Here is a 195,662-nt window from a genome sequence, read left to right as displayed (position 1 = left end):
GACAACGGGATCAACACGATCAGAACCAGCCAGCTCAGCGTGATCCCGAGCGACAAACCAAATCCAGGCAAAACACTCGGCTGGCGAAATCGCCACCGGTTCCCATTGCGTCGCTCCGTCACCTTTCGGTCACCTCTTGGCCCCGCAGCCGCGAGCGGCTGCGCTATCCCCTCATCCAAACCGATCTTCAAACCGCCGGTTGGCCGGCTTGTTTGAGCGCCGGTATCTTTCGGCGCCAAACTACCAATTTCATGGGCTCCAACAACGCAAATTTTTGACGCTTCGGCGGCCGTAAGAGAAACTGATTTCGCTTCTAACCGCGTCAATAGAAACACTCTGCTCCCAAGATTGTTCCATGCCTGACATCTAAAATGATGGTGCGTGAACGAGGCGACTGAAAAGTTATGCTATAGAATTTATAGATATTGAATGTTCCTTGCTTACGCGCTGCATTTCGCTCTTCCATAATCGAGCCATGAACCGGGCGCGGCAGAATGCGCGGCCGTCACTTTGAAACATTCTCGTAAGCGGTTGATGTCATGGCAACAACGCTCATCATTCCCGGGTTGCTCGGATCGAACAGCGGCCATTGGCAGCGCCATTGGCTGAATGACAATCCGCACGCCGTCCTCGTCGAACAGGACGACTGGGACCGACCAAGGCTCGATCTCTGGCGCGACAGGCTCGAACACGAAATCTTCCGGCATGGTACCGTTGACCTCGTGGCACACAGCCTCGGCTGTCTTCTGGTCGCCAATCTGGTGCGGCGCCCGCTCGCCCGGCAGGTGCGCAGCGCCTTGCTCGTCGCACCGTGCGATCTCGGTCCGACCGATCGGCTTCATCCGGGCGCCATCGACTTCGGATCGATGCCGGACCTGCCGTTGCCTTTTTCGAGCCTTGTCGTTGGAAGCCTGAACGACCCCTATATGCCCTTCGACCGCCTGCGCCATTTTTCGACCCGCTGGGGCAGTCGCCTCATCGATCTCGGCCATGCCGGCCATATCAACATCGCCAGTGGCTATGGCCGCTGGTCGCATGGTTATGACCTGCTCAGGGTATTGAACGGCATTTCGCGCCGCGAGACCACTCGCGGCCAACCGGGCGAGTTTTCGGAGCGGTTGCCCTTGCCAAACGGCGTGGCCTGACCGCCCCAGAGTGTGACGCCGAAGACCGCTTCGAGCGGCCTTGCCACACGGGGCCCTTGATGTCCGCGCCGTTTCACGCTCTAATAGCGCACAAAGTTTATAGAGTATACCGTCTAGGGATGCGCATGTGCCAAGGTGCCAGGCCAGCCGGGATAGGACATACGGGCTCGACCATCGATGCGGCGGACGATATCTTCACGCGACCCTGCGGGTGGTTGCCGATAGCCTTACAATTCGGTCGGTGTCTGCGTTGAGGACCGAAACAGCCATGCATTTCAAACTTTGCCGGCGAGGCCGGCCATAGGAGAGTGCACATGACTGTCCATGGATTGTTTGCCAAGACGTCTCCGACGGAAGGGGCCCCCAGGGGCAAGCCGCATATCGCCATCGTCGGCCGCGGTTTTTCCGGCGTGATGATGGCTATCGCCCTGATGAAGTCCGTGCGGGCCGCCTTTCACGTCCATCTCTTCGACCCGCAACCGACGATCAGTGGCGGCCAGGTGTTGGCCACCGCCCAGAGCGGTGAAATCCTCAACAGTCGTGTTCGTGATCTTTCAGTGGCCGCCGGTCAGCCGGAAGACTTCAACGACTGGCTCTCGGCCAATGCCGAGTTTCGCGCCGCCGTGCCGGCGGCCATTCCCGGGTTCCAGCAGATCTTCGTGCCGAAGAGCATCTTCAGCGATTATGTCTATCAGCGCTTCTCCGAGGCGCTGACGCGCCGGCCGGATATTTCGATGCAGCTCTCCTGTCAGGCGGTGCTTGGTCTACGCAAGCAGGCCAATGGGCGCTTTCTGGTGATGCAGGAGAACGCGACGGTGGAATGCGATGCCGTCGTGCTGGCGACCGGATTTGGTCTGCGTCGCGGTGAGATGGAAGTCGCTGAAGAGGAAAAGCCGTTGGTACGCGCGCGCCGTCTCGTCGTGCCGCGCCACACGGTGCTGCTCGGCAGTGGGGTTCGGGTGGTCGACCGCCTGCTGCAGCTTCGCGACAACGGCTTTGCCGGCGAAGTCACCATCCTCTCCCGCCATGGCTTCCTGCCGCAGCCGCATACCCGCCTCTCGGCAGCGCCGACCTTTCCCGTCGAGCCGATGCCGACGCGGCTCGGCGAGATCGTTCGTTTCGTCCGGCAGGCCTGTGCGGAGGCCGAGGCGGCAGGGCTCGGCTGGCAGGCGGCCATGAACGGCCTGCGCCGCCGGGCGCGGTCGCTGTGGCAGGCGCTGCCCGAGGAAGAGAAACACCGCTTCAACAGGCACCTTCGCTCGATCTACGACAGCCACCGCAACCGCCTGCCGGCACCCCTCTACCTGCGTCTTCGGCAGGAGTTAGCGAGCGAGCGGACCGTGCTGCGCAAGGGCTGGGCCGGCCGGCGCCGTCCGGAAGGACTGATGGTGCGCTTTGCTGGTGAAAGCGAGGAGACGCTGATGTCAGCCGATCAGGTGATCGATTGTCGCTGCTCGGCGCCAGATCTTCAGGCGCCGTTGATGCAGAGCCTTTTTTCCGGCGGCCTTGCCGAGCCCGACGAACTTGATCTCGGCATTGCCGTCAGCCCGGCGGGCGAAGTGCTTGCCGGCGGAGATCCGACGCCCGATCTCTACGCCATCGGGCCGCTCGGCGTTGGCAGCCTGCCGGATATCGATCTCGTGCCGGAGATCGTCACGCAGACCTATGCCGCGGCGCGATTGATCGCCACCCGGAACCGGGTCACTCTGAAGACCGGCTGACGCTTGCCGCTTACCGCCGCGTTGCCCAGGGTACGAGCCAGCGCTCGATCAGGCGTGCCGCCAGTTCGAACAGGAAGGCGACGGCAGCGATGACGACGATGCCGGCGATCACCACGTCGGTCACGAGGAACTGGGCTGCGGACTGGATCATGAAACCGAGGCCGCGGGTTGCGGCGACAAGTTCGGCCGCCACCAGCGTCGACCAGCCGGCGCCGAGCGCGATGCGGGTTCCCGTGAGGATCGAGGGCAGGGCGCTCGGCACGATGACGTGGCGCAGCACCTGCAGCCGCGACGCGCCGAAGGATCGCGCCGCGTTGACGTGATCGGCCGATGCGGAACGGACGCCCGTTGCCGTAGAAAGGATGACCGGCGGAAGCATGGCCAGGGCAATCACCGCGATCTTTGATGCCTCGCCGATGCCGAGCCAGATGATCACCAGGGGCAGATAAGCAAGCGGCGGCAGCGGCCGCAGGAACTCGACGATCGGATCGAGAATGCCCTTGCCGATACGGCTCGCTCCGATGGCAAGGCCGGCGGGAACGCCGACGACGAGAGCGACAGCAAGCGCGCCGAAGATCCGCAGCAGGCTGGCGCCGACGTGCTCAGCGAGCGTCGCATCGACAAAGCCGGTGACGGCGAGGCTCCGCAGTGCTTGGTAGACGGCGACCGGTGACGGCAGGAACAGTGGCGAGACGAGGGTATAGCTGGAGGCAAGGCTCCAGAGGAAAAGCAGTGTGGTGATCGTCGCGAGCGAAATCCAGACAAGCGGCAACGGCGGTCGCTCGGCGCTCTGTTCCTGTTGCTCATCCACGTGGCGCGCCGCCGGCATGATCGGCGGCAGGCCTTCAGCCGAGATGCTCATGCGGCAATTCCTTCTTCTTCGGCATGGATGAGCACGGTCAATTCGTCCTGCAGGTGGCGAAAAGCGGCTGAGCTGCGGATTTCCGAAAGCGGCGTCCCGGCGAGGTGATCGCGGCCGAAGGTCGTGAAGATTTCGCTGGTGATCCGGCCGGGGTTGGGGGCAAGCACGATGACCCGCGTTGCGAGCAGCAGCGCCTCCTCTATACTGTGGGTGATCAGGAGGGCACCGACGCGGTTCTGTCGCCAGATGTCGAGAAGAAAGCCCTGCATGCGGCTTCGGGTCAGGGCATCGAGCGCGCCGAGCGGCTCGTCCATCAACAGAAACTTCGGGCTGGAGGCAAGTGCGCGGGCAATGCCGACACGTTGTCGCATGCCGCCCGACAGTTCCCAGACATGCCGCTCGGCTGCATCGCCGAGCCCCACCTGGTCGAGAAGAGTTCGCGCCCGCTCGAGCCGATCCACCTTGGAAAAACCGCGCAGGCGCAGGGGAAAGGCGACATTGTCGAGGGCCGTCAGCCACGGATAAAGGGCATCGTCCTGAAACACGACGGCGCGCTCTGCGCCGGGGCCGGTGACCGGCGCGCCGTCGAGCCGAATACGCCCGCCGCCCGGTTTCACGAAGCCCGCCGCCAGATTGAGAAGGCTGGTCTTGCCGGAACCGGAGCGTCCGATGACGACGACGAATTCGTCGTGGCCGATCGACAGATCGATTGACGCAAGCACCGGCGTGTTGCGGCCGGCATCGGCTCCATATCGCAATGTGACATTCTCAAGCGAGAGGACGGACATGCTGTTCTCCTGGCATACTGCCGTGTGCCCGCCCGAAGATTTCATCCGGGCGGGCAGCAATTGAGTGAACGTCAGAACGAGAGCTTTGCCGCTTCCTGCGCCCAGCGGGCGGAAACGTAAGGCGCGTAGTCGGGAAGGACTGCCGGGATCTTGCCCTGTTCGAGCAGGAAGGCCGAGGTCTGGGCGATCGCCTTGACTGTCGCGCCGCCGAGGAGATCGGCACTCGCCTGTTCTTCGAGCGACGGGAAGTAATAGCCCTTGAGCAGGTTCGGCACCTCCTCAGGCTTTGCGCCGGTGAGCCGTGCGATCTTCTCGGCCTGAGGCGAGCCTGCGCTCCAGGCTTCCGGCTTGGCGCGGTAATCGGCATAGGCGTCGCCGGTCACCTTGACGAATCCGGTGACGATTTCAGGATGTTCATCGGCAAACTTTTTGCTGACGATCCAGGCGTCGAAGGTCGGTCCGCCCCATTTCGCGACGTCGCTCGATGTCGCAAGCACGGTTGCGGTCTTCTTGATTTCGGAGAGAACCGGATCCCAGACATAGGCGCCGTCGATATCACCGCGCTGCCAGGCGGCCGCGATCTCCGGCGGCCTGAGGTTGAGGATCTCGACCGACTTCGGATCGACATTCCAGTGTTTCAACGCCGTGAGCAGGCTGTAATGCGCCGTCGAGACGAAAGGTGTTGCGATCTTCTTGCCGGCAAGCTCTTCCGGCTTGTCGATGCCCTTGACCGCCAGTGCCTCGGCGTCACTGATCAGGCCGACGACAAAGATGGTTTCGAGCGGGATCTGGCGGCTTGCGGCGGCGGCAAGCGGCGAGGATCCGACATAGCCGATGTCGATCGACCCGGACGCAAGGGCCGCAATGACATCGGCGCCACCGTCGAACTTCTGCCAGGTGATCTTGGCGCCGGTCACCTTCTCATAGGTTCCGTCTGCCTGCGGCACGCGCGATGGTTCGACGATCGGCTGGTAGCCGATGGTAAGCGTCGTTTCGTTTGCATGGGCCGGAAGGGAAAACTGGCTTGCGGCCAAGAGGGCGACACTGGCGGCAAGAAGGGTGCGTCTGCGGATCGTCATCGTATGCTCCTCAACGGGTTGCGGCTTCCTCGGGAAGTCCTGATGCTATGTTGATTAAAAGCATGGATTTTATATAGATAAATTATTCCGCTTTTTGCTGCTTTGCAGAGAGTGCTTTCCAAAATCGAAATCTCTGGCGGCGCTCTGTGCCATGCAGGAAAGCAGCGTCAGAACTGCACGCCGCCGTAGCGGCCGTTGTGGTAGACGATCGGTTCGCCTGTCCCGGCCGTAATCGCCACCACTCGGCCGAGGATGATCGCATGGCTATGGCGCTCGATGATCTCCTCGACCTCGCAATCGATGGCGGCGAGCGCGCCGGCAAGCGCCGATGCGCCGCTGGCAAGCCGGATCCATTCGGCGCCATCGTAGCGGGCCGGACCCTTGGCGCCGTCGACACCGGAGAAGCGCTCGGCGACCCTCTGCTGCTCGCGCGACAGAAGGTTGACGCAGAAATGCCGGTAGCGCTCGATGACCGGCCAGGTGGAGGACGTGCGGTTGATGTTGACGATCATGGTCGGCGGATCGACGGCGAGTGCTGTGGCGGAGGTCACGGTAGCGCCGGTGCGCTCCTCACCTATCCCCGCGGTGATGACGGAGACGCCACCTGAGAAGTTGCGCATGGCCGCCTTCAGCGCCGGCGTGGTGATCGACCCGTAGCCATTGGCGGTCGGAACGATGGCATCGAATGCGGGAGAAGCGGCAAGCGCGATGGTCATGGCCAAATCCTCGAAAAATTTAAATCTAATTCCCGATCGCTGACAGCTGATCCGGGAAAAATTTTTCCTCATATCAAGGATGATCGTCCGAATTCTTATTGTCAATAAATTTTATAGAGTTTATGCTTTTTGCCAATCGAGGGGCCTTCTGGGCTGCCTCCGAAAGGAACCTGTGAGGAGGCCTACGCGAATGGGAATTGTGTCCAACGAAATCCCCGAGAAGATCCCGGAAAAGATCAATGTGCTCTGGTTCCTGCCGACCCACGGCGACAGTCGCTACCTCGGAACCACGCGTGGCGGGCGAAACGTTGATCTCAACTATCTCAAGCAGGTCGCGCAGGCCGCCGATACGCTCGGCTATTATGGGGTGCTCATCCCGACGGGGCGGAGCTGCGAGGACAGCTGGGTGGTAGCCTCGGCGCTGGCACCGCTCACCGAAAAGCTGCGGTTCCTGATCGCGGTTCGGCCTGGCCTGCTCTCGCCGACGCTCGCGGCCCGCATGACGGCGACGCTGGACCGTCTCTCGGGCGGGCGGCTGCTGATCAACGTCGTAACCGGCGGCGATCCGATCGAAAACAAGGGCGACGGCATTCATCTGGCGCATGGTGAACGCTACGAGGTGACCGAGGAATTCCTGAACATCTACAAGGCGGTGCTTCGCGGAGAAGAAGTCGATTTCAAGGGAAATCACTTCGACATCGAAGGCGGCAAGCTCCTGTTCCCTTGCGCGCAACAGCCCCACCCGCCGCTCTATTTCGGCGGCTCCTCCGGCAAGGGGCAGGAGGTGGCAGCGCGCACGATCGACAAGTACCTGACCTGGGGCGAGCCGGTCGAGGACGTCGCCAAGAAGATCGCCGAAGTTCGCGCCCTGGCCGATGCCGAGGGCAGGGCGGTCACGTTCGGTATCCGTCTTCATGTCATCGTTCGCGAGACCGCAAAGGAAGCCTGGCAGGCGGCCGACGAACTGATACAATATGTGGACGACGAAACGATTGCCGCCGCACAGAAGGTGTTCGAGCGCATGGATTCGGTTGGTCAGAGCCGCATGAGCCGCCTGCATGGCGGCCGGCGCGACAAGCTTGAAATCGCTCCCAATCTCTGGGCCGGCGTGGGCCTGGTGCGCGGAGGGGCAGGCACGGCGCTCGTCGGCGATCCCGATCAAGTCAAAGCGCGCATGGAAGAATACCGACAAGTCGGCATCGACAGCTTCATCCTGTCCGGTTACCCGCATCTCGAAGAGGCCTATCGCTTCGGCGAACTGGTACTGCCGCATCTGCCGCTGGCCCACGCCATCCCGGCGCGCGAGACGTCGATCAACACCGGGCCGTTCGGCGAAACCATCGCCGGCGATCATCGTCCGAAGCTGAAGGTCTCCCAGTCGTGACAGCTGTGCGGCGAACGGTCATTGCCATCGTCGGCGGCGGCTTCACCGGCGCGGTGGTCGCGGCAAATCTTGCGCGCAATGCCGCCAGCGACGGCGCAGCCATCGTGGTCTTCGAACCGCGAGACTGTCTGGGTGCCGGACTTGCCTACGACACCGGCAATCCCGCCCATCGCACCAATGTGCCCGCTGCCCGCATGAGCCTCGTTCCCGATGATCCCGATGACTTTCTGAACTGGCTGGAGGCCAATGGCGAGCCGCGCGGTGACCCGGAGGCGAGGGCAGCCGACGGCCATCTCTATGTGCGGCGGGCGGTGTTCGGGCGGTATGTCGGCGCGTTCGTCGCGCCGTTCGTGCGGAGCGGCAAGGTCGTGCACCGGCGCGAGCGCATCGCTCGTATCGAGCGGCGTGGAACGCGCTGGAAGCTGACCTCCGATTCCGGGACGGACCTTTTGGCCGATATCGTCGTGATCGCCACGACGCATCCTTCGCCTTGTGCGCCGAAGAGCATTGCGCAGGCGCTCGAAGGCCATCCGCGTTTCGTCACTGATACCACCGTTGCGGGCTCTCTTGCCTGCCTTCGTCCCGATGATGACGTTCTGGTGCTTGGAAACGGCCTGACGGCGGCGGATGTGATTGCGTCGCTGAGGCTCGCCGACCACCGCGGCTCGATCGTCGCCCTGTCGCGCCGCGGCCTTCGCTCGCGCGGCCATGCGGGAAAAGCGCAGGAACCCTTCGGCGATTTCGTCAGCAACCCGGCGCGAACCGCGCTCGAGCTTCTTCGACGCGTGCGTCTGGCAGTACGGCAGGCTGCTTTGTCCGGGCTCAGCTGGCATGCGGTTTTCGACGCGCTGCGTAGCCAAGGCGGGCAAGTCTGGCGGGCGCTGCCGGTGGCGGAGCGCCGCCTGCTGGTGAAGCGCCTGCGGCCCTTCTGGGACGCGCACCGGTTCCGCGTGGCGCCGCAGATCGACGACGCGATCCGGCAGGCAGCCGAGATGGGACAATTGCGCATCCTCGGCGCTTCGATCGAAGGCGTCGAACGCTATGGCCAGGTCATCGCTGTCGACATCCGTCACCGGCAGACGCGTGCCCATGAGCGCCTGTTGTTCGATGCCTGCGTCGTGACCACCGGGCCGGCGCACACGGGCATTCTTTCAAGCCAGGAATGGCTCGCGGATCTGGCGTCGAAGGGCTGGCTGCGCCTAGACAGTGTCGGGCTTGGGCTCGCCTGCGATGAGGCGAGCCGGGCGATCGGTGCGAGCGGCGTGGCCGAGAGGTCGCTGATCGTTGCCGGCCCGCTGGCGCGCGGCACCTTCGGCGAACTCATGGGCCTGCCGCAGGTCAACGATCACGCGATCTTTGTTGCCGACGAGATCGCCGAGATGCTGGCGAGGGCGGACAGGGGCGCCACCCGCCGGAGGGCGGCGTCATCCGTTCGGCAGCGAGCGGTCACGGCCATCGACGGCGCCATCAGGCGTTGAAGCCGGAGCCTCGCCGTCGAGCCGGCGGGACCAATCTTCTACTGCCCGCGTCCGCAGGCGCTTGGCGGCATAGTCCCGCCAATTTGGCGGCAGGATGGCGAGATCGGCGATTGCGGACAGGGCCTCGCGGTTGAGCGTATCGACGTAAAGATAGTGCCACAGCCGGGCGACCGTCCATTCGGGATGGCGCCGCTCGACGCGTTGCATCCGGTCGTCGGGCGAAACCATGCCCGTTTCGATGACCCGGTAGTACCATCCGGTGCGGCCGGTCTGCTGGACGCGGCGGGCCATGTCCGGCAGATCGAAGCGGCGGTTCAGCTTCCAGCACGGCTGCCGGCCCTGGCTCACCTCGAGAAGGGCTTCGCCGAGGCGGAACCGGTCGCCGATCGCGACATCGCTTTCGGTCAGCCCCAAGGCCGAGATGTTCTCGCCGAACGCGCCCGGTTGCTGCAGCCGCGCAACGCTTCCGATCTCGTCAACCCATGTCTGATAATGGTCGCGCGGGTAATGGTGCACGGCCTTGTCCGGGCCGCCGTGCCTCTTCAGATCGCCCTGATGGTCGCCGGCAAAGCCGGTTGTGCCGAGATGCACCGGGCCGAGAGCCGGGCGTTTGTCGATGCCGCTTAGGGTTCCGCGGTCGTCGATCGGCGAGAGGCTGCCGATGAGCAGGGCGTCGAGCGCGATCGGGGCCGGCTCAACCATCGAAGTTCTCCAGCCATTCGCCGATCACCGAAGCGGCCGCTGCCTCGAGATGAGGCCCGAGACGTCGGGCATCGGCGCGCAGGATCGGAACGCAGAGCCCGGCGGCCGCCAGTTCGCAGGCGTGACCGACGAGCCAGCGTTCGAACGCCGCGCCGGCTTGCGCCTCTGGGTGAAACTGGAGGGCGAGCACCGTCTTGCCGCGCGCAAAGCCTTGTTGGGTGATCAGCGGTGTCGAAGCCAGAAGTTCAGTGCCGGCGGGCAGGTCGTAGGTATCGCCGTGCCAATGCAGGACGGAAACGTCGGCCAGATGGCGGAGGGGGGAGGCCTGGCCTGCGGCGGTCAGGCTCAACGGCGAAAATCCGATCTCCTTCAGGCCGGAAGGGTAGACGCGGGCACCGAGCGCACGGGCGATCAGCTGGGCGCCGAGGCAGATGCCGAGCGTCGGCCGGTCGCCGGCAAGACGCGCCTGAAGCATGGCGATTTCCCCTGCGATGAAGGGGTAGGCCTCGTCTTCATAGACGCCGATCGGGCCGCCGAGCACGATGACGAGATCGGGCTTCAACGGATCGAAAGAGAGGTAATTTTCGTCGCCGACATCGCGATACTCGATTTCGAAACCCGCCGCTCGCAGCGGTCCGGCAAAGCTGCCGAGATCTTCGAAATGCACGTGCCTGAGGGCGAGCGCCTTTCTGGTCGTCATCGTCTGTTCTCCATGCTCAGAGGTTCTAGCCGGCACGCGTGTCGGGGACGCAGCCTTCGCTGGTGCAGCCGGCGGAGGTGGCGGCCGCCGTGGCAAAATCGGGGATCGGCGCGGAAAGGAGTGTGGCAAGACGCGCGCCGATGGCCATGTCATCTTCGATGCCGAAACGATGGTGTTCGATGTGACCGTCTCGTCCGATGATGATGGCCGTCGGCGTGCCGCGCATGCCGTAGAGTTCCATCGTTTTCGGTATCGGTCCCTGGTCGGAAGGCTGGTCGACGGCGATCGGGAAGGTCAGGCGATATTCATGAATGAAGGCCTTCAGCGCTTCCGGTGTCATGACCGCGTGATGCTCGAATACCGAATGCAGGCCGAGGACCTGAAGATCGGTGTCCCGAAAAATGCTCTGGACGCGTTGCGTTTGCGGCAGTCCGTGCGAAACGCAAGCCGGGCACAGCATCTGAAACGCATGAAGGAAAACGACCCGGCCGCGAAGCTGCGCAAGGCTTGGACGTTCCTGTGTGTTGAACCAGGTCGAAACGGCGAGTTCCGGAGCCGTGATCCTGCGATTGCTGTTCATTGTTCTCATCTCCAAGGGGGCCGGGCGAAGGCTCGCCGCCCGGCCACTGCAGTGTGTGCGGGTCAGGCGGCTTCGCGGACGAGCTTCACGCCGGGGAAATCGACGGGAACGGCAAGCGCGACGTTGATGTAGTTGGTGAACAGGTTGAGCGCGACACGGGCGACGATCTCGACCACGTCTTCGTCATCGTAGCCGGCCTCGCGCAGGGAGCGCACATCTGCGTCGGACACTTGTCCGCGCGCATCGACGAGCTTCTGCGCAAAGGCGAGGGCCGCGGCCGTCTTCGGATCGGCAGACTTGCCGCGTTGCGCGGCCGTCATCTCCTCGGCAGTCGCGCCCGCCTTGCGGCCAAGAGCCGTGTGGGCCGCCAGGCAATAGTGGCAATCGTTGCGATCCGCGACGGCAACGGCGATCTGCTCGCCGAGCTTGGCGCCGAGGCGACCGTTGCCGAGTGCACCGAAGGAGCCCCACATGCTGGCAAGGGCCGCCGGCGAATTGGCGACGGCGCGGAACATGTTGGGTGCGACCCCGAAGGCGGAGCGGATTTCGCCAAGCAGTTCGGCGCTGGGACCGGTTGCCGAAACGGGGTCGACTAGATTAATTCTGCTCATGGTTTTCTCTTTCTGTTTGCTGGAGGGAGAAAATTGCCGGTCCGCCGATGGCAGTCGTCGGACCGGCGCCGACATCATCGTCTGTCCGCTTGCGACGCAGGAAACAGCGCTCGCGAATTCCGATGGTGAAGCTTGTTGAAAAGGCGCCGGGGATGCTCGATGACGCCTTCAGGACCGCCGGATTTTGCGCCGCCGGCTGGATTGTTTCGCATGATCAGACCGTCTCGCGATTGAAGAGACGCCAGGCGGCCCGTTGCGCCTCGGGTTCCGCCGTTTCGTATTCGCCGCAATCGACGCGCAGTTCCGCCGCTCCGAACGCAGCATCGACGAATGCGCAGTGATGCGGCGCTTTCGGATCGTCGTAGACATGCGGCCGGAAGTATCGACAGTTGACACACATGCGCTGTTCCGGAATGGCGCCAGCCGTCTGCAGGCCGCGGATGATCTTGACGAGATGCATGAGCAGGTCCTGCTGCTCCAGCCTCGAAAGCGAAGCGATGGCATCCTCCGTTGCGGAGGCGAGACGGCCCGCCTGTCGGACCGCGTCCTCGCCGGCCGGAGTGGTGGCAACCGAAAGCGCGCGTGCGTCGCTCGGATCTGCGCGCTTTTCGACCAGCCCCTTGCGCAGAAGTGCGTTGATGGAGTCCGTCGTCGTCGGCTGGCTGACGCCGAGATAGCCGGCAATCTGCTTCACCCGCATTCCGCTGCGACCACGGGCGACGAGGAAGGTCAGGATCTGCAATTGCGTGGGATTGAGGCCGATCGCGTCCGCGGTCGACCAGGCCTCCGTGCGCATGGCCGTCGCCACGCGGGATAGCCCGTCGCCGATGCGGTCGACCAGGGCCGGTGTCGTGTCAGGTTCCTTGCTCATGAGGTGATTAATATAGGAATCCTATCTATTGTCAACGCCGATAAAAAGCGACGCGAATTTGACGCGCATCAAAGTGGAGGGGGCGTCTCAGGCTTAATCCTCTTCTCGAACAACCCGAACACGGGCTGGTCGCTCAAATGGAGAAGACGATGTTGAATGCAATCAAGAGCGGATTTGGTATCGCGATCGCGGCAATGCTGGTCGCCGCGCCGGCAGCCGCCGCGGACTTCGAAGTGCACATGCTGAACAAGGGCAAGGACGGCGCGATGGTTTTCGAGCCGGCTTCGCTGAAGGTTGCGCCCGGCGACACGGTCACCTTCATTCCGACCGACAAGGGACATAACGTCGAAACCATCAAGGGCATGATCCCCGATGGCGCCGAGGCCTTCAAAAGCAAGATCAATGAAAACTACAAGGTGACCTTCACGGCACCGGGCGTCTACGGCGTCAAGTGCACGCCGCACTACGGCATGGGCATGGTGGGCGTCGTGCAGGTCGGCGATGCGCCGGCAAACCTGGAAGCGGTCAAGGGAGCGAAGAACCCGAAGAAGGCGCAGGAACGCCTGGACGCGGCCCTCGCGGCGCTGGGCAACTAAGCGACTTCTAGCGCTTCGGAGCGGGGTGGGGACAGGCCGCTCCTGGCGTCTGCGCACTGGGTGAGGCGCGGGCGCCATCATGCGGAACCAATGCGAAGCATTCGCGTTGGTTCCGCATGGATCAGATCACCGCCGAATTGTTCCCACCGTCGCAGATCCCCTATACGGTCATTTTTGCGCGCATCCTCGGAGCGCTGCTGATGGGCGCGGTCATCGGCTTCGAGCGCGAAGTCAAGGCACGCCCGGCCGGCCTCAAGACCCATATGCTCGTCTGCCTCGCAGCCTGCACTTTCGGCATCCTCTCGATCGAAAGCGTCCGCCTCGGCGGCTTCTTCGACGAACGCGTCCGCATCGACCCGCTGCGCGTGGTGGAGGCGGTAACCGCAGGCGTCGCGTTTCTTGCAGCCGGAACCATCGTCCTGTCTCGCGGCGAGGTCCAGGGCCTGACGACCGGCGCGAGCCTCTGGCTCGCAGGCGCGATCGGCATCTCCGTCGGCTTTGGCCATTGGATCGTCGCCGGCCTTGCGGTCGGCTCCGCCTTCGCCGTTCTTACCATCATCGGCCATTTCGAGGGCAAGGCCATGCGGCACGAAATGCCCGACGTGGAACCGGAGGGCGAAGGAACTGCTGCGTCCGGCAAGAGACGTCCGAAGCGATAGGTCCGCTGACCCACCACACGCGTGCTTTCCCACAGTTTTCGATGCTGCTGCCAGCCGCTTTCGTCCTCGATCGCGTTCGAGGTCGCCGCTTGGTCGTTTTCGCGGGATGGAGGCCAGGTTTTCAACCGAAGGGTTTCTCATGTTCAAACCATTCGTTTTCGCCGGCATCCTGTGGCTTGGTTCCGCAGTGCTCGGTCACGCCAAAGACGCGGTCGGCTTTCGGGAGGCCGATATTTACAAGGACAGCGCTCGACCACTCCACGTTGCGCTCTGGTATTCCACTCAAGACCGCGCGGCAGCCACTACCGTTGGCGACAACCGGGCCCTCGAGGGTATCCAGGCTATCAGAAATGCGGCGACCACCAAGGGAGAGCGCCCGTTGGTCGTGCTCTCCCACGGTTACGGCGGCAGCTGGCGCAATCTGAATTGGCTGGCGGGCAGGTTGGTCGAGCAAGGTTATGTCGTCGCTGCCCCGGATCACCCGGGCACCACCACGTTCGACAGGGCCGCGAAGCAGGCGGCGGAGTTGTGGGAGCGCCCACGCGACCTCAGCCGGGTCATCGATGCCCTGATTGCCGATCCGGCGCTTGCCGGGGACATCGATGAAAGCCGGATTGCGGCCATTGGCCATTCGCTTGGGGGATGGACCGTGAGTGCACTGGCGGGGGCGGCATTCGACGGGGATCGCTTCAGGCGTGATTGCGAGACAAATGCCAGTCCGCGCGCCTGCAGCCTCAGCGCAGAGCTTGGCCTCGATCGGCCCGAGCTCGAAAAAGACCTGAGGGACCCTCGGCTCGATGCCTTTGTGTCGCTCGATCTGGGACTGGCTCGGGGCTTTGATCCCGACAGCCTGGCGCGGGTTCGTCTTCCATCACTGGTCATTGCCGCCGGCACCGATATCGGTGACATGCCGGCCAGGCTCGAATCCGGTTATCTCGCCGAGCGCTTGCCGAAAAATGCGTCCACCTATGTCGAAATCCCCGATGCGATACATTTCAGCTTCATGCAGACTTGCAAGCCGGGCGCTGCGGCGTTGATCGAGGCGGAGACGCCCGGGGACGGTATCGTCTGCAAGGACGGCGGGGTTCGTGGACGCGACGAGATCCATCGGGAACTCGCTTTTCTCATCATCGGTTTTCTGGCGGAGGCCCTTCCGGCCGGTCCATGAGGCCTCCGACTGACTCTAAAGCCGAATTCTCCTGGCGGTATTCACGCGGCGTCATGCCGGTCACCCGCAGAAATTCGCGGTTGAAGTTGGACTTCGTCTGGAAGCCCGACTCCATCATCGCTGCCGTGATCGACAGGTCGGTTTCGTTCAACAGACGCATGGCTTCTCGAACACGGTACTCGTTGACGACCTGCGACACGTTTCGCGACGAGGTCCGATTAATGGCAACGGAGATTTGCCGGGCGGGTATCGCCAATTTGCGTGACAACCGTCGCAAGGTCAGATTCGGGTCACGAAACAGCCTTCTTTCGCTCATTGCCGTGTCGAGCGCTTCGAGGATGCGGCGGTGGTCGCCTGTCGGTACGCCCTCGCTTGCGAGAGCCGGCATCTTGTTTGCCGCATTCGGAAGGCTTACGTCGTTGTCAGGCACGCTCCGGCCCATGACGGCGATCGCGAAGGCGACAAGCGGGAGCGTCAACATGTGAGCCGCACCAACGATCGAGGCGGCGTGGCTTCCGCGATAGAACTCGAAGTCTGCAGCTATCACCAGGTCGATTATCCCTGATGTCAGCAACAGACCGGCAACGGCAAACGCGGCGCTGCGAGCACCGCGAGCCTCCGCCAGCCGGGCGTTTTCGAAGTTGCCTTCGGACGCATACGACTGGTGAGCAAGCAACGCCGCGTAGGTGAAGTAGAGGAGGGCAAGGATCAGGTCGATCGGAGTCTGCCAATACTGCCACAGTGCCGAAAGGATCAATATCGCTGCAGGTGCGAGAAGGTGGGGCCAGTATCGTTGTCGATGGGAGCCTCTGAGTTCTGAAAAACAGAACCATGCAATGGGTGGAAGCAGAGCCGCGACCACGGGCTGAAGGAACCGCACCCATTGCAGATCCGCAGTCCAGCGCAAGCCGACCGTTACGACCAGAAGGATGCATGCGGCGATGAACACCGTGGCCGGCCGAAGAATTCGGCCACGTTGGAAGAGCGCACGCATGAGCAGAATGGTCAGCAGAAGCGCGACGACGAACGGCAGCGGGATCGAAGGTATCATGTGGTCGTCGCGTTCATGTTGGGCGCTGAAATGAAGGCTCGATATGGACACGTCCAGAATGGTGACGCAACGCCGTTCCGCACAGAAAGGTTGCATCCGGCTGGCGCCCGCGGCCTCGCGCCGCTATCGTGTCTTGAGGGACGATGCCGTCCATTTCTGGTCCGGTGGACGCCGGCTGCGTCGTATTGCATGGCGAGGAAATCTGTTCGGTAATCCCGATCGAAACGGCTAAGCTCGGAAGCGGGCTGTTTCCAAGGAAGGTTCGATGGACGCTACCGGTTCCCTTGCTGCCAAGTTGTTGTCGGAGACCCTGATGTTCGACCAGACGTCGCTGGCCGCATTGGAAGCCTTGGCTGCCAATTCCGATCGCGGCATCGTGCGGCGCGGTGAGGTTCTGGTCCGCCAGGGCGAGCCATCGGACCGGTTTTTTGTGGTCCTCTCCGGCCGCTTCACCGTGCACCGGGATGACGTCTCCGAACCGGTTGCCGAAATAGGGCAGGGCGAACTCGTTGGCGAGGTCGGCTTCTTCGCCGGCCTGCCGCGCATGGCCACGGTCGTTGCAGTTCGCGATTCCATTGTCCTTTCAATCTGCGACCACCAGTTCGAAAAGGCGGCGCGCACCCTGCCGAGCTTGCGCCAGTCGGTGACGACGTTTCTGGCGCGACGGTTCGCCAAGCAAGCGCCGGCTTCGCCGCATGCCAAGGGTGCTTGCCGGATAAGGACGCTCGCAGTTGTTGCAGCCGGAAGCAGCCGGGTTTCTCCCCGCTTCATCGACCTGTTGCGCAAGGCTTTCGCCGGGTCCACGCGCACCGCCTTCCTGGCGAGGGCCGACATCGAGGAGCGCTTTCCCGGCATTCCGGTCGATGATCAGCCGGTGCTGGACTGGCTCAACCAATTGGAGGCCAAGGTCGGAGGCATCGTCTACATCGCCGACGAGGAGCCGAGCGACTGGACGCGTGTCTGTATTCGCCAGGCCGATGGCGCCCTGTTGGTCGGTGAGGCGTCCGGCTTTGAAAAACGCAACCCGTCGGAGCAACTCGCACTGTCCGTGCATTCGCCATCGAGTGTGCGGCTGGTTCTGGTCCACGGCAGGCGCGCCCCAACGGTCACCGGCACCAGCGCCTGGCTGAACGAGCGCCCCGGCATCCGGCAGCATCACCATGTGGCGCTCGAAGACGGAGAGGATGTCGAGCGCCTGGCCCGCTTCATTTCCGGGGAGGCAACGGGCTTCGTCGCCGCCGGCGGAGGCTCGCTCGGATGCGCGCATCTCGGCGTACACAAGGCTTTCGTCGAGGCCGGCGCGTCCTTCGACTATCTGGGAGGCACCAGTTCGGGCGCGGCGATGATGGCGGGCTTTGCCCGCGGCATGAACGCTGACGAGATCAATCGCGGGACGCACGAGATCTTCGTCCGTAGCCGCGCGTTTCGTCGACTGACCGTGCCGCAATATGCGCTGCTGGATCACAAGGTGCTCGACCGCACGCTGCAGGCCGAATATGGCGACGTACTCATCGAGGATCTTTGGCTGCCCTTTTTCGCGCTGTCGACCAATCTCAGCACCGGGCAGGCGCATGTTCATCGCCGCGGAAAGCTGTGGCAGGCCGTCAGAGCGTCGGGCTCAATCCCCGGCATCCTGCCGCCCTTCTTCACGGCCGACGGGGACATGCTGGTCGACGGGGCAATCATGAACAATCTGCCGCTGGAGCAGATGAAGGAGTTGAAGACGGGCCCCAACGTCGTCGTAAGCCTGGGCGGGGGCGGTCCTGGAAAACAGCACATCGACTATGACAGCATACCCGGGGCGTCCGAATTGACCGTCCGGCTGCTGAATCCTTTCGGCCGCTCGGGCTTGCCGAAGATCCCCAACCTGATCCAGGTCATTGCCGCAAGCATGCTGGCGCATCGGCCGCAGGAGATTGCGCTTGGTGAAAGGGACATCCTGATTTCGCCACCGGTGTCGGCCGCGATCAGCTTTATGGATTGGAGCCGGCACTCCGAACTGTTCGCCGAAGCCTATCAATGGGCAAGGTCATGGATTGATGAGCGTATCGGCGAGAACGACCCGCGAATGGAGGCCATTTTTGACCTGCCGCCCCACTCCGGCTCGCTGGAAACATATGGCGGGGCAACGGGGCGTTCCGCGCTCTAGGATCCGCCACATATCTGCGGCGCGAACTTTTCCGAGGGCGCGCAGTCGGCTTGAATGCGCGTGGACTTTCGACTGATATTCGCCCCTGTTAAGTTGTCACCGTCCTCTTGCGGTTGTAGTATTTTAGGATAGCCTTGTGTCGGGAGGGCCGGCGGCGGCTCTCTCGGTTTGCTGTGAAAAGACCAATAAATAGAGGGTCATCGGAGAAACAGCGGCTCGCATTCAAAAATGTTTCGTCCCCGAACCGCACTCCGTTCGGGTTCCCTTGGGTGTAACTGCGGGACGTTCCTGGCCATGCGATGCGCGGAAAACGTGTGCCGCCTCGTCACAGAGCGCCCAATAGCTTGAAGTGGATCGATGTGATGTCTGACAACAAGAATGCCGGCGCACCTCCGAGTGCGCAGGACCTCAGAATGCAGATGCTCCAGCGCGAAATGGACGAGATGGACAAGGAGCGGCGGCTGAAATCCATCGAAGAGCAAAAGCACGCCGATTTTGCCGCGGATTTTCTCAAGAAACACGTGACGGAGGAGGAAATCGCCATCGTCCGCCGGCTGGTCACGAACGCCGTGAAAGCCGGCAAGTTCGAAGCGATGGTCTACAGCTTCCCGTCCGAGCTTTGCACAGACAGCGGCCGCGCCATCAACAGCGGCGACCGGGATTGGCCGAACACGCTGCAGGGTAAGGCAAAGGAGTTCTTCGATCGCTATCAGGCCTTCGGCAAGCCGAATGGCTACAAGTTGAAGGCGATGATCATCAACTTCCCCGGTGGCGTTCCCGGTGACGTCGGGTTCTTTCTGAACTGGGCGCCTGAAAAAGTCTGAGGGCGACGGTCCTACGTGGATCGTGTGGTCGGGCCGCCGGCCGGTTCCCGATCGAAAGCGTTCAAAAGCCCGCACCTTTGGTGCGGGCTTTTCAGTTTTACAGAACGTCCGGAACGGTCCTGCGCACGTGGTCGTCCGCGGCAAAGTCATCCGGTCGTTTCTGGCGCTTGCCGAGGTCGGGCTCTGTGAATTTCACGCGCTCGTATGGAATGGACGAGAGAATGTGCGAGATGCAGTTGATGCGGGCTCGCTTCTTGTCATCCGACGGCACGATCCACCAGGGCGCAAATTCGGTGTCCGTCATGCGGATCATCTCGTTGTAGGCGCGGGTATAGTCCCACCAGCGGCGATAGGATTCGACGTCCATCGGGCTGAGTTTCCATTGGCGCAGCGGATCGGCAATGCGCTGCCGGAAGCGCTTTTCCTGTTCCTTCTCGCTGACGTCGAGGAAGTATTTGAGCAGGATGATGCCGCTTTCGACCATGGCCGCTTCGAAACGTGGCGCGAGCTCGAGGAAGCGCCGGGCGCTGTCGTCCGAGCAGAAGCCCATGACGCGTTCGACGCCGGGACGGTTGTACCAGGAGCGGTCGAAGATCACGATCTCGCCGGCGGCCGGCAGGTGCTGGATATAGCGCTGCATGTAGATCTGCGACTTCTCGCGGTCGGTCGGCGCCGGCAGCGCGGTGACGCGGAAGACGCGCGGGCTGACACGCTCGGTCAGCCGCTTGATCACGCCGCCCTTGCCGGCCGCATCGCGGCCCTCGAAGACGATCACGATGCGCGCGCCGGTTTTCTTCACCCAGGCCTGCAGATGGGCGGTCTCCTGCTGCAGCCGGGCGAGCTCCTTGGCATAGCCCTCGGACGACGATTCTTCCGAAGTCGTTGCGTCCGCGGCTATTTCGCTGTCGCTCTTGTCTTTGCCCTTCTTCTTCTTGCCGTCATGCTTGCCCATTCTTCCCTCCCGTTTGGACATGGTCATCTGGCTTGATTTCGACGGAGCCGGCCGGCTGGTCGGCGTTCCGCCCGTATTTGGCCTCGTAGGCGTCGAGCGCATCCTCCATCCCCTCGAAGATCATGCCCGGGCCGATCTTCTCGACGACTCCGGACCGCTCGAGCAGGGCGCGCGCATCGGTGTGCAGCTCGGCAAGGCCGAGCGTGATGCCGCGGCTCTTCAGGTCGTCCTGCAACTCGCCAAGCATATCCGCGGCGGTGCTGTCGATTTGCGGGATGGCGCTCGCGTCGATCACCAGCCAGCGGGCGGGCCGGGGCAGGCTCTCGGCGATCGCTTCCAGCCGCTCGCGGACGTAGTCGGCGTTGTAGAAAAGCAGGCTGTCCTGCACCATGCAGGCGCCGAATCCCGGGACCGGGCGTGCTTCGGTCATGCGATGCAGCTTGTAAAAACCGTCGCGCCCCGGGATGCGGCCCAGCATGGCGTCGTGCGGATACATGGTTTGCAGGATGAGGTAGACCAGCGTCGCGGCAATGGCGATCACCACGCCGTTGAGCACGCCGAGGCCGATCGGTCCCCAGAGGGCAATCAGTGCGAAGATGAACTCGATGCGGTTGACGCTCCAGATCCGTCGGAGACCGTCGATGTCGATCAGGCTGAGCGCGGTCGCCGCCAGAATTGCGCCGAGTGCGGCGACCGGCAGGATGCGCAGGACGTTGCCGAGAAAGAGCAGCACCGCCATCAGGGTTGCCGCCGCAACGAGGCTTGCGATCTGCGACCGTCCGCCAACGGCGAAGTTCACGGCCGTGCGTGAATCAGAGGCGGTCACCGGAAACGTCCCGAACAGGCCGGCCGCGATGTTGGCGGCGCCAAAGCCACTCAGTTCGCGGTTCGGATCGACGCGGTAGCCGCCGAGTGCGGCAAAGCTGCGCGCCGCGATGACGCCGGAGCCGAAACTGACGAGGAAGATCGCGGCCCCCCCTGTCAGCAGGGCGTCGATCGGCAGACCCTCGAGACGGGGTAGGAGGAAGGACGGCAAGCCGTCGGGAATGTTGCCGACGACCGTCATGCCGCGCCCTTCGAAATCGAAGAGATAGGATAACAACACGGCAACGAAGACGACGATGACGGGACCTGGAACGGGCGAGCGATAGATCCGGGCGACCTGAAGCAGCGCAAAACACGCCAAGGCAAACACCAGGGTGGGCCAATGGATGGAGCCGGCTTGTCTCAGAAGTTCGAGAATGGGGCTGATCAACCCCTCGGATTCGATCTGCACGCCGGTGACGCGCTTGATCTGTCCGACCAGGATCGAAAGCGAAATGCCGGCAAAAAAGCCCGTGAGGATCGGGCGTGACAGAAAGGTCGCGAGCACGCCGAGACGAACGAGGCGGGCAATCAGACAGAGGATGCCGACGATGAGGGCAAGCAGGGCGGCGGCCGTTACGCGGTCGGCGTCGCCGGAGGATGAGGCGAAGACCGTGGTCAGCACCGCCGCCAGCACCGTCATCGTCGCCGCGTCCGGTCCGACGATCAGTTGCCGCGACGGACCGAAGAGGGCGTAGGCGACGAGCGGCGTGATGCTCGCATAAAGGCCCGTCTCGGGTGGCAGTCCGGCGATGGCCGGATAGGCGATCGCACTCGGCAGTCCGACCGCGGCAATAGCGACGCCGGCGGAGATGTCGTTGCGCAGCCAGCTTCCCTGATACCCCTTAAGGTTGTCCAGAAGCGGCAAGCGAGGCAGGTTCAGCATGCTGACGATCCCCGGGGGCGTTGCTCTCTCAAAGTGCTCTAAACGCTATAATTCTGGCCACGCGAGAAGCGCAAACAATGCACTCTACCATTGCGTACATTAGGGATGCAAAACTTTCCTTTCATCGGCTTCGACAAAAAGAGTAAAAGTTGCAGACAATTAGAGAGGCCGCCTGCCGGATCGACCCGGCGACTGCCGCGGCGGGATTTCCGCCCTCAGGTCACCGGCTGCGTCCAGTGAGGGCACCGCCTCCGGCTTTCGGTCGATCAATACTTCTGCGGGCAAGAGCGGGCGCCGCCGGCCTGCCTTCGGCTCAACCCCTCTGGCCTTGCACGCGATCGTGAAGCCCGTTTCAACCGGGCTTCACGGCGTCAATAATAAGGGGAGACGCATACCTGCCTCGGGCCGTAATAGGGCTGGAAAGTGTCGTCATAGGCCCTGTAGGACCGGTAGCGGGCATAACACCAGCGCGTGTGCGCACTGCCTCCATAATAGGTTTGGCGGTAGTAGCGCGGCGCATAGTAACGCGGGGCATCGTAAGTCGGGCCGTAATAGCCTTCGTCATAATAGCCCGGACCATAGTAGCGTGGCTGCGCCAGCAGCCCGCCGATGATCGCGCCGGTCGCCAGTCCGCCGAGCGCCCAGGCCCAGTCATCGCCACCGTCGTGGTGATGCCCGTGATAATAGCCGCCGCCGTGATAGCCGCCGCCGTAGTGCCTGTATTGAACCGGTTGGACTTGAGATGCCTCCACCCCCGCCGTAACGGCTGGGGGAAATGCCATGGCGGGCGGGATACACGTGGCCACCGCCGCCAGCGACAAGGCAAAGATTGCTAGCCTCTTCATTGGCTTCACCTTCTTTCCACCCCGCGCCTGATTATAGCGCGGAACCGGCCCGATGGCACTTCGTTTTGAAAGGCGCTCCCGTTGCCCGCCTTGGGCTCGCGTCTACTTGACGACGGTTATGTTCAGCACGCCCTCTTCGATCTTTCCGTCCTCATAAGGGGAGCGAATGACGAGCCGGTCGCGGCCGGTATAGCCGGGGTTCGGCGTATAGTAGGCGACGACGCCGTTCACCTTGGTCGTCGCGCATTTCGACTGCTTGCCGTCCAGTTTCGGATAGACCGGTTCGTGGACGATTTCGAGGCGGCCATGCTTGGGCTTTTCGGCAATCGTCATCGCAGGATAGTCGATCTGGCCGCAATCGTCGTCGATGTGCCAGTTCTTGGCCACAAGCGTCTTCACCCCGCTGCGCGCGGTGATCGACAGCGTCTGCTGCCGGGAACTCTCGGAGGTCGTCGTGCAGGCCGATAACGTGATCGTGGCCGCAGTCAATAGCAGATATCTGACGGTTTTCACTGGGATCCTGAGGTTTCTTTGAGTTCGGCTTTAAGTTTCGTGAGGCGAGAGCGGTCTCTAATCATCGAGATGTGCACCCCGGCCCCACGCGTTCTACGTGTACGATCATGCATATCTTCGTGCCGCGAGATAGAGGGGCGCCTAAGCCTTTGAAAGATGCCGCCAGCCTTTTCGAGAGAATCTAAGCGGCGTCGGCCATTACTGAATTTCCTGCATGTGACTGATGGATCGATCCGGGATTCACTCAAGAGACGGGCGACCCTATGTTGTCGCGAAAGGAGCATCGATCATGAAGCAATCGTCACGGCGTATCCTGAAAGACCACGTCGCGAGCCTTCCGCCCCTGCATGCGGCCGCCGCCCGCGGCGATATCGATGTGGTGGACGGATTGCTGGCGGCCGGAGAGGACGTCTTCAAGCTCGATCCCCTGATGGGTGCGTCCGTCCTTCATTTCGCCGCACAAAGCGGCAGCGCCGAAATCATTCAATTGCTTCTCGATCACGGCGCCCTCATCAACCTGCAAAGCCACAGCCACGGCATGACACCGTTGATGGTCGCCGTCTGGCATCGCCGTCCAGCCGTTGCGTGCGTGCTGCTGGAACACGCCGACATCGATCCGTCCGTAAGATCGCGCCTCGGCGCCACGGCCGAAGAGATGCTCGGCGATGCGACGCCGCAGGATGCGGAACTGCGTGACATCTTCGATGACTTCAGGACCCGCGCCGAAAGGCGTCGCCGATGGCAACCTCTCATCGCCGCCCTTGGCGACCGGGCCTTGTCACCGGCTGAAAAGGAGCAGCGGGTGGTGGAACTGCTCGAAGCGGGCGCCGATCCGAATGTCGTCGCGCCCAACTACGATATCGAAAACCCTGGCCACACGCCGCTGATGATCGCTGCGCGCGATGGGCTGGCGGAGGCGGTTGGTGCGCTTCTGGAAGCGGGTGCCGACATGACGCTCGTGGACCACTTCATGCACGCTCACCCGGCGCACAAAGCGGCCTATATGGGCAGGTCCGATGTCATGAGGGCGCTGGTGGCGCATCCGCGCTTCGCCGAGATCGCGGATATCCAGGGGCCCTTCAACGGTTATACGGCGCTGCACGATGCGGTGTGGATGGGGCATGCCGATACCGTTGCCATCCTGATCGACGCCGGCGTGTCTCTCGCGCCACGCGGCCATGACGGCCAGACCGCGGCCGAAATGGCGCATGCCTTTGGTTTCGAGACGGTTGGCGCGATGCTGGACGAGGCTTCGCGACGCCGCACCGTGACGGATCAGTTGGGGACCAAGGTCATTTCACGCGCTCTTGCCTGATAGCGCGTGACGACGGCGACAAACGCCGTCGCGGTTTTGTCTTGCCGCCTGCCTTTCAAATCTGTCTGGCAAACCGGATGAGGGCCTCGCTCACGATATCGGGGCGTTCCTGCGGCAGCCAATGGCCACTGCCGGGCACGATGATGTTCTCCTTGAGCTGTGGGACGAGTTGCTGCATCGCATCGACGATATCCCGCATCCCGGGGATGGCGAGGCCCGTATCGCGCTCGCCGGTCATGAACAGGGCGGGAATGCCGACCTTTACGCCGGCGAAGGCAGCCTGCAGCTGCCAATTGCGATCGAGGTTTCGATAATAGTTCAACCCGCCGCGAAAACCGGTCGTGGCGAAGGCGCTGATATAGACGTCGAGGTCAGCAGCGGTCAGCCAACCCGGCATGCTGTCGGGCAGGGCCCCAAGCAGTCCACGCCGGCGCGATACCATGCCGAACGGATTGGGCGTCTGGTCTCCGGGCTGTCGCGGCCCGGCGTCGCCGGAAGCGGCAAAGAGGATCTTTCGCAGCGTCTGGCCGACGTCACGCTCCAGTTCCGCCTCGGCGACGCCGGGCTCCTGAAAATAGAGCGTGTACAACTCGGCCTCGTCGGTCCGCGGGAAGATCCGGGTCGGCGGAACGGGCGGCTGGCCCATCATCGGCACGCTCAAGGCGACGACGCCGTGGAAACGGTCGGGCCGTATCTGTGCCGCCTGCCAGGCAACCGTCGCGCCCCAGTCGTTGCCGACGAGGATGGCCACCGGCACATCAAGGGCGTCCAGCAGAGCGATCAGATCGCCGACGATGTTAAACAAGCTGTATTCGTCGACCGAGGACGGGCATTCCGTGAGGCCGTAGCCACGCAAGTCAGGCGCGATTGCCCGAAAGCCCGCCTCTGCAAGTGCCGTTACCTGGTGTCGCCAGGCATGCGAGGTCTCCGGGAAGCCGTGGCAGAGCAGGACGGCCGGGCCCTTTCCCTGCTCGATAAAGCCCATGCGGATGGTTCGGGTCTGGATTGTCCGGGCCTGCATTTTCGTTCCTTCTCGACACTCTGATACTGTAATTGTATAAGTTACGGAAACGGATGGCGTCAAGGGTGCGTAACTTGCGATGTTACGCTATGGGGTATGGAATGAAGCAAGATAGCCGGTTGGCGCGGATGATCCATGTGCTCATACACATGGCATTGCTCGGGGGAAGGGAGACGTCGGAGACCATCGCCAAGATGCTGAACACCAATCCGGTGGTCGTTCGCCGGACGATGGGGGCGTTGAAGCGCAAGGGCGTCGTCGGTTCCGAAGGCGGTCGGGGAGGGGGCTGGGCGCTGCTGGTGCCGCTTGAGGCGTTGACGGTGCTGGATGTGCAGCGGGCGCTTGATGACGGGCAGGTTCTGGCGGCCGGCGTGTCGGAGGACCATCCGAACTGCCCGGTCGAGCGCGCAGCAAACGCGGCGCTGGTGGACGCCTTCGAACAGGCGGAGCGGACCCTGCTGCGAGAGTTTGCCGAACTCAAGCTTTCGACGATTGCGGAGCGTGCGATGCAGGATGCCGCGGGACCTCGGCGGGCAACGCACCCGGATCATCAAGCCTGAAGGCGCCGCGCATGTGGTCGATGAACAGGCGAAGCGGCAGCATCGAACGATACTCGCGCGGATAATAGAGGTAGAGACCGGGAATGGGCAGGAGATAGTCCGTGAGAACGCTGGCCAGTCCTGTGCGGCGCAAGGCTTCGGGCGGGCCATCGCGGAACACGTAGCCGAGCCCCAGGCCGTCGGCGATCATCTGATAGAGCGCGGGCAGGTCGCTGACGATGAGCCCGCCGGAGACGTCGACCGTGTGGGGCTCGCCCGCATCATGAAACACCCAGGGCGCCAGCCGTCCGGAGCGGTGGAAGCGATAGCGGATACAATCATGGGACAGCAGGTCCGCGGGCGATTGCGGCTTGCCCCGGCGCTCGAAGTAATCGTGGCTGCCGTAGACGGCGAGCGGCAGCGGCTCGCCGAGTTTGATGGCGACCATGTCCTGCTCGATCCGGTCGCCCTGGCGGATGCCAGCATGATAGCCCGCCTCCATCAGGTCCACCATGGCGTCGGTCATGATCAGTTCCAGCTCGATCTCGGGCCATGCCTTGCGAAACGAGACGATGTGCGGCGCGAGCGCCATGGTGTAGGCGAACTCCGGCAGGGTGATCCGCAGGCTGCCGCGCGGGCTGCCGCCGACATCGCGCGCCTCCTGCACGGCGTTGGCCAACTGGTCGAAGGCGGGCAGCGCGCCTCTGCTCAGCGCCCGCCCGGCCTCCGTCATCAGCACCGATCGGGTGGTGCGCACGAACAGGGCCGTTCCCATCTGCTTTTCGAGGGACTTCAATTGATGGCTGATCGTCGAGGGCGTGACGCCCAGAGCCTCGGCGGCGCCCCGCATGCTGCCTGCTCGGGCGATGGCGTCAAACACTTCAAGCAGCGCAAGCGGAAGCCGCATTCCCGATTCTCCTTCGATCTCTGCTCTCTATAATTGAAAACTGGATGCCGCCTTCGCAAGCGAGAAGCGTCAGCGCGCACCTCAAGACGCAGTCCTTCCGGGCACGCGACCGCTTGGGGGAGAACCTTCTCTGGCAATACTGTTGAATGGCCTGCATCTCGGTGTGCGATCGGCTGCAATTTTCGCCAGCAAGGCATCTGCTAGACATAAGCGGAAAGCCGTGCCGAAATACGAAGCGCCGGACGTGTGTGCGAAAAACGCCTGCATGGAAATATCCGGGGTACTTCCGTCGCCAAATTTGCGAGGTAACCACGCATGGACTTCGTTTTGCCGAATGCAACCAGTCTCGGCCTCTTCGTCAGCGCAGCACTCGCGCTGCTCCTCATGCCGGGGCCGGCAGTGCTTTATCTCGTCGGCCGCTCGATCGAACAGGGCCGGACGGCCGGATTGGTTTCGATTGCCGGTATTCATGCCGCGACTGTGTTTCATGTACTGACAGCAGCACTCGGCCTCTCGGCGCTGCTCGCATCTTCTGCGCTCGCATTCGCCATCGTGAAATATGCCGGCGCTGCCTATCTGATCTGGATGGGCCTTCGCAAGCTTTTTGCGCCCGTGCCTGGCCTTGCGACCGGCGCATCGGCGCTCGCGCGTCATAGCAACTGGCGCCTGTTTCGCGATGGCTTCATCGTCAACCTTCTGAACCCGAAGACCGCCCTTTTCTTCCTCGCCTTCCTGCCCCAGTTCGTCGATGTGGCGCTCGGCCATGTGGCGGTTCAGATCTTCACCCTCGGCATATTGTTTACCGCGCTTGGGCTGATCACCGACACCAGCTATGCGATGGCGGCAGGGATTGCTGGAAGCTGGCTTCGCGGCAATCGCAGCTACCTGCGGTTCGAACGCTATTTCAGTGGATTTCTCTATATCGGGCTCGGCGTCACCGCGGCCCTGGCCGGCAACGGCAAGAAGTGAGCAAGGGAGAATAGCGTGATTTCCGAAGTCGACATGACACATCTGCGCCGCTGCGTCGCGCTTGCCGAGGAGGCGGTGGATGCCGGCGACCAGCCTTTTGGCTCGGTCCTGGTTTCGAGCGGCGGCGACGTTTTGTACGAGGGCCGAAACGAGGTTGCCGGCGGCGATCACACCCGGCATCCGGAATTCGCGATCGCCCGGTGGGCGGCAGAAAACATGACGCCGGCAGAGCGCGGCAGCGCCACGGTCTATACCTCGGGCGAGCATTGCCCCATGTGCGCCGCCGCACACGGATGGGTCGGCCTTGGCCGGATCGTTTATGCGACGTCGTCGGACCAACTCGTTGCATGGCTGGACCGACGCGGCCTTTCACGACCGCCCGTGAACGCCTTGCCGATCCAAGCGGTCATCCGCGACGCAGTGGTGGCGGGGCCGGTGCCCGAACTGGCAGACGATGTCTTTGCGCTGCACGAGCGCGCCCTCGATAGGGCTTCGGCCGCGCCGTAAGCGTTGCCGCGGTCGAAGCCCGGAAGCGCATCAACGGCCGTACATCCGGTAGATTTCGCCTGTGCCGCCACCTTCGACGCTGGCGACATAGGCGCCGATCAGGTCGTCCATCGCCACCGGGGCCATGCCCGGAAAGAGATGGCCGTAGTCGGCAAAGGAGTTGGCGACCATCGTCGGGCTGACGGCATTGATCCGCATGCTTCGCTTCAGCTCGATCGCGGCCGACAGGACGAAACTGTGCAACGCGCCGCTGATGACCGCCCCGCCGGTAACCCCGGGCCATGCCTCGTCGGCAAAGATGCCGCTGCTGAGCGTGAAGGATCCGCCATCGGAAAGATATCTTTGGCCGATCAGGACAAGATTGACCTGGCCGAAGAACTTCCCACGCATGTTTTCGAGCAGGACGGTCTCGGTCAGTTCCTCGAATTTGTCGAGGGCGCCGGATTCGGCGACGCAGATGCAGGCATCGATCCGCCCCGCGCTTCGGAACATCGCCTCGATACTCTCAGCCGAACGAATGTCGACCGAAACGTCACGCCCCTTGCGTCCTGCAGCAACGATTTCATGCCTGCGCTGCGCCAGCACATCACACAGCGGTCGACCAATCGTCCCGGACGCTCCGATAACCAAAATCCGCATTGCCATCTCCCTTGGCGTCGATGGAAGGGGTCGCTTGACCGCTTCCACTGTTTCCATTCGCTTGAAGGGAATATGGATGATGAACGGAATTCCGATAATATCCGGCGCACTGAACGTATTGTGTGATTTCATTCATGAGTGGCGGGACGATCTGCCGGATCGTCGGGCTCGTGGAGGCCAGGGTGAGCTTGTGGTCCGGCCGCTTTCGCCAAAACTGAGCCGGCGGGTCTGCGTGATCGTCCGGTAGGACAAGCGGTTTGATCTTGGTCTTCGCAAGATGTCGGCTGCGCTCAAATCACGATCGGCGCCAGAGCTGCCAATGAGCGAGCAGGACTAGGGGCGCGATGCGGACGACCGTCTCGTCAGTTGATGCTCGCGCCAGATCGTGAAGAGACCGGCGCCGACGACGATGAGCGCGCCGACGATCATGTTGTGGGTTATCGTCTCGCCGAAGAGCATGACGGCGAAGATCACGTTGAGGACCAACTGGAAATAGGTAACGGGCTGGACTTCGGCCGCTGGCAGCAGTCCGTAGGCTTTGATGAGGGAAAAGTGGCTGAGGGTGCCGCAGACGCAAAGCGCGGCAAGGGCAAACCAATCGGACGGCACCACCTCTGTCCAGTAGAACGGGCCAATCAGCGAAATCGCCACGGCGCCGACAACACCGGCATAAAACAGGCTCGTGACGGCCGAGTCTTCGTGACTGACGGCGCGGGTGGCGATGCTGTAGAGCGCGAAAAGCACGGATGCTGCGAGGGGCAGGAGCAGCGACATGTCGAAGTGTACGTTCACGGGATTGATGATCACCAGAACGCCGATCAGGCCGATCAGAATGGCCGCGCCGCGCCGCCATCCCACGGTCTCCCCGAGAAGCGGGATCGAGAGGATGGTGATGATCAGCGGCGTCGCCTGGAAGATCGACTGGCTCATGGCGAGCCCGGCGTGAACATAGGAAATGACGATGACGACGATTTCGGCGACGAGCAGCAAGCCTCGCACGACCTGCAGCCAAGGATGACGCGTCTGGGCGGTCTTGCGAAGTCCACCAGACGACGAGGCGGCGAAGGCGAACACGAAGAGCGCGAACGCCCAGAACCGGATCATCGTGATGAACAAGGCGGGGTAGCGGTCGCCAAGATACTTGGTGATGGCGTCCTGGCCAGCAAAGATGCAAATGGCAAGGAAGGCAAACAGATAACCGCGGGTCTTGGGGCTCATCGCATTACAAACTCAGAATCACTGTCCCCTTGATTAGCATAGTCTTGTCGCTGCGGCTTGAACCAAACGTCATCGCGAGCCAATCGACTTCCGTCTTACGATCCAGGATCCGCGGCAGCAGTCGGTCAGGCGAGGGCGCGCCGAGCCGGGACTGCCCCCCGCGAAGGGGCAGCCTGCCTCGCCTCAATGGTATTTTTCCTGCTCGCGCGTGAGGATCGCCGGAGCGTTCAGCCCGGCGATCGGCTGGTTGACATCCGTCGGAATGTCGGCCGACAGCTGGAGGTCGAGATAGCGTGCGCAGCAGACCCTCAGGAACGACGTGAAGTTTCCGAGGTCATGCCCGGCATCGATGGACTCGTGGTGCAGCTTGGTGATCAGCTGCGTGACGTTCATGCGATCGCGCCGGGCGATTTCCTCAAGCTTCGACCAGAAGAAGTTCTCCAGCCGGACGCTCGTCACCATGCCATCGATGCGCAGCGACCGGGTGGTGCTTTCCCAGAGCCGCGCATCCGCCTTTATGAACAACTCGCACATCTCGCCCCTCCCGTGGCTGCCTTCTCAGGCGGCGTCTGTTTGTAGCAGGGCCGAGGCGTCGAGCACAGCCATGAATTGGCGCAGCCACGACGGGTGGGCGGGCCATGCCGGCGCGGTAACGAGGTTGCCGTCGGCGACCGCGTCGCTGATTGCGATATCTGCATAGATGCCGCCGGCAAGTTCGACCTCCGGGCGGCACGCGGGGTAGGCCGAGCAGGTGCGGCCCTTCAACACGCCGGCCGCCGCCAGCAGTTGCGCGCCGTGGCAGATGGCCGCCACCGGTTTTCCCGCGGCGAAGAAGTGCTGGACGGCCTTGATGACATCCGAGTTGAGACGCAGATATTCGGGCGCGCGACCGCCCGGTATGACCAGCGCGTCGTAATCTTCGGCGCGGATGGCGGAGAAGGTGGCGTTGAGCGCGAAATTATGGCCACGCTTTTCGGAGTAGGTTTGGTCGCCTTCGAAATCATGGATCGCGGTCGCGACCGTCTCGCCGGCATTCTTGCCGGGGCAGACGGCGTGCACCGTGTAGCCGCAGGCAAGCAACGTCTGAAACGGGACCATCGTTTCATAGTCTTCGGTGAAATCACCGGTGATCATCAGAATTTTCGAGTTTGCCATTTGTTTCCTCCCAAAAACCAATGGGCGGAGCTTAGCAACGCGGGCAAAGCAACGGGTACTAGCGGAATACTACAAAGAAAAATTCTGCCGCCTGCAGATTACTTCACCGCCGTCGTTATCCTGGCGATACCTTCGAGCGTGCGATGGACCGGGCACTTGTCGGCAATCTCTTCGATCTTGCTGCGAAGCTCGTCCGCGACCTCGCCCTCGATCGATATGAGCCGCTCGAACTGGTCGATCTTTCCGCCATCGGAACGCTCCGATGCGGCGCAGTCTTCGCAATCCCGCGCATGGATCTTGGAATGCGAGACCTCCACCTTGATGCGCCCGAGCGGCAGCTTCTTGTGGTCGGCGTAAAGGCGCAGCGTCATCGAGGTGCAGGCCGCGAGCCCGATCGACAGGTAGTCGTAAGGCGATGGTCCGGAATCGAACCCGCCCACGCTTTGCGGCTCGTCGGCAAAGAGGCGATGCTTGCCGGCTTGAACCGAGTTCTGAAATTTTCCTTCGCCCGTTTCCGTCACCTGGACCTGTTCCACTGGCTTCGTGCCCTGCGGACTGTCGGCCACGAGATAGCGGCTCAGCCACTCCGCAATCACCCGGGCGGCGTAGGCGGCATCGGCAGGATCGGTGAGCAGATGGTCGGCCCTGTCCAAGGAAACGAAGCTTTTGGGATGTTTGGCCGCATGGAAGAGGTCGCTGGCGTTTTCGATGCCGACCGTTTGATCCAGCGGCGCGTGGAGAATGAGAACGGGTTTCCTGAGCGTCGCCACAGCCTCGTGAAGGCGCTGGGCGCAGGCGTCATCGACGAACTGCTTTTTGATCAGGAACCTGCGACCGGCGAGATCGACCTCGGCGGCGCCGTTCTCTCGGATTTCCTCAAGGCTCGCTCCGAAGTTCTTCAGCACATGGCCGACGTCGGCGGGTGCGCCGATCGTGGCCACGGCGCGGATTTCGGGAATTTCCTTGGCAACCGCAAAGACGGCGGCCCCGCCAAGCGAATGGCCAATCAGGAGCGACGGCGCCTCGAAGTGTTGCCGCAGATAGTCGGCGGCCGAACGAAGGTCGGCGATGTTGGAGGAAAAATTCGTCGAGGCGAACTCGCCCTCACTTGATCCGAGGCCGGTGAAATCGAAGCGCAGGACGGCGATCCCTTCGCGCGCGAGCTCGGCCGAGATCTGACGCGCCGCCGCCAGATCCTTGGAGCAGGTGAAGCAGTGGGCGAAAATCGCATAGGCCCGTACCGGGCCGTTTGGAAGGTCGAGGCGGGCGCCGAGAGTTGCACCGGAATGTCCGGTAAATTCAAGTCGCTGACTGTTGAAGTTCATGTGATGCTCCAGAAAGGAGAACAATCATCCCAAGGGCGCAACGACTGTCCTGAACGCGAATGATGCGGCCGGCGTCCATGTCCGCAGAACCTGGCGGTTTCATGCGGACATGGCTCTATCAGATGTTCGACCGGCGTCGGTTACTCCGCTGCGGACCGTCGCGGCAGCACCCAGTTCGGGCGCGGGAAGTGGCAGGTGTAGCCGTTGGGATAGCGCTCCAGGTAATCCTGGTGCTCCGGCTCCGCCTGCCAGAAATCACCGACAGGTTCGAGTTCCGTCACCACCTTGCCCGGCCACAGGCCGGAGGCTTCCACATCGGCGATGGTGTCCTCGGCAATGCGCTTCTGTTCGTCATCGACATAGTAGATCGCCGAACGATAGGAGGTGCCGATGTCGTTGCCCTGGCGGTTTTTCGTCGTGGGGTCGTGGATCTGGAAGAACAGCTCCAGAATCCGCCGATAGGAGGTCTTCGCCGGATCGTAGAATATCTCGATGCCCTCGGCATGGGTTCCGTGGTTGCGATAGGTGGCATTGGGCACATCGCCGCCGGTGTAGCCCACGCGGGTGCCGGTGACGCCGGGGAGCCTGCGGATCAGATCCTGCATTCCCCAGAAGCAACCGCCGGCCAGAACAGCTCTCTCGGTCATTCAGATATCCTCCACCTGTTTCATGAGCGCTTCTTCGCTTTTGTCTCGCACTGGCCGCGGCCAGCGCCGGAGACGGAACCGTAATATAGGAACGCATGCCGCCAAGATCACGGGGTCGCTTCCAAATCCGCGTTTCGGCTCGGCACGTGTGGCGTTTCCGAAGCCACGGGTTCAAGAGGCGATCGGTGTCGCTTCCGGAAGCTGCAGCGCGCGATCGTCTGTCTCATAGTCGAAATGCTTATTTGGATATGCGGCAAGCTGCGGCAGGCGCTCTTGCCAATTGTCGCTTCTGACATGCTCTACAAGCCATCGGATGGCGGGTGCGACCGCAGATGTGCCGATCGGCGAACAGGGGCTTTGCGCGGCGACGTCACTTCTCGCTCAGCGACTCGTCAAACCCCTAAAATTAACCTATGTTTAAGCATGCACTTTAAAATTGAGTTCTTCTGTAATAGTATTTGAGGATCGGAGGGCGGGGAGGTCATTCGAATCCGCGCGTACCGAATGAACGAGGATGCGCGAAGCTTTGTGCGGTGTTCTTTAATTTTCGTATGTATTGATATCCGATATCGAATGTATTTGTTCGTAACTGCATAAATTTGAATGCGTAATATCTCTGCGGTTTTGCAATGTGATTTTATTACTGTTTCTAATTTCGGGCTGGTTTCCATGTGTATTTCCGTCGCATTTGTCGATGATCACCCTATTTTACTTGACGGCTTAATCAGCGTATTTTCCGCAAAGAGCGATCTGGAGATCGTTGCGAAGGGCGAAAACGCTGTCGACGCGTTAAGAATTGTCGAAGATCATTCGCCGCGCGTGCTGGTCCTCGATCTCAGCATGCCGGGGGACGCGGTCGCGGCCATCGAGTTGATTGCTCGAAAGTACCAGGGCACGCGCATCATCGTCTTCACGGCAAATTCAAGCATAGAAACGGCGATCCAGGTGCTGAACTACGGCGTTGCCGGCTATGTGCTCAAGGGCAGCAGGGCTAGCGACCTGCACCAGGCGATCCGCATGGTCTATGATGGGGAGACCTTCATTTCGGCAGGCTTTGCCACCAAGGTCATCATGGCGATGAAGACTGCGGAGATGCGCCGGCGCGAACAGGCGCAGCAGCGCCTCAGCCTTCGCGAAGAGCAGATCGTCCGTCACCTGATGCGTGGCAGCACCAACCGAGAGATCGCGCGCTGTCTCGATATCAGCGAGAAGACGGTGAAGCACTATATGAGCGTGCTCATGCAGAAGCTCGATGCCAGGAACCGCCTGGAAGTCGTGCTGGCGGCTCAGCGGCTGGATGTGATCCCGAAGGGTGCCGGCGAGGGCGAGCGGATCAACTAGAGCATATCGCGCCAACGTGCGCCGCGGTTTTGCGATAACGACATTCGCCAAATCAACAACGGAAAGCGCACCGATTGAGCCTGAAGGATCGCAACGCGCATCAGGGCATCATGCGGCTGGAGAACCGGTGACCTGCCAGCGAGTTTGTTTCCGAGTCCGCGGTTTCGGCCAGATGCATGCACTAGCCCCGCCGACGAACCGGCTCACGTCTTGCTGTTTGCCGAAAGCTTCAGATGTCGCTGCGCCAGGAGGGCCGCTTCGACCCGGTTCTTGGCGCCGAGCTTGATGAGCAGCCGGCCGACATGGAATTTCACCGTCTTGATCTGCACGCTCATCTCCTCGGCGATCGTCCGGTTGGTGCAGCCGCGTCCGAGCAGGCGGAAGACGATCGCTTCCTTCGGCGTCAGCTTGTCGACCAGCCGCTCCACCCGATGCCCTTCGGTCCGATTGCGAATGACGCCGAACAGGCGCATGCCAAGGGCGGGCGACAAATAGGCTCGCCCTTCTGCAACGGTCGAAATCGCCGTAATCAAGTCCAGCGCCGGCGCCCCCTTGAGCACGTAGCCGGCCGCACCGGCATCGAGTGCCTCCAGGACGTCGTCGTCCTCTTCCGACACGGTCAGCATCACGATCTTCGTCTTTGGCCATCGCGCCGAGATTTCACGGGCGGCGTCTATCCCGTTGCCGGGCATGGAGATGTCGAGCAACGCGACGTTCGGAAGACAGTTCTCTACGAGCCGGAGCGCGTCCTCTTTCGAGCCTCCTTCGCCGACGACGGCAAAGCGCTTGTGCGCTGACAGTGCCTGGAGAACGCCCATTCGAAAGAGTGCGTGGTCGTCGACGACGATGACCGACGATGGTTCATCCATCGAGCATTCCTCCCCCGAGATCCAGCGTCATCTGCAGTTCCGCCCCATCCCGTCGATGCACGAACTTTAGCGTACCGCCAAGGCTTTCGACCCGTTGCTGAAGGCCGTGAATGCCCAGACCACTGCCGTCCGGCTTGTCGCCGGGGCTGCGCTTGGCAGAAGGGCCGCCATGGTCGCGGACGCTGAGGTTCAGAACGGTGCCGTCGACGCGACAGCGCACGGCCTGGCCCTGACCGTTCGCATGGCGATGGGCGTTGTTCAGGCCTTCCTGAACGAAACGGTAGATGCAGGTCTTGATAACCGGCGGGAGCGGCAAACTGCTGCCGCTGCCCTTGATGGCCACCCGGGTTCCCGTTCGCGCCTCGTGCAGTTTCACGGCCCGCTCGATCACCTGGTCAAGGTCCAGATGCTCGATATCCGGGAGCAGCAGCGACCGCGCGATCAGGCGGATTTCTTTCAGGGCTTCTTCCAGCGTGCCACAGATCACCTCCAGGGCCTCTTCACGCTCGGACTTGGACCGGGCGACGCGGACGGGCTCCGTCTGGAGGATGGCAAAGCCGATAAGCTGCGCGGGACCATCATGCAGGTCGGCGCCAATTCCGCGCGTCAGACGCTCGTTGGAGTCGGTCATGCGCAAGGAGGCGATCCTTGCGCGATCACGCAGGACGCGGATTTCTTCGGAAACCCGCTCGGCTTCCTCGGCGCGCTGCTCCAGCCGCAGGCGCTGCCGTTCGATCGTTGCGCTGCCGCGATGCACGATCGCGAGCAGTCCGAGCATGATGAGGGTGGATGCGCCGGCAACGACCGTCCAGCCCATCAGACGCACTTCGAAGATCTCCCAGTGCAGGGTATCCGTATCCTCATGTATCTCCGCGACGGCAACCACGTCGCCGGTATCGGACCGGCGCAGCGGACTGTAGATCTCCAGGTAGCGCGTGCTCAGGCTGCGCATCGTGTGCTCGCTCGCCGTCAGGTCCGTGTATTCCGCGGCAACATCGCCCTTGAGCGCGCGCAGAAGCCCCGGCGGCGGGTTGAAACGGTGGCCGATCAGTTCCTTGGACGTGGAGTAGGCGACCGATCCATCCGGCAGCCAGAGCTCGAAGTAGGGGAACCGATCCTTGAATTGCGGTTCGGCAAAAAGCTCGTCGAGACGAAGCCGGCGCTCCGGCGAAAGCTGGCCCGACTGGGCAAGGTCGTTTCCGGCCGGTTCGAGAATGCTCTGCATGAAGAGAGCCGTCGCAGCTGCGCGATCGACCGCCGCATTGTGAGACACTTCGCGCGAGATGAGATAGCCGGAGACGGCAGCGACCAGAAAGATCAGTACACCGCAGGCAAGCAGGAACTGCATGGAGAGGGTCTGCCGGCCAAACCATTGCCGTAGCGGCAGCAACAGCCGACGGCGGCCCACTAGCGCCGGCTCCGCTGGCGCGGCGATCTCATGCGAAATACCCCCTGAATGCTCCGTCACGCTGCGCGGTTTCCTCTCGGATTGCGTGCCGCGGAATGCAGTGCCCCGGCCAAGCCGCTTTTGCGATGATCGCACTATTCTGACAAATTGAAAGAGCTTCTCCAGTCAATTTCTACGGGAGAAAGAAGAACTGGACCTAAGTCCAGGTTTTTCATTGGACCAATGCCAACGGCGCACGTCCACTAGTCCGAAACCCGCTCCAACCTTCGTCGACAATCTCGTCCGACCTTGCGCCGTTTCTTTCGTCGGCGCCGAGGCTCACCATACGAGCATCAAAAGGCCTATTCGGCTCACCAACGAGACACGAAAAGCAACCGGCGCGCCGCGGAGGACAGCCTCACCGCCGGATGGTGGAACTTTGTTTGAAAACGGGCGACCGCGACCGCGGGGTGCTCCGATGGAGGGAAAAATGGTAAAGCTTAACCGGAACGACCTCGACTTCATCCTGAAGCAGATCAAGATCGCAGAAGCCCATACGGCGGCCATCAACGGCGGCGCCGATCCGCGCGCTGCCCTTGCAGAGCTCGTTTCCAACCCGCTCCTTCCATACGGCCTTCGCACGGTCGACGGCTCGTACAACAACTTCCAGCCAAACATGACCCATCTCGGCTCGTCGGACCAGACGATGGTGCGCCTGCTCACGCCGAACTACGCGCCGGCCGAAATCAACCCGCGCAACGGACAGCAGACGAGTTACGCCGACCCATCGGGTACGGTTTACGACAGCCAGCCTCGCCTGATCTCCAACATCGTCGCGGACCAGTCGCTCGACAATCCGGCAGCAATAGCCGGAGCGCTTGCGTCCGTCGATATTAAGGGGGCGGAAGCCCTCGGCATCGTGCGCACGGTCATGGATCTCCAGGCCGTCGCACGGGCGGCGCATGCCGCCGTCGCGACCGCGGCTGCGAATGCCGCTGCCGCGGTCGCTGCCGCCAATGTCGTCGTCGCCAACGCCCAGGCAGCGCAAGCAACGGCGCAGGCGACCTATGACGCGGCCGTGGTCGTACAGTCGGGAGCGGCGCAAGCGCTTGCGAGCGCCAATGCCGCCCTGGCCTCGGCAATCGCGGCGCGCGATGCCCATGCGCCTGTGGTCGCAAGCGCCCAGGCGGCTGCCGCCACGGCACTTGCAGCCAGCCAGGCTGCAGCGGCGGCGGTCTCGAACGCGACCGATGCACGCAACGTCGCCTTCGCCAATCTTGCCCTGGCCGAGCAGGCGGAGAGCGCCGCCCTTGCGGCGTTCCAGAACAATCCAACGCCGGCAAACAGCGCGCTCTACATCGAGGCCGTGGATGCCCGGGAAGATGCCGAAATCGCCTACAATCTGGCGGTCGAGAATCTGGAAGACGCTTCGGCTGCCCTGACGGCAGCGCAGGCAGAGCATACGACGGCAGTGGTCGCCCTACAGGACGCGGTGGCCGAGCAACAAAACCTGACGAGCGCCGTCGACAGTGCCCAAAGCACTGCGGCAAGCGCCTCCTCGGCACTCGCGAGCGCCGACGCGGCCCTGGGGCTAGCAGCGGGGGATCTGGCGGACGCGACGGATGCGCTCAATGATGCGATTGCCGTGCGCGACGCAATCCCGACCGGAAGTGCGGCGACGGCAGCCGCCGAAGCTGCGGCCGCCGCGGCCGATGCCGCCGTCATCGACGAGCTTTCGTCTCACGGCGTGACGATGGATGGCGACAACGTCTTCATCAAGAACGTCGCCGCCGACCTCGGGGACACCGCCTCGTTCAACGGCTTCATGACCATCTTCGGCCAGTTCTTCGACCACGGCCTTGACCTGACCTCGAAGGGGGGCAGCGGCAACGTCATCATCCCGCTGCAGCCGGACGATCCGCTCTACGTCGTGGGTAGCCAGACCAATTTCATGGTCCTCACCCGCGCGACCAACGATCCCGGTCCTGACGGTCAGCTCGGTACGGCCGACGACATCCGCGATCATCAAAACGAGACCACGCCGTGGATCGATCTCAACCAGGTCTACACGTCCAATCCGTCGCATCAGGTCTTCCTGCGCGAGTATGTGCTGGTGGACGGCAAGCCCCTGGCAACCGGTGAGATGCTGCAGGGCGCAACCGGTGGGCCGCCGACCTGGGCCGACATCAAGAACCAGGCAAGGGACCTGCTCGGCATCGAGCTTAGCGACCTGAACGTCCATAGTGTGCCGCTCCTGGTAACGGACCTCTACGGCGAATTCGTTCGCGGACCCAACGGCCTGCCGCTGATGATCACCGTCAACGGACCTGTGGAGGGCAATCTTGCGAACCCGCTCGATGGCGTCACGGCGCTGAGCGCCGGCCGCGCCTTCCTCAACGACATCGCCCATAGCGCCGTACCGAGCGGCCCGGTCGATCACGACCGGAACCCGCTAACCGCGCCCGTTGCCGTTGTTGCGGACGACGACGACGTTGCCGGCAACCCGATCCTTCCGAACGCGTTCGGCGTCAACGTCACCTATGACGACGAACTGCTCGACGCCCACTTCGTCGTCGGCGATGGCCGCGGCAACGAGAACATCGCGCTGACGGCGACCCATTCGGTCTTCCACAGCGAGCACAACCGCCAGGTCAGCGCCATCAAGGCGACGGTGCTGGCCGAAGGAGACCTGGCGCTGCTCAACGAGTGGCTTCTGGTCGACGTGACCACGTTCCCGACCAGTTCCGCGGGCCTTGTCTGGGATGGCGAGCGTCTCTTCCAGGCGGCGCGTTTCTCGACGGAAATGGTCTATCAGCACCTCGTCTTCGAGGAGTTCGTCCGTGCCGTCGCGCCGCAGATCGATGCCTTCGTGTTCTCGCATTCCGTCGAACTCGACGGCGCGATCTTCGAAGAATTCGCCCAGGTCGTTTATCGCTTCGGCCACTCGATGCTTACCGAAAACGTCGAGATGCTCACGCTGAACGCTCAAGGTGCTGCAACACCGCAAGAACTCGGCCTGATCGAAGCCTTCCTGAACCCGCTGGCGTTCAACAATGCGGGTGTCGATGCACACGCTGCCTCCGGCGCCATCATCCGCGGCATGACCCAGCAGGTCGGCAACGAAATCGACGAGTTCATGACCAGCGCGCTGCGCAACAACCTCGTCGGCCTGCCGCTGGACCTTGCGGCGGTCAACATCACCCGAGCGCGCGAAACCGGCATTCCCTCGCTCAACGAGGCACGGCGCCAGATCTACGAACAGACGAACGACAGCTATCTCAAGCCCTATGAAAGCTGGGCGGATTTCGCCCTGCACATCAAGAACCCGCTTTCGATCGTGAACTTCATCGCCGCTTACGGCACCCATGAGACGATCGTCGCTGCCACCACGGCCGAAGCCAAGCGGGATGCTGCCTGGGATCTCGTTTTCGGCACGACCGGCGAAACGGCGGCCGAGCGCCAGGCGCGACTGGACTATCTGAACTCCACCGGCGCATGGGCAACGCGGGAAACCGGCCTCAACAAGGTGGACTTCTGGATCGGTGGCCTAGCCGAAGCATTGATGCCCTTCGGCGGCATGCTGGGCTCGACCTTCACCTTCGTCTTCGAGCTGCAGATCCAGAACCTCCAGAACGCCGACCGCTTCTACTACCTGAGCCGTACGCAAGGGCATAACCTGCTCAACGAGCTCGAGGCCGACAGCTTCGCCGACCTCATCCGCCGCAACACCGACACCGAGGATAGCGGCCTCCATATCAATGGTTCGGCCTTCCAGACGGCCGACTACATCATCACGATGGATCAGACCAAGCAGTGGAACCATGGGCTCGGCAATGCCGACCCGACCCGCGAGGCCGACGTGATCTCTGCGGTTACGGGCACTGATTCCCTCGTTATTCGCGGCACGAATTACCTGCGCTTCACCGGCGAAGAGCACGTCGTGCTCGGCGGCACGAACACAGGCGAAACCCTGATCGGGGGTGCCGGCGACGACACGATCTGGGGCGAGGGGGGCGATGACCGCATCGAGGGCGGCTTCGGCGTCGACCATCTGCACGGCGGCGACGGCGACGACATTATCACCGATAGCGGTACCGACATTGGCGCCAGCGACGTCATCAAGGGCGAAGCGGGCGACGACGTCATCAACGGCGGCATGGGCCTTGATCTGATCTTCGGCGGCGACGGCAACGACGTGCTGGCCGGCGGCGAGGATCAGAAGACGCTTTCCGGCGGCCAGGGCAACGACTTCATCCGCGCGCCCACCGGCGGCGGCGGCGCCATTCTCGGCAACGAGGGTGACGACTGGATGGAAGCCCAGGGCAACATGACGACACTCACGGGCGACAATTCGGAACTGTTCTTCAACTCGCGCATCATCGGCCATGACGTGATGATCGCCGGCGAGAACGACACCGATTTCGATGCCGAATCCGGCGACGACATCATGGTTCAGGGTATCGGCATCAACCGTTCGAACGGCATGGCCGGCTTCGACTGGACCACGTTCAAGAACAACAACTACGACGCCGATGCGAACATGAATATCAGCATCTTCGTCAACCAGCAGAACAACATCCTGCGCGACCGTTATGATCTGGTCGAAGGGCTGTCCGGCTGGGATCGCAACGATACCCTCACTGGCCGCGACGTGGTCATCGGCGGGTACGATCCAAACGGCAATGCCGCCCAGGTCGACGCCGATGCGCCGATCGAGAGCTTCTCGAACGCGCTGCTCGAAAAGAATGTCGACCGGATTGCAGGCCTGCGCGAGCTCGTCGCCCATCTCCAGCGCTTCGACCTCTACAATCCGCACAACCTCGATGCGAACGGCGTTCCGATCAACCCGGCGGGAGCAAAGGAGGTCGCCGTCATGGATACGTCCGACGGGTCGGACATCATCCTCGGCGGCGGCGGTTCGGACACGATCCGCGGCATGGGCGGCAATGACATCATCGACGGCGACAAATGGCTGAACGTACGCATCCTCGTCTCGCCGCGCGAGGGCCAGGGCTGGTCGGCCTTCAGCGTCGACTCGATCGCCGACATCCAGAGCCGTCTGTTTTCGGGCGAGATCAAGCCGAGCCAGTTGCAGGTCGTCCGCGAGATCGTCGACGGCGGCAAGGCCGGCGATGTCGACACGGCCGTCTATTACGACAACTTCGAGAACTATGAGGTCACCTTCAACGCCGACGGCAGCGTGACGGTCGCCCACACGGACCCGACCGCCGGCGTCATCGACCCGGTGACTGGACGCAATCTCGAAGCGGAGGGGACAGACCGCCTCTTCAACATCGAACGCATCCAGTTTGCCGACCGGGTTCTCGACCTGCGCGGCCCATCGCTCGACCTGCACGCCTTCGACAGCGGCAACTATCGCGATGCCTTCGGCACCGCGAACTACGCCAACTCCAACGGATCGGCGACGTGGACTTCGGCATGGGCGGAGACGGGCGACCGTACGACCAACGTGGCGACCACGGGCGAAATCCGCATCAATGGCGGCCAGCTTGAATTCCGGCAGGACACCGGTTTCGGCTCGACACCGGCCGGCGCGACGATCACCAGAACCGTCGATCTTTCGATGGTCGGCGCGGGCACTGCGACGCTGAGTTTCGACTACGAAGAAACCGGCCTCGACAACGGCGAAAGCCTTCTGGTGCAGTATTCGAGCGACGGCGTCACCTTCACCACAATCCGCACGATCGACGGTAACGCCAACGACGGCAGCGCCAACCTCGCGCTTGCCGGCCCCTTCTCGGCCTCGTCGGCCATCCGCTTTGTCTTCAGTGGTGTGAACAGCAACGCCGAGTCTGTCTTGATCGACAATGTGAACGTGCAATACACCACGCCCGTGGACGACGGCACGAACAATTGGAGCAGCACGTTCACCGAAAACCAGGCTGCCGTCGGCATCTCCAGCCTGTCGGGCATTACCACAAACGAGATGATCGCTTCGGCTCGCGTCGTTCTGAAGAACATGGCGGCCGGCGACGTACTGACGGCGACCACGGCGAACGGTCGCCCCTCTGCCATCGCGGTCTCGCAAGCCGTGATCGCCGGAGAAATCGTCCTGCAGCTCACGGGCCAGGCGAGTGCCGCAGATTACCAACGCGCGCTGGACTCGGTTCGCTTTTCCAACTCCTCCGATAATCCGAGCACGACGCCCCGGACGATCGAGGTGACGGTGAACGATGGCATCCGCGACAGCCAGGCGGCGACGGCGACCATCAGCGTGGTTGCCGTGGACGACCCCATGATCGCCAACAACGATCGCATCGTGACGAACTGGACAAACGGCAACCCGTTCACAATTCCGAGCTGGGCGCTGCTTGCCAACGACACCGACCCCGACAGCCCCTTGGCGATCTCGGCCATCACAGCAACGAACAGCGTCGCGGCCACCCTTGGCCCGAACGGTGTCACGGTCACCGACAACGGGCTCACCAACGGCGGTTCCTTTACCTACCGGGGTACGGGAACCGATACGGCAACCGTCGATGTGGTCCGCGACGCCGGCGGACCGATCGACGGCGGGACCGGCAACGACATACTTGTCGGCGACAATGCCGCCAACACGCTGAACGGCAACGCGGGCAACGACATCATTTTTGCTGGCGGCGGCGACGACAACATCAACCAAACCAGCAACCAGGGACGCGACATCATCGATGGCGGCGCCGGCAGTGACACGTACACTCTGAACGGAGTTCAGGGAGCCGAACTGTTCCGCATCTATGCGGTTACCGCCGGGCAGAATGCCGGTCTGGCAGCAAGCCTGAACACGACCTTCCTTGCATCGACGGAGATCGTGATCACCCGCACGGTCAACGGTACCGAAAGCGTGATTGCCGAACTCGACAACATCGAGGAGATCAGCGTCAACACGCTGAACGTGTCGAACAACAACAACAATGGCGGACCGGATGGGGGCGCAAGCGGGGGCGACACGATCCAGGTCATCGGCAATTTCGACACGACCAGCCTGAACTACTCGACGATCACGATCGAAGGGTCCGCCGGCGACGATGTGGTCGATATTTCGAGCCTGTCGTCCGCCCACCGCATCGTCTTCCGCAGCAACGGCGGCCAGGACACGATCGTCGGTGCATTGCGTCCCCAGGACGTGATCGAGATCCCCGTCGGCGCGGACCCGGCGAGCTACGAGGAAACCGACAACGGCGACGGCACCACGACGCTCTCGAATGGCGGGCATTCCATCACCTTCGGCGGCGATACGCCGACCCTCGTCGCCGGTGACGACGACGATGATGATGATGATGATGATGATGATGACGGCGGTGATGGTGGCTCGGACGACGATGGTGACGATGACGGCTGTGGTACGGACGACGGATCGGGATCCGGCGATGGCGATGGCAATGGCGTGCCGTTGCCGGTTGCAGCCCGCACCCTGGTCGGCACCTCGGCGTCGGACGTGCTGTTGGGCGGCGCGGCTTCCGACATCCTGCTCGGCGGCGCAGCCTCCGACATTCTGTCGGGCGATGGCGGCAACGACGTGCTGCGCGGCGAGGATGGCGACGATGTGCTGTCCGGTGGCGATGGCGATGATGTCGCCTCCGGTGGAGCCGGCAACGACGAGATCCATGGCGGGGCGGGTGCCGACACGCTGTTCGGCAATAGCGGCGACGATCTTCTCTACGGCGATGCCGGCAACGACATCATCGAAGGCGGCGCCGGGGCGGACAAGGTCTGGGCCGGTGACGGCGACGACACCGTGCTTGCCACGCTCAACGACGGTTCCGACAGCTACTGGGGTGGCGATGGCGTCGACACGCTCGACTATTCGGTGGCGACCGGCAACCTCAAGGTGGATCTCGGCAACGGCTTCATGGGGCGCGGCCACGTAGTGGGGGCCGAGGTCGGCACCGACACGATCTACGGGTTCGAGAACATCATCGCCGGTTCGGGTCACGACGAGATCACCGCCTCGACAGCCGTCAACATCATGGACGGCGGCCTTGGCGACGACGTCTTCCGCTTCACCTCGGTGGCGGCGGCCGACGGCGACACGATCTACGGCTTCTCGCCGGGTGACCGGATCGACTTCTCGGCGATCGATGCAAACAGCGGGCAGGCCGGCAAGCAGGGCTTCACGCTCTCGAGCGGCACGACGCTTTCAGGGGCTGGCCAGATCGTGGTCACGCACGAGACCCGCGACGGAGCCGACGTAACCGTGATCCGCGGCAGCGTCGATGGCGACCCGGATGCCGAGTTCGCACTGACGCTCGACGGCACCCACAACCTCAAGGTCGCCGACTTCAACGGCGTCTCCTGAACATGAAGCAAAAAATCCCGGTCGGCTGAGGCCGGCCGGGATGGAATGCGGGGCGGGCAAAAGGGGTTCTCATCATGAGCAAGAAGAAAGAGCCGCAACACAAGATTGGCGGCATGCGCGGTATCCTCATCTATCTCTTCGGTCTATCGGGCATCATCAACATCCTGGCGCTGACCGGCGCCTTCTACATGCTGCAGATCTATGACCGGGCGCTGACCAGCGGCAGCATCTCGACACTGGTGGCGCTCTCCGTTCTGGCGGTCGGGCTTTACCTGTTCCAGGGCCTGTTCGACGTCATCCGTTCGCAGATCCTGGTGCGTCTCGGCGCCCGGCTCGACGCGGAACTGGCACCGCTCGCCCACAAGGTGGTGATCGAAATGCCGCGCTTCGGCTATTCGACGGCGGAGGCGACGGAACGCGGCCGCGATGTCGACACGCTGCGCGGCTTTCTCGCCGGCCAGGGACCGGTGGCGCTGTTCGATCTGCCCTGGATCCCGATCTATCTCGCCTTCGTCTGGCTGCTGCATCCGATGCTCGGCTACCTCACGCTCGGCGGCGCCTTGGTTCTGGCGCTGCTGACGCTGATCGCCGAAGTGATGACGCGGCGCCATTCCAGCCCGACGATCAAGGCCTCGGTGGCGCGCAGCTCGATTGCCGAGAGCAATGCCCGCAACAGCGACGTGCTGCACGCCATGGGCATGACCGGCCGGGCAGTGGCGCGCTTCGAGAAGGCCAACCGCCGCCACCTCGACTGTCAGACCAAAACTTCCGACATCGGCGGCACCTTGTCGGGCCTGTCGAAGGTGCTGCGCATGATCCTGCAATCGGCGATCCTCGGGCTCGGCGCCTATCTGGCGATCCGCGGACAGATGTCGGCCGGCTCGATTATTGCCTCGTCGATCGTGACCGCCCGGGCACTGGCGCCGGTCGACCTGGCAATCGCGCAATGGAAGGGCGTCGTTGCCGCCCGCCGCAGCTATCACCGCCTCAACGAGACGCTCGGCGTGCTCGACGAGCGCAGCGGCAATCTCGACCTGCCGGCACCGCAGCAGAGCCTTAGCCTCGACAAGGTGACGACGGTCGCGCCTTCGACCGGTGCTGTGCTTCTGAGCGAGGTGAGCCTGGAGCTGAAGGCCGGCCAGGCTGTGGGGCTGATCGGCCCGTCGGGTGGCGGCAAGACCACGCTCGCCCGCACCATACTCGGCATCTGGCCGGTGCTGCGCGGAGCCGTGCGCATCGACGGCGCCGATCTCAGCCAGTGGCCGGAGGGACTGTTCAACCAGCATGTCGGCTACCTGCCGCAGGACGTGGCGCTGATGGATGGCACCGTGTCCGACAACATCTCGCGCTTCGCCGAAGCGCCGAACGCGCGGGCGATCATCCGCGCCGCCAAGGCCGCCGGCATCCACGAGATGATCGTGCATCTGCCGAACGGCTACCAGACCGAGCTTGGTCCCCATGGAACCGCCCTGTCCGCGGGCCAGAGACAGCGCATCGCCTTGGCACGCGCACTCTATGGAGACCCTTTTCTCGTGGTGCTCGACGAGCCCAACTCCAACCTCGATGCCGAAGGCGAGGAAGCGCTCAACCGGGCGATCCTCAATGTGCGCGAACGCGGCGGCATCGTCGTCATCGTCGCCCATCGCCCGAGCGCCCTGCAGACGGTCGACATGATCGGCCTGGTGCAGGGCGGTCGGTTGGTCGCCTTCGGTCCGAAGGAGGAGATCCTGCCGTCGCAGAAGACCCGGCCATTGGTGGTCGAAAAGACGCGGCGCGCGGATGTTGGCGGGCAACCGCCGCACCGGGTGTCGGCGGCGGCCGAGTGAGAGACCTTGAGAGGTTCGGCCGCAGGCCGAGGAGGATGTCATGGACGAAAAGCTCATCCTGAAGCGCCCCGACAGCCAGCAGGCGATCGCGCCGATGAACCGGTACGAGATCGCCGACAAGCCCGAGCGCAAGCGTGGGCGGCTGGTGCTGTCGGCGCTGTTCCTCGGCGCGCTCGGTTCGGTGTTCGGCAGCAAGGAAGGCGAAAGCGAACCGGCAAAGCACGACCCGGATCCCGCACCTGTCGGTCCCGGCCAGCCGAGCGACCTGCTCGACATGTCCGGGGCGCTCGGGGCGATCGAGGATGTCGCCGCCTACGTTCAGTCGCTGCTGCAAGACCTGGCGTTTCCGGACGAAGCCATCCCGGCAAAGCTCGGCCGCCTGCGCTCCTCGGTGCGGCTTGCCTTCGATGACGGCCAGCCCACGACCGACCTCATCGACGAGCGGCCCTACAAGACAAGCGCACGCCCCGCCAACGACAACGGCCCGCTGGATTTCGACTTCCCCGGTCTGGCGTCCTTCGGCAGTTCGCCACCCGGACGGGAGGAGGACGATGACGGTGACGATGATGACGGCGGCAGCCCCGGCGGTGGCGATGACGACGACGATGATGATGACGAGCCCGGTGGTCCTGGTGGTCCCGGCGATGGTGACGATGACGACGACGGCAGTGCTCGGAGCAATCGCCTGCCTGTCGTCACCGGACGCAATGTGCTCGCCAACGGCCTGATGAACCTCTCGGCCGTCATCCTGTTGAATGACCTGCTCGCCAACACGGTCGATCCGGACGGCGACGGGCTGTCGATCGCCAACCTGACGGTATCCAATGGTTCTATCCGCTCCTACGGCGAGGGCATGTGGCTCTATACGCCGGAGCGTGGCGATCTCGGCGAAGTCACCTTCACCTATTCGGTCTCGGATGGCACCGGCCGTACCGTCAATGGCGCGTCGATGACGCTGATGGACTGGCCGGCGAACGAGATCCGCGGCACCGAGGGCGACGACGTGATGCGCGGCACGCCGCACAAGGACATCATCGCGGCCCTTGGCGGTGACGACATCGTCTATGGCCGCGAGTCCGACGACATCATCCTCGGCGGCAGTGGCGACGACACGCTGCTCGGCGGCGATGGCAACGACACGCTCTATGGTGAAGCCGGCAACGACCGCCTCTTTGGCGGGCGTGGCAACGACATCCTGTTCGGCGGGGCGGGGGACGATCATCTCTATGGCGAGGAAGGCGACGATATCCTGCTTGGCGAGGACGGCGACGACTATCTCTCAGGCGGTGCTGGCGACGATCGCCTGTTCGGCGAGGAAGGCCGCGATATACTCGACGGCGATGCCGGCAACGATCTCGTCGACGGCGGGGCCGGTAACGACCGGCTGACCGGCGGTTCCGGCGAGGATACAGTGCTTGCCGGTGCGGGCGACGACGTCATCGTCACCGGCCTTACCGCCGAGGAAGCGCGCAGCGCATCGCCGTCCGCCAGCGACGGAAACGACCACTATTCCGGTGGCGAAGGCCATGACACGCTCGACGCCAGCAGCGCGCAGGAGACGGTTGTCATCGATCTCGCCGCAGGCATTGCGACAGGCACGGAAATCGGCTCCGATACGATCGAGAGCATCGAAAGCGTGATCGGCGGTTCCGGCGACGACCGGATCACCGGCGACGAGGGCTGCAACACGCTGATCGGCAATGACGGCAACGACGCGATTGCTGGAAATGCCGGCGACGATACGCTGATTGGTGGCAACGGCGATGATGTCGTCTCCGGAGGCGCCGGCAACGACACGATCGTGGTTCTCGCCTTCGACAGCAGCGGCGACGCTGACGATGACGGCGACGACACCTATAGCGGCGGCGATGGCATCGACACGCTCGATCTGTCCGCGCTGGTGCAGGCGGTTCTCGCCGATATGGAGGCCGGCATCGCCGAAGGTGAAGAGATAGGCGAGGATCGCATCGAAGACTTCGAGATCATCGTCGGCGGGCGCGGCAACGACCGGATTTCCGGCAGCCGCGGCGACGACATGTTGTTTGGCGGAAACGGAGACGACAGGCTGCGTGGGCGGGACGGCGATGACGTGCTCGTCGGCGGTGCAGGCGACGACGAACTGAAGGGCGAGGATGGCAACGATACTTTCGTCGTGGTCCTCCTGCCCGGTACCGACGACGGAGACGATACGATCGACGGCGGTGACGGCGTCGATCGCTACGATGCCTCCGCAGCGACGCAGGCCGTGGTGATCGATCTCGACCGCGGCATTGCCACTGGTGTCGAGATCGGCAACGACAGCCTGAGTTCCGTCGAAACCGCGATCGGCGGCAAGGGTAACGACATCATCGTCGCCAGCAATGCCGTCAACTTCCTGGCGGGTGGCGCAGGCGCAGATATCTTCGTCTTCCGCAGCCTCGCCGCCCTTGCCAACGGCGGGGAGGGGCGCGATGAGATCCGCGACTTCCAAGTCGGCGACCGCATCGACCTGTCGAAGATTGCCGAAGCCATCGGCGGCCTCGCCTTTGCGCCCTTTGCCGACGACGGAAGCCCGGCACCGATCAACCGCATCACCTTCTATCACGAGACTTTCAGCGACAGCGAGCGCACGGTCGTGCGCGCCGTCATCGATCTCGAGCGCGACGAGGACCTCGAGTTCCTAATCGCCGGCCGCCACGCGCTGACCGAGCAGGACTTCATTCTTGCCGCCATCGAGACGGCCGGGGAGCAGCATAGAGACGCCGTCTAAGCAATCGCAAACACACCACTCGCATCAACCAGAGATGTCACGCGTTACCGGGAGAAGGCCATGATCAGCAGAGAGAACGAGAGCAGGACCACCAAGGCCGAAGACAAGACCGCAAAGGACAGCAGCCAGTTCGGCATCACCTCGCGCATCGTCGTCTCCGCCGCCTTTGCCGCCACTCTGCTCTTCGGCGTCGGCGGATGGGCCGCCCATGCCCGGCTTTCCGGCGCGGTCATCACCCAGGGCCAGGTCGCCATCTCCCAGCAGGTCAAGCTCATCCAGCACCGTGACGGTGGCATCGTCTCAGAAATCGCAGTGCGCAACGGCGACCAGGTCAGGAAGGGTGACGTGCTCATCCGCCTGGACGAGACACAGACCAGGGTGGAGCTTGCGATCGTGCGCGGCCAATTGCAGCAGTTCTACGCCATGCGCGCCCGGCTGAAGGCTGAGCGGGATGGCGAAGCGGCCGTCTCCTTCGAAGGCCTTGATGTCAGCGAGGTGCTGAAGGTCAGCGAACTCAAGCTGTTTGAGGCCAACCGCCGGATGATCACCAGCCAGGAAGAGCAGATGCGCCTGCAGATCACCCAGCTCGAGGAGCAGATCCGCGGCCTCAAAGCCCAGACCGGCTCGAGCGACGCCGAAAGGGAAATCGTCGAGAAGGAGATCGCCAAGCTCGAGACCTTGCTGAAGAGTGGCCTGGTGCCGGTCTCCGAACACCGCGACCTGCTGCGGCAGATGGCCCGCATCGACGGCTCCAAGGGCGAACTCGTCGCGCGGATCGCAGAAGCCGTCGGGCAGATCAGCGAACTGCGCATCAAGCTGCTCGCCATCGACCAGGGCACCCGCAAGGAAACCCAGACCCAGATCGTCGGCATCGAGGCGAAGATCGCCGAACTCAGCGAGCGCGAGGTCGCCGCCCGCGACCGGCTGTCGCGCATGGACGTACGCGCGCCCGTCGATGGCCTCGTCTACGACCTGCAGGTCCACACGATCGGGGGCATCATCGCTCCCGGCGCCAGCGTGATGTCGATCGTGCCCGAGGACGATGATCTTACTGTCGAAATCCGCATCCCGCCGGCCGACATCGACCGCATCGCACCGGGCCAGGCCAGCCGCCTGCGTTTCACTGTCTTCAACCAGCGCACGACCCCGGAACTCGATGGTCGGGTCGGTGTGGTCGCCGCCGCAACGACGATCGATCGCGCCACCGGACAACCCTACTATCTCGCCACGGTCGACATCACCCAGGCGCTGGACAAGCTCGGCGACCGCAAGCTGATGCCGGGCATGCCGGTCGAAGTCTATGTCCAGACGGACGAGCGCACGGCCATCTCCTATCTGACGAAGCCCTTCACCGACCAAATGCTTCGAGCCTTCCGCGAGGAGTGACGTTTACTTCATCACCCGAAGCTTACGCACTTGCCCCGGAAGAGGGAGTGTTGCCGAAGAGGCGGCCGTGCACGGTCGCCTCTATCTCGGGCGTGCCTATCAGAGTCACGCCTTGCGCACCTTTTCCCCTGGAAAACCAGCGCGCAAGTCGGCAATCACGAATTGCATGGTGATGGGAAATAAATCTTCACTTGCCGCTCTGCTTCCGATAATGCGCGAGGGTCTGCGCATAGAACCTGCGCGCATGAGGAGAACCATCTTGAATGTCGATGAGAAGCTGGAACCAATTCTGACGGAAGTACTGAGGCGCAACGCCGGCGAGCTGGAGTTTCACCAGGCCGTACGCGAAGTGCTTGAAAGTCTGGGGCGTGTCATTGCCAAGCACCCGCGCTATGCGGAACAGGCCCTTATAGAACGGATCTGCGAACCGGAGCGGCAGATCATCTTCAGGGTGCCTTGGGTCGATGACGCCGGGCAGGTGCAGATCAATCGCGGCTTCCGCGTCCAATTCAACTCGGCGCTTGGGCCCTACAAGGGCGGGATACGTTTTCATCCTTCCGTCAACGTCGGGATCATCAAGTTCCTCGGTTTCGAGCAGACCTTCAAGAACGCCCTGACGGGCATGCCGATCGGCGGCGGCAAGGGCGGTTCGGACTTCAATCCGAGGGGCCGTTCGGATGGGGAAATCATGCGATTTTGCCAGTCGTTCATGACCGAGCTTCATCGACACCTGGGCGAATATACCGACGTTCCTGCCGGCGATATCGGCGTCGGAGGCCGGGAGATCGGCTATATGTTCGGCCAGTACAAGCGGCTCACCAACCGGTACGAGGCCGGCGTGCTGACAGGCAAGGCGCTGATCTACGGCGGCTCGCGCGCGCGCAAGGAGGCAACGGGCTTCGGCGCGACCTATTTCGTCCAGCGGATGCTCAGCACCAAGGGTCTCGATTTCGAAGGCAAGCGCGTGACCGTATCGGGATCCGGAAACGTCGCCATCTACACCATGGAAAAGATTGCGGAGTTCGGTGGCAAGATCGTCGCGTGCTCCGACTCCAACGGTTATGTCGTCGATGAGGACGGGATCGATCTCGAACTGGTCAAGCAGATCAAGGAGGTTCGCCGCGAGCGGATATCCGAGTACGCCAGGCTGAAAGGCTCCAGGGCGCACTATGTGGAGGGCGGCTCCGTCTGGGACGTTCCTTGCGATGTCGCGATGCCCTCGGCGACCCAGAACGAGCTGACCGGCAAGGATGCCCGCACCCTGGTGAAGAACGGCGTCATCGCAGTGGGTGAGGGGGCAAACATGCCATCGACCCCCGAAGCGGTTCGCATTTTTCAGGATGCAGGGGTCATGTTTGCTCCTGGCAAGGCCGCCAATGCGGGCGGTGTTGCGACATCGGCTCTCGAGATGCAGCAGAATGCCTCTCGCGACAGCTGGACGTTCGAGCAGACCGAAACGCGGCTTGCCATTATCATGCAGTCGATCCACGACCGTTGCGCCGAGACCGCCGAGGAATACGGCAACCCCGGCGACTACGTCCTCGGAGCCAACATTGCCGGCTTCGTCCGGGTCGCCGAAGCCATGGACGCGCTCGGCGTGATCTGATGCTTCAATCTGGAGGGAGCCGGCCTGCGTCGGCTTCCTTCGACAATACGCATCGGGCCTGAGGACGCCGAAGATCGGTCCCGATCTCGCGGGGACATACCCATGCCGCCCACTAATCCGGATCGCGAGACGGCAACGAGAGCCAATTCGGCGCAGGTTGAATTTATGAGGCGACGAGACCGTCGAAAACCTCGAGCATAGCCTCGCTGATCGCCTTGCCGAGGGCAGCCGCGGTTTGCGACAGGGCTTCTTCGTCTGCGCCCTGGGCTGCGATTGCGAAGGCCGCACCTTCTCCCGTCACGATTTCCTGTGCACGCTGAATGGCCCAAAGGGCAAAGTCGTTGCGATCGCTGATTTCTACCGTTTCCATGGTGTCCTCTGATTGTCCGCGTGGAATTCTTGCCGGTTTGCCGGGCAGGGTGGCCGAGACCTCGAGCCTAGCTTCCTAGCCGGCCTGGCCCATCTAAACCGTCAACGGCGCGCTGCCAAAGGCAGAAGCCTGGGAGCAGGGCGTCTTGAAGCCCTAAAAAACGTTACCCCGGCTATCCGCCCATTTCCTCCGACTGTCAATCCGCAGTCGATGCAGCTCCGCGATTGCCTTCGCCTTATCAAAGGGTTCTGGCCTTCTCTTGAGACGTCCCTCCCGCCTCGGACGGACAGTATCATCGATCGTTCTGCCTGCAGCGTTACCACCTTGACTATGCTTTCATGCAGCGCACAATCACCCGAGATAGGCTCGGATTGAGAGAAGAGTCGCGAGAATTCACATCGTCTGCGGTCGCCCGTTCGGCTCACGGTTTTGTGGAAGCGGTGGCATTGAGACTTGCTTGCATTCGTTCAACGGGGTGTAACAATGGCCACGCACCACGCCGCAATGGAAGCCGTTCGCCGCTCGGGCTATGCGCCCAATTTTTGGGATTTCTTCGCATTTTGCCTGTTCTTTGCAACGCTCGTCCTGATTGCCCACGGCGGACATGAGGCGTTCGCCCCGCTCTCATCGCTTTCGACTGCACCCGTTTCACTCGACCCGGCCATGCTGCCGGAATATGCGTTACGCACAACGATGCGCATGCTGGCGGCAATTGCAGCCTCGCTCGCCTTCACCTTGATCTATGGGACGCTGGCCGCCAAATCCCGGCGGGCGGAGGTCGTGCTGATTCCGTTGCTCGACATTCTGCAGTCGGTGCCGGTGCTCGGTTTTCTGTCTTTCACCGTTCTCGGCTTCATGTCGCTTTTCCCCGGCAACGTCTTCGGGGTGGAGCTTGCAGCGATCTTCGCCATCTTCACCAGCCAGGCCTGGAACATGACCTTCAGCTTCTACCAATCGCTGAAGACCGTGCCGGCCAACCTCGACGAGGCGGCCCGCAGCTTCCGGCTTTCGCCATGGCAGCGCTTCTGGCGGCTCGAAGTTCCTTTTTCCATGCCGGGCCTCGTCTGGAATACGATGATGTCGATGTCGGGCGGATGGTTCTTCGTCGTGGCGTCGGAAGCGATTTCGGTCGGCAACACCACCATCACGCTGCCAGGTATCGGCTCCTACGTCGCGCTTGCCATCGCCCAGCAGGACCTCGTGGCGGTCGGCTGGGCGACGGCGACCATGTTTGCGGTGATCCTCATCTATGATCAGTTGCTCTTCCGTCCGCTCGTAGCCTGGAGCGACAAATTCAGGGTCGAACTCTCCGCCGGCAGCGCCGCGCCGCGTTCATGGCTCCTGGACGTGGTGCGCAGAACGCGATTGTTGCAGGTTCTGCTCGTGCCGGCCGGGGCGATCGTCGGGCGTATTCTGCAGCGGCGGCTGGCGGTTCCTTCACTTGTGCCCACCCGGCTGAGCGGGGTTACAGTGAATGCCTGGGCGGATCGCGCCTGGTTTGCGTTCGTCGTTGTCGTTGCAGCCTACGCCTTTTGGCTGGTCGCACGGTTCATCGCGACCGAGCTTGCTTTTGCCGATGTCGTCGCGGTCGCCGGGCTCGGGCTTCTGACCACGCTGCGCGTGATCGTTCTGATGGTGTTTGCGACGCTGGTCTGGGTACCGATCGGCATCTGGATTGGACTGAGACCGCGCGTGGCGGAGCGCATGCAGCCCCTGGCGCAGTTCCTGGCGGCGTTCCCGGCCAACATCGTGTTTCCCTTCGCCGTCGTCGCCATCGTCCGCCTCGGGCTCAACCCGGACATCTGGCTCTCCCCGCTCATGATCCTGGGCGCCCAGTGGTACATCCTGTTCAACGTCATTGCCGGGGCCAACGCCTTTCCGAACGACCTGAAGGAGGCGGCGGCAACGTTCCGCATCCACGGCTGGAACTGGTGGCGAAAAGTCATCCTTCCGGGCGTTTTCCCCTACTACGTGACGGGTGCGATCACCGCGAGCGGCGGCGCCTGGAACGCCTCGATCATCGCCGAGGTCGTGAACTGGGGCGACACGACGCTCACGGCGCATGGCCTCGGCGCGTATATCGCTGCGGCGACGAGGGTCGGTGACTATCCCCGCATCGTGCTCGGTATCGCCGTCATGTCCTTGTTCGTCATCCTGCTCAATCGGTTGGTCTGGCGGCCGCTCTATGCCTTTTCAGGCCGGCGCCTGCGTCTTGAGTAGGAGGTTCCAGATGGATTTGGCCGACACCACAAGCTCTTCTGTCCGTGCCGCGAAAAACCAGCTTCTGGAACTGGAAGGCGTGCGGCAGACCTATAGCAAGAGCGACAGTCCTGATCTTGTGGTGCTCGACGACGTCGCGCTCAAGATCACCGAAGGCGAAATCGTCGGATTGCTCGGGCGTTCCGGCTCCGGAAAGTCGACGCTGCTGCGCATCGTTTCCGGCCTGGTTACGCCAACCGCGGGCAGGGTGCTCTGGCGCGGTCATACGGTGACGGGGCCGAGCGAAGGCATTTCCATGGTGTTCCAGAGCTTTGCACTCTTCCCGTGGCTCACCGTGCTTCAGAATGTCGAACTCGGGCTTGAGGCGCTTGGCGTGCCGGCAGCCGAGCGCCGCCGCCGCGCGATCGATGCGATCGACCTGATCGGCCTCGACGGCTTCGAGAGCGCCTATCCGAAAGAACTGTCGGGCGGCATGCGGCAACGCGTTGGCTTCGCCCGCGCACTTGTCGTCCATCCAAGCCTCATGCTCATGGATGAGCCCTTTTCGGCGCTGGACGTGCTGACGGCGGAAACGCTGCGCACGGACCTCATCGACCTCTGGATCGAAGGGCGTCTGCCGATCAAGTCGATCTTGATGGTGACGCACAACATCGAAGAGGCGGTGCTCATGTGCGATCGCATCCTGATCTTTTCGTCCAATCCCGGCCGGGTTGCGGCGGAGATCGCGATCGACCTGATCCATCCACGCAACCGGCTGGACCCGGCGTTCCGACAACTCGTTGATGACATCTACGCGCGGATGACACGGCGGGCGCCGCTGGAAAAAGTGGAGAAGCCCATTTCGGGCGGCTTCGCCGGGACCGGCATAGCGATGGCCTTGCCCCGGCTTTCGACCAACCGTCTCTCGGGCCTGATCGAAGCGCTCGCGCAGGCGCCGTTCAATGGGGAGGCTGATCTTCCCGATCTCGCTGCAAGCCTGCAACTGGAGGCGGGCGAACTGTTTCCGATCCTCGAAGCCCTGCAGCTCATGCGTTTTGCCGAGCTGGAAGCGGGGGACGTCAAGCTGACGGAGGCGGGGCAGCGCTTTGCCGCTGCCGAAGTCGACAATCGCAAGCGCCTGTTTGCCGAGCACCTTCTAGCTTACGTCCCGCTTTCAGCCCTTATCCGGCGCGTGCTCGACGAGCGGCCAAGCCACCACGCACCCTTTGCGCGCTTCTCAGAAGAACTTGAAGACTACATGTCGGAAGACGATGCCGAACAAACCGTGCGCACGGTCATAGCATGGGGCCGTTATGGAGAACTCTTCGGCTATAACGAGGAGATGCGGCAGTTCAACCTCGACGACCCAAGCTGAAACGTTGGCGGCGGCGTCGCGGTCCTGCGGAAGGGCAGAAAACGATCTGCCGATGCGCGTACCCAGTCCGCGCATTAAGTCGCATAACATACATTATGGAACTAATCTGCGAGCGTCCTTTCGGACTGATTTAGCGAGACGCCCTGAAAGAAACGACCACAGGGCAAACCGCTACGCTCCCTGTGGTCGTACCCATAGCCCCCAACGTCCTCCAACAATTCAACAGTCTATGCTTGCGATACATCAACGAACCTCTGCTGATCTCGCGCCGACCTTCCGGCCATCATCCATGCCGGTTCCCGCTACCGTCAAACATATGGAGCGCTTCGGTGCTCGCGCCGACCTTCACCTCGTCACCGATCTCGTTGCGCGCGCGCCCGGAAACGCGAAAGACCAACTCGTCTCCGTTTTGGAGGCGGCCGTGTATGAGGCTTTCGGCGCCGACCAGTTCGATGCCGTCGATGCGAACCGTCGCTTCGAAGGCTCGCGCCGGGGCATCGGCTGACATCGGCGAAATGTCTTCCGGACGGACGCCGAGCGTGTAGTCGCCATTCGGGCGTGCCGCATCCGAGGCGAGCGTCCATCCCGCCGACAAATTCTTGCCGTGCAGCAGGTTCATCGACGGCGAGCCGATGAAAGTGGCGACGAAGGTGGTTGCGGGCTTCTCGTAAAGCTCCAGTGGCGTGCCGACCTGCTCGATGCGGCCGGCGCTGACGACGACAAGGCGGTCGGCAAGGGTCATCGCCTCCATCTGATCATGCGTGACATAGACGCTCGTCGTTGCAAGGGAGCGCTGCAACCGCTTGATTTCAATGCGCATTTGCCCGCGCAGCTTCGCATCGAGGTTCGAGAGCGGCTCATCGAACAGAAACGCGGCGGGTTGGCGGACGATCGCCCGCCCCATGGCAACGCGCTGACGTTGGCCGCCCGAAAGCTGCCGTGGCTTGCGGTCGAGATAGGGCTCGATTTCGAGCGTCCGCGCGGCCGTGGCAATGCGCTGCTCGATCTCGGCCGCCGGTGTCTTCCGGTTCTTAAGCCCATAGGCAAGGTTCTGGCGCACCGTCATGTGCGGATAGAGCGCATAGTTCTGGAATACCATCGCGATATCGCGCTCGGCCGGCTCGACATCGTTGACGCGGCGCCCGCCAATCAGGATATCTCCGCCGCTGATGTTCTCGAGCCCGGCGATCATGCGCAGCAGCGTGGACTTGCCGCAACCGGATGGCCCGACAAGGACGACGAACTCGCCGTCCTTGATGTCGAGCGAAACGCCCTTGATCGCTTCCACCGTGCCATAGGTCTTGCGGACGTCCTTCAGGGTAATTTCAGCCATTACTTTTCTGTCTCCACCAGACCTTTGACAAACCAGCGCTGCATCAGCACGACGACGAGGATCGGCGGGATAATCGCAAGGATCGCCGTCACCATCACATAATTCCAGGGCGTCGAGGCGTCGGTAAAATCGATCATCCGCCGGAGCCCGATGATGATCGTGTTCATCTTCGCGTCGTTGGTGACGAGCAGCGGCCAGAGATACTGGGTCCAGCCATAGATGAAGAGGATAACGAAGAGCGCCGCGATGTTCGTTGCCGAGAGCGGCAGCAGGATATCCTTCATGAAGCGGAACGGACCGGCATTGTCGATGCGCGCCGCCTCCACCAGTTCCCCCGGTATCGTCAGGAAGAACTGGCGAAAGAGGAACGTCGCCGTCGCCGAAGCCATCAGCGGCAGCGTCAGCCCCGCATAGGTGTCGATCAGGCCGAGATCGACGATCACCTTGTAGGTCGGCAGGATGCGCACCTCGACCGGCAGCATCAGGGTGATGAAGATCATCCAGAAGAACAGCATCTTCAGCGGAAAGCGGAAGAACACGATCGCAAAGGCCGACAGGAAGGAGATGACGATCTTACCCACGGCGATCGCGATCGCCACGACCGTCGAATTGAACAGCAGACGCTCGAGGCTGACGCCGACGACGCGCTCGACGCCGCCGCCGACCGCTTCCCGATAGTTCTCGACGAGGTGATCTCCGACGACGAGCGACATTGGCGGCCGTACGATCTCGATCGAGCTGTGGCTCGAGGCGACGAAGGTATAGTAGATCGGCAGCGCGACGATGATGATCCCGATGACGAGTATCAGGTGGCTGATCGCAGTTGATATGGGACGGTTCTCGATCATCGGCGCCTCACGAATAGTGGACCCGCTTCTCGACGAAGCGGAACTGGAACGCTGTCAGCGCAATGACGATGACCATCAGGATCACTGACTGGGCAGCCGAGCTGCCGAGGTCGAGATTGACGAAGCCGTCGTTGTAAACCTTGTAGACGAGCGTCTCCGTCGCCTTGGCGGGGCCTCCGCCGGTGACCGCGTGAATGATGCCGAAGGTATCGAAGAAGGCGTAGACGGTGTTGACGACGAGCAGGAAGAACGTCGTTGGCGCGAGCAACGGGAAGACGATGGTCCAGAACCGCTTGGTGCCGCGGGCGCCATCGATGGCTGCCGCTTCGATGAGCGACTTCGGGATTGCCTGCAGGCCTGCGACGAAGAAGAGGAAGTTGTAGCTGATCTGCTTCCAGGCTGCCGCGACGATCACCAGGAACATCGCCTGGTTGCCGTTGAGCAGCGGATCCCACGCAAAGCCATTGCGGCGCAGAATGTAAGAGAAGGTTCCCATCGCCGGGTTGAACATGAACAGCCACAGCATGCCGGCCACGGCCGGGGCAACCGCATAGGGCCAGATCAGGAGCGTACGGTAGACGTTGCGCCCGCGCAGCACCCGGTCGGCCGCCGTTGCGAGCAGCAGCGCGAGCGCCATCGACAACAGCGCTGTCGAAACACTGAACGCCACCGTGACCTTGAGCGAATGCAGATAGTCGGGATTGGCGAGGATCGCCCGGAAGTTGGCGAGACCGACGAAGCCGGATTTCAGGCCGAACGGATCCTCGCGCAGCACCGACTGGTAGAGCGCCTGGCTGGCCGGCCAAAAAAAGAAGATGACCGTCAAGACGATCTGCGGTGCCAGCAGAAGATACGGCAGCACCTTGTTTGGAAATACGACGGACTGCATGGTCTCCCCTCCCCATCAAAAACCAGTCCGCACCGCCTTGCGGGCGATGCGGACATTTCGTCTGGAGGTCAGTTGCCGATCGCCGTCTTGATCGCAGCGTTTGCCTTCACGACACCTTCGCTGAGAGCCGTCTTGGCATCCTTCTGGCCGGCAAGCATCGCTTCGAACTCTTCGTTGAGGATGTCGCGAACCTGCGGAAGGTTGACCAGGCGGACGCCCTTGGAGTTTTCGGTCGGCGCCTTGCCCATCATCTGCTTGATCGGCGTCTCCCGGCCCGGGTTCTTTTCATAGAAGCCGGACTTCTTGGTTTCCTCGTAGGCTGCAAGCGTCACCGGCAGGTAGCCCGAGACCTGGTGAAGCTGGGCCTGAGTTTCCGTTTTCGAGAGGAAGTGGAAGAACTCGGCCACGCCCTTGTATTCGGCGTCGCTCTTGCCGGCGAAGACCCAGAGGCTTGCGCCGCCAGGGATGGTGTTCTGCGGGCCATGGCCTTCATAATAGGGAAGCTCGCCCACACCGTAATTGATGCCCGACTTGACGATGTCGCCGAGACCACCGGAGGATTCCGTCAGGATTGCGCACTCGCCCGACATGAAGAGCTGCTTGGCCTCGGAGGTGCGGCCGCCGTAGCGGAACGTGCCGTCCTTGGCGAGATCGGCAATCGACTGGAAATGGTCGACGAAGAGCGGCGCGTCGATCTTCAGTTCCACTTCGAGGCCGGCAAGCCCGTTTTCGTTCGTGCCGTAGGGCACGTTGTTCCAGGCCGAGAAGTTTTCGGTCTGGATCCAGGTCAGCCAGGTCGAAGTGAAGCCGCAATTTGCCGCCCCGCTCGCCTTGATCTTCTTGGCCGCTTCGAAGACCTCGGGCCAGGTGGCCGGCGGCTTGGCCGTATCGATGCCGGCCTTCGTAAAGGCGTCCTTGTTGAAGTAGAGGATCGGGGACGACGAGTTGAAGGGGAAGGACAGCATGGTCCCGTCAGCCTTGGAATAATAGGCGACGATGCCCGGCAGGTACTGGTCCTTGTTGAACTCGTAGCCGCCCTTCTGAAGCACTTCCGCCACGGGTACCACGGCGCCTTCGGCGCCCAGCATCACGCCGCTGCCGGCGTCGAACACCTGCAGGATCGCGGGAGCCTGCTTGGAGCGGAACGCAGCGATGCCCGCGTTCAGCGTCTCGCCATAGGTGCCCTTGAAGACGGGGACAATCTTGTATTCCGACTGGCTTTCGTTGAATTCCTTCGCAAGCCGTTCAACGGTTTCGTTGTTGGCGCCCGTCATTGCGTGCCACCAGGCAAGCTCCGTCGCCGCGAAGGCGTTCGGGGCGACGAAGACCGACATCGCAGATGTGGCCGCAAGCGTCCATTTCAAAACTCTCATGGCGATTCCTCCCAATATTGAGACGACAAGTCTCGGTGCTCAGTCGCGTTGATCCTCCTCAATCAGTCGCGCCTGACTTTCGCAGCGAAAGTGCGCTGATTAAAAACGAACGCTAACGAACCTGCAAGAGAAAATAGAATGCAGAATTCGCAAATTTCCGCCTTCGGAATATTCGTTCTGTTTCATATAGGAACGCTCGACGCTCGACGCTCGATCGTGCCGAGCGCGGTGCAAATCACCAATCACGCATAGCCTGCGCGACCGACTTGCGGCTGATGGGCTTGCCTATCTCCTCGCATCGACGCTTGTCGCCTCCCTGCTTTACTAGGGACGGCCGCGCGGGTTCCGGGATTGCGGCCTATCGACGTGCCTTGGGGCGTGTTGCAAGAACGTTGCGAATTGCAAAGCTCGAATGGATTCTGGAGACCCCCGGTAAGGCCGAGAGAATCTCCTTGTGGATGCGCTCGAATTCGCCGGCATTGGCGACTTCGACGCGCAGCAGATAGTCCGATCCGCCAGTCATCAGAAAACACTCGCGTAGCTCGGGATGCCGTCGCACCGCCGCCTCGAACCGGTCGAGATAGTCCTCTGTCTGTCGGTCCAGCGTGATGTTGATGATAACGGCAATGCTGGCCTCGACGTTCGAGGTGTCCACAAGGGCGGTATAGCCGCGAATGACGCCGGACTGTTCCATCAGTTTTATCCGCCTCAGACAGGCGGAGGGCGAGAGCCCGACCTCGCTCGCGAGGCTGGCGTTGCTCCGGCGCGCATCCAGGCGCAGCAGCCGCAGGATATTGCGGTCTATGGTGTCGAGCGCAGTCATTGCAGATTATTCCAATTCGTGATTGTTTCTTTCAAAGATCACGAATTCGCGCAACGATCAATCGACAATTCGTCGACAATTCTGCGATCGTTTCACTACCCTCCGGGCAGGTTGGGAGGCTCGGCCATGGACGGCGCAGTCAGGGAAAATACGCAGCAGAAAGCGATCAAGGGCGGCGCCTCGGGCTACCTCACGATCGATCTTGCGGCGCTGGTTCGCAATTACGACCGGCTGGTGTCTGAAATTGCGCCGGCGCGAGCCGCAGCCGTCGTCAAGGCGGATGCCTATGGCCTTGGCGCAGACCGGGTCGCGGCGCGCCTTTATGACCATGGCTGCCGGCATTTCTTCGTGGCCCAGTTCGTGGAGGCTCGGCGCCTGCGACCGCAGCTTGCCCGCGATGCGATGATCTTCGTCCTGAACGGCCTGCAGCCGGGCAACGAGCTCGCCTGCGCCGACGATGGTATCGTACCGGTGATCAATTCCCTTGAGCAATTGCGGCAATGGGCCGGTGCGGCGGTAAATCTCAACCGCCGGCTCCCTGCGGCGCTGCAGTTCGACACGGGCATGTCGCGGCTCGGCGTCCCGCCGCAGGAACGACCGGCGGTCGCCTCGATGCTGCGAACCTGCGGCATGATCGACATCCAGTTCGTCATGAGCCACCTGGCCTCTGCCGACGACGTCTTGAGCGAGCAGAACGGCAGCCAGCTTGCCGAACTCCGGCGCATCGCAGCGGAGTTTCCGGAATACGAGCTGTGCTTCGCCAATTCCGGCGGAATTTTCCTGGGCGAAGCCTATCACGGCGTGCTGGTTCGGCCGGGGATCGCGCTCTATGGCGGGGCCCCGACGGATGGTCACCCAAACCCGATGGAGCCGGTCATCAAGCTCGATGTCGCGGTGGTGCAGACGCGTGAAGTGCCGACCGGTGCGCGCGTCGGTTATGGCGGCAGCCATGTCGCCGCAAGCCCGACCCGGCTTGCCACCATTGCCGCCGGCTATGCCGACGGCCTGCCGCGCAGCCTGACCGATCGCGGTGCGGTCTATTGCGACGGCGTTCGCCTGCCGATCGTCGGTCGCGTGTCGATGGACAGCATCACCATCGACATCTCGGCCTTGTCGGAGGGGCGCCTGCAACTCGGCAGCCTGGTGGAGGTCCTCGGGCCCAACCAGACACTCGAAGACATCGCACGCGATGCCGGCACTATCTCCTACGAAATCCTGACCGGTCTCGGCCATCGCTACGAACGGCAGTACCGCTGAGCTTCCTTTGCTTTTGAGGACATCATGAAAGTTATCGTTCTCGGCGCCGGCATCGTCGGCGTCACCTCGGCTTACCAGCTTGCCAAGAGCGGACACGAGGTCACCGTCATCGATCGCCAGCCCGGGCCGGCGCTGGAGACGAGCTTTGCCAATGCCGGCGAAGTTTCCTTCGGCTACTGCTCGCCCTGGGCGGCACCCGGTATTCCGATGAAGGCGATGAAATGGCTGTTCATGGAGCATGCGCCGCTTATCCTTCGTCCGAAGGTCGATGCCGCCATGATCTCCTGGATGATCAAGATGCTCTCGAACTGCACGTCCGGGCGCTACGCGATCAACAAGAGCCGCATGCTAAGGCTTGCCGACTACAGCCGCGTCTCGCTCGCCGCGCTGCGCGCCGAAACCGGCATCGCCTATGACGAGCGCATGCAGGGAACGCTGCAGCTTTTCCGCACCCAGGCCCAGCTCGACGCCTCCGGCAAGGACGTCAAGGCGCTTGCCGCCGACGGCATCCCCTACGAGGTCCTGGACCGCGATGGCTGCATTCGCGTCGAACCGGCGCTGAAACATGTGCGCGAGAAGATCGTCGGCGGCCTGCTGACGCCGAAGGACGAGACCGGCGACTGCTTCAAGTTCAGCAACGAGCTTGCGAAAAAGGCGGAAGCGCTCGGCGTGCGCTTCAACTATGGCAGCATCATCCGCAGTCTCGACGTGGAAGGCGGCCGGATCAAAGGCGTCGTTACGGCGCACGGTACGCTCCAGGCCGACGCTGTCGTCGTGGCGCTCGGCAGCTTCTCCCCTCTCCTCGTCAGGCCGCATGACATCCGCCTGCCGGTCTACCCGGTCAAGGGTTACTCGTTGACGATCCCGATCACCGACGCGTCACGCGCGCCGGAATCGACGGTCATGGACGAAACCTTCAAGATCGCCATCACCAGGCTCGGCGACCGCATCCGCGTCGGCGGCATGGCGGAAATCTCCGGCTACACCAACGATCTCGGCGAACCCCGTCGCCTGACGCTCCAGCACTCCGTCACCGATCTCTTCCCGGGCGGCGACGTGTCGAAGGCGAGCTTCTGGTCCGGCCTTCGGCCGATGACGCCGGACGGCACGCCGGTCATCGGTCCGACGAAGGTCGCGGGCCTCTACCTCAACACCGGCCACGGCACGCTCGGCTGGACGATGAGTTCCGGTTCGGCACGGGTGATCGCCGATCTCGTCAGCGGCCGTAAGCCGGAAATCGACGCCACCGATCTCGCGATCGCCCGCTACGCATAAGCGCGTTCAATTCAACCACCAATCTCGGAGACGGATCATGATCCAGGAAATCCACACCACCGACGCGCCGGGCGCCGTCGGTCCCTTCTCGCAGGCGATCAAGGTCGGCAACCTCCTGTTCGTCTCCGGCCAGCTTCCGATCGATCCGGTCACCGGAGAGTTCAACTCGGACGACGCGATTGCGCAGGCCGAGCAGTGCCTGAAGAACCTTGCAGCCATCGCGACTGCCGCGGGCACGACCCTTTCGAACGCCGTCAAGACCACGGTTCTGCTCACCGACCTCGGGCAGTTCGTGGAGATCAACAAGGTCTATGCGGGCTTCTTCGCCAAGCCGTTCCCGGCCCGCGCCTGCTACGAAGTCAGCGCGCTGCCAAAGGGCGCGAAGGTGGAGATCGAGGCGGTCATCGCCATTCCGTAAGGCCTACTGGCGCCGGACGCTGACAGGCAATCAGCGTCCGGGAAGCATCACGATGCCGCTAAAGGTATCGCCATCGGGAACCAATCCGCCCGCCGGGGGGGCGATGTGCGGTGGTTTGCGACTGTGCTATCGGAGCTTACGTCGGAAGCAGACGGTTCGTGCGCTCGACGAATGCGATCTGCTCCAAAAACTGCAGCCTGAGTTTCTTCAGCGTCCAGAGACGAAAGCGATCCGGGGCGGGCCGCGCCTGTTCCTCGGCGATACGCGTTTCAATGATCGCCTTGCGGCTGCGGAGAGACTTCAGAAACTGATCCATTGCGATAGCCTTTGTTTGACTTCGCGACATTCGACCAGTTCGGCTCATAGTGCCAATTCATAGTTGATATTCCTGCGATAGGTTTTATCAATTGGGAATGGCCTATCGACCCACTCTTCGCCAGCTTGAATACATAGCGGCCCTCGACGAACTCCGGCACTTCGGCAAAGCCGCCAAGCGCTGCCACGTTTCGCAACCGACCCTTTCGGTTCAGATTGGGCTGGTCGAAAAGTCACTCGGGGTAACGCTGTTTGAACGCACCTCGACGAGTGTCGTCACGACACCGGCGGGCCAGGATGCGGCGCGAAGCGCGCGCATGGCGCTCGCGACCGTCGATGACCTCGTCGAAGGCGCCTTGAAGGACACGCAAAGCCTCGGCGGCCTGGTTCGCATGGCGACGGCCCCGACCTTTGGTCCCTATTTTCTTCCGGGCTTTCTGCCGGGCGTCCATCGGAAATTCCCGGCCTTGAAGATCTATATCCGCGAGGACCCGCCGGCATGGATCGAAACGGCGGTCGCCGAAGGTGCCGTCGATTGTGGCCTCGGACCGGCGCCGGAGCGTGCCGGCCTCAGGTTCCGGCGCATCGGCGACGAGAAGATTTTTCTTGGCGTTCCCGCCGAACATCGCCTGGCCTCGCAGACCTCGGTCAAGACCCGGGCGCTGCGAGGCGAAACGCTGCTGGCGCTCGGCAGCGGCCACCGGCTGCTCGAAAACGTCAAGCACCTCGCGGCCGTGGCGGATGCCCGGGTGATCGATGATTATGAGGGAACAAGCCTCGATTCCATCAGGCAGATGGTCTCGATCGGCATGGGCTGCTCGCTGTTTCCAGAACTTTATGCCCGCGCGGAGTTTCGCAAGGACGACGACGTCAAGCTGATCGAAATCGAGGACTGGGCGGCCCGTCGCGAGGTTGGATTCTACTGGCGCGAAAACAGCGGACGACAGCGCCACTACGAGATCCTGGCGCGCGAGGCCGATAGCGCCGCGCGCAAGAAGGGAATTGCCTGATTGGCGGGTCTTCGTTTCTGCCCGAACCGGCAATCTTCGGATTGTCGCCGGCTAAGGGGCAAGAAGACCGGCCAGTGAAATGTAGAGCGGCACGCCAATCAGCAGGTTGAGCGGGAATGTGACGCCGAGCGCCATGGTGAGATAGATCTCGGGCCTGGCTTCCGGTGCGGCCATGCGCATCGCCGCGGGCGCGGCAATATAGGAGGCGCTCGCAGCCAGTGTCGTCAACAATGCGGCGTTGCCATGCGACAGGCCGAGGGCCAGTGCCGACAGAAGAACAAAGGCAGCCGAAAGCGCCGGCATCCAGGCCGCAAACAGCATCAGCGGCCAGGTGAGTTTGCGCCAACCGGTGCGAAGCCCCTGCCCCGCCACGGCTCCGAGATCGAGGAGAAAGAGGCAAAGAACGCCCCTGAAAGGATCGACCAGGAAGCCGGACACGTCGGCGAGCCCTTCCTTTCCCGTCACCGCGCCGATGGCGAAGGCGCCGAGCAGAACGACGATCGTCACGTTGAAGAATACCTCTTGCATGACCGTGCGATTGGCACGCTTGGCGCTGGCTTGTCCGCCAGCACCCGCCCGTTGCAAGAGATAGACGGCGCTGATGATGGCCGGCGCTTCCATCGCGGCCGCAACCGCCACCATGGTGGCGCTGAATTCGATGCCAGATCGGGTCAGGGCATCGGTCGCGGCCGTGAATGTGACAATGGAGATCGAGCCGTAATGCGCAGCGATTGCTGCCCGATCGGTCGCCGGCAGGGGCGATACCAATCCGAGAAGACGAAAGGCGGCAAAGGGCGTCGCCCCGGATAGAACCACCCCGACGAGCAGACACAGGAGCACTTCGGTGGAGAGGGCATCCATCGCGACCGCCGCTCCCCCCTTGAAGCCGATCGCCAGCATCAGGTAGATCGCGATCATCTTTGAAACGCCGCTCGGCAGAGCGATCGATGCGCCCAGGACAGAGGCGCCAAAGCCGAGACAGAAGAAGAGCACGGGCGCCGAGAGCAGGGTCTGCTCGACGATAGACAGATAAAGGTTCATCGGAAGCCGTCAGGTTGGTGTTCTTAAAAAAAGAAGCGATGCAGACCTCGGTCGCACCGCCTCAAACCTGCAAGGATACGGCGCCTTGCAGTTGCTTCCCTTATCTGCGGATATTGCCGCGGGACTTGTTCGTCTCGTCCCTTCGGCCGGCATTTGTCATAGATGGGTCTCATAGGACAAATTCATTGTCGCTATTGGCAAAATAGATCGAAACTATTGTGTGCGGCCTGGTGGCACGATGCTGGGTTGGGCGAGCGAGGGCGCCGTCGCCCGCCCGATCATGCCAACGAGCGTGCAATCTCGCCGTCCAACGGAGCCGTCCGTGCGATCACTTGTCTTGGCCAAATGTTGACGCAAAGCCGACAAGGCCTTGTCCTCCACGAGACACACCGCGCGAGCGCCCGGCGCATTTCCACCGCGCGGAAGAGCCGGCTCTCGCAGCTCCGAGTGGAATCTCCGCTTCAACAGACACACACGACTGACGTTGGTACAGTTCAACAGGGTCCCATATGCCGTTAGACGAACAAGCACTCGGACAGAAACTGAAGGCAAGTTTTGACGCGGGCGATCTGCCCGGTCTGCATGGCGCAATCGTCGATCTTCGGGACCGCAGGCTCGCCGAAGTCTATTTTCCGGGGGCTGACGAGCGCTGGGGTGAACTTGTCGGCTATCGCGATCATGGCCCCGACACGCTGCACGATCTTCGCTCGATATCCAAATCGGTGGTCGGCTTGCTGTACGGGATCGCTTTGGCCGAAGGCAGAGTTCCTGCACCGGAAGCCCCCCTCTACCCGCACTTCCCGCAATACCCCGATCTCATGCATGAGCCCGGTCGCGACCGGATCCAGATTCGACACGTGCTGTCGATGCAGATGGGGCTCGAATGGGACGAGAGCCTGCCTTACAACGATCCGCGAAACAGCGAGATTGCCATGGAGATGGCGCCCGATCGTTACCGTTTCATCCTCGAGCAGCCGATCCGCGAGGCCCCTGGACGAACATGGAACTATAGCGGTGGCGCTGTGGCACTGCTGGGCAAGCTCATCGAGTATGGAAGCGGCATGACGTTGGACGCCTATGCCGCCCGGAAGCTGTTCGAACCGTTGGGGATCGGCAGATTTGAATGGGTTGCCGGCGACGACGGCGAGCCTTCCGCCGCGTCAGGCCTACGTTTGACATTACCGGATCTTGCGAAGATCGGCCGCCTCGTGGTGGATCGCGGTGTCTATGACGGCCGCCAGATCGTTCCGGCAGAATGGCTCGACGCTTCGTTCAAGCCCGGCGCGACGATCAACGAATTCATCCAGTACGGCTATCTTTGGTACGTCAAGCAATCCGTCGAGTGCGCCGTTGTCATGGGCGTTGGCTATGGCGGTCAAAGGCTGACTGTCGACCGATCCGCCGGTCTTGTCGTCGCCTCGTTCGCAGGTCGTTACAACGACCCGGATAGCTGGCAAACACCGATAAGGGTGCTCTTCGATTTTGCCGTGCCCGAAACACAGCGATTGCTTTCAACGTAACCGCGGGTCGATACCGCGAAATGTCATGGGCTGCCATCCGACGGATGACATGAAAAGGGACGTTCAAGGATTGCCGCAGCGGATTGCGCCGGGAGCGGACAATCCCCTCGGCGCGCGGGCGCTCTATCTGTTTCAGAATGGCAAGGACACGCTCTACCGCATCCATGGCACGTCCGAGCCCTGGACCATCGGAACCGAAGCATCCTCGGGCTGCATCCGCATGCTCAACGAAGATGTCATCGAGCTCTATGGGAAAGTCTCAAAGGGCGCGACCGTGGTCGTCCTCTAGATGCGTGAAGGACAGCGGTCAGGGTTCGTTGTTCTCATCCCCTCGCCCCACGCAAACTATGAGTTGACCGTTTTCAGCGCCGAGGCGACACTTGTCAGGTGCAGCAAGGCAGGAGGTAAATGATGGCTGAGGCGGACCACTGGCGTCATATGGCAAGCGCTCCGAAAAACGGGAGCCGGATCCTCGTCACGATCCGGCCGTCCGAGCAGGGCGCCGCGGAAGTCGATCTCGCCTATTGGTCGAAAGGTGATCAGTTCGGGACTGAAGGCTGGCGCGCCTCCGATTCCTCGCCCGGCCGCATCATCGAGTATCCCGAGCCTGAGTTGAAGTGTTGGATGCCGATGCCCACGGCCAATCTCGATCGCGCTGCGATGCCGTTGCCTTGGGAAGGCGAGGACGAGCAGGAACTGGACGGCTCCGGGATCTAGGAGCGCCTGCGCCGGATCGTTGGCTGAGCCCTGCTTGTCAGCGGCGGCATAGGTTGTTGCGTGGCAGATTGCTTTCGCTACGGCGACACCACTGTCGGCCGCAGATCGTGCCGATGTGTTTCATTTCGTTGGGCACGGCCGCGGTGGTTCTCACCGCGGCCGCCCATTATCCTTCTATCGCATCATCGCCGCGACATTGCCGCCGTCGACGGTGATGACCGCGCCTGTGCTTGTGCGCGCCTTGGCAAGGTGCACGAAGGCTTCGGCCACATCCTTGGCGGCGACTTCGCGGTGGACGAGGTTGCCGCGCATGTAGGCTTCCGGCGTGATGCCGCGGGCGCGGCTGCGCTCCTCGACCATCTGGTCGGTCATGAGGCCGGTGCGGATACGATCGGCGTTGACGGCGTTCGAGGTGATGCCGTCCGCACCGTGTTCGACGGCGTATTGCCGCATCAGTGCCATCAGCGCCGCCTTCGACGTGCCGTAGGGACCGAAATCGGGGCCGGGATTGACCGCCTGCTTGGAGACGTTGAACACCAGTGCGCCGCCGGTGCGTTGCGCCTTCATCACCCTGGTTGCTGCCCGGGCGATGTAATGGTGTCCCCAGAAGTTGAGGGCGAAGGCCTTCTCGAAGAGTTCGTCGGCAACCTCGATCATGGCGCCCTGGAAGGCGGCACCCGCGTTCGAAATGACGATGTCGATACCGCCGAAATGTTCGGCGACGCCGGCGATAGCGGCGTCAACGGCCTGAGGATTGGTCACGTCGCAGGCGACGCCAAGCCCTCCGAGCCGGGCGGCCTCCTTCTTGACCGTCGCTTCGGCAAGATCGACGAGGGCGATTTCCGCACCTTCCGCGCGCAGCGCCTCGGCAATCGCAAGGCCAAGGCCGCCGGCCCCGCCGGTCACCACCGCAACCTGCCGGCTGAGCGGCTTCTCCACCTGTTTCGTCAGTTTGACCTGCTCGAGCGACCAGTATTCGATGTCGAAGAGATCCTGTTCCGACAGCGCTTCGAAGCTCTCGATTCCTTCAGCATTACGGATGACGTTGATCGTGGCTTCCGCGACATCGGCGCCGACGCGTGCGGCCTTCTTGCTGGGGCCCGCCGCAAAGAGGCCGACGCCGGCGACGTAGAAGACGCGGGGCATCGGGTCGAGCATCTTCTTGTTGCCACCGACGCGCGCGTTGTTGCGCTCGAAATAGGCGCGGTATTCGGCGACGTAGTCGGCCACGGCCGTGCGCACCGTCTCCGCCCAGGCGGCCATTTCGCCTGCAACCGGCGCCGGCAGGACCAGCCCGAAGCGCTTGATGTGGATGACATGCTCCGGCGTCGCGTTGCCGCGGCGCGCGAGATCGCCGGCATTCTGCGCATTGCAGAACGCAAGCACCGCGTCGCTTGCCCGGTGCTCCAGCACGAAGCGTTTCGGGCAGCCTTCGACGCCGGTGTCGATCGCGATGGCGCCGCGCAGGACCGGCGCAATTTCCGCGGCCGTTGCAAGCGCCGTTGGCTGCTTCACCTGGACGAACGGACGCGGATTGCCTTCGGCAATGCGGCGTTCGGCCCGGTCGATTGCGGCGATCATCTTCTCGTAGGATTCGCGCGGGTCTTCCGACCAGGTGAAGATGCCGTGCTTCAGCAGGATCATGCCGTCGGCGGTCGGATCGGCGCGGAAAGCCTCATCGCAGGCTTTGGCAAGATCGAAGCCGGGCATGACATAGGGAACGATGATCGCCTTGGGGAAGAGTTCGCGCACGATTTCTTCGCCGTGCGGCTGGTTTGTCAGCGACACGATCGCGTTGGCATGGGTGTGGTCGATGTGCTTGAACGGCAGGTTGGCATGCAAGATCGCTTCGACCGACGGATTGGGCGCTGCCGGATCGAGCAGCAAGCGGCGCTGCAGCATGACCATGTCGTCGTCGCTGAGCGTCTGGAAACCGACCATTGCCTGGAGCGGTTGCAGGCGGACGGCGGGCAGGCCTGCCGGTTCGATCGTGCCCATGTCCCAGCCGCTTCCCTTGACGCAAAGAACCGGAATCTCAGAGCCGTCGAGGTCGGTGAAAACGGTCTTTACCGACGTGTTTCCACCGCCATGCAGCACCAGTTCCGGGTCGGATCCGAGCAGGCGCGTGGTGTAGGTGCGGATCGCCAGATCACGGTTGACGCCGTTGCGGACGTAGGCGTCGACGACATCGGCATATTCGGTTTCGGACCATCTCGATTTCATGCAAAGGCTCCTCAGCTTCCGGCGGACATCACCTGCGACGGCTCCGGACAAAAATGACATGGCGGGACCGCGCCCGCCGAGCCGTGGAAGGCTGGCAGGAAAGGCCGCTTGGGAAATTTGGGATCGGCGTCTGGCGCGGGCCGCGTCGAAGAAGGCGCGGATCCGATCCTGTCTGCCGCAGTCTCGCCTGCCCATGTGGCCGCATTCATGGCCGCGTGCTCAAGCGCGATTCCGTTCTCGATCGCCCGTTACAACGGGGCATAAACAAATGACAACATCATGTGTCAAATGTCAATTGAGCGTTCGAATTTGTTTGACGGCGGCCTCATTTCCGGTTTGAGGTGGCGCAAACAGTATCAGGCGGAGTGACGGATGGCGGAGAGCGCACGGGCAAGTTGGATGATCGGCGAAGGCAAGTCGTTGCCGCCCGAGTTCGATGACGGGGTCGTTTGGGCCGCCTGGCTCTACTACGTTGATCAACTGACCCAGAGCGACATCGCCAAGATCCTCGGCATGTCGCGCGCGACCATCGTCAATTACCTTCAGGAGGCCCGTGAACGCGGCCTCGTTACCATCCGCGTCAACACGGATGTCGGCGGACGCGTGGCCATCGCGCGCAAGCTGAAGGAGAAGTTCGGGCTCGAGGGAGCGCTGGTCATTCCGGCCGGAGAGCCGGCGTCGCTGGTCACGCGCCTCGGTGAGGCCGGCGCCCGCCTGCTTGCCGACATGATCAAGCAAGGCGACACGATCGGCGTTGCCTGGGGACGGACAGTGCTTGCCGTCGCCGACCAGATCTCGCTGGCCGAACCGCTCGATGGGCTCACTGTCGTCCAGGTCTCGGGCAGCTCGATCGCCAATCCCGAGTTCTCGCCGGAGTTCTGCACCTCGCTGATGTCCCAGCGCATTCACGCACGCTGCGTCAACCTTTTGGCGCCGGCGTTGCTGTCGACGCCGGAACTCAAGCGCTGGCTGCTTTCGGAACCTGTGCTCGTCAAGCAGTTCGAGCTTATTCACTCCACCAACATCCTGGTCTTCGGCGTCGGCGATATCGGCCCTGACACGCTGATCCGCTCTGCCAATGTCGCAAGCCAGGAGGACTTCGATTCCTACCAGGCGCACGGCGCCGTCGCGGTGCTGATCTGCCGTTTCATCGACGAGGCGGGCCGACAGGTGAGCGGTGAACTCGACGATCGCATGGTGGGTATCGAGCTCGACGAACTCGTGCGGATCCCGAGCCGCGTCTGTGTCGCCGGCGGTGCGAACAAGGTCACGGCGATCCGCGCGACGATGAATGGCGGCTACGCCACCCACCTCGTCACCGACATCGAAACCGCCGAGATGCTGCTGGCCGAATAGGCCCAGGGCGCTCCGACAGGAGCGCCCCGCCAGCCTATCAGTTCACCTTGACGCGCGCCGTGCGCATGAATGCCTGCGTCGCCTCGAAGGAGGTGATGCCGGCATCCGAGCCGAGACCGGTCGCCACCAGCGCGGCCGAGGCCTGCGCGAACTTCAGCGACGTCTCCGTGTCCATCTTGTGGTGCAGGCCGGCGATGAAGCCGGCGTTGAAGGCATCGCCGCAGCCTGTCGTATCGACGACGTCGATCTCGAAGGCGGGCAGTTTCACGCTCTTTCGGTCCGGATCCATGAAGTAGACGCCGTCGCCGCCGAGTGTGAAGACGCAGTGTTTCACACCGAGGTCGCAGAAGAAGAGCGCCGCATCCTCGGCAGTTTTCCGCCCGGAGATCAGCATGGCTTCCTCCACCGAGGGCATGAAGTAGTCGATATAGGGGAAGAGCGGGCGGATGAGGGAGAGCGTCTTCTCGCTGGCACCGAGCAGATCGAAGGTGACGGTGCGGCCCTTGGCCTTGGCCGCTTCGAGAAGCACGCGGCTCGGCTCGCCGTCGAGGCGGTCGAGCAGGCCCGTGCCGCCAAGATGAACGATCGGCGCCTCCGTTACGCGATCGAGTGCTTCAGCTGCGATCTCGAAATGGCCGGACGCGCCGCGGACGTGAAGCGCCGGCCGTTCGCCGTTGCGGCGGATGTTGAGGATCGTGGCGGACGTCGGGACGCCCGGGATCTGCTGCATCTCCGCGGTGTCGACGCCGAAGCGCTGCAGGGTCGAAAGCACGAAATCGGCCTTCTCGTCGTCGCCGACGGCGCCAACCGCAAGGCAGTTGAGACCGAGCTTTGCAAGGTCGACCACTGTGCCGCCGGCGGTACCGGCAACCGTCAGCCGGATCTCGTCGATGAACTCGACATTGCCGCCCTCGGGAATGCGGTCGACCGGGCGACCGAGGATGTCGAGAATGTAAAGTCCGATGACCGAAACATCGTGCGCCATGCACTCAAACCTTTCTCAAAGAAACAGGGGTGTCGAAAGACACCGGCCCCGACCGCGGCTTGGCGGCCTTAACGCCGGCCGTCAGGATTGTCTGCCGCGGATCGAGAAGATCCCGCCGGCGAGAATGATGAAGATGCCGACGATGACGAGCTGCCAGGTGCTCGGGATGCCGACAAGAATGAGGACGTTGCTGACCAGCGTGATGAGAACAACGCCCAGAAGCGTGCCGATGACACTGCCGGAGCCGCCGGTGATGCGCGCGCCGCCGAGAACGACCGCGGCAATGATTTCGAGTTCGGCACCCGCGAGATCGAACGGGTTCGCCAGGCGGTTGCTGGAGACGTGAATGATCCCGGCGATGCCGGCGAGAAGTCCGGCATAGGCAAAGACAAAGATGCGGACCGTGCGCAGATTGTAGCCTAGACGCTCGGCCACGCCGGCATTGCCGCCGACGGCATAGACCGCCCTGCCGATCAGGGTGCGCTCGAGGATCCACCAGGTGACGATCGCGGCGACCGCAAGGATCAGCACGAAGGCAGGCAGTGTCGAGGTCGAGCCGTTGGCACTGTGGTGGGTGAAGAGCGCAAGCTTTCCGAAGGCGTCCATTGCCGCGGGAATGTTCATGAACAGCGCCGTGCCGACAAAGGTGAGCAGGAAGCTGCGAATGACATATTGCGTGCCGATCGTCACGATCAGCGACGGCGCCTTGAGTGCATGAACGAGAACGCCGTTGAGCGCGCCGAAACAGGCACCGCCGACAGCGCCGAGCGCAAGGATCGCCACGATCGGCATGTCGGGCACCACGTTCACGACCAGCATGGTGACGGCGTACATGACGAAGGCGGCGATCGCCGTGAACGAGACGTCGATGCCACCGGAGGCCAGCACGACGAGCACGCCGAGCGCAAAGAGGCCACGCACGACGGACGCGCGCAGGATGTCGAAAAGGTTCGATACCTGCCAGAAGTCCGTGTTGATCGCGCCGACGACGAGCGAGACGGCGACGATCAGGATCAGCGTGAAGGCCGGCGGATGCCGCATGAGCCACGCCCAGATGCCGGCAACCGCGCCAGCGCTTTCAGACCGGGGTGCTGGCGAGGAAAAGGTGGTTTCGGTCATTGAAGCCTCGCAATGGTATCGTCCGTCAGCGCACGCGAGAGGACGTCTTCGGCCAGCCCTTCGGCGGCAAAGGTTTTGACGACGCGACCTTTGCGCATGACCATGATGCGGTCGCAGTTCTGCAGCAATTCGGGCAGGTCGTCGCTGATGATGATGACGCCCATGCCGTCGCCAGCGAGCCGCTGGATGATCCGATAGATCGTGTCCTTGGAGCCCACGTCGACGCCGACGGTCGGGCCGTGCAGGATCAGGAGTTTCGGCTCGATCGTCAGCCAGCGCCCGATCAGCACGCGCTGCTGGTTGCCGCCGGATAGCGACTGCACCGGCTTGTCGACGCCGGCCGAGACGACCTGGAGATCGTCGACCGTGCGCTCGGCAAGCGCACGGCTGCGGCGCCGGTCGACGATACCGAGGGCATTGCGCAGCCGGTCGAGGACCGGAACCACGATATTGTCCTTGATCGATTGCGAGAGGAACAACCCCTCCGAGAGCCGGTCCTCGGGAACGTAGCCGATCCCCGAAGCAATGGCGTCGGCGGGTTTGCCAAGGCGGATCTCGTCGCCCTCGAGAAAAATGCCGCCGCCGTCAGCCGGCGAAACGCCGGCGAGCGCAAGCGCCAGTTCGTTGCGCCCGGAATCAAGCAGCCCGGTAATGCCGACGATTTCGCCCTTGCGCAGCGACAGGGACACGTCGGCGAAAAAGCCGCTCCGCGAGAGCTTTTCGACATTGAGCAACTTCTCGCCGAGCGTGACGGCAGAGCGCTGGCGCGTATCGTCCAGCACCTTGCCGGTCATCCAGAAGGCCAGATCGGTCTTCGAATGGCCTTCGACATCGCATTCGGCGACCTTCTGGCCGTCGCGCATGATGATCGCCCGCCCGCCGAGCGATTTGCACTCGTCGAGCTTGTGGGTGACGAACAGGACGGCCACGCCCTTGGCGCGCAGGCGATCGACGACGCCGATGAGATTGTCGACCTCGTGTTTGGTCAGCGCCGTCGTCGGCTCGTCCATGATGACGAGGCGGGCATCGGAGGCGATCGCGCGGGCAATGGCGATCAACTGCCGCGTCGCCATCGGCAACTCGTCCGTGCGCGTCGAAAGAAAGGCCCTGCTCGCGGGCAGGCCGACGGCCGCAAGGGCGCGCTCGGCGGTCGCCCGCATCTTCGGTATGTCGAGCCGCCGCGCAAGCTTGCCCGACGAGGATACGAGCTGCTGCGTCAGGCCGATGTTCTCGGCGACGGAGAGATTGGGGAGCAGCGAGAAATCCTGATAGACCGTTTCGATGCCGGCAGCGAGGGCGGCGACCGGCGTCAGTCCGGTGACCGTCTTGCCGTCGATTAGGAGTTCGCCTGCATCGGCCCGTTGAGCCCCGGAAATGATCTTGATGAGCGTGCTCTTGCCGCAGCCGTTCTCACCCATCAGGTGATAGATGTTGCCGGCCTCGATCGAAAGGCTGACGCCTTTCAGCGCGCGCACGCCACCGAAGTGCTTCTCGATGTTGCGCACCTCCAGAAACGGGGTCGTGGGCTTGAGATGCGGTTCACCGCCAGTGGGCTGGGGCTGCATGGCTTTGTCCTGATGGGGCATGAGGGCGTTCGAGGGACATGCCGCCGCGCCGGTGGGCGCGACGGCATCGATCGGCTGAACCGATCAGAACGGGTATTTGCTGTAGTTCGACTTGTCGACGTCGACCCAGGCTTCGCCGACAACGATGATGCCGTCACCTGCACCCTTCTTGACCGCAACCTTTTCGTAGCCGGGCACGCCGAGATCCATGCCGTCCTTGATCTCTTCGCCCTTGATGACCATGTCGGCGACCTTGTTCATGACGTAGCCGGCATCCTTCGGATCCCAGAAGCTGATGCCATCCACAGCACCGGACTCCAGATAGGATCCGGTATCCTTCGGCAGGCCGATGCCGAAGACGCAGGTCTTGTCCTGAAGGCCAGCCTCTTCGACGGCGCGGCCGATGCCGATGACGTCGATGGCGGAGCCGCCCTGGAAGCCCTTGATATCAGGATACTTGCGCAGGATCTCGCGGGCTTTCTCATAGGCGCGGTTGGCGTCGTTGAAGGATTCGTTCTTCTCCGAGACCAGTTCCATGTCCGGGTACTTCTTGGCGTTTTCAGCGCCGCCGTCAGCCCACTGCACGTGCGTCAGGCTGCCGAGCGAACCGACGAAGGACGTCCACTTGCCGGACTTGCCCATGCACTCGGCGATCTTTTCGTTGAAGCGGGCGCCGAAAGCCTTGTTTTCGAAGGCTTCGATGTCGACGAGCGTGTTCTTCATGCTGTCGGCTTCGTGGGTCACAACCTTGATGCCGCGCTGGGCGGCACGCTTCAGCACGCCTTCGAGCGACGCTGCATCCATCGGCACGACGGCAATCGCGCTGACCTTCTTGGCGACGAGGTCTTCGATCAGGCGCGCCTGCTGGGCAGCGTCTGCCTTGCCGGGGCCAATCTGGCTCGTGGCAACCGTATCATTGTCGTTGCCGTAGGCGACAACGCCTTCCTCCATGCGGGTAAACCAGTTCTCGCCGGTGACCTTCACGACGGTCACGATGCTCGGCTTCTCCTCGGCAGTGGCCGCTGTTGCGGCCCAGATGGTGCCGAGGGCCACGGTGCAGGCGGCAATTTTACGAAAATCAGGCATAGTTCCTCCCATTGCGCCTTCGAAAGGAAAGAGCTGTGGCGCGCGAAGGCTCGCGCCCGGCCCTGGCGGAAATGGGTTAGCTGCGGGCCGCCCTGAACCAGGCTTTGAGATCGAAGCCGGAGGCGGCGATGAAGACGAGCAGAAGAACGCCCCAGGCGAGATCCCGGAAGAAGTTCGAGATGTTCATGAAGTTGAAGAGGCTGGAGAGCATCTGCAGCGATGTTGCCGAAAGCACGACGCAGATGACCCGCCCATAGCCGCCCTCAGGGCGAACGCCAGCCATGACCGCGATCAGGATCGCGATCAGGACATAGGAGGTGCCGTAGTCCCACTTGACGCTCGAGGTGCGCGCCGCGATGACGATGCCGGCAACCGACGCCAACAGCCCGCAAACCGTATAGGTCAGGAACAGGATGCGCTTTTCCGGGATGCCGGCGTAGCGCGCCGCCTTGGCATTGTTGCCAAGCAGAAGCAGACGTTGGCCGAAGGGCGTGAAACGCAGGATGGCGCCGATCGCAAGTGCGACGACGAGGAACAGAGCGAAGCATTGGGGCACGCTCAGGATCGTGGCATTGCCGAAATCGTCGAGCGGCTCGACATAGCCGATGCTGAGCGCCGAACCGTTGGTGAGAACGATCGCCAACCCCGTGAAGAGCAATTGCGTGCCGAGCGTGGCGATGATCGGCGTCAATCCGACCTTCGCGATCAGGAACCCGTTCAGCATGCCGCCGACAAGGCCGACGCCAAGCGCAAGGCCGATCAGGCTCCAGGTGAAAAGAAGCGGAGCGTCGTCCGCGGAAATCACATCGCGCAGGAAGAAGTAGGCGGCAACCCCGGAGAGATTGGCAAGCGCGATGCCGGAAAGGTCGATGCCGCCATTGCCGGACATCATGGCCAGCATGACGCCAAGCGCGAGGAAACCGAGCTCGGGAACCTGCGACGCCATGGACTGGAAGTTATAGAGCTCAACGAAGCTGGCGCCGACGAGCACCGCACCGGCGACAATCGCGGCAACGTTCACAGTGGCAAGAAAGCCGAGCTGCCGATCCATCTGAAAAGCCACGATGTCCCCTCCCATGCTGGCATCTGTGCAGACGGATATGCTTCCCGGCCCTTCGGTTTCAGGCTCCTGTCTCCCCTGAAACCAGCCGGCAGCCGGCGTCCCCTGCACATTTCTGACATTTGCCAGTCATCGGTGTGTTTTGTCAACAGCGTTCTTCGCGCTGTTCTGTTACGTCCACGGGAGGTGAGCGGACGTGGCGAGTTAGTCGGCCGCTTAAGCGGCGTGCGGGCCCCCATCGGAACGTTCATTGGGCACGGCCGCGGCCTGGTGAGAGATCCGCTCGATTGGCAAGAGGAGCAGGCTGGAAATGGAAAAGGTTGAGACCGTGGCCGCTCGAACGGGTGCCTCTTGACTGGCGCGATCGTTAGGCGCCGGTGTTCAATTGATCAAGCCAATCCCGAATGACTGCCGCAACGCGTTGCGGCGCTTCCATCGGAACCATGTGGCCGGTCTCAGCGACGACCTCGAAGCTTGAGCCGACGAGCCCGTGGTGCAGTTCGAGCGCCTCGGCGCGCGATCTCAAGCGATCCTCTTCACCGGCAATGACGAGGCTGGGGCATCCGATCGAAGCCAGGGCATCCCGTTCGTCCTTCCGCTCGACGAGCGACTGGCGGCGAAAGGCGTCGCCTCCCATTCGCTGGCCGGCCGCCTGAATGCGCTCAAGGATATCGGTCCGCCCGGCATTGTCGGGGTGCAGGGACGAGAGGATGGCCAAACGGCTGAGGCCTCTGAATGCCGTGCCGGCCGACTGCCCGGCGACGGCCGCCTTTCGTTGGCGCTCCACGTCGCTGTCGCCGCGCGCGGACGTGGCGATGAGGATAAGAGCGCTCACCCGCTCGGGCGCCTGGCGGACGATTTCCCGTGCGACGTACCCGCCCATGGAGAACCCAACGAGTATGAAGCGATCCGGCGCATCCAGCAGCGCGCGACAGGCCATGGCAGCGATCGAGGCATCCTGCGACAGGTCGGCATAGGTCGCAGGCCCGTAGTCGCCAAGTGCGGGAACAACGTCGCGCCAGAGATCGGCGTCCAGCATGAAGCCGGGAACCAAGAGCATTGCCACCGTCGCCACCTCGCCTTGCATCTGCGCGTAGATTGACCCTATCGGAAGAAAAGGCGGTGGTCGTCAAGCGAGATGCCCGCCTTTGGGCGCTAGCCTGTTGCGCGCTTGGCAACCGTGCGGCGCGAACCGTGCAGTGCCCCTACCCTTCAGTCTGTTTCCAACGATCGGGCCAAGGCCGATTTCCAGGTGGCGATGAAATCCGCCGAAACGCGCGCTTGCGGCACCATCGTATCGAAGCCGTGATAGGCCCCGGGAACCACGGACATTTCGACAGCCACGCCAGCTTCGATGAGACGGGAAGCGAAATGCAGCGATTCCTGTGCGAACAGGTCGAGCGTGCCGACGCCGATCCAGGTGGGCGGCAGGCCGGCAAGATCGAAGGCGCGCGCCGGAACCGCCTCCGCCGGTGCTTCCGCCATCAGCGGCTCGCGCCCGAGGACGGCCGTCCAGCCGAAAGCATTCGACTGCGCGTTCCAGATGAAGGCCCCGACGTGAGCCGGTGGCAAGCGCAGCGCAGTGCGGTCGTCGAGCATCGGATAACGCAACAACTGGAAACGGATCGGCCACTCGCCGCGGTCGCGCGCCCGGAGCGAGACGGCAGCGGCAAGACCGGCACCGGCACTCTCGCCCATCATGGCGATCCGTTTCCGATCGACGCCGAGCTCGGCCGCGGCCTGATGGAGCCAGCCGAGCGTCGCGTATGCATCGTCAAGTCCGGCGGGGAAAGGATGCTCGGGCGCCAGGCGATAGTCGACCGAAACGATGAGGGCACCCAGTTCCGCAGACAGTTGCTGCAGTTCGGGAATGGCCACCTCAGGCTTGCCTACGACCAGTCCGCCACCATGGAGATGCAGGATCGCCGGTTTGTCCGTGCGTTCCGGCGCCGGATCGAGAACGACGATCCTCAGTTTGGAGTTCCCCTCACCGCCCGCGATGAAGCGGTCTTGCGGCTGCACGGCCGGCGGCGACAGCGCCGGCGGGAACGGGGCGCCGCGAACCATCTGGACATTGTCCATGCCAAGGTCGAGCGGCGGGATGTGTTCAAGGATCGGGCGCAGTTCAGGATCGACCAGATCGATGGCCGCGATGGCAGGCGGTCGTTGGAACTCTGACGAGGCGGTCTCAGCGCTTTCGTCGGTGGTGAGCACGGCGATCGGCAGCGACATGGCGGCAAATTCCCTGACATTGAAAGGCATGCGGGTCTCCTGACGGAAATGGTGACGTCTCCGACGGCCGCCAGGACTTGAGGTCGGCAGCGAACTCCGTTCCAAGGCGCGGAACGTGAAAAACATCTGGTTCATGCGGAGAAGGTAGATTATCCCTCTTGCCGGGATAATTATCTAGATTTGGAATTAGAATCCATGACAGTAGATAATAGGATGATTGCCGCTTCGACCGTGGAGCGCCTCCCTCCGGTCGAGGCCGTGGTCATTTTCACCCGCGTTGCGGAAATGGGCAGCTTCACCGCCGCGGCGCGCTCGATGGGCATCCCTCTGGCGACCGTTAGCAAGCGCGTGGCCGAACTGGAGGGGCATCTCGGTGTCAGGCTGATCGCGCGAACGACACGACGTTCGTCTCTTACCGAGCCCGGCAAGCGCTTCCTTGTCCACGGGCGTTTGATCGTCGATGCCCTGCAGCGGGCGACGGACGAAGCCGCCCAAGCGGCCGCAGAACCTTCCGGCAGGCTCCGGCTGTCGATGTCGTCGGTGCTGGTCGAGGCGGGTCTCGGCAAGGTCGTGGCGCGTTTCGCCGCGGCGAACCCGAAACTGCACTGCGAGATCGACGTCTCAGACCGCCATGCCGATCTCGTTGCCGAAGGCTATGACCTCGCCGTGCGCGTCGGCAAGCTCAAGGACTCGTCCCTGATCGGCCGCAAGATCGGCCGCACCGAGGCGTCTATATTTGCGGCACCTGCGCTGGTTGCCACGCACGGCCTGCCGTCGCTCCCCTCCGATCTCAAGGCCTATCCGCTGATCGGCGAGCAGATCCTACCGGGCGAAAGCCAGGTCTGGACACTCCACCATGCAACGCAGAACCCGGTGAAGGTGGAGTTCAGGCCGCGCATGTGCGCCAACAGCGTCCGCGCCATATCCGAGGCCATCGAGGCCGGGATCGGCATCGGCCGCCTACCGACCGTCATCGGCCGCAGAATGGTCGCCGAGGGGAGCGCCATAGAGATATTGCCTGGCTGGGCCGGCCCCGGGCTGGATATTTCGCTGATCTACCCTGCGAGCCGCGGCATGCTGCCCGGTGTCCGCCTGCTGATCGATACGCTGAGCCGCGAGGCTGGGGTGTTTTTGTAGGGGATCTCGAGATCAAAGTGTGGTGTGGTGCCGTCCCAATTGCGCCAAAGATCCCGTGCCCGAAAAAACAAAATGTACCTGTCATAACTGACACGGTTGCGATGGTCGTGCCGTCGAACAGTATTGCGATTGGTTAGCCAGGCTCACCAGTACGGATCGAAATCGGCGTCTTATCGTTCCAGTCCTTCCCGCCTACTTTTGCGTCGATACCGCAACGCAAGACGGAGGAGAACAGGGCAAGGCCCGCTGATTTTCGGCGCTCCAAACGGCAGTGCCTCCCCAATTCAACAGACGCGGACAGGACGCGCCCTTGCCGCGCCTTCCCACCCGGCATCGAACAGCCGGAGGAATGACGACGTTTGCGACCGCTGGACGTCCGCACAGCCCTCTATCGAGGAGAGAAACATGCTTGATCGCATTCAATCGCAATTCGCGGCCGCGGGTGCGGCGGTTTTCCTGGGCCTCTCGCCGGAGGTCGCCTTCGCCCAATCCCTGGAGGAGCGTCGCGAACGCGGCGCTGCCGTCATCCGGACGCTCAACAATGGCGTGACGCAGCCCAACCTGGAACAGATGCGGCAGGAGTTTCCTTTCCTTGCCGATGCGACCGAGGCCTATGCCCTCGGCGACGTCTGGTCTCGCCCGGGACTCGACAACAGGACCCGGCAACTGGCGGCGGTCGCCGCCTTCGCCGCTATGGGACTGACGGACCTGATGAAGGTCCATGCCGGATACGCGCTCAACGTCGGCGTTTCCGAGGATGAGCTCAAGGAAGTCATCTACATGATAACCGTTCCGGCCGGATTTCCGCGGGCCATTGCTGCGTCGCAATCGCTGTCGCAGCTCTTTGCCGAGCGGGGTGATACGGGCAAGGACAAGCCTGCGGGAGTGCGGCCATGAACAATTTCCCCAAACTTGCCGCCGCCACCCTTATTGCCGGTCTGGCGTCCCTCGATGCGCCGATCTCCCGTCAAGCCGTCGCGGAGGACGCCGTGAGCAGCGAAGCGCAGAGCAAGCAAGCAGATCATCCCTATGTCGGCATGTGGGTCACCGAGGACGGGCGGGTCCGGCAGGAACTGCTGCCGAACGGTCGCTATGACGAGGCGCGCGGAAACCGAAAGAGCGCCTATCAGGGGCGCTACGAAGTGACCGGCAATCAGATCGACTACTGGGACGACACCGGCTTCACGGCCGATGGCGCGTTCATCGACGGCGTGCTGCATCACGGCGGCATGGTGTTTTACCGCGAAAGGTGACGACGGAAGGGAGCATGTGAAGACCGTCGTTGCCTGGTACACCTCGATCCTTGATGCCAACTCCGGCTGTCACGTGTCTCCCGCCTCGTCTCTGCAGCCGCCTGTCCGCGGCAATACAATAGACAAGGACCAAACCCATGAAGTTCAACATGCTCGCCCTGGCAGCATCCTGGATGCTGGCGACGGGGACCGCCTTTGCGCAACAGGAGACACCGCCCGCCTGCCCTGCAGCCGGGCCGGACGGGCCGGCGGAGCTGCATAGAAGCTGGATCCTCGAAGGTTGGGAGCGTGCACCCGGGGATCCGGCATTCAAGTTCGCCGACAAGCTCGGACGCTACTACGACCTCGATGGCGAGGGCGTGTTCTACGACGACTTGGCGCCGGAGGGGATTACAGGCGCGGCAGAACTCGGCGGTGACATTGTTTGATACCTTGAAGGTTGTCGATCGGCAGGCCAAGATTGTATCTTCATTCTGCCCAATCATGCCGACACCGGTAATCTGAGCTGTCCAATGGCCGTCGATCTCAATGCCATCTCCGTCTTCATGGCCGTCGCCGAGGCGCGGAGTTTTCGCGCGGCTGCCGAGCACCTGGGCATTACCCGATCAGCAGTAAGCCAATCGCTGCGGCGGCTGGAGGATCGGCTCGGCGTGGCACTCGTGCAGCGGACGACACGCAGCGTCAGCCTCACGGAGGCGGGCGCGCAACTTTACCTGCGCGTGGCTCCGGCCCTCGCAGAGGTCGGCATGGCGCTGGACGCCGCGGCGGACCGGGACATGGCGCCAACCGGGCTGTTGCGGCTGGCGGTGTCCTCGATCGCCGAAAGGTTCATCTCAGGAGCCCTGCTCGCAAGCTTTGCCGAATCCTACCCCACGATCCAGATCGATGTGACCGTCACGGACGAAGAGTTCGACATCGTGGCCCAAGGCTATGATGCCGGGGTGCGGCTTGGCGAGGTCATCGAGCAGGACATGATCGCAGTGCCGGTATCGGCCGAGCAACGCCAGACGGCGGTTGCGGCGCCATCCTATATCGAACGCTTCGGCAGGCCTTTGCTGCCGGCGGACCTCGCCCAGCACCGCTGCATCGGCTGGCGCCCGTCGCCCCAGACCGCACCTTATCGCTGGGAGTTCGGCAAGGATGGCCGCGAGTTCGACGTGGCGGTGAACCCGCAAATCACCACCAACGACATGTCGCTGATGATCCGGACAGCCTGTGCCGGGGGCGGCATAACCTTTGGCATGGAGGAAACCTTCAGGCCCTATGTTTCCTCAGGACAGCTGGTGCCGATTCTCGAAGATTACTTCCCGCCATTCGCGGGCTTTTATCTCTACTTCCCCAATCGACGGAACCTGGCGCCGAAGCTGCGCGCGCTGATTGAGCACGTTCGGTGGCGGCCATAGCGGTGAGCACGGCGATAGGCCGCTGAAAGGCGCTCTGCCTTCGACGCGATATACCTAGGCGACGATCTCGCGCACGAAGTCGAGAAAGACCCGCAATTTGGCGGGCATCAACTCCGAGCGGCGATAATAGGCATGAAGCGGGAAGGTTTCCTCCGCCCAGTCCGGCAGGATCTGGATCAGATCGCCGCCTGCCAATTCGTCCCTGACATAGAGTTCGAGCAGTTGCGCGATGCCGGCGCCGCTGCGGCAGGCGGCAATCAGCGAGCCCGTGTCATTGACCGTGACCCGGCCGCTCGCGGCAAACGGTACGGCTTCGCCCCGGCGCTGAAACTCCCAGGCAAAGGGACGCCCGGTTGCCGGATCGCGGATGAGGACGCACTGGTGTCCATGAAAGAGATCGGCTGGCACTTGCGGTTTGCCATATCTCTCAAGGTATTGCGTCGACGCGCAGGTGAGCACGCGCGTTTCCAGCAAAAGTTCCGCATGTATCGAATGGGCGCCAGGTTCGCCGAAGCGTATGGCGACATCCGTCCCCTCGCCGACAAAATCGCCGATCGAGTCGCGCACGAAGATTTCGACCGAGAGTTCCGGATAGCGCTCGAGAAATTCATTGATCCTTGGGGCGAGTACAAAATGCCCAAAAGTTCCATCGACATTGACCCGCAGCTTGCCGCGCACCTGCGTTTTGGTGCCGCCCGCCATGATTGCCGCCTCCTCGATCGCTGAAAGGAGGGGCGCGACGCGTTCATAAAAGTGCCGTCCCTCGTCCGTCAGCGAGATTGCCCGGGCGCTTCGATTGAAGATCCGTATGCCGATGCGCTCCTCAAGACGCGCGACCGCGCGGCTGACCGCCGGCTGGGTCAGCCCCATTGCCTCGCCGGCCCGGGCAAAGCTGCCGGCCTCGACGACCGCAGTCAGCACACCGATCCCACTGAGCAGGCGCGCATCGAATGTCATGACGCATACTTTCAATCATTGTTGGCCTACAAACTATGCATTTTTTCTTCTCTCACGCCAGACGTATCCTCCTCGCGATCAATAGACGGCACACTTGAAAGGCTTGGAAAATGAGCAACAGCAACAAGGTCGCACTGGTAACCGGAGCGTCGCGAGGCATTGGCGCGGAAATCGCCAAGGGCCTCGCCCGAGACGGCTTCAAGATTGTCGTGAACTATGCGGGGCGTACCGAGGCGGCCAAGGTGGTCGCGGACCAGATCATCGGCAGCGGCGGTGACGCATGCGTTGTCCAGGCGGATGTCAGCGACGCCGGCGCGGTTGCGGCAATGTTCGACACGGCCACGCAAGCCTTCGGCGGCGTGGACGTCGTCGTCAACAGCGCCGGCATCATGAAGCTTGCGCCGGTTGCCGACATTACAGACGACGTCGTGAACGAAACCATCGCGATAAACCTGAAGGGTACGTTCAACGTCTGCCGTGAGGCGGCGAGACGGCTGCGCAACGACGGCCGCATCATCAACGTCTCGTCGAGCGTGATTGGAATGCGGCTGCCGACCTATGGCATCTACATCGCCACCAAGGCGGCGGTCGAAGGTCTTACCCAGGTGCTCGCCCAGGAGATGCGCGGACGCGGCATTCGCGTGAATGCGATCGCCCCCGGGCCGGTTGCAACCGAGCTGTTTCTGAGCGGCAAGAGCCAGGAATTGCTGGACCGGATGGCCAAGATGAACCCCCTCGAACGGCTCGGCGAACCGGACGATATCGCCCGTGTCGTCTCTTTCCTCGCCGGACCGGAAGGCGCGTGGGTCAACGGCCAGGTCATCCGGGCAAATGGCGGCATGTGCTGACCCGCACGCCTCTTCTCACAACCTAGGCTCATTCAAGGAAGGAATGTCTGATGACGCAGGAAACGACTCATGCAGAGACCCATGGTGCTGCCGTATCCGGGAGCACCGGGCTTTATCTGATCTTCACCGTCACCGCAGCCTTCGTTGCAGCGATGGCCTCCGGCCTCAGCCTGGTGCTCGCGATCGCCCCCTGGGCCATGTTCATGGGATGGATCGCCTACTTTACGCGCAAGCCGTCACCGGTTGAGGGGTTGCGGACCTATGTGTGCGTCGTGATCGGACTTTCGCTCGGCGCGATCTCGACCCTGGCGGTCGCGCTGCTGGCCCCGATGCTCGGTGCACTGGCGCTGCCAGCGGTCGTCTTCGTGACGGGATCCGTCGTCATCTTCACGCGAGGCTTGCCCTGGCTGAACAACCTCCTCGGTTACTTCATCGGGCTGGTCACTTTCTTTGCAGCGCACCTCGAGCCGACGCTGGCAACCATCAGCGAACTCGCCGTCGCGACCGGCCTCGGTTCTCTTGCCGGATGGGTCGCGCAGATCATCGAAAGCCGCACCCGTCGGGCGGTGCGGGCGTGAGCCACGCATTCGTTGCTCCGGATCAGCGGTAGGCTGACAGCACAACAGCCGGAGCATGCCTCGCGTGCCATCACGATTGCGTGCTGCCCTCATGCTCAAACCTGCGTCGTGGCGACCGGCACGGCGCAGGTTCAAACCATTTTCGAGCTGTCCGTTTACCGGAAAAGGCGAGAGACACGGCGCAAACGTGCCGAATGCTACGTCGCGCTCAACAGAGGCGCACTAAACCGTGAGGGTGTAGGGCACCCGCGTAACACAGGGTTTATCGGACAAGCAGGACGAGTATCCATAGATAGCGGAGCCCGGATTTCGGGTGCGTGGATGCGCCGCTTTGCATCCCTAATCTCCGGAGAATTCATGTCCGCTCCTCATCCGCAGAACGACTTGCCGCTCATGTTTCCGGTTCTCGCGCCGCTCTACGGCAAGGTTCAGGACCTTGCCTACACGATGTTGCGGGTCACGACCGGTGGTGTCATGAGCTGGTTCGGCTGGGAAAAGCTCTTCAACGGTGACATGCCCCGTGACATCGAGCTTTTCCAGAGCCTGGGCCTCGAGCCGGCCGTGCCGCTCGCCTATATGACCAGCGCCCTGGAGCTTTTCGGCGGCGTCGCAATTGCGCTCGGGCTTTTGACCCGCCCCCTCGCCTTCATGCTCTTCGTCCAAATGATCGTCATTCTGGTTCTGGTGATGATCCCGCGTGGTACCGGCTTTCAGCTTTCGACAGTGTGGTTCGGCGTCTTCGCCTATCTTAGCGCTCATGGGAGCGGACGTTGGTCGCTGGACCGGCTGATTGGCCGGCAGGTCTGAGCATTCCAGGACAGATCAGGTGAGCCCAGGGTTTGCCTTGACCACGCCTGAATGAGCCAGCTGCGCGGTAGCGCGGCGGGCTATCCGACGGTTCGTTTCCGATCGGCTGATTAAAGACCGATAACCTCGGTGTCGGCCGAGCCCCTGGCCATCGGTGTTGTCCTCGCGATCGCGGACCTTGCTACCGAAAGCGAGAGCGCCGTGAGACGTGTTTCAGACACGAGGCCTGAGTCGGCGCGAACGAGTGCATGCGAGGCGGGAACCGGACCTTGACGGCAAGCTCCGAGGTGCCCGCCGTCGAAGCCTGGCGAAGAATGCGCCCGAACGGGCCTAACCTTCTGCCTCGATAGCCCATTTTTTCGCGCGCGACGTCATCCGGTGGTTGCCCGCCTATCGGAGGATGCATAAGCTCCCCGCGCGCGGCATCGCCGCAGGCCGTTTCACGGCATCCTGGAGTCTAGAAATCTACCATGACAGTCGCCATTCCTGCCGTGACACGCCCGAAGACGCATCTTGCCGTCCTGGTCGTTCTCGGGGTCACCCATCTCCTCAACGACCTCATGCAGTCGCTGATCCCGGCCGCCTATCCGATCCTGAAGGACGCCTATGCGCTCGACTTCGTGCAGATCGGCATGATCACCATGACCTTCCAGATTGCCGGGTCTCTGCTGCAGCCGGCGATCGGCATGGTCACGGACAAGCACCCCGCCCCCTATTCGCCGGTCGTCGGGATGATGTTCACGCTGTCGGGCCTGGTCAGCCTCGCCCTTGCTGACAGCTATGCCATGATCCTTGTCTCGGTCGCGCTGATCGGCATCGGCTCGTCCATCTTCCATCCCGAAGCCACGCGCATGGCGCGCTATGCGGCCGGCGGCCGGCAGGGCTTGGCGCAGGGACTGTTTCAGGTCGGCGGCCAGGCAGGCGGCGCGCTCGGCCCGGTCTTTGCCGCGGTGATCATTGTCCCCTGGGGACAGCCGAGCCTTGCCTGGTTCGCCGCGCTGGCCTTGCTGGCCATGATGCTTCTCGCCTGGATTGGCAGCAAGCAGCGCGAGATCAGCGCTGCATTCATGGCGCTGCGGGCGGAGAGCAAAAAGGCCGGCAGCGTCCGTCACGCGCCGGCAACGATCGCCGTCGCTCTGGTGGTCCTGACGCTGCTGATGTTCACCAAGAACGCCTATGGTGAAAGTTTCCGTTCGTTCTACACCTTCTACCTCATGGAAAGGTTCGGCCTTTCCATTCCTTCCGCACAGATGATGTTGTTCATCTTCCTGCTCGCCTCGGCCGCGGGCGCACTGATCGGCGGCATTATCGGCGATCGCATCGGGCGCTACCGGATCATCTGGATCTCGGTTCTGGGGCCGCTTCCCCTGACGCTGATCCTGCCCCACGTCGATCTGTTCTGGACCGGCGTGCTGACGGTGATGATCAACCTGATCATGGCAAGCGCCTTTGCATCGATCCTGATCTACGCCATCGAACTGCTACCGAACCGCATCGGACTGATCGGCGGGCTGTTCTACGGCCTGAACTTCGGCTTGGGTGGTATCGCGGCGGCGCTTCTCGGCATATTGGCCGACCGCTACGGCGTCGAAACGGTCTATTATATCTGCTCGTTCCTTCCGCTTGCGGGGCTTCTCGCTTGGTTCCTCCCGAAGATCGAGGAGGGGCGCCATTGAGGGATACATTTTCGGCTTCCTGGCGGAGCAGGCAGGAGCGGCACGCGCCCGATCGAGGAATGACGCGACGCATTTCATAATCACCCCGCGCTGGCGGCAGCGCTCCTATGAGAGGATAGCGACATGCATGAACTTGCAATTCTTGCCTCCATCCTGGGCGTCTTCCTGCTTGGGGCCATGAGCCCCGGCCCGAGCTTCATCGTCGTGTCGCGGATCGCGATCGCGCGGTCGCGCGCCGATGGATTGATGGCAGCGGTCGGCATGGGCATTGGCGGCTTTTTCTTCGCCTGTATCGCGGTCGCCGGCCTGACGGCGATCCTTCTTCAGGTCGAATGGCTCAACATCCTCCTGAGGCTCGCCGGCGGCGCCTATCTCGTCTGGATCGGCATAAGTATCTGGCGGGCAGCACCGCAAAAGATTACGATTGCCGAGACGCCCGCCGACCAGCCGAGCACGCTCTGGAAATCCCTGCTACGAGGGCTCTTCGTTCAGATCTCCAACCCGAAGACGGCGATCTTCTACGCCTCGATGTTCGCCGCGCTGCTGCCGTCGCCGGCGCCCACCTGGATGCTTCTGGCCCTCCCCCCGCTGCTCTTCATCAACGAGTTCCTGTGGTACGCGATCGTCGCCCTCGGCTTTTCCTCCCATGGGCCGCGGGTCGTCTATCTGCGCTCAAAGACGTGGATCGACCGCGCCGCTGGCGCGGTTGTGGGCGCACTTGGGCTTAAGCTGATGACGGATAGCGCACGAACGATCGCCTGACGGCGTTTGTTCGCAGCGTTGCCTTATCCGTACGGCCGGTCGGTGCTGGTCGTCGCCGGTGCCAAAGGCATCGCGGCCGCATAGCCTCGCGGTGCAAGGCGCGCGGTGAGCGCAGCTGCGATGAGAATAGAACCGAGGTGCCACTTCCAGCCGGCGGCAAAGCTGCCGGTCAGGTCGTGGAGCGCCGAGACGATCATCGGCGGTGTGGCCGCCAGCAAGAAACCACCACCCTGCATCACGGCCGATAGCGCAGTTGCCTGTGCGGGGTCGGCCAAATGATCGAGCGCGACCACCATCGACAGGGCGAAACAGCCGCCGAGCCCGGCGCCGGTCAGCGCGACGAACGCAAACGGTGCTGCATGCGGCGCGAAGGCAAAGCCCGCAAAGCCTGCGAACTGGCATCCAAGCGTGAACCACAGCCACGGCCGCCGGTCCATCCCGTTGCGGCAGGCCAAGACCGGCAGGATGAGCGCGGCCGCCGCCTGGAATACCGCCATGACCGCGAGCAGACTGCCGCTCGCCGAAGCGCCCCAGCCAAGCTGCTGGTAGTGTGGAGCGAGCCAGACCACCACCGAAGTATAGCCGCCATTGACCAGACCGAAGAATACCATGAGCAGCCAGGCCCGCGGCTTCGTGAGCAAGTTTCGGACGAGGTTGCCTTCCGGCTTTCGCGGGCCGTCGCTGGGAAGCGCGACCCAGGCAACAGCGACGGCGACAAAGCCGAGCGCTGCCAGCGAACCCAGTCCGATGCGCCAGCTGCCGGTCAAGTCCGCGATGACAGGAGACGCCTGCGCTCCCAAGGCGCCGCCGCCTAGCAGCATCGCCGAGTAAAGCCCGGCGATCGGGCCCGCCTGATCCGGAAACTGCCGTTTGATGATGCCGGGAAAGACAGCCTGAACGACCGCGACACCGGCGCCGATCACCGCAGCAGTCGCGATCATCATCCAGCCGCTGGAAACGAAGAGACGCATGATCGTCCCGAGGCTGATGGTGGCGAGCGCAGACAGGATCACCGGGCGTGTGCCGGCGATCCGCTGCAGACCCGGGCCAAGGAAGGCAACGCAGCCCATCAGCGCCATCGGCACGAATGTCAGCATTGCCAGTCCATAGGGACCGAGGCCGGTACCGGCACGAATACTCTCTGCCAAAGGCCCGACACTTGCGATAAACGGGCGAAGATTGAGACCGACAGCCGCCACGGCGACCAAAAAGACCCAACGCAACCCGCCCTGGCTCTGCATATGTTTTCCTGTCGTCGAATTGTTGCCCGAACGGGAAATCCCGCAACAGGTCTTGCTTTGTGAGCGCCCGGAAGGAGCGCTCGATCTCCTAGGCTGAGTGCCCTCTCAGGCTAGCCGCGCATAATGCTCCAAACCCACCGCCTTCAAGGCTGGCGTCTGGTGGACGTAGCCGGGCGGACGGATCGGACTGCGCAGTTCCCGCGCGCCGAGGGTTCGGCTGCGACGTTGATCGGGGTGCACGATCGGCACTGCGGACAACAGTTGCTGGGTATAGGGATGCGCCGGCGAACCGAGCACGGCGTCGCGCGGTCCGATTTCGATGATTTCGCCCAGATACATGACCGCGATGCGGTCGCTGACGCGCTCGACCACGGCCATGTCGTGCGAAATGAACAGGACGGAAATCCCGAACTCCGCCTGGATCTCCGCGAGCAGATCGAGGATCTGCCCCTGGATCGAGACGTCGAGTGCCGAGACCGGCTCGTCGGCGATGATCACCTTCGGATTGAGTGCCAGAGCACGGGCAATGCAGATGCGTTGCCGCTGGCCGCCGGAGAACTGATGCGGATAGAGGCTCGCCTGCGCCCGGGTGAGCCCGACGCGTTCGAGCAGGCTGTAGACCCTGTCGCGGATCTGCGACGGGCTGCCGACGCGATGGATGCGCAGCGGCTCTGCCACGATCTGCTCCACGGACATGCGGGGATTAAGCGATGCGTAGGGATCCTGGAACACCATCTGGATGCGCTTGCGCATCTCGATCATTTCGGTTGCCCCGACGCCTTCCAGGTTACGGCCCTGAAGCAGGACTTCGCCTTCATTCGGCTGGATGAGCCGCATGATGCTCTTGCCGGTCGTCGATTTTCCGCAGCCGCTTTCGCCGACCAGCGACAGCGTTTCCTTCTCGCGCAGATCGAAGGACACGCCTTCGACCGCATGGACATTCGCGACGATGCGCTGGAACATGCCTTGACGCACGGCAAAGCGGGTGACGAGGTTTCGGACACTGAGGACGACGTTCGGATCGGCCTTGTCCTGCGCTGCCGGCGTATCGAGAACGACTTCGGCGAGGGCCGAGCCCTCCTGCCGGGCCTGGAGTTTTGGCGCGGCATCGAGCAGACGACGCGTATATTCGTGCTTCGGCGCATCGAAGATTTGGTGGATTTCGCCGCTCTCGACCACCTCGCCCCGCAGCATGACGACCACCTTGTCGGCGATCTCGGCCACGACGCCCATGTCATGGGTGATCAACAGGATAGCCATGCCGGTCTCGCGTTGAATGACCTTCAGCAGTTCCAGGATCTCGGCCTGCACCGTGACGTCCAGTGCCGTTGTCGGCTCGTCCGCGATCAACAGGTCCGGCTTGCAGAGGATGGCCATGGCGATCATGACGCGCTGGCGCATCCCGCCCGACAATTCGTGCGGATACTGTTTCAGCCGGCGCTCGGGTTCGGGGATACGCACCTGTTGCAAGGCATTCAGCGCGATCCCGTCGGCCTCCGCCCGGCCGATCTTGCGATGCTTCACGACGACCTCGGACAATTGCTGGCCGATGGTCAGCACCGGATTGAGCGAGGTCATTGGCTCCTGGAAAATCATCGCAATCCGGTCGCCCCTCAGGCCCTGCATCCGGGCCTCGTCGAGGGTGAGGAGATCGGTCGAACCACCTGATTTCTCGCTGAGAAAGACGCTTCCGCCGACGATCTCCGCACCCATATATTCGACGAGCCGCATGACGGATTTGGCCGTGACCGATTTTCCCGATCCGGACTCACCGACGATCGCGACGACCTCGCCGCGGCCGATGGCGAGATCGATGCCCTTGACGGCAAGCACGCCGTCCGGTGTTCCGCGGAACTTCACCGCGAGATCGGAAATCCTGAGCAGGTCTTCAGTCACGTTCGCCTCCAGATCGACGCTTTATTTCCAGGTCAGCACGCAGCGTAGGCGCGGATCTCCACCGCGCAGTCGCGGCGCGCCGCATGCCCTGTCAGGACGGAAAGTGCCGGAACGCCTTCCGGATCGATCCATTCGTTCCACAGTTCGCAAAACGCCGGGTACTCGGTGATGTCGAACAGCCAGACCTGCACCATCAGGATCTGCTTGCGCGACGAGCCGACGCTTCGGAAATACTCCTCGATGGCGTTGAGGATCTGCAGCGACTGATCCCTGAGGTCGCCGGTCTTGTCCGGTGCGGTAAGGCATACGGAGGCGAGCGTGTCCGACGCCTTGCCGAGGCAGATGCGTGGCTGATGGCCGGCGCCATCCTTCTTGCCGAGTTCTCTGAGTTCCATGGGGTTCTCCTTCGCAAGCAATCAGGCGCGATAGGCGATGACGACCGCCTCGACGAGAACGTCCGAACGGTAAAGCTCGCCGCTGACGCAGGTGCGCGCCGGCGGGTGTGCCGGGTCGGCCCATTCGTTCCAGACGGAGTTCATGGCGCCGAAGTAGCGCATGTCCTTCAGCCAGATGTGCACGACGAAGATTGACTTGTGGTTCGAGCCGGCCGCCTCGAGCAGGCGATCGACGCTACGCAGAACCTCGCGCGTCTGCTCCTTGATGTCGCCGCTGGTGTCGTTGGCGTGCACGCCCGACAGGAAGACCATGTCGTTGTGAACCACAGCCATGCTCTTGAGCGCGCCGTCCGCCATCGAGGTTTCGATACGTTCAACCAATGGAATAATCCTTCTTTTCTTAGTGTTCCGAACCGTCAAGCGCGGTTCAGGCGGGGATCGAGATGGGTTCTGAGCACATCACCCAGGAGGTTGATGGCGAGAACGGTGACGAAGATGCAGAGGCCCGGAAACAGAGCCATCCACCAGGAGGTGCTGATGTAGGCGCGCGCATCCGACAGCATGCCGCCCCAGGTCGGGGTCGATGCCGGCACGCCGAGGCCGAGGAAGCTGAGGCTCGATTCCGCGATGATTGCGGTGGCCATGGCAAAGGTCGCGACGATCAGGGCCGACTGGATGAGGTTCGGCAGGATATGCGTGCGCAGGATGCGACTGTCGCTGGCGCCGAGCGATCGCGCGGCGGAGACGAATTCCCGTTCGCGCAGGGTCAGCGCTTCTGCCCGGGCAAGGCGGCAATAGGGGATCCAGCGCTGCGACGCGAGCGCAACGATGAGAATGCCAAGGCCCTGGCCGAGAAAGGCGACGATCGAGATTGCAAGCAGCAGCGGCGGAAATGCCCAGACGACTTCCAGAAATTTCTGGATGAGCGAGTCCACCCGTCCGCCGTAATAGCCGGAGACGACACCGAGCGTGACCCCGACCACGCCGGAGAAGAGAACCACGGCAACTGCGATCAGCAGAGAGACGCGCGAGCCGTAGATGATGCGGCTCATCATGTCGCGCCCGACGTGATCGGTGCCCAGGAAATGCGGACCGATCAGTTGCGGTGGCGTCATCGCGAGCATCAGGTCCTGGCGGTTCGGGTCGAACGGCGCAAGCAGCGGCGCGAAGGCGGCAGCCAGCAGCAGGAGAGCGATGACGACGAGGCTGAAGGCGCCTTTCGGCGATTTCAATGCCTGCAGGAGCTGTCGAGTTTTGGAGGAGCGAGCCATGCTAGTCACCCCAGACGGATGCGCGGATCGACGACGGTGTAGATCATGTCGATCGCGAGGTTGATGAGAACGAACAGCGTCGTGTAGACGAGCACCAGGCCGGTGATCAGCGGGAAGTCGCGGAACGAGATCCCCTGCAGCAGCAAGTAGCCGATGCCAGGCCAGGCAAAGACGGTTTCGACGATGATGGCACCGCTGATGAGCGTACCGAATTCGAGGCCGATGATGGTGATGACGGCAATGAGCGCATTGCGGAAAGCGTGACGCCAGAGCACGACGCGTCCGCTCATGCCCTTGGCGCGGGCGGTCATGACGTAGTCTTCCTGCAGGTTCTCCAGCACCGAGGCGCGTGTGATCTGCATGATGATGCCGGTCATGTTGGTGCCGAGCACGATGACAGGGAGGGTCAGGTGGCGAAGCGCGTCCCAGAGCGCGTCCCAGCGGCCGGCGATGATGGCGTCGATCGTCAAGAATCCGGTGACCCGTTCGACGTTCAGGCCCCAGGTCTCGCGGCCGCCTGAGGGCAGCAGGTTGAAGGTTCCGGCAAAGAGCAGGATCAACAGGATGCCGAGCCAGAAGTTCGGCAGGCTGATGCCGAAGAAACCACCGATCGAGCCGATCGTGTCGACAAGGGAATTGGGCCGGCTGGCTGCCCAGACGCCGAGCGGAAGACCGATGGCGACGGCCAACAATGTTGAATAGATGGCGAGCTCCAGGCTTGCCGGCAGGCGTGCCAGGATCAGATCCATGACCGGTTCGCGGTAGCGGAAGGATTGCCCAAAGTCTCCCATCACCGCGTTCTTCACGAAGGTCAGGTACTGGATATAGATCGGCTGATCGAGACCCCAGGCCGAGCGGATCGCCAGCCTGACCTCCTCGGTCGCCTCGTCGCTTACCAGCATGTCGACCGGATCGCCGGGGGCGAGCTGGACCAATGCGAAAATCAGAAGCGAGACCATGAACAGCACCGGAACGGTGCCGGCCACGCGTCTCAGCGTGTAGCCAAGCATGGGAAATCCTTGGAACTCTTGAGGGAACAGGCGCCGGGGCGCGCTTGCGAGCGTCCCCGGCGTGAAGGGATGGCCGCGGCTATCTCAGGTGGATTTCCCAGCCGTTGACCCGGTCAGCCTTGCTCGGCTTGTAGTCGACGCCCTTGGCGACACCCCAGGCGAGCTTGTGCAGCCAAAGGAAGCAGGCCGGCGCGTCCTCGGTAATGGCCGCCATGGCCTTGGAGAGCATGGCCACCCGCTTGGTCGGGTCGAACTCCTGGCGCTCGGCCTGAAGCAGGGCATCGACCTCCGGGTTGGAGTACTTCAACCGCGGCGAAGCGTCGGTCTCGAAATATTGCGCGAGCGCCGGCGACGGATCGAGCATGTTGCCGCGGCCCATGTAGTAGAATGGCGTTTCGCCGCGCTGGACATTGGTCCAAAGCGTTGCCCATTCGGGTGACTGCAACGTCGCCTTGAAGCCTACCTGTTCGAGCATCGGAACGATCGCTTCGGTGATCTGGCGATCGGCGGTGTAGCGACCGACCGGGGTGTAGAGATCGACGGCAGTGCCGACGGCACCGGCCTCCTCGAGCAGCTTCTTTGCCTTTTCCGGATCGAAGTTCATCGGCGACGCGTAATCGGGATCGAAGCCGAGCTGGCCGTCGCCGACCGGGCCGTTCAGCAGCGTCACCTGATTGCCGAGGATGGCGCGGGCGATGCCCTCGCGGTTGATCGCATGGCAAACCGCCTGGCGTACCTTCGGGTTGTCCCAGGGCGCGGTCTTCGGGCTCATCGCGATGAACATCGCTTCGGCGGAGTCGACCATCTCGGCCGTCGCGTTCGGCAATTGCTGCACGCGGTTGACGAGCTGCGGCGGAATGCTCTGCGCGATCTGCACTTCGCCATTGGCAAGTGCGGTCACGCGCTGCTCCGGCTCGACCATCATGCGGTAGATAATGCGCTTCGGATTGGTCGGCTGGATCATCGGGTGGCCGTCGACCCGTTCGATGACGATGTGGCTGCCGATACCGACTTCGACCAGCTTGTAAGGTCCGGCGCCAACGGGATGCTCGCGGTCGGCCGCCTTGGCGCCGTACTCGTCGTAGATCTTCTTGGACGTGATCTGCATCGTCGCCAGGTAGTTCGGCAACGTCGCCATCTTCTGAGTGGTCTTGATGCGCAGGCGGCGTTCGTCAAGCGCCTCAGCCGAAGCGATGTACTGCACCGAGGCTTGCGACATGCTCTCGGGATCGTTGCGCGACCGCTCGATCGAATGGATCACGTCCGCTGCCACCACGGGATCGCCGTTGTGGCGCTTCCAGTCGGAGCGCAGCGTCAGGATCCAGTTGAGATCGTCCTCGGGCTCCAGGCTCTCGGCGAGGAACGGAACGAACTTTCCGGCCTTGAAATCCCAGGTCGTGAGGCAGCCGTAAACCTGGCACCAGATCGAGCCGATGAGGACCACCGAGTCGGCGTATGGATTGTTGCCGGTAATTCCCTCGGTGATCGCAACGGTGATCTGATCCGGCTGTTGCGCCTGTACTTGTTGAGCAAGCCCCCCAGCCATGACGGCAGCTGCGCCGCTCAACAGCAGAATTCTCTTGATTGCCTTGAACACAGTCCCCTCCCCTTCTCCGCCCCGTTAGCGGTCGGCGGTCTTCATTTTTTGCTTCCTGCCATGCAAAAAGCGTCTCCTCTATTTTTGTAAGTATGCTATTACTTACTTGGTTGTCAATTGTCTCGATGGCCATTTGCGATAGAAAGATCCTGCCGCGGTTGGCACGACAAAAGGTGGATGCAGAATGCGTGACGCAGACAACAGTGATCACCAGCCCGGCGAAACAGGGGGCCCGCGCTCGCGCAATGCGCAGGCGACGCGCAAATCCATCCTCGATGCGGGGATTGCGGAGTTTTGCGAGCATGGCCTGAGTGGCGCGAGCACGGCGCGCATCGTCGAGCGCGCCGGTTGCAACATCCGGATGCTCTACCATTATTTTCAGAGCAAGGAGCTGCTCTACAAGGCGGCCCTGCAGGAGGTTTACAACGACCTGCGCAGCCAGGAAGCCGGGCTGAACATCCTGGATCGTCCGCCGGTCGAAGCGATCGAGGCGCTTACGGCGTTTACCTACGACTACATGGCAGCGACGCCGACATTCATCAAAATGGTGCTGGCGGAAAACCTGCTGCAAGGGGAGTTTATCCGCGCGATCGAAAGCATCCCGCGCTCCTCCAGGCCGTTGATCGAGACCATCCAGACGCTTCTGGACCGCGGCGAAGCCGCCGGTGTGATCCAGCCGGGAATCAATGCCATGCAGCTCTACATCTCAATTGTGGCGTTGAGCTTCATCCACATTTCCAGCCGCTACACGCTCTCCGTCACCTTCGGCGTCGACCTTTCATCCGAGGCGATCGTTACCGAACGAAGACAGCATGTCGTCGACCTGATCGGAACCTATGTGAAGGCGCAGCCTGGCCGACCGGCCGGGGGAGACGTTTCGGTTTAGGGCGCGCCCCTCACATCTATCGCTCGGTACGCGTGACGATAAACCAGTCCGCGACGAGCACGGACGTGGCGATCGAGCCCCAGATGGTGGCCACGTAGAGTTCGTCGAAGGAGATAGAGGGAACAAATTGCATGAGGCCGATGCCTGCGAGCAGATAGACCCTCAACAGGACGGCGGCAAAGGTCAGGGCGTAGTTGCGTATCATCCAGACGCGGTGATCGCGGAAGCGGCCTTGCCGGGCGGCGCGGTAGGCCTGCCAGCCCGAAAAAAGCCAGCAGATGACCAGCAGGCCGAAGCCCACCTGCGCATGAAAGCCTGCCGTCGTCATTACCGTAGCCGAAATGGCGGCACAGCTACCGGCAAGGACGCAGAGCAGATAGAGCCTGCCCAGCTGGCGATGAGCCTTCGGCCAGCGGTTGCGTATCGCCGGCAGGAACTGAAACGGGCCGATCGCCAGGGCGATGCCGCTCGGCAGGGCGTGCAAGAACAGCCACGGCAGATGCGAGGCAAACAGCTGGTTCAGCGGAATCCGGCTGTCCTGCGGCGAGAATGTCAAATAGGGCGGCACGGCGTAGAGGCCGATGGCGATCGCCGAGATCGCGATGAAACTCCATCCGATGTGGAGGTTCAAGGGAAGAGCGTGATCCTGGTCTGACGTTCTGACAGTGGACATGGGTTACCTGAACATTGAGTTGTGACCGTGCTTCGGAAGCATCTTGGCATTGCCGGTCATTCGAATGAAATTGTCTGATTTCCTCCAGCTGCTAGTGTGTTTTTTATGAGCACGTTCGTTTCCTGGGACCACCAGCGCGCCTTTCTGGCCGTCATCGAAGAAGGCAGCCTGTCGAGCGCGGCGCGACGGCTTGGCGTCTCGCAACCGACCGTCCGTGGCTGGATCGCCGCGCTCGAGGAGGCGCTGGACACCAAGCTCTTCAGTCGTTCGGTCACTGGCCTGACGCCCACCGAAAGTGCGCGGGCCTTGATCGAGCCTGCGCGCGCGATGTCGCTGGCGTCCGATTCCTTCGTCCGGGCCGCCACCGGCGCACCGGGCGAAATTGCCGGAACGGTGCGCCTCAGCGTGTCCGAAACCATGGCGGTGGAGGTGGTTCCGCCGATGCTTGCCTCGCTGCGGCGGGCACACCCTGCCCTGTCCATCGAGCTTTACGTCAGCAACAAGCCGGCAGATCTTCTGGCCCAGGAGGTCGATATTGCCGTCAGAACATTCGCGCCGACACAGGATGCCCTGATCGCCCGCAAGGTCGGTTCCATCCCGCTCGGCTTCTTCGCCAGCGCCGACTACATCGCGCGCCGGGGACGGCCGGGCTCCTTGGCCGATCTCGCCAGTCACGACGTCCTTGGGCCGGATCGCTCCCTCGTCGACATGAAGATCGGCAAGAGCGCCGCGCCGGAACTACCCCCGATGCGTTATGCGATGCGGACGGATTGCCATCCCGCGCGCATTGCCGCGACACGGGCCGGCCTCGGCATCACGATCATGCAGGTTCCGATCGGAGAGAGGGACCCAGGACTTCAGCGTCTCCTCCCGGAGATCGTGGTGACGTCGCTGGAGACTTGGATCGTCGCCCACGAGGATCTCAGATCGGTGGCAAGGATTGCTGCCGTGTTCGATCACCTGGTCGCAGCCTTTGCCGATTTCATGAAAGGGGATGGCAAATCTACGCATAGCGCAAAGTGAGGTCGTTGGCGTCTACCGCAACCCTGCCGGCGGCCAGCACGAGGGCGCGGCCGCCGGCGGCTAAAGTCCGATCACCGGGTGGGTCGCCGCAACAGGTTGATCGTGTTGAGCGCGGTGATGATGGCGAGCGGGAACTGGGCAATCCCCGTCAATTCAAAGAGAAAATCGTCCGGCAACCGGTAGACCGGCTCGGGAAACAGGAACCGTGCTGCATCCGTTCCAAAGCCGAAATAGGCGACGTTCTTGATCACATGGTTCCAACCTCCCTCGTAGATACCGATCATCGCGACCGGGAAGGCGAGCACGACAACTGCCGCCAGCCATATCGCGACACGTCCGGCCATCGTCCCGCTCCTTGACCGGCCGACGTACAGCGCGGCTGTGATGATGATCGCCACAGGCACGGCCAAATGGACGATGTGGAGGCGCCACGGTGTTTGATAGATATAGGCGCCATAGGCGTGGTGCAGGCTCGTCAGAGCGAGCAGGAGAAGCGCGCAGGCACCGGCTTTTCGAAAAGGCGAAGAGAGAGGCGACGTTGCGGAAAGTTCAACCATGGCTGTTCCTCGATGTTGACTAGACGACAATCGGCTAGCACGATCCGGAACATGGTGTTCGGAAGTTGCGAAACAGACGGGCACCACCTGTACCGAATTGGACTGGAGCGCGCGCTCGTCCGGAAAAAGGAGAGCAAACTTGGCGATCGATCGACGCGTGGCCCGAACGCGCACGGCGCTTTATGAAGCGCTTCTCGCCTTGATACGCCGCAAGCACTACGAGCTGATCACCGTCGAAGACATCCTGACCGAGGCGAACATCGGACGATCGACGTTCTATGCGCACTTCACGTCAAAAGACGACCTTTTGAAACGCAGTCTGGAGCGTCTTCGCGATCTGCTGGTGACTGCAAAGGACAAGGCGATCTCGTCGGCACGCCATGAAGAAGCATGGGATCCTAGCCGCGCCTTGTTCGAGCATGTCGCCGAACACGCCGACATCCAGGTCGCGCTTGCCGGCGGACGCGGAGGCGGCATCGTGCGCGATGCGGTTGACGATGTACTTGCGGACGTCCTTAGGCAGTCGCTCCCCGCCACGATGCATGCCGCTCTTCCCCGCGACCTCGTGATCCGCCACATGGTCTCCACGTTCAACGCCGTTTTGCGCTGGTGGCTGGAAGAGCGACCGGAAATGCCTCCCCGCGAAGTCGACGCTGCGTTCCGAAAACTGCTGCTTGATGGCCTGCCGTCGGAGACGTGCCGGCCCTTCATCATGGCGCCGTGACCGGCAGCCTGCGCGCAACCAGACTTTGCTCCGCTGCGAACACGACGGGTACGCTGCGAGAAGATCGAGCGCCTAGTCGGTGCAGAGCATTCGGGCGTCGAAAACACGTTGCTCCTTGGTGAAGCGCACAGCGACGGCATTCTTCAAACCATCCGGGTGCACTCGAAGCGCGCCACCGGCCTCACCGTCCTTGGCAGGTGTCTCGATCTGCCGATAATTGATCAGGCCGGGCACGAGATCCACCTGTTCGACATAGCCCGGCACTTCGAAGCTATAGACGACATCCGCCGAGACGAATTCGAGATTCACCACTGTGCCGGCCGGAAGCGTGATCCGATCGCCGACGGCGCATTGGACGGAGGGATCATCTTCGAGGCGGTGGCCCGGCTTGCGGTATTCGAGCGTGAGCGCGCCTTTGTCCGCCCTCAGGAGGATCGTGAGATCGACGCCTGACGACGTGGCCTCCTCTGCCTTTGCCATACCCGGCGACGCCAAGGCTATGGTGAGAAAGAACGCGATCCTTGACGCGCAAATTATTGGTCGGTTTGTCCTTTTAGGTCGAAGATCGATCGACCGCCGATGGTCCAATTCGACCCAAAGGTGATAGCTTTACAAGGCCCAATCGGCAAGGCTGATCGCTGTCACTGCCCTGCCTACCCAGCGGACTTCCCGCCCGACGCCTGAACGACCGTAACGGCGATCATGTGGAAGACGTCGTCGGCGTTGCAGCCGCGCGAGAGATCGTTGGCGGGCTTGGCAAGGCCTTGCAGGATCGGGCCGATCGCGGTCGCGCCGCCGATGCGTTGGGCGATCTTGTAGCCGATGTTTGCCGCATCGAGGTTGGGGAAGACGAAGACATTGGCCTCGCCATGCAGCGCCGATTGTGGCGCCTTTGCCGCGCTGACGGCCTCGACGAAGGCGGTGTCGAACTGCAATTCCCCGTCGATCACCAGCCCTGGTGCTGCGGCATGGGCGAGCCGCGTCGCCTCCACCACCTTTGAGACGCGCTCATGCGCAGCACTGCCGGCCGTCGAGAAGGAGAGCATTGCCACCTTCGCCGGCTTGCCGGAGAGCGCCTCGTAGGAGCGCGCCGAGGTCACGGCGATATCGGCAAGGCCGGTGGCATCAGGATCCACAACCAGCCCGCAATCGGCGAAGACGAAGGCACCCTTCTTTTCGTGGTGCGGCGCGCAGAGCATCATTAGGAAGAAGCTCGACACCAGGCCGACATCCGGTGCCCGGCCGATGGTCTGGAGTGCGGCGCGCACCGTGTCGGCGGTGGTGGCGACCGCCCCGCCGACCGTTCCGTCTGCGTGATCCTCGCGCACCATCATCGCGGCAAAGACGAGCGGCGAGCGAACGGCTGCGGCGGCTGCGGCTTCATCGACACCCTTGCCACGCCGGAGGTCGTGGTAGGCAGCGGCAAGATGCTCAGTCAGCGCAGACGAAGCCGGATCCTCGATGCGGATTTCGTCTGGGCTGCCGCCGGCGGCGTGCAGCTGCGCCGCGACGATCTTCCTGTCGCCGACGAGCGTGATCGCGGCAATGCCGGCACGAGACGCGCGCAAGGCGCCTTCGACGATCCGTGGGTCTTCGCCCTCGGCGAGAACGATGTGGCGCGGCGCGGCTTTTGCAGCCTCGAGTATGCGGTCGAGCGGTTTCATCAGGCGTGCCCCAGATAGTGAATGCCGACGAGGATGAAGAGAGCGATGAAGATCGTTTCGGCGACAATGAGCGCGACGGCGTCGCCGCCGACATCGAGCACGCGGCGAAGTGAGGTGCGCATGCCGACGGCGACGATGCCGGCGAGCAGCGCCCAGCGCGATGTCTCCATGCCGGCCTTGGCCACCATTTCCGGAACGAAACCGAAAGAGTTGATAGCCGCAAAGATCAGGAAGGCGACGACGAAGCCCGGCAGCAGCGGCGGGCGCTTGCCGGTTTCGCCTTCGGGCTGCGGCACCTTCCGCAGCGACAGCGAAAAGATGAGGACGACCGGTGCGAGCATGGTGACGCGGATCAGCTTGACGAGTGTGGCCGTCTCGCCCGCCTCCGGCGAGACTGAGAATCCGGCGCCGACGACCTGCGCGACGTCATGAATGGTGCCGCCGAAGAAGATGCCGGTGGCGCGCGCGTCCAGCCCCATGGTCTGCGCGAGGATCGGGTAGGCGATCATCGCAAGAGTCGAGAGCACCGTAACCGACAGCACGGTGAAGATCAGGTTGCGCTCGGAGAACTCGTTCTTCGGCAGCACGGCTGCGATCGCCATGGCCGCCGACGCACCGCAGATCGCGACCGAACCGCTGGTGATAAGCGCAAGCCGCCAGCCGCGACCAAGCAGTTTTGCGGCAAGCAGTCCGAAGCCGATGGTCGCGGCGATGGCAGAGATGAGCAGCAGGATCGTGCTCGCCCCGAGCCCGATCAGGAGGTCGACGCTGATGCGCATGCCGAGCAGCGCCACGCCGATGCGCAGCACCTTTTTGGCGCAGAAATCGATGCCGGCGACGCAACGTCCTTCCTCGGACAGGAAGTGAAAGGCGATGCCGAGCAGCAGCGCCATCAGCATGGCAGGCGCGCCGTAGTGGTCGGAGAGGAACTGCGCGGCGACGGCGACGGCCGCAGTGACGGCAAAGCCCGGCCAGTAGACCGCAAAGCCGGAGGGTACGCTTCGGAAGCGTTCGTGGACGGAGGCGACGAAGGTCATGGTTCTGTTCCGGTCATCTGCGGGAAGCTTCGCCCCGCCCGGCTGCACCGGGCGGGGCTTGAGGTAGAGCGGGGATCAGGCCCGCTTCTGCGGACGCATGTCGGCGCGGTCGATGCCGGCAACGGGCACGGGCTTCTTCATGGCGTCACGGCGGAAAGGTTCGCCGAGCTCCTGGTTGAGGATGACTTCGATGAAGGTCGTCACGCCCTTTTTCTGGTCGACGATCGCATTGGATAGCGCCTCAGTGAGTGCCGCGGTCGTGTTGACGGCCACCCCCTTCAGGCCGCAGCCCTCAGCCACCTTCGCGTAGGAGAGGTTGGGGTTGAGTTCCGTGCCGACGAAGTTGTTGGCGTACCAGAGCGTCGTGTTGCGCTTCTCCGCACCCCATTGGTAGTTGCGGAAGATCACCATGGTGATCGCCGGCCAACCCTCGCGGCCGATCGAGCCCATTTCGTTCATGGAGATACCGAAGGCACCGTCGCCAGCAAAGCCGACCACCGGCACGTCAGGGCAACCGATCTTGGCGCCGACAATCGATGGGAAGCCGTAGCCGCAGGGGCCGAACATGCCCGGCGCCAGATATTTGCGGCCGGCTTCGAAGGTCGGATAGGCATTGCCGATCGCGCAGTTGTTGCCGATGTCGGTCGAGATGATCGCTTCCTTCGGCAGGGCCGCCTGGATCGCCCGCCAGGCCTGGCGCGGAGACATGCGGTTCGGCTCGCGCGAACGGGCGCTTTCGTTCCATTCCGTGCCCGGATCGTCGTCCTCGTGATCCATCGAGGAGAGCTGCTGCTGCCAGGCCGAGCGGGTCTGGTGGATTGCAGCCTTGCGCTCTTCGCGGCCGGTGTCGCCTGCCGTTGGCGAGAGCAGCTCGAGGATCTGGCGGGCGACCTGCTTGGCATCGCCGCAGATGCCGACCGACACCTTCTTGGTCAGGCCGATCCGGTCGGCGTTGATGTCGACCTGGATGATCGAGGCGTTCTTCGGCCAGTAGTCGATGCCGTAGCCCGGAAGCGTCGAGAACGGATTGAGCCGCGTGCCGAGAGCCAGAACGACGTCGGCCTTGGAGATCAACTCCATCGCCGCCTTCGAGCCGTTGTATCCCAGCGGGCCGACCGACAGGCGATGGCTGCCGGGGAAGGCGTCGTTGTGCTGGTAACCGCAGCAGACCGGGGCGTCGAGACGCTCGGCGAGCTTCATGCTATCGGAGATGGCATTGCCGATAACGACGCCGGCGCCGTTGAGGATGACCGGGAACTTCGCCTCTGACAAAAGCTTGGCGGCTTCCGCGATCGCCTGTGGGCCACCCGCCGGACGCTCGAAGCGAACGATCGCCGGCAGATCGACGTCGATCACCTGGGTCCAGTAGTCGCGCGGGATGTTGATCTGCGCCGGAGCACAACCGCGCCAGGCCTTTTCGATGACCCGGTTCAGGACCTCGGGGATACGCGAGGGATCGCGCACTTCTTCCTGGTAGCAGACCATTTCCTCGAACATCGCCATCTGGTCGACTTCCTGGAAACCGCCCTGCCCGATCGTCTTGTTGGCGGCCTGCGGCGTGACCATCAGAAGCGGCGTGTGGTTCCAGTAGGCGGTCTTGATGGCGGTGATGAAGCCGGTGACGCCGGGGCCGTTCTGGCCGATTGCGACCGACATCGTGCCGGTCGCGCGGCTGAAGCCATCGGCCATCATGCCGGCATTGGTCTCATGCGCGCAGTCCCAGAACTTGATGCCGGCCTTCGGGAACAGGTCCGACACCGGCATCATGGCCGAGCCGATGATGCCGAAGGCGTGTTCGAGGCCATGCATCTGAAGAACTTTGACGAAGGCTTCCTCGGTGGTCATTTTCATGGGGTGGTTCCTTTCCTGGTATTATTTCAAAGTGTTAGAGGATCTCGTCGCGGAGGTAGTACCAGCGGTACATTCCCCATTGGCCAAGCCGTCGGAACGGCGTCAGAAGCCCGTGGCCCGGCAGGGGCGAAGTGAAGATGGGAAGATCGAGGCCACCGCCCTTGCCGGCGACCATCTGCGCCATGCGACGGCCGGCCTGGCCGGAGTACATGACGCCGTTGCCGCCATAGCCCATGGCGTAGAACAGCCGCTGGCTCGGGTCCGGCTGGAAGATGCGCGGCATCATGTCGTGGCTGACATCCACCCAACCCCACCAGGAGTAGTCGATGTTGATGCCGCGAAGCGCGGGGAACTTGCGGTAGAGACCGGCGAGCAGCAGTTCGAGGTGCTTCGGGTTGCTCGCGTCGCGTCCGGAAATGGCGCTGCGGCTGCCGATCTGCACGCGTCCGTCAGGCAGCATGCGATAGTAGTGGCGGAGTGTGCGCGTGTCGGTCAGCGGGATGCGCGTCTTGAAGTTCAGCGCCTGCTGTTCGCTTTCGCTCAAGGGCCGGGTGACGATGGAGTTCGACAGGATCGGCATCAGCCGGTGACGGGTGAGCGCATTCATCCCTGGTGACGTGTAGCCGGCCGTCGCAATGCAGACGGCACGCGCCCGCACCGTTCCGCCAGGCGTCGTCAGGTAGTGCACGCCGCCCTTGGCGGTGCAGTCAAGCACCGGGCTCGACGTATGCACCTTTGCCCCCAGCTTGCGGGCAAGCCTGAGGTAGCCGAAGGCGAGCTTTGCCGCATGGATACCCATGCCATCGGGCTCGTACATCGCGCCGCGCGCTTCCTCGTCGCGGACGAAATCGCGGTGGATCTCGTCGCGCGAGACCATGCGGGCGCGGTAGCCGAAGGTTTCGTTGAGGACGCGCACCTCGCTTTCGAGCGCCGGCAGCATCTTGTCGCGGTGGGCGATATAGAGGTGGCCGCCATCCTGCGGGTCGCAGTCGATTTCCGGTTCCTTGACCAGGGCCCGAAACAGATCGAAACCCTCGGAAATCTCGGCATGCATCTTGCGGGCGACGTCCACGCCCCAGCGGGCGATCCATTGCGAGCGCTTCAGCCGGCCGGCGGAAATTTGCGCCTGCCCGCCGTTGCGGGTGCTGCAGCCCCAGGCGACACCATTGGCCTCGAGCACCGTTGCCCTGATGCCGTGCTCGCGCGCCAGATGGATGGCGCAGGAGAGGCCGGTATAGCCGGAACCGATGATCGCGACGTCGACATCGATATCGCCCGTGACCGGACCGTCGTCCTCCGGTTCCGGACCGGCCGTGCCGATCCAGTAGGTCGGCGCATAGTCCTTTCCCGTGCCGGGGCTGCGGGCATGGTTGGGGTCATAGGCCGGATCAAACGGCTCTCTTGCGGGCTTCAAGGGGGTGGCGCGCAGTTGCATGGCTTTCGCTCCAGGCCATCAGTAGCGGGGCTGCAGGACCGGGCGGTTCTTGCGGAACGCCTGCTTGCGCACGATCTTGCCGTTGCGGAAGGTGAAGAGGTCGCAGCCTTCGGCCTCGATGCGACTGCCGTCGGCAGCCGTGCCGGAAAACGTCCACTCGGACACGCCTCGGTCACCGTCGACGAAGTGGCTGTGGTTGGCCCATTCGGCATCCGGCATCGATTTCCAGACGCCGCTGAAGGCATCGGCGATCGGACCCGTACCGACGAAACGGTTGCCGTAGACCTCGGGGCCGCCAACCGCGTTGAACACGCAATCCTCGGAAAAGAAGTGCATGACCCCATCGATGTCATGCCGGTTGAAGGCATCGAACAAGGTTTTGAGATCGGTTGCCGTCAGTGTCATGGTTCTGTCCTTTGGCTTGGTCGTCAGGCATGGCTTCGCCGGAGACGGGAAAGACCGTCTTCAAAAGGCCGCCAGGCCGTATTCAGTTGAAGTGTCGGAGGTGGTCGCCGGTTAGAGGCGGCCCTTCCAGGGGATCAGCGCCTTTTCGAGGTAGCGGATCAAAAGATCGAAGGCGAAGGCGAAGATGCCGATGATGAAGATGCCCATGATCACCGTATCGCTTTCGAGGTTTTCAGCGGCATTCAGAACCATGAAGCCGAGGCCTCGGTTGGCCGCCACCATTTCCGCAGCCACCAGGGTCGTCCAGCCGACGCCGATGCCGATGCGCATGCCGGTGAAGATCTCCGGCAGGGCCGCCTTCATGATCACCTGGCTGATCACCTGCCCGCGGGTGGCGCCCATCGCATAGGCCGCATGGATCTGCTCGGTGGAAACCGAACGCACACCCGCCCTTGCGGCAATTGCCATCGGTGCGAAGATCGCCAGATAGATCAGGAAGACCTTCGGGAACTCACCGATGCCGAGCCAGATGATGACGAGCGGCAGGTAGGCGAGCGGCGGCAGCGGCCGGTAGAATTCGATGATCGGGTCGAACAGTCCGCGCACGAAGCGGTTGACGCCCATCAGTACGCCGATCGGCACAGCGGTCACCAATGCCAGCAGGAAAGCGCCGAAGACGCGGCCGATACTGGCGAGCGTGTGCTGCATCAAGGTCGAGTTCGAAACGCCGTCGGTCATCGCCAGCATGAACTTGTCCCAGACCGCCAGCGGCGACGGTAGGAAGAGCGGCTTGACCCAGCCGCCTTCGGTCACGAGGAACCAGAGCGCGACGATGACGACCGTCGTCGAAAAGCTGATGAGGCCGCTGTTTCCGTCACCGGGGGCGCCGAAGATCTTGCCGGCCTTTACGGGCTTGGCGCGTGTCACTCTGTCAAGCATGGGCCACCTCCGGGTTGCCGGACGCACGTTCGTCGCCATAGATGATGCCGAGCACCTCTTCGCGCATGCGGATGAATTCCGGGCTGGACTTGATCGCGCGGGCATTGCCCTCGGCGAGGAAACGCTTGTTGAAATTGAGCTCGTAGGTGTGGGTAATGCGGCCCGGGCGCGGCGACATGACGATCAGCCGCGAGCCAAGGAACAGCGCTTCTTCCACACTGTGGGTAATGAAGAAGAACATCTTGTTGGTGAGCTGCCAGACCTTCAAGAGCAATTCCTGGATGGTCTCGCGCGTCAGCGCGTCGAGCGCTGCCATCGGCTCATCCATCAGGAGCATGGCGGGATCGCAGGTCAGCGCCCTGGCAATGCCGACACGCTGCTGCATGCCGCCCGAGAGGTGATAGATCATGTGACGATGAAAGTCCTGCAGGCCGACAAGTGCCAGGTTCTTGGTGGCAAGCTCCCGCCGGGTCGCCTTGTCGACGCCACGCAGCTTGAGGCCGAATTCAGTGTTCTCCATGACGTTCAGCCACGGCAGAAGCGCGTGTTTCTGAAAGACGACACCGCGTTCGGCGCCCGGGCCATTGACCTGGTGGTTGCCAAGCGTGATGTCACCTTCCGAAGGCGCCATGAAGCCTGCCATCAGGTTGAGCAAGGTCGTCTTGCCGCAGCCCGAGGCACCGAGGGCGACAACGAAGTCTCCGCTGTTGATGGTAAGATTGACGCCTTTCAGGGCGATGATCGCCTGGTCCGAGTAGAGGCCCGGATAGGTCAGACTGATGTTTCTGACGCTGAGTGTTTCCATGAGAAATGCCTCCCTGCACCTCGGTCACGGTCTATGATGGTGCGCCGGCCGCTCCTCAACGGCCGGCGCAATCGGCAGCTTAGCCTATTGCGCGGCCGCCTTGGCAAAGTCGGCGTTCACGTAAGGCGCATAGTCGTCGAGCGACTGGCTGATCTGCTTCTGCTCGACGAGGAATTTGGCGCTTTCGGTCAGCGCACGCGTGGCGCCGCCGCCGAGCCAGACCTCGGAGGCCTGCTCATCCGCATTCGGGAACGAAAGCAGGCGTAGAGCTTCGACCGTGCTCGGACCATCGCCGCCGATCAGCTTGACGATGCCTTCGACCTGAGGCGATTCCTCGGTCCATGCCGCCTTGTTGGCGTTGTAGTCGGCATAGGCATCGGCCAGAACCTTGGTGAAGGCTTCCATGAGTTTCGGGTTTTCCGCGGCCCAGGCCTTGTCCACCACCAGCCCGTCGAAGGTCGGGACGCTCGCAGCGCCGATTACTTCAGAGTCGGAAATCGTCTTGCCGGTCTTCTGGATTTCCGAGAGCGCCGGCGGCCAGACATAGGCGGCGTCGATATCGCCACGCTGCCAGGCGGCAACGATCTGCGGTGGCTTGAGGTTCAGGATTTCCACCTCGCGCGGATCGACGTTCCAGACCTTGTTCATGCCGACAAGCAGGTGGAAATGCGAGGTCGAGACGAAAGGCACCGCGACTTTCTTGCCTTTGAGATCGGCCGGCGTCTCGATGCCGGAACCGTCGCGGGCGACCAGTGCTTCCGACTGGCCGATATTGTCGAGGATCCAGAAGAGCTGCAGCTCGACACCGCGTGTCGCGGCAGATGCCGTGCCGGTCGAGCCGAGAACGCCGATCGGCACGTCGCCGGATGCCAGCGCCGTGGTGATGTCTCCGGCCGAGCTGAACTGGCGCCAGTCGATCGCGTAACCCGCTTCCTTGGCAGCCGCGTCGAAGCGGCCATCGGCGATGGCGGCCACGAACGGGCCGACGATCTGCTGGTAGCCGACGACGAGTTTCGTTTCGGCATAAGCGACGCCGGATGCGGCGAGGCTCGCGACTATACTGGCCGCCGCGGCCAGTCGTCTGAAATGTCCATGTAGCATTCGTCTTCCTCCTCTTTGTTTATTCCCTTTTGTTTATTCGCTGACCGTTTCTCCGGTCTTGTTGATGACGATAAGGCCGAGATCCGGCTTGCGTTATATCCAGTCTGGAAGTTGAATAGATCCAGTTTAACGTCGCCAAGGGGAGCAGGCGCCGTGCAGATGAACGTTTCAGAGACCATTTTTTTCATCGACCGTGAGAGCGGTATCGGCCTGCAGGCGCAGTTGCGCGAGACGGTCGTTTCGGCCGTGCTCGCCGGACGGGTGCAGCCGCGCGCGCACCTGCCGTCGAGCCGCAAGCTCGCCGATTATCTGCGGATCTCGCGCATCACGGTGACGCTCGCCTATCAGGAACTGATCAACCAGGGTTACGTCGAGGCGGTCAACCGCAGTTCCTATCGCATCTCCGGCAATCCGCCGGGCATGGATGTGGAGGGGGAGCGCCCATCCGCCGGCTCCAATCCGGTCGACTGGAGCCGTAAGATCAAGATGAGCTTCGGCGTCGTGCGCCAGGTCGCCAAGCCTCTGGACTGGCGGCGCTACCCGTTCCCCTTCCTCTACGGCCAGATGGATCCGACGCTGTTCGATCTCAATGCCTGGCGCGACTGCGCCCGCCGGGCTCTGGCGCGCGAGGACTTCGTGCTGATGGCGAGCGACTTTGCTGCAGCCGACGACGTGCGGCTGGTGAACTATATCTGCTCGCGCACGCTGCCGCGCCGCGGCATCCACGCCACGCCGGACGAAATCCTCGTTACCGTCGGCGCGCAGAATGCGCTCTGGATCGTGACCCGATTGATCCTGGAGAAGGGCTCCGCCGCCGTCTGCGAAAACCCTTGCCACCCCGATATCAGCGCTTCGCTGCTGTTGAGCGGTGCCGATGTCACGACCGTCGATGTCGATGGCGAGGGTCTGTCGCCCGATGCCCTGCCGGAAAAAGTCGATGCCGTTTTCGTGACCCCCAGCCATCACTCACCGACCGGCGCGACCATGCCGGTCGACCGGCGAACGCAACTGCTGCAGGCTGCGGAAGAACGGGATTTCGTCATCGTCGAGGACGATTACGAATTCGAGATCAGCTACCTCGCTCCGCCCTCGCCGGCGCTGAAGGCTCTCGATCCGTCGGGCCGGGTGCTCTACATCGGCAGCTTCTCGAAGTCGCTTTTTCCCGGGCTTCGGCTCGGCTACCTCGTGGCACCTGCTCCCTTCATTCGCGAGGCGCGCGCTCTTCGTTCGCTGATGCTGCGTCATCCGCCCGGGCATCTTCAGCGCACCGCAGCCTATTTCCTGGCGCTCGGACATTATGACGCCGTGCTCCACCGCATGCGGACCGAATATCATAAGCGCCATGTGATCATGGCCGAGTCCCTGCGCAGGGCGAACCTGAAAGTCGCCGGCTCCTCGACCTTCGGCGGCACGTCCTTCTGGATGGAGGGACCGGCAGGGCTCGACGCCGACCGGCTGGTCAGCGCATTGCGGCAGGACGGCGTCCTGGTCGAATCCGGCTCGCCCTTCTTCCCAAGAAGCGATCAGCCCTGCCGCTACTTCCGGATGGGGTACTCTTCAATTCCAAGCACGAGCATTGCCGAGGGTGTCGCCCGCGTTCGCGCCCGGATCGACAGTCTTTGCGGCGGCAGCGAGCACACCTTCATCGCAAAGTGACAAGTTGACCGTTCGTGGCTTTCCCTGTTGAGCCGAGCGTAGCGGGCTGGTCAGTTTGCAATTTAGATTGTCGCCATAATCGTATTCAATATTGTCGACAAAGACGTTGACAAATACTTTTGGCGTGCGATGGTGCCGCCTAGCAGCAACGAGCTAGGGAGGAGCAGGTTGATGCAAGGGCTTCAGAAGACAGCGTACTCGCACGTCTTTTCGCGATACCAAACATACCCGCCTGCACCGCCGGGCCGGCACGCCTGACATCTCCTCATTCGCTCGTCATCCAGCATCCAACACAGAACATTGGGTTTCTGAACCGCATCCATAAGCGGCGCAGAGATGTGTCCCTGTTCGAGTTGATGCCCTGGCGTTGGCCATCGAACGACCGCTATCGACAACAGGATCTGGCGCTTCAAGCATTGCCAGGAGGCTTTCGCTTGGGCGCATCGCCATACAAGAACGCCAGTTGATCAAGATCCCCGCATAGGCCCTCAAAGGTCTTTGCGGTGATCGACACGACCGCGAAGGTCATGTCCGCGCCAACGATAGATCATGCCACTGGCCGCCCCGACCGGGCGGCGAGACGGACGGCCTGTGCGCCGTTCTTGCTTCTTAAAAAGAAGATTCCCGTCAAGGGGACCGGTGACCTCAACAAAGGAGAACAGCAGAATGCTCAAGAAACTGATCCTCGCAGCCGCCATGTCGACGGCGCTTTCCGCGGCGGCTCACGCGGAGACGCTCAAATGGGGCTCTTCGCGCGATATCTACTCGCTCGACCCCTATTCCTATGGCGACAGTTACACGCTGTCCTTCCTCAATCACGTTTATGAGGGGCTCGTGCGCTTTGACGCCGACCTGAAGATCGAGCCGGCCCTGGCGACCTCCTGGGAGACGGTATCGGACACCGTCTGGCGGTTCCATCTGCGCGAGGGCGTCAAGTTCCACAATGGCGCCGATTTCACGGCCGATGACGTGATCGCTTCGCTGACGCGGGTTAGCGATCCGGCATCACCGCTGCGGGGCAACCTCCCGGCCTACAAGTCTGCGAAGAAGGTCGACGACCGCACTGTCGATATCGAACTGACCGGCCCCTATCCGCTGCTCTTGAACGACCTGACGAACATCCACATTTTCGACGCCACATGGCTCGCCGACAACAACTCGCTGAAGCCGACGGATGTCGGCAAGAAGATCGAAGGCTACGCCACCTACCACACCAACGGCACAGGTCCGTTCAAGCTCGAAAGCCGCACGCCCGACAGCAAGACCGTTCTCGTCAAGAACGACGAGTGGTGGGACCCGGCGAAATCCAACATCGATCGCATCGAGTTCACGCCGATCGTCTCGGCCGCGACACGCGTGGCGGCACTGTTGTCAGGCGAGATCGACTTCACTGAGAATGCGCCGGCGCAGGATCTCCCACGCCTTCTCGCGCAGCCGGACCTGAAGGTCATGGAGCGCACGGACCTTCGCACCATCATGATGGGCTTCAACCGCAAGCCGAAACTGGCCGACGGCGTCGACAACAAGTTCAACGACCTGCGTGTCCGACAGGCCGTCGCCCATGCGCTCGACACAGAGCTCATCCAGAAGCGGGTCATGCGCGGCAAGTCGAGGACAGCGGGTGCGATCGTTGCGCCGGAGATCCCGGGATATGTCGAGGCACTGGACAAGGTCGTGCCGTACGATCCCGAATTGTCGAAGAAACTGCTTGCCGAGGTCGGCGCCAGCGATCTCCCCTTCACGCTCGTCTGCACGAACGAGGCCTATGTCAACGAAGAGGAACTTTGCCAGAGCATCGTCAACATGCTGAGCCGCGCCGGCTTCAAGCCGCAGCTCGACATCGGCCCGACGGCGGCACAGGCGCCCAAGCGCACGGGCGGTCTGTCGGACGTCTACATCATCGGCTGGGCGAACGAGCCGATGCTCGACAGCTACTCGATCCTGCTTCAGATGATCGAGACGAGGAGCGACAAGGCGGGCGTCTTCAACTGGGGCGGCTGGAGCTATCCTGAGATCGACAAGCTGATCATCCAGGCCTCGACGGAAATGGACCGGACGAAGCGGCTCGATCTTCAGACCAAGGCAATGCAGATGGTCAAGGACGAGATCATCATGCTGCCGCTGCACCAGCAGCCAATGGCCTGGGTGATGAGCAACAAGATCGATAAGGTCGCTCAGCTCGCCGACAACAAGCCGCGCCATTGGCTCACGCATATCGCGGAGTAGCCCTGTTGCGGAGCTGGATCGGCGGAACGTTGCGGCTCCCTTTCACTACCAGATAGGCTCAGTCGGAGCCGGCAGCGTGGATGCTGCCGGCTCCCTTCGTCTCTTGTCCGTCTAGATCAGCCAGTCGGCGTCGAGCGCATAGGCCTCGATGGAATCGATCTGCATCTCCGCCCCATCGTCAAATTCGCCATCGGGCGTACCGGCCATTCCGCCGACCGCGAGATTGACGAGCATATACATCGGCTCGTGCATGTCCGCTGGGGTATCGGCGCGGGCGATCTCCGTGTCGTCGAAGTACCAGACGATCTCGTCTTCCGTCCAAAGCACGCCGTAATCGTGGAACCCGTCGGTATCGGCGACTTGCGCGCCGTCTCGGACGATCGTGTGCTCGCCGTTTTCGTTGGAGTGCGCGGTGGTGATGACGGTGTTGGCGTCCTGCCCGCGCATTTCGACGACATCAAGCTCCGGCGGCCAGGAACCGTCGGCGGGGAGCAGCCAGAAAGCGGGCCAGGCGCCTTGATCGTCCGGCATGTCGGCCCGCATCTCGAAGTAGCCGTAGGTCTGGGCAAAGGACGAATAGGTCGTCAACATCCCGGACGTGTAGTCATAACCGCCGATCTCGGACTGGATCGCCTCCGGTGCACGTTCTGCGGTGATCGTTAGAACACCATCCTCGACCGAAAACGGGTTGGCGGATGCGGTCGGTCCGTAGCCCGGATTGATGTACCATTGCAGCTCACCGTTTTCCGAGAGCGTCGCCCCCTCCTCCGGCGCCCACCAGTATTTCGCGTCCCAAACGCCGCTTGCACCGTCGGTGAGCTGAAGCGTGTCGAAATCGTCCGAGAAGGTCTGCGTCAGGCCGGATCGGTCCAGGCTCAACTGGAACTGGCCTTCTTGCAATTCATCGGTTGTCGTATCGGCCAGGACCAGGCTTTCGCCATCGTCGAGATGGAGGCGGAGATCGTTTCCCTCCTGGGCCGCATTCGCGAGCACCTCGTCGAACGAAGTGATCCCGTATCCGTCGAGGCGAATGGTATCGTTGGAACTGAAATCGGCGACAAGGTCGCTGCCGTTGCCGCGCCCGAACACGAACGTATCCGAGCCTCCGGAACCGATCAGCACGTCGTTGCCGGCGCGTCCATCGATGGTCTGGCTGCCGGAGCCACCGGTAATGATGTTGTCGGCGGCATTGCCGAAGGCATGTCGGCCGTCACCGGTGACGGTCAGGTTTTCGAAGTTCTCCGGCAAGCTGTAGTTCATCCAGGTATCGATCGTGTCGATCCCTTCGCCGGGTGCCTCTTCGGCCCGGTTCGCCGATGAATAGAGGTAGTAGATGTCATCGCCCGTGCCGCCGAACATGGTCACATCGACGGAACTGTCGCCCCAGATCGAATCGTTGCCGGGTGTTCCGTAGAGCGTGGACCCGGAGCCGGTTGCGGAAAACCATGCGGTCGAACTTCCGCTGTAATGGAGCGGTTGTCCGAGGGCGTTCATGGCTGTTCTGCTCATCGAGAAGTCTCCTGTTTACTGGAGTGCCCCTTCCCGATGAACACCTCTAGCATCTAGGGCTGTGGCCTGTCGCCCACACCGGCGACATTTGCGAAGAATCTCGAATGAAGGCCTTTGGCTTGGAAGCCGAAAGGGTGTCAGAACCACCAACCGAAAGCGGGCGCATCGGTCGGACCGACCTAGGCGTATTTGGACGCGAGAAGGGCTGCGAGCTCCGCCTGACAGTTTACGAGCGGGCGCGTGTCCTGACTGGCTTTTGCCATCGCCATGGCGCCGGAATAGGCGGCGATGATGAGGGTCGCGAGACTGTTAGGTTGAATGTCGGCGACGCGTTTCAGGCGGATGTCTTCGTGGAATCGCGCCGCCAGCGCTTTCTCCCAGGCGTCGAAAATCGCACCCAGTGCCTCCTGCATCTCGTCATCGTGCTTGGAGACTTCGATCGCCATATTGTTCAGCGGGCAGCCGGAGACGGAACCGTTCTCGGAGAGTTCGTTGATGATCTCGGTGAAGATCTGATCGATTGCTGCAGGCGTATCGCTGGAGGCATGCAGCGGTTCGATCCACGTCTGCCGCACCGCCACGGCGACGCGGTCGCGGATAACGGCCAATCCAAGTTCCCGTTTGGCCGGAAAGTGGTGCGCCATGGCGCCCCCCGATACGGAGGCCTTCGCGCGCAGTTCCGACATTCCCGTCGCGAGGTATCCTTGCGTGACAAAGGCCTGGTAGGCCGCATCCACGATCCTGCGGCGCACCGCTTGCGGGTCGTTGGTTCTTTTGTGTTCGCTCATGACCGTCACCTGAAAATCCGATTCAGATAGTGCCTTGACAAAACAGGTCGATCAACCTGTTATTAAAAACAGGACAATCGACCTGTTTTTGGAGGAATCATGAAACCGCACGCCGTTTACGAACTTCGCCGCTACCGACTTCATCCCGGCGGAAGGGAACGCCTGATCGATCTGTTCGACCGCGAATTCGTCGACCCGCAGGAAGCGCTTGGAATGCGTGTCGAAGGTGAATTCCGCGACTGTGGTGATCCCAACGCCTTCGTCTGGGTACGGTCCTTTGCGGATATGGAGGCGCGAACGGAGGCGTTGGCGGCGTTTTATTCGGGGCCGGTCTGGAAGGAGCATGGATCTCTGGCCAACGAGACGATGCTCAACTCGGACAACGTATTGCTGCTCAAGCCTGTCGCCGGCACACAGCCGTTTGCCCGCAATCTTGCAAGGGAGAAGGAGACACGGTCGACCAAAGGTCTCGTCACTGTGAACATCTGCTCGCTCGCCCCCGGCACGGAGGACCGTTTCGCTGCACTCTTCATCGCCGAGGCGCTGCCGATCCTCGAAGAAGCCGGCGCTCGAATCGATGCGGTTTTCGTCACCGAGCGCAGCGCAAACGCCTTCCCGAGGCTCCCCGTCCGTGAAGGCGAGACGGTGTTTGTCTGGTTTGAAATGCATGAGGACGAGAACGGCTTTTCAAGGCATCAGGAGCGGTTGAGCAAGGACGTCAGGTGGACCAGTGAGGTCTTGCCTCGAATGGATAGCCAGTGCTGGCGAAGGATCGAGGTTTCAAGGCTGACCCCGACGTCGCGCTCGCTCTGTACCCTGTAGCCGTCGCTCATCCACTATGGCCCCGCACGCATAGGCGATAACCGCCGGGAACGTGTCCTGGCGGAACCAAACCGGCCTCCAAACGTTGTGTTGGGTTAGGGGAGGCACGGGATGAAACACACGGATGTTCGAGCAGTCGACAACTCCCAGATCAAGCATATCTGGGACGTCGCGGATTATTGCCGGCGGACCGGCATTCACAAGACCGAAGAGCTGCGCCTGATCAAGGTGCTTGGCAGATACGCAACCAGCCACGAGCTTCAGATGAACATCGTGCGCGTTCAGACGCGCATCCGCTGAAGCTTCGATTTCGGAATTGCGCGAACGATCACCGGCGTGTTCGGTGGCCGATTTCGCTTTTTGGCCATTCAAAAATTCCTGAGCGTCTTAGGTAGCTTAGTCGACGAACTTGACGATGACGCCAGGCTTGACCATCGCCGCCAACTCCTCTGCATCCCAGTTGGTGAGGCGAACGCATCCGTGCGATCCCGACTTGTCGATCATCGAAGGCTCCGGCGTCCCGTGGATTCCGTAGGTGGGCTTCGAGAGATCGATCCAGACGGTGCCGACCGGCCCGTTCGGGCCACCCGGCAAGGTCAGGACCTTTCGGTTATCGCCCTGCTTGAAGTTGATCCTGGGATTGTAGACATAGGGCGGCATCCGGGCGACTCCTTTGACCTTGTGCGTTCCCGAAGGAGACGGTGTCTCCCGGCTGCCGATCGTCGCCGGATAGGCCGCGATCAGCGTACCATCGGCGCTAAGCGCCAAAATTTGACCGGTGCGCCGGTGTGCTTCGATGTGTTTGACCGTTCCTTGCCTCGGCGCCCCTGGGTTCACAACGGAGACCGTATCACCGACCGCGAACGTTGAAGTTGGATTGAGTGCCTTGAGGAGATCGATATCCATGTGGAAGCGCTCTGCCAGCCTCTCGGCGACGCTCGTGTATGCGAGCTGATCCATCTTCGCCTGCTCGGAATAGTCTTCAGGAATCTCAGCCACCAACCCTTTGACGTCGTCCTCGGAGATGACATAGGGCTCAACCACCGTCGTCTGCTCCAACAGTCGCCCGATCACGTCGGCGTCCAGTTTTCCGTCAGCGGGCAGGCCTTGCATGGTCTCGAAGGCGGCGATCGCCTTGGCGACATTCTCGCCGGCGAAACCATCGATCACGCCGGGCGAAGCCCCTGCCCGATCGAGAAGAACCTGAAGCCGGACGATGGCGGGATCTGGCGTGTCCGAGGTCTCGGTCCTTCGTTCCAGCGATGTGGGCGTGATCGACGCACGGTCGATGGTTTCTGGCTGAAGCGCCTGGGCATTGGCCAGACCGGCGGGGGATAGCAGCGTCAGCACTGCCCAAAGAACCTTGTTTTCCATGATCGCTCAATCGATCAGGGCGCTGATTTGTTCCCGCCTCGCAGCGCCAAGATGCTGTTTTCTCAAGAGCAAACGGTATCGGTCTTTCGGTCTTTTCGCCGCCGCCAATCGTCCCAAATCCGTGGCCAGATACGCGCGCCACCGCCGCGCCCGAGAAAGTCTCTTGACAGAACATGAAACTCGAAATCTTATTGTAAAGCGCTTTAGTAAATCGGTTTACAAAGGCAAGGGATGGAGCCAAGGTGACCACACGACGCGTCACAGGTCTGAAGGATGTAGCCCGAGCTGCCGGCGTTTCCGTGACGACGGTGTCACGCCTGCTGAACGGATCGCTCGACCTGCCCTTCGAGACGAAGAAGCGGATCTCGGATGCGATCCGCGACCTCAATTACCAGCCCAACCCGCATGCCCGCCGGCTTAGCCGCGGTCGCTCCGATACCATCGGTCTTGTCGTTCCCGATATTGCCAACCCCTTCTTCGCGACGCTCGTGGCAGCCGTCGAAGAAGAGGCGGATACCCGCGGTCTTGCCGTCTCGCTTTACGCCACCCTGAACCGGGCCGGTCGTGAGGTCGCCTATCTCCAACTTATCGAACGCAATCACGTCGACGGCCTGATCTTTGTCACCAACCACCCGGATGACGGTCAACTCGCCACCTTGATAAACCGCACCGGCAAAGTCGTGATCGCCGACGAAGACGTCCCGGGCGCCCAGGCACCGAAGCTGTTCTGCGACAACGAGATGGGCGGATCGCTCGCCGGCCGGCATCTGGCCGAATTCGGGCATAGGGATGTGCTCTTCGTCGGTGGCCCCGAAGCGATGATCAGTTCGCGTCGGCGCTTCAACGGTCTTGAGCAGGCGCTGCGCGATGCGTTCGGCGAAGATTTCCGGCTGTCAAAATACGCCGGCGACTACACCGTGACCTTTGGTCGGCAGGCGGCGAAACGCTTCATCGAGGAAGGCCGCCCGGCAACGGCGATCTTCGCCAGCTCGGACGAAATCGCCATCGGCATGATCGAGGTCTTCCGTGACCAGGGGGTGTCCGTTCCTGACGATGTCTCTGTCATCGGCTTTGACGATGTCGGCCCGCTGCATCTTTTCGGTCCGCCCATGACCGCCATTCGCCAGCCGGTCCGAGCGATCGGCGAGCGCGCCCTCTCCCTTCTTCTCGAAACAAACTGGCAGGGCAAGCAGGCTCTCGTCGAAGAGCTCCTGCCAGTCGAAATCGTCGTGCGGAAATCCGTTGCTCCGCCGGCGAAACGATAAATCACGCAATGGAGAACCAACAGAGGATGAGAACATGAACTGGAACTTGAAACGCAGGACCCTAATCGCCACGCTTGGTTTTACGGCGTTGACGACCCTCGGCGCGGCTCTTCCGCCAGCCCTTGCCGCCGAAAAGACTTTCGCACTCGTGCAAATCAACCAGCAGGCGCTTTTCTTCAATCAGATGAACGAAGGCGCGCAGAAGGCAGCGGACGCTGCCGGCGCGAAGCTCGTCATCTTCAATGCCAACAACGACCCGGCTGCACAGAACAGTGCGATCGAAACCTACATCCAGCAGAAGGTCGATGGCATCGCCGTCGTCGCAATCGACGTCAACGGCATCATGCCGGCGGTCAACCAGGCGGCCGAAGCCGGGATCCCCGTCGTTGCCATCGATGCGATCCTTCCGGAAGGCCCCCAGAAGGCGCAGATCGGCGTCGACAACGCCACGGCGGGCGCCGACATGGGCAAGTTCTTCCTCGACTACATCAAGGCCAACGCCGATGGCAAAGCCAAGATCGGTGTCGTCGGCGCGCTTAACTCGTTCATCCAGAACGTTCGCCAGGAAGGATTTGAAAAGACCATCAAGGACGTCGACGGCATCAGCTCGGCCGGCGTCGTCGATGGACAGAATGTGCAGGACAACGCGCTCGCCGCAGCCGAGAACCTGATCACCGGCAACCCCGACCTGACCGCGATCTATGCGACCGGCGAGCCGGCCCTGATGGGTGCTATCGCCGCGGTCGAAAGCCAGAGCAAGCAGGACAGCGTCAAGGTCTTCGGTTGGGATCTGACCGCCCAGGCGATCGCCGGCATCGACGCAGGTTATGTCACCGCCGTGATCCAGCAGGATCCTTCTGCAATGGGCGCCGCCGCCGTCGACGCTCTGAAGAAGGTCTCTGACGGCGGCAGCGTCGAAAAGACCATCGCCGTGCCGGTAACGATCGTCACCAAGGACAACGTCGAGCCATATCGGGCGATCTTCAAATGATGACGACTGAAAGACAGCATCCTCCCGCTGTCGCTGGTGTCGGGGGGGCTTTGCCCTCCCGCGCCGCTGTCAGCCCCCGCGTGTCCCTCAAGGGGATCGTCAAAACGTTCGGATCGCACCAGGCGCTGCGTGGCGTCGACCTCGATATTTACCCCGGCGAATGCCTTGGCCTCGTCGGCGATAACGCCGCCGGCAAATCGACGCTGACCAAGGTCATCTCGGGAACCTACATTCCCGATGGCGGAACCATTACCCTGGAAGGCGAAGAGGTCCGGTTCTCAGGACCTGCAGATGCGCGCAACCGCAACATCGAAATGGTCTTTCAGGACCTGAGCCTTTGCGACCACATCGACGTGGTCGGCAATCTCTTCCTCGGCCGAGAAATCAGCAAGGGACCATTCCTCGACACGAAGACCATGCTCGCCGAAGCACGCAAGATGCTCGACGCGCTGGAAATCCGCATTCCGCGGCTGACCGGCAAGGTCGCCCAGCTCTCGGGTGGACAGCGCCAGGCGATCGCGATCGCGCGTGCCGCATCGTTCAATCCGAAGGTCCTGATCATGGACGAGCCCACCTCGGCGCTTGCCGTGGCGGAGGTCGAAGCCGTGCTCGCGCTGATCAACCGCGTCAAGGCAAAGGGCGTCTCGGTCATCCTGATCACCCATCGCCTCCAGGACCTGTTCCGGGTCTGCGACCGCATTGCCGTCATGTACGAAGGCACCAAGGTGGCAGAGCGCGAAATCGGCAAGACCAACCTGGAAGACCTCGTCAAGCTGATCGTCGGGGAAGGAGCCAAGCAATGACGGCCTACACCGAACGCGCGAAAGGCTCGCCAGCGGCAGACTTCCTCTCGGAAAACGCCCAGGTCCTGTCGATCGCCTTCTTCTTCCTGGCCTGCGTCGTCTTTTTCGCGGCCACGACCGATACCTTCATGACGCTCGGCAACATCCTGAACGTCATCCGCCAGGCAGCGCCGATCCTCATCGTCGCGGTCGCCATGACGCTGGTGATCATAACCGGCGGCATCGACCTCTCGGTCGGCTCGCAGGTCGCCCTGGTCAATGCAGTCGCCGCCATCGTCTTGGCGATGGGGTATCCCTGGCCTCTCGTCGTCATCGCGATGCTCTTCTTTGGCGCCTTTCTTGGCTTCGTGCAGGGATGGTTCACCGCCTATCAGGGGATTCCGGCCTTCATCGTCACGCTTGCCGGCCTGTCGATCCTGCGCGGCTTGGCGCTCTATCTGACGCAGGGCTATTCGATCCCGATCAAGGATGCCCCGGGCTTCTTCATGCTCGGCCGCGGCGAATTGCTGGGTATTCCGATGCCTGCCCTGATCGCGGTTGCGGTCGCGGTCGCTGGTTATGTCGTCATATCCTCGACCAAATACGGCCGCCAGGTCGTGGCTGTTGGATCCAACATGGAAGCCGCCCGCCGCGTCGGCATGCCGGCGAAATGGGTGATCGCTTCGGTCTATATGATCGCTGGCGTCGCCTGCGCCCTTGCCGGCCTGCTGATCGCTGCGCGCCTCGGCTCCGGTTCGTCGAATGCCGCCGTCGGCTTCGAGCTTCAGGTCATCGCCGCGGTGGTGCTCGGCGGGACATCTCTAATGGGTGGCCGCGGCACGATCCTGGGCACCGTGCTCGGCACCATGACGATCGCGGTCATCGGTAACGGCCTCATTCTCATGCATATCTCGCCGTTCTTTACGCAGATTGTTACCGGCGCGATCATTCTCGTTGCGATCTGGCTCAACACCCGGATCTTCACCGCCAACTTCCGCTTCGGCGGCAAGAGATGACCGCCATGAGCAAGGAGCTGTCCGAAGGACATGTGCGGTCCGGCAAGGTGATGACGGTGAACGGCGCGATCGGCGCGGATCAACTCGGCATCACGCTGATGCACGAGCATATCCTCAACGATTGCCGCTGTTGGTGGAACGCGCCGCAAACGAAGGAGCGTCAGTATCTCGCTGAAGGCTTCGTTTGCATGGAGATCCTCGGCGAACTGCGCCAGGACCCCTTCGTCAACAAGCACAACATCACGCTTGACGACGAACCTTTGGCAATCGCCGAATTGCAGACTTTCGCGACTGAAGGTGGCCGCACGGTGGTTGAACCCACCTGCAAGGGCATCGGCAGAAACCCGCTCGCCTTGCAGCGGATCTCCAGGGCGACGGGCCTCAACATCGTGATGGGAGCCGGATACTATCTCGCTTCTTCGCATCCCGCCGAGGTCGCCGACATGAGCGTCGACCAGATCGCCGATGGCATCGTGCGCGAGGCCATCGACGGTGTCGACGGCACGGGCGTGAAAATCGGGCTGATCGGCGAGATCGGCGTCTCCTCCGATTTCACTCCAGCGGAGGAGAAGTCCCTGCGTGGGGCCGCCCGGGCGCAGGTCCGGACCGGCCTGCCATTGATGGTGCACCTGCCCGGCTGGTTCCGGCTCGGCCACCGGGTGCTCGATGTCGTCGCCGAGGAAGGTGCGGATCTGCGCCACACCGTGCTTTGTCACATGAACCCGTCTCACGACGACTTCACCTATCAAAGCGAACTCGCCGAGCGCGGGGCGTTCATCGAATACGACATGATCGGCATGGACTTCTTCTATGCCGATCAGCAGGTGCAATGCCCGAGTGACGAAGAGGCGGCACGGGCGATCGCCAGGCTGGTGGACGCCGGCCACATGGACCGCATCCTGCTTTCGCACGACGTGTTCCTGAAAATGATGCTCAGCCATTACGGAGGCAACGGCTACGCCTACGTCCTGCGCCACTTCCTGCCGCGCCTCAAACGGCACGGACTGGACGACGGCGCGCTCGACAGAATGATGCGGGACAACCCGCGCTCGGTATTCCAAACCGGGGCCTGACATCGGCTCCCATCGCAATTCAAGACACACGGATAGACCATGACAAAGAAAGTGCTTCTCGTCGGTGAGAGCTGGGTAAGCTCCGCCACCCACTACAAGGGTTTCGACCAGTTCGGTAGCGTCACCTTCCATCTGGGCGCGGAACCGCTCGTCAAGGTGCTCAAGGACAGCGAGTTCGAGTTGACCTACATGACCGCACACGACGCCGTCGACCAGTTCCCCTATGAGATGGCCGGCCTCGACCAGTATGATGCGATCATCCTGTCGGATATCGGCGCCAACTCGCTGTTGCTGCCGCCGGCCGTATGGCTGCATTCGCGTACCGTTCCGAACCGGCTGAAGCTCATCAAGGCCTGGGTCGAAAAGGGTGGAGCGCTGCTGATGGTCGGCGGCTACTTCTCCTTCCAGGGAATCGATGGCAAGGCGCGCTGGCGCCGCACGGCCGTCGAAGACACGCTTCCGGTGACCTGCCTTCCCTATGACGACCGCGTCGAAATTCCCGAGGGCGCGGTTGCAGACGTCGTCAAGCCGGATCATCCGACCATGGCGGGGCTTTCGGGCAGCTGGCCGCTGCTTCTTGGCGTCAATGAGGTGGAGGTTCGCGATGGAGCCGAGGTCATCGCCCGGCTGCCGGAAGACCAGGGCGGGCATCCGCTGCTCGTGCTTGGCGGCTTCGGCAAGGGGCGCACCGCCGCCTGGACGTCCGATATCGGCCCCCACTGGCTGTCGCCGGCATTCTGCGAATGGGAGGGCTACGGCCGCCTCTGGAAGAACATCCTTGGGTGGATGACGGAAACGGCGCGCTAAGCACAGCGAGGATCGCGCGCTAGGGAGAGCCTAGCGCGCGGCGAGGATCGCTTGCAACTGCTCGATCGACGGAAACGCCGAACGGGTTCCGGGACGGCTGACAGTGATGGCGGCGGCCCGTGTTGCATGTTCGATCGCGGTGCGATCGAGGCGAGTGCCACGAAGTGCGGCGGATGCGAGCGCCACCGCCATAAACGTGTCGCCGGCGCCTGTGGTGTCGACGACGTCGCATTCGACGGCGCCGATCCGGACACTGCTTTCGGCGGTGACGAGCATGGCTCCGTCGCCGCCGAAGGTCAGAACGACTTCGCGAACGCCGGCCGCAAGCAGCTTGCGGGCAGCCTCTTCGCCGCTGGTGCCGGTCATCGCCTGCGCCTCGCCCTGGTTGAGGAAAGCGATGTCGATCAAGGGCCACAGGGTGCCGAAATAGGGACGCAAGGGAGACGGATTGAAGGCGGTGATCATGTGACGAGCGCGTGCAGCTTCAAGGATGCCGCGTGTCGTTTCGTCCGACAGGTTTCCCTGGAGCACCGCGAGGTCGCCGGGGACCGCGTCGGTCAGCGGAGCGATGGCGTCGGCAAGCGTGAGGTTCTGGGCTGAATCCGTGGTCGTGATGTTGACGTTCTCGCCATCCGGCGTGGTCAGCACGATCGAGAAGTCGGTGGACTTGCCGAGGACCGGCACAAGCCTGCTGACGACCGGCTCGCTCGCCAGATGCTGGCGGATCATGTCGGCGCGAAAACCGTCGCCGAAGGCTGCGACAAGGCTCGTCGGCAGGCCCGTGCGGGCCATGACGACAGCCTGGTTCGCGCCCTTGCCACCGAGGTCCCGGGACCGCTGGCTACCGTGGATCGATGCGCCCGCGGCCGGCATTTCCGACACGGCGATGGTCTCGTCCACCGTCACATTACCGATTACGTAAGCGTGCATGAACATACCTTCGAAAGGGAGAGAAATGCAGGAAATATCTGACAAGTCCTCAAGCGCCATAAGGGAAATATTCGGGACTGACAAGGTTCTGATCGGCATGATCCATTGCCCGGCTTTCCCGGGGGCGCCGCGTTATCGGGGCGCCGATATGTCCGCGATCTACGACGCCTGCATGCGCGATGCCGAGGCCTTGGTCGAGGGTGGGCTGCATGGCCTGATGATCGAAAATCACGGCGACGTGCCGTTCTCCAAACCGGAAGATATCGGCCACGAAACGGCGGCCTTCATGTCCGTCGTCACCGACCGGATCGCGCGGGCGACGGGCGTGCCGCTCGGCATCAACGTTCTTGCCAATGCGCCGATCCCGGCCTTTGCCATCGCCATGGCTGGCGGTGCCAAATTCATTCGCGTCAACCAGTGGGCCAATGCCTATGTCGCCAACGAAGGCTTCATGGAAGGGCGGGCCGCAGAGGCGATGCGCTACCGCTCCCTGCTGCGCGCCGAGCACATCAAAGTCTTTGCCGACAGCCATGTGAAGCACGGCGCCCACGCCATCGTTGCCGATCGCTCGATCCAGGAACTGACGCGCGACCTCGCCTTCTTCGACGCCGATGGCGTGATCGCCACCGGTCAGCGCACCGGCAATACGGCAACCATCGAGGAAATCGAGGAAATCGGCTCGGCGACGAACCTGCCGCTCCTGGTTGGCTCGGGCGTGACCAAGGACAACATCGTCGAAATCCTCAAACGCACCAACGGCGTGATCGTTGCCTCGTCGCTGAAGCAGGGCGGGGTCTGGTGGAACCCGGTCGATATTGAGCGGGTGAAGGCTTTCCGCGCCGCTGCCGAACCCGCGCTGGAGGCGTGACGATGGCGGCTGAAACGCTTTCGCAACAGATCCTGCGGGAGAACGCCGCCGTCTTCGAAGCCATGGTGAACCATCGCTTCGTCGAGGACATAGTCATGGAGCGCCTGCCCACACCGGTTTTCGAACGCTATCTCGTCTATGAGGGCGCGTTCGTGGAAACCGCGATCTCGATCTTCGCCTTTGCGACGGCCAAAGCCGAGACAATCGAACAGAAGCGCTGGCTGATTGCCGTTCTGGACGCGCTCGCCAATCAGCAGATCGCCTATTTCGAACGGATTTTTGCCGAGCGCAACATCGATCCCGGCGCCTACGATCTCGATGTCGCCGAGGTCGAGGCTTTTCGGGCGGGCATGCTGGAGATCGCCCGGAACGGCGGTTTCCTGGATACCGTCGCTGCCATGTTTGCGGCCGAGTGGATGTACTGGACCTGGTCGAAAAGGGCCGTCCGTTCATCGTTTGCCGATCCGCACTTGAAGGAATGGGTCGAGATGCACGCCGATGATGAGTTCGCGGCCCAGGCGAAGTGGCTGAGCCGAGAACTGGATGCGGCCGGCAACACGCTCGACGCTTCCGAGCGCAAACGCCTGAGCGCTATCTTCGGGCGAGCGCAGCAACTGGAAATCGCCTTTCATGATGCAGCCTACAGCTGATCAAGGCGACATGTGAGAACGGCCATGACCTCTCGAACAACGATCAACGGCAAGCGCCTGCTCAAGCGTCTCGACGATTTCGCAAGGATCGGCGGGACGCCGGCCGGCGGCGTCAACCGGCAGGCTTTGTCGCCGGAAGATCGCGCCTCCCGCCTGATGCTGGCGGAACTCGCGCTTGCGCGCGGTTTTCGCGTCTTTCAGGATCCGATGGCAAACCTGTTCATCAGGCGGGAGGGCCGCTTTCCTCATCGCCCGCCGTTCGTCATCGGCAGCCACCTTGACAGCCAGCCGACCGGCGGGCGCTTTGACGGGGCACTCGGCACCCTGACGGCCTTTGAGGTGCTGGAGAGCCTCGAAGATTCCGGCATCGAGACCGATCTTCCGCTTGAGGTCGTCGCCTGGACCAACGAGGAAGGAAGCCGTTTTGCCCCGGGCACGATGGGATCGATGGCTTTCGCCGCCGGCGCCATCCCCGAGGCCTGGTCCGATCTTCGCGGGCGCGATGGCGCGTTGTTCGTCGACGAGTTGGAGGCAACACTGAAAGCCTTGCCGGAAGCCGAAATGCGCCCGCTTGGCTTCCCGATCTCCGGATACCTGGAGCTTCATATCGAACAGGGCCCGTCGCTCGAGCGTGAGAACATACCGGTCGGTATCGTCTACGGCATCCAGGGCACGCGGTGGTTGGAGGTCACGATTGATGGACAGGCAGCGCATGCCGGCACGACGGCGCTTGAATTCCGTCGCGACCCGATGGCCGCCACCGTGGCCGCGCTTGAACCACTTTACAAGTATGCCATGCCGAGCGACCCGCGCGCACGCTTCACCGTCGGCCGCTTCGCGGTCGAACCAGGTTCGGTGAATGCGATTCCGGGCTCGGTCACATTCACTGTCGACATACGCCATCCGGAGACCAGAGCCATCGACGACCTGGAGGCGCGGGTCCGGCAGGCATGTGACAGTGCCTCCAAAGCGAACGGTTGCCAGGGCGAAGCGCGGCAAATCTTCGACATGCCGCCCGCTCTCTTCTCGGACGACCTGCTCGCCTGTCTCGATCGCGCCGCCGCCTCGCTCGGGTTGAAGACCAAGCGCATGCTCTCCGGTGCCTTCCACGATGCCCTGTTCGTCAGTCGCGTCGCGCCGGCAGCCATGATCTTCGTGCCTTGCCGAGACGGGCACAGCCACAACGAAGCGGAATATGTCGAGCCCGCGCATTCCATCGACGGTGCCCGTATGCTGCTTGCCGCAACCCTCGAAGCGCTAGCCGCGAGCACATAGGGGCAGCCCCGGGCAACCAAAGCGCAAGCGCGCTCCGCTTATGATGGCGAATATGCTATCCGAATGTGCCGCATCCGGGTGGATGACATTTTTTTCGTCGACCATGGATGAGAATTCGCATCGGCTCCGTATATGCGGGTATGGATTCGAAAAAGGGTGCTTTCGACGTTATTGGGCAGCTGGCCGCGCTGCGGCGCTATGCGCGTTCGCTCGCGCGCAATTCGCCCGACGCTGAAGATCTCGTCCACGATGCCCTGGTGAGAGCCTACGAGCGGCGCTCGACGTTCCGGTCAGGCGCGAACCTTCGGAACTGGCTCTTCGCCATCGTTCGCAACGCCCATATCGATCGAGTGCGGTCGGCGATGTCGCGCGGCCAGCGTGACGGCCAGACGGCGCAGGAAGCGGCGTCGTCCTACCCGGCCCACCAGGAACACAGCGTCCGGCTCGCTCAGGTTCGCGAGGCATTCATGCTGCTGCCGGAAGAGCAGCGCGAAGCCCTACATCTCGTGGCGGTCGAAGACCTCTCCTACCAGGAGGCGGCCGACATACTCGACATTCCCGTCGGGACCTTGATGTCGCGCGTCTCGCGCGCGCGGGCGGCGCTCAGGGATTTCGAAAGCGGTCGGAAGAAGCCCAACCATCTGAAGCTTGTCGGAGGCGACAATGACTGACGTCGATACGATTACCGATGGCGATCTCGACGCCTACATCGACAATCAGCTGGATGCGACCGGTCGACTACGGGTCGAGACCTGGCTTGCCAGGAACCCGGATGCCGCGGCGCGCGTCATGGCCGACCTTGGCATGCGCACCACGCTCAAGCTGGCGATGACGTCGGACGCCGTTGCCGGTCGTCCGGAAACGCGCGAGGCGGCTCGGCGCCTTTCATCTGGTCTGGCCAATGTGCGCGTTTGGAACGCGCTGCAGAAGGTTGCGGCGGTCGGCTTGCTGGTGTCGGTCGGGTGGATTGCCCATTCGGTTGTCGGCCCGAGCGAAGTCAATGCCTCGGCCCATCCCCCGGCTTTCGTGGAGCACGCCATCCGCGCCCATCAGACCTCGCTCGTCCGGGCGGGAATGCCGTCGCAGCCGGAGGTCCAGACCTACGACCGGGACGACATTCGTGCCGCGACCGCCATCGTCATGCCGGAGTTGCCGAAGGGCTGGAACGTCGTCGATGTCCAGGTATTCCCGTCGGAATTCGGACCCAGCGTCGAGATGAGCGTCAAGACCGATGCGGGCACGGTCATTTCACTTTTCGCCGGCAGGCCCGGTCGCTTCGCGGTCGAACCCGTAAAGGACCTCAACCTATCCAATGCCGAGGCTGCCTGGTGGCAGGTCGGTGAGGTTGCCTATGCCGTCGTTTCAAGCACGCCGGGCATCGGCCTCAGCGACGAGGCCGAGCTTCTCAAGAACTCACTTTACTGAGGAAACCTTCATGTATCAGAACCAGAACCGCTTCGGCGGTATGAGCCAGGCTTCGGCCGCCGCCCTCGACGAGGGCCTTCGCCAGCACATGCTGCGCGTGTTCAACTATATGGGCCTCGGCCTCGTGGTGACGGGCCTTGTCGCCTTCGTCGTCGGCACAACGCCGGCGCTTTACGTGCCGATCTTCTCCACCCCGCTGAAGTGGGTGGTGATGCTGGCGCCCCTCGCCTTCGTCTTTTTCTTCTCGTTCAAGATGCACTCGATGTCGGCATCTTCGGCACAGATGACCTTCTGGGCCTTCTGCGCCGTCATGGGGCTGTCGCTCGCCTCGGTCTTCCTGGTCTTCACCGGCGCCAGCATCGCCCGCACCTTCTTCATCGCCGCCACCATGTTCGGCGCGACGAGCCTCTACGGCTACGTGACGAAACGGGACCTCGCGAAGTTCGGTTCGTTCATGATCATGGGCCTGATCGGCGTGATGATCGCTTCGATCGTCAACATCTTCCTCGGCTCCAGCGCTCTTCAGTTTGCCGTCTCGGTGATCGGCATCGTCGTCTTCGTCGGTCTGACCGCCTGGGACACGCAGAACATCAAGGAGCAGTATGCCGACAACTTCGACCAGGAATCCCAGCAGAAGCTGGCGGTCTTCGGCGCCCTCTCGCTCTATCTGAACTTCGTCAACATCTTCCAGCTGCTGCTGAATTTCACCGGCCAGCGCGAAGAATAACAGTCGCCGATATCAAGGACATATCTCATGGATCGCAATGATCAGCAGGCCATCGACGGCCTGTTCTCCAAGCTCGCCCAGGCGGAGCGGCAATCCGCTCCGCGCGACGCCCAAGCGGACCGCTTCATTCAGGAGCGGATCGGCCAGCAGCCGGGCGCGCCCTATTACATGGCGCAGACGATCGTTGTGCAGGAGCAGGCGCTGGAGGCGGCTCAACGCCGCATCGAGGAACTGGAAGCGCGCGGCGCACAGAGCCAGCAGCCCGGTGGCTTCTTCGCCTCGATGTTCGGCAGCCATGCTGCCCCTCCGCGCCCGGCGCCGCAACAGGCAGGGTATGGCCATGCCGCCCCGAGCTCGCCATGGGGCAACCAGAGCCAGGCTTACGGCCAGCCGATGCAACAGCGCGCCGGCGGAGGCTTCCTCGCGGGCGCCGCGCAGACTGCGATGGGCGTTGCCGGTGGCGTCCTGCTCGGCAACGCGATCGCGGGCATGTTCGGCGGCAACGAGGCCCAGGCCGCTCAACCCGCCGCCCCTGCCCCGGAGCCGGAAGCGCCCGCTGACGACATGGATTTCGGCGGCGACGAAGATATTTGACGCCGCTTTTGGCTTCCGGGGATCATCCCGTCCCCCGGAAGCCAGCCTCCGACCAAAACCATCCTCTTCTCATGACCCCAGCTGCACCAAGCCCATTGCCTGTCCCCCATCCGGTCACGACGACCCGCCGCCTCTCCGGTCGCGCAGGATGGGCCGCGTTCGGCTTGCTGTTTGCCGCGCCTTATCTGGCCTGTCCGACAAGGCGGACCAAGCGGCATGCCTGACGACGCCGACCCTGACCAACCTTTATCAGACCCTACAATCGCGGCGCCGCTGAAGCGGTTTCGCGGTCACTTCCGTTGCGCTCGTAGCCGTCTGCCAGACGGGCGGGCGACGCATTTTCTTTTCCCCTTAACAATAGAAGGATTGGCCTTGCCTTGAGGGCTGGCCTTTAAACCCAATGATGTTCGAATGGATGTCTGACCCGGCCGCCTGGGCGGGTCTCGCCACCCTCATCGTTCTCGAGATCGTGCTCGGTATCGACAACCTCGTCTTCATCGCCATTCTCGCGGACAAGCTTCCAGAGCATCAACGGGAAAGAGCCCGACTGATCGGTCTCGGACTGGCGCTGGGCATGCGCCTCGTCTTGCTTGCCTCGATCGCCTGGATCGTGACGCTGACCACGCCTCTGTTCACGGTGCTCGGCGCCGAGATCTCCGGGCGTGACCTGATCCTTCTGTTTGGCGGCCTGTTCCTCCTGTTCAAGGGGACAATGGAGCTGCACGAGCGCCTCGAGGGCCATGCCGGTCACAAGGAAGGCAAGGTGGAGCATGCGGTCTTCTGGCAGGTCCTCGTGCAGATCGTCGTCCTCGATGCGGTCTTCTCGCTGGACAGCGTCATCACCGCCGTCGGCATGGTGCAGCATCTTTCCGTGATGATGATCGCGGTTATCGTCGCCGTCGGCGTCATGCTGCTTGCGTCCAAGCCGCTGATGGCCTTCGTGTCGAAACACCCGACCGTCGTTATCCTCTGCCTCGGCTTCCTGATGATGATCGGTTTCTCCTTGATCGTCGAAGGCTTCGGTTTCCATATCCCCAAGGGCTACCTCTATGCGGCGATCGGCTTCTCGGTGCTGATCGAGGCCTTCAACCAGATCGGCCGCCGCAACCGCGAGCGGTTCATGACAACGGGTGATTTGCGCGAGCGCACCGCGAATGCCGTTCTCTCGCTCCTCGGTCGACGCAAGAGCGAGACGTCACTCGGCGAAACGGCCGATGTCATCGCGGAGCGGGCGACAGAGGACGAACTGTTCACGCCGGTCGAGCACGAGATGATCGAAGGCGTGCTGACACTTGCTGAGCGCCCGGCGAAATCGGTCATGACCCCGAGGCTCGATGTCGAGTGGCTGGATATCGAGGAGAACGATGACGAGTTGCGCCGCAAGATCATCGAAACAGGCCATTCGCGCTTCCCGATCGGACGCGGCAATCTCGACGAGTTCCTGGGCGTCGCGCTCGCAAAAGACCTTTTGAGAGACCTGCTCGAAACCGGCAAGATCGACTTCAACCGATCGCTTCGCCAGCCACTGGTCGTGCATGAAACCGTGAGCGCCCTGCGCCTGCTCGAGCAGCTGCGACAGTCGCCCCTTCAGGTTGCGATCGTGCTCGACGAGTATGGCTCGATGGAAGGCCTGGTGACGCCGACCGACCTGCTCGAAGCCATCGCCGGCGAGTTTGCCGACGATGATGACGACCAGTTGACGGTCGAGCACGAGGAAGACGGCGCGCTGCTCGTCGACGGATGGATCGATATCCGCCATGTCTCAAAGCTGCTGGACGTCGATCTGGTGGATGAGGCCGACCGCTACTCCACGCTGGCGGGCCTCGTTCTCTGGCGCCTCGGACATCTGCCGAACCAGGGCGAAAGCGTAAGCTTCGGTGGCCTGACCTATGAAGTCGTCGCCCTGGATGGTCGCAACGTCGACAAGGTCCGGATCAGAAGACCGCAGCTGGTGGAGATGGCGGGCGCCCAGCTTCGCTGAGCTTCCGCCAGGCTGCTTCCGCATCGCGAGTTAAGCAGCCGCTCCGCCAGTTTTTACGCCCGACAGCGGCTATTCCGCCGGCTCGGGCGTGAAAAACACGTCGGCATGCATGTCCGAGCGGTTCAGGCCGCGCGCAAAGGCGACCTCCATTGCCGCGTCCACCATCGGCGGCGGGCCGGCGACATAGGCTTTCCATCCGTCGAGGTCAGACAGATCCTCGGCCACGGCCTTTGTCACGTATCCACGGCGGTATCCTGCCGAATCCGCTTCCGACAATACGGCCTGGAAGACGAGATTGGCGTGCCACTCGGCGAGCGCACGGAAATGATCGACGAGATAGAGATCGCGCTCGCTGCGTGCGCCGAAATAGAGATGGATCGGCTGTTTCATTCCGTGAGCGAGGGCCGTTTCGACGATCGACTTGATCGGTGCGAGACCGGAGCCGCCGGCGATGCACAGGATCGGGCCGGAATGGTTCTCCCGCAGATACGAAGATCCCATCGGGTATTCCAGCGCCACCCTGTCGCCTGCCTTCAGAGCGCCGTGCACATGTTGCGAGGTCGCGCCGCCGACGACATGACGAATGTGGAACTCCACACCGCCATCGCCGTGTCGATTGGCAATGGAATAGCTGCGGGCCGGGACCCCTTCGAAGCGGACATCGGCATATTGCCCCGCGACGAACCGCGAACTTGCCCCACCCTCGGCATCGATGCGCACCAGCTTGATGTCGTGCGTGAGGTCCTCCAGATGCGTCACGATGCCGTTTAGCCGTTGGGGCGACTGAGGCGCATCTTCTTCGCCGTTTCCAAGCCATGCCACGGCAGTGTCCGTTACGGGAAGCGCCCGACAGGCGAGGATAAGGCCGTCGGCTTTCTCCTCATCGGTGAGGGCGAAGGGCGAATGCTGGAGCAGCTCCACCTCGCCTTCGATCAGCCGAGACTTGCAGGCGCCGCACCGCCCGGACCTGCAGCCATGGGGGTAAGCAAGCTTGGCCGCGAGCGCGGCGTCGAGAATGGTCTGGTCGGCATGCACCTCGAGGTTTGTCCGCGCCGATCGTATGTCTATGCGTTTGACGGTCATATCAAATGTTTCCTCACGAGAGTTCGAATCCGCTCACCGGCCGGCTTCTGACGGCGGCAAGCGGAAATGCCCGCAGGCTGCGGCTTACAGCGCTGGCAAGGTCAAGGGGTGTCGGATGACGGCCGACGCTTTTGGGTTCGGATGCCGTAGGCTCAGAATGCGACGGCGAACCTAGACCGAACGCCTGGCGGGACTTTCGGCGCGACGGCACCAATGAGAGTCGTGTGGCGCCCCAGCGGAGAGCACGGCTCAATCGTAGGCGGCGGCTCCCCCACCGGAGTGCCGGAGCCGGAGAACAAACAAGACGAAAATCCAGATTTTCCAATCTCTTTCCGGCAGATCCTGATCATTCGCATCAGGAAGAGCGAAAGAAATTACTGGAGGTCTTGACCTTTCCATCGTTGGAAACCGCACCTTCGCGAAGAACTGATCGCTGCCGTGGCCACTCCGGCCGGGCGCGTGAACAAATGAAGGTGAACGAGAATGAGTAAAAAGGCCGCCGCCCTGTTTCTAGCCGGTATCGCAGCCGTTGGAGGGCTTGCCCTTGTCAATGACGATGGAGCGGGAACCTTCGCCAAACGCCTTCTTGCGCTTGCCTCCCCGACCAGCGCGTCCGAGGCAGTCGCGGCGACCGGAACCGCGGGTGCGCCCATGCCCAAGGTCCCGGTCGCCGAGGTCGTCACGCGTGAGGTCGCGCCGGCGGTGGAATTCACAGGCCATTTCGAGGCGGCAAAATCCGTTGAATTGCGTCCGCGCGTCGGCGGCGCCGTCGACAGCGTCAGTGTTCCCGAAGGCGCGCTCGTGAAAGCAGGACAGGTCCTGTTCCAGATAGATCCGCGACCGTTCCAGGTTACCCTGGACGCCGCCACGGCGCGGTTGAAACAGGCGATCGTTCTGCTCGATCACGCCGACATTGCGTTCCAGCGCGCCAAAACCCTGGTTCCGAACGGAACCGTGTCGCGCAAGACCTATGACGATGCCGAAGCCGTCCAGCGCCAACGTCAGGCCGAGGTCGAAATTGCCAAGGCGGCAGTGGCTGCGGCCGAGCTTAATCTCTCCTTCACCCGCGTCGTGGCTCCGATCGGCGGGCGGGTCGATCGCGTGCGGGTGACCGAAGGCAACCTGGTTTCAGGCGGCAATGCCGGCGCCGCCACGCTGCTGACCACCATCGTTTCGACGGACCCGCTCTATGTCTACTTCGACATAGACGAGGCGACGTTTCTCGACTTTGTCGGGCGAGCGCGACCTGACAAGGGAGAAGGCGCCACCGAGAAGCTGCCTGTCGGCATTGGCGTCATGACGGATCCCGGTTTCCCCCATGCCGGCGTTCTCGATTTCATCAGCAATCAGGTCGAACGCAGCACCGGCACGATCCGGGCCCGCGCGATCGTCGCGAACCCGGATGGGCTGCTCGCGCCCGGTCTTTTTGCACGGGTGAACCTCGTAACCGCGGAGCCTGCCCGCACAGTTCTCATCCACGATCAGGCGATCGGTACCGATCAGGGGCGCCGCTACGTGCTGGCGCTCGGGCCGGGGAACAAGGCCGAATATCGACCGATTGAGCTTGGGCCGATGATCGACGGCCTGCGTGTGGTCTCAAGCGGTCTCAAGCCGGGTGACAAGATCATTATCAAGGGGCTCGTCCGCCCTGGCATGGAGGTGGACCCGCAGGCGGTTTCGATGGTGTCGGGCGAGGCGCCCGAAGGTGATGTGGCAGCGGCCGCTTCGCAGGAGGCGCGTCGATGAACATTCCACGCTTCTTCGTCGACCGCCCCATCTTCGCGGTCGTCCTTTCGGTGTTGATGTTGATCGGCGGTGGCCTGACCCTCCTGAAGCTGCCGCTCAGCGAATATCCCCAGGTGACGCCGCCGACCGTGCAGGTCACCGCAAGCTATCCGGGCGCCAGCCCCGAAGTGATCGCCGAAACGGTTGCCGCCCCGCTGGAGCAGGTGATCAACGGCGTCGAGAACATGCTCTACATGAGCTCGCAGGCCGCAACCGACGGACGCATGACGCTGACGGTGACCTTTCAGCAGGGCACCGACCCCGATATGGCGCAGATTCAGGTTCAAAACCGCGTCTCGCGCGCGCTTCCGCGCCTGCCACAGGAAGTTCAGCGCATCGGCGTCGTGACGCAGAAGACCTCGCCGGACATCCTGATGGTCGTGCATCTCGTCTCCCCCGACGACCGCTACGATCCGCTCTATCTGTCGAACTTTGCTACGCTGCAGGTCCGCGACCAGCTCGCGCGCCTGTCTGGGGTGGGGGATGTGCTTGTCTGGGGCGCCGGCGAATACTCCATGCGGGTCTGGCTCGACCCGGCCAAGGTAGCAGCGCGCGGATTGACCGCTTCCGATGTGGTCGCGGCAATCCAGGAACAGAACGCTCAGGTGGCCGCCGGCTCCGTCGGCCAGCAACCGGATGCGTCGGCAGCGCTGCAGGTCACCGTCAACACGCTCGGCAGGCTATCCAACGAGGAGCAGTTCGGCGCGATCGTCGTCAAGACCGGCGCCGATGGCCAGGTCACCCGGCTGCGCGACATTGCCCGTATCGAACTGGGCGCGAACTCCTACGCGCTGCGCAGTCTTCTTGACGGCAAGCCGGCGCTTGCGCTGCAGATCATCCAGAGCCCCGGCGCCAACGCACTCGACGTGGCAAGCGCCATTCGCGCCACCATGGAAGACCTGCAGAAAGGTTTTCCGGAGGGCATCGAGTATCGCATCGCCTACGACCCCACCGTCTTCGTGAAGGCCTCGCTGGAGGCCGTGGTGATGACCCTGCTCGAAGCGATCGTTCTGGTCGTCATCGTGGTCGTGCTCTTTCTTCAGACCTGGCGGGCGTCGATCATCCCGCTGGTTGCCGTGCCGATCTCGTTGGTCGGCACCTTCGCGCTGATGTACATGTTCGGCTTTTCGCTCAACACGTTGTCGCTGTTCGGCCTGGTGCTTTCGATCGGGATCGTGGTCGATGACGCCATCGTCGTCGTCGAAAACGTCGAGCGTCACATCGCGCTGGGCGAAACGCCGAAGGAAGCGGCGCGCAAGGCGATGGACGAGGTGACCGGGCCGATCATAGCCATCACCTCCGTGCTCTCGGCCGTATTCATTCCGTCCGCCTTCCTGTCCGGCCTGCAAGGCGAGTTCTATCGCCAGTTCGCCCTTACAATCGCCATCTCGACGATCCTGTCCGCAGTCAACTCCCTCACGCTTTCCCCGGCACTGGCGGGCGTGCTTCTGAAGCCGCACCACGGCCAGGTGAAGCGCGATCTCTTGACCCGGGTGATCGACGGCCTGTTCGGCTGGTTCTTCCGGCTCTTCAACCGGTTTTTCGAACGCGCTTCGGATGCCTATGTCTGGTCCGTCCGCCGTGCCGTCAGGTTCAGCGCGCTCGTCCTTCTCGTCTACGCCGGCCTGGTCGCCTTGACATGGCTGGGCTTCCAGACCGTGCCGGCCGGTTTTGTACCGGCGCAGGACAAGTACTACCTCGTCGGCATCGCCCAATTGCCGACAGGCGCATCGCTAGATCGAACCGAGGCGGTCGTCAAAAAGATGTCGGAGATCGCACTCGCCGAACCAGGCGTGGAAAGCGTCGTCGCCTTCCCGGGGCTCTCGGTCAACGGCATGGTCAATATCCCCAATGCCGCCGTCATGTTCACGATGCTGAAGCCGTTCGACGAACGCAAGGATCCCTCCCTGTCCGCATTCGCGATCGCCGGTCGCCTGATGGGCAAGTTCAGCCAGATACCGGACGGTTTTGCCGGCATCTTCCCGCCGCCACCCGTTCCGGGTCTCGGCACGACCGGCGGCTTCAAGATCCAGGTCGAGGACCGAGCGGGCCTCGGCTTCGAGGCGCTTGCCGAAGCGCAGGGCGCGATCGTGGACAAGGCGATGCGGACACCGGAGCTTGCCGGCATGCTCGCAAGCTTTCAGGTCAACGCGCCACAGGTGCAGGTGGACATCGATCGGGTGAAAGCCAAGTCTCAAGGGGTGCCGCTCAACACCATCTTCGAAACGCTGCAGGTCAATCTCGGTTCGCTCTACGCCAACGATTTCAACCGTTTCGGCCGGACTTATCGCGTGGTGGTTCAGGCGGACGCGCCATTCCGAATGCAGCCGGAAGATATTGGCCGATTGAAGGTGCGCAACGCGGCGGGTGCAATGATCCCGCTGTCGGCGCTGCTCACGGTCAAGCACAGTTCGGGGCCGGATCGCGTCATGCATTACAACAGCTTCCCGTCGGCCGATATCAGCGGCGGACCAGCGCCCGGTTACTCCTTCGGACAGGCGACCGCAGCCATAGAACGGATCGCCGCGGAGACGTTGCCACCCGGCATGACCTTTGAATGGACGGAGCTCGCCTATCAGGAAAAGCAGGCCGGAAACACGGCGATGTATATCTTCCCCCTGTCGGTCCTGCTGGCGTTTCTCATTCTCGCTGCCCAGTACAACAGCTGGTCGTTGCCATTCGCCGTGTTGCTGATTGCACCGATGGCGCTGCTTTCCGCGATCGCAGGCGTCTGGCTTACCGGCGGCGACAACAACATCTTCACGCAGATCGGCTTTGTCGTTCTCGTGGGGCTCGCGGCCAAGAATGCGATCCTGATCGTCGAGTTCGCGCGAGCGAAGGAGGACGAAGGCGCCGATCCTCTGTCCGCCGTGCTCGAGGCGGCCCGTCTTCGGCTGAGACCGATCCTGATGACGTCGCTCGCCTTCATCGCCGGCGTCGTTCCGCTGGTGATTGCAAAGGGCGCCGGCGCTGAGATGCGTCATGTCATGGGCATCGCCGTCTTCGCCGGCATGCTCGGCGTCACTGTGTTCGGCCTCGTGCTGACACCGGTGTTCTACGTCCTGGTGCGGAAACTGGCGATCCGACGCGAAAATCGCCAAGGCAACGAGGCAGTACCGCTCGAACAGCGCGCCTGAAAAACAACGGCGATCGCATGGCAGTTTGGCCCCACGGCCAATGGGCGCCTGCGATCGCCGCCTCACCCATCGCCTGATCTCTTACGACCTTTGAGCTCGCGGGTCGGCATCTCACATCCAGAGCATGAGGCTCGTGAAAATGAAGGTCAGGCCGACACAAAACGGCGCCCAAAGACTACCGCGTACGGCAACGGCCTCGTCCAACAGTTCGCCTTCTGCCAGGCGGTCCAGCGCTTCCTTACGGTAGAGTTCCGCAGCGCCAGAGCTATGTGCGTCATTGCCCACAAAATTGGACCTTAAATGAGTTGATCGCTCCCACGTTACTGTGTCTATCCACACCGTGGAATTGCAATTCGCCGATGCGCCCGCCGGCAAAAAGAGTCAAGCATGGGTTTCAACCAAATCTGGCGGTATCTTCAAAGGTGGTGCGTGCGCCACATCAGCATGCTCCGGATGAGACGCATCGCCACTCCGCTGCGTTTGCAGGGCATGGCGGCCGAATGCGGCGTGGTTGCCCTTGCGATACTCATGGCGCATCACGGCCGGGATATCCCACTCGATACGCTTCGGCGGCGCATCTGTTCGCCGCTGGCCGGTTCGACGCTGCGACAACTGCGCGAAACGGCGCGGGAAGAGGGTTTTTGCGCGAACGCACGCCGGATCGATCTAGACGGTCTCTCCTCGTTATCACTTCCGGTCCTTGTGCACCTGCGTTTCCTCCATTTTGCCGTGCTCGAAGCGGTCTCTGCGTCCGGAGTGCGGCTCAACGATCCGGCGGAAGGCATCGTCCATGTAGAGATGCGTGAGTTTTCGCGCCAGTTCACGGGCATCGTTCTCACGCTCGCACCGGCGGAACCGGCTTCCGGCGTAAGACGCTCGGCGTGGCCGTCGAGGGAGACCCTTCGTGCGGCTTGCAGCCTTCCCGCGATGCTGATTGCCGCTGGTGTCGTCGCCACCTCCCATTTTCTCGCCGCCGGGGAGGTCGGTTTCGCGTTCCTCGCGATCCTGCTTCTGCTTGCGGGCGACGCCCTTGCGATGCGCCGAACGCGCCTTGCCGCGCGAAGCCGGGCAGAGGCGGAGGCCGTGAGGTTGGAGCAGCAGGTGCAGCGCTGGCCCGCGGCGGACATGCTTCTTTCGGGGCGCTACAGGCTAGATGCGATGCTTTCGGCAATCGCTACGGTCGCAGATCCACGTCCGCAGCGCAGCGCAATTTTTCTGCCGGCTCTGGTCGCGAGCATGCTTGTGCCGCCGTTCGTCGCCGGTCTGGCCGGCCTTGCCCAAAGCGTCGTCTTGTTCACCACCGTGCTGCTGTTCTTCAACGCATCCACCCTGCGTGAAAGATCGCCAGGCGCAAGAAGCGACCTGGAAGCCGAGCCCGGACCGCTGCCGGCGATGCTGTTCGAGCCCCGTGCGCGCTGGCGCCTTGGGACCGGCCCGCAAACGATGTTCATCCGCCTGTCAGGGTTGGCAGCGGCAGGCGACAAGCGTCTCGTCACGGCAGTTCAAGAGAGTCAGCGCCGTAGTGTCCTTTTCTTCGCAGTCGTCGTGGCCAGTCTCGTTCCCGTCACCTACGGCAACGGTGAAGGGCTCATCGCACTGTTTTGGTGCGGGCTTATGACAGCCTTCCTGAGTATGCGTCTCATTGAAAGCCTGGCGAGCGGGCATGTAACAGAAGCCGCACATGCCCGCCTTGCGGACGTACCTCCGCCTGAACCCGCTGTCCCACGACCACCTGCTACCCCCGTTGCACCATCGTCCGTTCACGGTCCAGAACGGCCCATCGCCCTGGAGTATCTCGACGTTTCGTGGGCACCTTTTCAACGGGCGGAGACCGTATTCGGACCCGTTAATTTGCGAGTACCCGTCGGCGACATGCTCGCTGTGGAGGGGCCGTCAGGCAGCGGTCATAGTGTGTTCTGCCGCCTGAGTGCCGGACTGTTTGCGCCATCCGAGGGCCAGGTCCTTGTGTTTGGTGAACGATGCTCGGGCCCACGCCCCGGCGTCATCCTTCTCGACGGTGACGAGCCGATGCCGCGCGGCAGTGTACGGGGCTTCCTTTCGGCCGGCAGCGACGCAGACAAGGACCGCGTGCTCGACCTCGTGGAATTGACCGCAACGCTTTCGCCGCGCGGCGGACTTGATCTCTATCTCTCGGCCGGCGCGCCGCAACTGAGCGGCGGCCAGAAAGCGCGGCTGCGCCTCGCCCGCGCCCTGCTTGCCCGCCCGGCGCTTCTCGTCATCGACGGCCTGCTGGATTCCGTTGAGCCAGAACTGGCCGAGCGCATCCTTATGCGCCTGCGTCGGTCCGGACTGACACTGCTCGTCTCGTCGCTGCGTCCCCTGCCGGCAGACCTGACCAGTCATCGTCTCTATCTTGGCTCCGAGATGGTCCCACCATGAGCGGGCGCTATTGGCGAAGGCGCATCCGTCCGCTGGCGGATCATTGGCGCGGCGAGGATATCGGCCCGGTTTTGACCGGCGAGACGGTCGCGGATGAGCGCATCGTTCAACCGGGCACAACTGCCTATCGCCAATTGGCGGCGACGACGCGCAAAGACCGGACTCTCTATGCCTTCGCTGAGAAGGGGCAAGCTCCCCGGCTTCGCCCGCCGGCGTCAGTCGCGTTCATGCATGCGGGCTGGCTTGCACCCGGCTGTGCGCTGTGGGTCTGGCAGACGGCGGATACCGCGAAACGGGCCGGTCCGATCGCTGCCGTGCTCCTTGCCGTCGGACTTCTGCTTCTGGCCCATGCAGGCCAGATCGCGGCATTGCGGGGACTGCGGGACGCGCGCATGGCCATCCGCCATCGCTCCTGGGACAGGTTGCTCACCTCTTCCGGTAAGCGGCGCGCCCATTCAGACCGGCGGGAGGGCCGTCACAATGGTGGCGCGTTGATCTGTTTCGCGGCGCGCATGGAGATCGCCGCCCGCGTCCCCGTGGTATTTGTTGCCCTGCTTGCTCTCTTCCTGACGATGGGGTTGCCCGGCGCTGCCGCAACTCTGGGTATTGCAATGGCGCTCGCCATCGCTGCCACGATCTGCGAGGGGCTGGGACGGGCGCAGGGCGGACGGTTGCGGGAACGATCTGAGGCGGCGTCGCGACGGGCCGGTCAGCTCAAATATATGCCATGGGCCATCGGATACGGCGCGTTGGAGAGCCGCCTGGAGATCGCGCGGAACTTCGTTTCTGATCAGATACGGCGCTTGAATCGCCAATCGCAGTTCGACGACACGGCACGCATCATCGATCTTGCCGGCCTGACGCTGCCGCCGCTTGCGGCCTACACTCTAGCGCCGGCGGGTAGTGCCTCCGTTCCTGCCCTTTTCGCTCTGGCACTCAGCACGGCCACGATATCCATCGGACGTGCCGCAGGTCGCCTGAGAATGACAAAGGCCACGGTTTTCCGCCCGGAAAGCGGCCCAAGCGACGGCGAGCTCCTGTCTTTCATGAACTTAGAGTCGTCAGCAATCAGCCACGGCTACGGAACGGGTGCGCTTCTGTTTCATCCCGTGTCGTTTACCTTGGCTCCGGGTAAGGTTCTGGCATTGGCGGGTCCGTCCGGCATCGGCAAATCCAGCCTCATGCATCTGCTGATGGGGCTTGAAACGCCTCAAGCGGGTCGGTTGCTGGTGAATGGTGAGCCTCTCGAGCACGGTCGCCTGCAAGCATGGCGAATGTCCGTTGCCTGCGTGATGCAGGACGAGGGCGATGAGCCGGGGACGATCTCCGCCGTCATCGGCGCAGGACTTGCCAACGTATCGCCGGAGACGATCGAGGCGGCCGCGCGAGCTGCCTGTGTGCACGACGAGATCATGACGCTGCCGATGGGTTACATGACATTGATGATTGAAGGCGCTGTGCCACGCGCATTTGGCGCACGGATCGCCATCGCCCGATGCTTCGCCGCCCAGCCGAAAATCCTGTTCCTGGATGAAACGCTCTCCAGCCTCGACCGCGAGCACGCCGCTCAAATCCTTGCCAACGCCCGCACGACGGCCATCGCCGTCGTCATCGCCTCGCACAGGCAGGACATTTTGGCGCTGGCCGATCAGATCGTAGCGCTGCGCCCGCCGGTCGCGGCAAAGGTGGAGTAAAGGTGCCGATCGTAGAAATCAGCGAATTCGCTGGCATAGCGCGAAAGGAATGCGGCCATCCCCGGATGCTCTGGCCCGGTATTGTAGCGCCACCGCCCGGTCGGTCCGAAGGTGGCGTGGTGCCTGGCACAGACTTCCACGAGCAGCGGCATCAAAGCACCGGCGCTGGTTGAAAGCCCTCTGTTGTAAAGGCTGCACAACCAAACTTCGCTCGGACCGCTGTCCTGCACCACGATCCAGCCGTCAAGGTTGGCATTGCGGTACATCAGCAGCGACAGCTGCTGGTTGATGTCATCATAAGGTTCGAAAGGGCGCCATTGAACGGGAACGCCTTCAGCTTCAAGGCCACTTTGGATCTGCGCCCGCTCGGCGGCGCCGACGGCGTCGAACGCGCGGAATACCATACCCGGGCGGGTGGTCATGCGCTCCATTCGGCGGCTATCGGACCAGACTTTTGTCTGCGCGGCATTGGCTGAAACGCGGACACAATCGAGCGCGGGCGCGCTCCAGCCAAGCGATTGGATGAGTCGCGAGAACGGCTCGGCGCCAGGCAGCGTATCGGACCAGAAGGTCGTCAGTCCGCCAATCCCGGCAAGCCGGTAGGTTTCCTGCGCATGGGCGAGCAGGCTGCGTGCCACGCCCTCTCCGCGCCAATCATGCGCCGTGAAGAGCGACAAAAGCCGTTGGCCGCCGTCCTCACTCTGGCGCCAAAGCGCCAACCCACATAGCTCGGCCCCTTGCGTCGCGACGAAGATGTCGTGGCCCGGTGCGCTGGATAGCAGCCGCCGATAAGCGGGAAAGGTCATCCGCTCGGCCTCGCCACCTGCGATCGCGTCTCGTCTTTCGATCGTGAACGACCGGTTCTTCTCGGCAAACATTGCAGATACCATCTCTCTCAAAACCGGTATCCGCATTTCTGTTGCGGATACCGGCCGTTTCGCCCTGCGGCCTTAAGGAAAGGCCGGGCGGTCGATCAGCGGCCGAAGCCCGCCCCCTTGCCCGACGGCTTCAGGCTCGGACGTGCCGGATAGCCCCCTGAAACCATGTCAAGTGCAGCATCTGGCAGCTCTTCGTTGACGGTTGTCTTGACCACGTGGTCCTTCTTGTTGTCGCTCATCTGTTTTCCTTTCAGCCCTGTCCTGCAGGGCAGTTGGTTGTATGCCGATCGCCGCAAGGGTCGAACGGCGCATTGTCGTGAGGCGCAAAGGCCGGAGAAAAAGCGCACAGTTTTCCCTCCGCCGATCACGCGAGATTCATTCTCGCCGGTGATCGCCGTCAAACGGGTTCCAGACCCTGCATATTTTGCTTTTCCTCTAGGCAGATGAGGTAAAATCCTCCCGGCCCCGTTTCAAGAATTTTCGGTGAAACTCCCAGATTTGGACTTTCACCGGCCGCCCAGCATGTCCTCGGCTGCAAGCCTTGCAAAGCAGCCGCCAGCGCGTGCTAGCGCGTCGAAGGTACCCACCTGAACGAGCCTACCCCGATCGAGCACGATGATGCGATCGGCCTTGCGGATCGTCGATAGACGATGGGCAATGACGATCCGTGTGGTGTTTAGCTCGGCCAGCCTCTCCGACAGCGCTGCCTGGGTGCGGTTATCGAGCGCGCTGGTCGCCTCGTCGAGTAGGAGAATTTTGGGCCGACCGATGAGCGCGCGGGCCACCAGAATGCGCTGGCGCTGTCCACCCGACAGGGTGTTGCCACCATCTGCCAGGATGGTGTGCAGCCCCATCGGCATGGCCGCGATGTCTTGTTCCAGGCCGGCAAGGATCGAGGCTTCGAGAACCGCCTCCGATGCACAGCCCGAAGCGCCGGCGATATTGTCGTAGATCGAACCAGCAAAAAGCATGCCGTTCTGCAGCACCACACCCATGTGGCGGCGGATGGAGCTGGGCTCCAATGCGTGCACTGGTATGCCGTCGAAGAGGATTTCACCGCTTTCCAGCGTTTCGAACCCTAGCATCAGTCGCAGTAGTGTAGACTTGCCGCTGCCGGATGGTCCAACGATCGCGACGAATTCCCCGGCGGTGACCTCGAAGCTGACGTCCTCCAGGACTGGCGGACCGTTCGCGAAGTAGCGGAAGTGAACATTGCGGAAGACGACATTTCCATGGAGGTCCGGATTAAGCGGAGCGTTACGGAGCGTTTCCTGCTCGGGTTGAGCCTCCAGCACCGGGCGGGTGCGCTGCACGAGCGGGACAACCGCCACCAGCCCTGAGACGGCCCCGATCGACGCACGCAAGGCAGCTGTCAACTGGCCGAAGGCCGTCGCAAAAGCTGCGAAGACGGCAATGCTCAAGGTTCCACTGTTGTCACCGTCGATCGGAGCGGCGAGCGCATGAAGCGGCTGCGTTTCATCGAGATTAGCCAGCCACGCCACCGATGCGTAGATCAACAACAGGCAGAGCCAGGGCATCGAAACCTGCAGCACGCTCTGCCACGCGCGGTAAAGCCTCGCTTGCATGAAAGCCTGGCGCTGCCGGGCGCTCTTTGAGCCCCAGCGCGTCAGCGCACGCTCCTCGGCATTGGCCCCCCGCAGCCTGACGATGCCGAACAGCAGTTGCAGCACGAAGCCCTGCACTTCCCCGCGGGCCTCAATCTGACGGCGCTCCTCGAGAAGTTGACGCCAGGAGACAACGGCCGAAGCGAGCGCAAGCAGCGCGGCGGCCGAAACACCAACCAAGGCGAGCCGCCACTCGGTCAGGAACAAGACGGCGGCACTGGTCAGAATGCCAAGTATGCCGAAGAGACCGGAGAGCATGCTCCCCGTCATCGTCTGCCGCGCTTCCTGCAGGCTGAGAACGCGTTCGGCCAGATCGCCGGTCGTAAATCCCTTGAAGAAATGCGCGGGAAGGCGCAGCAGGCGGTGGAAGACCGCGGCCTGCAAGGTCGCGTCCAAGCGTGTTTCTATTCGCGCCATCGCAAAGGCGCGCACCAGATCGAATGCCGTCTGTCCGAAGGCGATCGCGACGAGGCCGATAAGGATTTGCAGGAGAGCAGCCCGATCGCCGGAGGGGATCACATGCTCCACCACCAGAATGGCCGCCATGGGCAACGCGACCGCCGAGAGGCTGGCGAGAACGGCCGTGATAGCCATGCGCGCGACGTCCATGCCCGCCCCGCGAAGACCGAAGCGAAACAGGCCGCCAAGCGTTACCGGGGCGCGGGGCAAGAGCGGATAGATCTGGATCGCCGCTGAGCGCACTTGCGCGGCGGCACGCGCCGTGGCCCGTATGGATCTACCGCGCATGACAATGCGCCAGCCGCCCTGCGCGCCCGGAACCAACGCCACAGGCGTACGGTCCTCCAGTTCCGCGAGCATGGGCAAGCCATCATGACGCCACCAGTCCGCCGCAAGTTCTACCGGGCGGAAGGCGACGCCGGCGCGGGTCAGCAAGGCTGGAGCGTCATCCTCTGCGGCTTTCGCCTTGAGATCGCACAACGCTTCTGCAGACAGGAGATGCCCGGCTGCCTGCAGGGCCATGGCTATCGCTTCGACCAGCGGTGTTCCCGCGCCAGGGGCGCCGCTGCCCTCGTTGCCGGGAAATTCGCTGAAAACCTGCATGAGGCCCGAATGGCTGCGCTCGTCGTCATACGCAATCGGCTGGAGAGGTCCCGTCATGGCGCTGCCTCCTGCACCAGTCTGAAATACTCGCCTTGGAGCGCAAGCAGTTCGGCGTTGCTGCCGCGCTCGACAATCCGCCCGGCCCGCATCACGATGATCTCGTCGCAATCACGGACGGTGGCGATGCGATGGGCGATGATGATGCAGGCGCATCCTCTTTGCCGCAGGCTCTCGACGATCTTCCTCTCGGTTGCCGTATCCAGCGCCGAGGTCGCCTCGTCGAGAATGAGGACCTGTGGGTTGGCGGCAAGCGCCCGGGCGATTTCGAGGCGCTGGCGCTGCCCGCCGCTGAAGTTGCCGCCGTTCTCGTCGATCGGCGCGACGAGCGCCCCGTCGCGGGCCAATACATCGTCAAGCATAGCCGCGTCGGCCAGCGCCCGCGTGATCGTATTTTCCGACACGCCCCTATCCCAGAGCGTCAGATTGTCGTGCACCGTTCCTTCGAAAAGAAAGATGTCCTGATCGACATAGCCACATAACGCAGCCCGCTGGTTCGTGGCGACGGCAATGAGGTCGATACCACCCAGCTTGAGCGTCCCGCCGGCCGGTTCAAGCAGTCCGGCGAGCAGACGACCCACCGTGCTTTTTCCGCTGCCCGAGCCGCCGACGATCGCAATTCTGGCCGCTGGTCTGAGAACCAGCGAAAACCCTTCGATCAATGGCGGATCGAGTGGACTGTAACCGAAGCTGAGATCCCTTGCCTCAAGCACACCGTCCTTCGGCAGGTCGCCGCCGGCCGGCGGCGTAAGGAGGGGCGCACGCATGACGTCGTCGGCCCGCTCCAGGTCGGCCTGGACCTGCTGGATTTGGCCCGTGAGGGCGAGCAGACCGCCGATCGGTGCGGAAAAACTGATGGCCAGGGCCTGGAAGGCGATCAGCGTACCGAGCGTCATTGCTCCATCCACGACGCGCAGCCCACCCACTCCGAGAACGATCGCCCCGACCAGCGCCTGAATCAGCGCCGGGGCGGCGGCCAGGAGAACGTCGATATGGGCCTCGTCGCTGCGCAACCCGAGAAGCCGTGCCTGATGGCCGGCCCAGCGCCGGAACGCCTCGTTTTCGAGACCCGAGGCCTTCACCGTCTCGAGACTGCGGATGGGGCCGATGGTGGCGGCCACGAGCTTGCCCGCCGCGGCGACTTGCTGGCGGACGTTTATCTGCTGACGGTGGATTGCCTCACGCAGCAGCAGCACATATAGGCCCTGCAAGCCGACGAGCAGCACTGCGAGGATGGGATCGAACACCAGCATCACCGCGGCATAGGTCAGGATGCTCGCGAGGTTGAAGACGTGCGTTGCGAGTTCGCCGGAGAGAAGGTTCGCGAGCCGTTCATTGGCATCGAGCCGGCTGGCGAGTTCGCCGGCATCGCGCTGCGTGTAAAACGCGACGGGCAGCCGCAGCATATGCCGGAGCTGCCGTGCCGTCGGCACGAAGGCGAGCCGCGTTTCCAGCTTCACCAGCAGCAGTTGCTGGAACATCGTTACCGCCGCCTGAAATAGGATGACTCCGAAAAGCAAGAGGCAGAACGGTACAAGCCAATGCTTCTGCCCATCGACGAGAATATCGTCGATGAAGCTGCGGGAAAGGACCGGCAGCACCATGCCTGGCACGACGAGGATGAGCGAAGCGGCAAGAACGGCGCTAAGTGCCGAGCGCGTCCCGGGGCCAGCCAACCGTTCGCCGAGCGAAGAGAGCGAAGATAGTCTCTTGCCGCTTGGTCGAAACGCTTCGCCTTTTCGAAAAGTCAGAACGACGCCGGTGAAGCTCCCCGCGAGCTCCTGCATCGACACCTCCCGGCGGCCGTCGGCCGGATCGACAATGGTCGCAAAGCCGCCAGAAACGCGCTCCAGAACGACGAAGTGTTTGAACTGCCAGTGGAGGATGGCGGGGCCTTCGATATTGCGCAATTCCTCAGGCTCTTGACGAAGGCCGCGCGCCTCAAGGCCTGCCCAGCGGGCGGCGCGCAGCAAGTTGCTCGCCTTGGTGCCATCGCGGGAAACGCCGGCGCGTATGCGCAATTCGTCGAGGCCGACATGGCGACCGTGCCAGGCGAGCACCATTGCAAGGCACGCGACGCCGCATTCGGTATGCTCGATCTGCAGGATAATTGGAACCGATCGCCGCAGAACCGGCAATAAACGGCGCATGTCAGGCCCCCGGTCGGGTACGCAGGAAAGGCAACAGGAAATCGACAGGCGCCCGTTCCTCGATCGTTACCTTGCCCGTGCCGACCGCGCCCCGCCCCAGCTGTGCCTGTGCGCCTTCGCCGCCAAGCCAGACATAAGCGCCGGGTCGTTGCGGATCGGTTGCAAGCTCGACGACCGCAACGAAGGGCATGGTCTTTCCCGAAAAGCGTGACGCCAGGCCATCGTCGCCCAACGTGGCGAGCATGCTCTCGTGGCTCACTGGTAAATCCGAGATCGACACGACCCTGCCAGCAAGCGTTCCCCAACGCTCGCGCGGCAGGCCGGCGATCTCGATGTTGACGGGCATGCCCGGTCGCACCCGTTTGCCGCTCGCTGGCGGCAGATAGAGCTGCATTTCCAGCAAGGCCTTGCCCGGCGCCGGAAGCAGAACGCCCTCGCCCTCGACCCGGGTCGCTATACGGCCAACAAAACTCCAGGCCGCAAACAGCAGGCAAAGCAAGAGCATGGCGAGAAGCCCGACACGGCTCGCCGCGGTGTTGATGCGCACCGCCTCTTCCAACCGCTCGGGCGAGAAGTTCCTTTCCAGCGCTTCCTTGCGGAAAAGCCCTTCATCCACCGAACCCATCGATCCAACTCCGCGACGCGGCTCCCATACGATTGAAAGAACCCTAGCGGGCATACGAAGATGCGCCCTCGATGTTCAAGGGCCAAATCTGGGAACATTTTTCTCGCCGCGCCGAACCATCGCCACGGCGGCATAAAAGGCCTCGTCGAGTGCTGCGAATTTCTGGGCCTGCCACCAGAGATAGTCGTCGAGAAACTGCCGGGAGAGCCAGAGGACCTTCCGCCCGCGGGAACCTTCCCAGCCCAGACACTCCTGCTGCTGCGCCCGCTTGAACATTCGCTTGATGTTGGTGGCGGAAATTCCGTACTGCACCGCGAGCGAATGGACGTTGACGGGGCCGACGGTCACCTTGTTCCCCACAGCCGTAAAATCCGCGATCTCGAAGATGAATTCGTGGATGATCATGCCGCCGAACTCCGACGACAGAAAATGTCCAATACTGTCGGGCGGATGACGCCACACGGGGTTGGCAATCAGTGCCGCCGCCGCGCGCGGCTGAGCCAAGCGGAATACCAGTGGGTCCTTTGTGCAGGCCGCGACACGCCCACCGCCGTCCAGACGGTCCAATCCGTTCATGTGTCCCATGAACCAGCCCTGCATCGCCGCGTCGCTGGCGGGCGTCGTGTCAAGGTTGCGGATCCGCTTGTCATGACGCGAGGGGATCTCCTGCAGCATCTTGTAGGCCAGCAGTTCCTTGAGAAAGGCATCGGCCGTGTTGCGGCTGGCGACGCCGATGGAAGTTACGGTTTCGATGAAACGGCTCGCATGCAGCCCGACGACGTCGCGGCCTGTCGCCCGTTGCATGCAAAGCGCGTACATGGACTGGGTCATGAACCACTTGCGATGCGAAGCCTGGAGACGGGCCAGGCGCGGCGTCTGCCGATGAATCTCGATGAGATGAGCGGCAAGCTGCCGATCGACGGCCGGGAACTCAGGATTTCGAAACAGGACATCGGCCGTCATCCAGCCAACGGAGAATTCCCTCCTATCGATCAACTGTTCCATGGCGATCTCTATTCTCATGTCCCTGTTTGGAAATTCTCGGCGTTACTTCGTAAGTAACAATCGGGCCCTGAAGCCCGCTTGGGCGCTGCCCGGGCGTGCGCCGGTCTTTTCGAACATTCGGGCGGATAGTGAGTTTCTGGGAACGCGCTCTTCGCAGGCCGCAGGCTTCCCATGTCCGCCTGAACAATAAAATACGGCATCTGCCGTATTTCGACTGGAAGAGCCGCGAGGGGCTGAGGCCATCGAGCATCAAAATCAGAAGCGCGCATGAGCACCTGCCTTTGCGCCGATCGTCTGCTCGCCTGCGCTCTCGATTCCGTACAGCAATGAAGAATCGAAATCCCAGTGGAGGTCGTTGGAGCGGTTCAGACCGGCGCTGACCGTTCCTGCCGCACCGTTGTTGTCGAGTGCGGCAAACACGGCTATGCCACCAAAGCGTGGGGTCAACATCAGGCCGTTGTCGAGACGGTAGGCCAGATCCAGATCCGCCCCGATGCTGGGCCGCAAGCCACTGCCACTGCCGCTGCAGCTTCGTATCCCACATGAACCGGCGCGTATCGAACGAAGCAACATCCGCAACGCTCGCGGCATGCCCATGCACTGTTGCGACGGTCCCAGCACCATCTTTGGCAACGCGAAAGAAGAATACACGTGGTCGAGGGGCAGGCTCTTGAGCATTCGATTTTGCCTAAGGGGCTTTGTTGCATGGTCAAAAGAACGGCGCAGAAAGCCGTGGCCATGGCGCGCCTTGTGAGACGTGCATGGACCCGGGATGGACCGTTCGGTCGGCCGGTTACATCAAGCTTCGGCCGCAGCGACGGGCGGCCTCGGCAAGCTGTTGGTTCAACCTGCGCGTAGACGACAAAGAATTGATTTCATGGTGTTTCCCCCAGAAGCTGGCCACTCATAGCGAGAGCGGCGGAACAGGATCAACTAAAGAAGCAGGTTGTGGGTGAGTGCACCCAAAATTGAGTCACACAGGTGACGGCGTGACATGGTGATGCAACAGTGGATGGGTAGTAATGCCGGGGATGCCATCAGCCGTGGTGCGACAGACACAATCATGCCTTTAGGATCGCAAGACGCTTTCAGTCCCATAGCGCCACTTGAAGGGTCGGCTTTCTTGGCCGTCCTGCGCGATGCGGCAAAAGAGCTGCTCGCCATGCACGATGTCGCTCCGAGGGTGGTGCGCTATGTCGCCAGCATGCAGAAGTGGCTGATCACGCAGGCGATCATCGCGCTGCATTTTGAACGCAAGCGCGATGAAACGCGTTCGCCACTAACGGCGGGGGCGCTCATCGAGTTCTTCGCGCCACAGCTCCCCTTCAGCAAGAACACGCTTACGGCCCATCTGGCGGAAATGGTAGCCTATGGCTTGCTTGTCCCGCAGGAAAGCAGGGACAAACGCATAAGGCCATTGCGGTTGAGCGCCTACGGCGAAAGCATGATCGGCCAATGGCTGGCGAGCCATCTGGTCGCGCTTGATCGGCTCGATGGCGGTGATCGCGCGTCCAGGTTCGAGGGCGACCAGCGCCTGCTTGGACGGATCCACCCGCTGGCCGTTCGATCCCTCGCATTCGATCCGGGCTGGGCGCAGCCGCCGGCGAGCGTGGATCTGTTCGTGCGAACGGAAACGGGAAGCAATATCCTGCACGAACTCATCGGCCGGGTCCCGGCCGGCCTTGAGGTGTTTGATCGGCCGGTTTGCCTCGGAGCGCTCGCCGCAGGCGAGGTCTCGAACAGGCACACCCTGTCGCGTGGCCACGTATTGCGGGTATTTGCCCGGGCCAAATCGCACGGGCTCCTCGTCTGGAGCCTTCCCGGCAATCGAGGCGACCTGTTCGTCTCCGAAACCCTGCTCAATGACTATGTTCGCTGGCAGGCGATCAAGTTCGCGGCCATTTCCGTGGCCTATCGGCGAGCGCAAGAGGACTTGGGGTGCGAACAAGCGCATGAGCGGGCGATGGCGGAGTTCAGCGGCTGAGGGGATGCCACGACGAGGCCGCCAGTCGCGTCGCGCCGAGCCTTGAGACAATCCGCCCTCACGAATGGTGCGACGGACAGACGCTGGTCGCGCCTCGCCCGGCGTTCAATCGAGTTGCTTGGCCAAGACGATCATCTCGGCAAGGTCTGCTTTCGCGGGTTTAGCGAAACGCGTCGCGCCCAGTTCGACAAAACCCCATTTGAGATACGCACGTCGTGCCTGTTCTGCCGACGCCATCACGTCCAGCCAGACATAACGGCTGCCTTCCTGCTTCGCCTGGGTGATGGCATATTCCACGAGTTTACGGCCAGTGGCCTGCCCCTTGGCGGCCGGCAGGAGATAAATTCGTGGGATCTCAGTGCCGCCGGGCTTTGACCGGATCGGGTCGACGGCCCCAATGATCATCGTGAGAAAGCCGACAATTGCCTCATCCACCTGCGCCACCCAGACGCGCGCCTCCGGACGTTCGAGCAGCTTCGAGAATGCGTCTGAACTGAACGTCGCCAGTTGACGCGCCAGGGCAGCGCTGTCGTCCCAGAGATACGCATATTCTGCGGCATAGGCCGCTGGTCCGACATAACCAAGAGCCTCGACATCCGCCGCCGTCGCGCGACGGATGCGTGGTTCCAGTCGATCCATAAGGCATTTCCCCTCGGTGAACGCGCGGACTATTGCACCGCATTCCCCGGACTTCAAATCTCAAGCCGCAACGAGCGGCGAAGCGGGCGGCTGAGCGCCCGCTTGCGAGTTGGCGTTCGGATGCGCGGTTCGGACGGCTCGGCGGCGGCGGCTCACGCAAACGTGCAAGGACGTGACCGGCAACGCATTGCATCGGGTTCAAACCCTGCTAACACCCGGCTCCTCAAGCACCGCGTGGGAAGATCGACAACCGGTCGACGTCGGAATTTCGCGTGGAGGACTGCTTTGCCTGGCGCCCTTCATTGATCCCGACCGACCTGTCTCCCATATGCGACGGGCCCGGCCCCTCCTCCCGGCGGGCTCGACAACAACAACCAAGGAAGAACAAAAAAATGAACAATAATGGACGCCTATCGGGCAACTGCTTCGCTGCGCCGAACCTTCGCGATCGCCTGACCGCCGACGGTCTCGCTTACCTGGTCGCCCTGATGCCGGTATTCCTGTTGCTCTGCTAGCTTCGGCTACCGAGCTTCGGGCCGGTGCCTGTCCCTTGAGCGCCCTGGAAGCGAGCCTCAAAGCCACCTTCGACGCAAGAAAGAACCCCATTCCGCTTCAATTCTCAGCTTTCGCAGTCGGTCGCCGCTGGTGACGTGCGCGGCGTACGAATTGGTGAAGGTGACGAGCAGGATGCGCGCCATCTTCGGATCTCCTCCGGTCCGCTCAAGTTCGTCGGCGATCTCTTGGTGGAGCGATTGGCTCGACGCGGGCTCGGCGATACGCCGCTCCGCCATCTCCAGCATCCGCTCCACAAAGGCGAGATCGATCACATAGGCCGGCATCGATTTGCCGATCATGACGATACCTCGCGGCCTTCAGAAAAGGTCCGGCATGGTGTCTCGCTCTTGGAAACGAGCGGGCGGTCCGTCTGAGAGAAGGTGGACTTCCGAGCCTTCCGGGGCGTTTCCTGTCCTCTTCGGAAAAGCATCATGCTCCCTCTCCTTCTCACGCAATAGGCCCTGCAAGGATCGGGCCGAACGACATCCCTATGGGAGCCCAACCGCCAAAGGCGCGAAGAGTTCCAAAGGAAAAGCAATTTTTGCGATTAAAAGCCGGCGCACGTTCCAAGATCAACGCGAACCGCGCGAACCCAGATGTGCGAGCAGGTCTCGTGCCGGCGGGCTCAGTTCTTCTTCCGCCCGCACGCACACTGACAGCCGCCGCGTCGCCCAGTCATCGGCAAGGCGCACGAACGCAGTCTTGGCGGATCTGCCGCCGCGGCGCGCCGCCGTCTCCGGCATGATGGCAAGGCCGACACCCGCCGAAACCATGTGACACAGGCCGTCGAAGCTGCGCAGGCGCGTGCGCATCTTCAGCGTCCGACCCAATCGGCGCGCGTGCGCGTCGATGTGGCCCTGCAATGCGCCATCCGTCAGGCCGACGAACGGCTGGTCGACAACGTCGGCAAAGTCGACATGCCTGCTTGCGGCCAGTGCATGATCGCGCGGGATCACGACGACGAGGCGGTCGATGGCGAAGGGGCGCAGTTGCAGGCCGCCCGTATCGACATGGTCCGAAAGAATGCCGATCTCCACGAGGTCGGAGGCGACGGCTCTCGCAATCTCGATGCTTTGGCGTTCCTTCAGATCGACGTCGATCCGCGGATGTGCCGCCATCCAGGCGCCGAGCCGCTGCGGCAGAAACTCCGTGAGTGCGGCCGTATTCGCCGCAAGCCGGATCGTAGCTCGAAGACCGTCGGCGTGTTCACCAAGCTCTCCGCGCATCCGCGCCATCTGCCGCAGGATCAGCCGGGCGTGATGCGCCAGCGCTTCTCCGGCCGGCGTCGGCCGCACCCCACGGCGGCCACGTTCGAGCAGCTTGACCTTGCCGATCGCCTCCATGTCACGCAGGCGTTCGCTGGCCGCCGGTAACGAAAGCCCGGCATCCGCTGCGCCATGGGTTATGCTGCCGGCATCCACTACGGCAAGAAACAGTCGAAGGTCGGTGAGGTCGAAACGCATGCAAACGAGACTATCGGAAAAACAGCCTTCGGACCAACCGAAGTCTCATTGCGGATGATCCGCATTGTGCCGGTGCGGGTATGCGCTATGCCGGTGGCATGCTCGATCTTGCTCCGTCCCTCGCCGTTGCGATTGCCGCAACTTTCTTCGCCGCCGGCATCCTCAAGGGTGTCACCGGCATGGGGTTGCCGACCCTGGCGATGGGCGTGCTCGGCACGCTCATCTCACCCCTTGCCGCCGCCAGCCTGTTGATTGCCCCGTCCTTCGTGACGAACGTCTGGCAGCTTCTCGCCGGCCCGAGCTTCGGCGCGCTTGTGCTCCGGCTTTGGCCGATGATGCTGGCAGTCGTCGTCGGCACGCTCAGTGGTTCATCGGTGCTTGCCGGTGGCAGCACCGCGCTGACGACGGGCGCGCTTGGTGCAGCACTCGTTCTCTACGCGGCCTTCACACTCTTTGCGCGTCAGCTACACGTACCGGCAAAGTGGGAGCCGTGGCTGTCTCCAGTCGTTGGCGCGGCAACCGGGATCGTAACGGGCGCAACCGGCGTCTTCGTCATCCCGGCGGTGCCCTATCTGCAGGCGCTCGGCCTTGAGCGGGACGAACTGGTGCAGGCGCTTGGCCTCTCATTCACTGTCTCCACGATCGCCCTCACCGCCGGGCTCGTCTGGCAAGGCGCCTTTGAGGCCGACAATCTGCTCGTCTCCAGTCTCGCCATTGCGCCGGCGCTCGTCGGCATGTGGGCAGGGCAACTCGTTCGCAGCCGTGTCAGCCCGTCCGCATTCCGGCGCGGTTTCCTCGTCTGCCTGCTCGTGCTCGGCGCCGAAATGCTTGCGCGACCGCTTCTGTAAACGGGTCATCCAGTACGCTGTTTGGTCACGTCGGGACCGCGAACTCCCGCTACGGGATGCTGCCCTCGCCACACACGACGGCGGCCGGCTGATTGTGACAGCAGCATGGTCGAGAAAAACGGCTCAATCTGTTGAAGAGACTGTGTTTTAAGGTCGCCCTGCCCTGGAATTCAGGCCGGCACGATCTTCAGGGCGATCACGCCGCCTGCGATCATCAGCATTGCGGTTGCGCGCGAGAGAGTGATGGTTTCTCCGAAGAGCAGCACGCCGCAGAGAACGGATCCGACGGCGCCGATGCCGGTCCAGACCGCGTAAGCTGTGCCTAGCGGCAAGGTCTTGAGCGCCTGGGTAAGCAGGGAGAGAAAGACCACCAACGCGACGATCGAGACCAGCGTCCAGGACAGGCGGCTGTAGCCGTTCGAGAACTTGGTGCTGACAGCCCAGGCGACGTCTGCAACCCCGGAGAGAACGAGATAGATCCAGGCAAGCGATGTGGATGACATGGCAATTCTCCGGCGTTCGGCAGATGGCGATCGGTTGCGACTTCAGACGAGTTTGATGATGGCGACACCGGCCAACAGCAGCACCACGCCGCCCAGGCGCAGCCCCGACACGGACCGCTGCGGCAGGCGGAACCAGCCGTAGCGATCGACGAAGACGCTTGCGACCTGCTGGCCGGCCACGGTGAGGCCGACAGCGGCGGCCGCACCAATCGCCGGGATCGCGGTAAAGACAGTGGTGACATAGGTCGCTCCGGCAAGGCCGCCGAGCCATCCCCACCAGGGCATTGTCTGCACGCCGGCGATGTCTGGGCGGGATGTCTTTTGCCCGGCGAGCACCAGAAGCATCACCGCCGCCATGGCGAGCGTGGCGACGAGAAACGAGATCGCCCCCACTGCGAACGGCGCACCGCCAAGATCATGGCGCAGGAGCGCATTGATGGCACCCTGGACCGGGAGCACGGCGCCGGCCATCAACGCAAGGGCGATCCAGCCAAGCCGGTCGGCTTTAAGATTGTCCCTTCCGCCTTGCCCGAACACGACCATGGCAACCCCGAGGAGCACGACGAGCGTGCCAACGGCGGCCCCGAGCCGCAGTCCCGCCTGCGGGACGCCCAGCAAGCCGAAACTATCGAGCGTGAGAGAAGCAAGCATCTGTCCGGCGATGAACAATCCGACGGAAACGACGGCGCCAAGGCGGGGGAAGAGAACGATGGTCGAGACGACGTAGACGGCCGAGGCGGTGCCGCCGATGAGGTGCCACCACTTGACCGCGGGAATTGCGCCAAGGGCAGCGATTGTCCCCGTCAGGAGGGTAACGAGAAACAATAGGCCGGTGCCAATCGCGAGCTGAAGCGTGGTCGCCGCAAAGGGCGATCCGACGGCTTTGGAAAGTTGGGCGTTAGCGCCCGCTTGAACGGCGAGCAGGCCACCCGCAAACAAAGCCAAGGGAACGAACAGGGTCTCCATCACGGGACCTCCTGGATAAAAATGACGTTGAAAATGGAGGAAGGGTTGATCAGGTGGACGCGCTCTAGTGCGGCGATGCCTGAGGACGGTGCGGGGCGGCCGAGTGAGCACCCGTCCTAAGCGCCCGATCGCCGAAGAATGGGATCATCTCGTGTCGCTCCACCGACCGGCCCATCCGATCGTGAGACCAACATTAGCCGGTGCTCCGTTGCAGAACGATCTGTCGTTTTGCCTAGTGCCTCTGCGTATTTGCACAGCCGCATTCAATGACGGCTCCAGAGCGCATGGGTCGTGTGACCGTGGAACTCGATTGCGAAAAGCGATTGACAATACGCGGTGGTGGCAGTGCAAATTCGCCCATCCGACGAACAACCTGTTTTAGGTTTGCGCAATCATGCACAGCCATCACCGTATCGACTGGGAAGATCTCCGCTTTGTCCTGGCGGTTGCCGAGGCGAACTCCCTTGCTGCTGCCGCCCGTGCGCTTGGCGTCAATCACACAACAGTGTTGAGGCGTGTCGGGTCGTTCGAACAGAAGCTCGGGGTCCGGCTGTTTGACCGCCTCCCGTCCGGCTACACGCTCACCGCCGGGGGCGAGGAGTTGTTGGCGGTGGCCCGACAGATGGCTGAAACGGTCACGGAGCTCGAGCGCCGCTTGACGGGTCAGGATCTGCGGCTCGAGGGTAGCCTGCGGATCACCACCACCGATACGCTGATGGCGTCGATCCTGCCCTCGATCCTGGCGGATTTCCGCCAGCGCCACCCCGGCGTCCTGCTCGAGGTCAGCACCTCGAATGCGCTTGCAAACCTCTCGCATCGCGACGCGGACGTTGCCATCCGCCCCGCGGTCGATTCACCGGATGCTTTGGTCGGTCGCCGGATCGCCAAGGTCGCTTTCGCCGTCTATGCGGCGCCGTCCTATCTCGACGTGCGGGAGCTGACAGCCGACACGCTGGACATTGCACGGGAACAGTGGATCGGGCTCGGCGACGCGCTTGCGTCCACGAGCGTGGCACGATGGATGCGCGCGACGCTCGCGGGACCCGCGGTCTTGCGTTGCGATTCGCTGGTCACGGCGCGCGAAGCGGCAATGGCCGGCATCGGTCTTGCGGCCCTGCCCTGCTATCTCGGCGATACGACGCCCGGTCTCATCCGCATCGGCGCACCGGTCGCCGATATGACGAGAGAGCTTTGGCTTCTCACACACGAGGATCTGCGGCGCACGGCCCGTGTCAGCGCTTTCACCGAATTTGTCGGCCAGGCGCTCGCAAAACACCGCCGGCTTCTCGAAGGCAACAAGCCCTCCACTTAGGAGTTCCCTCGGGAACGGCCAACGTGGACGGAGCGCTTAAGATCGCTGCAAAATCCAGTTGGTCAGGGACACGTCAGATGCCTAGCTCAGTTTGCGAAACCTATCCCGGAATATGCGAAAAAAGCCGCCTGAAATATCCGAGGCCGCGCCGTCTCCTGCGTGCGGCAAATGAGAACCTCCGGGGTGCGCCACGGCCGATACTATCCACGCCGGTCGCCATTCCGTTGACCTTCGAAAGCGAACGCGTCTCGGCAATCCGGATCGGATCGACCGTCTCTATGCTGGGACTGCTCATTCTTGCCGCTCATATCGGAACGACGGCCGTGACGGGCATCCTTGCTGGCGCGTTCGATGGACTGTTGATCGAGGCGTCGTCGATCCTGTGGTGAGCGAAGTGGATCACGCGTCACGTCGGGTCGTCAGAAGCGATTGACCACATTGCGGTTGGTCAGCGTTCCCGTCGCAAAAGCAAGGCTGGCCGCGGCGACGAGCGTGTCGCTGTAGGCGGTCGCCTTTGCGACTTTCGCCTGCAGCAGCGCCGTCTGCGCGATGCTGACATCGGTGATCGTGCCCAGGCCCTGCTTGTAGTAGTCGACCGCAGCATCGTAGGTCGTCTGAGCGGCGGTCGTCAGCTCGCTTGCTGCCGCATAGCCGGCCAAGCTGGTGCGTAACAGATCATAGGCGACGACGACTTCGCGCGCCGCGGTGTTTTGCAGCTGCGCCATCTCCTGCTCGGCAGCGCCGACCTGTGCCATCGCCGACTGCAGCCGCGCATCGCGCAACCCTCCATCGTAAATCGGGAAACTCAGGCCGATCATCAGGTTGGCGTTCGGCTGGTTGACCCGGATCGTCGAGCGCTGGTCGAAGCGGGTGTCTTCGACGCTGAGTGAGCCGATGTTGCGGTTCACGTTGCCCACCAGCGCAACCTTCGGCATGAACTCCGCGCGGGCGGCCGCAATACCGTTCTTGTCGGCCTGCAGGCGAGCAAAAGCCGCCTGCACATCCGGGCGACGCTGGAGCGATGTCGCAATCAGCCGGTTGAGGTCTTCGGGTACGGCCTTTGGCAGAGCGCGATTGCTGCCGTCGGCGATGCGGATCTCAAGCGTTGGCGAGACCCCGACCGCTTCGAGAAGCGTCATGTAGGCATTGCGCTCGTGCCCTTGCGATTGGGTCAGGTTGAAGCGCGCCTGTGCCACCTGCTGGTTTGCCTGAGCGACTTCGATCGATGTGGCGATGCCGCGGCCCATGCGCGCCTTGGCGGCCGCCTGAACAAGCTCGGCATTCTGCACCGTCTGGCGGGCGATCTTCAGTTGAACGCGCGCCGCCGTCAGGACGAAATAGGCGTTGGAGACATCGAAGATCAACTTCTGGTGGGTGCCGTTGAAGGTGACGTTTGCGGCAAACGCCAACTGCGTCGCCGCCGCTTTCCCCGCATCCCGCCCGCCGAAATCGAGGAGCAGCCACTTGACGGTCAGGGACGGAATGAACTGCGCACCGGTTGTCGTCAGCGTGCCGGGGGCGATCGGTATGGGACCGCCGATGCCGGGGGCGGTTGCCGACGTCTGCTCAAGGCCGGCCAGAACATCGGCCGTCAGGAGAGGCAGGTACACCGCTTCGGTCATGCCGACGGCGATCGCCGCCTGCCGGGCGCGCTGCCAGGCGGCACGGGTGATCGGATTGGTTCGCTGGGCGATATCGACCAGTTCCGGCAAGCTGTAGTCGTGTTTCGGATCGATCGTCGGCGTTGCGATCGTAATCGGGATCTCAGGGTTCGGCGCGAGAGAAAAATCCGGCGCGCCAGCACTCGCCTTCGAGGCATTCTTGTTGCCCGTTCCCGAAACGGCCGGCCGGTCGGCGCTCGGTGGCGCCAGATCATCGAGTGCCGCGGACGTGCAGGCTGCCAGGATCGACAATGCGCCAAGGAGAAGAGAGCCTCGGGCTGCACGGCACAAGCTTCGGCAAAGGGCGATCACCCCTCCCGAACCCCACCTCGCCCCCGCAGAAACCATCATTCCAAGGCATCCCCCGCCGCCAGCCGCCGAACCACAGTCTCGATCTTCTCGTAGAGTTCAAGCCTCCAGGCGAGCTCGTCGCGAATTCGCCGGGGAAAACCTCCGGCATGTGCGCTTGCCTTCCGGGCGCGGGCGAGACGGGCTTTCAGCCGCCGAAGCGCCAGGGCCAGATCAGCACTGCGCTTCGGCCGGCGCCATTGCTGCAATCCCTCTGCCTGATCGTCCAGCCATTGCGCCACCGCGTGTTCATAGCCAAGGACTGCGCGTCTCAGCGGCGTCGGCGCGCCCCGCAACGGACCGAAGGCCCGGTCGTGTTCGCGCAATTCGACGATGGGGGCGGCCAGCTCCTGCAGGCCGAGGGCAATGCGTTCCGTCGTCCGGGCGTCGATGTCTCCCCGTCGCACGTTTGCCGGCTCGAAACGCAGCAGTTCGCTCTGGCGCAGGGCGCCGGCGACACCGCTGATGAGGTTGGCATAGTCGCGGGTGGGGCCGCTGCGACGCGCTAACAGATCGGCGAGCGTGGCACCGCTCGTGGCAAGGCTCTTGCGTATTCCCTGCCCGATGCTGACCGGCCAGATCGTCGAGAAGACGACCGAAACGACGAAGTTGCCGAAGACGATACCGATGATGCGATCGCGCGCCTCGTTGAGATCCAGGTTTGGGCCGAAACCGTGCAACACGACGAGGAAGAAGCAGAGCGCCATCTGCCAGCCGATGTAGGAAATGCGCTCCGAACCGACGGAAATCCATGCCGCAATGAGGCTGACCGTACCGACGAGGAAAGCGAGCTGGCCGATATCCGTCATGTGCGGCACGAGCCAGATCGTCGAGCCAATCGCAACGGCGCCGCCAAGCAGGCAGCCCGTTAGCCGCAGCGTCAGCTTGTGCAGGGTCTCGCCCGTCGTCCCAAGCGCCACCATGAAGCAGGTGATCAGCGCGGTGTGAATCGCAAACCAATCGAGGGCCGTATAGGTGATGTAGGTGATCATCACCGCAAGCAGCGCCTTCAGCGCGAACTGCGTGTAGAGCGGATTGCTGAAAGCATCCGGCAGGAAGAAACCTTCCTCAACAGCGCCTGACGCGAGCGCGGGCTGGTCAACCCCCGCCAAAATGTCGACGATCCTTTCAACCTGGCGCGCCGGGAGAGGATCAGCGGCTTTGAAGGCCCGAAAATCAGGCGATCCGGCCAAGCCCTGTTCGGGCGGCTTGCGTCTACGGATCGCTTCGGCAATGCGGCGAAGAACCTCCTCCGCCGCAGCATTTTCCCGCGGCCTTCGCTCATCGAGCGATAGGGCGAGTGCCAGTGTCAGCAGATCATAGGACGCGTCCGTCGCCGCCTGCATGCACGCCACGTCGCGCTTGCCCATCAAGGCCAGCAGCTTTGCGAACCCGGCATATTTGTTGAGCTCGCCATTGCCTTTGGCCAGCAATGCCGCAGCCACAGGTTTCGCCGCGTCGTCTCCGCCGGCCAGAAGCAGACCTGCCACTTCCAACCGTTCGGCGATGGCCGAGCGAAGCTTTCGCGCCGGGCTATGGCCGGCGATGACATGGATCGCGACCAGGTAGACGACCGGGAAGAACACCACCACCCACATCCAGGCGAGCCCTCGGATCAGCAGTTCCGGGATCGGCACGATGTCGTAGAGCGTCATGACGAAGGCAAAGACCATGGCGACCGTGCCGATCGGCGGCCCGGCGCGGCTTGCCTGCGTCAGGTACATGCCACCGAAGGTAAAGAAGGCGACCAGCGCCAGGCGCAAGGCCGGCTCGTCCGCCACGACCATGAGGCAGACGATAGCCAGCAAGATCCCGATCGTCGCGCCGACGAGCAAGCCGATGGCGATGAGGATGCCGGAGCCGGCATCGGCTCTGAAAGCGAAAAAGACGAGATAACAGGAGATCGCCGCTTCGGGGACCTGCAGCGCCATCGCCGTCACCGCAACCAGCGTGGTGACCAGCGCCATGTGCAGGGAAAGGTCCAGCCGGCCCGGATAGGGCTTCAACTCGTCCCAGAGGATCGACGTGTAGCGGACGCTACTTCGCGGCTGGAACAGCATCGGCGTCGTTGCGCGCGGGCCCGATGACGACGACGGCGGAGGCGCCGACGCGCATCAGGTCCTCCGGCGGGTTTTCAAGTCGCACATGTACGGGAAAGCGCTTGGCGACCCGCACCCAGTTCAGCGAGTTGGAAACGATCGGTATGCCGAGGATCGTGGCCGAATCTTCCGATCGCACGCCCCAGCCGACACCCTCGACCGTGCCGGAAATACGACGCTCCGGATCCGCCATGACGAAGACATCGGCGCGGCTGCCGATGGCGATCGCCTTGAGTTCCGTTTCGCGGAAGAAGGCGACGGTCTCCCATTCGGCCGTGTCGATCAGGGTAAACAGCGTTTCGGCAGGAACCACGACCTTGCCGACGGTCGTGCGCAAGCCGACGATCTTGCCGTCGAACGGCGCCCGAACAATTGTGTTCTCCAGGTCCCGCTCGGCAAGCGCGACCGTCGCCCGCGCGACATCGGCCTGGGCCTTGCGGGTATCGAGGGTGCCGATCACCCGGTTTGCGCCATGGGCCGACTGCAACGCCTGAGCAAGGCTGACCTCGGCATCCTTGACGGCGGTACGCGCCTCGTCGACCTGCTGCGCCGTCACGAACCGCTTCGGCAAGAGCGGCTCCAGCCGCTCCTGTGTCTGGCGCGCGAGCATGACATTGTTCTTTGCACGGGCGATCTGTCGGTCGGCGACGTCGGCATTGGCACGCTCGAGATCGAGATTGCGCTCTCCCTGCGCCACTTCCGACTGCGTCGCCGTCAGTTCGGCCTGCGCCTGCTCGAGGCGAAGGCGATAGGGTTCCGGATCGAGGCGGAAGAGCACGTCGCCCTTCTTCACGCTCGCATTGTTGCGCACCTCGACGGCGATTACCCGGCCCGGCACGCTCGCGGCGATCGCGACCGTCGGCGCGTCGATTTCAGCGACGTCCGTGCGCGGGCTGCGATCGACCTGCCAGAAAGCGAAATAGACCGCGAAGGCCGCGCTGGCGATGATGAGCGGGCCGAGCACACGCGCGACCGCGCGCCGGAAGAGATCACCGGCACTCAATGCGGCGCTCCGCCAAAGGCCAGGAACCAATAGACGATGCTGGTGGTGAGCGCGAGCGAGAGGTAGACGAGAAGCGGCGCCGGCAGGTGTTCGTCGATGCCGGCGTGTACGAGGATCAGCCTTGCGACGACCGTCGTGACGATACCGAGCCCGGCACAGAGCAGCCAGGCTGGAAAATACGAGCCGAACACCACGATCGAAGGCGCAAGCGGATCCCGGGCACAGCCAGCGACCGTCAGCATCCCCACCGACAAAAGTGCGCGCCCGAACGTCCGCCGCCGGCGGCCAGCACGCATGCTAAATCGAACCACACCATCCCCCATGTCATGGCCATTGTCATGCAATTGCCGATACTGGTGAATTACGCGAGCCGATTCAACCATCCATGGACCTGCATCACCAGTGTTCGGGAGACGAGCGGTCGTTGAAGGGCTGATGATCAGTGGTTCCTGCGACGGACGGCCCCAATTCCTTGTAGAGGCAATCAAGGGCACAGGCGTTTTTTAGCTGTCGGCCCGCTCGGCCAGGCGCCGCAGCCCGGGGATGTCCTTCAGCGTCAGCTTCTGCCGTCCGCCGACGACGAGGCCCCGCCCCTCCCAAGCGCTGAGGATGCGCGAGACCGTGTGCAGCGTCGTTCCGGTCATCTCGGCGATGTCCTGACGCGAGATCGGAAAATCGATGCGGATGCCGCCGCTTTCCGGTTTTCCGGCCTGTTCGGCCAGCCGAAGCACCGTGTGTGCGACGCGGCGCTCGACTTCTTCGGTCGACATTTCGCGGATACGGGTATGGGCCTCGTCGAGGCGCTGGCCGATCGTATGGAGGGCATTGACCGCAAGATGCGGATTTTTCTCGACGAAGATGTTCCAGAGTTCCGTCGGCCAGGCGAGGACCAGGCTTTCGGTCGCCGCCGTCGCCGTGCCCGGATAGTCGCTGCGTTGCAGCGCCCGGGCAAAACCGAAGAGATCGCCGGGATTGACGACCCGCACGATGATCTGTTGCCCGTCCTTGGTGACCTGGGTCACCTTCAGCCGACCATTCAGCAACAGGAAGAAGAAATCGGCCGTCGCACCTTGTTCGAACACGGCCTCGTTCTGCGGCACGCGCCGCACCGTGGCGCGCGTCAGCAGCGTGTCCAGTTCCGGGTCGCTCATCTTCTGAAACAGAGGGAGCGATTTGACGAGTGTGCGATCGAGTGCAGCCACGTTGGCCCTACATCCTGCCGATTAGAATTGCCTCTGCTCTAGCATAGCGCCGGGTCCTGCAAAAGGACCCGGCATTTATGCACTAGAGAGGGTTTTCCCAGCAATTTCATCGGCCGTCCCATCTCAGCCCGCACCCTGAAACCGGCGTTCGAAGGCATAGAGATAGCCCGAATACCAGCGGCCGTCGCGCACGAGCCGGAAGCCGAGATTGTCAGGCGGGACGCCGACCGCACAGCCGCCGCTCTTCGGATCCCGGATGAAAAAGCTCATCGACGCCCTATGCTTGCCGTTGACGACGAAGATGCCGCAAGCGGGAGCCTCCTTCAGCACCTCGCCATCGTCGCCGATCGTGACGCGGCGGTGGCAGGTCTCGGTCCATTCCCAAACGTTGCCGTCGAGATCGGCAATGCCGTACTCGTTCTCGCCGAAGGCGCCCGAGGGCTGCGGCATCGGGTTCTTCGCCCGCTGCCGACTGGATTCGCGCTCGTAGTCCGCAAGCCAGCGCAGCGCCGGATTGTCCTTGGTACCATCGATCCCCAGCGCATCGTCGGGGAATTTGGACCCGGCGGCGAAGGCCCATTGCTGGTCGGTCGGAAGGCGCCAGACCTCGCCCGTCTTCTTGGTCAGCCACGCCGCATAATCGGTCGCGTCGGTATAATTGACCCCGGTCATCGGCACACCCGACAGCCCGGCGCCATGGCCGCCTTCCGGTTGCTGGCAGCCGCCATCGGCGACGCAGCGCTCGTAGTCGTCGCGCGTCACCTGATACTTCATGATCTCGAGCGGCTGCTTGAGGGCGGCAACCACGATCGGCGCGTCGACGGCAAAGCCGTTCTTCAGGAAGTGGCCCTCGGCGCGATAGCTCATCTGACGCGGCGCAATCGTGACGGTCACCGGCGGCCGGATCGACGGATCGATGCCGTCCTTGAGATCGTCGAACAGCCCCACCTTCGCCGAAAGCACGCCGCCGATTGCCGCCAAAAGGACGGCCGGGGCTGCGAGCGAGAGGAGCGAAACCGCAGTTTTCTTGGTGCTGGGCATGGGAGGTCTCCGGGGGAAGTGGCACGCGCCTGTTGGCGCGTACTTTTGTTCGCGCGTGGGGTCGCTGTCGGCGCGGCCCCACGATCATCCGCTGTCACCCGGCTACATCGACGCGGGCTTGACGACCGATGTCATCAGGTCGTCGTTCCATTCGCCGGTGACCTTGAAGTGGCCAGCGGCACCCAGCTCGAACGCCTCGATCAGGTTGTGGTTGACGTAGGCGTACACACCCGGCTGGCGGAAGGTGTAGAAGGCAGCGCCCGCGGTACCGCCCGGTATGAGCCAGGTTTCCTGGTCGAGGTCCGGCGGGTTGCGGAACTTGCCGGTCGCCCAGACATAGTCACCATGTCCGCCGATCAGGTGCGGCCGCGTATCGCGGTTGGCCTGCGAATGGACGACGAGCACGCGCTCGCCCACGGCCGCGGTCAAAGCATGATCGCCGGTCAGCGCGCCGACCGCGCCGTTGAAGACGATGTGGGTCGGGGTGAGCGTGCGCATCGCCTTGACCGCATCCTCGTAGGCTTCGCCGGGGGTTTCATACTTCTTGTAGTTCCCGGCCTCGTCCTTCGGCACGTAGAAGTCCTGCTCGCCGACATAGTAAATCTTGTCGTAGGTCAGCGGCTGGCCCTTCTCGTCCTTAAGGCCGTCGCGCGGAAGCACCATGATGGCGCCGTTCATGCCCGAGGTGACGTGCCACGGCACCATGCCCTCCGGCGCGCAATGGTAGACGAAGACGCCGGGCTTGGTCGCCTTGAAGCGCAGCGTGGTTTCCTCGCCCGGGTTCACCTGCGTCAGCGCCCCGCCGCCGAGCGCACCGGTTGCGGCATGGAAGTCGATATTGTGCAGCAGGGTGTTGGTCTCGGGGTTGATCAGCCGCAGTTCGACATAGTCGTTCTCATGCACCACCATCAGCGGACCGGGCACCGAACCGTTGAAGGTCATCGCGTGGATCTCGGTGCCCTCGCGGTCGATCACCAGCTTCTTTTCCTCAATCGTCATGGTGAACTCGACGACGCGCGGTCCGGTCTTGGCGACCTGTTCATGGGCGTGCACGAAAGGCGGCTTGACGAGATCGACCTTCACGCGCGGCAGCGTCGAGATGTCGACGGGGGCAGCACCGGCTGCCGCGGCGGCGCCGGCAGCATGTGCCTGGGCGGTATGGAGAAGCGGCGCAACCGCGCCCGCCAGGGCAGCGCCGGCAAGCATCGTCCGGCGGGTCATCTGAAGTTGTTCAGTCATCTTGCTCTCCTTCGGCGCGTTCCAGCGGCCGGGATTGGCCCTCTGCGAAACGCGCCTGTATTCAGCGCGTTAGGGTGGGCGGCGCCGACTTGGGCGGCCTCACCTCCGGTCTCGACCACCGGTCCCCCAGCAGTCACTAGAGAAGTAGAACCACAGACGAATCGCGTCTTTGTCTTGGAACAAATCGTTGCGAGGAGATCGCTTTTCCTTACGCCTTGCGACGTCGGCGGTTCCGACCGGGCAGCGATACTTGCGTTTTCGCAAAGAGGGCCTTCGAACCCATTGATAGATCAAGCCTCATCCGCAAATCCGCAAGGACGCACGACGAGGACCACGACCATGTTGGACAGATTGATAAGACCGAAACCAAGCGGCGGCATTCCGCGCGGGCTCTCGACCACCGGCCCAGTGCTTTTCTCCTATGGCTTCCGGCCGTTCTTTCTCGCAGCCGCTCTGTGGGCGATCGGCGCCATGGCGCTGTGGATCGCCGCGCTGATTCTCGGGCTGGACCTAGCCGGCGACTACGGTGCCGCCCATTGGCACGCGCACGAGATGCTCTTCGGCTTTTCCTCCGCCGTTCTCGGCGGCTTTCTGTTGACGGCGATCCCGAACTGGACCGGAAGGCTGCCGGTTTCCGGCCGACCGCTCGCGGCCCTCTTCGGGCTCTGGGCCATTGGCCGGGTTGCTCTCCTGTCGAGCGGCATCATCGGCCTACCCGTCGCAGCCGCTGTCGAAGCTCTGTTTCTGCCGGTGCTGTTGCTGATCTGCGCGCGCGAGGTGATCGTCGGTCGCAAGTGGAAGGACCTCAAGGTGATCGGCGGGCTCATAATTTTGTCCGCCGCCAATATCTGGTTCCACCTCTCGGTCCTCGGCAATCTCGATGTCGACGCCGCAGCGCGGCTGGCGATCGGGGCCTACACCATGCTGATCATGATCGTCGGCGGGCGCATCGTGCCGAGCTTTACCCGCAACTGGCTGAACAAGGTCGGCCGCACCGATTTCCCGGTTCCCTACAATCGGTTCGACACCGCAGCGATCCTAATCGGCGTTGCGGCGCTCGGCGCCTGGACCTTCGCGCCCGTTCATATCATCACGGCGGCAATCGCGCTCATCGCCTCCTCCTTTCATACGGTACGGTTGCTGCGCTGGCATGGATCGCCGACCTGGCCGGACAAGCTGCTCTTCGTCCTGCACGTGGCTTACGCCTTCGTGCCGCTCGGCTTCCTGGCGATAGCGGCGGGGGCGGTCGAGCTCCTCGGCGACTACCCGGTCATGCATGTACTCACCGTCGGTGTGATCGCCTTCATGATGCTCGCGGTGATGACGCGCGCCACGCGCGGCCATACCGGACGGCCACTGGTGGGATCGGCACTCACCAGTGCCTCCTATGTCGCAATCGCGGGCGCGGCGCTGATCCGGCCGCTGGCCGAGGTGCTGCCGGCTCACTACCACCATCTAATTGCGCTTTCGGGTGTGTTGTGGATCGCCGCCTTCGCATTGTTCACGCTGGAATACGGACCTATGCTGGTGCGCGAACGCCGCATGCCCCGCGCCTCGCCCTGACCGCACGTCAGTAACCAAATGCAAAAGGCGCCGCAGATGCGGCGCCTTTTCTTTTCTACAAGGTCTACAAGGCTGGTCCTTAGAAGATGCTGCCGTGGGCAAATTCCGTCGCGCCGTCTGCCATCATCTCAGGCGTCCACGGCGGTTCGTAAGTCAGGCGGACCTCGGCATATTCGACGCCCGGCACATACCAAACGCAGTTCTGCACCGCTTCCTTGAGGAACGCGGTTGCCGGGCAGCCTTTGATCGTCGTCGTCATGGTGACGCGGGCAATGCCGCCCTCCTGCACGTCGATGTCATAGATTAGGCCGAGATCGACGACGTTCTTGCCCATTTCGGGGTCGATGATGATGCGCAAGGCATCGCGGATCTTGGCTTCGAGGTCCAGGTTTTCAGGCGCCGACATGGGAACGTCTCCCGCCGATGCGAATGAGGATCCGATAGGTCTCGCCGGTCGTATCGAAATTGCCCGCCCATTTGTGGCCGCGCTTGGCGAGTTCCGGATAGAGGAACAGCGGCTCGCGCGCGAGCAAGGCGAACAGAACCTCGCCTTCGGCCATCTTCTCGGCCGTCGCCAGGATGCGCACCATCGGTTCAGGCGGATCGAGCTCCGTCAGATCGAGCTGCCGGCTCGGATCGGGCCAGGTGTCGAGTTCCGTTTCACCGGCCGAAAGCCTGATCCCCTCGACCTCCCCTTCCGGCGTAAACAGAACCTCCCAGTCGCCATTGTCGAGCGGGCGGTCCTGATGGGTAAAGCCGCGACCTGCCATGACGCTGAAAAGCGGAACGGGCCGGAAGGTTGCGATCAGCTTCAACGCCTGGCCCGGCGCGAGGCTATCGACTGCGTTCATAATGGCCTGGAACGGATCGCTGCCGCCGCGCAAGTGCGGCCGTACGTCGAGTTCATAGGGATCTTGGCTCATGGGAACCTCCGTGAGGAATGGATGGCAGAAACAGGCCTGGCCGAACTAGTCCGTCAGGCAATCGAAGCTCGGCCGGAACGTTGATCAGTCGCCGTGTTCGCACGAACTCGAGGATGAGCGCATTGACGGCAATCAACTGGCCGAGACTTGCAAAACGAAAGAGAGGCGCGCTGCCGATCAGGAGCGCGAGCGTGCCCACCGCGACCGTCAGATAAAAGAGCCGGAACCAGCGAAGGGCAGACGTTTCGCTGACGAGGTCCTGGACCCTCGGGGTCGGCAGGCGCCCAAGCGCCGGGCCGTAGCATTCGAGCCAGGTCATGAACGGTACGATCTTGTAAAGCTGGGCGAGGCCCATGCCCGTCAGCCAGCCAAAAGCGACGAGATAAACGACAGCGCCGATAGCCTCACCGAGGCGGCCGGCGGCCAGCAGGGCGACAAAGAGCAGGCTCGCGGCGACGAGCGACGCGAAGGCGCCGATGCTGGCGCGGCTGTTGAGCTCGATCGCCTTGCGCCGGCGTTCGCGATAGATGCGCCAGATATCGCCGACATAGATCGCGACCACGGCCACGCCGGAACCGACGGCAAGGAGGAGAAGCGGCGAGCGGCCAATACTGCCCACGAGAATGACAGGCACTGCTGCCGCCAGAAGGCCGAGGGAAAGGGTGCCGAGCGCGAAGACCAGCCGGCTGCTCGTCCGTTCCTTGTCCGGCGACAACATGAACATGGTCAAAAGCCGATAGCTGACACCCATCGTGCTGAAGCTCAACCAGCCGCAAAGGCCGAGCGAAGCATGTAGGGAAAGACCGTCGACCGTGAGGTCGATCGCACCCTCCGCGTCGATCAGGCCCGAGAGCACACCGGCATAGACGCCGCCGAGCAGCATTGTGCCGAAGAGAGCGGCAAGGCCGACCGCGACGAAGCGGGCCGGGAGTGACAGGGGGCGTGAATGCCAAAGCGTGACCGCGAAGGAAAAGCCGAGCACCGAAAAGCCGACGATCGAGAAAGCGGCTCCAAGAGGAAGCAGCATCACCGGAAGATCGATCGCGCCGGAAAGGCTGATAAAACCGAGCGCCAGGCTGGCGATGCCGACGATAAGAAAGAGCAGCGCCGGCAAAGCGACGCTCGGCAAGGATAGCGGCTGGCCGACGAGAACAGGCACGAATTGCAGCAATGCGCCGGTCATCAGCAAGCTCAGCCAACCCAGAACGACAACATGGACGAGCGCCAGCGTTTCGGGCGCCTCAAGGGCCAAGACCGGATAGCCGAAGCCGAGGACCATCATGGTCTCGCCAAGGACGAGGAAAATCAGCGCGGCCGCGAAATAGGACATGGTCCAGCGGGATAGCGTGGCTGCGAACATGGTGGTTCAACCCTCGGATCACGATGGCGCTGGTTAGGCCAAGCAAGCGCGATCGATTCTGGTAAGTGAGAGCGGGATGGGAGCGGAAAATGACTCACGCTTTTTCTCACCCCGCTCTTGAAGGACACCAGGGGCTCAGTGCCCGCCGCAGCAGCAGTCACAGCCGGAGGACTGCTGCCGGCCGATTTCCACACGCCAGACGTCAGGTCCCTGCTCGAGATATTCCCAGGTGAATTCGCCCGGATAGCGGGTTTCGAGCTGATAGTGCAGCGGGCGCGGATCGTGGTCGTTGACGATGATGAAGGCGCCACCCTCGGCAAGCGCGTTCAACATGCCGAAGATTTTCGGATGGCGTTCTACCGGCGGGATCGTCCGCACGTCGATAAAGGGCTTGTCGGTCTCTGCAATGGTCATGGTCATCCGCTTCTGAGCGCCGTCGTTTGATGATGATCCGGGAAACGCCGGCGCACACGCCCCGGATTTCCGCAACCTAGCGACAGCGCGGCCGCGACATTTTGTCGAAGCGCAAACAAATCTCGCTTTGGCCTCGACCAACCCCGTCCTTGACTTTTCGCAAAGAGGTGCCCGCCCGCGCGGCCTAGAAAAGCTTTATCCATCGCCACCCAGATGAGGACGAAATGTTAGCTTCCGCGCTCCTGAAATACGGTGAAATGCGCCTGCCGCGCTACACGAGTTACCCGACCGCACCGCGCTTTGCCGCTGACGTCGACGATCACACCTACGGCGACTGGCTGAAGGCGATCCCCCGGGGACAGAACGTGTCGCTCTACCTGCACATTCCCTTCTGTCGTTCCATGTGCTGGTACTGCGGCTGCCACACGACGATCACCAAGAAGGACGATCCGATCCTCGATTATCTCGAGGTGCTCCGAGACGAGATCTGCATGGTCGCCGATACCATTGGCCGGCCGCTTCCAGTATCGGAGATACACTTTGGCGGCGGCACGCCGACGATCATCGAGCCGCGCGAATTCCTGGCGCTGATGGCGTTGATGCGCGAGCGCTTCGCGCTGTCACCATCGGCCAATGTCGCCGTCGAGATCGATCCGCGCCGGCTGACGCTTGCCATGGCCGAGGCACTCGGCGAAGGCGGCGTCCGGCGTGCGAGCCTCGGCGTGCAGAGCTTCGATCCGATCGTGCAGAAAGCGATCAACCGCATTCAAAGCGAAAAGCAGACTGCGGAAGCCGTCGACCATTTGCGCGGCGCCGGTATCGGTGGGATCAATTTCGACCTGATCTACGGCCTGCCGCATCAGACAGTGCGCTCCTGCGTCGAGACTGTCGAAGCGGCCGTTTCGATGCGGCCGGAACGGTTCGCGGTTTTCGGTTACGCCCATGTGCCGAGCTTCAAGAAGCACCAGCGCATGATCGACGAGAACGCGCTGCCCGACAGTGCTGCCCGCGCCGAACAGGCAATGGCGATCAGCGAAGCGCTGGTCAAAGCGGGCTACCGCCAGATCGGCCTCGATCATTTTGCCTTGCCTGACGACGATCTCGTCACCGCCCAGGAGGCTGGGCAACTCCGCCGCAACTTCCAGGGCTATACCACCGACACTTGCGAAACGCTGATCGGTTTCGGCGCCTCGGCAATCGGCCGCTCGCACGACGGTTATGTCCAGAACGAGGTGCCCCCCGGCGTCTTTGCAAGCCGCATCGCATCCGGTCGCCTCGCAACCACCAAGGGCTACCGCCTGACCAACGAGGACCGTTTGCGCGCCGCGATCATCGAACGGCTGATGTGCGATTTCAGCGCGGATATTTCCGCAATCGCCGCAGCGCATGGCCGGGACTGGCAATCGTTCGCAGGCGGTAACGGCAAGTTGGCCGAACTGCAACAGGACGGTGTGATCGATATTGCTGATGGTGTCATCACGGTCAGGCCCGAGCACCGCTTCGTCATCCGCGCGGTGGCGGCGGCCTTCGATGCCTATATCGACGAGTCCCAGAGGGTGCATAGCAAGGCGGCGTGACTGACCAGTCCCAGCGAAATCACTCAGTCCGACGGCTTCAACGTTTTGCGATAGTGGTGGGTTTCAACAGCAAACCGGCCCATGACGTCCTCTGGAAGCCAGAGGGCGTCTACAAACGAGCGGGATAGCAGCCATCCTTCCCGCTCATAAAACGCCTGGGCACGCGCGTTGCCCGCGGTGCAAAACAGTTCCGCTTCTTCTACACCCCTTTTTCGCTGGAGTGTCGCGGCGAAGGAGAGCAGTGCGCTGGCAAGGCCGGTTCCGCGAGCGCTCTCGCCCACGTAGAGCTTCACGATCTCAGCATCTTTTACCGAAACGAACCCGAGCACACCCTGATCTGCAGCAACGTAGAATTCGTCGCCAGCCTGTGCCAGCCAAAGGGCAAAATGCTCGAGTGTGCGAAACGGCAATATCCCTGCGGGAACGAGATGGGCATGAGCTTGATGCCACCCCTGGTGCCAAAGCTCGACGATCGCCGGATGGTCCTCGTCTCTTGCGCTACGAATCTCAAACATGCGTCAACTTCTGTGAGAATGCTGCAGTTGAAGGTCTCACGGCCAGATGCCGCGAGGGCCAAAACAACGCAGAGATGAGGGAGCGATTGATTCTAGACGCGATCAGCATTCGGGACAAGGAGGCCTCACCCGGAGGCCTGGGCGAAGGCCAGCCTCCGTGTTTTGTGTTGGATCTCAACCGACCAGATTGCGGTAGATCGCCGGCAGTGCCGCCGGCAGCCGCGAGATGTTGCCGACCACCGCGTAGCCGTTCTGGCCGAACATGGCGGGCACGTAGGACTTCGCCTCCCGGTCGACGGTGACGGCAAAGGTGTTTATGCCGCTGCGTCGTGCCTCCGTGACGGCGCGACGGCTGTCTTCAAGCGCAAAACGCCCCTCATAGTGGTCGATATCGTTGGGCTTGCCGTCGGTCAAAACAAGCAAGAGCTTTTTGCGGTTCGGCTGCCGACGAAGCTCGGCCGAGGCATGCCGGATCGCGGCACCGATGCGGGTATAGTAGCCGGGCTTCAGTGCGGCAATGCGAGCTTCGACCAGCGGCCCCATCGCCTCGTTGAAGGCCTTCACGGTTTCCACCCGCACCCAGTCACGCCGCCTTGAGGTGAAGGTCAGGATCGAGTGGTTGTCGCCGCAGGCCGAGAGCCCGTGCGCAAGGATGAGCAGGGCTTCTTTTTCCACGTCGAGAACCCGCCGATTATCGGACCAGGAATCGGTCGACAGCGACACGTCGACGAGGATCGTCACCGCCAGGTCATGCACCTGCGGCCGGCTCATCAGATGGATGCGGTCGCTGCCCTGGCCACCGGCGGCGAGATCGGTGCGGGCGCGCACGACCGCGTCGAGATCGAGATCGGCGCCGTCAAGTTGGGCGCGCAGCATCTCGTGCCGCGGGCGCAGCACTTCGAACTGGCGCCGCACCCGGCGGATAAGGCTCCTGCTTTCCTCCGTCAGTTCGCTCCGCTCCGCCTCAGCGGAAGCCGGCATGGCCAGCACGCGGCAATGGTCCTTGAGGTACTGCCCGGTCCGGTAGTTCCATTCGGGATAGGTCAGCTCGGCCGTCAGCGGTGTCGGATTGACGGCTTCCGGCGGCAGATCGAGATCGAAGCGGAAGCGCGCCGAGGGCCGTCCCTTCCGCTCGCCGAGCGTCATGTCGTCGAGTTCCTCGGCGGCCTTGCTGTCATGGTCGTCGCTGTCGTCGCCGGGGCGGTCGACGTTGACCATCTCCGCCATGGCCAGGATCTTCTCGAAGCGATTGAGGATGAAGGGGCTGCGTTCGCCCTTGCGGTTCTCGGGGTTTTCGCGCACCGCGACGTGGCGTTCGACCTCGACACCCGCACTCTGCGTGCCTGGCGCCGCGGCGACATCCTCGTCGCGCACGGTCGTGGTTTCGGTGCGCAGCATCGTATCCGGCCAGAGCGGCATCGGCAGCATCGGCAGGTAGCCGGGCGGCGCGCGGTGCGGGAAAATGAAGGGCAGCGTGGTGTCTACTTCCCCCGTCGTCTTGCGCAACAGGCGCAGGATACGGTTTTCGAGATGTTGCTCGACCGACGGCAACGCCCCCCTTTGCCGCTCGGCAAGTGTTGCCTCGGCGAGACGCCGATAGCGCCGCCTAAGGCCTGGGAACCGCTGGAAGACTTCTTCGACCGTTTCCAGCGCGCGCGATACCAGCGCAAGGTCACGACGGAGCGGATCGGTCTCGTTGACAGGGTCGATCGGCATCGTCGCCATATAGGCGACGAGCCAGTGATAGAGGTCCCGGTTCAGGTCTTTCGTCGGAAAAAGGTCGATCTCGCCCGGCAGCATCAGCGACGCGTGGTCACGCGCCGGCTGGACGAGTTTTTCTTCGCCGAGCCCCATGCGCTGCCGCCATCGTAGGCGATGGGTCGACGTGCGTCCGCGAGCGGGCACGATCTGCACCGCCGCCTCGCCGCCATGTCCGCGAAAGGAGACGCCGAGTACCGGCAGCATGTCGGCGAGATTCACCGCCTCTTCCGGATAACGCCGCCAGGTTCTGGTGTTGCCGACGAAACGGTGCCAGGCCCGTCCGACGGTTTCTTCGAGCTCGAGGAAATCAAGCATGGTTCACCTCACGCGATCAGCGAACCGGCCACTTCGAGAAGGGCTGCACGCACATCCGGTTCGTCGGTGAGCGGTTCGATCATCGCGGCGCGCACCGCATCCTTGACCGGCATTCCGGCATCGATGAGCGAGGCGCAATAAACGAGCAGCCGGGTCGACACCCCCTCTTCGAGGTCATGCCCCTTCAGGGCGCGCAGCCGCTGCGCAAGGTTGACGAGCGGCGCGACCTGGCTCTCCAGCAGGCCGCTCTCCTGCGAAACGACTGAAATCTCCGCGTTGCGCGGCAGGAAATCGAACTCGATCGCCACGAAACGTTGCCTTGTGCTGGGCTTCAGGCTCTTCAGCAGGTTCTGGTAACCGGGGTTATAGGAAACGATCAGCATGAAGCTCGACGGTGCTTCGAGCAGTTCGCCGGTACGCTCGAGCGGCAGCATGCGGCGGTCGTCGGTCAGCGGATGCAGGACGACGGCCACGTCCTTGCGAGCCTCCACGATCTCGTCGAGATAGCAGACGCCGCCGTTGCGCACGGCGCGGGTGAGCGGGCCGTCGACCCAGACGGTGTCGCCACCCTTGAGCAGATAGCGACCGGTAAGGTCGGCGGCGGCGAGATCGTCATGGCAGGATACGGTCGAAAGCGGCAGGCCGAGCGTCGCCGCCATGTGGCTGACGAAGCGGGTCTTGCCGCATCCGGTCGGTCCCTTCAAGAGGAGCGGCAGCTGCCGCACCCAGGCGCTTTCAAACAGCGCGCATTCATTGCCGGAGGGACTATAGGCGGGGATATCGAGCGCCGCGCGACTGACGGCAGATTGGACAGGGCTCATGGCAAGTTCTCCATGCTGGGAATTCTTGGGGAGATGCCGGCGCGGCGAACCGCGCCGGCTGATCGGTCATTCGGCGGGCTGGACGACGCCGGCGAGCTTCTCGCTGCGCTCGCGGCCGGGCATCAGAACCGCCCAGATGAACATCAGCGCCGAGATCAGGACGACGGCACCCGAGCCGAGGCGGATCCAGTAGAACAGCGCCAGCTGGTCCTGGACGTCCATGTAGCTTTCGCCGAGCACGCGCTGCAGATGCGCCTGGAGGACACCGGCGAATGTGAGCGCGAAGGTCATGACCGACATGGCGGTGCACATGATCCAGAAGCTCACCATCGACAGCCACTGGTTATAGGGCGCACGGCCGCGGATTTCCGGAATGGCGTAGGCCATGACCGCAAGGTTCAGCATCACATAGGCGCCGAAGAAGGCGAGGTGTCCGTGGGCCGCGGTCACCTGGGTGCCGTGGGTGTAGTAGTTCACCGAAGACAGCGTGTGCAGGAAGCCCCAGACGCCGGCACCGAAGAAGGCCATGACCGAGCAGCCGATCGACCAGAGGAGGGCTGCGCGGTTCGGATGCTTGCGGCCGGCCTTCCAGGTCATCACGAAGGTGAAGACCACCATGGTGAAGAAGGGTGCCACTTCCAGCGTCGAGAACAGCGAACCGATCCACTGCCAGTAACCCGGCGCGCCGATCCAGTAGTAGTGGTGGCCTGTGCCGAGGATACCGGAGAAGAGCGCCAGGCCGACGATGACATAGAGCCACTTTTCGACGACCTCACGGTCGATGCCGTTGAGCTTGATCATCAGGAAGGCGAGCACCGATGCCATGATCAGTTCCCAGACGCCTTCGACCCAGAGATGGACGACGTACCACCAGTACATCTTGTCGAGCGCCAGGTTGATCGGATTGTAGAAGGCGAAGAGGAAGAAGATCGCCACACCCCAGAGCCCAAAGATCAGGATGTTGGTGACGGTCGTCTTGCGGCCTTTCAGCACCGTCAGCGTGATATTGTAGAGGAACATCAGCGCGACGATGACGATGCCGACCTTGATCGCGAAGGGCTGCTCGAGGAACTCACGCCCCTCGTGGATGTGCATGAGGTAGCCGACGACGGCGATGGCCGCGGCGATCAGGAAGATCCAGAACTGCGCGATGGCGATCTTCGTGCTGTAGAGCTCGGTTTCCGCCTCTTCCGGCAGCAGATAGTAGGTCGCGCCCATGAAGCCCATGAGCAGCCAGACGATCAGCGCGTTGGTGTGGACCATGCGCACGATGTTGAAGGGCAGCAGCTCGGAGAGCGTGTTGGGCAGGACGTAGATGGTGCCGGCAAGCACGCCGAACAGCACCTGGGCGAGGAACAGGCCGAGCGCTCCGTAGAAGTAGAGCATCGCGACCTTTTGGGTTTGGTATTTCATGGTGTCACACTCCAATCGGTTCGCTTAGCCTGCCTCGTTCGGCGGCCAGTTCTGGGTCTTGATGCGGCTCGTCCATTCGAGGAAGTCGGCGAGGTCGTTGAGTTCCTGTTCGGTGAGATTGAACTGCGGCATCTGCCGCCGTCCCTCGATGCCGGTCGGCTGGGCAGCCATCCAGGCCTTAAGCGTATCTCGGGCGCCATCCGGATCGGCCTCGCCGCCGAAGCGCTTCCAGACATTGCCGAGCTCGGGCGCGAAATAGGCGCCCTCACCGAGCAACGTGTGGCAGTTGATACAGGAGTTCTTTTCCCAGACGTGTTTGCCGCGTGCGACCGCATCGGTCAGCGTCGTTTCATCCGTCGAGGTCGTGCGCATGTAGTAGTGGCTGTGGGCGGTCAGCCCGACAAAGATTGCGAAGAAAAAGAAGGACCCGCCGTAAAAGACGTTACGGGCCCCGGTTTTGGTGAGGCGTTCTGCCATCACGTGGTCCTTTCGATTTCAGTTGGCCGCTGAGAGTGCGGCCGGCTGATCTGATCCCCTCCCCGTGCGGCGCAGCCGGCAACAATCGGGGCGAACCCATGTCTAGGGAAATCGGCGGCGGCTTCTTTGCGTTTCGGCAAACAAGTCCGCGGGTCGCCTCAGCTGAAGAGAAGAGTGCTCAGGACCAGCTTCGCTGCAGCGACGAAGACCAGCGCTGCGGGCCAAATCAAAAGGCCAAGACGAAGGGCCGACGGCGCCTGCCGGAGCCCCATGAAATCGAGCGCGACGAATCGGCTTTTGACGATCGCGAGCCCGAGCAACACGACGATGACGAGGGTGGCCGGCCCGGCGATCGCCATCAGCGTCATGCCCGAAATCACGGCTCCGGCAAGCAGAAGCCAGGTGTTGAACAATTGTCTGGGATTGCGATCGGTCATGGCACTCACACGAGATAGACGAGCGGGAACATCACGATCCAGACCAGATCGATCACGTGCCAGAGCGTGGTGATCAGCGCGACATTGCCGGGTTTCGGTCGCCAGGCAACGATGACGAGCACAAAGGCACCGAAGACGACGTGCAGCAGATGGAAGCCGGTGACGAGAAAATAGAGCTCGAAGAAGGAGCCGAACCGAGGATCGCCGGCAACGCCAGCCTCGGCGCTATATTCGAAGAGCTTGATCGCCGCGAAGGCGAAGCCGAAGAATGCTGCAGTCATCAGCGCCCTCCGGCACTGCTCAAGCGATGCCCTCGGTCTCGTCGCCAAGGCCGCCTGCCAGCCGCTTGTCAGGAGAACGAGCGTGTTGATACCGGCAAGCAGCGGATCGAGATGCGAGCGGGCGGCGGCAAACGCGTCCGGCTGAAGAAGGCCCACGATCAGGAAACCGACAAGCAGAATGCCGAAGGCGGCAAGTTCGCTCCAGACGAGCACCCAGAGCAGCAAGGCGTCCGTCGTGTCCTCTTCCGCCGTTGCGGCAATCGGATGACTGCGGGCATCCATGTCAGCGCCTCCGTTGAAAAAACATCGTTCGAGCTAGGCGCGGGCGCTGACCCTGTCTTTGCGATTGAGCAAAGAAGCGGCCAAGGGGCGGGGCTATTGGCTGACGACAAAGGAGCCTTCCGATGACAGACGCACAGATCGGCCTTTCCGTCGCCACCCCCATCATCATCGTCTTCGCCCTCGTGCTCTATCGCATGGGCGTGCTTCAGCGCGGCGCGACGCTGTCGGCGATCCTCTCCTCCGTTGCGATCGCCATCGTTCTCTTTCTCGATCGCTGATCTGCAGACTTTGAGAAATGTCAAAGAGGATCATGGCCGTCGGGTGTAGTGCGAACCAACACGCAACGGAGCAGATCGATGCAGCAGCAATTTTCAGAACATCACGAGCTGGGGCAGGCTTACCGCGAGCTTTTATCCCTGTGTGATCGCCTCGAGACGCTCGCCGATTCCATCCCGCGCCGCATCAACCTGTCGAGCTGCCGCGCGATCCTGACGGAGCTGCCGGAAAAGCTCAGGCGCGTCCACGCGCTGGAGGAGATGATCCTGTTTCCAGCGGTCGAAATTCAGCGGACGGACGGCGGCCGCGACGCCTTGATCGCACGGCTGCGCGCCGAGCATGACCAGGACGATCGGGCAGCCGTCGAACTGGTGCGTGTGCTGAAGGCGGTTCTCGACAACAGGGCATCGCTCAGCTGGGATGCGATCGGCTACATGTTGCGGGGCTTCTTCGAAACGGTTCGCCGCCATGTGGCAACAGAGCGCCTGCTTCTCTGGCGCCATGCGTGAGACAACCGATATGACCTATTTTCTCCTCGCCTTCGCCGTCTTCCTGCTGCTCCATCTGGTGCCGGCCCGGCCGGCCCTGCGCCAAGGGCTGATTGACCGGCTCGGCCGCTCAACCTATTTCGCGGTCTATTCGCTTCTGTCCGTGTTGGCGCTTGGTTTCGTCTTTCACGCGGCGCTTCAGCTCGATTTCATCCCGCTCTGGGAGCCGGCGGCCTGGCAGGCCTGGGTGACCTTCGTTCTGGCACCACTCGGCATCTTTCTCGTGCTGGCCGGCCTCTTCAGCGAAAACGCGCTGTCGATCTCCATCTATCAGGGAAACGAACGGCCCGGCGCCATCGTGACGATCACCCGCCACCCGGTGCTCTGGGGCTTCCTGCTCTGGGCCGCCGGCCACATCGTGCCCAATGGCGACCTGCGCGGGCTGGTGCTTTTCGGCGGTTTCGCGCTGTTTTCCGTCGGTGGTTTCTTCATGCTTGAAAAGCGCGCCCGCCGACGTTTGGGCGAGAGCTGGCAAGCCGCCTCGAAGGGCACGTCAGTCTGGCCCTTTGCAGCGATCATCCGGGGCGAAACCGGTTTGCGCGCCGATCCCGTGATGATCATCGCCGCCTTTGCCACCATTGCGATTGCCGTGTGGCTGCTGCTCGGTGGTCACGAGGTCCTGTTCGGCGCCGATCCGCTGCTTCAGGCCACCGCCCTCTAGATCACGATGATTTTTGGTCTTCACCCTGCCAGGCCACAGCCTGCGGGGTGATCGGCAGTGCCAGCAGGTCGATTGCCCGGGCCGCCAGATGGTCGACGATGGCCTCGACGGTTTCAGGCCGATGATAGAAGGCCGGCACGGGCGGCATGACAATCGCCCCCATTTCGGTGACGGCGCACATGTTGCGCAAGTGACCGAGATGCAGCGGCGTCTCGCGTGCCATCAGCACCAGCCTGCGCCGCTCCTTCAGATGCACGTCGGCTGCGCGGACCACGAGATTATCGGCCATGCCGGCAGAGATCGCCGCAAGTGTGCGCATGGAGCACGGCGCCACGATCATGCCGGCCGTCGAAAACGAACCGCTCGCAATCGTTGCGCCGATATCGGCGTGGTCATGGGTCCGCGCGGCCAGACGCAGCAGGTATGGAAGAGCCTCTGTGCCGACCTCGTGTGCGAGCGTGCGGTGCGCCGCCGGCGATAGGACGAGATGCAGCTCGACGCTTTCGATTTCGCTGAGCCGCTCGGCGATGCGAACGGCAATCGCCGCACCCGAAGCTCCGGTGACACCAAGGACGATCTTCAACCGGTTCATCGCGTCAGCCCTCCAAGCCCGAGACCGGCCCAGATCGCATCGACCTGACCAATGACCTCGGGCGACATCTCCAGAACACGCCCCCATTCGCGGTCGGTCTCGGCGCCGATCTTGTTGGTGGCGTCGAGCCCGAGCTTGCCGCCGAGGCCGGAGCGCGGCGACGCGAAGTCGAGATAATCGATCGGTGTCCCCTCGATCACGGTCACGTCGCGGCTGGCATCGAAGCGGGTGGCAAGCGCCCACATAACGTCGGACCAGTTGCGCACGTCGATATCCGGATCGACGGCGATGATCAGCTTGGTGTAGCTGAACTGCGGCAGGACAGACCAAAGCCCCATCATCACGCGCTTGGCCTGCCCGGGATAACGCTTGTCGATCGAAACGACCATAGCCCTGTAGGAGCAGGCTTCAGGAGGCAGCCAGAGATCGGTTATCTCCGGAAACTGCTTGCGAACGAGCGGCACGAACAGCCTGTTCATCGCCTCTCCGAGCCGCGAAGGCTCGTCCGGCGGCCGGCCGGTATAGGTGGAAAGATAGAGCGGATTCCGACGCATGGTGATCGCCGACAGACGCATGACCGGGAATGGCTCCACCGAATTATAATAGCCGGTATGGTCGCCATAGGGCCCCTCCTCCGCGGTTTCGCTCGCCGAGACCGTGCCCTCCAGCACGATCTCCGCATTGGCCGGCACCGAAAGCGGCACAGTCTTCGCCTTCACGAGTTGCGTCCTGCCGCGCCGAAGCAGCCCTGAGAAATTCAGTTCGCTCAAGCCATCGGGCAGCGGCATGACCGCAGAAAGGATCGTCGCCGGATCGGCACCGATGACGACCGCGATCGGCATGTCCTGACCCAGGCGCTGCCAAAGACGATGGTGGCGGGCGCCGCCGCGGTGTACGAGCCAGCGCACGATGGCGCGATCAGGCCCCAGCACCTGCATGCGATAGATCCCGACATTGACATCAAGCGGATCATCCGGCGCGCGGGTGATCACCAGCGGCCAGGTAATCAGCGGCGCCGGCTCGCCCGGCCAGCACCATTGAACCGGCAGGCGCCCAAGGTCGATTTCCCGATCGCGCCAGACGATGTCCTGACAGAGTGCGCGCGTTACCTTTCGTGGCCGCATATACATCGCCGATCGGAGCAGAGGCAGCCGATCCCAGGCGTCGCGCAGCGACTGCGGCGCTCTCGGATCGCGTAAGTCCGCAAGTTCACCCGCAAGCGCATCGAGCCCGCCCGGCGCCAAACCGAAACCACGCTCGATCCGGCGTTCCGACCCGAAGAGATTGGTCAGAAGCGGGATCGGCTGTGCGGCGCCCGTCGCATCGACCGGCCGCTCGAAGAAAAGCGCCGGCCCGTCGGCGGCAAGCACGCGGCGGTGGATTTCGGTCACCTCATGCACCAGTGAAACCGGCCGCGAAATCCGTTTCAGATCGCCTTCGCGCTCGAGCGTATCGACAAAATCCTGAAGCGTTGCGAAGCCCTTGGACGGGCGAAAGGTCCTGTTCATGGCGCCTGTTTGTGGCGGCGAATGGCGCTTGTCTTTGACGTGGCGCAAACAGCCGACGGCAGCGGGCGACTAGCATGCGGCGCATCGTCCGATTCCGACGCTCCACAGGTAGCAAATGACACTTCCGCTCGCGATCACCGCCCCCCTAAGCTTCGTTCCCATCATCGCCATCGAAAGCATGGTGCAGCGCGCCTTTGCCCGCGTGATCGAGAGCCATCCGGGCCTCTTCGACCGTCTCGCGGATCATGCGGCCAAGCGCTATGCCTTCCAGCCGTCGGACCTGCCGATCGGCTTCCTTGTCGAACCGGCCGTGCCGCGCATCTCCGTGCATCGCAAGGAGCGAGCGCCGGTTTCTGATGCCTGCATGGAGGGCGAACTCGTGCTGCTTCTGGCGCTGCTCGAGGGCCGCATCGACGGCGACGCCGTGTTCTTCTCGCGCGATCTTGCCGTCAGCGGCGACATGGAGGCAATGCTGGCGCTGCGCAACGCGCTCGACGACTGCGAGATCGACCTTCCAAGCGATCTCGCCGACATGGCCGGGCCGCTGGCGCCGCTCGTGCGCCGCGCGGGAGAACAGATCCGCGAGCGCGCGCTTGGCCGTGTTCTCAAGGAGGAGGCCCCCCAATGGAACTGATCTGCCCCGCCGGCACGCCGGCCGCCTTCCGCGAAGCCGTCGATGCCGGCGCCGACGCGGTCTATTGCGGCTTTCGCGACGAGACGAACGCCCGCAATTTTCCGGGCCTGAACTTCTCCCGCGACGAACTTCGGATGGCCATCGCCTATGCCAAACGGCGCAGGGTGATGACCTTCGTTGCGATCAACACCTTCATGCGCGCAGGCCAAGAGACGCTCTGGCATCAGGCGGTGGATGATGCCGCAGCACTTGGCGCCGATGCCGTCATCCTCGCCGATTTTGGCCTGATGGCCTACACGGTCGAACGCCATCCGCAGCAGCGGCTGCATGTTTCCGTCCAGGCCTCGGCCTCGAACGCCGACGCCGTGCGCTTCCTCGTCGAGACCTTCGCCGCGAAACGCGTTGTTCTGCCACGCACGCTGACGATCGCCGACATTGCCCGCCTTGCCAAGCAGATCGATTGCGAGATCGAGGTCTTTGCCTTCGGCGGCCTCTGCGTCATGGCCGAGGGGCGCTGTTCGCTCTCTTCCTACGCTACCGGCAAGTCGCCCAACATGAACGGTGTCTGTTCGCCCGCGAGCCATGTGCGCTATCGCCAGGACGGACGCGAGTTGGTGTCCGAGCTCGGCGACTACACCATCAACCGCTTCCCGGCGGGCGAAGCGGCCGGCTATCCGACGCTCTGCAAGGGCCGTTTCGACATTGCCGAGGAGCGCGGCTACGCCTTCGAGGATCCGGTTTCGCTCGACGTCATGGACCATATCGATGCGCTGCGCGCAGCCGGGGTCAGCGCGCTGAAGATCGAGGGCCGGCAGCGCGGCAAGGCCTATGTCGCCGAGGTCGTGTCGGTCATGCGGCGGGCCCTGACCGCCGGCGCCGCAGAACGCCCTGCCCTGGTGTCGCGGCTGAAGGCGCTCAGCGAAGGCCAGAAGACGACAACGGGCGCCTACGAAAAGCGCTGGAGGTAATCGGCCCATGACCATATCGACGAACCCATCCAAACCCGTCTTGAGCCTCGGCCCGGTCTACTATCTCTGGGATGGCCCCAAATGGCGCGACTTCTATTTCCGCATCGCCGACGAGGCACCGATCGCCCACGTGACGATCGGTGAGGCCGTCTGCTCGAAGCGGCTGCATTTCATCGAACCCTATGTCGGCGAGGTCATCGAACGGCTGGAGGAAGCCGGCAAGCAGGTAAGTCTCGCCTCGCTCGCGCTGGTGACGCTGGAACGCGAAAGCCAGTTGGTGCGCGGGCTGGTGCGTGACAGCGCCCATCCGATCGAGGCCAATGATCTATCCGCGCTGCACCTGCTTGCCGGCAGGCCGCATTCGATCGGGCCGCTGGTCAACGTCTATAACGGCGCGACCGCCCGGCTCCTGTCTTCGAGGGGCGCAATCAGCATCTGTCTGCCGCCGGAACTTCCAATGACGTCGGTGCGCGGCATCATTGCCGAGAACCCCACGGTGAATTTCGAGGTCTTCGCCTTCGGCCGCGTGCCGCTGGCGATTTCGGCGCGCTGCGCCCATGCCCGCTCCAAGGGGCTGATCAAGGACAATTGTCAGTTCATCTGTGGCGAAGACCCGGATGGCCTGACCGTCGAGACCCTCGACAGCCAGCCCTTCCTGGCGCTGAACGGCGTCCAGACAATGTCACACACCTGCCAGTCGCTGATGCAGGAACTGCCGGAGCTTGCCGCCGCCGGCGTTTTCCGCATTCGGCTGTCGCCGCAGGATTGCGACATGGCAGCCGTGGCACATATCTTCGCCGATGTTATCTCCGGGCGGCGCTCACCGCCTGAGGCACAGGCGGATCTCGCCGACGTCTATCCGAACAGACCGTTTTCAAATGGTTTCCACCACGGCCAAACAGGAGCGGCCTGGATCCCCGTAGACGCTGGAGCGGCAGCACGCTCGTCGGTCGCCTAACAATGTTCGGACCGCCGGCACGGGCGATTTCCGTCGCTTCAGCCTGCCACTGCACCAATCGACGTTGAGCCGGGGAACAGGTTCAAGGCGGCATATTGCAACAGCATGATCGTCTTGCCGTCGCGGATGGCGCCAGAGCTGATCATCGCAAGCGCTTGATCGATGCCGATTTCAAGGACGGCGATATCCTCTCCTTCGTCTTCATTGCCGCCACCTTGCGACGTGCGGTCGCCGGGCTGATACTCGCCGACGAAGAAATGCAGGCGCTCCGTAACCGATCCGGGGCTCATGAAGGCGTCGAAAACCTGTCGTACGTCGCGCACGCGAAAGCCCGTTTCCTCCTCCGTTTCCGCGCGGATGCGCGCTTCCGGTTCGGCATTGTCGAGAAGTCCCGCCGGCGCTTCGACGAGCAGATCGTCCTGGCCGTTGACGAAGGCCGGATAGCGAAACTGCCGGGTCAGGATCACGGTGCGGCGGACCGGATCGTAGAGCAGGATCGTCGCGCCGTTGCCGCGATCGTAGGTCTCCCGTGACTGCCGCTGCCAGCTCCCGTCGCCACGCAGAAAGGAAAGGGTGGTCTTCTTCAGGACGTACCAGTCATCCGAGAGAATGGTGACGTCTTCCACTTGAATCCGGTGTGCAATGCTCATCCTGCCCTCCATGATAAGGCTATCGTTCGGTCGGGCAATTTCGTGCATTTTCGTGCAATGTCAAGATTTATCATGCATCGACGTCGCCGTGCGACAGGTACTTCGGCGGCGCTTGTTTCAGAAACGATTGCCGCGGTCTCAATCCCGCGGCAATCGCGTCAGCCGATTATGACCTAACGGCATCCGCCTATCGCAACGGGAATGCGACCGGCCGGATCGGGGCTGCATCCGCGCCGCGGAACTTCAGCGACGCGCCGACAAAGGCGAACTCGTAGATCCGGTCCTTGGACAGCTGTTCGAGATTGATGAGTTCGATGATCGGGGCGCCTTGCTGTGCAAGCAGGTAGGTGTGAACGGGAATGTAGTTGTTTTCGGTTTCGGCCGGGAAGGCTTCGAAGCTCAAATTATCGGCACCCACCACCATCGCGCCGCCTTCCTCGACGAGGAACTTTGCCGCGTCGATGCCGAGTCCCGGAGGGTTGCTCATATAGGCGGATTTGTTTTCGTAGTTCTGCATCCGCCCCGTGCGGATCAAGGCGACATCGCCCTCCGCCAGCGTCACGCCCTGACTTTTCAGTGCCTCTTCGAGATCCTTGCGGGTGATCCGGTAGTTGTCGGGAAGCATCTGCATGCCCTTGGCGGCCGCAACGTCGATCATCACGCCGCGCGCGACGATCGGCGGCAGTTTTTCGGCACCGGTGACGGTCCAGCCCTGGTCCCCGAGGTGGTCGGCGGCGGCATAGCCATTCCAGATCTTGCCGTTCAGGCCGAAGTGATTGAGCGCGTCGATGTGCGTGCCCATATGCGCATACATCGAAACCGCCGAGCCACTGTAGCTGACATGCGTGTTCATCTCCTTGCCGACCTTCATCGGATCGGAGACCAGGGTGCCATTCGGCGTGTGCGTCATCCACATCTGATAGGGCGGGTCGCCAGCTGCCTCCCAGCTGGGCATGCCGATGAAATACTCGACCGCGAGGTCGTAGGACTTGCTTCCTTCGATCCGCGACAGAATGGCAGCCCGGGATTCCGGGGTAATCAGGTTGAGTCGACCGATCTCGTCCTTCGGCCCCCATGGGCTCTTGCCGACCTCCTGCGCGAAGGCCGTGCCGCCGAAAAGGCCGGCAACGAGAGACGCAACCAAGAGACGCTCCAGGGCTGTAGTGTTGAACATGATGAACTCCTTCTTCTGGTCTTCCCGCGACATCAGGAAGCTGGGTTCACCTTATTTCTGGCGCTAGAGAGAATAATCAGCGATGGATGGAAAACATAATTCACTCTGGAGAAAAAATGGACCTGTTGGCTGCCATGCGTTCGTTCCGACGCGTCATAGAGCTTCAGAGCTTCAACAAGGCGGCCGAAGAACTCGGACAGTCGAACGCCTCGATCAGCAAGCAGATCCGGCAACTGGAAGAGCGCCTGGGGACGGTGCTCATCGTGCGCACGACCCGGCGGATGAGCCTGTCGGAAAACGGGCGCGCCTACTTTTCCGAATGCTGCCGGCTCCTGGACGAGCTCGACCATCTGGAGCGCACCACGTCCGGCGAAGCCGGCGAAATCAACGGCCGGCTGCGGCTCAATGCGCCGCTGTCCTTCGGCCTGACGGTGCTTGCGCCCATGCTCGCGCGCTTCATGGCGCTGCATCCGCAGCTGAAAGTGGACATGACGCTCGACGACCACGTGCTCGACGTCGTTTCGGAAGGCTTCGACGTTTCCATCCGGGTGCGCGCGACGCTGACGGATTCGTCGCTGATCGCCCGGCGGCTCGGCGACATCGGCCAAGTTATCTGTGCCGCCCCGTCGTATCTCGCGGACAACGGCACGCCCGCAACCGTTGGCGACCTCAATGGCCACCATTGCCTCACCTATCGCCTGGCTGACCAACCCGGCAGCTGGCGGCTGGAAGGGCCCGACGGCGTCGTCATGATCGACCTGCCCGCGCGTTTCGTCGCCGACAACAGCCTGGTGCTCAGCGAAATGATCCAGGCCGGCATCGGCATTGGCGTGTTGCCCTCCTTCATCGCGAAGCCCTTGCTCGCCGAGGGCAAGCTCTGCCAGCTCCTGCCCGGCCACAGGCTCGCCGAGCGCGGCATCTACGTGGTCTATCCCACCAATCGGCTGTTGCTGCCCAAGGTGAAGGTCTTCACCGAGTTTCTTGCGAGCGAGATGCGACAGGCCGGGCTTTAGGGGCCCGGCCTGTCGTTGCCTCGGAAACTCGGTCGCGCAGCATGTGCGCCCAGCAGGCACCCTCGATCCCGAACGCCTCATAATCATGTTACCTGGGTGACAGCCCAGCTTATGGAACATCCAAACTTTCCAAATTCGTTTGACAGTAAATGGCGGCGCGAATATTTTGGAAAGCATAGAGTTTCGCTATTTGGCCAGCCGTTCAATTCGACGCGCGCCACACCGGTGAAAGGAACCGGAAAATGAGCCAGCAGTCTTTCAGCATCGAAAATGCCCAGCCCGTGGAAACGATGGAGGCCGTGCCCGGCATGGAGGCACAGCGGACGCTCACAGCCAACCCGACCGCGGCAGCCACAAACGCCGCGGGAACCCGTAAGCGCTGGCTTCGCAATCTGCTTTTCGCCTCCGTCGCCATCGCCGCAGTTGCCGGCGGGGTCGATTTCGGTTGGGCCTACTGGACGACGGGTCGCTTCGAAGTGGCGACAGACGACGCCTATGTGAAGGCCGACAGCACGACGATTGCCCCGAAGGTCTCGGGCCATGTCGCTGAGGTCCTGGTCACCGACAACCAGCAGGTCAAGGCCGGACAGGTTCTCGCCCGCATCGACGACCGCGACTTCAGGGTCAGCCTCGAACAGGCCAAGGCCGGGGTCGAAGCCGCGGAGGCCAACATCGCAAACAAGCAGTCGGCGCTCGTCGCTCAGCAATCCGTGATCGAGTCGGCCAAGGCGACGGTCGAGGCCGACAAGGCCGATCAGACATTCGCCGAGCAGGACGACAGGCGCTATTCGGAGCTCGCAAGGCAAGGGTTCGGCACATTGCAGAACGCGCAACAGGCGGCCTCACGCATTGCCGCCGCACGGGCTGCGGTGACGCGCGACACGGCAGCGCTCGCAAGCGCGGTCAAGCAGCTCGACGTGATCAAGGCCGAGGTCGCGCAGGCAATGGCCGCGCTCGACAGCGCGAAGGCGGCCGAGCACCAGGCCGAGCTCAATCTTTCCTACACCGCGCTCGCAGCGCCCATCGACGGCGTGATCGGCAACCGCACCTTGCGTGTCGGCCAATACGTGCAGGCCGGGACGCAGCTGATGGCGATCGTGCCGACGCACGCGGCCTATATCGTTGCCAACTACAAGGAAACGCAGCTTGCCGATGTCGTTCCTGGCCAGACCGTGGCGATAGAGGTGGACACGTTTCCGGGCCAGGTGTTCGAGGGCCACGTCGACAGCATCTCGCCGGCAAGCGGCCAGGAATTTGCGCTGCTGCCGCCGGACAACGCGACCGGCAACTTCACCAAGGTGGTGCAGCGCATCCCCGTCAAGATCGTGCTCGACCGCAACAGTCCGCTCGACGTGGTGCTGCGGCCCGGCATGTCCGTCTACCCGACGATCGACACTCGGACCGTAGGAACGACGGTGGCCTCCGTGCCGGCAAGCCTAAACTGAAGGACGCTCAGGCGCCGTTCCCAGCCTCAAGCGCTGGCAGGAGGATGCAATGTCCACCACTACGATGCCCATGGTTTCGCCCAGCGTGCGGGAACCCGCAGCGATGTCACCCGACAAGGCAAGCACGACGGCCTGGATTTCCGTGCTTGCCGGCCTGATCGGCGCCTTCATGGCGATCCTCAATATCCAGATCACCAACGCCTCCTTGCTCGATATCGAAGGCGGCATCGGGACCGGCGTCGACAACGGCGCCTGGATATCCACCTCCTATCTCATCGGCGAAATCGTCGTGATCCCGCTCACGGACTATTTGAGCCGCGTCTTCTCGTTCCGGCGCTACATTTTGGCAAACGCGATCCTGTTTCCGCTGTTTTCGGCAGCCTGTGCCTTTGCCCATGATCTTGGCTCGATGATCGCGCTGCGCGGTCTGCAGGGTTTTGCCGGCGGCGTGCTCATTCCAATGGCCTTCACCATGGTGCTGACCCGGCTCCCCAAGGCGCAGCAGCCGCTCGGGCTGGCGCTTTTTGCGCTCTCGGTCACCTTCGCCCCGGCGATTGGCCCGACGATCGGCGGTTACCTCACTGAAAATTACGGCTGGCAGTCGATCTTCTTCGTCAACACCCCACCGAGCCTGGTGATGGTGGTTGCGCTCTATTTCACCCTCGAGAAAAAGCCGATGCAATTGTCTCTGCTCAAGCAGGGCGATTGGGCGGGGATCGCCACCATGGCCATCGGCCTTTCGGCACTGCAGACGGTTCTGGAGGAAGGCAACAAGGACGACTGGTTTCAGTCGCCGTTCATCGTCAAGCTCGCTTTGACGGCGGCCGCGTTCCTGATCGCCTTCATCGTTATCGAACTCAAGGTCGAAAAGCCGCTCGTACAGCTGCGCCTGCTCAAGCAGCGCAATTTCTGGGTCGGCGTTCTCGTCAACGTACTCGTCGGCGTCGCCTTGTTCGGTACGGTCTACATCCTGCCGCAGTATCTCGGCCAGGTGCAGCGCTACAATGCCGAGCAGATCGGCCTCGTGCTTGCCTGGACCGGACTGCCGCAGCTTCTCATCATCCCGTTCGTACCGGCGCTGATGAAGCGCTTCGACGCACGCTACATCGGCTTCGTCGGGATCAGCATCTTCGCGGCTAGCTGTTTCATGAACACGACGCTGTCGCTCGACAGCGCCGGCGACCAGTTCTTCATTCCGAATATCGTGCGCGCCATCGGGCAGGCGCTGGTGCTGACGCCGATCACGGTGATCACCACGGCCCGTATCGCTCCAAGCGACGCGGCCGCCGCCTCTGGCCTGTCGAACATGCTGCGCAATCTCGGCGGCGCCATTGGCACGGCAACGCTGGCGACGGTGCTGACCAAGCGTGAGCAGTTCCACTCGAACATCATCGGCCAGTCCGTGACCGTCTACCGCGACGAAGTCCGCGACCGCATCGGCGATCTGACCCGGCACTTCATGACGCACGGCGTCACCGACGCCGCAGTCGCGCAGCAAAAAGCGATCGCCGCGATCTCCGCCACGGTTCGCCGGCAGGCGCTTATCCTGGGGTTCAGTGATACTTTCGCGGTGATCGGGATCGTGCTGGCGCTCGCAGCCGTCGCATTGCTCTTCACCCGCAAGATCCAACTCGGCGGCGCCGGTGCAGGTGGAGCACACTAAGTCGAAGGCGGAGAAAGAGGGACGTCAGCCGGACGATCAACCGGAACAGCGAGGCCGTGCAGACCCTCAGGGCGAAACTTGTGGTCGCGCGAGAGATGGGCTGAAGCGACTGGCTGGATTTTCTGTTGTTGCGGTCGTATTTTCTCGGCCGATGCCGTGCTCAGCCGGACAACAAAAGAGCAGGCTGCGCAAGCAAGCCTGCAAATGACAAGAATGATCGATGCTACCGAACAGTCGTCCGTTGCTTGACCGGGCCTTTTACCTTGTTGCTCTCTGTTGTCTTATCCTGCTGGTCGGGGCAGCAGCCCTTGGCACCCGCGAGCGGCAGGCGCTGGTTGCCGAACTGGAGCGGGAAAGCACCGTGCTCCATGGCCTGGCCTCCCAGCGCGCCGACCAGCACGACGCCCACCTGACGGCGCTTTCGGCCGTGGCGGTTGCGTCAGAGGGGCGCAGGCACGACCTCTTCCTCGATGTCGCCCGCACCATCACCCGCTTCTACCCGCGCATCGACGAAGTCCAGCTCGTCTCGCTCGATCCGGCAACAGAGACCATCGGGACCGGTCCGCTCGACGCAGCGACGGCCGAGCGCATTCGCGCTGCGGCCAAGGCTTCCAACGGCCGGATTGCTCTTCTTCCCCATCCGCAGCGCCCCGATCATTACATGATGGTCAAGCGCAGCCCCAACACGAACGAGGCGCGCTACGGGCTGATGCTTGCGATTGACGCCGGCAAGCTGATCGGCGATGGCGGGCCGTTCTGGTCCCGGCCGAGCACCGCCGTCCGGCTTTCACTGCCCGACGGCCACAGCCTGCTTCAGCCGGCGGCACTCCCCGATGCCATCCGCTTTTCCAGGCCGCTCAGCAGCGCGTCGCAACCGCTCGTACTCGAAACCGGCATGGAGATCGGCCTCTCCGATATGTTTCCGCCGGTCCAGACGGGTCTGACCCTCGTTGCCCTCACGCTGGCCTATCTCGCCGGATTGGCCGCCTTGCGCCAACGGGCAAGGACCCGCATGGCGGAACAGCAGGCGCGGCTGAGCGCGCTCGATTCACGGCTCAGCCACGCCTCGCGCGTCAACGCGCTTGGAGAGATGGCAAGCGGCATGGCCCACGAACTGACCCAGCCCCTGACCGCGATCCTCGCCCAGGCGCAGGCCGGGCGCCGCCTGCTCAACCAGGGAAACCACGCAGCCCTTGCCTCTGTGCTCGACGATACCGTCAGCCAGGCGCGCCGGGCCTCCGGCATTCTGGAGCGGTTCCGCAACTGGTCGCAGCCGCACGCGACGCCGGTGACGACGTTTGACCTGCGCCGGGCGCTTGGCAATGTCGAGGCGCTGCTGGAGCAGGACGCCCGGTCGCGGCAGATCCAACTTGAATTCCGCTTTCCGGAAGCGCCCGTAATCGTTACTGGCGATCCCGTTGAAATCGAGCAGGTCGCCTTCAATCTGGTGCGCAACGCAATGGAAGCGCTCGACGGCCACGCGAGCGAAACGCCCCGCGTCGTCGTGACCTTGACGCAGGAAGGCACCGGGGTGGTTTTCGATGTCGTGGACAACGGTCCGGGCATTCCCGAAGCGCTGCGCCCGCGCCTGTTCACCCCTTTCATGACGACGCGGGCGGGCGGCACGGGGCTTGGCCTCGCCCTCAGCCAGCGCCTGGTGGAACGCGCCGGCGGCGAGATCTCGTTGGTGACCGGCGACGAGGGTGCAACCTTCCGGGTGACACTGCCCAAAGCGCGGGCGCGACAGGAAGAAACACAATGACCGTTCCCGTCTATCTCGTCGACGACGACGATGCGGTCCGCCGCGCGCTGAGCCTGCTGCTCTCGACGGTCGGCATCAAGGTCATCCCCTTCGGCGATCCGCAGGCCTTCCTCGGGCAATTGTCGCGCCTCGAGCCGGGTTGCCTGATCCTCGACATCCGCATGCCAGCGATCTCCGGACTGAAGCTGCAGGAAAAGCTCCGTGAAAGTGGCGTCGACTGGCCGACGATCGTCATTTCCGGCCATGGCGATATCGAGGCCTGCCGGCGCGCCTTCCGCAGCGGTGCCATCGACTTTCTCTCCAAGCCCATCGACGAGCAGGATCTGATCGACGCGATCCACAAGGGGCAGGAAATGCTGGTGCGCACCCTGCAGGCGCGGGCGGAAAAGGCGGAGACGCTTGCCCTCCTGGCGGCACTCACGCAGCGCGAGCGCGAGGTTCTCGACCGCATTGCGGCAGGTTTCACCACGCGCCAGATCGCCGAGGGGCTCGGCCTGTCGCCGCGAACAGTGGAAAGCCATCGCGCCGCGATCGGCGCCAAGCTCGGCAGCACCTCGCAGGCGGAGATGACCCGCATCTGGCTCGAAGGGAAGCAAACTCCGTAGAACTACGGATGGTGACGGAAGAGCTACGAATACCGACGGGCGGCGTTCCGCAATAACCTTTCCATATCAACAGGAAAGGAACCCATTGATGATCCGCAATATCGTGCTTGCAGCCGCTCTTCTCGCTCCCGTTGCCGCCACCGCCCAGGAGCTTCCGACCGCTGCCTACCTGCCGCTCGACATGGCCGTCAAGGCTGCCGACGCAGCACTGAAGGCATGCGCCGCAGAAGGCCACAATGTCAGCGTCGCGGTCGTTGCACGTGATGGTTCGACCAAGGTTCTGCTGAAGGCCGACAATGCCGGCCCGCACACCGGAAACAGCGCCCAGGGCAAGGCCTTCACCTCGGCGGCCATGGGTCGCGACACGGCTGGCCTCGGCGAGTTCATTGCTTCGAAGCCCGCCAACGAAGGCCTTCGCGACATGGACGCACGCATGGTCATCCAGGCCGGCGGCGTGCCGATCAAGTTCGGCAAGGCGCTCGTCGGTGGCATCGGTGTCGGCGGCGCGCCGTCGGGCGATGTTGACGCGAACTGCGCAACTGCAGGCCTTGCTGCAATCGGCGCGAAGTAATTCGCTCCAAAGGAGGCTCCCGCCCTTGAAAAGGCGGAGGGCCTCTCCATCTAAAGGCCACTACCCGTTTCGAGTGCTCTCAGTCGTCGGCGCCTTTGGCGTGCGATAGCGGCACTCCGGGTTGAAAACAGGGCGCTCCCCAACACGGGTTGAGCGCCCTGTTTGCTTCTGGCAGATCGTCGATCAGCCGACCGGTCTCACCA

The 195,662-nt window shown here is 62.9% G+C and carries 182 protein-coding genes and 1 pseudogene (1 of these 183 cut by a window edge); 82 read left to right on the top strand and 101 right to left on the bottom strand.

What is annotated here, in order from left to right; genetic code table 11:
* Positions 1 to 335: pseudogene (locus M2267_RS24055) on the bottom strand (hypothetical protein); the annotation flags it as partial.
* Between the two features lie 204 nt (positions 336 to 539).
* Here M2267_RS24055 and M2267_RS24050 point away from each other — a divergent pair.
* Both M2267_RS24050 and M2267_RS24045 read left to right on the top strand, forming a co-directional pair.
* Positions 540 to 1,145 carry an RBBP9/YdeN family alpha/beta hydrolase gene (locus M2267_RS24050; protein WP_429117777.1) on the top strand — a complete coding sequence of 202 codons (606 nt, stop codon included), beginning with the start codon at positions 540 to 542 and terminating at the stop codon, positions 1,143 to 1,145.
* Between the two features lie 314 nt (positions 1,146 to 1,459).
* On the top strand, positions 1,460 to 2,866 hold the full coding sequence (locus tag M2267_RS24045; protein ID WP_429117775.1) for an FAD/NAD(P)-binding protein: 1,407 nt from the start codon (positions 1,460 to 1,462) through the stop codon (positions 2,864 to 2,866).
* Positions 2,867 to 2,876: 10 nt separating this feature from the next.
* Here M2267_RS24045 and M2267_RS24040 read toward each other — a convergent pair whose 3' ends face one another.
* The 4 genes from M2267_RS24040 to M2267_RS24025 all read right to left on the bottom strand — a co-directional run bounded on the left by M2267_RS24040 (position 2,877) and on the right by M2267_RS24025 (position 6,311).
* The gene (locus M2267_RS24040; RefSeq protein WP_429117774.1) at positions 2,877 to 3,728 is read right to left on the bottom strand and encodes an ABC transporter permease subunit; all 852 of its coding nucleotides are present in this window, start codon (positions 3,726 to 3,728) and stop codon (positions 2,877 to 2,879) included.
* A complete protein-coding gene (locus M2267_RS24035; RefSeq protein ID WP_429117771.1) occupies positions 3,725 to 4,516 on the bottom strand; it encodes a taurine ABC transporter ATP-binding protein in 792 nt (263 codons plus the stop codon). Before M2267_RS24035 ends, M2267_RS24040 begins: the two co-directional genes overlap by 4 nt.
* A gap of 71 nt (positions 4,517 to 4,587) precedes the next feature.
* Entirely contained in the window at positions 4,588 to 5,595 is a 1,008-nt protein-coding gene (gene tauA, locus M2267_RS24030; protein ID WP_429117768.1) for a taurine ABC transporter substrate-binding protein, read from the bottom strand.
* Positions 5,596 to 5,762: 167 nt separating this feature from the next.
* Positions 5,763 to 6,311 carry a flavin reductase family protein gene (locus M2267_RS24025; protein WP_082006172.1) on the bottom strand — a complete coding sequence of 183 codons (549 nt, stop codon included), beginning with the start codon at positions 6,309 to 6,311 and terminating at the stop codon, positions 5,763 to 5,765.
* Positions 6,312 to 6,501: 190 nt separating this feature from the next.
* Here M2267_RS24025 and ssuD point away from each other — a divergent pair, with 190 nt between their 5' ends.
* Both ssuD and M2267_RS24015 read left to right on the top strand, forming a co-directional pair.
* A complete protein-coding gene (gene ssuD / locus M2267_RS24020) occupies positions 6,502 to 7,695 on the top strand; it encodes an FMNH2-dependent alkanesulfonate monooxygenase (RefSeq protein ID WP_429117764.1) in 1,194 nt (397 codons plus the stop codon).
* Complete coding sequence (locus M2267_RS24015) at positions 7,692 to 9,173, top strand: FAD/NAD(P)-binding protein (protein WP_429117761.1); 1,482 nt, start codon at positions 7,692 to 7,694, stop codon at positions 9,171 to 9,173. Before ssuD ends, M2267_RS24015 begins: the two co-directional genes overlap by 4 nt.
* Here the strand turns inward: M2267_RS24015 and M2267_RS24010 are convergent.
* The 5 genes from M2267_RS24010 to M2267_RS23990 all read right to left on the bottom strand — a co-directional run bounded on the left by M2267_RS24010 (position 9,120) and on the right by M2267_RS23990 (position 12,637).
* Entirely contained in the window at positions 9,120 to 9,875 is a 756-nt protein-coding gene (locus tag M2267_RS24010) for an MOSC domain-containing protein (RefSeq protein WP_429117758.1), read from the bottom strand. The two genes, M2267_RS24015 and M2267_RS24010, sit on opposite strands and share 54 nt — an antisense overlap.
* Positions 9,868 to 10,575 (bottom strand): glutamine amidotransferase, encoded by a 708-nt coding sequence (locus M2267_RS24005; protein WP_429117755.1) that lies wholly within the window; start codon positions 10,573 to 10,575, stop codon positions 9,868 to 9,870. The genes M2267_RS24010 and M2267_RS24005 overlap by 8 nt, the downstream gene beginning before the upstream one ends.
* Positions 10,576 to 10,600: 25 nt before the next feature.
* Positions 10,601 to 11,155 (bottom strand): peroxiredoxin family protein, encoded by a 555-nt coding sequence (locus tag M2267_RS24000; RefSeq protein WP_429117753.1) that lies wholly within the window; start codon positions 11,153 to 11,155, stop codon positions 10,601 to 10,603.
* Between the two features lie 62 nt (positions 11,156 to 11,217).
* On the bottom strand, positions 11,218 to 11,766 hold the full coding sequence (locus tag M2267_RS23995; RefSeq protein ID WP_429117750.1) for a carboxymuconolactone decarboxylase family protein: 549 nt from the start codon (positions 11,764 to 11,766) through the stop codon (positions 11,218 to 11,220).
* Between the two features lie 214 nt (positions 11,767 to 11,980).
* Positions 11,981 to 12,637, bottom strand: a complete 657-nt coding sequence (locus M2267_RS23990; protein WP_429117748.1) for a MarR family winged helix-turn-helix transcriptional regulator — start codon at positions 12,635 to 12,637, stop codon at positions 11,981 to 11,983.
* 149 nt (positions 12,638 to 12,786) lie between these two features.
* On the opposite strand from M2267_RS23990, the gene M2267_RS23985 reads away from it, so the two are divergent.
* The 3 genes from M2267_RS23985 to M2267_RS23975 all read left to right on the top strand — a co-directional run bounded on the left by M2267_RS23985 (position 12,787) and on the right by M2267_RS23975 (position 15,060).
* Positions 12,787 to 13,233 (top strand): pseudoazurin, encoded by a 447-nt coding sequence (locus tag M2267_RS23985; protein WP_082005895.1) that lies wholly within the window; start codon positions 12,787 to 12,789, stop codon positions 13,231 to 13,233.
* A gap of 116 nt (positions 13,234 to 13,349) precedes the next feature.
* On the top strand, positions 13,350 to 13,892 hold the full coding sequence (locus tag M2267_RS23980; RefSeq protein ID WP_429117746.1) for an MgtC/SapB family protein: 543 nt from the start codon (positions 13,350 to 13,352) through the stop codon (positions 13,890 to 13,892).
* Positions 13,893 to 14,031: 139 nt separating this feature from the next.
* The gene (locus tag M2267_RS23975) at positions 14,032 to 15,060 is read left to right on the top strand and encodes an alpha/beta hydrolase family protein (protein WP_429117743.1); all 1,029 of its coding nucleotides are present in this window, start codon (positions 14,032 to 14,034) and stop codon (positions 15,058 to 15,060) included.
* On the opposite strand, the gene M2267_RS23970 is transcribed toward M2267_RS23975, so the two are convergent.
* A complete protein-coding gene (locus M2267_RS23970) occupies positions 15,020 to 16,207 on the bottom strand; it encodes a helix-turn-helix domain-containing protein (RefSeq protein WP_429117741.1) in 1,188 nt (395 codons plus the stop codon). The genes M2267_RS23975 and M2267_RS23970 overlap by 41 nt on opposite strands.
* A 169-nt stretch (positions 16,208 to 16,376) precedes the next feature.
* Between M2267_RS23970 and M2267_RS23965 the strand changes: the two genes are divergently transcribed.
* Positions 16,377 to 18,260: a patatin-like phospholipase family protein gene (locus tag M2267_RS23965; RefSeq protein WP_429117739.1), complete on the top strand. Its 1,884-nt coding sequence runs from the start codon at positions 16,377 to 16,379 to the stop codon at positions 18,258 to 18,260.
* Between the two features lie 362 nt (positions 18,261 to 18,622).
* Positions 18,623 to 19,084, top strand: a complete 462-nt coding sequence (locus M2267_RS23960; RefSeq protein ID WP_043612552.1) for a hypothetical protein — start codon at positions 18,623 to 18,625, stop codon at positions 19,082 to 19,084.
* Between the two features lie 97 nt (positions 19,085 to 19,181).
* Here the strand turns inward: M2267_RS23960 and ppk2 are convergent, their stop codons facing one another.
* From ppk2 to M2267_RS23940, 4 genes are all read right to left on the bottom strand, one after another.
* Entirely contained in the window at positions 19,182 to 20,036 is an 855-nt protein-coding gene (ppk2, locus tag M2267_RS23955; RefSeq protein ID WP_429117736.1) for a polyphosphate kinase 2, read from the bottom strand.
* The gene (locus M2267_RS23950; protein ID WP_429117734.1) at positions 20,023 to 21,786 is read right to left on the bottom strand and encodes a SulP family inorganic anion transporter; all 1,764 of its coding nucleotides are present in this window, start codon (positions 21,784 to 21,786) and stop codon (positions 20,023 to 20,025) included. The genes ppk2 and M2267_RS23950 overlap by 14 nt, the downstream gene beginning before the upstream one ends.
* 371 nt (positions 21,787 to 22,157) lie before the next feature.
* Positions 22,158 to 22,631 (bottom strand): BA14K family protein, encoded by a 474-nt coding sequence (locus M2267_RS23945; RefSeq protein ID WP_429117733.1) that lies wholly within the window; start codon positions 22,629 to 22,631, stop codon positions 22,158 to 22,160.
* A 102-nt stretch (positions 22,632 to 22,733) separates the two neighbouring features.
* Positions 22,734 to 23,144: a hypothetical protein gene (locus tag M2267_RS23940; RefSeq protein WP_429117731.1), complete on the bottom strand. Its 411-nt coding sequence runs from the start codon at positions 23,142 to 23,144 to the stop codon at positions 22,734 to 22,736.
* 289 nt (positions 23,145 to 23,433) lie between these two features.
* On the opposite strand from M2267_RS23940, the gene M2267_RS23935 reads away from it, so the two are divergent.
* The gene (locus M2267_RS23935) at positions 23,434 to 24,459 is read left to right on the top strand and encodes an ankyrin repeat domain-containing protein (protein WP_429117729.1); all 1,026 of its coding nucleotides are present in this window, start codon (positions 23,434 to 23,436) and stop codon (positions 24,457 to 24,459) included.
* Between the two features lie 55 nt (positions 24,460 to 24,514).
* On the opposite strand, the gene M2267_RS23930 is transcribed toward M2267_RS23935, so the two are convergent.
* Entirely contained in the window at positions 24,515 to 25,480 is a 966-nt protein-coding gene (locus tag M2267_RS23930; RefSeq protein ID WP_429117727.1) for an alpha/beta fold hydrolase, read from the bottom strand.
* 101 nt (positions 25,481 to 25,581) lie between these two features.
* Between M2267_RS23930 and M2267_RS23925 the strand changes: the two genes are divergently transcribed.
* On the top strand, positions 25,582 to 26,040 hold the full coding sequence (locus M2267_RS23925) for an Rrf2 family transcriptional regulator (RefSeq protein WP_429117725.1): 459 nt from the start codon (positions 25,582 to 25,584) through the stop codon (positions 26,038 to 26,040).
* On the opposite strand, the gene M2267_RS23920 is transcribed toward M2267_RS23925, so the two are convergent.
* Positions 25,958 to 26,926 (bottom strand): LysR family transcriptional regulator, encoded by a 969-nt coding sequence (locus tag M2267_RS23920; protein ID WP_429117723.1) that lies wholly within the window; start codon positions 26,924 to 26,926, stop codon positions 25,958 to 25,960. The two genes, M2267_RS23925 and M2267_RS23920, sit on opposite strands and share 83 nt — an antisense overlap.
* A 315-nt stretch (positions 26,927 to 27,241) precedes the next feature.
* On the opposite strand from M2267_RS23920, the gene M2267_RS23915 reads away from it, so the two are divergent.
* Complete coding sequence (locus tag M2267_RS23915) at positions 27,242 to 27,895, top strand: LysE family translocator (RefSeq protein ID WP_429117721.1); 654 nt, start codon at positions 27,242 to 27,244, stop codon at positions 27,893 to 27,895.
* A gap of 15 nt (positions 27,896 to 27,910) precedes the next feature.
* Positions 27,911 to 28,402, top strand: coding sequence for a nucleoside deaminase (locus tag M2267_RS23910; RefSeq protein WP_043612473.1), 492 nt, complete (start codon positions 27,911 to 27,913; stop codon positions 28,400 to 28,402).
* Positions 28,403 to 28,432: 30 nt separating this feature from the next.
* On the opposite strand, the gene M2267_RS23905 is transcribed toward M2267_RS23910, so the two are convergent.
* The 6 genes from M2267_RS23905 to msrA all read right to left on the bottom strand — a co-directional run bounded on the left by M2267_RS23905 (position 28,433) and on the right by msrA (position 33,386).
* Entirely contained in the window at positions 28,433 to 29,041 is a 609-nt protein-coding gene (locus M2267_RS23905; protein WP_429117718.1) for a short chain dehydrogenase, read from the bottom strand.
* Between the two features lie 333 nt (positions 29,042 to 29,374).
* On the bottom strand, positions 29,375 to 30,259 hold the full coding sequence (locus M2267_RS23900) for a DMT family transporter (RefSeq protein WP_429117716.1): 885 nt from the start codon (positions 30,257 to 30,259) through the stop codon (positions 29,375 to 29,377).
* A 183-nt stretch (positions 30,260 to 30,442) separates the two neighbouring features.
* On the bottom strand, positions 30,443 to 30,793 hold the full coding sequence (locus M2267_RS23895; protein WP_043612477.1) for a ribbon-helix-helix domain-containing protein: 351 nt from the start codon (positions 30,791 to 30,793) through the stop codon (positions 30,443 to 30,445).
* A 24-nt stretch (positions 30,794 to 30,817) separates the two neighbouring features.
* Positions 30,818 to 31,414, bottom strand: coding sequence for a DJ-1/PfpI family protein (locus M2267_RS23890; RefSeq protein WP_429117713.1), 597 nt, complete (start codon positions 31,412 to 31,414; stop codon positions 30,818 to 30,820).
* A gap of 98 nt (positions 31,415 to 31,512) precedes the next feature.
* Entirely contained in the window at positions 31,513 to 32,739 is a 1,227-nt protein-coding gene (locus M2267_RS23885) for a bifunctional alpha/beta hydrolase/OsmC family protein (protein ID WP_429117711.1), read from the bottom strand.
* A gap of 140 nt (positions 32,740 to 32,879) precedes the next feature.
* Entirely contained in the window at positions 32,880 to 33,386 is a 507-nt protein-coding gene (gene msrA, locus M2267_RS23880) for a peptide-methionine (S)-S-oxide reductase MsrA (protein ID WP_060520547.1), read from the bottom strand.
* Between the two features lie 603 nt (positions 33,387 to 33,989).
* Here msrA and M2267_RS23875 point away from each other — a divergent pair.
* Positions 33,990 to 34,727, top strand: coding sequence for a response regulator (locus tag M2267_RS23875; protein WP_429117709.1), 738 nt, complete (start codon positions 33,990 to 33,992; stop codon positions 34,725 to 34,727).
* Positions 34,728 to 34,930: 203 nt separating this feature from the next.
* On the opposite strand, the gene M2267_RS23870 is transcribed toward M2267_RS23875, so the two are convergent.
* Complete coding sequence (locus tag M2267_RS23870) at positions 34,931 to 35,596, bottom strand: response regulator (protein ID WP_429117707.1); 666 nt, start codon at positions 35,594 to 35,596, stop codon at positions 34,931 to 34,933.
* Positions 35,589 to 37,064, bottom strand: coding sequence for a sensor histidine kinase (locus M2267_RS23865; protein ID WP_429117704.1), 1,476 nt, complete (start codon positions 37,062 to 37,064; stop codon positions 35,589 to 35,591). Before M2267_RS23865 ends, M2267_RS23870 begins: the two co-directional genes overlap by 8 nt.
* Positions 37,065 to 37,473: 409 nt before the next feature.
* Here M2267_RS23865 and M2267_RS23860 point away from each other — a divergent pair, with 409 nt between their 5' ends.
* From M2267_RS23860 to gdhA, 5 genes are all read left to right on the top strand, one after another.
* On the top strand, positions 37,474 to 45,282 hold the full coding sequence (locus M2267_RS23860) for a peroxidase family protein (RefSeq protein ID WP_429117701.1): 7,809 nt from the start codon (positions 37,474 to 37,476) through the stop codon (positions 45,280 to 45,282).
* 74 nt (positions 45,283 to 45,356) lie between these two features.
* Positions 45,357 to 47,108 (top strand): type I secretion system permease/ATPase, encoded by a 1,752-nt coding sequence (locus M2267_RS23855; RefSeq protein ID WP_429117698.1) that lies wholly within the window; start codon positions 45,357 to 45,359, stop codon positions 47,106 to 47,108.
* Positions 47,109 to 47,148: 40 nt separating this feature from the next.
* Positions 47,149 to 49,857 (top strand): calcium-binding protein, encoded by a 2,709-nt coding sequence (locus M2267_RS23850; protein WP_429117696.1) that lies wholly within the window; start codon positions 47,149 to 47,151, stop codon positions 49,855 to 49,857.
* Positions 49,858 to 49,917: 60 nt separating this feature from the next.
* The gene (locus M2267_RS23845; RefSeq protein WP_429117694.1) at positions 49,918 to 51,243 is read left to right on the top strand and encodes an HlyD family type I secretion periplasmic adaptor subunit; all 1,326 of its coding nucleotides are present in this window, start codon (positions 49,918 to 49,920) and stop codon (positions 51,241 to 51,243) included.
* 259 nt (positions 51,244 to 51,502) lie between these two features.
* Complete coding sequence (gdhA, locus tag M2267_RS23840; protein WP_156133972.1) at positions 51,503 to 52,849, top strand: NADP-specific glutamate dehydrogenase; 1,347 nt, start codon at positions 51,503 to 51,505, stop codon at positions 52,847 to 52,849.
* A gap of 163 nt (positions 52,850 to 53,012) precedes the next feature.
* Here the strand turns inward: gdhA and M2267_RS23835 are convergent, their stop codons facing one another.
* Positions 53,013 to 53,219 carry a hypothetical protein gene (locus M2267_RS23835; protein WP_043612491.1) on the bottom strand — a complete coding sequence of 69 codons (207 nt, stop codon included), beginning with the start codon at positions 53,217 to 53,219 and terminating at the stop codon, positions 53,013 to 53,015.
* Between the two features lie 483 nt (positions 53,220 to 53,702).
* On the opposite strand from M2267_RS23835, the gene M2267_RS23830 reads away from it, so the two are divergent.
* Both M2267_RS23830 and M2267_RS23825 read left to right on the top strand, forming a co-directional pair.
* Entirely contained in the window at positions 53,703 to 55,439 is a 1,737-nt protein-coding gene (locus M2267_RS23830) for an ABC transporter permease (RefSeq protein WP_429117690.1), read from the top strand.
* A gap of 10 nt (positions 55,440 to 55,449) precedes the next feature.
* Complete coding sequence (locus M2267_RS23825; protein ID WP_429117687.1) at positions 55,450 to 56,793, top strand: AAA-associated domain-containing protein; 1,344 nt, start codon at positions 55,450 to 55,452, stop codon at positions 56,791 to 56,793.
* Between the two features lie 283 nt (positions 56,794 to 57,076).
* Here the strand turns inward: M2267_RS23825 and M2267_RS23820 are convergent, their stop codons facing one another.
* The 5 genes from M2267_RS23820 to M2267_RS23800 form a co-directional block, all read right to left on the bottom strand.
* Positions 57,077 to 58,126 (bottom strand): sn-glycerol-3-phosphate import ATP-binding protein UgpC, encoded by a 1,050-nt coding sequence (locus tag M2267_RS23820; RefSeq protein ID WP_429117685.1) that lies wholly within the window; start codon positions 58,124 to 58,126, stop codon positions 57,077 to 57,079.
* Positions 58,126 to 58,974, bottom strand: a complete 849-nt coding sequence (gene ugpE / locus M2267_RS23815; protein WP_205236534.1) for a sn-glycerol-3-phosphate ABC transporter permease UgpE — start codon at positions 58,972 to 58,974, stop codon at positions 58,126 to 58,128. Before ugpE ends, M2267_RS23820 begins: the two co-directional genes overlap by 1 nt.
* Positions 58,975 to 58,981: 7 nt before the next feature.
* Positions 58,982 to 59,863 (bottom strand): sn-glycerol-3-phosphate ABC transporter permease UgpA, encoded by an 882-nt coding sequence (gene ugpA / locus M2267_RS23810; protein ID WP_429117682.1) that lies wholly within the window; start codon positions 59,861 to 59,863, stop codon positions 58,982 to 58,984.
* A gap of 68 nt (positions 59,864 to 59,931) precedes the next feature.
* Complete coding sequence (gene ugpB, locus M2267_RS23805) at positions 59,932 to 61,236, bottom strand: sn-glycerol-3-phosphate ABC transporter substrate-binding protein UgpB (RefSeq protein ID WP_043612506.1); 1,305 nt, start codon at positions 61,234 to 61,236, stop codon at positions 59,932 to 59,934.
* A gap of 358 nt (positions 61,237 to 61,594) precedes the next feature.
* Positions 61,595 to 62,059: an Lrp/AsnC family transcriptional regulator gene (locus tag M2267_RS23800; protein ID WP_429117680.1), complete on the bottom strand. Its 465-nt coding sequence runs from the start codon at positions 62,057 to 62,059 to the stop codon at positions 61,595 to 61,597.
* A 126-nt stretch (positions 62,060 to 62,185) separates the two neighbouring features.
* Between M2267_RS23800 and alr the strand changes: the two genes are divergently transcribed.
* Genes alr through M2267_RS23785 form a run of 3 tightly spaced genes read left to right on the top strand, consistent with a single transcriptional unit; the run spans position 62,186 to position 65,009 of the window.
* Complete coding sequence (gene alr, locus M2267_RS23795; RefSeq protein WP_429117678.1) at positions 62,186 to 63,316, top strand: alanine racemase; 1,131 nt, start codon at positions 62,186 to 62,188, stop codon at positions 63,314 to 63,316.
* Positions 63,317 to 63,340: 24 nt separating this feature from the next.
* On the top strand, positions 63,341 to 64,591 hold the full coding sequence (locus M2267_RS23790; protein ID WP_043612513.1) for a D-amino acid dehydrogenase: 1,251 nt from the start codon (positions 63,341 to 63,343) through the stop codon (positions 64,589 to 64,591).
* Between the two features lie 37 nt (positions 64,592 to 64,628).
* Positions 64,629 to 65,009, top strand: a complete 381-nt coding sequence (locus M2267_RS23785; RefSeq protein ID WP_429117676.1) for a Rid family detoxifying hydrolase — start codon at positions 64,629 to 64,631, stop codon at positions 65,007 to 65,009.
* 136 nt (positions 65,010 to 65,145) lie between these two features.
* On the opposite strand, the gene M2267_RS23780 is transcribed toward M2267_RS23785, so the two are convergent.
* Positions 65,146 to 65,325 carry a hypothetical protein gene (locus tag M2267_RS23780; RefSeq protein WP_043612519.1) on the bottom strand — a complete coding sequence of 60 codons (180 nt, stop codon included), beginning with the start codon at positions 65,323 to 65,325 and terminating at the stop codon, positions 65,146 to 65,148.
* Between the two features lie 97 nt (positions 65,326 to 65,422).
* Between M2267_RS23780 and M2267_RS23775 the strand changes: the two genes are divergently transcribed.
* Complete coding sequence (locus M2267_RS23775; protein ID WP_429117674.1) at positions 65,423 to 66,334, top strand: hydrogen peroxide-inducible genes activator; 912 nt, start codon at positions 65,423 to 65,425, stop codon at positions 66,332 to 66,334.
* 51 nt (positions 66,335 to 66,385) lie between these two features.
* Here the strand turns inward: M2267_RS23775 and M2267_RS23770 are convergent, their stop codons facing one another.
* Positions 66,386 to 67,375, bottom strand: a complete 990-nt coding sequence (locus M2267_RS23770; protein WP_429117672.1) for a sodium-dependent bicarbonate transport family permease — start codon at positions 67,373 to 67,375, stop codon at positions 66,386 to 66,388.
* A 509-nt stretch (positions 67,376 to 67,884) separates the two neighbouring features.
* Between M2267_RS23770 and M2267_RS23765 the strand changes: the two genes are divergently transcribed.
* The 3 genes from M2267_RS23765 (at position 67,885) to M2267_RS23755 (ending at position 69,612) form a co-directional block, all read left to right on the top strand.
* Positions 67,885 to 68,895, top strand: coding sequence for a serine hydrolase domain-containing protein (locus M2267_RS23765; protein ID WP_429117671.1), 1,011 nt, complete (start codon positions 67,885 to 67,887; stop codon positions 68,893 to 68,895).
* 49 nt (positions 68,896 to 68,944) lie between these two features.
* Positions 68,945 to 69,184 carry a L,D-transpeptidase gene (locus M2267_RS23760; protein WP_402322533.1) on the top strand — a complete coding sequence of 80 codons (240 nt, stop codon included), beginning with the start codon at positions 68,945 to 68,947 and terminating at the stop codon, positions 69,182 to 69,184.
* A 122-nt stretch (positions 69,185 to 69,306) separates the two neighbouring features.
* On the top strand, positions 69,307 to 69,612 hold the full coding sequence (locus M2267_RS23755; RefSeq protein WP_043612527.1) for a hypothetical protein: 306 nt from the start codon (positions 69,307 to 69,309) through the stop codon (positions 69,610 to 69,612).
* 174 nt (positions 69,613 to 69,786) lie between these two features.
* On the opposite strand, the gene M2267_RS23750 is transcribed toward M2267_RS23755, so the two are convergent.
* Positions 69,787 to 71,835, bottom strand: a complete 2,049-nt coding sequence (locus M2267_RS23750; RefSeq protein WP_429117668.1) for a bifunctional aldolase/short-chain dehydrogenase — start codon at positions 71,833 to 71,835, stop codon at positions 69,787 to 69,789.
* A 372-nt stretch (positions 71,836 to 72,207) separates the two neighbouring features.
* On the opposite strand from M2267_RS23750, the gene M2267_RS23745 reads away from it, so the two are divergent.
* Positions 72,208 to 73,191, top strand: coding sequence for a sugar-binding transcriptional regulator (locus M2267_RS23745; RefSeq protein ID WP_245281582.1), 984 nt, complete (start codon positions 72,208 to 72,210; stop codon positions 73,189 to 73,191).
* A gap of 37 nt (positions 73,192 to 73,228) precedes the next feature.
* Here M2267_RS23745 and M2267_RS23740 read toward each other — a convergent pair whose 3' ends face one another.
* From M2267_RS23740 to M2267_RS23710, 7 genes are all read right to left on the bottom strand, one after another.
* Positions 73,229 to 74,176: a carbohydrate kinase family protein gene (locus tag M2267_RS23740; RefSeq protein WP_043612539.1), complete on the bottom strand. Its 948-nt coding sequence runs from the start codon at positions 74,174 to 74,176 to the stop codon at positions 73,229 to 73,231.
* Positions 74,177 to 74,257: 81 nt separating this feature from the next.
* Complete coding sequence (locus M2267_RS23735) at positions 74,258 to 75,217, bottom strand: ABC transporter permease (RefSeq protein WP_246764837.1); 960 nt, start codon at positions 75,215 to 75,217, stop codon at positions 74,258 to 74,260.
* 74 nt (positions 75,218 to 75,291) lie between these two features.
* Complete coding sequence (locus tag M2267_RS23730; protein ID WP_052201611.1) at positions 75,292 to 76,860, bottom strand: sugar ABC transporter ATP-binding protein; 1,569 nt, start codon at positions 76,858 to 76,860, stop codon at positions 75,292 to 75,294.
* An 84-nt stretch (positions 76,861 to 76,944) separates the two neighbouring features.
* Positions 76,945 to 77,946: a substrate-binding domain-containing protein gene (locus tag M2267_RS23725; protein WP_043612541.1), complete on the bottom strand. Its 1,002-nt coding sequence runs from the start codon at positions 77,944 to 77,946 to the stop codon at positions 76,945 to 76,947.
* 76 nt (positions 77,947 to 78,022) lie between these two features.
* Positions 78,023 to 78,997: an ABC transporter permease gene (locus tag M2267_RS23720; protein ID WP_429117797.1), complete on the bottom strand. Its 975-nt coding sequence runs from the start codon at positions 78,995 to 78,997 to the stop codon at positions 78,023 to 78,025.
* A gap of 376 nt (positions 78,998 to 79,373) precedes the next feature.
* Positions 79,374 to 80,066 carry an alpha/beta fold hydrolase gene (locus M2267_RS23715; protein WP_429117794.1) on the bottom strand — a complete coding sequence of 231 codons (693 nt, stop codon included), beginning with the start codon at positions 80,064 to 80,066 and terminating at the stop codon, positions 79,374 to 79,376.
* 152 nt (positions 80,067 to 80,218) lie between these two features.
* Positions 80,219 to 81,268, bottom strand: a complete 1,050-nt coding sequence (locus tag M2267_RS23710) for an alpha/beta hydrolase (protein WP_429117662.1) — start codon at positions 81,266 to 81,268, stop codon at positions 80,219 to 80,221.
* A gap of 165 nt (positions 81,269 to 81,433) precedes the next feature.
* Here M2267_RS23710 and M2267_RS23705 point away from each other — a divergent pair, with 165 nt between their 5' ends.
* The 5 genes from M2267_RS23705 (at position 81,434) to M2267_RS23685 (ending at position 85,031) form a co-directional block, all read left to right on the top strand.
* Positions 81,434 to 82,375, top strand: coding sequence for a LysR family transcriptional regulator (locus M2267_RS23705; protein ID WP_429117659.1), 942 nt, complete (start codon positions 81,434 to 81,436; stop codon positions 82,373 to 82,375).
* A gap of 405 nt (positions 82,376 to 82,780) precedes the next feature.
* Entirely contained in the window at positions 82,781 to 83,272 is a 492-nt protein-coding gene (locus tag M2267_RS23700; protein ID WP_429117656.1) for a carboxymuconolactone decarboxylase family protein, read from the top strand.
* Positions 83,269 to 83,628, top strand: coding sequence for an Atu4866 domain-containing protein (locus M2267_RS23695; RefSeq protein ID WP_429117653.1), 360 nt, complete (start codon positions 83,269 to 83,271; stop codon positions 83,626 to 83,628). Before M2267_RS23700 ends, M2267_RS23695 begins: the two co-directional genes overlap by 4 nt.
* Positions 83,629 to 83,765: 137 nt before the next feature.
* Positions 83,766 to 84,056 carry a hypothetical protein gene (locus tag M2267_RS23690; protein ID WP_429117651.1) on the top strand — a complete coding sequence of 97 codons (291 nt, stop codon included), beginning with the start codon at positions 83,766 to 83,768 and terminating at the stop codon, positions 84,054 to 84,056.
* Between the two features lie 84 nt (positions 84,057 to 84,140).
* A complete protein-coding gene (locus tag M2267_RS23685) occupies positions 84,141 to 85,031 on the top strand; it encodes a LysR family transcriptional regulator (RefSeq protein WP_429117648.1) in 891 nt (296 codons plus the stop codon).
* 54 nt (positions 85,032 to 85,085) lie between these two features.
* Here M2267_RS23685 and M2267_RS23680 read toward each other — a convergent pair whose 3' ends face one another.
* Positions 85,086 to 85,988, bottom strand: coding sequence for a LysR family transcriptional regulator (locus tag M2267_RS23680; RefSeq protein WP_429117646.1), 903 nt, complete (start codon positions 85,986 to 85,988; stop codon positions 85,086 to 85,088).
* A 110-nt stretch (positions 85,989 to 86,098) separates the two neighbouring features.
* Here M2267_RS23680 and M2267_RS23675 point away from each other — a divergent pair, with 110 nt between their 5' ends.
* The 5 genes from M2267_RS23675 (at position 86,099) to M2267_RS23655 (ending at position 90,659) form a co-directional block, all read left to right on the top strand.
* Positions 86,099 to 86,836, top strand: coding sequence for an SDR family oxidoreductase (locus M2267_RS23675; protein ID WP_429117644.1), 738 nt, complete (start codon positions 86,099 to 86,101; stop codon positions 86,834 to 86,836).
* Positions 86,837 to 86,886: 50 nt separating this feature from the next.
* Entirely contained in the window at positions 86,887 to 87,414 is a 528-nt protein-coding gene (locus M2267_RS23670) for a DUF1097 domain-containing protein (RefSeq protein ID WP_429117642.1), read from the top strand.
* A 357-nt stretch (positions 87,415 to 87,771) separates the two neighbouring features.
* On the top strand, positions 87,772 to 88,221 hold the full coding sequence (locus tag M2267_RS23665) for a DoxX family protein (protein WP_429117641.1): 450 nt from the start codon (positions 87,772 to 87,774) through the stop codon (positions 88,219 to 88,221).
* Positions 88,222 to 88,691: 470 nt separating this feature from the next.
* Complete coding sequence (locus M2267_RS23660; protein WP_156134048.1) at positions 88,692 to 89,897, top strand: MFS transporter; 1,206 nt, start codon at positions 88,692 to 88,694, stop codon at positions 89,895 to 89,897.
* A gap of 123 nt (positions 89,898 to 90,020) precedes the next feature.
* Positions 90,021 to 90,659: a LysE family translocator gene (locus tag M2267_RS23655; protein WP_043615122.1), complete on the top strand. Its 639-nt coding sequence runs from the start codon at positions 90,021 to 90,023 to the stop codon at positions 90,657 to 90,659.
* 23 nt (positions 90,660 to 90,682) lie between these two features.
* Here M2267_RS23655 and M2267_RS23650 read toward each other — a convergent pair whose 3' ends face one another.
* From M2267_RS23650 to M2267_RS23620, 7 genes are all read right to left on the bottom strand, one after another.
* Positions 90,683 to 91,900, bottom strand: coding sequence for an MFS transporter (locus M2267_RS23650; protein WP_429117637.1), 1,218 nt, complete (start codon positions 91,898 to 91,900; stop codon positions 90,683 to 90,685).
* Positions 91,901 to 92,005: 105 nt separating this feature from the next.
* Positions 92,006 to 93,796: an ABC transporter ATP-binding protein gene (locus M2267_RS23645; RefSeq protein ID WP_429117636.1), complete on the bottom strand. Its 1,791-nt coding sequence runs from the start codon at positions 93,794 to 93,796 to the stop codon at positions 92,006 to 92,008.
* A gap of 32 nt (positions 93,797 to 93,828) precedes the next feature.
* The gene (locus M2267_RS23640) at positions 93,829 to 94,191 is read right to left on the bottom strand and encodes a Rid family hydrolase (protein ID WP_429117634.1); all 363 of its coding nucleotides are present in this window, start codon (positions 94,189 to 94,191) and stop codon (positions 93,829 to 93,831) included.
* Positions 94,192 to 94,212: 21 nt separating this feature from the next.
* Positions 94,213 to 94,572, bottom strand: a complete 360-nt coding sequence (locus M2267_RS23635; RefSeq protein WP_052201732.1) for a RidA family protein — start codon at positions 94,570 to 94,572, stop codon at positions 94,213 to 94,215.
* A gap of 35 nt (positions 94,573 to 94,607) precedes the next feature.
* Complete coding sequence (locus tag M2267_RS23630) at positions 94,608 to 95,462, bottom strand: ABC transporter permease (RefSeq protein WP_429117630.1); 855 nt, start codon at positions 95,460 to 95,462, stop codon at positions 94,608 to 94,610.
* Positions 95,463 to 95,467: 5 nt separating this feature from the next.
* Positions 95,468 to 96,472, bottom strand: coding sequence for an ABC transporter permease (locus M2267_RS23625; RefSeq protein ID WP_043615136.1), 1,005 nt, complete (start codon positions 96,470 to 96,472; stop codon positions 95,468 to 95,470).
* A gap of 79 nt (positions 96,473 to 96,551) precedes the next feature.
* On the bottom strand, positions 96,552 to 98,069 hold the full coding sequence (locus M2267_RS23620; RefSeq protein WP_429117628.1) for an ABC transporter substrate-binding protein: 1,518 nt from the start codon (positions 98,067 to 98,069) through the stop codon (positions 96,552 to 96,554).
* Positions 98,070 to 98,253: 184 nt separating this feature from the next.
* Here M2267_RS23620 and M2267_RS23615 point away from each other — a divergent pair, with 184 nt between their 5' ends.
* A complete protein-coding gene (locus tag M2267_RS23615; RefSeq protein ID WP_429117626.1) occupies positions 98,254 to 98,955 on the top strand; it encodes a TetR family transcriptional regulator in 702 nt (233 codons plus the stop codon).
* A gap of 16 nt (positions 98,956 to 98,971) precedes the next feature.
* On the opposite strand, the gene M2267_RS23610 is transcribed toward M2267_RS23615, so the two are convergent.
* Positions 98,972 to 99,628, bottom strand: coding sequence for a DUF2306 domain-containing protein (locus M2267_RS23610; RefSeq protein ID WP_429117624.1), 657 nt, complete (start codon positions 99,626 to 99,628; stop codon positions 98,972 to 98,974).
* Positions 99,629 to 99,733: 105 nt separating this feature from the next.
* Between M2267_RS23610 and M2267_RS23605 the strand changes: the two genes are divergently transcribed.
* Entirely contained in the window at positions 99,734 to 100,651 is a 918-nt protein-coding gene (locus tag M2267_RS23605; protein WP_429117622.1) for a LysR family transcriptional regulator, read from the top strand.
* A gap of 71 nt (positions 100,652 to 100,722) precedes the next feature.
* Here the strand turns inward: M2267_RS23605 and M2267_RS23600 are convergent, their stop codons facing one another.
* Positions 100,723 to 101,208: a hypothetical protein gene (locus tag M2267_RS23600; protein ID WP_429117619.1), complete on the bottom strand. Its 486-nt coding sequence runs from the start codon at positions 101,206 to 101,208 to the stop codon at positions 100,723 to 100,725.
* Positions 101,209 to 101,347: 139 nt separating this feature from the next.
* Between M2267_RS23600 and M2267_RS23595 the strand changes: the two genes are divergently transcribed.
* Positions 101,348 to 101,932: a TetR/AcrR family transcriptional regulator gene (locus M2267_RS23595; protein WP_429117616.1), complete on the top strand. Its 585-nt coding sequence runs from the start codon at positions 101,348 to 101,350 to the stop codon at positions 101,930 to 101,932.
* 72 nt (positions 101,933 to 102,004) lie between these two features.
* Here the strand turns inward: M2267_RS23595 and M2267_RS23590 are convergent, their stop codons facing one another.
* The 9 genes from M2267_RS23590 to tauA (M2267_RS23550) all read right to left on the bottom strand — a co-directional run bounded on the left by M2267_RS23590 (position 102,005) and on the right by tauA (M2267_RS23550) (position 111,169).
* A complete protein-coding gene (locus tag M2267_RS23590) occupies positions 102,005 to 102,412 on the bottom strand; it encodes a hypothetical protein (RefSeq protein WP_429117613.1) in 408 nt (135 codons plus the stop codon).
* A 173-nt stretch (positions 102,413 to 102,585) separates the two neighbouring features.
* On the bottom strand, positions 102,586 to 103,596 hold the full coding sequence (pta, locus tag M2267_RS23585) for a phosphate acetyltransferase (RefSeq protein WP_429117611.1): 1,011 nt from the start codon (positions 103,594 to 103,596) through the stop codon (positions 102,586 to 102,588).
* Positions 103,596 to 104,633: a YeiH family protein gene (locus M2267_RS23580; protein WP_429117609.1), complete on the bottom strand. Its 1,038-nt coding sequence runs from the start codon at positions 104,631 to 104,633 to the stop codon at positions 103,596 to 103,598. The genes pta and M2267_RS23580 overlap by 1 nt, the downstream gene beginning before the upstream one ends.
* Before the next feature lie 75 nt (positions 104,634 to 104,708).
* Positions 104,709 to 106,484 (bottom strand): sulfoacetaldehyde acetyltransferase, encoded by a 1,776-nt coding sequence (gene xsc, locus M2267_RS23575; protein WP_429117608.1) that lies wholly within the window; start codon positions 106,482 to 106,484, stop codon positions 104,709 to 104,711.
* Positions 106,485 to 106,518: 34 nt separating this feature from the next.
* Positions 106,519 to 107,919, bottom strand: a complete 1,401-nt coding sequence (locus M2267_RS23570; RefSeq protein WP_429117607.1) for an NAD(P)/FAD-dependent oxidoreductase — start codon at positions 107,917 to 107,919, stop codon at positions 106,519 to 106,521.
* Between the two features lie 18 nt (positions 107,920 to 107,937).
* The gene (locus M2267_RS23565) at positions 107,938 to 108,318 is read right to left on the bottom strand and encodes a nuclear transport factor 2 family protein (protein WP_205236944.1); all 381 of its coding nucleotides are present in this window, start codon (positions 108,316 to 108,318) and stop codon (positions 107,938 to 107,940) included.
* Between the two features lie 117 nt (positions 108,319 to 108,435).
* Positions 108,436 to 109,263, bottom strand: a complete 828-nt coding sequence (locus M2267_RS23560) for an ABC transporter permease subunit (RefSeq protein WP_043615155.1) — start codon at positions 109,261 to 109,263, stop codon at positions 108,436 to 108,438.
* Positions 109,256 to 110,068, bottom strand: coding sequence for a taurine ABC transporter ATP-binding protein (locus tag M2267_RS23555; protein WP_043615157.1), 813 nt, complete (start codon positions 110,066 to 110,068; stop codon positions 109,256 to 109,258). The genes M2267_RS23560 and M2267_RS23555 overlap by 8 nt, the downstream gene beginning before the upstream one ends.
* Positions 110,069 to 110,152: 84 nt before the next feature.
* The gene (gene tauA, locus M2267_RS23550; protein ID WP_043615160.1) at positions 110,153 to 111,169 is read right to left on the bottom strand and encodes a taurine ABC transporter substrate-binding protein; all 1,017 of its coding nucleotides are present in this window, start codon (positions 111,167 to 111,169) and stop codon (positions 110,153 to 110,155) included.
* A gap of 159 nt (positions 111,170 to 111,328) precedes the next feature.
* On the opposite strand from tauA (M2267_RS23550), the gene M2267_RS23545 reads away from it, so the two are divergent.
* Complete coding sequence (locus M2267_RS23545; protein WP_429117605.1) at positions 111,329 to 112,825, top strand: PLP-dependent aminotransferase family protein; 1,497 nt, start codon at positions 111,329 to 111,331, stop codon at positions 112,823 to 112,825.
* Between the two features lie 488 nt (positions 112,826 to 113,313).
* Here M2267_RS23545 and M2267_RS23540 read toward each other — a convergent pair whose 3' ends face one another.
* Complete coding sequence (locus tag M2267_RS23540) at positions 113,314 to 113,499, bottom strand: hypothetical protein (protein WP_429117603.1); 186 nt, start codon at positions 113,497 to 113,499, stop codon at positions 113,314 to 113,316.
* On the opposite strand from M2267_RS23540, the gene M2267_RS23535 reads away from it, so the two are divergent.
* Complete coding sequence (locus M2267_RS23535) at positions 113,492 to 115,051, top strand: ABC transporter substrate-binding protein (protein ID WP_429117600.1); 1,560 nt, start codon at positions 113,492 to 113,494, stop codon at positions 115,049 to 115,051. The two genes, M2267_RS23540 and M2267_RS23535, sit on opposite strands and share 8 nt — an antisense overlap.
* A 111-nt stretch (positions 115,052 to 115,162) precedes the next feature.
* On the opposite strand, the gene M2267_RS23530 is transcribed toward M2267_RS23535, so the two are convergent.
* Entirely contained in the window at positions 115,163 to 116,560 is a 1,398-nt protein-coding gene (locus M2267_RS23530) for a family 16 glycosylhydrolase (RefSeq protein ID WP_429117598.1), read from the bottom strand.
* 179 nt (positions 116,561 to 116,739) lie between these two features.
* Positions 116,740 to 117,348, bottom strand: coding sequence for a TetR/AcrR family transcriptional regulator (locus M2267_RS23525; RefSeq protein WP_429117791.1), 609 nt, complete (start codon positions 117,346 to 117,348; stop codon positions 116,740 to 116,742).
* Positions 117,349 to 117,447: 99 nt separating this feature from the next.
* On the opposite strand from M2267_RS23525, the gene M2267_RS23520 reads away from it, so the two are divergent.
* Positions 117,448 to 118,170 (top strand): NIPSNAP family protein, encoded by a 723-nt coding sequence (locus tag M2267_RS23520; RefSeq protein ID WP_429117596.1) that lies wholly within the window; start codon positions 117,448 to 117,450, stop codon positions 118,168 to 118,170.
* Positions 118,171 to 118,281: 111 nt separating this feature from the next.
* Positions 118,282 to 118,470: a hypothetical protein gene (locus M2267_RS23515; protein ID WP_429117594.1), complete on the top strand. Its 189-nt coding sequence runs from the start codon at positions 118,282 to 118,284 to the stop codon at positions 118,468 to 118,470.
* Positions 118,471 to 118,566: 96 nt separating this feature from the next.
* Here the strand turns inward: M2267_RS23515 and M2267_RS23510 are convergent, their stop codons facing one another.
* Entirely contained in the window at positions 118,567 to 119,544 is a 978-nt protein-coding gene (locus M2267_RS23510; protein WP_429117591.1) for a L,D-transpeptidase family protein, read from the bottom strand.
* Positions 119,545 to 119,786: 242 nt separating this feature from the next.
* Here M2267_RS23510 and M2267_RS23505 point away from each other — a divergent pair, with 242 nt between their 5' ends.
* The 6 genes from M2267_RS23505 to M2267_RS23480 are packed head-to-tail and all read left to right on the top strand — an operon-like array spanning position 119,787 to position 125,478.
* The gene (locus M2267_RS23505) at positions 119,787 to 120,809 is read left to right on the top strand and encodes a LacI family DNA-binding transcriptional regulator (protein WP_156134187.1); all 1,023 of its coding nucleotides are present in this window, start codon (positions 119,787 to 119,789) and stop codon (positions 120,807 to 120,809) included.
* Between the two features lie 34 nt (positions 120,810 to 120,843).
* Positions 120,844 to 121,800 carry an ABC transporter substrate-binding protein gene (locus tag M2267_RS23500; RefSeq protein WP_429117589.1) on the top strand — a complete coding sequence of 319 codons (957 nt, stop codon included), beginning with the start codon at positions 120,844 to 120,846 and terminating at the stop codon, positions 121,798 to 121,800.
* Entirely contained in the window at positions 121,800 to 122,603 is an 804-nt protein-coding gene (locus M2267_RS23495) for an ATP-binding cassette domain-containing protein (protein ID WP_429117587.1), read from the top strand. Before M2267_RS23500 ends, M2267_RS23495 begins: the two co-directional genes overlap by 1 nt.
* Positions 122,600 to 123,598 carry an ABC transporter permease gene (locus M2267_RS23490; RefSeq protein WP_192449862.1) on the top strand — a complete coding sequence of 333 codons (999 nt, stop codon included), beginning with the start codon at positions 122,600 to 122,602 and terminating at the stop codon, positions 123,596 to 123,598. The genes M2267_RS23495 and M2267_RS23490 overlap by 4 nt, the downstream gene beginning before the upstream one ends.
* 5 nt (positions 123,599 to 123,603) lie before the next feature.
* Positions 123,604 to 124,671, top strand: coding sequence for a phosphotriesterase family protein (locus M2267_RS23485; protein ID WP_429117585.1), 1,068 nt, complete (start codon positions 123,604 to 123,606; stop codon positions 124,669 to 124,671).
* A gap of 39 nt (positions 124,672 to 124,710) precedes the next feature.
* Complete coding sequence (locus M2267_RS23480; RefSeq protein ID WP_034790452.1) at positions 124,711 to 125,478, top strand: glutamine amidotransferase; 768 nt, start codon at positions 124,711 to 124,713, stop codon at positions 125,476 to 125,478.
* Between the two features lie 30 nt (positions 125,479 to 125,508).
* Here the strand turns inward: M2267_RS23480 and M2267_RS23475 are convergent, their stop codons facing one another.
* Positions 125,509 to 126,408: a ribokinase gene (locus M2267_RS23475; protein ID WP_429117582.1), complete on the bottom strand. Its 900-nt coding sequence runs from the start codon at positions 126,406 to 126,408 to the stop codon at positions 125,509 to 125,511.
* A 25-nt stretch (positions 126,409 to 126,433) separates the two neighbouring features.
* Here M2267_RS23475 and M2267_RS23470 point away from each other — a divergent pair, with 25 nt between their 5' ends.
* The 8 genes from M2267_RS23470 (at position 126,434) to M2267_RS23435 (ending at position 133,928) form a co-directional block, all read left to right on the top strand.
* Positions 126,434 to 127,276 (top strand): BtpA/SgcQ family protein, encoded by an 843-nt coding sequence (locus M2267_RS23470; protein ID WP_043621188.1) that lies wholly within the window; start codon positions 126,434 to 126,436, stop codon positions 127,274 to 127,276.
* 2 nt (positions 127,277 to 127,278) lie between these two features.
* A complete protein-coding gene (locus tag M2267_RS23465) occupies positions 127,279 to 127,926 on the top strand; it encodes a TenA family protein (protein WP_429117579.1) in 648 nt (215 codons plus the stop codon).
* Positions 127,927 to 127,950: 24 nt separating this feature from the next.
* On the top strand, positions 127,951 to 129,201 hold the full coding sequence (locus tag M2267_RS23460; protein WP_429117578.1) for a Zn-dependent hydrolase: 1,251 nt from the start codon (positions 127,951 to 127,953) through the stop codon (positions 129,199 to 129,201).
* A 140-nt stretch (positions 129,202 to 129,341) separates the two neighbouring features.
* Complete coding sequence (locus M2267_RS23455) at positions 129,342 to 129,872, top strand: sigma-70 family RNA polymerase sigma factor (protein WP_043621195.1); 531 nt, start codon at positions 129,342 to 129,344, stop codon at positions 129,870 to 129,872.
* On the top strand, positions 129,865 to 130,626 hold the full coding sequence (locus tag M2267_RS23450; RefSeq protein ID WP_429117576.1) for an anti-sigma factor family protein: 762 nt from the start codon (positions 129,865 to 129,867) through the stop codon (positions 130,624 to 130,626). The genes M2267_RS23455 and M2267_RS23450 overlap by 8 nt, the downstream gene beginning before the upstream one ends.
* A 10-nt stretch (positions 130,627 to 130,636) precedes the next feature.
* On the top strand, positions 130,637 to 131,353 hold the full coding sequence (locus M2267_RS23445) for a Bax inhibitor-1/YccA family protein (RefSeq protein WP_043621199.1): 717 nt from the start codon (positions 130,637 to 130,639) through the stop codon (positions 131,351 to 131,353).
* A 27-nt stretch (positions 131,354 to 131,380) separates the two neighbouring features.
* Positions 131,381 to 131,947, top strand: a complete 567-nt coding sequence (locus tag M2267_RS23440; protein ID WP_429117574.1) for a DUF2076 domain-containing protein — start codon at positions 131,381 to 131,383, stop codon at positions 131,945 to 131,947.
* Positions 131,948 to 132,347: 400 nt separating this feature from the next.
* Entirely contained in the window at positions 132,348 to 133,928 is a 1,581-nt protein-coding gene (locus M2267_RS23435) for a TerC family protein (protein ID WP_429117572.1), read from the top strand.
* A gap of 69 nt (positions 133,929 to 133,997) precedes the next feature.
* Here the strand turns inward: M2267_RS23435 and M2267_RS23430 are convergent, their stop codons facing one another.
* On the bottom strand, positions 133,998 to 135,011 hold the full coding sequence (locus M2267_RS23430) for a 2Fe-2S iron-sulfur cluster-binding protein (protein WP_429117570.1): 1,014 nt from the start codon (positions 135,009 to 135,011) through the stop codon (positions 133,998 to 134,000).
* A gap of 483 nt (positions 135,012 to 135,494) precedes the next feature.
* Between M2267_RS23430 and M2267_RS23425 the strand changes: the two genes are divergently transcribed.
* The 4 genes from M2267_RS23425 (at position 135,495) to M2267_RS23410 (ending at position 144,027) form a co-directional block, all read left to right on the top strand.
* Positions 135,495 to 136,757 (top strand): efflux RND transporter periplasmic adaptor subunit, encoded by a 1,263-nt coding sequence (locus tag M2267_RS23425; RefSeq protein WP_429117569.1) that lies wholly within the window; start codon positions 135,495 to 135,497, stop codon positions 136,755 to 136,757.
* A complete protein-coding gene (locus M2267_RS23420; protein ID WP_429117567.1) occupies positions 136,754 to 139,933 on the top strand; it encodes an efflux RND transporter permease subunit in 3,180 nt (1,059 codons plus the stop codon). Before M2267_RS23425 ends, M2267_RS23420 begins: the two co-directional genes overlap by 4 nt.
* A 387-nt stretch (positions 139,934 to 140,320) precedes the next feature.
* Positions 140,321 to 142,333, top strand: a complete 2,013-nt coding sequence (locus M2267_RS23415) for a cysteine peptidase family C39 domain-containing protein (RefSeq protein ID WP_429117564.1) — start codon at positions 140,321 to 140,323, stop codon at positions 142,331 to 142,333.
* On the top strand, positions 142,330 to 144,027 hold the full coding sequence (locus M2267_RS23410) for an ATP-binding cassette domain-containing protein (RefSeq protein WP_429117561.1): 1,698 nt from the start codon (positions 142,330 to 142,332) through the stop codon (positions 144,025 to 144,027). Before M2267_RS23415 ends, M2267_RS23410 begins: the two co-directional genes overlap by 4 nt.
* On the opposite strand, the gene M2267_RS23405 is transcribed toward M2267_RS23410, so the two are convergent.
* The 7 genes from M2267_RS23405 to M2267_RS23375 all read right to left on the bottom strand — a co-directional run bounded on the left by M2267_RS23405 (position 143,982) and on the right by M2267_RS23375 (position 152,107).
* Complete coding sequence (locus M2267_RS23405) at positions 143,982 to 144,905, bottom strand: GNAT family N-acetyltransferase (protein ID WP_429117559.1); 924 nt, start codon at positions 144,903 to 144,905, stop codon at positions 143,982 to 143,984. The two genes, M2267_RS23410 and M2267_RS23405, sit on opposite strands and share 46 nt — an antisense overlap.
* A gap of 95 nt (positions 144,906 to 145,000) precedes the next feature.
* Entirely contained in the window at positions 145,001 to 145,144 is a 144-nt protein-coding gene (locus M2267_RS23400; protein WP_429117556.1) for a hypothetical protein, read from the bottom strand.
* Between the two features lie 267 nt (positions 145,145 to 145,411).
* Positions 145,412 to 147,649, bottom strand: coding sequence for an ATP-binding cassette domain-containing protein (locus M2267_RS23395; protein WP_429117554.1), 2,238 nt, complete (start codon positions 147,647 to 147,649; stop codon positions 145,412 to 145,414).
* Positions 147,646 to 149,799 (bottom strand): cysteine peptidase family C39 domain-containing protein, encoded by a 2,154-nt coding sequence (locus tag M2267_RS23390; protein ID WP_429117551.1) that lies wholly within the window; start codon positions 149,797 to 149,799, stop codon positions 147,646 to 147,648. Before M2267_RS23390 ends, M2267_RS23395 begins: the two co-directional genes overlap by 4 nt.
* A 1-nt stretch (position 149,800) precedes the next feature.
* Positions 149,801 to 150,424, bottom strand: a complete 624-nt coding sequence (locus M2267_RS23385; RefSeq protein ID WP_429117548.1) for a hypothetical protein — start codon at positions 150,422 to 150,424, stop codon at positions 149,801 to 149,803.
* A gap of 75 nt (positions 150,425 to 150,499) precedes the next feature.
* Positions 150,500 to 151,429, bottom strand: coding sequence for a hypothetical protein (locus M2267_RS23380; protein ID WP_429117545.1), 930 nt, complete (start codon positions 151,427 to 151,429; stop codon positions 150,500 to 150,502).
* A gap of 255 nt (positions 151,430 to 151,684) precedes the next feature.
* Entirely contained in the window at positions 151,685 to 152,107 is a 423-nt protein-coding gene (locus M2267_RS23375; RefSeq protein WP_429117544.1) for a hypothetical protein, read from the bottom strand.
* Between the two features lie 445 nt (positions 152,108 to 152,552).
* Here M2267_RS23375 and M2267_RS23370 point away from each other — a divergent pair, with 445 nt between their 5' ends.
* Positions 152,553 to 153,413, top strand: a complete 861-nt coding sequence (locus M2267_RS23370; protein WP_429117542.1) for a hypothetical protein — start codon at positions 152,553 to 152,555, stop codon at positions 153,411 to 153,413.
* A gap of 105 nt (positions 153,414 to 153,518) precedes the next feature.
* Here the strand turns inward: M2267_RS23370 and M2267_RS23365 are convergent, their stop codons facing one another.
* Positions 153,519 to 154,052, bottom strand: a complete 534-nt coding sequence (locus M2267_RS23365; protein ID WP_429117540.1) for an N-acetyltransferase family protein — start codon at positions 154,050 to 154,052, stop codon at positions 153,519 to 153,521.
* 392 nt (positions 154,053 to 154,444) lie between these two features.
* On the opposite strand from M2267_RS23365, the gene M2267_RS23360 reads away from it, so the two are divergent.
* Positions 154,445 to 154,567 (top strand): hypothetical protein, encoded by a 123-nt coding sequence (locus M2267_RS23360; RefSeq protein WP_429117539.1) that lies wholly within the window; start codon positions 154,445 to 154,447, stop codon positions 154,565 to 154,567.
* 57 nt (positions 154,568 to 154,624) lie between these two features.
* On the opposite strand, the gene M2267_RS23355 is transcribed toward M2267_RS23360, so the two are convergent.
* The gene (locus M2267_RS23355) at positions 154,625 to 154,906 is read right to left on the bottom strand and encodes a hypothetical protein (RefSeq protein ID WP_043616973.1); all 282 of its coding nucleotides are present in this window, start codon (positions 154,904 to 154,906) and stop codon (positions 154,625 to 154,627) included.
* A gap of 273 nt (positions 154,907 to 155,179) precedes the next feature.
* Entirely contained in the window at positions 155,180 to 156,070 is an 891-nt protein-coding gene (locus M2267_RS23350) for a LysR family transcriptional regulator (RefSeq protein ID WP_429117536.1), read from the bottom strand.
* A gap of 80 nt (positions 156,071 to 156,150) precedes the next feature.
* Between M2267_RS23350 and M2267_RS23345 the strand changes: the two genes are divergently transcribed.
* Positions 156,151 to 156,918, top strand: a complete 768-nt coding sequence (locus M2267_RS23345) for a sulfite exporter TauE/SafE family protein (RefSeq protein WP_429117535.1) — start codon at positions 156,151 to 156,153, stop codon at positions 156,916 to 156,918.
* Between the two features lie 170 nt (positions 156,919 to 157,088).
* Here the strand turns inward: M2267_RS23345 and M2267_RS23340 are convergent, their stop codons facing one another.
* Both M2267_RS23340 and M2267_RS23335 read right to left on the bottom strand, forming a co-directional pair.
* The gene (locus tag M2267_RS23340) at positions 157,089 to 157,421 is read right to left on the bottom strand and encodes a DMT family transporter (RefSeq protein ID WP_429117534.1); all 333 of its coding nucleotides are present in this window, start codon (positions 157,419 to 157,421) and stop codon (positions 157,089 to 157,091) included.
* Between the two features lie 42 nt (positions 157,422 to 157,463).
* Positions 157,464 to 158,387 (bottom strand): DMT family transporter, encoded by a 924-nt coding sequence (locus tag M2267_RS23335; protein WP_429117532.1) that lies wholly within the window; start codon positions 158,385 to 158,387, stop codon positions 157,464 to 157,466.
* Between the two features lie 394 nt (positions 158,388 to 158,781).
* Between M2267_RS23335 and M2267_RS23330 the strand changes: the two genes are divergently transcribed.
* Positions 158,782 to 159,699 (top strand): LysR family transcriptional regulator, encoded by a 918-nt coding sequence (locus M2267_RS23330; RefSeq protein ID WP_429117529.1) that lies wholly within the window; start codon positions 158,782 to 158,784, stop codon positions 159,697 to 159,699.
* Positions 159,700 to 160,118: 419 nt separating this feature from the next.
* On the opposite strand, the gene M2267_RS23325 is transcribed toward M2267_RS23330, so the two are convergent.
* The 7 genes from M2267_RS23325 to nirK all read right to left on the bottom strand — a co-directional run bounded on the left by M2267_RS23325 (position 160,119) and on the right by nirK (position 168,292).
* On the bottom strand, positions 160,119 to 161,612 hold the full coding sequence (locus M2267_RS23325) for a TolC family protein (RefSeq protein WP_429117526.1): 1,494 nt from the start codon (positions 161,610 to 161,612) through the stop codon (positions 160,119 to 160,121).
* A 95-nt stretch (positions 161,613 to 161,707) separates the two neighbouring features.
* Positions 161,708 to 163,768, bottom strand: coding sequence for an FUSC family protein (locus tag M2267_RS23320; RefSeq protein ID WP_429117524.1), 2,061 nt, complete (start codon positions 163,766 to 163,768; stop codon positions 161,708 to 161,710).
* On the bottom strand, positions 163,746 to 164,810 hold the full coding sequence (gene mdtN, locus M2267_RS23315; protein ID WP_429117523.1) for a multidrug transporter subunit MdtN: 1,065 nt from the start codon (positions 164,808 to 164,810) through the stop codon (positions 163,746 to 163,748). The genes M2267_RS23320 and mdtN overlap by 23 nt, the downstream gene beginning before the upstream one ends.
* On the bottom strand, positions 164,807 to 165,052 hold the full coding sequence (locus tag M2267_RS23310) for a YtcA family lipoprotein (RefSeq protein ID WP_429117521.1): 246 nt from the start codon (positions 165,050 to 165,052) through the stop codon (positions 164,807 to 164,809). The genes mdtN and M2267_RS23310 overlap by 4 nt, the downstream gene beginning before the upstream one ends.
* Before the next feature lie 261 nt (positions 165,053 to 165,313).
* Positions 165,314 to 165,961: a Crp/Fnr family transcriptional regulator gene (locus M2267_RS23305; protein ID WP_082006020.1), complete on the bottom strand. Its 648-nt coding sequence runs from the start codon at positions 165,959 to 165,961 to the stop codon at positions 165,314 to 165,316.
* Positions 165,962 to 166,135: 174 nt separating this feature from the next.
* A complete protein-coding gene (locus M2267_RS23300; protein WP_429117519.1) occupies positions 166,136 to 167,053 on the bottom strand; it encodes an SUMF1/EgtB/PvdO family nonheme iron enzyme in 918 nt (305 codons plus the stop codon).
* Between the two features lie 102 nt (positions 167,054 to 167,155).
* Positions 167,156 to 168,292, bottom strand: a complete 1,137-nt coding sequence (gene nirK, locus M2267_RS23295; protein ID WP_429117517.1) for a copper-containing nitrite reductase — start codon at positions 168,290 to 168,292, stop codon at positions 167,156 to 167,158.
* A gap of 339 nt (positions 168,293 to 168,631) precedes the next feature.
* On the opposite strand from nirK, the gene M2267_RS23290 reads away from it, so the two are divergent.
* On the top strand, positions 168,632 to 169,855 hold the full coding sequence (locus M2267_RS23290) for an NnrS family protein (RefSeq protein WP_429117516.1): 1,224 nt from the start codon (positions 168,632 to 168,634) through the stop codon (positions 169,853 to 169,855).
* A 79-nt stretch (positions 169,856 to 169,934) separates the two neighbouring features.
* On the opposite strand, the gene M2267_RS23285 is transcribed toward M2267_RS23290, so the two are convergent.
* The 4 genes from M2267_RS23285 to M2267_RS23270 all read right to left on the bottom strand — a co-directional run bounded on the left by M2267_RS23285 (position 169,935) and on the right by M2267_RS23270 (position 172,552).
* Complete coding sequence (locus M2267_RS23285; RefSeq protein WP_429117515.1) at positions 169,935 to 170,261, bottom strand: metal-sulfur cluster assembly factor; 327 nt, start codon at positions 170,259 to 170,261, stop codon at positions 169,935 to 169,937.
* Positions 170,248 to 170,778, bottom strand: a complete 531-nt coding sequence (locus M2267_RS23280; RefSeq protein WP_043616941.1) for a DUF2249 domain-containing protein — start codon at positions 170,776 to 170,778, stop codon at positions 170,248 to 170,250. The genes M2267_RS23285 and M2267_RS23280 overlap by 14 nt, the downstream gene beginning before the upstream one ends.
* Positions 170,759 to 172,138 carry a hypothetical protein gene (locus M2267_RS23275; protein ID WP_429117512.1) on the bottom strand — a complete coding sequence of 460 codons (1,380 nt, stop codon included), beginning with the start codon at positions 172,136 to 172,138 and terminating at the stop codon, positions 170,759 to 170,761. Before M2267_RS23275 ends, M2267_RS23280 begins: the two co-directional genes overlap by 20 nt.
* 135 nt (positions 172,139 to 172,273) lie before the next feature.
* Entirely contained in the window at positions 172,274 to 172,552 is a 279-nt protein-coding gene (locus M2267_RS23270; protein ID WP_156134081.1) for a DUF2249 domain-containing protein, read from the bottom strand.
* A 224-nt stretch (positions 172,553 to 172,776) separates the two neighbouring features.
* On the opposite strand from M2267_RS23270, the gene hemN reads away from it, so the two are divergent.
* Complete coding sequence (gene hemN, locus M2267_RS23265; protein WP_429117510.1) at positions 172,777 to 174,129, top strand: oxygen-independent coproporphyrinogen III oxidase; 1,353 nt, start codon at positions 172,777 to 172,779, stop codon at positions 174,127 to 174,129.
* 23 nt (positions 174,130 to 174,152) lie between these two features.
* On the opposite strand, the gene M2267_RS23260 is transcribed toward hemN, so the two are convergent.
* From M2267_RS23260 to M2267_RS23230, 7 genes are all read right to left on the bottom strand, one after another.
* On the bottom strand, positions 174,153 to 174,644 hold the full coding sequence (locus M2267_RS23260) for an N-acetyltransferase family protein (protein ID WP_429117507.1): 492 nt from the start codon (positions 174,642 to 174,644) through the stop codon (positions 174,153 to 174,155).
* Positions 174,645 to 174,818: 174 nt separating this feature from the next.
* Positions 174,819 to 176,720 carry a nitric oxide reductase activation protein NorD gene (locus M2267_RS23255; RefSeq protein ID WP_429117505.1) on the bottom strand — a complete coding sequence of 634 codons (1,902 nt, stop codon included), beginning with the start codon at positions 176,718 to 176,720 and terminating at the stop codon, positions 174,819 to 174,821.
* A gap of 8 nt (positions 176,721 to 176,728) precedes the next feature.
* Positions 176,729 to 177,541 carry a CbbQ/NirQ/NorQ/GpvN family protein gene (locus tag M2267_RS23250; protein ID WP_429117503.1) on the bottom strand — a complete coding sequence of 271 codons (813 nt, stop codon included), beginning with the start codon at positions 177,539 to 177,541 and terminating at the stop codon, positions 176,729 to 176,731.
* Positions 177,542 to 177,607: 66 nt separating this feature from the next.
* A complete protein-coding gene (locus M2267_RS23245) occupies positions 177,608 to 178,954 on the bottom strand; it encodes a nitric-oxide reductase large subunit (protein WP_043616924.1) in 1,347 nt (448 codons plus the stop codon).
* A 24-nt stretch (positions 178,955 to 178,978) separates the two neighbouring features.
* The gene (locus tag M2267_RS23240; RefSeq protein ID WP_034790599.1) at positions 178,979 to 179,431 is read right to left on the bottom strand and encodes a c-type cytochrome; all 453 of its coding nucleotides are present in this window, start codon (positions 179,429 to 179,431) and stop codon (positions 178,979 to 178,981) included.
* Positions 179,432 to 179,589: 158 nt separating this feature from the next.
* Positions 179,590 to 179,868 (bottom strand): cytochrome C oxidase subunit IV family protein, encoded by a 279-nt coding sequence (locus tag M2267_RS23235; RefSeq protein WP_429117500.1) that lies wholly within the window; start codon positions 179,866 to 179,868, stop codon positions 179,590 to 179,592.
* A 5-nt stretch (positions 179,869 to 179,873) separates the two neighbouring features.
* Positions 179,874 to 180,431 carry a cytochrome c oxidase subunit 3 gene (locus M2267_RS23230; protein ID WP_429117498.1) on the bottom strand — a complete coding sequence of 186 codons (558 nt, stop codon included), beginning with the start codon at positions 180,429 to 180,431 and terminating at the stop codon, positions 179,874 to 179,876.
* Between the two features lie 122 nt (positions 180,432 to 180,553).
* Between M2267_RS23230 and M2267_RS23225 the strand changes: the two genes are divergently transcribed.
* From M2267_RS23225 to M2267_RS23215, 3 genes are all read left to right on the top strand, one after another.
* Entirely contained in the window at positions 180,554 to 180,709 is a 156-nt protein-coding gene (locus tag M2267_RS23225; RefSeq protein WP_089044838.1) for a hypothetical protein, read from the top strand.
* A 78-nt stretch (positions 180,710 to 180,787) separates the two neighbouring features.
* Positions 180,788 to 181,216, top strand: a complete 429-nt coding sequence (locus tag M2267_RS23220; protein ID WP_429117495.1) for a hemerythrin domain-containing protein — start codon at positions 180,788 to 180,790, stop codon at positions 181,214 to 181,216.
* 10 nt (positions 181,217 to 181,226) lie between these two features.
* Positions 181,227 to 181,916: an NnrU family protein gene (locus tag M2267_RS23215; protein ID WP_429117493.1), complete on the top strand. Its 690-nt coding sequence runs from the start codon at positions 181,227 to 181,229 to the stop codon at positions 181,914 to 181,916.
* A gap of 1 nt (position 181,917) precedes the next feature.
* On the opposite strand, the gene M2267_RS23210 is transcribed toward M2267_RS23215, so the two are convergent.
* Both M2267_RS23210 and M2267_RS23205 read right to left on the bottom strand, forming a co-directional pair.
* Positions 181,918 to 182,508, bottom strand: coding sequence for a UbiX family flavin prenyltransferase (locus M2267_RS23210; RefSeq protein WP_429117491.1), 591 nt, complete (start codon positions 182,506 to 182,508; stop codon positions 181,918 to 181,920).
* The gene (locus M2267_RS23205) at positions 182,505 to 184,016 is read right to left on the bottom strand and encodes a UbiD family decarboxylase (protein WP_429117489.1); all 1,512 of its coding nucleotides are present in this window, start codon (positions 184,014 to 184,016) and stop codon (positions 182,505 to 182,507) included. Before M2267_RS23205 ends, M2267_RS23210 begins: the two co-directional genes overlap by 4 nt.
* 115 nt (positions 184,017 to 184,131) lie before the next feature.
* Here M2267_RS23205 and ubiT point away from each other — a divergent pair, with 115 nt between their 5' ends.
* The 3 genes from ubiT to ubiV are packed head-to-tail and all read left to right on the top strand — an operon-like array spanning position 184,132 to position 186,576.
* Positions 184,132 to 184,650 (top strand): ubiquinone anaerobic biosynthesis accessory factor UbiT, encoded by a 519-nt coding sequence (gene ubiT / locus M2267_RS23200; RefSeq protein WP_429117487.1) that lies wholly within the window; start codon positions 184,132 to 184,134, stop codon positions 184,648 to 184,650.
* Positions 184,641 to 185,618 (top strand): ubiquinone anaerobic biosynthesis protein UbiU, encoded by a 978-nt coding sequence (ubiU, locus tag M2267_RS23195; RefSeq protein ID WP_429117486.1) that lies wholly within the window; start codon positions 184,641 to 184,643, stop codon positions 185,616 to 185,618. Before ubiT ends, ubiU begins: the two co-directional genes overlap by 10 nt.
* Before the next feature lie 13 nt (positions 185,619 to 185,631).
* Positions 185,632 to 186,576: a ubiquinone anaerobic biosynthesis protein UbiV gene (gene ubiV, locus M2267_RS23190; protein ID WP_429117788.1), complete on the top strand. Its 945-nt coding sequence runs from the start codon at positions 185,632 to 185,634 to the stop codon at positions 186,574 to 186,576.
* A gap of 38 nt (positions 186,577 to 186,614) precedes the next feature.
* Here the strand turns inward: ubiV and M2267_RS23185 are convergent, their stop codons facing one another.
* Together M2267_RS23185 and M2267_RS23180 are read right to left on the bottom strand one after the other, a co-directional pair.
* Positions 186,615 to 187,226, bottom strand: a complete 612-nt coding sequence (locus M2267_RS23185; RefSeq protein ID WP_429117483.1) for an NUDIX domain-containing protein — start codon at positions 187,224 to 187,226, stop codon at positions 186,615 to 186,617.
* 187 nt (positions 187,227 to 187,413) lie between these two features.
* Positions 187,414 to 188,400 (bottom strand): cyclase family protein, encoded by a 987-nt coding sequence (locus M2267_RS23180; protein WP_429117480.1) that lies wholly within the window; start codon positions 188,398 to 188,400, stop codon positions 187,414 to 187,416.
* A gap of 116 nt (positions 188,401 to 188,516) precedes the next feature.
* Here M2267_RS23180 and M2267_RS23175 point away from each other — a divergent pair, with 116 nt between their 5' ends.
* The 6 genes from M2267_RS23175 (at position 188,517) to M2267_RS23150 (ending at position 195,459) form a co-directional block, all read left to right on the top strand.
* Positions 188,517 to 189,413, top strand: a complete 897-nt coding sequence (locus M2267_RS23175; protein ID WP_429117477.1) for a LysR family transcriptional regulator — start codon at positions 188,517 to 188,519, stop codon at positions 189,411 to 189,413.
* A 242-nt stretch (positions 189,414 to 189,655) separates the two neighbouring features.
* Positions 189,656 to 190,858 carry an HlyD family secretion protein gene (locus tag M2267_RS23170; RefSeq protein WP_429117474.1) on the top strand — a complete coding sequence of 401 codons (1,203 nt, stop codon included), beginning with the start codon at positions 189,656 to 189,658 and terminating at the stop codon, positions 190,856 to 190,858.
* Between the two features lie 70 nt (positions 190,859 to 190,928).
* The gene (locus M2267_RS23165) at positions 190,929 to 192,521 is read left to right on the top strand and encodes a DHA2 family efflux MFS transporter permease subunit (RefSeq protein WP_429117785.1); all 1,593 of its coding nucleotides are present in this window, start codon (positions 190,929 to 190,931) and stop codon (positions 192,519 to 192,521) included.
* A 220-nt stretch (positions 192,522 to 192,741) separates the two neighbouring features.
* Positions 192,742 to 194,283 (top strand): sensor histidine kinase, encoded by a 1,542-nt coding sequence (locus M2267_RS23160; protein ID WP_429117471.1) that lies wholly within the window; start codon positions 192,742 to 192,744, stop codon positions 194,281 to 194,283.
* Positions 194,280 to 194,888, top strand: coding sequence for a response regulator transcription factor (locus tag M2267_RS23155; RefSeq protein WP_429117468.1), 609 nt, complete (start codon positions 194,280 to 194,282; stop codon positions 194,886 to 194,888). Before M2267_RS23160 ends, M2267_RS23155 begins: the two co-directional genes overlap by 4 nt.
* 88 nt (positions 194,889 to 194,976) lie before the next feature.
* Entirely contained in the window at positions 194,977 to 195,459 is a 483-nt protein-coding gene (locus M2267_RS23150) for a GlcG/HbpS family heme-binding protein (protein ID WP_255380998.1), read from the top strand.
* A gap of 197 nt (positions 195,460 to 195,656) precedes the next feature.
* Here the strand turns inward: M2267_RS23150 and M2267_RS23145 are convergent, their stop codons facing one another.
* Positions 195,657 to 195,662: the final stretch of a TonB-dependent siderophore receptor gene (locus M2267_RS23145; protein ID WP_429117464.1), read on the bottom strand. 2,193 nt of this gene lie beyond the right edge of the window; 6 of the gene's 2,199 nt are visible here — the last part of the coding sequence; its start codon lies beyond the right edge, outside the window — the gene reads right to left on this strand; its stop codon occupies positions 195,657 to 195,659.

Origin of the sequence: Ensifer sp. KUDG1, assembly GCF_050434285.1 — a bacterium.
Lineage (GTDB): Bacteria > Pseudomonadota > Alphaproteobacteria > Rhizobiales > Rhizobiaceae > Ensifer.
The sequence above is the reverse complement of the archived record's forward strand: the minus strand, read 5'-3'. Positions and strand labels throughout refer to the sequence as shown.

Excerpts from the sequence above, each read along its gene's own strand:
- M2267_RS24050 (WP_429117777.1), top strand. The coding sequence starts at position 540 with ATGGCAACAACGCTCATCATTCCCGGGTTGCTCGGATCGAACAGCGGC.
- M2267_RS24045 (WP_429117775.1), top strand. The coding sequence starts at position 1,460 with ATGACTGTCCATGGATTGTTTGCCAAGACGTCTCCGACGGAAGGGGCC.
- M2267_RS24040 (WP_429117774.1), bottom strand. The coding sequence starts at position 3,728 with ATGAGCATCTCGGCTGAAGGCCTGCCGCCGATCATGCCGGCGGCGCGC.
- M2267_RS24035 (WP_429117771.1), bottom strand. The coding sequence starts at position 4,516 with ATGTCCGTCCTCTCGCTTGAGAATGTCACATTGCGATATGGAGCCGAT.
- tauA (WP_429117768.1), bottom strand. The coding sequence starts at position 5,595 with ATGACGATCCGCAGACGCACCCTTCTTGCCGCCAGTGTCGCCCTCTTG.
- M2267_RS24025 (WP_082006172.1), bottom strand. The coding sequence starts at position 6,311 with ATGACCATCGCGCTTGCCGCTTCTCCCGCATTCGATGCCATCGTTCCG.
- ssuD (WP_429117764.1), top strand. The coding sequence starts at position 6,502 with ATGGGAATTGTGTCCAACGAAATCCCCGAGAAGATCCCGGAAAAGATC.
- M2267_RS24010 (WP_429117758.1), bottom strand. The coding sequence starts at position 9,875 with ATGGTTGAGCCGGCCCCGATCGCGCTCGACGCCCTGCTCATCGGCAGC.
- M2267_RS24005 (WP_429117755.1), bottom strand. The coding sequence starts at position 10,575 with ATGACGACCAGAAAGGCGCTCGCCCTCAGGCACGTGCATTTCGAAGAT.
- M2267_RS24000 (WP_429117753.1), bottom strand. The coding sequence starts at position 11,155 with ATGAACAGCAATCGCAGGATCACGGCTCCGGAACTCGCCGTTTCGACC.
- M2267_RS23995 (WP_429117750.1), bottom strand. The coding sequence starts at position 11,766 with ATGAGCAGAATTAATCTAGTCGACCCCGTTTCGGCAACCGGTCCCAGC.
- M2267_RS23990 (WP_429117748.1), bottom strand. The coding sequence starts at position 12,637 with ATGAGCAAGGAACCTGACACGACACCGGCCCTGGTCGACCGCATCGGC.
- M2267_RS23985 (WP_082005895.1), top strand. The coding sequence starts at position 12,787 with ATGTTGAATGCAATCAAGAGCGGATTTGGTATCGCGATCGCGGCAATG.
- M2267_RS23980 (WP_429117746.1), top strand. The coding sequence starts at position 13,350 with ATGGATCAGATCACCGCCGAATTGTTCCCACCGTCGCAGATCCCCTAT.
- M2267_RS23975 (WP_429117743.1), top strand. The coding sequence starts at position 14,032 with ATGTTCAAACCATTCGTTTTCGCCGGCATCCTGTGGCTTGGTTCCGCA.
- M2267_RS23970 (WP_429117741.1), bottom strand. The coding sequence starts at position 16,207 with ATGCAACCTTTCTGTGCGGAACGGCGTTGCGTCACCATTCTGGACGTG.
- M2267_RS23965 (WP_429117739.1), top strand. The coding sequence starts at position 16,377 with ATGGACGCTACCGGTTCCCTTGCTGCCAAGTTGTTGTCGGAGACCCTG.
- M2267_RS23960 (WP_043612552.1), top strand. The coding sequence starts at position 18,623 with ATGTCTGACAACAAGAATGCCGGCGCACCTCCGAGTGCGCAGGACCTC.
- ppk2 (WP_429117736.1), bottom strand. The coding sequence starts at position 20,036 with ATGGGCAAGCATGACGGCAAGAAGAAGAAGGGCAAAGACAAGAGCGAC.
- M2267_RS23950 (WP_429117734.1), bottom strand. The coding sequence starts at position 21,786 with ATGCTGAACCTGCCTCGCTTGCCGCTTCTGGACAACCTTAAGGGGTAT.
- M2267_RS23945 (WP_429117733.1), bottom strand. The coding sequence starts at position 22,631 with ATGAAGAGGCTAGCAATCTTTGCCTTGTCGCTGGCGGCGGTGGCCACG.
- M2267_RS23935 (WP_429117729.1), top strand. The coding sequence starts at position 23,434 with ATGAAGCAATCGTCACGGCGTATCCTGAAAGACCACGTCGCGAGCCTT.
- M2267_RS23930 (WP_429117727.1), bottom strand. The coding sequence starts at position 25,480 with ATGCAGGCCCGGACAATCCAGACCCGAACCATCCGCATGGGCTTTATC.
- M2267_RS23925 (WP_429117725.1), top strand. The coding sequence starts at position 25,582 with ATGAAGCAAGATAGCCGGTTGGCGCGGATGATCCATGTGCTCATACAC.
- M2267_RS23920 (WP_429117723.1), bottom strand. The coding sequence starts at position 26,926 with ATGCGGCTTCCGCTTGCGCTGCTTGAAGTGTTTGACGCCATCGCCCGA.
- M2267_RS23915 (WP_429117721.1), top strand. The coding sequence starts at position 27,242 with ATGGACTTCGTTTTGCCGAATGCAACCAGTCTCGGCCTCTTCGTCAGC.
- M2267_RS23905 (WP_429117718.1), bottom strand. The coding sequence starts at position 29,041 with ATGCGGATTTTGGTTATCGGAGCGTCCGGGACGATTGGTCGACCGCTG.
- M2267_RS23900 (WP_429117716.1), bottom strand. The coding sequence starts at position 30,259 with ATGAGCCCCAAGACCCGCGGTTATCTGTTTGCCTTCCTTGCCATTTGC.
- M2267_RS23895 (WP_043612477.1), bottom strand. The coding sequence starts at position 30,793 with ATGTGCGAGTTGTTCATAAAGGCGGATGCGCGGCTCTGGGAAAGCACC.
- M2267_RS23890 (WP_429117713.1), bottom strand. The coding sequence starts at position 31,414 with ATGGCAAACTCGAAAATTCTGATGATCACCGGTGATTTCACCGAAGAC.
- M2267_RS23885 (WP_429117711.1), bottom strand. The coding sequence starts at position 32,739 with ATGAACTTCAACAGTCAGCGACTTGAATTTACCGGACATTCCGGTGCA.
- msrA (WP_060520547.1), bottom strand. The coding sequence starts at position 33,386 with ATGACCGAGAGAGCTGTTCTGGCCGGCGGTTGCTTCTGGGGAATGCAG.
- M2267_RS23875 (WP_429117709.1), top strand. The coding sequence starts at position 33,990 with ATGCGTAATATCTCTGCGGTTTTGCAATGTGATTTTATTACTGTTTCT.
- M2267_RS23870 (WP_429117707.1), bottom strand. The coding sequence starts at position 35,596 with ATGGATGAACCATCGTCGGTCATCGTCGTCGACGACCACGCACTCTTT.
- M2267_RS23860 (WP_429117701.1), top strand. The coding sequence starts at position 37,474 with ATGGTAAAGCTTAACCGGAACGACCTCGACTTCATCCTGAAGCAGATC.
- M2267_RS23855 (WP_429117698.1), top strand. The coding sequence starts at position 45,357 with ATGAGCAAGAAGAAAGAGCCGCAACACAAGATTGGCGGCATGCGCGGT.
- M2267_RS23850 (WP_429117696.1), top strand. The coding sequence starts at position 47,149 with ATGGACGAAAAGCTCATCCTGAAGCGCCCCGACAGCCAGCAGGCGATC.
- M2267_RS23845 (WP_429117694.1), top strand. The coding sequence starts at position 49,918 with ATGATCAGCAGAGAGAACGAGAGCAGGACCACCAAGGCCGAAGACAAG.
- M2267_RS23835 (WP_043612491.1), bottom strand. The coding sequence starts at position 53,219 with ATGGAAACGGTAGAAATCAGCGATCGCAACGACTTTGCCCTTTGGGCC.
- M2267_RS23830 (WP_429117690.1), top strand. The coding sequence starts at position 53,703 with ATGGCCACGCACCACGCCGCAATGGAAGCCGTTCGCCGCTCGGGCTAT.
- M2267_RS23825 (WP_429117687.1), top strand. The coding sequence starts at position 55,450 with ATGGATTTGGCCGACACCACAAGCTCTTCTGTCCGTGCCGCGAAAAAC.
- M2267_RS23820 (WP_429117685.1), bottom strand. The coding sequence starts at position 58,126 with ATGGCTGAAATTACCCTGAAGGACGTCCGCAAGACCTATGGCACGGTG.
- ugpE (WP_205236534.1), bottom strand. The coding sequence starts at position 58,974 with ATGATCGAGAACCGTCCCATATCAACTGCGATCAGCCACCTGATACTC.
- ugpA (WP_429117682.1), bottom strand. The coding sequence starts at position 59,863 with ATGCAGTCCGTCGTATTTCCAAACAAGGTGCTGCCGTATCTTCTGCTG.
- ugpB (WP_043612506.1), bottom strand. The coding sequence starts at position 61,236 with ATGAGAGTTTTGAAATGGACGCTTGCGGCCACATCTGCGATGTCGGTC.
- M2267_RS23800 (WP_429117680.1), bottom strand. The coding sequence starts at position 62,059 with ATGACTGCGCTCGACACCATAGACCGCAATATCCTGCGGCTGCTGCGC.
- alr (WP_429117678.1), top strand. The coding sequence starts at position 62,186 with ATGGACGGCGCAGTCAGGGAAAATACGCAGCAGAAAGCGATCAAGGGC.
- M2267_RS23790 (WP_043612513.1), top strand. The coding sequence starts at position 63,341 with ATGAAAGTTATCGTTCTCGGCGCCGGCATCGTCGGCGTCACCTCGGCT.
- M2267_RS23785 (WP_429117676.1), top strand. The coding sequence starts at position 64,629 with ATGATCCAGGAAATCCACACCACCGACGCGCCGGGCGCCGTCGGTCCC.
- M2267_RS23780 (WP_043612519.1), bottom strand. The coding sequence starts at position 65,325 with ATGGATCAGTTTCTGAAGTCTCTCCGCAGCCGCAAGGCGATCATTGAA.
- M2267_RS23775 (WP_429117674.1), top strand. The coding sequence starts at position 65,423 with ATGGCCTATCGACCCACTCTTCGCCAGCTTGAATACATAGCGGCCCTC.
- M2267_RS23770 (WP_429117672.1), bottom strand. The coding sequence starts at position 67,375 with ATGAACCTTTATCTGTCTATCGTCGAGCAGACCCTGCTCTCGGCGCCC.
- M2267_RS23765 (WP_429117671.1), top strand. The coding sequence starts at position 67,885 with ATGCCGTTAGACGAACAAGCACTCGGACAGAAACTGAAGGCAAGTTTT.
- M2267_RS23760 (WP_402322533.1), top strand. The coding sequence starts at position 68,945 with ATGAAAAGGGACGTTCAAGGATTGCCGCAGCGGATTGCGCCGGGAGCG.
- M2267_RS23755 (WP_043612527.1), top strand. The coding sequence starts at position 69,307 with ATGGCTGAGGCGGACCACTGGCGTCATATGGCAAGCGCTCCGAAAAAC.
- M2267_RS23750 (WP_429117668.1), bottom strand. The coding sequence starts at position 71,835 with ATGAAATCGAGATGGTCCGAAACCGAATATGCCGATGTCGTCGACGCC.
- M2267_RS23745 (WP_245281582.1), top strand. The coding sequence starts at position 72,208 with ATGGCGGAGAGCGCACGGGCAAGTTGGATGATCGGCGAAGGCAAGTCG.
- M2267_RS23740 (WP_043612539.1), bottom strand. The coding sequence starts at position 74,176 with ATGGCGCACGATGTTTCGGTCATCGGACTTTACATTCTCGACATCCTC.
- M2267_RS23735 (WP_246764837.1), bottom strand. The coding sequence starts at position 75,217 with ATGCGGCATCCGCCGGCCTTCACGCTGATCCTGATCGTCGCCGTCTCG.
- M2267_RS23730 (WP_052201611.1), bottom strand. The coding sequence starts at position 76,860 with ATGCAGCCCCAGCCCACTGGCGGTGAACCGCATCTCAAGCCCACGACC.
- M2267_RS23725 (WP_043612541.1), bottom strand. The coding sequence starts at position 77,946 with ATGCCTGATTTTCGTAAAATTGCCGCCTGCACCGTGGCCCTCGGCACC.
- M2267_RS23720 (WP_429117797.1), bottom strand. The coding sequence starts at position 78,997 with ATGGATCGGCAGCTCGGCTTTCTTGCCACTGTGAACGTTGCCGCGATT.
- M2267_RS23715 (WP_429117794.1), bottom strand. The coding sequence starts at position 80,066 with ATGCTCTTGGTTCCCGGCTTCATGCTGGACGCCGATCTCTGGCGCGAC.
- M2267_RS23710 (WP_429117662.1), bottom strand. The coding sequence starts at position 81,268 with ATGCCTTTCAATGTCAGGGAATTTGCCGCCATGTCGCTGCCGATCGCC.
- M2267_RS23705 (WP_429117659.1), top strand. The coding sequence starts at position 81,434 with ATGACAGTAGATAATAGGATGATTGCCGCTTCGACCGTGGAGCGCCTC.
- M2267_RS23700 (WP_429117656.1), top strand. The coding sequence starts at position 82,781 with ATGCTTGATCGCATTCAATCGCAATTCGCGGCCGCGGGTGCGGCGGTT.
- M2267_RS23695 (WP_429117653.1), top strand. The coding sequence starts at position 83,269 with ATGAACAATTTCCCCAAACTTGCCGCCGCCACCCTTATTGCCGGTCTG.
- M2267_RS23690 (WP_429117651.1), top strand. The coding sequence starts at position 83,766 with ATGAAGTTCAACATGCTCGCCCTGGCAGCATCCTGGATGCTGGCGACG.
- M2267_RS23685 (WP_429117648.1), top strand. The coding sequence starts at position 84,141 with ATGGCCGTCGATCTCAATGCCATCTCCGTCTTCATGGCCGTCGCCGAG.
- M2267_RS23680 (WP_429117646.1), bottom strand. The coding sequence starts at position 85,988 with ATGACATTCGATGCGCGCCTGCTCAGTGGGATCGGTGTGCTGACTGCG.
- M2267_RS23675 (WP_429117644.1), top strand. The coding sequence starts at position 86,099 with ATGAGCAACAGCAACAAGGTCGCACTGGTAACCGGAGCGTCGCGAGGC.
- M2267_RS23670 (WP_429117642.1), top strand. The coding sequence starts at position 86,887 with ATGACGCAGGAAACGACTCATGCAGAGACCCATGGTGCTGCCGTATCC.
- M2267_RS23665 (WP_429117641.1), top strand. The coding sequence starts at position 87,772 with ATGTCCGCTCCTCATCCGCAGAACGACTTGCCGCTCATGTTTCCGGTT.
- M2267_RS23660 (WP_156134048.1), top strand. The coding sequence starts at position 88,692 with ATGACAGTCGCCATTCCTGCCGTGACACGCCCGAAGACGCATCTTGCC.
- M2267_RS23655 (WP_043615122.1), top strand. The coding sequence starts at position 90,021 with ATGCATGAACTTGCAATTCTTGCCTCCATCCTGGGCGTCTTCCTGCTT.
- M2267_RS23650 (WP_429117637.1), bottom strand. The coding sequence starts at position 91,900 with ATGCAGAGCCAGGGCGGGTTGCGTTGGGTCTTTTTGGTCGCCGTGGCG.
- M2267_RS23640 (WP_429117634.1), bottom strand. The coding sequence starts at position 94,191 with ATGGAACTCAGAGAACTCGGCAAGAAGGATGGCGCCGGCCATCAGCCA.
- M2267_RS23630 (WP_429117630.1), bottom strand. The coding sequence starts at position 95,462 with ATGGCTCGCTCCTCCAAAACTCGACAGCTCCTGCAGGCATTGAAATCG.
- M2267_RS23625 (WP_043615136.1), bottom strand. The coding sequence starts at position 96,472 with ATGCTTGGCTACACGCTGAGACGCGTGGCCGGCACCGTTCCGGTGCTG.
- M2267_RS23615 (WP_429117626.1), top strand. The coding sequence starts at position 98,254 with ATGCGTGACGCAGACAACAGTGATCACCAGCCCGGCGAAACAGGGGGC.
- M2267_RS23610 (WP_429117624.1), bottom strand. The coding sequence starts at position 99,628 with ATGTCCACTGTCAGAACGTCAGACCAGGATCACGCTCTTCCCTTGAAC.
- M2267_RS23605 (WP_429117622.1), top strand. The coding sequence starts at position 99,734 with ATGAGCACGTTCGTTTCCTGGGACCACCAGCGCGCCTTTCTGGCCGTC.
- M2267_RS23600 (WP_429117619.1), bottom strand. The coding sequence starts at position 101,208 with ATGGTTGAACTTTCCGCAACGTCGCCTCTCTCTTCGCCTTTTCGAAAA.
- M2267_RS23590 (WP_429117613.1), bottom strand. The coding sequence starts at position 102,412 with ATGGCAAAGGCAGAGGAGGCCACGTCGTCAGGCGTCGATCTCACGATC.
- pta (WP_429117611.1), bottom strand. The coding sequence starts at position 103,596 with ATGAAACCGCTCGACCGCATACTCGAGGCTGCAAAAGCCGCGCCGCGC.
- M2267_RS23580 (WP_429117609.1), bottom strand. The coding sequence starts at position 104,633 with ATGACCTTCGTCGCCTCCGTCCACGAACGCTTCCGAAGCGTACCCTCC.
- xsc (WP_429117608.1), bottom strand. The coding sequence starts at position 106,484 with ATGAAAATGACCACCGAGGAAGCCTTCGTCAAAGTTCTTCAGATGCAT.
- M2267_RS23570 (WP_429117607.1), bottom strand. The coding sequence starts at position 107,919 with ATGCAACTGCGCGCCACCCCCTTGAAGCCCGCAAGAGAGCCGTTTGAT.
- M2267_RS23560 (WP_043615155.1), bottom strand. The coding sequence starts at position 109,263 with ATGCTTGACAGAGTGACACGCGCCAAGCCCGTAAAGGCCGGCAAGATC.
- M2267_RS23555 (WP_043615157.1), bottom strand. The coding sequence starts at position 110,068 with ATGGAAACACTCAGCGTCAGAAACATCAGTCTGACCTATCCGGGCCTC.
- tauA (WP_043615160.1), bottom strand. The coding sequence starts at position 111,169 with ATGCTACATGGACATTTCAGACGACTGGCCGCGGCGGCCAGTATAGTC.
- M2267_RS23545 (WP_429117605.1), top strand. The coding sequence starts at position 111,329 with ATGAACGTTTCAGAGACCATTTTTTTCATCGACCGTGAGAGCGGTATC.
- M2267_RS23535 (WP_429117600.1), top strand. The coding sequence starts at position 113,492 with ATGCTCAAGAAACTGATCCTCGCAGCCGCCATGTCGACGGCGCTTTCC.
- M2267_RS23530 (WP_429117598.1), bottom strand. The coding sequence starts at position 116,560 with ATGAGCAGAACAGCCATGAACGCCCTCGGACAACCGCTCCATTACAGC.
- M2267_RS23525 (WP_429117791.1), bottom strand. The coding sequence starts at position 117,348 with ATGAGCGAACACAAAAGAACCAACGACCCGCAAGCGGTGCGCCGCAGG.
- M2267_RS23520 (WP_429117596.1), top strand. The coding sequence starts at position 117,448 with ATGAAACCGCACGCCGTTTACGAACTTCGCCGCTACCGACTTCATCCC.
- M2267_RS23515 (WP_429117594.1), top strand. The coding sequence starts at position 118,282 with ATGAAACACACGGATGTTCGAGCAGTCGACAACTCCCAGATCAAGCAT.
- M2267_RS23510 (WP_429117591.1), bottom strand. The coding sequence starts at position 119,544 with ATGGAAAACAAGGTTCTTTGGGCAGTGCTGACGCTGCTATCCCCCGCC.
- M2267_RS23500 (WP_429117589.1), top strand. The coding sequence starts at position 120,844 with ATGAACTGGAACTTGAAACGCAGGACCCTAATCGCCACGCTTGGTTTT.
- M2267_RS23495 (WP_429117587.1), top strand. The coding sequence starts at position 121,800 with ATGACGACTGAAAGACAGCATCCTCCCGCTGTCGCTGGTGTCGGGGGG.
- M2267_RS23490 (WP_192449862.1), top strand. The coding sequence starts at position 122,600 with ATGACGGCCTACACCGAACGCGCGAAAGGCTCGCCAGCGGCAGACTTC.
- M2267_RS23485 (WP_429117585.1), top strand. The coding sequence starts at position 123,604 with ATGAGCAAGGAGCTGTCCGAAGGACATGTGCGGTCCGGCAAGGTGATG.
- M2267_RS23480 (WP_034790452.1), top strand. The coding sequence starts at position 124,711 with ATGACAAAGAAAGTGCTTCTCGTCGGTGAGAGCTGGGTAAGCTCCGCC.
- M2267_RS23475 (WP_429117582.1), bottom strand. The coding sequence starts at position 126,408 with ATGCACGCTTACGTAATCGGTAATGTGACGGTGGACGAGACCATCGCC.
- M2267_RS23470 (WP_043621188.1), top strand. The coding sequence starts at position 126,434 with ATGCAGGAAATATCTGACAAGTCCTCAAGCGCCATAAGGGAAATATTC.
- M2267_RS23465 (WP_429117579.1), top strand. The coding sequence starts at position 127,279 with ATGGCGGCTGAAACGCTTTCGCAACAGATCCTGCGGGAGAACGCCGCC.
- M2267_RS23460 (WP_429117578.1), top strand. The coding sequence starts at position 127,951 with ATGACCTCTCGAACAACGATCAACGGCAAGCGCCTGCTCAAGCGTCTC.
- M2267_RS23455 (WP_043621195.1), top strand. The coding sequence starts at position 129,342 with ATGGATTCGAAAAAGGGTGCTTTCGACGTTATTGGGCAGCTGGCCGCG.
- M2267_RS23450 (WP_429117576.1), top strand. The coding sequence starts at position 129,865 with ATGACTGACGTCGATACGATTACCGATGGCGATCTCGACGCCTACATC.
- M2267_RS23445 (WP_043621199.1), top strand. The coding sequence starts at position 130,637 with ATGTATCAGAACCAGAACCGCTTCGGCGGTATGAGCCAGGCTTCGGCC.
- M2267_RS23440 (WP_429117574.1), top strand. The coding sequence starts at position 131,381 with ATGGATCGCAATGATCAGCAGGCCATCGACGGCCTGTTCTCCAAGCTC.
- M2267_RS23435 (WP_429117572.1), top strand. The coding sequence starts at position 132,348 with ATGATGTTCGAATGGATGTCTGACCCGGCCGCCTGGGCGGGTCTCGCC.
- M2267_RS23430 (WP_429117570.1), bottom strand. The coding sequence starts at position 135,011 with ATGACCGTCAAACGCATAGACATACGATCGGCGCGGACAAACCTCGAG.
- M2267_RS23425 (WP_429117569.1), top strand. The coding sequence starts at position 135,495 with ATGAGTAAAAAGGCCGCCGCCCTGTTTCTAGCCGGTATCGCAGCCGTT.
- M2267_RS23420 (WP_429117567.1), top strand. The coding sequence starts at position 136,754 with ATGAACATTCCACGCTTCTTCGTCGACCGCCCCATCTTCGCGGTCGTC.
- M2267_RS23415 (WP_429117564.1), top strand. The coding sequence starts at position 140,321 with ATGGGTTTCAACCAAATCTGGCGGTATCTTCAAAGGTGGTGCGTGCGC.
- M2267_RS23410 (WP_429117561.1), top strand. The coding sequence starts at position 142,330 with ATGAGCGGGCGCTATTGGCGAAGGCGCATCCGTCCGCTGGCGGATCAT.
- M2267_RS23405 (WP_429117559.1), bottom strand. The coding sequence starts at position 144,905 with ATGTTTGCCGAGAAGAACCGGTCGTTCACGATCGAAAGACGAGACGCG.
- M2267_RS23400 (WP_429117556.1), bottom strand. The coding sequence starts at position 145,144 with ATGAGCGACAACAAGAAGGACCACGTGGTCAAGACAACCGTCAACGAA.
- M2267_RS23395 (WP_429117554.1), bottom strand. The coding sequence starts at position 147,649 with ATGACGGGACCTCTCCAGCCGATTGCGTATGACGACGAGCGCAGCCAT.
- M2267_RS23390 (WP_429117551.1), bottom strand. The coding sequence starts at position 149,799 with ATGCGCCGTTTATTGCCGGTTCTGCGGCGATCGGTTCCAATTATCCTG.
- M2267_RS23385 (WP_429117548.1), bottom strand. The coding sequence starts at position 150,424 with ATGGGTTCGGTGGATGAAGGGCTTTTCCGCAAGGAAGCGCTGGAAAGG.
- M2267_RS23380 (WP_429117545.1), bottom strand. The coding sequence starts at position 151,429 with ATGGAACAGTTGATCGATAGGAGGGAATTCTCCGTTGGCTGGATGACG.
- M2267_RS23375 (WP_429117544.1), bottom strand. The coding sequence starts at position 152,107 with ATGCTCAAGAGCCTGCCCCTCGACCACGTGTATTCTTCTTTCGCGTTG.
- M2267_RS23365 (WP_429117540.1), bottom strand. The coding sequence starts at position 154,052 with ATGGATCGACTGGAACCACGCATCCGTCGCGCGACGGCGGCGGATGTC.
- M2267_RS23360 (WP_429117539.1), top strand. The coding sequence starts at position 154,445 with ATGAACAATAATGGACGCCTATCGGGCAACTGCTTCGCTGCGCCGAAC.
- M2267_RS23355 (WP_043616973.1), bottom strand. The coding sequence starts at position 154,906 with ATGATCGGCAAATCGATGCCGGCCTATGTGATCGATCTCGCCTTTGTG.
- M2267_RS23350 (WP_429117536.1), bottom strand. The coding sequence starts at position 156,070 with ATGCGTTTCGACCTCACCGACCTTCGACTGTTTCTTGCCGTAGTGGAT.
- M2267_RS23345 (WP_429117535.1), top strand. The coding sequence starts at position 156,151 with ATGCGCTATGCCGGTGGCATGCTCGATCTTGCTCCGTCCCTCGCCGTT.
- M2267_RS23340 (WP_429117534.1), bottom strand. The coding sequence starts at position 157,421 with ATGTCATCCACATCGCTTGCCTGGATCTATCTCGTTCTCTCCGGGGTT.
- M2267_RS23335 (WP_429117532.1), bottom strand. The coding sequence starts at position 158,387 with ATGGAGACCCTGTTCGTTCCCTTGGCTTTGTTTGCGGGTGGCCTGCTC.
- M2267_RS23330 (WP_429117529.1), top strand. The coding sequence starts at position 158,782 with ATGCACAGCCATCACCGTATCGACTGGGAAGATCTCCGCTTTGTCCTG.
- M2267_RS23320 (WP_429117524.1), bottom strand. The coding sequence starts at position 163,768 with ATGCTGTTCCAGCCGCGAAGTAGCGTCCGCTACACGTCGATCCTCTGG.
- M2267_RS23310 (WP_429117521.1), bottom strand. The coding sequence starts at position 165,052 with ATGCTGACGGTCGCTGGCTGTGCCCGGGATCCGCTTGCGCCTTCGATC.
- M2267_RS23305 (WP_082006020.1), bottom strand. The coding sequence starts at position 165,961 with ATGAGCGACCCGGAACTGGACACGCTGCTGACGCGCGCCACGGTGCGG.
- M2267_RS23300 (WP_429117519.1), bottom strand. The coding sequence starts at position 167,053 with ATGCCCAGCACCAAGAAAACTGCGGTTTCGCTCCTCTCGCTCGCAGCC.
- nirK (WP_429117517.1), bottom strand. The coding sequence starts at position 168,292 with ATGACTGAACAACTTCAGATGACCCGCCGGACGATGCTTGCCGGCGCT.
- M2267_RS23290 (WP_429117516.1), top strand. The coding sequence starts at position 168,632 with ATGTTGGACAGATTGATAAGACCGAAACCAAGCGGCGGCATTCCGCGC.
- M2267_RS23285 (WP_429117515.1), bottom strand. The coding sequence starts at position 170,261 with ATGTCGGCGCCTGAAAACCTGGACCTCGAAGCCAAGATCCGCGATGCC.
- M2267_RS23280 (WP_043616941.1), bottom strand. The coding sequence starts at position 170,778 with ATGAGCCAAGATCCCTATGAACTCGACGTACGGCCGCACTTGCGCGGC.
- M2267_RS23275 (WP_429117512.1), bottom strand. The coding sequence starts at position 172,138 with ATGTTCGCAGCCACGCTATCCCGCTGGACCATGTCCTATTTCGCGGCC.
- M2267_RS23270 (WP_156134081.1), bottom strand. The coding sequence starts at position 172,552 with ATGACCATTGCAGAGACCGACAAGCCCTTTATCGACGTGCGGACGATC.
- hemN (WP_429117510.1), top strand. The coding sequence starts at position 172,777 with ATGTTAGCTTCCGCGCTCCTGAAATACGGTGAAATGCGCCTGCCGCGC.
- M2267_RS23260 (WP_429117507.1), bottom strand. The coding sequence starts at position 174,644 with ATGTTTGAGATTCGTAGCGCAAGAGACGAGGACCATCCGGCGATCGTC.
- M2267_RS23255 (WP_429117505.1), bottom strand. The coding sequence starts at position 176,720 with ATGCTTGATTTCCTCGAGCTCGAAGAAACCGTCGGACGGGCCTGGCAC.
- M2267_RS23250 (WP_429117503.1), bottom strand. The coding sequence starts at position 177,541 with ATGAGCCCTGTCCAATCTGCCGTCAGTCGCGCGGCGCTCGATATCCCC.
- M2267_RS23245 (WP_043616924.1), bottom strand. The coding sequence starts at position 178,954 with ATGAAATACCAAACCCAAAAGGTCGCGATGCTCTACTTCTACGGAGCG.
- M2267_RS23240 (WP_034790599.1), bottom strand. The coding sequence starts at position 179,431 with ATGGCAGAACGCCTCACCAAAACCGGGGCCCGTAACGTCTTTTACGGC.
- M2267_RS23235 (WP_429117500.1), bottom strand. The coding sequence starts at position 179,868 with ATGACCGATCGCAATCCCAGACAATTGTTCAACACCTGGCTTCTGCTT.
- M2267_RS23230 (WP_429117498.1), bottom strand. The coding sequence starts at position 180,431 with ATGGATGCCCGCAGTCATCCGATTGCCGCAACGGCGGAAGAGGACACG.
- M2267_RS23225 (WP_089044838.1), top strand. The coding sequence starts at position 180,554 with ATGACAGACGCACAGATCGGCCTTTCCGTCGCCACCCCCATCATCATC.
- M2267_RS23220 (WP_429117495.1), top strand. The coding sequence starts at position 180,788 with ATGCAGCAGCAATTTTCAGAACATCACGAGCTGGGGCAGGCTTACCGC.
- M2267_RS23215 (WP_429117493.1), top strand. The coding sequence starts at position 181,227 with ATGACCTATTTTCTCCTCGCCTTCGCCGTCTTCCTGCTGCTCCATCTG.
- M2267_RS23210 (WP_429117491.1), bottom strand. The coding sequence starts at position 182,508 with ATGAACCGGTTGAAGATCGTCCTTGGTGTCACCGGAGCTTCGGGTGCG.
- M2267_RS23205 (WP_429117489.1), bottom strand. The coding sequence starts at position 184,016 with ATGAACAGGACCTTTCGCCCGTCCAAGGGCTTCGCAACGCTTCAGGAT.
- ubiT (WP_429117487.1), top strand. The coding sequence starts at position 184,132 with ATGACACTTCCGCTCGCGATCACCGCCCCCCTAAGCTTCGTTCCCATC.
- ubiU (WP_429117486.1), top strand. The coding sequence starts at position 184,641 with ATGGAACTGATCTGCCCCGCCGGCACGCCGGCCGCCTTCCGCGAAGCC.
- M2267_RS23185 (WP_429117483.1), bottom strand. The coding sequence starts at position 187,226 with ATGAGCATTGCACACCGGATTCAAGTGGAAGACGTCACCATTCTCTCG.
- M2267_RS23180 (WP_429117480.1), bottom strand. The coding sequence starts at position 188,400 with ATGTTCAACACTACAGCCCTGGAGCGTCTCTTGGTTGCGTCTCTCGTT.
- M2267_RS23175 (WP_429117477.1), top strand. The coding sequence starts at position 188,517 with ATGGACCTGTTGGCTGCCATGCGTTCGTTCCGACGCGTCATAGAGCTT.
- M2267_RS23170 (WP_429117474.1), top strand. The coding sequence starts at position 189,656 with ATGAGCCAGCAGTCTTTCAGCATCGAAAATGCCCAGCCCGTGGAAACG.
- M2267_RS23165 (WP_429117785.1), top strand. The coding sequence starts at position 190,929 with ATGGTTTCGCCCAGCGTGCGGGAACCCGCAGCGATGTCACCCGACAAG.
- M2267_RS23160 (WP_429117471.1), top strand. The coding sequence starts at position 192,742 with ATGCTACCGAACAGTCGTCCGTTGCTTGACCGGGCCTTTTACCTTGTT.
- M2267_RS23155 (WP_429117468.1), top strand. The coding sequence starts at position 194,280 with ATGACCGTTCCCGTCTATCTCGTCGACGACGACGATGCGGTCCGCCGC.
- M2267_RS23150 (WP_255380998.1), top strand. The coding sequence starts at position 194,977 with ATGATCCGCAATATCGTGCTTGCAGCCGCTCTTCTCGCTCCCGTTGCC.